Source organism: Flavobacterium davisii (assembly GCF_019565505.1).
Classification (GTDB): Bacteria; Bacteroidota; Bacteroidia; order Flavobacteriales; family Flavobacteriaceae; genus Flavobacterium; species Flavobacterium davisii.
The window spans coordinates 2,824,825-3,055,510 of sequence record NZ_CP067378.1 but is presented as its reverse complement, the minus strand read 5'-3'; the positions used below and the strand labels follow the sequence as shown (position 1 = coordinate 3,055,510).

At 30.5% G+C, this 230,686-nt stretch carries 161 protein-coding genes, 1 rRNA gene, 1 other RNA gene and 50 pseudogenes (2 of these 213 running past the window's edge); 83 read left to right on the top strand and 130 right to left on the bottom strand.

Translation table 11 applies throughout. From position 1 onward, the window contains the following. Nucleotides 1-846, bottom strand: a 16S ribosomal RNA gene (locus tag JJC05_RS14475); it reaches 669 nt to the left of the window's first position. Nucleotides 847-2,165: 1,319 nt separating this feature from the next. On the opposite strand from JJC05_RS14475, the pseudogene thrS reads away from it, so the two are divergent. From thrS to rlmF, 5 genes and pseudogenes are all read left to right on the top strand, one after another. Further along, nucleotides 2,166-4,111, top strand: a pseudogene (gene thrS / locus JJC05_RS14470) (threonine--tRNA ligase). 76 nt (nucleotides 4,112-4,187) lie between these two features. After that, complete coding sequence (gene infC / locus JJC05_RS14465; protein ID WP_219845013.1) at nucleotides 4,188-4,685, top strand: translation initiation factor IF-3; 498 nt, start codon at nucleotides 4,188-4,190, stop codon at nucleotides 4,683-4,685. Nucleotides 4,686-4,766: 81 nt separating this feature from the next. After that, a complete protein-coding gene (gene rpmI / locus JJC05_RS14460) occupies nucleotides 4,767-4,964 on the top strand; it encodes a 50S ribosomal protein L35 (RefSeq protein WP_014164268.1) in 198 nt (65 codons plus the stop codon). 160 nt (nucleotides 4,965-5,124) lie between these two features. Continuing rightward, entirely contained in the window at nucleotides 5,125-5,469 is a 345-nt protein-coding gene (rplT, locus tag JJC05_RS14455; RefSeq protein WP_088392779.1) for a 50S ribosomal protein L20, read from the top strand. A gap of 91 nt (nucleotides 5,470-5,560) precedes the next feature. Further along, nucleotides 5,561-6,458 (top strand): annotated as a pseudogene (gene rlmF / locus JJC05_RS14450) (23S rRNA (adenine(1618)-N(6))-methyltransferase RlmF). 382 nt (nucleotides 6,459-6,840) lie between these two features. Here the strand turns inward: rlmF and JJC05_RS14445 are convergent. From JJC05_RS14445 to tgt, 6 genes and pseudogenes are all read right to left on the bottom strand, one after another. After that, nucleotides 6,841-8,102: pseudogene (locus tag JJC05_RS14445) on the bottom strand (asparagine synthetase B). Nucleotides 8,103-8,150: 48 nt separating this feature from the next. After that, nucleotides 8,151-9,698, bottom strand: a pseudogene (dnaB, locus tag JJC05_RS14440) (replicative DNA helicase). Between the two features lie 152 nt (nucleotides 9,699-9,850). Beyond that, nucleotides 9,851-10,803 (bottom strand): annotated as a pseudogene (locus JJC05_RS14435) (acetyl-CoA carboxylase carboxyltransferase subunit alpha). A gap of 112 nt (nucleotides 10,804-10,915) precedes the next feature. Then, nucleotides 10,916-11,803, bottom strand: coding sequence for a DMT family transporter (locus JJC05_RS14430; protein ID WP_127822850.1), 888 nt, complete (start codon nucleotides 11,801-11,803; stop codon nucleotides 10,916-10,918). Further along, nucleotides 11,790-12,894, bottom strand: a pseudogene (locus JJC05_RS14425) (LptF/LptG family permease). Before JJC05_RS14425 ends, JJC05_RS14430 begins: the two are co-directional and overlap by 14 nt. Further along, nucleotides 12,894-14,024: a tRNA guanosine(34) transglycosylase Tgt gene (tgt, locus tag JJC05_RS14420; protein ID WP_088392765.1), complete on the bottom strand. Its 1,131-nt coding sequence runs from the start codon at nucleotides 14,022-14,024 to the stop codon at nucleotides 12,894-12,896. Before tgt ends, JJC05_RS14425 begins: the two are co-directional and overlap by 1 nt. Before the next feature lie 172 nt (nucleotides 14,025-14,196). On the opposite strand from tgt, the gene JJC05_RS14415 reads away from it, so the two are divergent. Together JJC05_RS14415 and JJC05_RS14410 are read left to right on the top strand one after the other, a co-directional pair. Further along, nucleotides 14,197-15,042: a transketolase gene (locus tag JJC05_RS14415; RefSeq protein WP_235877708.1), complete on the top strand. Its 846-nt coding sequence runs from the start codon at nucleotides 14,197-14,199 to the stop codon at nucleotides 15,040-15,042. A gap of 54 nt (nucleotides 15,043-15,096) precedes the next feature. Beyond that, nucleotides 15,097-16,049: pseudogene (locus tag JJC05_RS14410) on the top strand (transketolase family protein). Nucleotides 16,050-17,009: 960 nt separating this feature from the next. Here JJC05_RS14410 and yajC read toward each other — a convergent pair. The 4 genes from yajC to JJC05_RS14390 form a co-directional block, all read right to left on the bottom strand. After that, a complete protein-coding gene (yajC, locus tag JJC05_RS14405) occupies nucleotides 17,010-17,273 on the bottom strand; it encodes a preprotein translocase subunit YajC (RefSeq protein WP_088394095.1) in 264 nt (87 codons plus the stop codon). Between the two features lie 55 nt (nucleotides 17,274-17,328). Then, nucleotides 17,329-17,817 (bottom strand): DUF1573 domain-containing protein, encoded by a 489-nt coding sequence (locus JJC05_RS14400; protein ID WP_127822848.1) that lies wholly within the window; start codon nucleotides 17,815-17,817, stop codon nucleotides 17,329-17,331. Between the two features lie 7 nt (nucleotides 17,818-17,824). Then, the gene (nusB, locus tag JJC05_RS14395; protein ID WP_088394099.1) at nucleotides 17,825-18,733 is read right to left on the bottom strand and encodes a transcription antitermination factor NusB; all 909 of its coding nucleotides are present in this window, start codon (nucleotides 18,731-18,733) and stop codon (nucleotides 17,825-17,827) included. A 176-nt stretch (nucleotides 18,734-18,909) separates the two neighbouring features. Next, entirely contained in the window at nucleotides 18,910-20,013 is a 1,104-nt protein-coding gene (locus JJC05_RS14390) for a Glu/Leu/Phe/Val dehydrogenase dimerization domain-containing protein (RefSeq protein ID WP_088394091.1), read from the bottom strand. A gap of 200 nt (nucleotides 20,014-20,213) precedes the next feature. Here JJC05_RS14390 and JJC05_RS14385 point away from each other — a divergent pair. Both JJC05_RS14385 and JJC05_RS14380 read left to right on the top strand, forming a co-directional pair. Beyond that, nucleotides 20,214-21,973, top strand: a pseudogene (locus JJC05_RS14385) (ABC transporter ATP-binding protein). A 74-nt stretch (nucleotides 21,974-22,047) separates the two neighbouring features. Further along, entirely contained in the window at nucleotides 22,048-22,413 is a 366-nt protein-coding gene (locus JJC05_RS14380; protein WP_164849052.1) for a PUR family DNA/RNA-binding protein, read from the top strand. Nucleotides 22,414-23,514: 1,101 nt separating this feature from the next. Here the strand turns inward: JJC05_RS14380 and capB are convergent. From capB to gyrA, 4 genes are all read right to left on the bottom strand, one after another. Continuing rightward, the gene (gene capB / locus JJC05_RS14375) at nucleotides 23,515-24,774 is read right to left on the bottom strand and encodes a cysteate-C-fatty acyltransferase (RefSeq protein ID WP_088394928.1); all 1,260 of its coding nucleotides are present in this window, start codon (nucleotides 24,772-24,774) and stop codon (nucleotides 23,515-23,517) included. A gap of 756 nt (nucleotides 24,775-25,530) precedes the next feature. Then, complete coding sequence (locus tag JJC05_RS18515) at nucleotides 25,531-26,349, bottom strand: tetratricopeptide repeat protein (RefSeq protein WP_309597350.1); 819 nt, start codon at nucleotides 26,347-26,349, stop codon at nucleotides 25,531-25,533. Beyond that, nucleotides 26,319-26,807, bottom strand: a complete 489-nt coding sequence (locus JJC05_RS18510) for a hypothetical protein (protein WP_309597349.1) — start codon at nucleotides 26,805-26,807, stop codon at nucleotides 26,319-26,321. Before JJC05_RS18510 ends, JJC05_RS18515 begins: the two co-directional genes overlap by 31 nt. Before the next feature lie 18 nt (nucleotides 26,808-26,825). Beyond that, nucleotides 26,826-29,384 carry a DNA gyrase subunit A gene (gyrA, locus tag JJC05_RS14365; RefSeq protein ID WP_105196565.1) on the bottom strand — a complete coding sequence of 853 codons (2,559 nt, stop codon included), beginning with the start codon at nucleotides 29,382-29,384 and terminating at the stop codon, nucleotides 26,826-26,828. Between the two features lie 260 nt (nucleotides 29,385-29,644). On the opposite strand from gyrA, the pseudogene JJC05_RS14360 reads away from it, so the two are divergent. The 5 genes and pseudogenes from JJC05_RS14360 to JJC05_RS14340 all read left to right on the top strand — a co-directional run bounded on the left by JJC05_RS14360 (nucleotide 29,645) and on the right by JJC05_RS14340 (nucleotide 36,360). Next, a pseudogene (locus tag JJC05_RS14360) lies at nucleotides 29,645-32,192 on the top strand (ATP-dependent Clp protease ATP-binding subunit). Nucleotides 32,193-32,250: 58 nt separating this feature from the next. Next, nucleotides 32,251-33,621 carry a 30S ribosomal protein S6--L-glutamate ligase gene (gene rimK / locus JJC05_RS14355; protein WP_235877706.1) on the top strand — a complete coding sequence of 457 codons (1,371 nt, stop codon included), beginning with the start codon at nucleotides 32,251-32,253 and terminating at the stop codon, nucleotides 33,619-33,621. Further along, nucleotides 33,621-34,126, top strand: a pseudogene (locus JJC05_RS14350) (DUF421 domain-containing protein). Before rimK ends, JJC05_RS14350 begins: the two are co-directional and overlap by 1 nt. Before the next feature lie 281 nt (nucleotides 34,127-34,407). Further along, nucleotides 34,408-34,770: a DUF1304 domain-containing protein gene (locus tag JJC05_RS14345; protein WP_105196569.1), complete on the top strand. Its 363-nt coding sequence runs from the start codon at nucleotides 34,408-34,410 to the stop codon at nucleotides 34,768-34,770. A gap of 18 nt (nucleotides 34,771-34,788) precedes the next feature. After that, nucleotides 34,789-36,360, top strand: a pseudogene (locus tag JJC05_RS14340) (protein adenylyltransferase SelO). A 663-nt stretch (nucleotides 36,361-37,023) separates the two neighbouring features. Here the strand turns inward: JJC05_RS14340 and JJC05_RS14335 are convergent. From JJC05_RS14335 to mnmC2, 6 genes are all read right to left on the bottom strand, one after another. Then, nucleotides 37,024-37,464 (bottom strand): hypothetical protein, encoded by a 441-nt coding sequence (locus JJC05_RS14335; protein WP_105196571.1) that lies wholly within the window; start codon nucleotides 37,462-37,464, stop codon nucleotides 37,024-37,026. Nucleotides 37,465-37,466: 2 nt separating this feature from the next. Further along, on the bottom strand, nucleotides 37,467-37,823 hold the full coding sequence (locus tag JJC05_RS14330; protein WP_088394533.1) for a hypothetical protein: 357 nt from the start codon (nucleotides 37,821-37,823) through the stop codon (nucleotides 37,467-37,469). Nucleotides 37,824-37,908: 85 nt separating this feature from the next. Further along, on the bottom strand, nucleotides 37,909-39,087 hold the full coding sequence (locus tag JJC05_RS14325) for an AIR synthase related protein (RefSeq protein WP_088394531.1): 1,179 nt from the start codon (nucleotides 39,085-39,087) through the stop codon (nucleotides 37,909-37,911). Nucleotides 39,088-39,169: 82 nt separating this feature from the next. Beyond that, entirely contained in the window at nucleotides 39,170-40,051 is an 882-nt protein-coding gene (locus JJC05_RS14320) for an OmpA family protein (RefSeq protein WP_240668921.1), read from the bottom strand. Between the two features lie 214 nt (nucleotides 40,052-40,265). Then, nucleotides 40,266-40,463, bottom strand: coding sequence for a hypothetical protein (locus JJC05_RS14315; protein ID WP_088394527.1), 198 nt, complete (start codon nucleotides 40,461-40,463; stop codon nucleotides 40,266-40,268). A 79-nt stretch (nucleotides 40,464-40,542) separates the two neighbouring features. Beyond that, nucleotides 40,543-41,208: a tRNA (5-methylaminomethyl-2-thiouridine)(34)-methyltransferase MnmC2 gene (gene mnmC2 / locus JJC05_RS14310; RefSeq protein ID WP_235877705.1), complete on the bottom strand. Its 666-nt coding sequence runs from the start codon at nucleotides 41,206-41,208 to the stop codon at nucleotides 40,543-40,545. A gap of 453 nt (nucleotides 41,209-41,661) precedes the next feature. Here mnmC2 and JJC05_RS14305 point away from each other — a divergent pair, with 453 nt between their 5' ends. After that, nucleotides 41,662-42,729, top strand: coding sequence for a branched-chain amino acid aminotransferase (locus JJC05_RS14305; RefSeq protein WP_105196574.1), 1,068 nt, complete (start codon nucleotides 41,662-41,664; stop codon nucleotides 42,727-42,729). Nucleotides 42,730-42,981: 252 nt separating this feature from the next. Here the strand turns inward: JJC05_RS14305 and JJC05_RS14300 are convergent. Both JJC05_RS14300 and JJC05_RS14295 read right to left on the bottom strand, forming a co-directional pair. Continuing rightward, nucleotides 42,982-44,098 (bottom strand): annotated as a pseudogene (locus JJC05_RS14300) (GTP cyclohydrolase). A 15-nt stretch (nucleotides 44,099-44,113) separates the two neighbouring features. Further along, entirely contained in the window at nucleotides 44,114-45,181 is a 1,068-nt protein-coding gene (locus JJC05_RS14295) for a transporter (RefSeq protein ID WP_127822842.1), read from the bottom strand. 139 nt (nucleotides 45,182-45,320) lie between these two features. Here JJC05_RS14295 and JJC05_RS14290 point away from each other — a divergent pair, with 139 nt between their 5' ends. From JJC05_RS14290 to JJC05_RS14275, 4 genes and pseudogenes are all read left to right on the top strand, one after another. Then, a complete protein-coding gene (locus tag JJC05_RS14290; RefSeq protein WP_235877703.1) occupies nucleotides 45,321-45,608 on the top strand; it encodes a DUF4834 family protein in 288 nt (95 codons plus the stop codon). A gap of 262 nt (nucleotides 45,609-45,870) precedes the next feature. Then, on the top strand, nucleotides 45,871-48,330 hold the full coding sequence (locus tag JJC05_RS14285) for a YfhO family protein (RefSeq protein ID WP_235877701.1): 2,460 nt from the start codon (nucleotides 45,871-45,873) through the stop codon (nucleotides 48,328-48,330). Nucleotides 48,331-48,372: 42 nt separating this feature from the next. Continuing rightward, nucleotides 48,373-48,657, top strand: a complete 285-nt coding sequence (gene crcB, locus JJC05_RS14280; protein WP_309597488.1) for a fluoride efflux transporter CrcB — start codon at nucleotides 48,373-48,375, stop codon at nucleotides 48,655-48,657. 26 nt (nucleotides 48,658-48,683) lie between these two features. Beyond that, nucleotides 48,684-49,958, top strand: a pseudogene (locus JJC05_RS14275) (glycosyltransferase family 4 protein). 675 nt (nucleotides 49,959-50,633) lie between these two features. On the opposite strand, the pseudogene JJC05_RS14270 reads toward JJC05_RS14275, so the two are convergent. Continuing rightward, nucleotides 50,634-52,303: pseudogene (locus JJC05_RS14270) on the bottom strand (amino acid permease). A gap of 626 nt (nucleotides 52,304-52,929) precedes the next feature. Beyond that, nucleotides 52,930-54,318 carry a phosphoglucosamine mutase gene (glmM, locus tag JJC05_RS14265; RefSeq protein WP_105196587.1) on the bottom strand — a complete coding sequence of 463 codons (1,389 nt, stop codon included), beginning with the start codon at nucleotides 54,316-54,318 and terminating at the stop codon, nucleotides 52,930-52,932. A gap of 89 nt (nucleotides 54,319-54,407) precedes the next feature. Between glmM and JJC05_RS14260 the strand changes: the two genes are divergently transcribed. Further along, complete coding sequence (locus tag JJC05_RS14260) at nucleotides 54,408-55,025, top strand: acyl carrier protein phosphodiesterase (RefSeq protein ID WP_105196586.1); 618 nt, start codon at nucleotides 54,408-54,410, stop codon at nucleotides 55,023-55,025. 482 nt (nucleotides 55,026-55,507) lie between these two features. Here JJC05_RS14260 and bcp read toward each other — a convergent pair. Beyond that, nucleotides 55,508-55,965: pseudogene (gene bcp / locus JJC05_RS14255) on the bottom strand (thioredoxin-dependent thiol peroxidase). A 33-nt stretch (nucleotides 55,966-55,998) separates the two neighbouring features. On the opposite strand from bcp, the gene JJC05_RS14250 reads away from it, so the two are divergent. Next, complete coding sequence (locus tag JJC05_RS14250) at nucleotides 55,999-56,661, top strand: endonuclease III domain-containing protein (protein WP_088394149.1); 663 nt, start codon at nucleotides 55,999-56,001, stop codon at nucleotides 56,659-56,661. Nucleotides 56,662-56,689: 28 nt separating this feature from the next. Here the strand turns inward: JJC05_RS14250 and JJC05_RS14245 are convergent, their stop codons facing one another. The 9 genes and pseudogenes from JJC05_RS14245 to dnaX all read right to left on the bottom strand — a co-directional run bounded on the left by JJC05_RS14245 (nucleotide 56,690) and on the right by dnaX (nucleotide 66,999). Continuing rightward, nucleotides 56,690-56,833 (bottom strand): hypothetical protein, encoded by a 144-nt coding sequence (locus tag JJC05_RS14245; RefSeq protein ID WP_164849045.1) that lies wholly within the window; start codon nucleotides 56,831-56,833, stop codon nucleotides 56,690-56,692. A gap of 55 nt (nucleotides 56,834-56,888) precedes the next feature. Further along, complete coding sequence (locus tag JJC05_RS14240) at nucleotides 56,889-57,479, bottom strand: RNA polymerase sigma factor (protein ID WP_088394151.1); 591 nt, start codon at nucleotides 57,477-57,479, stop codon at nucleotides 56,889-56,891. A gap of 198 nt (nucleotides 57,480-57,677) precedes the next feature. Then, nucleotides 57,678-58,385, bottom strand: coding sequence for an MIP/aquaporin family protein (locus JJC05_RS14235; protein WP_164849050.1), 708 nt, complete (start codon nucleotides 58,383-58,385; stop codon nucleotides 57,678-57,680). Further along, nucleotides 58,385-59,944, bottom strand: a complete 1,560-nt coding sequence (locus JJC05_RS14230) for a glycerol-3-phosphate dehydrogenase/oxidase (RefSeq protein ID WP_105196583.1) — start codon at nucleotides 59,942-59,944, stop codon at nucleotides 58,385-58,387. Before JJC05_RS14230 ends, JJC05_RS14235 begins: the two co-directional genes overlap by 1 nt. Continuing rightward, nucleotides 59,945-61,433: pseudogene (glpK, locus tag JJC05_RS14225) on the bottom strand (glycerol kinase GlpK). A gap of 524 nt (nucleotides 61,434-61,957) precedes the next feature. Continuing rightward, entirely contained in the window at nucleotides 61,958-64,561 is a 2,604-nt protein-coding gene (gene clpB, locus JJC05_RS14220; RefSeq protein WP_235877699.1) for an ATP-dependent chaperone ClpB, read from the bottom strand. 725 nt (nucleotides 64,562-65,286) lie between these two features. Beyond that, a complete protein-coding gene (locus JJC05_RS14215; RefSeq protein ID WP_258929265.1) occupies nucleotides 65,287-65,631 on the bottom strand; it encodes a DUF8439 domain-containing protein in 345 nt (114 codons plus the stop codon). 68 nt (nucleotides 65,632-65,699) lie between these two features. Continuing rightward, the gene (locus JJC05_RS17670; protein ID WP_258929263.1) at nucleotides 65,700-65,945 is read right to left on the bottom strand and encodes a hypothetical protein; all 246 of its coding nucleotides are present in this window, start codon (nucleotides 65,943-65,945) and stop codon (nucleotides 65,700-65,702) included. Continuing rightward, nucleotides 65,926-66,999 (bottom strand): DNA polymerase III subunit gamma/tau, encoded by a 1,074-nt coding sequence (gene dnaX, locus JJC05_RS14210; RefSeq protein WP_235878902.1) that lies wholly within the window; start codon nucleotides 66,997-66,999, stop codon nucleotides 65,926-65,928. Before dnaX ends, JJC05_RS17670 begins: the two co-directional genes overlap by 20 nt. Nucleotides 67,000-67,451: 452 nt before the next feature. Here dnaX and rnpB point away from each other — a divergent pair. Next, an RNA gene (gene rnpB, locus JJC05_RS14205) (RNase P RNA component class A) lies at nucleotides 67,452-67,770 on the top strand. A gap of 367 nt (nucleotides 67,771-68,137) precedes the next feature. On the opposite strand, the pseudogene pdxH reads toward rnpB, so the two are convergent. The 3 genes and pseudogenes from pdxH to JJC05_RS14190 all read right to left on the bottom strand — a co-directional run bounded on the left by pdxH (nucleotide 68,138) and on the right by JJC05_RS14190 (nucleotide 71,849). After that, nucleotides 68,138-68,781 (bottom strand): annotated as a pseudogene (gene pdxH, locus JJC05_RS14200) (pyridoxamine 5'-phosphate oxidase). A gap of 924 nt (nucleotides 68,782-69,705) precedes the next feature. Then, the gene (locus JJC05_RS14195) at nucleotides 69,706-70,611 is read right to left on the bottom strand and encodes a ribonuclease Z (protein ID WP_105196312.1); all 906 of its coding nucleotides are present in this window, start codon (nucleotides 70,609-70,611) and stop codon (nucleotides 69,706-69,708) included. A gap of 68 nt (nucleotides 70,612-70,679) precedes the next feature. Further along, complete coding sequence (locus tag JJC05_RS14190; protein ID WP_105196311.1) at nucleotides 70,680-71,849, bottom strand: proline dehydrogenase family protein; 1,170 nt, start codon at nucleotides 71,847-71,849, stop codon at nucleotides 70,680-70,682. Between the two features lie 72 nt (nucleotides 71,850-71,921). On the opposite strand from JJC05_RS14190, the gene JJC05_RS14185 reads away from it, so the two are divergent. The 6 genes and pseudogenes from JJC05_RS14185 to JJC05_RS14160 all read left to right on the top strand — a co-directional run bounded on the left by JJC05_RS14185 (nucleotide 71,922) and on the right by JJC05_RS14160 (nucleotide 78,266). Beyond that, a complete protein-coding gene (locus tag JJC05_RS14185) occupies nucleotides 71,922-72,584 on the top strand; it encodes a hypothetical protein (protein WP_235877697.1) in 663 nt (220 codons plus the stop codon). A gap of 18 nt (nucleotides 72,585-72,602) precedes the next feature. Further along, the gene (locus JJC05_RS14180; protein WP_235878900.1) at nucleotides 72,603-74,234 is read left to right on the top strand and encodes an O-antigen ligase family protein; all 1,632 of its coding nucleotides are present in this window, start codon (nucleotides 72,603-72,605) and stop codon (nucleotides 74,232-74,234) included. After that, nucleotides 74,231-75,288, top strand: a pseudogene (gene aroB / locus JJC05_RS14175) (3-dehydroquinate synthase). The gene JJC05_RS14180 and the pseudogene aroB overlap by 4 nt, the downstream one beginning before the upstream one ends. Before the next feature lie 169 nt (nucleotides 75,289-75,457). Beyond that, on the top strand, nucleotides 75,458-76,858 hold the full coding sequence (locus JJC05_RS14170) for a type III PLP-dependent enzyme domain-containing protein (RefSeq protein WP_105196308.1): 1,401 nt from the start codon (nucleotides 75,458-75,460) through the stop codon (nucleotides 76,856-76,858). A 34-nt stretch (nucleotides 76,859-76,892) separates the two neighbouring features. Next, nucleotides 76,893-77,867, top strand: a complete 975-nt coding sequence (locus JJC05_RS14165) for a deoxyhypusine synthase family protein (protein ID WP_235877696.1) — start codon at nucleotides 76,893-76,895, stop codon at nucleotides 77,865-77,867. A 21-nt stretch (nucleotides 77,868-77,888) separates the two neighbouring features. Further along, on the top strand, nucleotides 77,889-78,266 hold the full coding sequence (locus tag JJC05_RS14160) for a DNA primase (protein WP_088393264.1): 378 nt from the start codon (nucleotides 77,889-77,891) through the stop codon (nucleotides 78,264-78,266). 1,076 nt (nucleotides 78,267-79,342) lie between these two features. On the opposite strand, the gene JJC05_RS17665 is transcribed toward JJC05_RS14160, so the two are convergent. From JJC05_RS17665 to JJC05_RS14110, 10 genes and pseudogenes are all read right to left on the bottom strand, one after another. After that, entirely contained in the window at nucleotides 79,343-79,516 is a 174-nt protein-coding gene (locus tag JJC05_RS17665; RefSeq protein ID WP_258929261.1) for a hypothetical protein, read from the bottom strand. 47 nt (nucleotides 79,517-79,563) lie between these two features. Next, a complete protein-coding gene (locus tag JJC05_RS14150; protein WP_105196306.1) occupies nucleotides 79,564-80,490 on the bottom strand; it encodes an aspartate carbamoyltransferase catalytic subunit in 927 nt (308 codons plus the stop codon). Nucleotide 80,491: 1 nt separating this feature from the next. Next, nucleotides 80,492-81,028 carry a bifunctional pyr operon transcriptional regulator/uracil phosphoribosyltransferase PyrR gene (gene pyrR / locus JJC05_RS14145; protein ID WP_088394393.1) on the bottom strand — a complete coding sequence of 179 codons (537 nt, stop codon included), beginning with the start codon at nucleotides 81,026-81,028 and terminating at the stop codon, nucleotides 80,492-80,494. Nucleotides 81,029-81,276: 248 nt separating this feature from the next. Continuing rightward, complete coding sequence (gene rpsA, locus JJC05_RS14140) at nucleotides 81,277-83,040, bottom strand: 30S ribosomal protein S1 (protein ID WP_088392875.1); 1,764 nt, start codon at nucleotides 83,038-83,040, stop codon at nucleotides 81,277-81,279. A gap of 228 nt (nucleotides 83,041-83,268) precedes the next feature. After that, entirely contained in the window at nucleotides 83,269-84,522 is a 1,254-nt protein-coding gene (locus tag JJC05_RS14135) for a nucleoside permease (RefSeq protein WP_105196305.1), read from the bottom strand. Nucleotides 84,523-84,615: 93 nt separating this feature from the next. After that, the gene (gene cmk, locus JJC05_RS14130) at nucleotides 84,616-85,299 is read right to left on the bottom strand and encodes a (d)CMP kinase (RefSeq protein WP_105196304.1); all 684 of its coding nucleotides are present in this window, start codon (nucleotides 85,297-85,299) and stop codon (nucleotides 84,616-84,618) included. A 3-nt stretch (nucleotides 85,300-85,302) separates the two neighbouring features. Then, nucleotides 85,303-86,316: a type IX secretion system protein PorQ gene (porQ, locus tag JJC05_RS14125; RefSeq protein ID WP_105196303.1), complete on the bottom strand. Its 1,014-nt coding sequence runs from the start codon at nucleotides 86,314-86,316 to the stop codon at nucleotides 85,303-85,305. A 92-nt stretch (nucleotides 86,317-86,408) separates the two neighbouring features. Then, nucleotides 86,409-88,858: pseudogene (gene lon, locus JJC05_RS14120) on the bottom strand (endopeptidase La). 151 nt (nucleotides 88,859-89,009) lie between these two features. Next, a pseudogene (locus JJC05_RS14115) lies at nucleotides 89,010-90,317 on the bottom strand (MFS transporter). 61 nt (nucleotides 90,318-90,378) lie between these two features. Continuing rightward, a complete protein-coding gene (locus JJC05_RS14110) occupies nucleotides 90,379-91,194 on the bottom strand; it encodes a M48 family metallopeptidase (RefSeq protein WP_088392887.1) in 816 nt (271 codons plus the stop codon). A gap of 373 nt (nucleotides 91,195-91,567) precedes the next feature. Here JJC05_RS14110 and JJC05_RS18505 point away from each other — a divergent pair, with 373 nt between their 5' ends. Together JJC05_RS18505 and JJC05_RS18500 are read left to right on the top strand one after the other, a co-directional pair. Continuing rightward, nucleotides 91,568-91,927, top strand: a complete 360-nt coding sequence (locus JJC05_RS18505) for an alpha/beta fold hydrolase (protein WP_309597348.1) — start codon at nucleotides 91,568-91,570, stop codon at nucleotides 91,925-91,927. Beyond that, on the top strand, nucleotides 91,905-92,420 hold the full coding sequence (locus tag JJC05_RS18500) for an alpha/beta fold hydrolase (RefSeq protein ID WP_309597347.1): 516 nt from the start codon (nucleotides 91,905-91,907) through the stop codon (nucleotides 92,418-92,420). Before JJC05_RS18505 ends, JJC05_RS18500 begins: the two co-directional genes overlap by 23 nt. Before the next feature lie 378 nt (nucleotides 92,421-92,798). On the opposite strand, the pseudogene JJC05_RS18495 reads toward JJC05_RS18500, so the two are convergent. From JJC05_RS18495 to JJC05_RS14060, 9 genes and pseudogenes are all read right to left on the bottom strand, one after another. After that, nucleotides 92,799-94,571 (bottom strand): annotated as a pseudogene (locus JJC05_RS18495) (AMP-dependent synthetase/ligase). 525 nt (nucleotides 94,572-95,096) lie between these two features. Continuing rightward, nucleotides 95,097-95,969 (bottom strand): annotated as a pseudogene (sucD, locus tag JJC05_RS14095) (succinate--CoA ligase subunit alpha). Nucleotides 95,970-96,164: 195 nt separating this feature from the next. Beyond that, nucleotides 96,165-97,106 (bottom strand): UDP-3-O-(3-hydroxymyristoyl)glucosamine N-acyltransferase, encoded by a 942-nt coding sequence (locus tag JJC05_RS14090; RefSeq protein ID WP_105196297.1) that lies wholly within the window; start codon nucleotides 97,104-97,106, stop codon nucleotides 96,165-96,167. After that, nucleotides 97,106-97,673 (bottom strand): annotated as a pseudogene (efp, locus tag JJC05_RS14085) (elongation factor P). Before efp ends, JJC05_RS14090 begins: the two are co-directional and overlap by 1 nt. Nucleotides 97,674-97,688: 15 nt before the next feature. After that, nucleotides 97,689-98,475, bottom strand: a pseudogene (gene lpxA, locus JJC05_RS14080) (acyl-ACP--UDP-N-acetylglucosamine O-acyltransferase). Between the two features lie 56 nt (nucleotides 98,476-98,531). Continuing rightward, nucleotides 98,532-99,920 carry a bifunctional UDP-3-O-[3-hydroxymyristoyl] N-acetylglucosamine deacetylase/3-hydroxyacyl-ACP dehydratase gene (locus JJC05_RS14075; RefSeq protein WP_235877695.1) on the bottom strand — a complete coding sequence of 463 codons (1,389 nt, stop codon included), beginning with the start codon at nucleotides 99,918-99,920 and terminating at the stop codon, nucleotides 98,532-98,534. Between the two features lie 5 nt (nucleotides 99,921-99,925). Further along, a complete protein-coding gene (gene lpxD / locus JJC05_RS14070) occupies nucleotides 99,926-100,948 on the bottom strand; it encodes a UDP-3-O-(3-hydroxymyristoyl)glucosamine N-acyltransferase (RefSeq protein ID WP_127822829.1) in 1,023 nt (340 codons plus the stop codon). Between the two features lie 34 nt (nucleotides 100,949-100,982). Further along, nucleotides 100,983-102,219, bottom strand: a pseudogene (locus tag JJC05_RS14065) (HD domain-containing protein). Nucleotides 102,220-102,305: 86 nt separating this feature from the next. Further along, nucleotides 102,306-104,219 (bottom strand): M13 family metallopeptidase, encoded by a 1,914-nt coding sequence (locus JJC05_RS14060; protein ID WP_258929249.1) that lies wholly within the window; start codon nucleotides 104,217-104,219, stop codon nucleotides 102,306-102,308. A 283-nt stretch (nucleotides 104,220-104,502) separates the two neighbouring features. Between JJC05_RS14060 and porX the strand changes: the two genes are divergently transcribed. The 6 genes and pseudogenes from porX (at nucleotide 104,503) to JJC05_RS17645 (ending at nucleotide 110,050) form a co-directional block, all read left to right on the top strand. Next, entirely contained in the window at nucleotides 104,503-106,047 is a 1,545-nt protein-coding gene (gene porX / locus JJC05_RS14055) for a T9SS response regulator signal transducer PorX (RefSeq protein ID WP_105196292.1), read from the top strand. Between the two features lie 265 nt (nucleotides 106,048-106,312). After that, nucleotides 106,313-106,744, top strand: coding sequence for a tRNA (adenosine(37)-N6)-threonylcarbamoyltransferase complex ATPase subunit type 1 TsaE (gene tsaE / locus JJC05_RS14050; RefSeq protein ID WP_235878898.1), 432 nt, complete (start codon nucleotides 106,313-106,315; stop codon nucleotides 106,742-106,744). A 472-nt stretch (nucleotides 106,745-107,216) separates the two neighbouring features. Beyond that, nucleotides 107,217-108,408, top strand: a pseudogene (locus tag JJC05_RS14045) (alanine dehydrogenase). Between the two features lie 115 nt (nucleotides 108,409-108,523). Next, entirely contained in the window at nucleotides 108,524-108,832 is a 309-nt protein-coding gene (locus JJC05_RS14040; protein WP_309597487.1) for a DUF4258 domain-containing protein, read from the top strand. Between the two features lie 327 nt (nucleotides 108,833-109,159). Then, a pseudogene (locus JJC05_RS19085) lies at nucleotides 109,160-109,267 on the top strand (transposase-like zinc-binding domain-containing protein); the annotation flags it as partial. A gap of 147 nt (nucleotides 109,268-109,414) precedes the next feature. Beyond that, nucleotides 109,415-110,050 carry a hypothetical protein gene (locus tag JJC05_RS17645; protein ID WP_258929246.1) on the top strand — a complete coding sequence of 212 codons (636 nt, stop codon included), beginning with the start codon at nucleotides 109,415-109,417 and terminating at the stop codon, nucleotides 110,048-110,050. Between the two features lie 564 nt (nucleotides 110,051-110,614). On the opposite strand, the gene JJC05_RS14030 is transcribed toward JJC05_RS17645, so the two are convergent. The 9 genes and pseudogenes from JJC05_RS14030 to JJC05_RS14000 all read right to left on the bottom strand — a co-directional run bounded on the left by JJC05_RS14030 (nucleotide 110,615) and on the right by JJC05_RS14000 (nucleotide 119,832). Beyond that, the gene (locus JJC05_RS14030) at nucleotides 110,615-111,103 is read right to left on the bottom strand and encodes a GNAT family N-acetyltransferase (protein ID WP_105196289.1); all 489 of its coding nucleotides are present in this window, start codon (nucleotides 111,101-111,103) and stop codon (nucleotides 110,615-110,617) included. Between the two features lie 343 nt (nucleotides 111,104-111,446). Further along, nucleotides 111,447-112,381, bottom strand: a pseudogene (locus JJC05_RS14025) (bifunctional 5,10-methylenetetrahydrofolate dehydrogenase/5,10-methenyltetrahydrofolate cyclohydrolase). Nucleotides 112,382-112,465: 84 nt separating this feature from the next. After that, nucleotides 112,466-113,814 (bottom strand): annotated as a pseudogene (gene ffh / locus JJC05_RS14020) (signal recognition particle protein). 616 nt (nucleotides 113,815-114,430) lie between these two features. Further along, nucleotides 114,431-116,542 (bottom strand): annotated as a pseudogene (locus JJC05_RS14015) (prolyl oligopeptidase family serine peptidase). 104 nt (nucleotides 116,543-116,646) lie between these two features. Then, nucleotides 116,647-118,401 (bottom strand): TonB-dependent receptor, encoded by a 1,755-nt coding sequence (locus JJC05_RS14010; RefSeq protein ID WP_309597346.1) that lies wholly within the window; start codon nucleotides 118,399-118,401, stop codon nucleotides 116,647-116,649. Then, nucleotides 118,380-118,607, bottom strand: a complete 228-nt coding sequence (locus tag JJC05_RS17635; protein WP_258929244.1) for a hypothetical protein — start codon at nucleotides 118,605-118,607, stop codon at nucleotides 118,380-118,382. Before JJC05_RS17635 ends, JJC05_RS14010 begins: the two co-directional genes overlap by 22 nt. Beyond that, on the bottom strand, nucleotides 118,607-118,852 hold the full coding sequence (locus JJC05_RS17630) for a carboxypeptidase-like regulatory domain-containing protein (protein WP_258929241.1): 246 nt from the start codon (nucleotides 118,850-118,852) through the stop codon (nucleotides 118,607-118,609). Before JJC05_RS17630 ends, JJC05_RS17635 begins: the two co-directional genes overlap by 1 nt. 41 nt (nucleotides 118,853-118,893) lie before the next feature. Then, nucleotides 118,894-119,247 carry a hypothetical protein gene (locus JJC05_RS14005; protein ID WP_235877693.1) on the bottom strand — a complete coding sequence of 118 codons (354 nt, stop codon included), beginning with the start codon at nucleotides 119,245-119,247 and terminating at the stop codon, nucleotides 118,894-118,896. A 63-nt stretch (nucleotides 119,248-119,310) separates the two neighbouring features. Then, nucleotides 119,311-119,832, bottom strand: coding sequence for a DUF7935 family protein (locus JJC05_RS14000; protein ID WP_127822824.1), 522 nt, complete (start codon nucleotides 119,830-119,832; stop codon nucleotides 119,311-119,313). Nucleotides 119,833-119,940: 108 nt separating this feature from the next. Here JJC05_RS14000 and JJC05_RS13995 point away from each other — a divergent pair, with 108 nt between their 5' ends. Then, nucleotides 119,941-122,274 (top strand): ATP-dependent helicase, encoded by a 2,334-nt coding sequence (locus tag JJC05_RS13995; RefSeq protein WP_374226314.1) that lies wholly within the window; start codon nucleotides 119,941-119,943, stop codon nucleotides 122,272-122,274. Nucleotides 122,275-122,443: 169 nt separating this feature from the next. Here the strand turns inward: JJC05_RS13995 and JJC05_RS13990 are convergent, their stop codons facing one another. Continuing rightward, nucleotides 122,444-123,025: a non-canonical purine NTP diphosphatase gene (locus JJC05_RS13990; protein ID WP_235877691.1), complete on the bottom strand. Its 582-nt coding sequence runs from the start codon at nucleotides 123,023-123,025 to the stop codon at nucleotides 122,444-122,446. 981 nt (nucleotides 123,026-124,006) lie between these two features. On the opposite strand from JJC05_RS13990, the gene JJC05_RS17625 reads away from it, so the two are divergent. From JJC05_RS17625 to JJC05_RS13960, 6 genes and pseudogenes are all read left to right on the top strand, one after another. Beyond that, the gene (locus JJC05_RS17625) at nucleotides 124,007-124,393 is read left to right on the top strand and encodes a hypothetical protein (protein ID WP_258929238.1); all 387 of its coding nucleotides are present in this window, start codon (nucleotides 124,007-124,009) and stop codon (nucleotides 124,391-124,393) included. Continuing rightward, a pseudogene (locus tag JJC05_RS13980) lies at nucleotides 124,393-124,797 on the top strand (DUF4280 domain-containing protein); the annotation flags it as partial. The gene JJC05_RS17625 and the pseudogene JJC05_RS13980, both read left to right, overlap by 1 nt. An 18-nt stretch (nucleotides 124,798-124,815) precedes the next feature. Next, complete coding sequence (locus tag JJC05_RS13975) at nucleotides 124,816-125,319, top strand: hypothetical protein (RefSeq protein ID WP_235877689.1); 504 nt, start codon at nucleotides 124,816-124,818, stop codon at nucleotides 125,317-125,319. Continuing rightward, nucleotides 125,247-126,905 (top strand): hypothetical protein, encoded by a 1,659-nt coding sequence (locus tag JJC05_RS13970; protein WP_235877686.1) that lies wholly within the window; start codon nucleotides 125,247-125,249, stop codon nucleotides 126,903-126,905. Before JJC05_RS13975 ends, JJC05_RS13970 begins: the two co-directional genes overlap by 73 nt. Further along, the gene (locus JJC05_RS13965) at nucleotides 126,818-127,144 is read left to right on the top strand and encodes a lysozyme (RefSeq protein ID WP_235878895.1); all 327 of its coding nucleotides are present in this window, start codon (nucleotides 126,818-126,820) and stop codon (nucleotides 127,142-127,144) included. Before JJC05_RS13970 ends, JJC05_RS13965 begins: the two co-directional genes overlap by 88 nt. A 13-nt stretch (nucleotides 127,145-127,157) precedes the next feature. Continuing rightward, nucleotides 127,158-128,084 (top strand): hypothetical protein, encoded by a 927-nt coding sequence (locus tag JJC05_RS13960; protein WP_235877685.1) that lies wholly within the window; start codon nucleotides 127,158-127,160, stop codon nucleotides 128,082-128,084. A gap of 110 nt (nucleotides 128,085-128,194) precedes the next feature. Here JJC05_RS13960 and JJC05_RS13955 read toward each other — a convergent pair whose 3' ends face one another. The 3 genes and pseudogenes from JJC05_RS13955 to JJC05_RS13945 all read right to left on the bottom strand — a co-directional run bounded on the left by JJC05_RS13955 (nucleotide 128,195) and on the right by JJC05_RS13945 (nucleotide 132,009). Then, nucleotides 128,195-130,150: an OmpA family protein gene (locus tag JJC05_RS13955; RefSeq protein WP_235877683.1), complete on the bottom strand. Its 1,956-nt coding sequence runs from the start codon at nucleotides 130,148-130,150 to the stop codon at nucleotides 128,195-128,197. Between the two features lie 10 nt (nucleotides 130,151-130,160). Beyond that, nucleotides 130,161-131,076, bottom strand: a pseudogene (locus JJC05_RS13950) (PorP/SprF family type IX secretion system membrane protein). A 54-nt stretch (nucleotides 131,077-131,130) separates the two neighbouring features. Further along, nucleotides 131,131-132,009 carry a T9SS type B sorting domain-containing protein gene (locus JJC05_RS13945; RefSeq protein ID WP_235877505.1) on the bottom strand — a complete coding sequence of 293 codons (879 nt, stop codon included), beginning with the start codon at nucleotides 132,007-132,009 and terminating at the stop codon, nucleotides 131,131-131,133. Nucleotides 132,010-132,235: 226 nt separating this feature from the next. On the opposite strand from JJC05_RS13945, the gene JJC05_RS13940 reads away from it, so the two are divergent. From JJC05_RS13940 to JJC05_RS13925, 4 genes are all read left to right on the top strand, one after another. Continuing rightward, complete coding sequence (locus JJC05_RS13940) at nucleotides 132,236-132,373, top strand: hypothetical protein (protein ID WP_235877681.1); 138 nt, start codon at nucleotides 132,236-132,238, stop codon at nucleotides 132,371-132,373. Between the two features lie 168 nt (nucleotides 132,374-132,541). Beyond that, on the top strand, nucleotides 132,542-132,751 hold the full coding sequence (locus JJC05_RS13935; RefSeq protein WP_235877501.1) for a hypothetical protein: 210 nt from the start codon (nucleotides 132,542-132,544) through the stop codon (nucleotides 132,749-132,751). A gap of 99 nt (nucleotides 132,752-132,850) precedes the next feature. Beyond that, entirely contained in the window at nucleotides 132,851-133,060 is a 210-nt protein-coding gene (locus JJC05_RS13930) for a hypothetical protein (protein WP_235877500.1), read from the top strand. A gap of 96 nt (nucleotides 133,061-133,156) precedes the next feature. Further along, on the top strand, nucleotides 133,157-133,366 hold the full coding sequence (locus JJC05_RS13925) for a hypothetical protein (RefSeq protein WP_235877679.1): 210 nt from the start codon (nucleotides 133,157-133,159) through the stop codon (nucleotides 133,364-133,366). Here the strand turns inward: JJC05_RS13925 and JJC05_RS13920 are convergent. Next, nucleotides 133,332-134,354, bottom strand: coding sequence for a hypothetical protein (locus JJC05_RS13920; RefSeq protein WP_235877677.1), 1,023 nt, complete (start codon nucleotides 134,352-134,354; stop codon nucleotides 133,332-133,334). The genes JJC05_RS13925 and JJC05_RS13920 overlap by 35 nt on opposite strands. 308 nt (nucleotides 134,355-134,662) lie before the next feature. Between JJC05_RS13920 and JJC05_RS13915 the strand changes: the two genes are divergently transcribed. After that, nucleotides 134,663-134,869 carry a hypothetical protein gene (locus JJC05_RS13915; RefSeq protein ID WP_235877676.1) on the top strand — a complete coding sequence of 69 codons (207 nt, stop codon included), beginning with the start codon at nucleotides 134,663-134,665 and terminating at the stop codon, nucleotides 134,867-134,869. Nucleotides 134,870-135,151: 282 nt separating this feature from the next. On the opposite strand, the gene JJC05_RS13910 is transcribed toward JJC05_RS13915, so the two are convergent. After that, the gene (locus JJC05_RS13910; RefSeq protein WP_235877674.1) at nucleotides 135,152-140,320 is read right to left on the bottom strand and encodes an SdrD B-like domain-containing protein; all 5,169 of its coding nucleotides are present in this window, start codon (nucleotides 140,318-140,320) and stop codon (nucleotides 135,152-135,154) included. A gap of 1,150 nt (nucleotides 140,321-141,470) precedes the next feature. Between JJC05_RS13910 and JJC05_RS13905 the strand changes: the two genes are divergently transcribed. Then, nucleotides 141,471-141,707: a hypothetical protein gene (locus JJC05_RS13905; RefSeq protein WP_235877672.1), complete on the top strand. Its 237-nt coding sequence runs from the start codon at nucleotides 141,471-141,473 to the stop codon at nucleotides 141,705-141,707. A 218-nt stretch (nucleotides 141,708-141,925) separates the two neighbouring features. Here JJC05_RS13905 and JJC05_RS13900 read toward each other — a convergent pair whose 3' ends face one another. Next, nucleotides 141,926-142,393, bottom strand: a complete 468-nt coding sequence (locus JJC05_RS13900; protein WP_088394575.1) for a hypothetical protein — start codon at nucleotides 142,391-142,393, stop codon at nucleotides 141,926-141,928. A 5-nt stretch (nucleotides 142,394-142,398) separates the two neighbouring features. After that, a pseudogene (locus tag JJC05_RS13895) lies at nucleotides 142,399-143,161 on the bottom strand (MBL fold metallo-hydrolase). A gap of 85 nt (nucleotides 143,162-143,246) precedes the next feature. Between JJC05_RS13895 and JJC05_RS13890 the strand changes: the two are divergent. After that, nucleotides 143,247-144,715: pseudogene (locus tag JJC05_RS13890) on the top strand (TonB-dependent receptor). A 118-nt stretch (nucleotides 144,716-144,833) separates the two neighbouring features. Here the strand turns inward: JJC05_RS13890 and JJC05_RS13885 are convergent. Next, the gene (locus JJC05_RS13885; protein WP_088394581.1) at nucleotides 144,834-145,235 is read right to left on the bottom strand and encodes a TerB family tellurite resistance protein; all 402 of its coding nucleotides are present in this window, start codon (nucleotides 145,233-145,235) and stop codon (nucleotides 144,834-144,836) included. A gap of 296 nt (nucleotides 145,236-145,531) precedes the next feature. Here JJC05_RS13885 and JJC05_RS13880 point away from each other — a divergent pair, with 296 nt between their 5' ends. Together JJC05_RS13880 and JJC05_RS13875 are read left to right on the top strand one after the other, a co-directional pair. Further along, the gene (locus tag JJC05_RS13880) at nucleotides 145,532-145,945 is read left to right on the top strand and encodes a DUF1456 family protein (RefSeq protein ID WP_235877670.1); all 414 of its coding nucleotides are present in this window, start codon (nucleotides 145,532-145,534) and stop codon (nucleotides 145,943-145,945) included. A gap of 180 nt (nucleotides 145,946-146,125) precedes the next feature. Beyond that, entirely contained in the window at nucleotides 146,126-146,875 is a 750-nt protein-coding gene (locus JJC05_RS13875) for a carboxypeptidase-like regulatory domain-containing protein (RefSeq protein WP_105196593.1), read from the top strand. Nucleotides 146,876-147,030: 155 nt separating this feature from the next. Here JJC05_RS13875 and JJC05_RS13870 read toward each other — a convergent pair whose 3' ends face one another. The 3 genes from JJC05_RS13870 to JJC05_RS13860 all read right to left on the bottom strand — a co-directional run bounded on the left by JJC05_RS13870 (nucleotide 147,031) and on the right by JJC05_RS13860 (nucleotide 150,180). After that, nucleotides 147,031-147,657: a DUF2490 domain-containing protein gene (locus tag JJC05_RS13870; protein WP_258929229.1), complete on the bottom strand. Its 627-nt coding sequence runs from the start codon at nucleotides 147,655-147,657 to the stop codon at nucleotides 147,031-147,033. Between the two features lie 287 nt (nucleotides 147,658-147,944). After that, nucleotides 147,945-149,501 (bottom strand): inorganic phosphate transporter, encoded by a 1,557-nt coding sequence (locus JJC05_RS13865; protein WP_374226313.1) that lies wholly within the window; start codon nucleotides 149,499-149,501, stop codon nucleotides 147,945-147,947. A gap of 25 nt (nucleotides 149,502-149,526) precedes the next feature. Continuing rightward, nucleotides 149,527-150,180 (bottom strand): DUF47 domain-containing protein, encoded by a 654-nt coding sequence (locus JJC05_RS13860; RefSeq protein ID WP_088393078.1) that lies wholly within the window; start codon nucleotides 150,178-150,180, stop codon nucleotides 149,527-149,529. A gap of 162 nt (nucleotides 150,181-150,342) precedes the next feature. Between JJC05_RS13860 and JJC05_RS13855 the strand changes: the two genes are divergently transcribed. The 3 genes from JJC05_RS13855 to JJC05_RS13845 all read left to right on the top strand — a co-directional run bounded on the left by JJC05_RS13855 (nucleotide 150,343) and on the right by JJC05_RS13845 (nucleotide 154,211). Further along, nucleotides 150,343-151,986 carry an acyl-CoA carboxylase subunit beta gene (locus JJC05_RS13855; RefSeq protein ID WP_105196595.1) on the top strand — a complete coding sequence of 548 codons (1,644 nt, stop codon included), beginning with the start codon at nucleotides 150,343-150,345 and terminating at the stop codon, nucleotides 151,984-151,986. A gap of 113 nt (nucleotides 151,987-152,099) precedes the next feature. Continuing rightward, the gene (locus tag JJC05_RS13850; protein ID WP_235877668.1) at nucleotides 152,100-153,731 is read left to right on the top strand and encodes a M1 family metallopeptidase; all 1,632 of its coding nucleotides are present in this window, start codon (nucleotides 152,100-152,102) and stop codon (nucleotides 153,729-153,731) included. Between the two features lie 75 nt (nucleotides 153,732-153,806). Beyond that, complete coding sequence (locus JJC05_RS13845; RefSeq protein ID WP_258929225.1) at nucleotides 153,807-154,211, top strand: DoxX family protein; 405 nt, start codon at nucleotides 153,807-153,809, stop codon at nucleotides 154,209-154,211. Between the two features lie 287 nt (nucleotides 154,212-154,498). Here the strand turns inward: JJC05_RS13845 and JJC05_RS13840 are convergent, their stop codons facing one another. Continuing rightward, a complete protein-coding gene (locus tag JJC05_RS13840; RefSeq protein ID WP_088393069.1) occupies nucleotides 154,499-155,803 on the bottom strand; it encodes an NAD(P)/FAD-dependent oxidoreductase in 1,305 nt (434 codons plus the stop codon). 399 nt (nucleotides 155,804-156,202) lie between these two features. Between JJC05_RS13840 and JJC05_RS13835 the strand changes: the two are divergent. The 6 genes and pseudogenes from JJC05_RS13835 to JJC05_RS17615 all read left to right on the top strand — a co-directional run bounded on the left by JJC05_RS13835 (nucleotide 156,203) and on the right by JJC05_RS17615 (nucleotide 162,412). Continuing rightward, nucleotides 156,203-157,488 (top strand): annotated as a pseudogene (locus JJC05_RS13835) (anthranilate synthase component I family protein). A gap of 237 nt (nucleotides 157,489-157,725) precedes the next feature. Then, the gene (tilS, locus tag JJC05_RS13830; protein ID WP_105196598.1) at nucleotides 157,726-159,033 is read left to right on the top strand and encodes a tRNA lysidine(34) synthetase TilS; all 1,308 of its coding nucleotides are present in this window, start codon (nucleotides 157,726-157,728) and stop codon (nucleotides 159,031-159,033) included. 4 nt (nucleotides 159,034-159,037) lie between these two features. Then, complete coding sequence (locus JJC05_RS13825) at nucleotides 159,038-161,032, top strand: protein-disulfide reductase DsbD family protein (protein ID WP_235878891.1); 1,995 nt, start codon at nucleotides 159,038-159,040, stop codon at nucleotides 161,030-161,032. Between the two features lie 7 nt (nucleotides 161,033-161,039). Then, nucleotides 161,040-161,636: a Crp/Fnr family transcriptional regulator gene (locus tag JJC05_RS13820; protein ID WP_105196600.1), complete on the top strand. Its 597-nt coding sequence runs from the start codon at nucleotides 161,040-161,042 to the stop codon at nucleotides 161,634-161,636. Nucleotides 161,637-161,784: 148 nt separating this feature from the next. Continuing rightward, the gene (locus tag JJC05_RS17620) at nucleotides 161,785-162,153 is read left to right on the top strand and encodes an MBL fold metallo-hydrolase (protein ID WP_258929222.1); all 369 of its coding nucleotides are present in this window, start codon (nucleotides 161,785-161,787) and stop codon (nucleotides 162,151-162,153) included. A gap of 25 nt (nucleotides 162,154-162,178) precedes the next feature. Next, nucleotides 162,179-162,412 (top strand): MBL fold metallo-hydrolase, encoded by a 234-nt coding sequence (locus JJC05_RS17615; protein WP_258929220.1) that lies wholly within the window; start codon nucleotides 162,179-162,181, stop codon nucleotides 162,410-162,412. A gap of 510 nt (nucleotides 162,413-162,922) precedes the next feature. Here the strand turns inward: JJC05_RS17615 and JJC05_RS17610 are convergent. From JJC05_RS17610 to ruvX, 7 genes and pseudogenes are all read right to left on the bottom strand, one after another. Then, nucleotides 162,923-163,045: a hypothetical protein gene (locus JJC05_RS17610; RefSeq protein ID WP_258929218.1), complete on the bottom strand. Its 123-nt coding sequence runs from the start codon at nucleotides 163,043-163,045 to the stop codon at nucleotides 162,923-162,925. A gap of 80 nt (nucleotides 163,046-163,125) precedes the next feature. Next, complete coding sequence (locus tag JJC05_RS13810; RefSeq protein WP_235877666.1) at nucleotides 163,126-163,587, bottom strand: hypothetical protein; 462 nt, start codon at nucleotides 163,585-163,587, stop codon at nucleotides 163,126-163,128. Nucleotides 163,588-163,717: 130 nt separating this feature from the next. After that, nucleotides 163,718-164,494, bottom strand: coding sequence for a nucleoside triphosphate pyrophosphohydrolase (gene mazG / locus JJC05_RS13805; protein WP_235877664.1), 777 nt, complete (start codon nucleotides 164,492-164,494; stop codon nucleotides 163,718-163,720). A gap of 177 nt (nucleotides 164,495-164,671) precedes the next feature. Continuing rightward, on the bottom strand, nucleotides 164,672-165,142 hold the full coding sequence (locus JJC05_RS13800; protein ID WP_374226312.1) for a DUF5606 family protein: 471 nt from the start codon (nucleotides 165,140-165,142) through the stop codon (nucleotides 164,672-164,674). Between the two features lie 110 nt (nucleotides 165,143-165,252). Then, nucleotides 165,253-165,833, bottom strand: a pseudogene (gene def / locus JJC05_RS13795) (peptide deformylase). A 49-nt stretch (nucleotides 165,834-165,882) separates the two neighbouring features. Beyond that, nucleotides 165,883-167,380, bottom strand: a pseudogene (locus JJC05_RS13790) (malate:quinone oxidoreductase). A 94-nt stretch (nucleotides 167,381-167,474) separates the two neighbouring features. Continuing rightward, on the bottom strand, nucleotides 167,475-167,891 hold the full coding sequence (gene ruvX / locus JJC05_RS13785) for a Holliday junction resolvase RuvX (RefSeq protein ID WP_105196606.1): 417 nt from the start codon (nucleotides 167,889-167,891) through the stop codon (nucleotides 167,475-167,477). Nucleotides 167,892-167,975: 84 nt separating this feature from the next. On the opposite strand from ruvX, the pseudogene JJC05_RS13780 reads away from it, so the two are divergent. Together JJC05_RS13780 and JJC05_RS13775 are read left to right on the top strand one after the other, a co-directional pair. After that, a pseudogene (locus JJC05_RS13780) lies at nucleotides 167,976-168,790 on the top strand (2,3,4,5-tetrahydropyridine-2,6-dicarboxylate N-succinyltransferase). 30 nt (nucleotides 168,791-168,820) lie between these two features. After that, a pseudogene (locus JJC05_RS13775) lies at nucleotides 168,821-169,933 on the top strand (glycosyltransferase family 4 protein). Here JJC05_RS13775 and JJC05_RS13770 read toward each other — a convergent pair. From JJC05_RS13770 to JJC05_RS13750, 6 genes and pseudogenes are all read right to left on the bottom strand, one after another. Continuing rightward, complete coding sequence (locus JJC05_RS13770) at nucleotides 169,918-170,667, bottom strand: glycosyltransferase family 2 protein (RefSeq protein ID WP_105196608.1); 750 nt, start codon at nucleotides 170,665-170,667, stop codon at nucleotides 169,918-169,920. The pseudogene JJC05_RS13775 and the gene JJC05_RS13770 overlap by 16 nt on opposite strands. Nucleotides 170,668-170,670: 3 nt before the next feature. Continuing rightward, a pseudogene (locus JJC05_RS13765) lies at nucleotides 170,671-171,448 on the bottom strand (polysaccharide deacetylase family protein). 2 nt (nucleotides 171,449-171,450) lie between these two features. Next, a pseudogene (locus JJC05_RS18960) lies at nucleotides 171,451-172,410 on the bottom strand (glycosyltransferase family 2 protein). Next, nucleotides 172,403-172,756, bottom strand: coding sequence for a VirB3 family type IV secretion system protein (locus tag JJC05_RS18475; protein WP_309597342.1), 354 nt, complete (start codon nucleotides 172,754-172,756; stop codon nucleotides 172,403-172,405). Before JJC05_RS18475 ends, JJC05_RS18960 begins: the two are co-directional and overlap by 8 nt. Before the next feature lie 44 nt (nucleotides 172,757-172,800). Next, nucleotides 172,801-173,591: pseudogene (locus JJC05_RS18955) on the bottom strand (glycosyltransferase family 87 protein). Continuing rightward, on the bottom strand, nucleotides 173,576-174,304 hold the full coding sequence (locus JJC05_RS13750; protein ID WP_105196612.1) for a Kdo domain containing protein: 729 nt from the start codon (nucleotides 174,302-174,304) through the stop codon (nucleotides 173,576-173,578). Before JJC05_RS13750 ends, JJC05_RS18955 begins: the two are co-directional and overlap by 16 nt. A gap of 67 nt (nucleotides 174,305-174,371) precedes the next feature. On the opposite strand from JJC05_RS13750, the gene JJC05_RS13745 reads away from it, so the two are divergent. Then, a complete protein-coding gene (locus tag JJC05_RS13745) occupies nucleotides 174,372-175,343 on the top strand; it encodes a WaaS/CpsH family glycosyltransferase (RefSeq protein WP_235877662.1) in 972 nt (323 codons plus the stop codon). A 133-nt stretch (nucleotides 175,344-175,476) separates the two neighbouring features. On the opposite strand, the pseudogene JJC05_RS13740 reads toward JJC05_RS13745, so the two are convergent. Continuing rightward, nucleotides 175,477-176,485: pseudogene (locus JJC05_RS13740) on the bottom strand (3-oxoacyl-ACP synthase III family protein). 238 nt (nucleotides 176,486-176,723) lie between these two features. Here JJC05_RS13740 and JJC05_RS13735 point away from each other — a divergent pair. Continuing rightward, entirely contained in the window at nucleotides 176,724-177,497 is a 774-nt protein-coding gene (locus tag JJC05_RS13735; RefSeq protein WP_127822811.1) for a sulfite exporter TauE/SafE family protein, read from the top strand. Here JJC05_RS13735 and JJC05_RS13730 read toward each other — a convergent pair. Then, on the bottom strand, nucleotides 177,490-178,425 hold the full coding sequence (locus JJC05_RS13730) for an ABC transporter ATP-binding protein (protein WP_235877660.1): 936 nt from the start codon (nucleotides 178,423-178,425) through the stop codon (nucleotides 177,490-177,492). The genes JJC05_RS13735 and JJC05_RS13730 overlap by 8 nt on opposite strands. A 153-nt stretch (nucleotides 178,426-178,578) precedes the next feature. Between JJC05_RS13730 and JJC05_RS13725 the strand changes: the two genes are divergently transcribed. Both JJC05_RS13725 and JJC05_RS13720 read left to right on the top strand, forming a co-directional pair. Beyond that, a complete protein-coding gene (locus JJC05_RS13725; protein ID WP_235877657.1) occupies nucleotides 178,579-179,436 on the top strand; it encodes a helix-turn-helix domain-containing protein in 858 nt (285 codons plus the stop codon). A gap of 95 nt (nucleotides 179,437-179,531) precedes the next feature. Continuing rightward, a complete protein-coding gene (locus JJC05_RS13720) occupies nucleotides 179,532-180,677 on the top strand; it encodes a hypothetical protein (protein WP_235877655.1) in 1,146 nt (381 codons plus the stop codon). Nucleotides 180,678-180,832: 155 nt separating this feature from the next. Here the strand turns inward: JJC05_RS13720 and JJC05_RS13715 are convergent, their stop codons facing one another. Both JJC05_RS13715 and JJC05_RS13710 read right to left on the bottom strand, forming a co-directional pair. Further along, nucleotides 180,833-181,525, bottom strand: coding sequence for a YiaD family glycine zipper/OmpA-like lipoprotein (locus tag JJC05_RS13715; RefSeq protein WP_105196618.1), 693 nt, complete (start codon nucleotides 181,523-181,525; stop codon nucleotides 180,833-180,835). Nucleotides 181,526-181,538: 13 nt separating this feature from the next. Then, nucleotides 181,539-182,015, bottom strand: a complete 477-nt coding sequence (locus tag JJC05_RS13710) for a hypothetical protein (RefSeq protein ID WP_240668919.1) — start codon at nucleotides 182,013-182,015, stop codon at nucleotides 181,539-181,541. A 162-nt stretch (nucleotides 182,016-182,177) separates the two neighbouring features. On the opposite strand from JJC05_RS13710, the pseudogene htpG reads away from it, so the two are divergent. Continuing rightward, nucleotides 182,178-184,060, top strand: a pseudogene (gene htpG / locus JJC05_RS13705) (molecular chaperone HtpG). Nucleotides 184,061-184,103: 43 nt separating this feature from the next. On the opposite strand, the gene JJC05_RS13700 reads toward htpG, so the two are convergent. Together JJC05_RS13700 and JJC05_RS13695 are read right to left on the bottom strand one after the other, a co-directional pair. Next, nucleotides 184,104-184,295, bottom strand: a complete 192-nt coding sequence (locus JJC05_RS13700) for a cold-shock protein (RefSeq protein ID WP_235877654.1) — start codon at nucleotides 184,293-184,295, stop codon at nucleotides 184,104-184,106. A 23-nt stretch (nucleotides 184,296-184,318) separates the two neighbouring features. After that, on the bottom strand, nucleotides 184,319-184,738 hold the full coding sequence (locus JJC05_RS13695; RefSeq protein ID WP_258929208.1) for a cold shock domain-containing protein: 420 nt from the start codon (nucleotides 184,736-184,738) through the stop codon (nucleotides 184,319-184,321). Between the two features lie 910 nt (nucleotides 184,739-185,648). Between JJC05_RS13695 and JJC05_RS13690 the strand changes: the two are divergent. Then, a pseudogene (locus JJC05_RS13690) lies at nucleotides 185,649-186,052 on the top strand (DUF2721 domain-containing protein). A gap of 274 nt (nucleotides 186,053-186,326) precedes the next feature. Here the strand turns inward: JJC05_RS13690 and JJC05_RS13685 are convergent. The 3 genes from JJC05_RS13685 to JJC05_RS13675 form a co-directional block, all read right to left on the bottom strand. Continuing rightward, the gene (locus JJC05_RS13685; RefSeq protein ID WP_235877653.1) at nucleotides 186,327-188,450 is read right to left on the bottom strand and encodes an outer membrane beta-barrel family protein; all 2,124 of its coding nucleotides are present in this window, start codon (nucleotides 188,448-188,450) and stop codon (nucleotides 186,327-186,329) included. A gap of 259 nt (nucleotides 188,451-188,709) precedes the next feature. Further along, on the bottom strand, nucleotides 188,710-189,885 hold the full coding sequence (locus JJC05_RS13680) for an ATP-binding protein (RefSeq protein WP_235877652.1): 1,176 nt from the start codon (nucleotides 189,883-189,885) through the stop codon (nucleotides 188,710-188,712). A gap of 15 nt (nucleotides 189,886-189,900) precedes the next feature. Next, nucleotides 189,901-190,896, bottom strand: a complete 996-nt coding sequence (locus JJC05_RS13675; protein ID WP_235877650.1) for a tetratricopeptide repeat protein — start codon at nucleotides 190,894-190,896, stop codon at nucleotides 189,901-189,903. A gap of 114 nt (nucleotides 190,897-191,010) precedes the next feature. Here JJC05_RS13675 and JJC05_RS13670 point away from each other — a divergent pair, with 114 nt between their 5' ends. From JJC05_RS13670 to JJC05_RS13660, 3 genes are all read left to right on the top strand, one after another. Next, nucleotides 191,011-191,775, top strand: coding sequence for a hypothetical protein (locus JJC05_RS13670; protein ID WP_235877648.1), 765 nt, complete (start codon nucleotides 191,011-191,013; stop codon nucleotides 191,773-191,775). 684 nt (nucleotides 191,776-192,459) lie between these two features. Next, nucleotides 192,460-193,350: an EamA family transporter gene (locus JJC05_RS13665; protein WP_088393937.1), complete on the top strand. Its 891-nt coding sequence runs from the start codon at nucleotides 192,460-192,462 to the stop codon at nucleotides 193,348-193,350. A gap of 976 nt (nucleotides 193,351-194,326) precedes the next feature. Continuing rightward, a complete protein-coding gene (locus tag JJC05_RS13660; RefSeq protein WP_127822806.1) occupies nucleotides 194,327-194,923 on the top strand; it encodes an alpha-ketoglutarate-dependent dioxygenase AlkB family protein in 597 nt (198 codons plus the stop codon). Nucleotides 194,924-195,167: 244 nt separating this feature from the next. Here the strand turns inward: JJC05_RS13660 and JJC05_RS13655 are convergent, their stop codons facing one another. Both JJC05_RS13655 and JJC05_RS17605 read right to left on the bottom strand, forming a co-directional pair. Further along, nucleotides 195,168-196,235, bottom strand: coding sequence for an FAD-binding oxidoreductase (locus tag JJC05_RS13655; RefSeq protein WP_258929720.1), 1,068 nt, complete (start codon nucleotides 196,233-196,235; stop codon nucleotides 195,168-195,170). Beyond that, on the bottom strand, nucleotides 196,216-196,578 hold the full coding sequence (locus JJC05_RS17605; protein ID WP_258929201.1) for an FAD-binding oxidoreductase: 363 nt from the start codon (nucleotides 196,576-196,578) through the stop codon (nucleotides 196,216-196,218). The genes JJC05_RS13655 and JJC05_RS17605 overlap by 20 nt, the downstream gene beginning before the upstream one ends. Before the next feature lie 213 nt (nucleotides 196,579-196,791). On the opposite strand from JJC05_RS17605, the gene JJC05_RS13650 reads away from it, so the two are divergent. Further along, nucleotides 196,792-197,001 carry a hypothetical protein gene (locus JJC05_RS13650; RefSeq protein WP_240668918.1) on the top strand — a complete coding sequence of 70 codons (210 nt, stop codon included), beginning with the start codon at nucleotides 196,792-196,794 and terminating at the stop codon, nucleotides 196,999-197,001. A 141-nt stretch (nucleotides 197,002-197,142) separates the two neighbouring features. On the opposite strand, the gene JJC05_RS13645 is transcribed toward JJC05_RS13650, so the two are convergent. From JJC05_RS13645 to JJC05_RS13635, 3 genes are read right to left on the bottom strand one after another with little or no spacing between them, the layout of a single operon-like run. Beyond that, nucleotides 197,143-197,376 (bottom strand): hexameric tyrosine-coordinated heme protein, encoded by a 234-nt coding sequence (locus JJC05_RS13645; RefSeq protein WP_127822804.1) that lies wholly within the window; start codon nucleotides 197,374-197,376, stop codon nucleotides 197,143-197,145. 55 nt (nucleotides 197,377-197,431) lie between these two features. Further along, nucleotides 197,432-197,872: a Crp/Fnr family transcriptional regulator gene (locus tag JJC05_RS13640; RefSeq protein ID WP_235877646.1), complete on the bottom strand. Its 441-nt coding sequence runs from the start codon at nucleotides 197,870-197,872 to the stop codon at nucleotides 197,432-197,434. Then, nucleotides 197,869-198,018, bottom strand: a complete 150-nt coding sequence (locus JJC05_RS13635; RefSeq protein WP_235877644.1) for a hypothetical protein — start codon at nucleotides 198,016-198,018, stop codon at nucleotides 197,869-197,871. The genes JJC05_RS13640 and JJC05_RS13635 overlap by 4 nt, the downstream gene beginning before the upstream one ends. A 107-nt stretch (nucleotides 198,019-198,125) precedes the next feature. On the opposite strand from JJC05_RS13635, the gene meaB reads away from it, so the two are divergent. Next, entirely contained in the window at nucleotides 198,126-199,214 is a 1,089-nt protein-coding gene (gene meaB / locus JJC05_RS13630) for a methylmalonyl Co-A mutase-associated GTPase MeaB (protein WP_105196954.1), read from the top strand. 170 nt (nucleotides 199,215-199,384) lie between these two features. Here meaB and JJC05_RS13625 read toward each other — a convergent pair whose 3' ends face one another. From JJC05_RS13625 to JJC05_RS13600, 6 genes are all read right to left on the bottom strand, one after another. After that, entirely contained in the window at nucleotides 199,385-199,633 is a 249-nt protein-coding gene (locus JJC05_RS13625) for a hypothetical protein (RefSeq protein ID WP_127822803.1), read from the bottom strand. 115 nt (nucleotides 199,634-199,748) lie between these two features. Then, a complete protein-coding gene (locus JJC05_RS13620) occupies nucleotides 199,749-200,630 on the bottom strand; it encodes a transposase (protein ID WP_235877642.1) in 882 nt (293 codons plus the stop codon). Nucleotides 200,631-200,689: 59 nt separating this feature from the next. After that, nucleotides 200,690-201,073, bottom strand: coding sequence for an IS110 family transposase (locus JJC05_RS13615; protein ID WP_235877302.1), 384 nt, complete (start codon nucleotides 201,071-201,073; stop codon nucleotides 200,690-200,692). A 446-nt stretch (nucleotides 201,074-201,519) separates the two neighbouring features. After that, complete coding sequence (locus JJC05_RS13610) at nucleotides 201,520-202,515, bottom strand: TerC/Alx family metal homeostasis membrane protein (protein WP_088394399.1); 996 nt, start codon at nucleotides 202,513-202,515, stop codon at nucleotides 201,520-201,522. Between the two features lie 125 nt (nucleotides 202,516-202,640). Beyond that, entirely contained in the window at nucleotides 202,641-202,868 is a 228-nt protein-coding gene (locus JJC05_RS13605) for a DUF8828 family protein (protein WP_088394401.1), read from the bottom strand. 19 nt (nucleotides 202,869-202,887) lie between these two features. Further along, complete coding sequence (locus tag JJC05_RS13600; RefSeq protein WP_088394403.1) at nucleotides 202,888-204,270, bottom strand: MATE family efflux transporter; 1,383 nt, start codon at nucleotides 204,268-204,270, stop codon at nucleotides 202,888-202,890. 182 nt (nucleotides 204,271-204,452) lie between these two features. Between JJC05_RS13600 and JJC05_RS13595 the strand changes: the two genes are divergently transcribed. Then, nucleotides 204,453-206,006: a vWA domain-containing protein gene (locus tag JJC05_RS13595; protein WP_235877639.1), complete on the top strand. Its 1,554-nt coding sequence runs from the start codon at nucleotides 204,453-204,455 to the stop codon at nucleotides 206,004-206,006. 444 nt (nucleotides 206,007-206,450) lie between these two features. Here JJC05_RS13595 and JJC05_RS13590 read toward each other — a convergent pair whose 3' ends face one another. The 10 genes and pseudogenes from JJC05_RS13590 to JJC05_RS13545 form a co-directional block, all read right to left on the bottom strand. Further along, nucleotides 206,451-208,085, bottom strand: coding sequence for an ABC-F family ATP-binding cassette domain-containing protein (locus JJC05_RS13590; RefSeq protein ID WP_127822800.1), 1,635 nt, complete (start codon nucleotides 208,083-208,085; stop codon nucleotides 206,451-206,453). 96 nt (nucleotides 208,086-208,181) lie between these two features. Then, on the bottom strand, nucleotides 208,182-208,397 hold the full coding sequence (locus JJC05_RS13585) for a putative signal transducing protein (protein ID WP_088392217.1): 216 nt from the start codon (nucleotides 208,395-208,397) through the stop codon (nucleotides 208,182-208,184). Nucleotides 208,398-208,409: 12 nt separating this feature from the next. After that, nucleotides 208,410-210,095, bottom strand: a pseudogene (gene ggt / locus JJC05_RS13580) (gamma-glutamyltransferase). A 104-nt stretch (nucleotides 210,096-210,199) separates the two neighbouring features. After that, nucleotides 210,200-211,169 (bottom strand): annotated as a pseudogene (locus JJC05_RS13575) (Fic family protein). Between the two features lie 111 nt (nucleotides 211,170-211,280). Then, on the bottom strand, nucleotides 211,281-211,907 hold the full coding sequence (locus tag JJC05_RS13570; RefSeq protein WP_127822798.1) for a DEAD/DEAH box helicase: 627 nt from the start codon (nucleotides 211,905-211,907) through the stop codon (nucleotides 211,281-211,283). Between the two features lie 68 nt (nucleotides 211,908-211,975). Continuing rightward, a complete protein-coding gene (locus JJC05_RS13565; protein WP_088392223.1) occupies nucleotides 211,976-213,139 on the bottom strand; it encodes a sigma-54-dependent transcriptional regulator in 1,164 nt (387 codons plus the stop codon). Nucleotides 213,140-213,410: 271 nt separating this feature from the next. Then, nucleotides 213,411-214,718 carry an ABC transporter permease gene (locus tag JJC05_RS13560; RefSeq protein ID WP_088392225.1) on the bottom strand — a complete coding sequence of 436 codons (1,308 nt, stop codon included), beginning with the start codon at nucleotides 214,716-214,718 and terminating at the stop codon, nucleotides 213,411-213,413. 100 nt (nucleotides 214,719-214,818) lie between these two features. Further along, nucleotides 214,819-215,745 (bottom strand): ABC transporter ATP-binding protein, encoded by a 927-nt coding sequence (locus JJC05_RS13555; protein ID WP_088392227.1) that lies wholly within the window; start codon nucleotides 215,743-215,745, stop codon nucleotides 214,819-214,821. Nucleotides 215,746-215,904: 159 nt separating this feature from the next. After that, the gene (gene dnaJ / locus JJC05_RS13550; protein WP_105196753.1) at nucleotides 215,905-217,020 is read right to left on the bottom strand and encodes a molecular chaperone DnaJ; all 1,116 of its coding nucleotides are present in this window, start codon (nucleotides 217,018-217,020) and stop codon (nucleotides 215,905-215,907) included. A gap of 71 nt (nucleotides 217,021-217,091) precedes the next feature. Beyond that, nucleotides 217,092-217,631, bottom strand: a complete 540-nt coding sequence (locus JJC05_RS13545; protein ID WP_088392231.1) for a nucleotide exchange factor GrpE — start codon at nucleotides 217,629-217,631, stop codon at nucleotides 217,092-217,094. Between the two features lie 141 nt (nucleotides 217,632-217,772). Here JJC05_RS13545 and JJC05_RS13540 point away from each other — a divergent pair, with 141 nt between their 5' ends. Next, the gene (locus JJC05_RS13540; protein WP_127822794.1) at nucleotides 217,773-218,441 is read left to right on the top strand and encodes a YceI family protein; all 669 of its coding nucleotides are present in this window, start codon (nucleotides 217,773-217,775) and stop codon (nucleotides 218,439-218,441) included. A gap of 3 nt (nucleotides 218,442-218,444) precedes the next feature. On the opposite strand, the gene JJC05_RS13535 is transcribed toward JJC05_RS13540, so the two are convergent. The 3 genes and pseudogenes from JJC05_RS13535 to JJC05_RS13530 all read right to left on the bottom strand — a co-directional run bounded on the left by JJC05_RS13535 (nucleotide 218,445) and on the right by JJC05_RS13530 (nucleotide 219,884). Next, a complete protein-coding gene (locus JJC05_RS13535) occupies nucleotides 218,445-219,071 on the bottom strand; it encodes a DUF1731 domain-containing protein (protein WP_309597339.1) in 627 nt (208 codons plus the stop codon). A 118-nt stretch (nucleotides 219,072-219,189) separates the two neighbouring features. Next, nucleotides 219,190-219,354, bottom strand: coding sequence for an NAD-dependent epimerase/dehydratase family protein (locus JJC05_RS18460; protein WP_309597338.1), 165 nt, complete (start codon nucleotides 219,352-219,354; stop codon nucleotides 219,190-219,192). A 75-nt stretch (nucleotides 219,355-219,429) separates the two neighbouring features. Beyond that, nucleotides 219,430-219,884, bottom strand: a pseudogene (locus tag JJC05_RS13530) (DUF4442 domain-containing protein). 288 nt (nucleotides 219,885-220,172) lie between these two features. Here JJC05_RS13530 and JJC05_RS13525 point away from each other — a divergent pair. The 6 genes and pseudogenes from JJC05_RS13525 (at nucleotide 220,173) to JJC05_RS13500 (ending at nucleotide 225,185) form a co-directional block, all read left to right on the top strand. Then, on the top strand, nucleotides 220,173-220,610 hold the full coding sequence (locus JJC05_RS13525; RefSeq protein ID WP_235877638.1) for a DUF4870 domain-containing protein: 438 nt from the start codon (nucleotides 220,173-220,175) through the stop codon (nucleotides 220,608-220,610). A 45-nt stretch (nucleotides 220,611-220,655) separates the two neighbouring features. Then, on the top strand, nucleotides 220,656-221,114 hold the full coding sequence (locus JJC05_RS18950) for a nuclear transport factor 2 family protein (protein ID WP_235878887.1): 459 nt from the start codon (nucleotides 220,656-220,658) through the stop codon (nucleotides 221,112-221,114). Nucleotides 221,115-221,187: 73 nt separating this feature from the next. Then, nucleotides 221,188-221,518 (top strand): annotated as a pseudogene (locus JJC05_RS13515) (PadR family transcriptional regulator). Between the two features lie 5 nt (nucleotides 221,519-221,523). Further along, nucleotides 221,524-223,263, top strand: coding sequence for a PspC domain-containing protein (locus JJC05_RS13510; protein WP_258130472.1), 1,740 nt, complete (start codon nucleotides 221,524-221,526; stop codon nucleotides 223,261-223,263). A gap of 250 nt (nucleotides 223,264-223,513) precedes the next feature. Then, a complete protein-coding gene (locus JJC05_RS13505) occupies nucleotides 223,514-224,251 on the top strand; it encodes a head GIN domain-containing protein (RefSeq protein ID WP_235877635.1) in 738 nt (245 codons plus the stop codon). Between the two features lie 103 nt (nucleotides 224,252-224,354). After that, nucleotides 224,355-225,185 carry a GIN domain-containing protein gene (locus JJC05_RS13500; protein ID WP_235819744.1) on the top strand — a complete coding sequence of 277 codons (831 nt, stop codon included), beginning with the start codon at nucleotides 224,355-224,357 and terminating at the stop codon, nucleotides 225,183-225,185. Nucleotides 225,186-225,444: 259 nt separating this feature from the next. Here the strand turns inward: JJC05_RS13500 and JJC05_RS13495 are convergent, their stop codons facing one another. From JJC05_RS13495 to JJC05_RS13475, 5 genes are all read right to left on the bottom strand, one after another. Then, a complete protein-coding gene (locus tag JJC05_RS13495) occupies nucleotides 225,445-226,776 on the bottom strand; it encodes a T9SS type A sorting domain-containing protein (protein WP_235877633.1) in 1,332 nt (443 codons plus the stop codon). Nucleotides 226,777-226,878: 102 nt separating this feature from the next. Continuing rightward, the gene (locus tag JJC05_RS13490; RefSeq protein ID WP_105196017.1) at nucleotides 226,879-227,967 is read right to left on the bottom strand and encodes an HmuY family protein; all 1,089 of its coding nucleotides are present in this window, start codon (nucleotides 227,965-227,967) and stop codon (nucleotides 226,879-226,881) included. Nucleotides 227,968-228,071: 104 nt separating this feature from the next. Continuing rightward, entirely contained in the window at nucleotides 228,072-228,737 is a 666-nt protein-coding gene (locus JJC05_RS13485) for an outer membrane beta-barrel protein (protein WP_235877632.1), read from the bottom strand. Further along, nucleotides 228,698-228,898 carry a TonB-dependent receptor gene (locus JJC05_RS18945; protein WP_235877630.1) on the bottom strand — a complete coding sequence of 67 codons (201 nt, stop codon included), beginning with the start codon at nucleotides 228,896-228,898 and terminating at the stop codon, nucleotides 228,698-228,700. The genes JJC05_RS13485 and JJC05_RS18945 overlap by 40 nt, the downstream gene beginning before the upstream one ends. Further along, complete coding sequence (locus tag JJC05_RS13475) at nucleotides 228,868-230,193, bottom strand: TonB-dependent receptor plug domain-containing protein (RefSeq protein WP_235877628.1); 1,326 nt, start codon at nucleotides 230,191-230,193, stop codon at nucleotides 228,868-228,870. Before JJC05_RS13475 ends, JJC05_RS18945 begins: the two co-directional genes overlap by 31 nt. Before the next feature lie 102 nt (nucleotides 230,194-230,295). Here JJC05_RS13475 and JJC05_RS13470 point away from each other — a divergent pair. Then, nucleotides 230,296-230,686: pseudogene (locus tag JJC05_RS13470) on the top strand (DUF6607 family protein) (it continues 499 nt past the right edge of the window).

Genomic DNA, 230,686 nt, shown 5'->3' with positions numbered 1-230,686 from the left:
CTTAGCCACTCAGATTACTCCAAACAGCTAGTATCCATCGTTTACGGCGTGGACTACCGGGGTATCTAATCCTGTTCGCTCCCCACGCTTTCGTCCATCAGCGTCAATATACTCGTAGTAACCTGCCTTCGCAATTGGTATTCCATGTAATCTCTAAGCATTTCACCGCTACACTACATATTCTAGTTACTTCCAAGTAATTCAAGTCTTACAGTATCAATGGCCGTTTGATCGTTGAGCGACCAGATTTCACCACTGACTTATAAAACCGCCTACGGACCCTTTAAACCCAATGATTCCGGATAACGCTTGGATCCTCCGTATTACCGCGGCTGCTGGCACGGAGTTAGCCGATCCTTATTCTTACAGTACCGTCAAGCTCCCTCGCAAGGGAGTGTTTCTTCCTGTACAAAAGCAGTTTACACACCATAGATGCGTCATCCTGCACGCGGCATGGCTGGGTCAGTCTTGCGACCATTGCCCAATATTCCTCACTGCTGCCTCCCGTAGGAGTCTGGTCCGTGTCTCAGTACCAGTGTGGGGGATCTCCCTCTCAGGACCCCTACCCATCGTAGCCATGGTAAGCCGTTACCTTACCATCTAGCTAATGGGACGCATGCTCATCTTGTACCGTTGGAACTTTAATCATAATGCGAGGCCACATCATAATACTATGGGGTATTAATCCAAATTTCTCTGGGCTATCCCCCTGTACAAGGTAGATTACATACGCGTTACGCACCCGTGCGCCGGTCTCAAAGGAGCAAGCTCCTTCTACCCCTCGACTTGCATGTGTTAAGCCTGCCGCTAGCGTTCATCCTGAGCCAGGATCAAACTCTTCATCGTATATCTTTTGTAACCCTAAGGTTAAATATTGTGGACAAAGAATGCTAGTTTTCTTACTCTCTTAAATTTTATTGTTTTAATACCTCTATTAAAACGTGCTGTCAATCCAATATGTCTATGAACTTTTTATTCTTATTTTTCGCTTTTGACTTAGCGTCTTAGCGGGTGCAAAGGTAAAAATTCTTTTTAAATTCGCAAGACTTTTTTTGAAAACTTTTTTTGAAGTAAGCTTCTAAAAATGTCTTAACAATAACTTAATGAACTTCGCTGTTGCGGGTGCAAAGATACGCTCGTTTTTTTCTTTTTCCTAGTGTTTTGTCTTATTTTTTTTAGTTTTTTATTTTAATTGCTGTTTATCAAATAGTTAAAACCTTTTTTCAGCTTACGGAGGTAGATAGTTGAATGTAGATAATAAAAATACTTTTATATTGGGGCGATTCTAAAATTATATTTATTGTCTAAACTTGCATTCTTTTTAACAAAACAATACTATAATAAATATTGTACTATTAAGTTATTTTTTTAATTTAAAAAGAACTTTTCAAAATTGACAAAATTTCTAAATTGTTTCTAATATATCCGTATTGCCAACATTTATAAGTTAAATTAAAATCATGTCTTCGAATTTTATTAGATAATTAGAATTGCTTATTGTCTCTTTTTAGATTGGATCTAATAATGGAATTGTCTATCTTTAATTATGGAATTATATACGATTTTAATCTTTTATTAATTTTCTAACCGAATAAGTTTTCGATTTTATGATAATAAACTTTATTGTATAGTGATTAAAAGATTTTTTTAATAAAAAAGACTTCAATAAATGTGTTTGTTTTAAATTTTATATTAAGTTTATTTTGTATTGGGAATAATGCTTGTATAACGAGGGTAATTAATACAGAATTATCAAATCTGGTAGTTTATATTTTGAATCCGAATATTTAACCTAAATTTCAAGAAAGTATTGTTCTTTGTATTTTTATTTTTTCACCTCTTTTTCTTAATTATTAAAGTCTATTGCAAAATTTGGATTAAAACGAAACAATTTTATTACGTTAAGGATACATCTAATAGCTTAGCTTTTAAACAGACTTCAGAAACACCTATAATCTGGTAATCTGAGCATTAACAAAACTCTCAAAAAACATTCAAATCCACTTTTACTTCAATAATAAGTCTGTTTTTATTTTTTGTTCATTTTTAAGATATTATCAAATTGGAAACATTTAAAATAACTTTTACTAATAGGTAAAATAAACAGATATAGGTATTGTATCTATTTTTTTAAACTTATATATTTGCGTTCTTAAATTTTTAGTATGATTAAGATTACTTTACCAGACGGTTCAATTAGAGAGTACGCAAGTGGCGTGACTCCTATGGACGTGGCTAAATCGATTAGTGAAGGTTTGGCACGCAATGTTATTTCGGCAAGCTTTAACGGGACGACCGTTGAAACGGTTACCGAATTGACTACCGACGGTAACTTAACTTTATTTACCCGGGATAACATTGAGGGTAAAAAGGCTTTTTGGCACTCAACTTCACACGTTATGGCGCAGGCTTTAGAGGAGCTTTACTCTGGAATCAAATTAACTATTGGTCCTGCTATTGAAAAAGGTTTTTATTACGATGTTGACTTTGGTGGGCATAAAATTACAGATACTGATTTCAAGAAGATTGAGGATCGTGTATTAGAAATCTCAAGAGAGAAACACGAATTCAAAATGCGTAGCGTGACTAAAGCGGAAGCTTTAGCTATGTATACTAACAACGAATTCAAAACGGAATTGATTGAAAATCTTGAGGATGGCACTATCACTTTTTGTGACCACGCTACTTTTACCGATTTATGTCGTGGTGGCCATATTCCGAATACTGGAATTATTAAAGCTATGAAAATCCTTTCTGTTGCGGGCGCTTATTGGAGGGGTGATGAAAAAAACAAACAATTAACTCGTGTTTACGGAATTTCATTCCCTAAGCAAAAAGATTTGACCGACTATTTAGCTTTATTAGAAGAGGCAAAGCGTCGTGACCACAGAAAACTAGGAAAAGAGTTAGAATTATTCCACTTTTCACAACGCGTGGGTCAAGGTTTACCTTTATGGTTACCAAAAGGAGCTGCATTACGCGACCGTTTGGAACAGTTTTTAAAGAAAGCACAAAAGAAAGCGGGTTACGAACAAGTTGTATCACCACATATTGGTCAGAAAGAATTGTATGTTACTTCTGGACATTATGCTAAATACGGTGCTGATAGTTTCCAACCGATAAATACTCCTGCTGAAGGCGAAGAGTTTTTATTAAAACCGATGAACTGTCCTCACCACTGTGAAATTTACAACGCAAAACCTTGGTCTTATAAAGATTTACCAAAGCGTTATGCTGAATTTGGAACTGTATATCGTTATGAACAATCTGGTGAATTACATGGTTTGACTCGTGTAAGAGGCTTTACTCAGGATGACGCACACTTATTCTGTACACCAGACCAATTAGATCTAGAATTTAAAAATGTAATAGATTTGGTATTATATGTATTTGGTTCTTTAGGATTTGAAAACTTTACAGCTCAAATTTCGTTAAGAGACCCAGAAAAACCAGAAAAATACATTGGTACTGATGAAAATTGGGAAAAAGCAGAAAGTGCAATTATCAATGCAGCTAAGGAAAAAGGGTTAAACACTGTAGTAGAATACGGTGAGGCTGCTTTCTATGGACCAAAACTTGACTTTATGGTTAAAGATGCTTTAGGAAGAAGTTGGCAATTAGGAACAATTCAGGTAGATTACAATTTACCTGAACGTTTTGACTTAACTTATAAGGGTTCTGACAATGAATTACACAGACCTGTAATGATCCACAGAGCTCCATTTGGATCTATGGAACGTTTTATTGCTATTTTATTAGAACACACTGCAGGAAATTTTCCTCTTTGGCTAATGCCTGATCAGGCTATAATCTTGTCTTTGAGTGAAAAATATGAAAATTATGCGAAAAAAGTTTCAGATTTGCTAGAAAATAACGAAATTCGCGCCCTAATAGACAACCGTAACGAAACAATTGGAAAAAAATTCGTGAGGCAGAAACTAAAAAGTTCCCATTCATGCTAATTGTAGGTGAAGAAGAGGAAAAGAATGGAACTGTTTCTGTACGTCGTCATGGTCAAGAAGGAAAAGGTAATATAACCATAAAAATAGAAGATTTCATTACTTTAGTAAATGAGGAGGTAAGTAAATCTTTGAAAACATTTGAAGTTTAACTAAAAAATTAAAAGTTATCGCAATCAGGAACAACAGAGGTAATCAACCTCGCGTAGAAAAAAGGATGAACACAGAATAAATCAGTATATTCGTGTTCCGGAAATTCGTTTAGTAGGAGACAATGTAGAACCGGGAGTAATAAAAACTTCTGATGCTTTACGTCTAGCAGATGAATTAGAACTTGATTTGGTTGAAATTTCTCCAAATGCAGAGCCTCCTGTTTGTAAAATAATGGACTATAAAAAGTTCTTATACGAGCAGAAGAGACGTGAAAAAGAATTAAAAGCTAAATCAACTCAAATCGTTATAAAAGAGATTCGTTTTGGACCTCAAACCGATGAGCATGATTATGAGTTTAAAAAGAAAAATGCAGAAAAATTTCTTAAGGATGGAGCTAAATTAAAAGCCTTTGTATTCTTCAAGGGACGTTCAATCATTTACAAGGAACAAGGTCAAATCTTACTATTAAGATTAGCTCAGGATCTTGAAGAGGTAGGAAAAGTTGAAGCAATGCCTGTTCTAGAGGGTAAACGTATGATTATGTTTATTACACCAAAGAAAAAAAGCAAATAGACTTAGACATTAGTAATAACTTTTGACTTTGGCTATTCACTCAAAATATAAGTAAGTTAAATTAAATAAATTTGGGAAATTATGCCTAAAATGAAAACTAAATCTAGTGCTAAGAAACGTTTTAAAGTTACTGGCTCTGGAAAAATTAAAAGAAAACACGCTTTTAAAAGTCACATTTTGACTAAAAAGTCTAAAAAACGTAAATTAGCGTTAACTCACTCTGCATTAGTTCATCAATCGGATGTGAAAAGTGTAAAAGAACAATTAAGAATTATTTAATAAGCGTTAGTCTAAAGTGGTTAACTATTAGTACAAATTACTATTAACTATCACTACTAATGCCTGAATAATTTAGGTTAAAAAAATTTAATAACCCCGGGGTGGGCTTTTAAGAGTCTGATAAATATCAGAACGCCTTACTTCAAAAAAAGTAAAAATTATGCCAAGATCAGTAAATTCAGTTGCTAAAAGAGCAAGAAGAAAAAAGATAATGAAGCAAGCCAAAGGTTTCTTTGGTAGAAGAAAAAACGTTTGGACAGTTGCTAAGAATGCGGTTGAAAAAGCAATGTTATATGCTTATAGAGATCGTAAAGCTAAGAAGAGAAGTTTCCGTTCTTTATGGATTATGCGTATTAACGCAGGTGCTCGTTTAGAAGGGATATCTTACTCTCAATTTATGGGCAAATTAAAAGCTAATAATATTGAGCTAAACCGTAAAGTTTTAGCTGATTTAGCTATGAATCACCCTGAAGCTTTCAAAGCTATTCTTAACAAAGTAAAATAATAACGTTTAACAATACATTTAACTTACTTAAAAAATCCCAGTCGCAAGATTGGGATTTTTGTATTATTCTATTATTTTTTCCAGCAAGTTTATGAAAAAAGACCTAAATAAAGGATTACACCCTAGAAATAAACACAACCAAGAGTATAATTTCAATCTATTAACTACTGCTTTTCCTGATTTAAAAAAACATATTAGCATTAATAAATATGGAAATGAAAGTATTGATTTTGCTAATCCTGATGCTGTTAGAAGCTTGAACAATGCTTTATTGAAATATTTTTATCAAATTAATTTTTACGATTTACCTAAAACTAATTTATATCCGCCAATACCGGCAGAGCTGATTATATACATTATATTGCCGATCTACTAGCTAAAGGAATTAATGGTACTTTACCTACGGGAAGTGGTATTAAGATACTAGATATAGGAACTGGTGCAAACTGTATTTATCCTATTTTGGGACATAAAATATACGGTTGGACTTTTGTAGCAACGGAAGTTGATAAACCCGCCTTATTAACTGCGGAAAAAATAATCCAAGAAAATGAGCTTTCTAAATATATTACTTTACGTTTTCAGGAAAACAAAAGAAATAGTTTTAAAAAAATTATTAAAACTAATGAAGTTTTTGACTGTGTAATTTGCAATCCTCCTTTTCATAATTCAAGAGAAGAGGCAACAAAAGGTAGTATAAGAAAACTTCATAATTTAGGAAAAGAGACAGAAGGTAAAGTTGTTTTAAATTTTGGAGGCCAGAATAACGAGCTATGGTGTGAAGGGGGTGAAAAGGCTTTTATTACTAATATGATTTATGAAAGTGTTCATTTTAAGTCACAAGTTAAATGGTTCAGTTCATTAGTTTCTAAAAAGAGCATTTAAAACATTTTGAAAGCATTTTAAAAAAACTGAAAGCTTCTTCCGAAATCATCTACATGAAACAAGGTAATAAAACTACAAGAATTTTAGCTTGGCGTTTTTTATGACGTTCTTTACTTAATTCTTTATTTTTAGCAGTTTTAACCCCAAATCAGTTAAAAGTTATTACAAATAAAGAACCTTTGAATCCAAAAAAACATCCTTTTTTTCCTCAATTAATTAGGTTTTCTTAAAAGTTCAGAATCCTGTCTTTTTATATAACAGAAGAAATAACAGCACAATATTGATATCTAAATTTTTCTCTTTGATCGAAGTGCTATATCTCTTTTAATGAGATTATATTGCTTAAAACCAAATTACGCAACTGTTTCATCTTCTAAAATTTTTTCGTGAGCTTTGAATTTATTGATTTTTTTGTTTCACAACGAAATCTAATGTGGAATCTGGGACAAAATCTTATATTTTTATCTTTAATTTTCACATAACATCTTAGGTTTTTTGATGTTTCTTTTTAGCAGCTGGAAAAAGTATGTTATTTAAAATTAATCGAAAACCCGGTGAGTTCGGATGCAAATTTAAATCGGTTGGCTCATCCCCTACTCTATGTTGATAATCTTCGGGGTCATGCCCTCCATAAAAAGTAAAAAAACCTTTTCCTTTTTGGGCATGAATATAACGGGCTTCTCCATTTATTTGACATTCTCCCATTACTAAAACATTTGACTTAATTAATTCTTTATCAAATGCAGTAGTTTGTCCCATAAAACCTTTTACTAATGCTGTATGATTTTGACAAAGCATAGAGGGTATAACATCCCATTTAGCGGAATATTCTGAGAGTGTAAAATAATCTTTATCAAAAGGAACAATTGCTTGATGTTTTTCTGTTGTATCAATATTTGAAAATTCATATTTTTCAGGTCTTCTTTCAAGAAGAAAATCTTTGAAAGCAAAAGTTTTCGAATAATCTATTTTTTCTTGATAATTTGTTTCACTTGGATCTCCGTCAAACATTGTTTCGCAAATATCTATTCCTTCTGCTGAAAGTGCAATATCAAAGCTATCTGTTGCGGAGCACATAGCAAACATAAAGCCTCCTCCAATAACAAAATCGCGAATTTTTTTGGCAACGGCTAATTTTTCATTGGACACTTTTTCAAAACCTAATTTGGTAGCTAAATTTTCGGCATCTTTTTTTTGTTCTATATACCAAGGCATATTTTTATATGATCCGTAAAATTTACCATATTGACCTGTAAAATCTTCATGATGTAAATGTAACCAATCATATAGTAATAATTGATCACTTAATACTTCTTGATCGTACACTACTTTAAAAGGAATTTCGGCATAAGCTAAAACCATTGTTACGGCATCATCCCAAGGTTGTTTTCCGGCGGAGAGTAGACCGCTATTTTAGGTGCTTTTTCTAATGTTACAGCTTCCATATTTTGAGATGGGGAAGCTATATCTGCCAATATTTGTTGTGTTTCATTATCTGAAATAACTTCAAAACTGACTCCTCTTATTTGACATTCTTTCCTAATTTCCTGTACATCTGGCAAAAGAAAGGATCCTCCTCTATAATTAAGGAGCCAACTTCCTTTATATCCTTTATCCAATATCCAATAGGTAATCCCATAGGCTTTCAAATGATTTTTTTGCGTGACTTCATCCATAGGAAGCAAAATAGAATTTGCCCTTATGGAAATATTAAAGATTGTAATTATAAAAATCAAAAAAGCTTTCATTGCACCTATTTATATCTATTATCAAATATAACAATATTAATCTTTTAATTAAAAAGGAACGTCACTATCATCATCAAAATTATTCATAGTGCTACCAAATGCTTCATTAGGCGAAGGCAAATTAGGCGTAATGAATGGATTAGAGTCTTCTAAATTCATTTTAGAAGGAAGATCGTCAAACTCACTCCCAAATTCATCTAAATTATCAAATTTACCAAGGTGTCCTAAAAATTTTAGTCGTATGTTTTCTAAACTACCGTTACGGTGTTTAGCAATAATAAATTCTCCTTGTCCTTGGGTAGGAGAACGTTCATCATCATCCCATTCTTCTATTTTATAGTATTCAGGACGATATATGAATGATACAATATCGGCATCTTGTTCGATTGCTCCTGATTCACGTAAATCAGATAATAAAGGACGCTTACTAGAACCACGTGTTTCTACAGCACGTGATAACTGAGATAAGGCTATAACGGGTACATCTAATTCTTTTGCTAATGCTTTTAAATTTCGGGAGATTGTTGAAATTTCTTGCTCTCTATTTCCTCCTCCTCCTTTTGCATTTCCTCCTGCTGTCATTAGTTGGAGGTAGTCAATAACTATAATTTTTATATCGTACTGTGATTTTAATCTTCTTGCTTTAGCTCGTAGATCAAAAATTGATAGAGATGGGGTATCATCTATAAAGAGAGGTGCTTTTTCTAGATCTCTAACTTTAACTGATAATTGTTCCCATTCGTGTTTTTCCAACTTACCCGTACGTAATTTTTCAGATGACAAGCCTGTTTCTGAAGAAATTAAACGAGTAATTAACTGAACGGATGACATCTCTAAGGAAAATACAGCTACTCCACTATTAAATTGAATTGCCATATTTCTTGCCATAGATAAGACAAATGCTGTTTTACCCATACCGGACGGGCAGCAATAATGATTAAATCGGATGGCTGCCAACCTGAAGTAACTTTATCTAATGCGTGAAATCCTGTAGGGATACCGCTTAACCCTTCTTTTCCTGCTATTTGTTCAATTCTCTTTTTAGCTTGAATTACTAAGCTTTGAGCTGTTTCAGAACTTCGTTTGATATTACCTTGTGTAACTTCATAAAATTTGGCTTCTGAACTATCTAGTAATTCAAATACATCTGTAGTTTCATCATAGGCTTCTTCAATAATTTCAGAAGAAATTTTAATCAAACTTCTCTGAATATATTTTTGTAGAATAATACGGGAGTGAAATTCGATATGTGCAGAAGATGATATCTTTTGAGTAAGCTGAATAAGGTAATAATCGCCTCCTGCCACTTCTAACTTACCCATTTTTTTAATTGAGCTGAAACAGTCAATAAATCAATTGGTTGAGAATCATTAAAAAGTGTAACGATGGCATCAAATATGTATTTATGAGCGTCTTTATAAAAAGCATCGGGTTGTAAGATATCAATTACTTCATCAACCCCTTTTTATCAATCATCATGGCTCCTAAAACAGCCTCTTCTAAATCAATCGCTTGTGGTGGCAACTTCCCTTTTTCAAGGTTTATTATGGCTGTTTTGTCTACTTTAGCTGGGTTGATGTTTTTGAAATTTTCCATAATGCAAAGGTAGTTTGAAATCTCTAAAAAGAGAAGAAAAAAGACTCCTTAAAGTATTGAGAATTAATGTTAACAATTATTTTATTTTGTTAATAAGAGGTAAAAAAATCCGAAACCATGGGTTTCGGATTTAAATATATTAAATTTTTATATTATTCTTGATAATGCCCCATTTTACTATACTTATCCATTCTTTGTGTTATTAACTCTTCTGTTGATAAGTTTTTTAATTCACCAAAAGCTTTTAACACATATTCTTTTACATTTTTAAAAGCGGTAGGTTTGTCACGATGTGCTCCACCAAGTGGCTCTGGAATAATTTCATCAATTAATCCATGCTCTTTCATATCTTTTGCAGTTAATTTAAGTGCTTCTGCTGCTTTTTCTTTATGCTCCCAACTTCTCCATAGGATAGACGAACAAGATTCGGGTGAAATTACGGAGTACCAAGTATTTTCCATCATATACACTTTATTTCCTACTCCTATTCCTAATGCTCCACCTGAAGCTCCTTCTCCTATAATTACTGTAATGATTGGTACTTTTAAACGAATCATTTCAAAAATATTTCGTGCAATGGCTTCTCCTTGCCCTCTTTCTTCTGCTTCTAAGCCCGGATAGGCTCTCGGAGTATCAACTAAGGTTAGAACTGGAATATTAAATTTTTCAGCCATACGCATCAATCGTAATGCTTTTCGATAACCTTCTGGATTTGCCATACCAAAATTACGCAACTGACGCATTTTTGTATTAATTCCTTTTGTTGACCAATAATCATAAAAGACTGACCATTTATCTTACCCAATCCTCCTATCATGGCCTTATCATCTTTTACACCACGATCTCCAAATAATTCTAAGAATACACCACTTGTTAAATTTTCGATGTGTTCTAGGGTGTAAGGACGGTTAGGATGACGAGACATTTGAACACGTTGCCATGCTGTTAAATTTTCATATAAATTTTTTTTCGTCTCTTCTAACTTTTGAGCTAATTGCTCACATGTAGTTGATACATCTACTTGTGTATCTTCACCTATAAGCTGACATTTTTCAATTTGCTCTTCAAGTTCTTTAATAGGTAATTCAAAATCTAAATATTCCATAAGATTTTATATTTCTAGTTGAGTGAACAAAGATAAAATTTTAGATGGAGTTTTAAAGAATTATTTAATCTAAAGTATTTCTATTTCACACAAAACACTTACAAACAACGACTTATATTGCTATTTTATTCTTATTTTTTAGTATTCCATTCAATATTACGGTCGTTAGTATAATAAAAGCTCCTAAATAAAACTGGCTATTCATCTTTTCTTTATCTCCAAAAACCCATAAAGCTAAAATTATGCCGTATATAGGTTCTAAATTAATGGTTAACATTACAGTATAAGGACTCAAATATTTCATAACTTGAACGGAAGCTATAAATGCGTAGGCGGTGCACACAGAACTTAAAACAGCCATCCATAGTAAATCGTTCATAGATATTTGAAAAAACGAGTAATTAAAACTTCCTGTAAATAATAAGAAAAGAGAAAAAAATAAGATTCCGCCTAATAATTCGTAAAATGAAATAACAGTGGGTGTGTCATTTTTTGCTAATTTCCCATTAATAATTGAAAAGGAGGCGGATAAAAAAGCAGAAATTAAAGCCAATAAAATTCCTTGAAAATATTTCATTTCTACTTTAAAAATTAAATACAAACCTGCAATTACCATTAATCCTAATGCGACTTCGTATAAAATTATTTTTCGTCTAAAAAAAATAGGTTCTAATAGGGAGGTAAAAAAAGCCCCTGTAGATAAACAAGCTAATGTTATGGATATATTGGAAACTTTGATTGCTTGAAAAAAAGTATACCAATGTAAAGCGATAACCAATCCTGCTAGAAGATATCGTATTAGGGATTGTATTGTAATTCTTAAACTAATTTTTGAGAAGAAAACATATATTAGGATAAAAAGAGCTGCTATACTCATTCTAAACCAAACTAATGGCAATGCTTCTAATGTAATCAGGGCACCTAGTACCGCTGTAAATCCCCATATAAAAACGATAAAATGGAGATGTAAATAACTTGTAAACGTTTTATCTTTTAGCATTTTTTAATAAATAATAAGCTAAAACACCAAATACTACATTGGGTAACCAAACGGCTATAAATGCTGGAAAGGAAGATTTTTCAGCCATTGTACCTAATATTTTGTCTAAAAAAATATAAGAAAAGGCAACTGCTATGCCTATTGCTAGATTTACTCCCATTCCACCTCGACGTTTCATAGAAGAAACGGCTACAGCTATTATGGTTAGCACAAAAGCAGAAACTGGTACACTATATTTCTTATATTTAACAACTAAATAAGCATTTATATTAGAAGAACCTCTTTGTTTTTCTTTTTCTATAAATTCATCTAATTCTGTAGGCATTAGAGTTTCTGCTATGTATATTACTGGTGTTAAATCTTCTATTTCAAAATTGAACTTGCAATTTTTACTTATTTCTGATTCTATTATATCGTCTAGTTCTCCAACTTTTCTTTTTGTATAATTGGATAGCGTATAATCTTTTGTTTTAGGGTTGTATGTAATTGAGGTTGCCGTAATTTTTTCAACTAATTTATTTTTATCAAATCGCTCATATACAAATGTGTAGGCTGTTTTTCCTTCAACATTTAGATTGGAAGCATAAACGTACTCGTTTTTACTAATTTGTCTAAAGACATCATTTGTTTGGCGCATTTCTTCTCGTCCTCCTCCGATAAGATACATATAACGAAAGCTTCTAAAGCCTTCACTAGATTTTGGAACTAAAAAAATCCCATGATTAAGGCAAATAGACAAACAATAGTGGCTCCTATTAAGTAGGGACGCAAAAAACGCTGAAACGAAATACCTGAACTCAAAATAGCAACGATTTCTGTATTATTAGCTAACTTTGAGGTAAACCAAATAATAGATAAAAACAAAAATATAGGAAAAAGCAAATTGGCAAAATAAATCACGAAATCGAGATAATAGACAGCTACTTTTGCAAAAGGTACTTTATTTTCTAATATTTTATTAATTTTTTCAGATATATCAATCGTAATACCGATTGGAATAAATAATAAAGCATAGCTAAAAAGGTAAATAAGTACCTTTTTAGTATGTAACGATCTATTAGTGATAATTTTGAAAATAAATTTGAGAGCATTATAACCTTTGAGCCATTTGTTTAACCATTTTTTCTTTCCATTCACGAAAATCCCCTGCTAAGATATGTCTTCTTGCTTCACGAACTAGCCACATATAAAATCCTAAATTATGAATAGTTGCTATCTGTTTTCCAAGATATTCGTCTGCTGCAAATAAATGTCTTAAATAAGCTTTTGTATATTCAGTATCAACAAATGTATGTCCCATTTCATCAATTGGCGAAAAATCGTCGGCCCATTTTTTATTTTTTATATTAATAACGCCATTGGCTGTAAATAACATACCATTTCTGGCATTACGAGTAGGCATTACGCAATCAAACATATCAATTCCTAAAGCAATGTTTTCTAAAATGTTGATAGGAGTCCCTACTCCCATTAGATATCTTGGTTTTTCTTTAGGTAAAATAGCTGTAACAACTTCTGTCATAGCATACATTTCTTCTGCTGGCTCTCCTACTGACAATCCCCCTATAGCGTTTCCTGCTGCTCCAACATTGGCAATATACTCAGCAGACTGAGCTCTCAAATCCTTGTATGTACTTCCTTGAACAATAGGAAATAAAGTTTGCTCATAACCATACATAGCAGGTACTTTTTTTAGATGATCTACACATCTATCTAACCAACGATGAGTCATGTGCATACTACGTTTTGCATAACGATAGTCACAAGGATATGGTGTACATTCGTCAAAAGCCATGATAATATCAGCTCCTATAGAACGTTGGATTTCCATAACACTTTCGGGAGAAAAAAAATGGTAGGATCCATCTATGTGTGATTTAAATTTTACGCCCTCTTCTTTTATTTTACGATTTGCAGAAAGTGAGTATACCTGATAACCTCCTGAATCAGTAAGAATATTACGATCCCAATTCATAAATTTATGCAATCCTCCTGCTTGTTCCAATATTTTTGTTTGTGGGCGTAAATACAAATGATAAGTGTTTCCAAGAATTATATCGGGATTAATATCATTTTTTAATTCACGTTGATGTACTCCTTTTACAGAAGCAACAGTACCTACTGGCATAAAAATAGGGGTTTCAATAATGCCGTGATCCGTAATTACTTTACCTGCTCGTGCTTGTGTTTGTGGATCTGTATGTAATAATTCGAACTTCATAGTAACTTTTCTTCCAAATTTTAAAGCGCAAAGATAACCTATTGCTTTTAGATTTTAGATTACCTCTTTTAGATTTTTAAAATCTTTAACTAAAAAAGTCTTTACACAAGATTTGTCTTTCGAAAAAATATGAAGTAATTTTGACACCGATTCACAAAAACCTATTTTAAAAATGTCTGACATTCAACAACTAAATGATTTTACAACACAAGTAAGAAGAGACATTCTTCGTATGGTACATGCTGTAAGTTCAGGACATCCTGGTGGTTCATTAGGATGCGCTGAGTTCTTAACTGTATTGTACCAAAATCTAATGACCCGTAAACCAGGATTTGATATGGACGGAATTGGAGAAGATATTTTCTTTTTATCTAACGGTCATATTTCACCTGTTTTTTACAGTGTATTAGCTAGAAGTGGTTATTTTCCTGTTTCTGAATTGGCAACTTTCAGAAAACTAAATTCACGTTTACAAGGTCATCCAACAACTCACGAAGGACTACCGAGAGTGCGTATGGCATCTGGCTCTTTAGGGCAAGGATTATCAGTAGCTATAGGTGCTGCTCAATCTAAAAAATTAAATAACGATAACCATTTAGTCTATTTATTATGTGGTGATGGTGAATTACAAGAAGGACAAAACTGGGAAGCTATTATGTATGCTTCTGCAAAAAAAGTAGATAATGTAATTGCTACTGTTGATTATAATGGTCAACAAATTGATGGATCTACAGATGATGTCCTTTCACTAGGCAACTTAAAAGCTAAATTTGAAGCTTTTGATTGGGATGTTATTGAGATAAAAGAGGGAAACAACATTGAAGCTATTTTAGCTGGAATGACTGAAGCTAAAAATCGTACTGGTAAAGGGAAACCTATTTGTGTATTATTACATACCGTTATGGGGAATGGCGTAGACTTTATGATGCACACGCATGCTTGGCATGGTAAAGCGCCTAATGACGAGCAATTAGCTACTGGATTAGCTCAAAACGCGGAAACTTTAGGAGATTATTAATGCAGTAAGCAGTAAGCAGTAAGCAATAAGCGTACTGCCTAAAGCAATTAAATTATGAAAAAATATACAAATCAAGGAAGTAAAGACACGCGTTCTGGTTTTGGAGCGGGTATGACTGAATTAGGTCAAAAAAATGAAAATGTGGTAGCTCTTTGTGCCGATTTAATAGGATCATTAAAATTTGATGATTTTAAAAAAATCATCCTGAACGCTTCTTTCAAATAGGCATTGCAGAGGCTAACATGATAGGCATTGCAGCAGGCTTAACAATTGGGGGAAAAATTCCATATACAGGTACTTTTGCTAACTTCTCTACAGGGCGTGTTTATGATCAAATTCGCCAATCTGTTGCTTATTCTGACAAAAATGTAAAAATTTGCGCCTCTCATGCGGGGTTAACATTGGGAGAAGATGGTGCTACTCACCAAATTTTAGAAGATATTGGATTAATGAAGATGTTACCGGGCATGACGGTGATTAACACTTGTGACTATAATCAAACGAAAGCTGCTACAATAGCTTTAGCAGATCATCATGGTCCTGCTTATTTACGCTTTGGTCGTCCTGTAGTACCTAATTTTACATCTCCTGATGAACCTTTTGTAATTGGAAAAGCTTTACACCTTAACCAAGGTACAGATGTTACTATTTTAGCAACAGGACATCTTGTATGGGAAGCCTTACAAGCTGCCGAATCATTAGAAGCTAATGGTATTTCTGCTGAAGTAATCAATATACATACTATTAAACCGTTAGATGAAGAGGCTATCTTACAATCAGTAGCAAAAACAGGATGTGTAGTAACAGCTGAAGAGCACAACATATTGGGTGGATTAGGTGAAAGTGTTTCTAGAGTATTGACATTAAACTTACCTGCTCCTCAAGAATTTGTAGCTGTCAAAGATTCGTTTGGCGAGTCAGGAACACCTGAACAACTAATGGAAAAATACCAGTTAAATGCCCCTGCTATTGTAGAGGCCGTTAAAAAGGTAATCAATAGAAAATAATTTTTTCACATAAAAAAACTATCCTAAAAGTTAACTAATCAACTACGAAGAGAAATAATGTAATTATGATTTTCTCTACACTCTTTGTCATTAACAAACTAAGTGTGATTATTTGGTACTTTTAGGATACTTTTTTATTCAATTCTAATAACTATTTCGGATCAAATAGAATTTAGGAAATTTAATTACACTAACTGATAGTATAAAAACTGAACCTAATTTAACCCAGATTACGCATTAGACCCGAGCGTAGCGAATAGACGAAGTAAATCTATTCCACTTTATTTTTCTTCAAATTCAAGCACGTACTCAAATTTTAATCATCAAAATAGTTCACTATTTCTTCTTCTAAAATTTTCCGTGAGCACTTGAATTTATTGAAAAATTTTGTTTCACAACGAAGTCTAATGCGGAATCTGGGTTTAACTAAAAATCTTAATAAAGAAAATCCGAAAACACACCAAAAACAAAGTGTCTTTATCTATCGTTTGATGTTTTTTTCTAAATCCATTATTTTTCTACTTTATAAAAAGTCTTTAAAGAACGAACGATATATACCAGAATCTAAAGTTGTATATTATTTCAAACCCGAATTTTACATTAGAAATTTATTACAGAAAAGGGCTTTGACACTAAAAAAGATACTTTTTTCGTTTTCAATTAGATTGTCTTAAAAGTTCGTAATCTTAATCATTATAAAACAATAAAATGATATAACATTGATAATATGACTTCTCCCTTGAGGTAAAATTACGAACTACTCGTTAAATTACGGCTTTTGTCCCCACATCTGAGAGAAAATTTTTCCGTGCCTTTTTATTTTCTTTACCTTTTCATCTTTAGCACGAAATCGAATGCAGAATTTAGATCAAACGATTTCATATTTATTTTTATAAAAAAAGGACCTAGATAACAAAATCCAAGCCCTTAAGTTTTTAACTTCTTTTAACAAAAAAGATATTATTTTTTATTTAATGCTGCTGTCATATCTGATGAAATAGCAGAGCGTTCCATCTTTATTTTTCCAGCCATAGTTTCTACGATTACTGTAGTTTCTGCTAGTTCTGCTATTTTTCCGTGAATTCCACTTTTAGTAACAATCTTATCTCCTACATTTAATGAAGATTCAAATTCTTTTTCTTTTTTTATTTTTCGTTGCTGTGGCAATATTAAAAAAACAAACATTACTACAAACATTAATAAATAAGGTAAAAATTGTGTCATTTTATATTAATTTATCGTTTTATACTATCTAAAATACTAAGATTCACATAGTATTTTACTTACTATTTTCTACTAAGATATTGGCTTTAAAAGTTAAAATTTCGTTTCCTTGTTCCGTATTTGTTAAAAGAGCAACTGATTTAGTTTGTTGACCTGACTTACCTTTAGAATCAAAAATTATTTTGATCTCTCCTGATTCTCCTTTTTTTACGGGTGTTTTAGTCCACTCAGGAGCAGTACATCCACAAGAAGGGCGAACTTCTATTACATATAAATCATTTTTACCTGTGTTGGTAAATTTAAAGATATGTTCTACCTTATCACCTTGTTTGATGGTTCCAAAATCATGTTGAGCGCTATCAAATTCAATTTTAGGATATTCACCTGGTTTTAATTTCTTTTTCATGCTCTCTTCTTGCATAGAAAGCATACCTTGAGGCATAACTAAATTATTACTATTTACTTGTTGAACTTCAAATTCATCTTTTGATCTACAAGCAACTAATGAAAGGATTGTGAAAATTGCAAAACTGTATTTTTTCATATTCTTATTACATTAAGCCACGGCCTGACTTTTTTAATTTACCGTTTGTATTAAACTCTTTTACTAAATTATCTAAAATTCCGTTGATAAATATAGAGCTTTTTGGCGTAGAATACTCTTTTGCAATTTCTAAATATTCGTTAATTGTTACTTTAACAGGTATCGAAGGGAATTTTAATAATTCACAAATTGCCATTTTTAAAATAATAGTATCAATTTCAGCAATACGTTCTATTTCCCAATTAGGTGTTTTTTCTGAAAATTCTTTAGCAAGAGCTGTTTCGTTTAATGTCGTTTTACGGAAAAGTTGTGATACGAATTCGCGATCTTCAATGTCATTAAATAACTTAGGAACGAAAAATAAATCCTCTTCGTTTTTGATAGCTTTCAATTGTTTAAGTATAAAAGTATTAATCAAAGGAATATCGTCAATCCAAGTTAACTTATGATCTTCTAGATATTCATAAAGTTTAATATTTGGAGCTAAAATTTCGGTGAATAAATTAATGATAAAATCTTTGTCTTCTTGGAAATCATTGATGCGATTAGTCATATACTTCTTGTATAAATCGCTTTGTTTAATTTCAGTAGTAAAAATCTTAACATATTCCTCATGTATATGCCAGTCGTTAATTTTACGATCTGCTAATGCTACGGAAAGGGAATTACTTTCTTCTAAAAGATGAAGAATTTTATTGTTAATAAATTTTAAATTGGGATTTTTTTCTTCTCTGGTGGCTAAATATTTTTTGCTAGATAAATCTAAAAACTCTTCCTCTTTATTTCGTATTTCTAATAATAAAGAAATGGTTACAAGATATAAGTCTTGCATATTGTCGATACTATTAAATAAGAATTTTTCTTCTTTTTCAATATTATCAGAATGGTTTTGATGCATTGCGTATATGGTTTGCATCACTTTTAGTCGGATATGTCTTCTATTTAACACCTTTGTAAGAACTTTTAAAAAATTAACGAAGCGAAAGTTTTTCTTTCGCTTCGCAAAATACATATTTTTTAGAGATTAAAACACTTTATCGTAAAGAAGTAACTTAATAATTTTGTTACATTCGTAGTTTTTTAATCTATGAATTATTTAGCTAATTCTTTCTTTTTTAAATCAATACGATTTTGAGCTATTTTGAAAGCAGCTTCATGAGTTGTAATATTGTTAGCATTAGCATAGTCAAATATTTCTAAGGTAGTATTAAAAATATTTTCTGTTCTACGCATAGCTTCTTCTTTACCGTAATTAGCTATTTCGCCATATACATTAATAATACCACCAGCATTAATTAAAAAGTCAGGAGCGTATAAAATTCCTTTTTCTTTTAACATTTGTCCATGACGTAATTCATCTGCTAATTGGTTATTAGCAGCACCTGCAATTACTTGTGCTTGTAATTTACTGATTGTTTCGTCGTTTACTGTAGCGCCTAAAGCACAAGGTGCATAAATATCTACATCTACACTGTATAAATCGTCTCCTTGGAAAATTTTAGCACCGTATTTGTTTCCTATTTCACTTAAACGTGCTTCGTTAATATCCGAAATAATCACTTTTGCACCTTCTTTTGTCAAATAATCAACTAAAGTTTCTCCTACATGGCCTATCCCTTGCACTAAAACTTTTTTTCCGTCCAAATTTTCAGTACCAAATTTATACTTAGCAGCAGCCTTCATTCCCATATACACACCATACGCAGTAACGGGAGAAGGATTTCCTGATCCACCAATTGCTTCAGAAATACCTGTCACATGTGTTGTATGCTGACGTATTAAGTCCATATCTGGAGTTGTTGTACCAACGTCTTCAGCTGTAATATAACGTCCGCTTAATGAATGCACAAACTGACCGAATTTAGCAATCATTTCAGGTGTTTTATCAAGCTTTGAATCACCTATAATTACTGCTTTACCACCACCTAGATTTAAACCAGAAATAGCTGATTTAAAAGTCATTCCTCGAGACAAACGTAGTACATCATTTAATGCTTCCCATTCGTTTGTATATTTCCACATTCTAGTTCCTCCTAATGCAGGACCTAAAACCGTGTTATGGATACCAATTATTGCTTTTAAACCAGTATCTTTGTCATGGCAAAAAACAATTTGTTCGTGATTATCAAATGAAACTTGACCAAATACAGGGTCAACTTTATGTAATTCACTTGCTTTTACAGATTCAGTAATCATAATGAATGTTTTTAAAATAGTATGGTTTGTTTTTTTTACAACCGTTGCAAAATTACGCTTTTCTATTATTTTTTTGCAATTATAAGCTAAAATATTTACTTCTAATTACAAAAAATAAAATTTTATTATCATTAAATTACTGTTTAAATATTAATATTTTATTATGATATTTTCATCTAAACCCTTTTTATTTAAAAAAAATGAAAGAACTCCGTTACATTAACCCTTATTTTATAAAATATAAATATCATTTTTTTGGAGGAATTTTAATTACAATAATTGCTCAGTTTTTTTCATTGTATACTCCCGAGTTAATAGGAGATTCTATTACTAAAATAGAAGAATATTTTAGACATAATCAATCCAATTCAATTGAAATAAAAGAAAATCTAAAAAAATACATTATTTTAATTTTAGGAGCTACTTTATTTGCTGGTTTTTTAACTTTTCTAATGCGTCAAACTCTAATTGTCATGTCTCGTCACGTAGAATATGATATAAAGAATGAAGTTTTTAAAAAATATGAAATATTAAGTCAAAGTTTTTACACAGAAAACAGAACAGGTGACTTAATGAACCGAATTACAGAGGATATAGCAAGAGTACGAATGTACGTTGGACCTGCCGTTATGTACACAATTAACACAATAATACGATTTGCTATTGTTATTTTTTATATGATAAAAATATCTAAAACATTAACATTAGTTGTACTCTTACCATTACCAATATTAGCTTATTCTATTTTCAAAATAAGTTCTGAAATTAATAAAAAAAGTACTGTTTTTCAGCAAAATTTATCGAAGCTAACCAGCTTTATACAAGAATATTTCTCGGGAATTCGAGTTGTTAAATCCTATCATACTCTATTTTTCAAAGAATTAGAACTTCATGATTTTTCGCATATTAATTATGAAAAAAGTATTGATTTAGCTAAAACACAGGCTTTTTTTGCTCCTTTAATGTTATTGCTAATAGGTTTGAGTAATTTGTTCGTAATTTCAGTAGGAGGATATTTATATATTCAAGGTGACTTATTAAACCTAGGAGTTATTGCTAAATTTATCCTTTATATTAATATGTTAATTTGGCCTGTTACTTCTATCGGTTGGGTTTCCTCTTTAGTACAAGAAGCAGAAGCTTCACAGAAAAGAATAAATGAGTTTTTAAAAATCGAACCTGATATTCTAGATAATTTAACTATAAATACTCCTGTTTTAGCAAATAAAATAGATTTTAAAGAGGTTTCTTTTGGTTATCCAAATACTAAAGAGCTGGTGCTTAAAAACATTACTTTCACTATAAAAAAGGAGAAAAAGTGGTTATATTAGGTTCTACAGGTTCTGGTAAAACAAGCCTTTTATCACTCATACCTAGATTGTATGATGTGTCAAAAGGCGCGATTTTTATAGATGGGATAAATATTAAAGAAATTCGATTAAAAAAACTAAGAGACGCAATTAGTGTAGTACCTCAAGATTCTTTTTTGTTTTCAGATACAATTTATAACAATATATGCTTTGGCAAAGAAAATGCTACTTTAGATAATGTGATAAGTGTGGCAAAACAAGCCGTTATCCATGACAATATAGAAGGATTTAAAGAAAAATACCAAACACTATTAGGTGAAAGAGGAATCACTCTTTCTGGAGGTCAAAAACAACGTGTATCCATAGCTCGCGCTCTAATTAAAGAAGCCAGTGTAATATTATTAGATGATAGTTTGTCTGCAATAGATACTGAGACAGAGGAGAAAATTCTGAATAATTTAGACAAAAAAACTGAAAACCAAACGATTATAATGGCAACACATCGTGTTTCATCTGCTAAGCATGCGGATAGAATTATAGTTTTAGAAAACGGATTAATTACTCAGCAAGGAACTCATAATCAACTGGTAAACAAAGAAGGATACTATAGAAATTTATATTTAAAACAATTAACTGAAAAAGATTTTTAATAAATATTTGGCTGTGAGTATTTTTTTTTTCAAATTTGGACATCGCAACACAAAATAATTTTGATAGAATGAGAATGAACGAAAACGAAATGTTAGAAAAAGAAGAAATTTTTTCTAAAGTATTACGTGCAGGAAGAAGAACTTATTTCTTTGATGTACGTTCTACAAAAGCAGATGACTACTACATTACAATTACAGAAAGTAAAAAGTTTACAGAAGACGATGGATCTTTCCATTTTAAAAAACACAAAATCTATCTGTATAAAGAGGATTTTACAGCCTTTAAAGATATTTTAGATGAAATGACATCTTATGTCTTAGACCAAAAAGGAGAAGAAGTCATTTCTGAACGTCATCAAAAAGATTTTAAAAAAGAGTACCACAGAGAAGGAGATAGCTCTAGAAGTTCTTTTACGGATATCGATTTTGATGATATCTAAAAAATAATGACTACATAATTAAAAGGGGATTTTAAAAATTCCCTTTTTAAAAAAAATTTTCTTATAAGCGGACTTAAGAAGATCAAAACTCAAGAACTTCTTGCTAATTTATTCTTTATTTTTAAGACTTTTACTAAAAAAAGCTATTCCCTTTTTTAGCATAAATTTCCAAGTCCCTTTTATAGTTGCTATTTCAAGAAGTAAAAAACGCAAAATAGAAACTATAAATTCCCTTCGAGTATTTAAAAACGTGCTCTAGAAATTGTTTTTATTAAAGTATGGAAAAACTAAATATGCACTTGCTAATTTAGCATACAATAAATTTAAACCCAGATTACGCATTAGACCCGAGCGTAGCGAATAGACGAAGTAAATCTATTCCACTTTATTTTTCTTCAAATTCAAGCACGTACTCAAATTTTAATCATCAAAATAGTTCACGATTTCTTCTTCTAAAATTTTCCGTGAGCACTTGAATTTATTGAAAAATTTTGTTTCACAACGAAGTCTAATGCAGAATCTGAGTTAAACCAAATCATACGTTAGAAATTTATTACAACAAATAAGGATTTTTTGAGCCTTAAAAAGTATTCCTTTTTGTCCGCAATTATAGTTTCCTTAAAAATTCACAATCTTGTCATTTATACAACAGGAGAGATAACATAAATTGATAATATCTGATTTCTGTATTTGGTCGAAGTAATAAAACCACACATTAAGTTATTTCTTTTTATATACCTTTGTTGCCGATAAAAATTTTCTGCATACTTCTTTCTCATCTCTTCATCACAAAATTTACCGTTGTCATCTAGGTTTAAATGAGAAAGGAGAATGATCCTTGGAATAATGAGTAAAAACTAACTTTAATACGTAGTTAATTCTATACTTTGATTTTGAAGAATTATTTTCTAAAGTTATTTTAAAAAATGAGTTTTTTAAGGAGTGTGAAGGTATCACTATATAAGAAGAAGGAGCCCTAAAAGTTGGTGTTTTTTTCTTTTAGAGTGACAAATTTTTAAGTCGTTACTTTTTGAACACCTTCTTCTTAAAATTATTTATTTTTATTTGTAATTTTTAAAATCAAATAATATTATATCTTTTCTATGATACATTTTCAACATTAACCTCAGCTAGTGCTTTGTAGGTACCGTTGCTTAATTTTTCACGAATTGCTTCAAAAGCAGTTAATGTTTCCTCTATATCAGCAATAGTATGAGATGCCGTAGGTATCATACGTAATAAAATAATACCTTTAGGGATTACAGGGTATACTACAATTGATAAAAATATATTGTAGTTTTCTCTTAAATCGTTAACCATTACCATAGCTTCAGGTATAGAACCTTCTAAGTACACAGGCGTTACACAAGTATTTGTATCACCTATATTAAATCCTCTTGACTTTAAGCCATTTTGTAAATAATTCACATTTTCCCAAAGCTTTTCTTTTAGTTCAGGCATAGTACGTAATAATTCTAAACGCTTTAAAGCCCCTACAGTAAATATCATAGGTAATGACTTGGCAAACATTTGAGAACGCAAATTATACTTTAAATAATCAATAATATCTTGATCACCAGCTACAAAAGCTCCTATGCTAGCCATTGATTTAGCAAAGGTTGAAAAATAAATATCTATACCATCCTGACAGCCTTGTTCTTCACCTGCTCCAGCACCTGTTTTACCTAAAGTACCAAAACCGTGTGCGTCATCTACTAATAAGCGGAATTTGTATTTTTCTTTTAAAGCTACAATTTCTTTTAACTTACCTTGTTGTCCTCGCATTCCAAAAACACCTTCGGTAATAACTAAAATACCGCCTCCTAATTCATTAGCCATTTTGGTTGCGCGCTGTAAATTTTTCTCAAGGCTTTCTACATCATTATGTTTATAGGTAAATCGCTTACCCATGTGTAAACGAACTCCATCAATAATGCAACCATGAGAATCTACGTCATATACAATTACATCGTTTTTAGTTACTAAGGCATCAATAGTAGATACCATCCCTTGATATCCAAAATTTAGTAAATAAGCTGACTCTTTCTTAACAAAGGAAGCTAATTCGTCTTGTAATTGTTCGTGTAAGTCAGTATGCCCACTCATCATACGAGCTCCCATAGGATAGGCCGCTCCATATTGTTCTGCTGCTTCAGTATCAATTTTTCTAATTTCAGGATGATTAGCTAATCCTAAATAATCATTAATAGACCAATTTAAAATTTCTTTACCATGAAACTTCATGCGAGGACCTAGTTCGCCTTCAAGTTTAGGAAATACATAGTAACCTTCTGCTTGCGATGCCCATTTTCCTAATGGACCTTTATTGTTTTGAATTCTTTCGAATAAGTCTTTTACCATCTTATTATTAGATTAAAAAATCAGGGCAAAAATATAAATTAATACCGATTAAATTAAAAAATGGAGGAACAATAAATAAAAAAAGTCACACTTTAAACAGTATGACTTTTCTTGATAATTTTAAACGATGATTTTATATCTCCCAAAAACAAAATAAAGATAAAGTGATGGTATTTATAAAAAACACCACGGTGTGGTTACTAAATTTACTTTATCAAAAATACGTTTAAAATTTTAGTTTGTTTACTTGATTAAGAACGTATGACAAATATAAAATATCGAAATTTAAAATCATTACGGTTTTACCATACATTTTGTTAAAAGTATCTGATTGTAAGGAGAAGTATACACGTAAAAAGGTCTGATATTTATTCCATTTAATGGTCTTATTGTTGAAGATAAAAAGGAAAAAGAAGAAATCGTATAAAATAAATTTGACAACTATAAACTAATCATTTAACGCATTCCTTTACTCTTCAATCGAAGGGAGAAATCGCATTATCAGTGCTATACAATTCCGCTTAGCGTATTCATTTCGGCTCAAGCTTCTCTTTTTTGTATGAATGATAAGATTGCCGTCTTTTAGGAAAAACTAATCGAGCTCAACAAACAAGGTCCTTTTTTAGATTCAAAGTCACTTTTAAATATAAATTTCTAACATGGAATTTTGTTTATTTTTTCAAACAAAAAAAACCACAACGTTGATTTATAAAAAAACTCCTCGAAAATTGAGGAGTTTTTTTAATACGATTAACTTTAATTTTTAGCCTTTAATGCTTTGTATTTATCTGTCATATCAAGAGCATTATACATATTTAGCAATGTATTTTTAATGTCTTTATCACTTTCGAATAGTTCATAAGCTTTTTCTAAATGAGGAATTGCTGATTTGTATAAATTTTCTCTTTTAACCTTTAGGGCTTCATATTTTTTCATATCAGCTGCTGAAGTTCCTAATTTATTCATTTGATCTACAATTTCTTTTTCTCCATCTAATTTAAGAACACCTAAATTTAAGTACGCATTTTTGTATTTTGGATCAATTTGAATGGCTTTTAAATAATAACCTTCTGCATCAATTTTTGCTTGTTTATCATTTGCTTGTCCTGAAATAACACCTAAATTATAAAATAAATCAGCATTATTAGGGTCTTTTGCTAGAGCTTCTTGTGCATATTTTTTATAGGTTGGATAATCGTTCGCTTTTAATGCCACTTCCATACCTGCTGTATACAACCCTGTATCTCTCGGATTTGCTTGTATCGCCTCTTCTACTGCTCTTTTAGCTGCGGCTAAATCCCCTTTTTGATTTAATATTAAAGCTATATTTTTAATTATTTCACCTCTTTTTGACGGAACATTTTCAGTTCGTGGAGATTCATGGGTTCCTATTTTTACAGAAAAATCTCTATCTTTCATCGAAGCAAAGGTTTCTTCCTGTCCGTTTGATTTATTTTTTGCCAAATAATTAGTGGCTTTCCCTGAATATTTCAGATCTTTTAACATTTTATAATGAGAAAGGGCTGAATCATAATCCTCGGCATTTATGGCGCTACTTGCTGCATAATACAACATTGTTGTATCTTTTTATCTAAACCGTATACTTCGTATAATTTTTGAGCACTTTCTTTGTAACGTTTAGCATTTGAATCAGCAATTGCGCTATTGGTTAACAAACGTTTAACCTCAATCAAAGAGGATTCTGCTTGTCCTGTATATTTGTTTTTTCCAGAACTAACTTCTGTTGCTTTTAACTCGTTATAAGCTTTAGCAGCGGCTACTAAATTTTTTCCTTCTTCAATATTTTTTTTTGCTAATTCTAGATTTGTGTTTCCTAATATAAAATAATACTGGGCTTTTGTTGGATTGTCTAAATTTACAATCATGTAGTCTATTTTATCTAAGGATGCTTTAGCCTCAGTAGGATTTCCTGATTTCAGTGCTTTTTCAGCTGCTTTGAGATCCTCTTTTTGAGCAATTGTAGTGACTGACAAAAACAAAGCAGTTACTAATACTAAATTCTTTATTTTCATTTTGTTCTTAATTTTATATTATTCTTGATTTTCTGATTCAGTTCCTGTTTGGGGATCTGTTGTTAAATTATCATGTAATTCATCTGATTCTAAATTCATTTCTTCTTCATCTTCTTCTCTCATTACTTTACAAACTGCTGCAATAGAGTCTTTTCCTTTAATATTAATCAAACGAACTCCTTGTGTTGCACGTCCCATAACACGTAAATCAGAGACTCTCATTCTAATGGTTAAGCCTGATTTATTAATAATCATCAAGTCATCATCATCTGTAACGTTATTGATGGCAATAAGTGAACCTGTTTTTTCGGTTATATTTAAGGTTTTTACTCCTTTTCCTCCACGATTTGTTATTCTGTACACATCTTCTCCATCATCATCGACTAATTTTGTACGTTTTCCATAACCGTTTTCAGTTACTACTAATATTTGAGAATCATTTACATGATCTCTATCAATAGATACCATTCCTATTACTTCATCTTTTTCATCAGCAAGAGTTACTCCTCTTACACCAGAAGCAGTTCTTCCCATTGGTCTGGTTTTTTCTTCTTCAAAACGAACTAATTTACCTGACTTAACGGCAATTAAAACTTGACTATTACCAGTTGTTAATTTTGCTTCTAATAACTCATCTCCATCTTTTATTGTTATGGCAGCTACTCCATTAGTACGCGGACGGGAATATTGTTCTAAAGAGGTTTTCTTAACTTGACCTTCTTTGGTCACCATGATTACATAATGACCATTGATGTACTCTTGATCTTTTAGATCTTTTGTACAAATAAAAGCCTTTACTTTGTCATCTTGTTCAATATTAATCAAGTTTTGTATAGCACGTCCTTTAGCTACTTTACTTCCTTCTGGAATTTCATATACTCGCATCCAGAAGCATTTTCCTTTTTGAGTAAAGAATAACATGTATTGATGATTGGTTGCTACATACATGTGTTCTAAGAAATCTTGATCGCGAGTTCCAGCTGATTTTTGTCCTACTCCACCTCTATTTTGAGTTTTGTATTCCGACAGCGGCGTACGTTTTATATAACCTGCATGTGATATCGTAATAACCACTTGTTCATCGGCAATTAAGTCTTCAATACTCATATCACCTCCTGAATACTCAATTATAGAACGACGTTCATCACCATATTTTTCTTTAATCTCTAATAATTCTTGTTTAATTAGATCCATACGAAGTTCTTTACTTGCTAATAACGCTTTTAATTCAGCTATCAACTTCATAATTTCTTCGTATTCTGCACGTAATTTATCTTGTTCAAGACCTGTTAACTGTCTTAAACGCATTTCTACAATAGCACGGGCTTGAATTTCAGAAAGGTTAAATCGTTCTATTAATTTACCGCGAGCTTCCTCCCCGTCTTTAGAAGAACGAATAAGGGCAATAACTTCATCTATATTATCAGAGGCTATGATAAGGCCTTCTAAAATATGAGCTCTTTCTTCTGCTTTACGTAAATCAAACTGTGCACGACGTGTAACAACATCATGACGATGTTCTACAAAATAATGTATTAATTCTTTTAAGTTTAACAGCTGAGGTCTTCCGTTAACTAATGCTATATTATTTACACTAAATGAAGACTGTAATTGTGTATACTTATATAAGGTGTTTAATACAACGTTAGGTACGGCATCTCTTTTTAGAATATAAACAATACGCATACCGTTTCTATCGGATTCGTCACGTATGGTGGCTATACCTTCAATTTTTTTATCATTTACCAAGTCAGCCGTTTTTTTAATCATTTCTGCCTTATTTACTTGGTAAGGTATTTCGGTTACAACAATTGCTTCACGTCCTTCTACTTCCTCAAAACCAACTTTAGCACGCATTACGACACGACCACGTCCTGTTTTAAAGGCTTCACGTACTCCATCCATTCCGTAAATAACCCCTCCTGTTGGAAAATCAGGTGCTTTAATATAAGTAGCTAATTCATCTACTTCTATATCGTTATTATCTATATAAGCCAAAGTTCCATTTATGACTTCCGATAAATTATGAGGTGCCATATTAGTAGCCATACCAACAGCAATACCAGATGCTCCATTTACAAGTAAATTGGGTACTTTAGTAGGCATTACTTTGGGTTCTTCTAGAGTATCGTCAAAGTTTAATTGAAAATCAACTGTTTCTTTATCAATATCAGCTAACATTTCTTCAGAGAACTTTTTCATTCTAGCCTCTGTATAACGCATAGCCGCTGGACTATCTCCATCTATTGATCCAAAGTTACCCTGACCATCTACCATTAAATAGCGTAAGCTCCAATCTTGCGCCATACGAACCATAGCATCATATACAGAAGAATCCCCGTGTGGATGATACTTACCTAACACTTCCCCTACAATTCTCGCTGATTTTTTATGTGGTCTATTAGAAAAAACTCCTAATTCATGCATTCCAAATAACACGCGACGGTGTACAGGTTTCAAACCATCTCTAACATCTGGCAACGCTCTTGACACAATAACTGACATCGAATAATCAATGTAAGCTGATTTCATTTCGTCTTCAATGTTAATTGGAATTAACTTTTCTCCCTCAGACATAAGTATTTACGTTAATTTATCAAATTTTTTACAAACGCGCTAATATACACATTTATCTGATTTTAGGCATACTAAATAAAGGGTTATTTTTTTTTTTATTAACAAACAAACATCTTTTATTCGTTAATAAATACCTATTACAATACTTGTTGCATTCATTTTTTTTTTGTCTTTTAGCCTGACAGTAGAAGTGAAATGGAATGTTTTTTGCAATTCCATTTATAAATCATTAAATTTACAATTACTAATAACTGTAAGATATGGATGACAATTTTTCACCAAGAGTTAGAGAAGTAATTACTTTCAGTAAAGAGGAAGCATTGCGTTTAGGCCATGATTTTATTGGCACTGAGCACTTTATGCTTGGAATTTTAAGAGATGGCAGCGGTTCTGCCATTCATATTTTAAACAACCTCTCTATTGATTTAGAGCACTTACGCAAAAAAGTAGAGATATTAAGCCCTACAAATCCTAATACTACTTTAGGTAATGATAAAAAAAATTTGCATCTAACGCGACAAGCTGAAAGGGCTTTAAAAACTACATTTTTAGAGGCCAAAGTTTTTCAAAGCACAACAATCAACACGGCTCATTTGCTTTTATGTATATTACGTAATGAAAATGATCCTACAACAAAGTTATTACACAAACTCAAAATTGATTACGATACAGCTAAAGAACAATATTTAACTATGATGCCAAACGAAGAAGATTTTCAAGACAATTTTCCTAAAAATGAATCATCTTATGGTGATGATTCAAGACAAGATGACAGCTTTAGTCAAAGTAATCCTTCTAATCCTGCCAATAAATCAAATAAAAAATCAAAAACACCTGTTTTAGATAATTTTGGACGTGATTTAACAGAAATGGCTGAAGAAGGTAAACTTGATCCCGTAGTAGGGCGTGAAAAAGAAATAGAGCGTGTTTCACAAATCTTAAGTAGAAGAAAGAAAAACAACCCCCCTTTTAATAGGAGAACTCGGCGTTGGTAAATCAGCTATTGCGGAAGGTTTAGCTTTACGAATTGTACAAAAAAAGGTTTCTAGAATTTTATACAACAAAAGAGTTGTTACTTTAGACCTTGCCTCATTAGTGGCTGGCACCAAGTATCGTGGTCAGTTTGAGGAACGTATGAAAGCCGTTATGAATGAATTAGAAAAAAATGATGACATCATTCTTTTCATTGACGAAATTCACACCATTGTTGGAGCAGGTGGAGCAACAGGATCACTTGATGCCTCTAATATGTTTAAACCAGCTCTTGCAAGAGGAGAAATACAATGTATAGGCGCTACTACTTTAGATGAATATCGTCAGTACATCGAAAAAGATGGTGCATTAGAGCGTCGTTTTCAAAAAGTTATTGTAGACCCAACTTCTATTGAAGAAACTATTACTATCCTAAATAATATCAAAGGAAAATATGAAGATCACCACAATGTAATTTTTACATCGGAAGCAATTGAAGCTTGCGTTAAATTAACGGAACGTTATATGAGCGATCGTTTTCTTCCTGATAAAGCCATTGATGCTTTAGACGAAGCTGGTTCTCGTGTGCATATAACCAATATTGATGTTCCAAAACAAATCTTAGACTTAGAACGTCAATTAGACGAAGTACGTGAACTAAAAAACACGGTCGTAAAACGTCAAAAATACGAAGAAGCAGCCAAATTACGAGATGATGAAAAACGCATTGAAAAAGAATTAGCAATAGCTCAAGAACAATGGGAAGAAGATTCTAAAAACAATAGAATAAGTGTAACAGAAGACAACGTTGCTGATGTTGTGTCTATGATGACAGGGATTCCTGTAAACCGTATTGCCCAAACTGAAAGTAACAAATTGGCTCATTTACCAGAAATATTAGACAAAAAAGTAATAGGCCAAAAAGATGCTGTTAAAAAAATTGCACGTGCTATACAACGTAACCGCGCTGGGTTAAAAGATCCTAACAAACCAATAGGCTCATTCATATTCTTAGGCTCAACAGGAGTTGGTAAAACACAATTAGCTAAAGTCTTAGCTAAAGAATTATTTGATTCTGAAGAAGCTTTGGTTCGAATTGACATGAGCGAATACATGGAAAAATTTGCTATCTCTCGCTTAGTAGGAGCACCTCCGGGATATGTAGGATATGAAGAAGGAGGACAATTAACTGAAAAAGTGAGACGCAAACCCTACTGTGTAGTCCTTTTAGATGAAATTGAAAAAGCACATCCCGATGTTTTTAACATGATGCTACAAGTGTTAGACGATGGGTATTTAACAGATAGCTTAGGTAGAAAAATTGACTTTAGAAATACAATTATCATTATGACTTCTAACGTAGGAGCTCGTCAGCTAAAAGATTTTGGTCAAGGTGTTGGTTTTGGCACTGCGGCTAAACAAGCACAAGCAGATGATCATGCTAAAGGCGTTATTGAAGGAGCATTGAAAAAAACATTTGCGCCTGAGTTCTTAAACAGAATTGACGATGTTATTGTATTTAATGCTCTAGAAAAAGAAGACATCGATAAAATTATTAATATTGAGCTACAAAAATTATATGCTCGCATTAAAGAATTAGGATATGAATTACAATTAACCGAAGAAGCTAAAGCTTTTATTGCAGACAAAGGTTTTGATAAACAGTTTGGTGCACGTCCTTTAAAAAGAGCCATTCAAAAATATATAGAAGATGCTCTAGCAGAAGAAATTATTACCTCTAAAATACATGAAGGAGATATAATTGAGATGGATTTAGACAGTGGTTCACAAGAATTAAAAATTCAAGTAAAAAAATCTCAAAAGCCTACAGACTAGTAGGCTTTTTTATTCGAAAATAATTATTTATTGTTATCTTATTTGATTATTTAAAAGTATGTCATCTAAAAAAGATATTATTGGAAGCGAGGAATGGTGCTCTTTTCCTGAGTTAGAAATTCCTTATATTAAAGCAAGAGTCGATTCTGGAGCCAAAACATCGGCTATGCACGCTACAAATATTACTCCTTTTTCTAAAAATGGAGAAAATTGGGTTAAGTTTGATGTTAATCCGCTTCAAGGTAATGTTAAAATAATTAGACATTGCGAAGCTAAATTAATAGATAAAAGAATTGTAAAAAGCTCTAGCGGCTATAGAGAACAACGTTATGTCATTAAAACAAACTTAAGCATTGGTAATGAAACCTTTCCTATTGAAGTAACTCTAGCAAATAGAGACTCTATGGGATTCCGTATGCTTTTAGGACGTGAGGCTATGGTCGGAAAAATGATGGTAGATCCTGAAGAAAAATACATTTTAGGACAACCCTCTTTTGATGAAATAAAATCTCATTATCATGTTAATAAAGAATCCAGTGCTAAACTGAGAATTGCCGTATTAGCTAGTAATCCTAATTTATATAGTAATTGCCGAATCATGGAAGCAGGTGAAATGCGTGGACATGAAATGGAATTTTTAAATATTAAAGAATGTTATATTAAATTGGATGCCACAACACCCGAAATTCATTATCGAGGAGGACGTGTTTTGGACAATTTTGATGCCGTTATTCCGCGCATTCGACCAAGTATTACGTATTATGGTTGTACTTTAATTCGGCAGTTTGAAGCCATGAAAGTTTTTACTCTTAACTCCGCAGCAGCTATTACGCAATCTAGAGATAAATTATTTTCGTTACAATTATTACTACAAAGTGGCATTGACATTCCCACCACAGGATTTGCCAATTCCCCTTTAGACACAAATGATTTAATCAAAATGGTAGGTGGCTCCCCTTTAATAATAAAATTATTAGAAGGTACACAAGGAAAAGGAGTTGTATTAGCGGAAACAAAAAAAGCAGCTGAATCAGTTATCAACGCATTTAAAAGTTTAAATGCTAACATCTTAGTACAAGAATTTATTAAAGAGGCTAATGGTAAAGATTTACGTCTATTTGTTGTAGATGGTAAAGTAGTAGCTGCCATGCAAAGAGAAGCAGCCCCCGGAGAGTTCAGAGCCAATATACACATGGGAGGAAGTGCATCTGTAATTAAAGTAACTGCTGCTGAAAAGAAAATAGCTATTAAAGCAGCCAAAGCAATGGATTTAAAGGTAGCTGGAGTAGATATTATTCGATCCAGTAAAGGACCTCTATTATTAGAAGTAAATTCTTCTCCGTGTCTAGAAGGCATAGAAGGTGCTACACATAAAGATATTGCAGGTGAAATGATAAAGGCGATTGAAAAAAATTTTAAAATTAAATGATGAACGCTTTTTTAGATATCATAATACGTAGTGCATCTGTTTATTTATTCATGATAATTGCCCTTCAATTATTTGGAAAAAAGAACTTTCACAACTTAATACAGCTGATATTATTCTAATTTTACTAATTAGTAATTCCGTGCAAAATGCAATGGTAGGAAGTGACACTTCTCTTTCAGGGGGCTTAACAGCAGCTTTAGCACTTTTTATAATTAATCTCATTTTTAAAAAAGCAATGATAAAATCAAGTACGATCAAAAACTTGATGACAAATAAACCCGAAATATTAATACATGACGGAATTACTGATTATAAAGCATTAACACGTTTAGGAATAACTTTAGAAGAATTAGAACAAGCCGTACGAGAACATGGTATTGAACATTTTGACAATGTTAAACTTGCAATGTTTGAAACAAATGGAAATATCAGTGTCATTTCTGGAGAAAATAATTTAGTCCAAACTAAACATAAACGTAAACACATACACAAGTCCATGCTTTAATCTATAAAATACCTAAAATCCGAGTTCCCTCAATAAAAAAATAAATAATCATTTGGCATGTAATATAATTTTAATAAATTATAATCAGATTAGGTGCTAAACTTAATAATCGAAATAAAAAAGTAAAGAAGATAAAAGATATACAGCTTTTTCAGGTAGATCTAATTCTACTAAATTAAGAGTAAAAAAGGCAAAGTTATTTTTATCTAGAACGACTTAATTATCAATATCAAATCTATCAAAAAACAGTTAAAATATTACAATTTATAAAAAAATCAACTATGTTAATCTTAGCCAAAACTATTATTCTTTTTATAACATTCATTCATATATATATCCTATGGATTGAAATGTTTGCTTGGACTACAAAGGCTCCTAAAGTATTTAAAACCATTCCTAAAAACCTATTCGAACCTACCAAAACTCTAGCTGCAAATCAAGGCTTATATAATGGTTTTTTAGCTGCTGGGTTAATATGGTCTCTCTTAATAAAAAACATTGAATGGTTTGAAAATATTGCTCTATTTTTTCTAGGTTGTGTAGCTGTTGCGGGCATTTATGGTGCTTTAACAGTATCTAAACGCATTTTATTTGTACAAACAATTCCTGCATTACTAGCAATAATTACTCTATTATTTAGTTAATCCTTTTTTAAATTTTATATGTCCTTATCATTTTCAATTAAAAATAAATTTACAAAGGAACTACCGGCTGATCCTATTAACGAAAATACAGTTCGAAAAGTATTTGAGTCTGCTTTTTCATACACAACCCCTACTTATCCAAAAAAAACCAGTTTAGTACATGTAAACATTCTTTTTGCTAAAGAATTAGGTCTTTCAATAAATGACCTAAAATCAGAGGACTTTATATCTATTTTTTCTGGAAAAAAATATATCCTGAAACTACCCCATTTTCAATGTGTTATGGCGGTCATCAATTTGGTGTCTGGGCTGGTCAACTAGGAGATGGCCGTGCTATTAATTTATTTGAAATTGAAATTAACAATAAACAATATACACTTCAATTAAAAGGAGCTGGAAAAACACCTTATTCAAGAAATGCCGATGGTTTAGCTGTACTACGATCTTCCATTAGAGAATATTTATGTGCCGAAGCCATGAATGCTTTAGGTATTGCCTCTACTCGGTCACTTAGCATCATAACAACAGGTAATGATGTACTAAGAGATATTCTATACAGCGGAAACCCCGCTTATGAAAAAGGGGCTATTGTATGCCGTGTTGCTCCTTCATTTATTCGATTTGGAAATTTCGAATTATTTGCCGCTCGAAATGATTTAAAAAATTTACAATTATTAACTGATTTTACCATCAAACATTATTTTCCTGAAATTAAAAAAACAGGAAAAGAAGCATATATCCTTTTTTTTAAAACAGTTGCTCAATTAACACGAAAATTAATCACAGATTGGCAACAAGTAGGTTTTGTACACGGAGTTATGAATACAGATAATATGTCTATTCACGGTATTACTATTGATTATGGCCCTTACGGTTGGTTAGAAGACTACAACCCTAATTGGACTCCTAATACTACCGATTCTCATCAGCATAGATATGCTTTTGGTAATCAACCTCAGGTATCTCTTTGGAATTTATATCAACTAGCAAATGCCTTATATCCTTTGATCAATGAAACAAAAGACTTAGAAGAAATACTTCATGAATATGAAAATGAGTACGAAAATGACTATATCAATATGATGCGAAAAAAATTAGGTCTTATACAAACTCATGATTCTGATCGCGAATTAATCTACCAATTAGTTAATTTATTACAATTAAAAGAAACAGATTATACTATATTTTTTCGATTGTTAGGCAATATTTCAAAAGAAAAAACGATACAAGATGCTTTTCAAGTCATACAAGATGCTTTTTACGAAGTAGCAAATAATACTCCTGAAAATGAAAATTCATGGTTCGTATGGTTTGAAAATTATTTGAATAGAATTAATTTAGAGTCTCTTTCTAATGAAGAAAGAAGAAAAAATATGAACTTAGTAAATCCAAAATATATCCTTAGGAATTACATGGTTCAACTAGCAATAGAAAAATCTGATTTAGAAGACTATAGTTTATTAGAAGAGCTATATCAAGTAATACAACATCCATACGATGAACAACCAGAATATGAAAAATGGTTTGCTAAAAGACCCGATTGGGCAAAAGAAAAAAATAGGCTGCTCTCAATTATCTTGTAGTTCTTAATTTTTTAATAATTCCGGTTTTATACTTCCATTCTATTTTGGAAGTATAAAACCGATTTTTTTTCAAAAATTATATTAGAACAAAATTTTAATTATTTTATCTTCATCGCAAAATCTATAACGTAACTCTATCCAACTTAGCTAAAATTATTCTATACGAGATAACATAGTGTTTGATCATTGATTGTCTCAAAGGACTTCCAAATGGAGGCTTTTTTACATTTCAGCCAAAATCTTGGAGGGGATAAATTCAACACTTTTTACAAAGGCTTCGCTCGCAAATGCAAGTTAGCTCTCATTTGTCAAAGAACAATACTTTCTTGAAATCGGGGTTAAAAACCTCAAAGATCTTAAATCATACCATTAAACCCAGATTACGCATTAGACCCGAGCGTAGCGAATAGACGAAGTAAATCTATTCAACTTTATTTTCTTCAAATTCAAGCACGTACTCAAATTTTAATCATCAAAATAGTTCATTATTTCTTCTTCTAAAATTTTCCGTGAGCACTTGAATTTATTGAAAAATTTTGTTTCACAACGAAATCTAATACAGAATCTGGGTTTAAAAGAGAAATTACATAACATTGATAATGTAATTTCTCCTATGGGGTTTAGTATACTAGTGCTCTTTAAACCGTTTTATTACTAAAATGTTTTTTTATCATCCTTTAAATTTCCAATCAAATTCATCCGAACTATCATTAAATACAGCTCCTAATTCAAAACGGATTACTTGATTGTACTCAACTTGAAAAATCATCCAATTTGATTCGTTAAAATAATTATCAACTGAGTCAAACGATTCTATTTCTAATGGTTTAAAATTTTTGGCTTTCAGTAATTCTTGAATTAGATGAATAGGTTTTGCTATGATTGTTTGATCAAATAATAACAAATTGGGATTTGATGAAATAATATATCCCAAACGAAATTCTTCTTCTTCATAAAATGTCAAACGCCATTTTTGTTCATTATAAAGGTAAATTAAGTTTTCTTCTTCATCTTTAAATTCTTTGTTGGGTTGTCCATACAACTTTACTACATCATTGGGTTTCATCCCGAAAACCAATTGATCAATTCCTATTTTTGGATTAATTTTCATCTTTACTCAGCAAATTCATCATATCGCACAGGGACTTGCGGATCGTATAATGGACATTTAAATTCATCCATAATTTGACACAGTTTATCCATGTCAGTTCCTTTTGTACCGTAACAATTTATCAATAGACTTTGATTCGTTATTTTTATATGAAACGCTCCAACTCCTGTTGTATTTTTAAAACTCATGGAGTCTATTTTTTCCCATTTAGCAAACACATTTGATATACGACTCAAAATAATCGTAACGGGAAGTTCTTCTAGACCTTCAATTAATTTGTTTTCTAACAATTTTTCATAAACTTCATGATTGTTAAGATAAACTTCCTCTTTGTATCTCCAAAATAGTAATTCGTACATTTAATATTTATTTTAGATTAGTTGTTTAATTTTTTTACTATTAATAAATAATCATTTAGCATTTTTTTATTATTCTTATCTAAAATTAGTATTCAAAATTACCAAATTCAGATTTAATCGTTAATTTTTTGGTTCTAGAAGCTTCCACTCGCCCTATAATTTGTGCGTCAATACTAAACGATTGGGCTATGGTTATGATATCATTTGCTATTTCGGCAGGTACATATAATTCCATTCGATGACCACAGTTGAAAACTTGATACATTTCTTTCCAATCGGTTTTTGATTGTTCTTGAATTAACTTAAATAAAGGGGGAATTTTAAATAAATTATCTTTAATAATGTGAAGGTTATCTATGAAGTGTAAAATTTTTGTTTGAGCTCCTCCACTACAATGTACCATCCCATGAATTTGATTTGGTGTATATCTTTCTAAAATTTGTTTAATTACTGGAGCATAAGTGCGCGTAGGAGATAATACTAATTTACCTGCATCTATTGGAGATCCTTCAACTGTATCCGTTAGACGAACTTGTCCTGAATAAACTAACTCTGACGGTACGGAAGCGTCATAGCTTTCAGGATATTTAGTGGCTAATTCATGAACAAATACGTCATGTCGAGCTGAAGTTAAACCATTACTTCCCATTCCGCCATTATATGTTTTTTCATAAGTAGCTTGTCCATAGGAAGCTAAACCTACAATCACATCTCCTTCAGTAATACGGGCATTATCTATGACTTTTGAACGTTTTATACGAGCTGTAACTGTTGAATCTACAATAATAGTACGAACTAAATCTCCTACATCGGCTGTTTCGCCACCTGTGGAGTGAATTGTAACTCCAAAAGTTTTTAATTCTTGTATTAATTCTTCTGTCCCTTCAATAATAGCAGAAATAATTTCTCCTGGAATTAAATTTTTATTACGTCCAATAGTAGACGATAACATTATATTATCTACTGCGCCCACACACAATAGGTCGTCTATATTCATAATAAGCGCATCTTGTGCAATTCCTTTCCATACGGATAAATCGCTTGTTTCTTTCCAGTACGCATAAGCTAATGAAGATTTTGTACCGGCACCATCGGCGTGCATAATTAAGCAATAGTCTTCATCTGCTGTTAAATAATCGGGAACTATTTTACAAAAAGCTTTTGGAAATAAACCTTTATCAATATTTTTTATAGCGTTATGTACATCTTCTTTGGATGCAGAAACACCTCGCATTGCGTAACGCTTTGAAGTATCGGAAGTCATTATATAAAAGTTATGTTGTTGTGGCGCAAAGATAAAAAGAAGTTAATTCTTAACCGTAAATCATATCACTTTTTTTAGATTGCTAATTTTCTACTATTTCTATTTCTACTCTTCTATTGGCGGCTCTTTCTTCTTCGCTTTTTTCAGGCAACTCATATAATGGTTGACTACTTCCAAAACCTTTGTAAGACATTCTGGACTTATCAACATTTTTAAATTCTAAAAATTTATATACGGCTTTTGCCCGTTGGGTTGACAAGTCTTGTCTATCTTTATTAACACAACAAACGTGGCCTTGTATTTGAATTTTTAATTTTGGATTTTGTTGCATAACTAACCATAACTCGTACAGTTTCCCTCTCGATTCTTGGGTTATAGCATAGGTATTTAATACAAAATTTAAATTTTCGATTTTTAACTTCTCTCCTACTTTTGCTTCATGTATTTTTTTCATGAATTGCGTATCTAATTTTATTTCTGTTTCGCTACCATCTGGATTATTTAGTAGTAGGCTGTGGGGAAAAATAACTAAATCACGGGAGTTATTCGTTGGCAATTTTGGTGCTATAATTTCTTTTTCTTTATTTAAATCTTTTTCTTTTAAATAGAAGACTACTACTTTTCTATTTTCTGCTTTTATTTTGGATTGTTGGTGTAATTCTCCAAAACTTATTTTTTTAAAATCTTCTCGAATTACAATCTTTCCTTTTATTAAATTAAAAATAGTTTCTGTTCTTTTTTTAGCTAAACTATCATTGTATTGATTGCTTCCATCTTCATCTGTATAACCACTTAATGTTAATATCTTACTTTTTTTATTTTCTTGAATCCAATTTTCTACTCCCTGCTTTTCAGATGGGGTTAAATCATATTTATTGCTTTTAAAATAAATTGAAAATTGTTCTTGTCCAAAGAACTTCCAATTAAAAAAAAGCATAATAATAAGGAATGATAGCTTACTCATCTAATTTCTTTTGTTTAGATTAAAGTTAAGAATATAATATATAATATGTAAGAAAAAGTTATAATATTATACCAGAAATGCTTATTTATATCAAATTCAACTCAATTTACGTATTAGAAAAAGAGGTTTAAGGCAATAAGAAATTTCTTTTATATTTTTGTAAAAATAAAAAAGTTCGAAAATTTCGAACTTTTTTATTTTCTTTTTCAAAGTATTAGTCTTCTAAATAAATTTTACATTTTCTTAATTCTGGTTTTTCATGTGTGTACTGATAAAACCAAGATGATAACTCTTCTACTTCATAAGGCAAAAGGTTTTTAAGTGCTTTTTGTAATTCTTTTGCAAACAATTTGGCATCAAAACTTACTCTCTCTAAGATTGATTTAACAAAATCAATATTTCTCTTTGGCATGTTATTCTAGTTTAATTTTTGTTTACCAAATTTAATATTTTTGGGGTTAAATAATTCTTAAAATAACTATAATTTTTTTTTAAATTTTCTTAAATCCTATCATCATTTCTCTTTTACCCGGAGGTCCTGGAACCTTAACTACCTCAAAACCAACAGATTTCATGTTTCGTTTTACAACACCTCTAGCGGCATACGTTACTAATATCCCTTTGTCCTTTAGTGCGCTATACATTTTAAAAAATATTTCTTCTGTCCATAAATCAGGTTGTACTTGATAGCCAAAAGCATCGAAATAAATTAAATCAAAGCGATTAATATCTTGTATCTCATGAAAAAATTGTTTTCTTTTTTTTAATGTGAATTTTTCGCTTAAGTGTAACTCTTGCTCCCATTTTGAATAATGTATTTTTTCAAAAATATGTCTTTTACTACCCTCTTCTAAAGCGGTGGCATAATTCATATTTTGAGCTTCTTCTAAACTTATAGGATAAGCTTCTATTCCTTCATATAGTATATTTTGTTTTTTTCTTTCCGATTCTAAAAATGTAATAAAAGCATTTAATCCTGTTCCTAAGCCTATTTCTAAAATTGAAACAGATTCGTCTTCAAAAAAATCCAAACCATTTTTTATAAAAACATGATAGGCTTCTTGAATTGCTCCCATTTTTGAATGATAACATTCATTCCAATCGACTAATTGAATTGTTGTTGATCCGTCTAAAGTTGTTATTATCTTTCTTTCCAATGTTATTTTATATAATTTCTATTTATTTTGTAAACTTATTCTGTATCAAAGATATTTTCTAGATTTCAATGCGTTTTATCTTTTTTACAAATCTATAAAGTTCATTTCATTTTTTAAAGAAGTGAATCCTTCTGATTTTTTATTATATTTATCTAATACATAATATACTTATCTTACTATTGATTTATTTTTTCTTACGAATATTTCACTAATTGATGAAACTATAATTTTCATATAATCTAATGCTTATCAATCTATCTCTTAAAATTTAATTTTATTTACTCAAAAGCTTTTTTGTAAATAAATTTAATTCAATTCTTCTTAATTTATAAAAAAACACTAACAAGAAGCATTTTTTTTAATAAAACAAAAAAATAAACTCTTTTAAATGAAAAAAATTACATATTTCACAACAAAACGTATTATTTTTTTAACTTAGCAAAAAAAAAGGTGATGAGCTTACAAACTATAAGTGACATTGAAATAATTAGAAGTACTTCTTCCAAAATCAGTCAAATTGATTTTGATAATTTAGCTTTTGGTAGCGTATTTACAGATCACATGCTTGTTTGTGATTATAGAAATGGTATTTGGGAAAAACCTATTATCAAACCTTATGAACCCTTTACTTTAGATCCTTCTGCCAAGGTTTTTCATTATGGACAGGCTATTTTTGAGGGGATGAAGGCTTATAAAGCAGAAGATAATTCTATTTGGTTATTTCGTCCTGAAGAAAACCATATTCGCATGAATAAATCGGCTGTACGTATGTGTATGCCTGAGGTTCCTGAATTTATATTTATAGATGCTTTAAAAGAATTATTAAAGATTGACGAGGAATGGATTAAAAAAGGAATAGGTAACACACTTTATATCAGACCATTTATGATAGCTATAGGTAGTGGTGTCATAGCACAACCTTCTTCGCAATATCGTTTTTGTATTATTTTATCACCAGCTAAGGCATATTATTCGGGAGATGTAAAAGTAATGATTGCGGACTATTATAGTAGAGCTGCTAATGGTGGAATTGGTGCCGCAAAAGCTGCCGGTAATTATTCTGGGCAATTTTATCCTACTAAACTTGCTAATGAAGCAGGATTTCAACAAATAATATGGACTGACGATGCAACTCATACACAACTGGAGGAATGCGGCACGATGAATGTATTTTTCAGAATTAACGATACGTTATTTACAGCTCCTACTAGCGATCGTATTTTGGATGGTGTAACACGCAAAACTCTAATTACTCTAGCGGAAAGTGAAGGAATAGAAGTAATGGTTCGTCCTGTTCTTGTTTCTGAATTAATTAAAGCGGCAAAAGAGGGCAGTTTACTTGAAATTTTTGGAGCTGGTACTGCTGCTGCTGTAAGCCCTATAAAAGGTTTTCAATATAAAGAGGAATATTATGAACTTCCTAGTATTGATCATTCTTATGCAAAAAGATTAAAAGATAAATTAACGTGTATTCAACACAAAATAACAGAAGATCCTTTTGAATGGACCGTTATGATATGATTGAGTTTGCTCATTCATGAATAAATGAAGATTTAAGAGCTTATTACTCCTAAATTTAACCCCCTTTTTTAAGTAAAAGCCTTAAAAATGGGGGTTACTATTTTTTTTATACATTCTATGGAAAATATTTTAAAAGTAAAAATCAAAAAGGAACACCATATATTTTTATTTCTTTTTGAATATTTGAAAAATTATCCTGATTTTGTTTTCTCATTAAGACCTAGAATCCTGATACATTTCCTTATAATTTTACTAAATGTCTTTACTATAAGTACATCTTCTTTTTGTTATTTTAGGATTAAAATTTTTCCAAAGGTTTTGTATTGCTGCATTTTCTTCTAGCTCTGGCGTACGAACACATTTTGTTACACCTTTTTTAGTAAAAACCTTGTGATATTCTTCAAATATAACAGCTGTTACGCCTTTACTTTGATATTCGGGTGCTATACCTATTAAATAAAAGACTGCTTCTTTATTATTTTTTTTGCCTGAAGCATTTTTAAAAAACCAAAAGGGAAAAGTTTTCCTTTTATTGCTTGCTGAGCGGGAGCATAATTAGGCATAACAATGGCAAAAGCAATAATATTCCCGTTAATATCTTCTACAAATTTTATATATTCTGGGTTGACAAAGGGGATATATTTTTTCTTAAAATAATTAACTTGGTCTTTATTAATCGTTACAAATGATTGTAATTTTACGTATGTTTTATTAAACAATTCAAACATTCGATCAACATAAGGTTCAATTTCTTTTGTATTATTAAAATTTATAGATTTAAAACCATAACGTTTTTTTACAATATCGGAAGCTTTTTTTATTGGTTCATAGGCAACTTCATGAAAACTAAATTCACTTTCTATATATTTTTTTCTACCTTAAAACCCAATTCTTCAAAATGCTTTATATAATAAGATGGTGTATACCAACCTATAGCCGTACTTATTTGGTCATATCCCTCTGTAAGAAAACCTACTTTATCTAAATTAGAAAAACCCATTGGTCCTTCTATATGATCCATTTGATTTTTTAAACCTAACGCTCTTACTTTTTCAATTAATTGTTTCGTTATTTCTATATTATCTATAACTTCAAACCAACCAAATCGCGTTTTTTTTCTACCTAATTGTTCTACTTCATCCCAATTAATAATGGCTGCTACACGTCCTACTATTTCATTATTCAAATAAGCTAAATAAAAATGGACTTCTGCATTTTTAAAAACAGGGTTTTTATTTTTATCAAAAGTTTCCATTTCGTCACTAATTAATGGCGGCACCCAATAAGGATTATTCTTATATAATTGAAATGGAAATTTTATAAATTCTTTTATTTGTTTTTTTGTCTTTGCTTCAATAATTGTTATCATAATATATAAAACAGCTTAATTACCTGATTCTTCTAAATCATCAACGCGCTTTTTCTTTTCCTCTACAGGTTTTACTTCTTCTATTTTATTTTTTTCATTTTTCTTTTTTTTCCTTTCTGCTTTTTCCGCTGCTTTATCTAATTCTTCTTCTGACAAGATTCCTGTTTTTGATTTTTTCTTTTCTTCTTTTTTAACTTCTTTAACTTCTTTACCCTCTTTAATTTTTGGATCTTGATGATTTTTATCTAACCTCCAGGAAACACCAACTCCACCGTATAATAAATCAGGAGTCGATTTTATATTTTTACTAATAGAGGCATCTAATTGAAGATTCTTGTTTAACAAATAAGTTCCTCCTACAGTAAAAATACCATCTGAGTAATAATTCCCTTTAATCCCTCTGTTTTCAAGCATTGCAGACCATTTTTCATTAATTCCATACGTAACAGTTATTATATAACCGTAATTAAATGTTTTAGAAATAATTTTATCTGCAAAAAAATTGGCAACAATTACCCATCTTCTATCTAAATGATGTTGCGTAATTAACATGGCTTTGGGTGAAAGAGTTAGTTCATCAGGTATGGCGTAATCATTATTCATTGTATAATTAACTCCTACATAACCTGATATAGCGGGGATCAATCGTTTCCAATCAAATTTATGATTAGCCCTCCAACTGTAAATATTAGGTTTTTTTTCTTTCGCTTTGAATGGATCGTAAAAAAGATATTTACCTCCTAAAGTTGTTTGACGTAAACCGTTTCTATTTTTTTTAAATATACCTGTTGTATACTGATCCATTTGAAATTGTAAATCAAGAGACAACTCTAATTCTTCTTTTAAAAGACCATAACGGGTGGTTAAATCAACCCCAAAACCATTTGCATCATAATTTAGGACTGAATGGGATTCATTAGCATAATATACGCCTGCTTCTACTTGTAAAACCTTTTTTCCAACTGAAAAGGCACCAGCTGAATTACCCGGTCTATTGGTATTAATTTCATCTGTATACTGTGCAGTTAGTTGATTAAAAGCGATTAAATAAATTGTTATAATTAAATGTTTGATTGACTTCATGACTTATGTTATGTAGTTTCAAAAGTACTATTTTATTTTTAAGAAAAAAGAAATTTTAAAACAAGGCTTTTAAAAATAATCGCAATAATGATAAAAAATAAGTTAAAACAGTTTAACTGTGAAATGAATCTTTTTATTTTTGAAAAAAAATAAAAATGCAAGAAGCTTCTATACCGGATTATTTAAAACTATTGTTTACATTTTAGGTTTTTATTATTTAATAAAAATTTTAAGTCGCGTTTTTCTACCAATCATCATGCGAAAAGTAATAAATAAGGCGCAAGAAAATTTTAATCGTCAGTACTCAAATGAAAATTTTGATCAATCTACAAAAGAAACTTACTATGATGAAAAGAATTCAACTAGAGATTTTAAAAAACCAACGAAACAAGTAGGTGAATATGTGGATTATGAAGAAGTAGAATAAACTCTTAAAATAGATGCTTTATTCTTTTTTATCTCTTTTTCACTTTAATATGAAGTCAAAATTATTTTTTACTTTTTTAAGAATAATCTAAAAAGTTACGGAGTAGCATTCAAGAACCTTAGATAAAGGGATGAAGAGTGAATTAAATTTTAAAGTAACCAATCTAATGACAAACCACGGTAAAGTATATTCATTATAACTTGTAATTCCTACTATCTAAAATTTTACTATCTTCACGCCTTATTTTGATTGTGCTTCATTTATGAATAATTTAAAACGTTTTTATCCACACGTACTAGCCATAATCGGTTTTGTACTCGTTTCTATCATTTATTTTTATCCTGTTTTAAGTGGTAAAAAAATTCTACAATCTGATATTGTTCAATATACAGCAATGGCTAAAGAACAAAATGATTTTAGAGCACAATATCATGAGGAACCTTATTGGACTAATAGTGCTTTTGGCGGAATGCCTACTTATCAATTAGGAGCTAATTACCCTTATAATTATATCAAGAAAGTTGATTCTGTTTTGCGCTTTTTGCCAAGACCAGCAGATTATTTATTTCTTTATTTTCTTGGTTTTTACATTTTATTAATAGTATTAAAAGTAAAACCCATAAAAGCTTTTTTTGGTGCTTTAACTTTTGGTTTTTCTACTTATCTAATCATTATATTGGGAGTAGGACATAATGCAAAAGCCCACGCAATTGCTTACATGCCTATGGTCATAGCTGGTGTACTACTGGTTTTTCAAAAAAGATGGATAATTGGAGGGATTTTAACCATGATTGCTGCAGCATTAGAACTTAATGCTAATCACTATCAAATGACTTATTATTTGTTTATTTTCTTACTTGTTTTGACTATTTATTACATTTATAAAGCTATTAAAGAAAATGATTTAAAAGAATTAATTTATAGTTTTGGAATATTTGTAATAGCTGGAATTGTATCTATTGGGGTTAATGCAACAGGAATATTAGCTACCCAAGAATATGCTAATGAAAGTACAAGAGGCAAAAATGAATTAACTTTTAGTCCTGATGGTAAAAAAACTAATACTAAAACTTCTATGACTTATGACTATATAACGGAATATAGTTATGGGATTGCAGAAAGTCTTAATTTAGTATCTGCCAGAATTTTTGGCGGTTCTAATAGTGAAAATGTAGGCACAAAATCAGCTATGTATAATTTTGTTTTATCACAAGATGTTCCTGAAGATCAAGCTAAAGAAATAGTAAAAGGCCTACCTACCTATTGGGGAGATCAACCTATAGTAGCTGCTCCAGCATATATAGGGGCTATTGTTTTCTTTTTAGCCATTTTAGCCTTACTCATTGATAAAAGAAAAATTAAATATGCTTTTTTAGCAGGTGCTATTGTTTCATTAGTTCTATCATGGGGGAAAAACTTTCCGTTATTAACTGATTTCTTTATCTATTACGTCCCTTTTTATGATAAATTTAGGGCAGTATCATCTATACAAGTTATTTTAGAACTTTGTATGCCTGTTTTGGCTATACTTGGACTTCAGGCTTATTTTATTGCTGAGGAAAAAGAACAAAAAGAAGGTCTTATAAAGGCTACTATAGTGAGTATAGGAACACTACTACTATTATTATTATCTAAATCTTTATTTAGTTTTTCAGCTTCAGGAGATACCTACTTTATTGATTCTTATGGCCCTGGGTTTGTTGATGCCTTAAAAGAAGATCGTAAATCACTTTTTACATCTGATTTATTACGTTCCATCTTTTTAATAGGATTAACGGCTGGAAGTTTATTTTTGAGTTTCAAAAAAACTATTTCAAATAAAGCAGCTACTTTATTTGTGGGGTTATTAATGGTAGCTGATTTGTTTTTAATTGCCAAAAATTATGTAAATGCTTCTGACTTTGTAAATGCTTCCGAAGTAGAAATCCCTTTCGTTATGGCTCCTTTTGATGAAGCCATTCTGCAAGACAAATCACACTATCGCGTTTTTGAAGTTTCCCAAAATGTAATGAGTGATCCTCGTGCATCATACTTTCATAAATCTATTGGTGGTTATCATGCAGCTAAACCAAGGAGAATGCAAGAACTTTTTGATTATCAAATTTCAAAAAACAATATTGAGGTTTTGAATATGCTTAACGTAAAGTATTTGATACAAAAAAATGAAAAAGGAGAACAATTTCCTATTCGCAATGAACAAAGTAATGGTAATGCTTGGTTTGTAAAATCTATACAATTTGTAAAGTCAGCAGATGAGGAAATGAAATCTTTGAATAAATTTAATTCAAAAGAGGTTGCTATCTTAAATAGTACTTCAATAAATGAAGATTTTAGAGAGAATAAAAAGATTTCAAATAAAGATGCTAAAATAATATTACAGTCTTATAAATCAAATGATTTAAAATATGAATCCGTAAATCCTCAAAATGGTTTTGCTGTATTTTCAGAAATGTATTATGGCAAAGGATGGAATGCTTACATAGATGGAAAATTAAAGAATCATTACCGTGTAGATTATATATTAAGAGGCTTACCTATTCCTGCTGGCAAACATATCATTGAGTTTAAATTTGAACCTCAAGTCGTTAAAACGGGTAGTATTATAGCTTTGATTAGCTTTATCTTAATGATAGGTCTTATAGTAGGAGGTATTTATTTAATTAAAAAAATCAAAGAAACTGAAATCATTTTTTTATATAGGATTAGGAGGAGGCATAGGTAGTATTTTACGCTATCTAGCCTCTCTTTTTTTAATCGTTTTTTTATAAGCAATTTTCCTATTAGCACCTTTATCGTAAATAGTTTAGGTTGTTTTTTAATTGGCTTATTTTTTGGCTATTTTGAAAAACAAACTGATAATACTACTGAGTTAAAATATTTTTTAATAACTGGATTTTGTGGTGGATTTACTACTTTTTCTACTTTTTCTAACGAAAACATTCAATTATTACAAAACAATCAAATAGGTATTGCTTTCTTATATACTTTTGTAAGTTTAGCTATTGGTTTTGGCATGACTTATTTAGGTATTTTTTTGATAAAAAGTTGAATTACTAAATCTTTTTAATTATTGTAATGAAAAAAGTATTAATTATAACATATTATTGGCCTCCTGCTGGAGGGCCAGGTGTTCAAAGATGGTTAAAATTTGTAAAATATTTACCCGATTTTAATATCGAACCTATTGTATATATACCTGAAAATCCTACTTATCCTTTACTTGATCAAAAATTAATCGAAGAAATATTACCTACTACAACTATTTTAAAAAAAACAATTATAGAACCTTATGCTTGGGCTTCTCTTTTTTCAAAAAATAGTACAAAAAAAATAAGTTCTGGAATTATTCCAGCTCAAAAAAAGCAGTCCTTTATCCAGAAATTATTATTATGGATCAGGGGTAATTTATTTATTCCTGATGCACGTGTTTTATGGGTAAAACCTTCTATAGCTTATTTATCAGAATACATACAACAAAATAACATAGACACTATAATTACCACTGGTCCTCCCCATAGTTTACATCTCATTGGATTGGGTCTTAAAAAAATCTAAATATCAAATGGCTAGCCGATTTTCGAGATCCTTGGACTACAATTGGATATCATAAATCGTTGAAATTAAGTAAAAATTCGGCTCTAAAACATAAAGAACTAGAGTATAAAGTAATGAATACTGCGGATGAGCTAATTGTTACGAGTCCAACTACCAAAAAAGAATTTCAATCTATTACATCTAAATCTATACATGTCATTACAAATGGTTATGATATAGAAAAAGTAAATAAACAAGTCTTAGATTCAAAATTTACATTAGCTCATATAGGTTCTTTTCTTTCTGATAGAAATCCTCAAATTTTATGGCAAGCTTTAAGGGAATTAATTTCCGAAAACCCTAATTTTTCTGAACATTTTGAGTTAAAATTAATGGGTGCAATCAGTCAAGAAGTTCTTAATTCTATCAAGGTATTTCATCTCGATTCATTTACAAATAATTTAGGATATGTTTCGCATGAAGAAGCTGTTATACATCAGCGAAAATCTCAAGTATTACTTTTAATAGAAATTGACTCAGAGGAAACAAAAAGTATTATCCCTCGGTAAAGTTTTTGAGTATATAGTTTCTGAACGTCCCATAATAGCAATTGGCCCAAAAGATTCTGATTTTGCTTCTATTATAACGGAAACTAATACAGGTAGCTTTTTTACTTATAATGAAAAGAAAGCTCTTAAAGAGAAAATATTAATTTATTTTAATGCTTATTTAGAAAATAATTTAAAGGTATATGCTGTAGGGCTACAACAATATTCTCGCAAAAACTTAACAAAAAAGTTAGCTGATATATTATAATATTCTTATTAACAGGTAATTTTAGAGGGTATTCAAAAGACTCCCGTTTTATTCATTTCGACCAGCGAAAGTAATGATATAATACTGATAATATGCCTTCTACTCTTTTATTATTAGGCAAAAGTCTGAGACTTTAATAAAATATTTAAAAGAAGAGTAATTTATTTTTTGGATTTTTTCTTGAAATAGTATTCATGCAAATCTATTAAAACAAACCCTGTTTTTAGAGCAAAAGCCTTAAAAACAGGATTTGAATTCAGAAATAAGAAATCTTAAGCCTTGATTTATGATACAATACATCTTATTTCTAAATATTCATAAGAAATAAGAAAATTTAAGATTTAATTTTTAAGCCAAATTCCGAATTAGACTCGAACGAAGTGAATTGGCGAAGTAAATCTATATCTTTCTTTTTTGCTTTCTTCTTATTCAGACACGCACTTTGTTTTAATTATCAAAAAGTATCTTTATTTCTTCTTCTAAAATTGTCCGCGAGCATTTGAATATATCGAAAATTTTTATTTTACAACGAACTAATATCGAATCTTGAGTCAAAGGAGTCTTAAAAATAAAAACAATCTAATTAATTAGCTTATTCTAATCTTCATTTAATGAACTAGTGGAGCTACATAATCTTTTTACTTTTAGGACTTCTTCTTTACATCTTTTTAGTTTCTATTTTTTATTTAACTTACTATTTTTAAATCCGTATGAAAAATAGATTATTAATCCTATAATTAACCAAATTCCAAACCATTTCCAATTACTTACAGCCATTCCTGTTAACAAATAACAACATGATATTAGTCCCAATAAAGGAATCAGTGATAGTTTTTTTAAGAAAGATAAAATAGTCATAACCAAAGTAAAAGCAAAGAAAACTATTAGAGGCAAATTGGTTGCTAAATTAGATTCATTTAAACTTAAAGTAGAACTAAAATAATCTGGGAATAAAAAATGAATTGTTAAGAATGAAATAACAACTATAGTTGGAAAAATCCATTTTGAATTTATGTATGGTATTCTAAATTTTCCTCTTGTGGGAGCATTTGCTTCTTCTTCATTATGGGGAGCTAACATAAGAACACCGCCACAAACTAATACAAAGGCAAATAGAGTGCCTATACTTGTAAAATCTAGGACAAAATTTTCATCTGTAAAAAAGATAGGTAATCCTACAACAATTCCTGTTACTATTGTAGCAAATCCCGGTGTCTTATATTTAGGATGTATAGAAGCAAATTGTTTAGGCATTAATCCATCACGACTCATCGTCATCCAAATACGAGGTTGTCCCATCTGAAAAACTAACATTACACTAGTCATGGCTGCCACTGCTGCAATTGATACGATGAATAACATCCATTTAATTCCTTTTAAGGCAAAAATTTCAGCTAAAGGATCACTAACGCCTAATAAATCATATTTTACCATTCCTGTTAATACTAGAGCTAAAATGATATATACGATGGTACAAATCACCAATGAATAAATCATTCCTCTAGGTAAATCATGTTGTGGATTTTTACTTTCTTCTGCTAAGGTAGAAACAGCATCAAAACCAATATAGGCAAAGAAAACAGCTGAAACTCCAGCCATAACTCCTTTGAAACCGTTAGGCATAAAAGGATTCCAATTATCAATATCTATATAAAAGACTCCTACTGCTATTACAAGTACTATGACTATCAACTTTAAATAGACCATAAAGTTGCTGACATTTTTTGATTCGCTGGTTCCTTTATAAATTAAATAGGTTATCAATACGTTTATTAATACAGCTGGCATGTCAAAAATAATTTTAAATCCTGCTATTTCAGGAGCATTTTGCCAAGCTAATAAACCTTCACCTATTTTATTTTCTAGAAAAGCTGTATGTGCTGATTTGTAATTTATTGTTAACCATTCTGGTAAGTGTAATCCAAAAGATTCTAACAAATTAGTAAAATATCCACTCCAGGAAAAAGCTATATAAATATTTCCAATAGAATATTCCATTAATAATGCCCAGCCTATAATCCAAGCAAACAATTCACCAAAAGAAACATAGGCATAGGTATAAGCGCTACCTGAAACAGGAACTCTTGCTGCAAACTCAGCATAACACATAGCTGTAAAACCGCATGCAATAGCACAAATAACGTATAACAGAATTACACTGGCCCTCCTGAAAAACAGGCATTTCCTATAGCTGAAAAAGTCCCTCCTCCTATAATAGCTGCAATTCCAAAAAAGGTTAAATCTTTTACTGTTAACACTTTATTTAATCCCGAGTGTTCTCCATCACCTCCTTGTTTTAAGATTACGTCAAGTGATTTTTTTCTAAATAAACGTGTTAATGACATATTTTTTTGATTGTTTTTTTATATTAAGATGAACAAATATATAAAACTTGTCGAAAAATTTTTATTTATATATTTTTTTTTACGTTTTTATTTGTTTTTTATATAATATCTCTATTATAAAATGAAAAATTTATGACATCTTTAAAGAGTATCTAAGCCGTATATATTATGACTATTTTTATATAGTGTTATTTTTTTTAGAATTGTTTAATTTTAAGAAATCTATTTTAATTTCTTAAAAGTCTATCTATTTTTACTAAGGATCCTTTTTTTAGATTTTCAATTTTTATAAAATAGTAATCTAAAATTTAACCTAAATCCCACATTAGGCTCAAACAAAGCGAATTGAATACAGCTATCTATTCTACTTTACTTTTTTTTAAAGTTCAAGCACATACTCCAATTTTAACCATCCAAAAGCTCTCTATTTCTTTTTATAAAATTCCTTATAAACACTTGATTATCAAAAATTTTTATTTCAAAATAAAGTTTAATACGGAAATCTGGTTTAAAAGAAAAGTATTCAATTATTTCTAAGATATTTTTTGATACTACTTTGAGTATATTGATTATTTCTTTTAACAATTGAATACTAATCTAGAAATACTAACAATGTATAAAGGAGATTAAATACCTGCTAAGTATTTTAATTCGTTAACAAAACGTTCTGCTAAAACATCTGCTTCTTTTTGAGAAGGTGCTTCTGTATAAATACGAATAATGGGTTCTGTATTTGATTTTCTTAAATGTACCCATTCCGTTGGAAAATCAATTTTTACGCCATCAATTGTTGAAATGTTTTCATTAGCATATTTTTCTGCTATTTTATTCATTATGCCATCAACATCTATTTGAGGTGTTAATTCTATTTTGTTTTTACTCATGAAATACTGAGGAAAATCGGCTCTCATTTTTGCGACTGTTACGTTTTGATTTGCTAAATGAGTTAAAAATAGGGCTACTCCTACTAATGCGTCACGTCCGTAATGAATTTCAGGATATATAATCCCCCCATTACCTTCTCCTCCAATAATTGCTTGTGTGGCTTTCATTAATTCCACTACATTAACTTCTCCTACAGCACTTGCTTGATAGGTACCTTTGTGTTTTTCGGTAATATCTCTTAACGCACGGGATGAAGACATATTGGATACAGTATTTCCCGGTGTTTTACTTAACACATAATCTGCTACAGCAACTAATGTATATTCTTCACCAAACATTTCACCATCATTTGAAATAAAGGCCAAACGATCTACGTCTGGATCTACTACAATTCCAAAATCAGCCTTTTCTTCTACTACTAATTTACAAATATCGCCTAAATGTTCTTTTAAGGGTTCAGGATTATGAGGAAAATGCCCATTAGGTTCACAATATAACTTAACTACTTCTACCCCCATTTGCTCTAACAACTTAGGAATAATAATCCCTCCTGATGAATTAACGCCATCAACAACTACTTTAAACTTTTTTTGAGCAACAGCTTGAGCATCTACTAAAGGTAAATTCAACACCTCATCAATATGAATATCCATATAGGCATCATTTTCAATAACTTTTCCTAATGAATCAACTTCTACAAAATCAAATGCTTCTTGTTCTGCAATTTCTAATATTTTAGCTCCATCAGCACCACTTAAAAACTCGCCTTTATCATTTAATAACTTTAGAGCATTCCATTGTTTAGGGTTATGAGAAGCGGTTAAAATAATACCTCCATCGGCTTGCTCTAAAGGTACTGCCACCTCAACTGTAGGGGTTGTAGACAACCCTAAATCTATAACATCTATTCCTAAGCCTATTAATGTATTAACCACTAGGTTATGAATCATTGGTCCTGAAATACGCGCATCACGACCAATACAAACTTTTAATTTATCTTTTGTTGCATTTTGTTTTAAAAAAGTTCCGTAAGCTGAAGCGAATTTTACCGCATCTACTGGGGTCAAATTATCTCCTACATTTCCTCCTATCGTCCCTCTAATTCCTGATATTGATTTTATTAAAGTCATTTTTGTTATGTTTATAATTGGATAACAAATATACTTTAAAGATTCAAGTAAAAAAACTATATTTATAACACCTATAAAACAATATATAATTGAATTTTCTAGCTCACATTTATTTATCTGGTAATAATGAATTACTAAAAATAGGCAATTTTATGGCTGATGGCATACGTGGAAAAGAATATAATAAATTTGATATTGAAATTCAAAAAGGAATACTTTTACATCGATTTATAGATTCTTTTACGGATAGTCATCTTATTTATAGAAAAAGTAAACATCGACTTCATAAAAATTACGGGCATTATGCAGGTGTTATTATGGATATTCTTTATGATCATTTTTTAGCCAAAAACTGGTTAACTTACCACTCTACACCTTTGGAAGAATATGCTGATGATTTTTATCAATCACTAAAAAATAATTATAATTTACTTACTCTTAAAACTCAAAACATGCTTCCCTATATGATAGCTCATAACTGGCTTGTGAGCTATGGCTCACTTTCTGGAATTGAGAAAATTCTTTTTCAAATGGATCATAGAACGCAATACAGAGCTAATATGGGCGGCGCAATTCGGGAATTAAAAGAATTTTATTTACTCTTTGAAGAGGAATTTACTATTTTTTTTGATATTCTGATAAAGGAATCGGAAATAAAGTTAATGGCTCTTGAGAATACTATAGAATTTAATAATAAGCTTATCTAGCTATTTTTGTGCTTTTTTAACGGATTTTCAATTGGTTGCAAAATGATTTTCTACTCTCTATTTCATCTTGCTTATTTGTACCCCTGCGATAGGGTACATATAAACTAAAACATGAAACAAAAATCCTTATTTTCGTTTCAATCAAAAAATTTTGAATTGTTTTTTGTGATAAAAGAGATTATTTTTTCACGCTAGGCTATTCTGACTTTTTAATCCCTTAATATTTTTATAAACCCAAAATCCGCATTAAACTCGAACAAATTAAATTTGCAAAGCCTATTCTCCTTATTACTCTTCAAATGTAAGTACGTACTCAAAATTTTAATTGTCATAATAGTTCTTTATTTTTTCTTCTAAAATTTTTCGTGAACACTTGAATTTGTTTTTTTATTTCACAACGAAGTCTAATGTGGAAGCTGGGTTAATTTTACAATAATATTAAATTTCCAATATTTTTTTATCTTATTGATTCTTTTAAACGATTAAGGTGTTTTTAATATTTGCAATGTATGTTCTTTCGTTTTTACTTTTAGAATAACGTCTTCTATAATTCCTTTTTCATCTATTACAAATGTTGTGCGGTGAATACCGTCAAATTCTTTTCCCATAAATTTTTAGGTCCCCATACTCCGTATGCTTGAATTATTTCTTTGTCTTCATCTGCTAATAGAGGAAAAGGAAAACTAAATTTATCTGAAAATCTTTTTTGTATCTTCGCATTATCTGCACTTACTCCTAGTAACACATAATTAAGGGCTGTAAATTTTTCAAAATTATTACTTAAATCACATGCTTCAGCTGTACATCCCGGAGTATTGGCTTTTGGGTAAAAAAACAATACGACTTTCTTTCCTCTGTAATTTTTTAATTCTTGTTTATTCCCATTTTCATCTAAAACTGAAAAATCGGGAGCTTTATCTCCAATTTTTAAATTTGTCATTGTTTTACTTATTTTTGGTAAAAATAAATAATAATGAACAAAGCAGAAAAAGTTAATTTTGTAATTAACACTCTTAACGAGCTCTATCCTACTATACCTATTCCTTTAGATCACAAAGATCCTTATACACTCTTAATAGCGGTTTTGCTTTCGGCTCAATGCACAGATGTAAGGGTTAATCAGATTACGCCTCTTCTTTTTGCTAAGGCGGATAATCCTTATGATATGATTAAATTAAGTATTGAAGAAATTCAGGAAATTATTAGGCCTTGTGGTTTATCTCCTATGAAATCAAAAGGAATTTATGGATTATCGCATATTTTAATCGAAAAACACGAAGGAGTAGTTCCTGCTTCTTTTGATGCTTTAGAAGCTTTACCTGCTGTAGGACATAAAACGGCTAGTGTTGTTATGAGTCAAGCATTTGGAGTTCCAGCCTTTCCTGTTGACACTCATATTCATCGACTAATGTATCGTTGGAATCTATCAGATGGTTCTTCTGTACAACAAACTGAAAAAGATGCTAAAAGACTTTTCCCTAGAGAAACATGGAATGATCTTCATCTACAGATTATATGGTACGGAAGAGAATATTCTCCTGCAAGGGGCTGGAGACTTGAAAATGATATTATTACAAAAACAATTGGACGAAGTAGTGTTATAAAAGAATATAACAAAAAAAGCATCCTTAAATAGGATGCTTTAAACATTACATAATCAAGCATTAGCTGGTAACTAACTCAAATTTTTTACCATCTACTTTTATTATTTTTAAATCTTTTGAGTAATTTAAAATAAATTTTATTGTTTCTCTTTTTGGCATTATTTTAGGAAATTGAGATGTATTTTTCATGTAAAGTTTTGCCATAATTTCTTTTTATATTTACTTAAATATATAACGTAAACTTTATCCCTTTATTATCTCAACTTGCTAAAATGATATTATTTTTTTCTATACTTCTTCTCATATTAAGCAAAGCATAGCGCATACGCCCTAAAGCAGTATTAATACTAACGCCTGTAATTTCTGCAATTTCTTTAAAACTTAAGTCATCGTATATGCGCATCTCTAACACCTGACGTTGATCATCAGGTAATTCTTCTATAAGACGAATCAGATCATTTTCTACTTGCTCTGCAATCATCTTCATTTCTATATTAGGTGAACCGTCTGTAATTAAAGAAAAAACTGAAAATTCCTCTGTATCTCTATATTTAGGCATTTTCTTTTCCTTTCTAAAAGTATCTATAATTAAATTATGGGAGATCCTCATAACCCAAGGTAAAAATTTACCTTCTTCGTTATAGTGTTTTCCTCCCCCTTTTAATGTTTTAATTACTTTGATAAAGACATCTTGAAAAATATCATTTGCGATTTCACTATCCTGTACTTTTGAATAGATGAAACTATAGATTTTGGTTTGATGACGATCAATCAACTGAGCTAAAGCATTTTCATTACCTTCTATATAGCTCCTTACTAAGAGTGCATCTGGAATTGAAGTAGTAGTCATAAACAATACTTTTTAAAAGTTATTGGGATAAAAAACTGTAATTAAAAGTATTATTGCTCTATAGGCTTTTGTTTAAGTGTTATAACACAAAGTTATAATTATTTTTCAATAAAAATAATTATATACTTTTTTTTAACATATTTTTTAAACTTTTTTTTAATTCTTTCATAGGTTTTTTTAGTCTATTTAAATTCAATACTAAGTTAACAAAATAAAAATCCCAACCGCCAATAAACCTCCTAAAATAGGGCCTAAAACAGGAATCCAACTATAAGACCAATCAGGGCTTCCTTTTTGTTTAATGGGTAAAATGGCATATACAATACGAGGTCCTAAATCTCGTGCTGGATTAATAGCATATCCTGTAGCTCCTCCTAATGAAAGGCCTATCCCTAATATTAATAAAGCAACGGGTAACGCATCCAAACTTCCTAACGATTTTTCTGATCCTGTTAGGAATAAAATTCCCAAAATTAAAACAAAAGTCCCTATTATTTCTGAAATTAAATTATATGAAACATTTCTAATAGCTGGTTCATTACAAAAAGTAGCTTTTATTAATGCTATATCCTCTGTTTGATCATAGTGTTTTTTGTAGGTTAAATAAACCAATATTGAACCTGCCATAGCACCTAAAAACTGGGATATAATATAGAAAGGAAGATCTCTCCAGGCTAATTTTCCTAAAATAGCTAAAACGAATGATACAATGGGATTTAAATGTGCCCCACTACTTGATGCTGTCATATATACTCCTACAAAAACAGCTATTGCCCATCCAAAAGTGATAACAATCCAACCTCCATTATTACCTTTTGTTTTATTTAAAACAACATTAGCAACTACTCCGTTACCCAATAATAATAAGATCATTGTTCCTATAAATTCTGCTAAAAAGGGATTTATCATTTTGAATTAATTAAATATTGCTTGGTTAATTTTTTAAAATCTTCTATTTCTTTTTCCATGCTTTGAAATGTGATTCCTCTTTCTAAAGCTATTATTTGTCCTACGATCTCTATACATTCAAAACAGGCAAGCGCATCTAAAAACAGTAAACGTATACGTCTTGCTAAAATATCTTCTATTGTTTGAGCCATTTCATTTCTAAGAAACCATACTACTTCTGCTTTTGTATAAGGATATTTAGGGTGAAGTAAGTCTCTTAATTCCGTATTTTTATATAATAATTTCTTTATTTGAGGTGCATCAGTTCCATAAACAGCAAAATGAGTAGTATCATTTTGATTAGTCCAACCGTGAATTTTTAGTTGTTTTGTTCTGCATTTTTTAACTGGTAATTTAGCGGCTTGAATAGCGGTATCTATAGTATGTTCTGCCATACTTCTATAAGTTGTCCACTTCCCTCCTATAATATGAATTAATCCTGAAGGAAGAACTGTTACTACATGATCTCTAGGCATTACTTTAGTAGCACTTACCCCTTCTTTTTTCACTAAAGGTCTTAATCCAACAAATACACTTTTGATATCGTTTTCTGTTATCTTTTTTGAAGAATATTTATTAAAATGATTTAAAACAAACTGAATTTCTTCTTCTAACGCTAGAGGTTCGACTAAAACCTTATTTATAGCGGTGTCCGTAGTCCCTAAAATTATTTTATCATACCAAGGAATAACGAAAAAAACTCTTCCATCATCGGTTTTAGGCATCATTAGTGCGTGATTTCCTTTAAAAAAACAGGAATCAATTACTAAATGTATACCTTGTGAAGGTGCTATAGTTTTAGAGATATTATTTTCGGCTAAGGATAATAGATCATCGGCAAAAACACCTGTAGCATTAATGATTACTTTTGATCTGATACAATATTCTTCTTGAGTTAGTACATCTTTTACTTTAATGCCTTTTAAATCTTCTTTTTCTTTTATAAAATCAAATACTTCAAAATAATTAACAATTATAGCATCTTGTTCAATAGCTGTTTTTGCTAGGTTTATTGCTAATCGACTGTCATCAAACTGTCCATCATAATATAAAACTCCTCCTGATATTTTTTTTGATTTTAAATCAGGTAACAGTTCTTTTGTTTGTTTTTTTGATAAGAAGCGAGTATTTCCTAAACTTAATTTACCAGATAACAACTCATAAATCCACAAACCAATTCCGTAAAACCATTTATCATACCAACGATAGGCTGGCATTACGAAAGGGATTTTTTTACAAACATGTGGTGCATTTTTAAGTAATCTTCCTCTTTCTATTAAGGCTTCTCGAACTAAACGTACATTACCTTGTGCTAAATACCGAACTCCTCCGTGAACTAGTTTTGTAGCTCTACTTGAGGTACCTTTTGCAAAGTCATTTTTTTCAACTAATAACGTTTTATATCCACGAGAAGCTGCGTCTACTGCACATCCTAAACCTGTTGCTCCACCTCCTATTATAATAAAATCAAAGTCGTTTATCGACTTTAATTTAGTTATTTGATTTTGTCTGTTCATTTATATAGATGCTAATGAGGCATTAATAGCTTTTTTCCAACCTTCATTTAAAGCATTTCGCATTTCGGGTTCCATAGTTGATGTAAATGCTTTTTGTACTTGCCATTGTTTTTGTAATTCTTCTAAACTTTGCCAAAAACCAACAGCTAAACCAGCTAAATAGGCTGCTCCTAAAGCTGTTGTTTCTGTTATAATGGGTCTTATTACTTTAGTATTTAACAAATCTGCCTGAAATTGCATGAGTAAATTATTAACAGTAGCTCCTCCATCTACACGTAATTCTTTTATATAAATATGGCTATCTGCTTGCATGGCTAATAAAACATCACGGGTTTGATAAGCAATACTCTCTAAAGATGCTCTAGCTATATGACCTGATGTAGTACCTCTTGTTAATCCTGTAATGGTTCCTCTTGCATGCTGATTCCAATAGGGAGCTCCTAAACCAGCAAATGCAGGAACCACATAAACACCTTCTGTTGTTTGTACTGTGTTTGCTAGTCTTTCTATATCTTCTGAAGATTTTATAATTCCTAAACCATCCCGTAACCATTGTACAACGGCGCCTGCAATAAACACACTCCCTTCTAGAGCATAATGTGTAATACCGTTTATTTTCCAAGCAACGGTTGTTAATAAATGGTTTTGAGAAGGGATTAGTTCTTCTCCTGTATTCATTAACATAAAACAGCCTGTCCCGTATGTATTTTTAACCATTCCTGGCTGAATACACATTTGACCAAAAAGAGCTGCTTGTTGATCTCCTGCTATACCTGCAATTGGAATATTAATTTCTGAATTTAAGACATTTGTATAACCGTAAATCTCACTACTACTACAAATTTGTGGTAAGATAGAAGCTGGAATATTTAAAATATCTAACAATTCTTCATCCCATTCACAAGTATGAATGTTACATAATAAGGTACGACTTGCATTACTTACATCTGTGGCATGAACTTTACCTTGAGTTAGATTCCATAGTAACCAAGTATCAATGGTGCCAAATAAAATTTGATTTTCTTCGACTCTTTTTCTTGCTTCTTGAACGTTATCTAAAATCCATTTTATTTTTGTTCCACTAAAATAGGAATCAACGACTAGCCCTGTTTTTTGCTGAATTATATTATTTAATCCTCTAGATTTCAAATCATCACAAAAGGCAGCAGTTCTTCTATCTTGCCAAACAATTGCGTTATAAATAGGTTTTCCTGTATTTTTATCCCATAATACTGTGGTTTCACGTTGATTAGTAATACCAATAGCTTCAATTTGAGAGACTTTAATTTGGGCTTTTTCTAATACTTCAAAAATGGTGGCTAGTTGTGATTCCCAAATTTCTATAGGATCATGCTCTACCCAACCCGGCGTAGGAAAAAATTTGAGAAAATTCTTTTTGTGATACGGCTACAACGTTTCCTTGTAAATCAAATAAAATGGAACGGCTACTTGTAGTTCCTTGATCTAATGATAAAATATAACTTGACATAATATGCACGCATAGTTTTATCAAATATAACGAAATAAAAACCTATTTTAAACAATAATTATTAAATTTTGTTTTTTTATTATTTTATAACTTTTGTTGCATTTAACCCAGATTACGCATTAGACCCGAGCGTAGCGAATAGACGAAGTAAATCTATTCCTCTTTATTTTTCTTCAAATTCAAGCACGTACTCAAATTTTAATCATCAAAATAGTTCACTATTTCTTCTTCTAAAATTTTCCGTGAGCACTTGAATTTATTGAAAAATTTTGTTTCACAACCAAGTCTAATGCGTAATCTGGGTTTAATTCGTATTATAAAAAAATAATAAGATAAAATATTTATTCATTTTAAGAATTAGACAAAAAAGAGGCTATCCTAAAGATTGTACTTGCATTTTATTTTCTAATTCAACTCTATAATAAGTTTGATTATCAGAATTATAAAACTTCTTCCGCTGATTGTGATGAAAACAACAATCTTTAGGAGATCCTCTTTGTTCTTTTTTTGTTCTTAAATAGTTGTTAATTTTTAATATTATCTTGATTTCTGAAAACCAAGTGATTATCAAAACAATCTAAAAGGATCATAGTATCAGTTGTTATTTTTCCTGCCAAGATTTCTTTAGATAATTGATTTAAAACTTCTTTTTGAATTACTCGTTTTACTGGTCTTGCACCAAATTCTGGATCAAATCCTTTTTCTGACAAATAGTTAATAGCTTCGGGAGTTGCATCCATTGTTACATTTTGATGTGCTAACATTTTCGTAACACTTTTTAGCTGTAAGGTTACAATTTCTTTAATATTAGCATTTGTTAATGGTGTAAACATCACAATCTCATCAATTCTATTAATAAATTCTGGTCGAACTGTTTGTTTTAATAACCCTAATACTTCTATTTTTGCTAACTCTGTAGCGGCTTCTATGGATCCTATTAAATTTTCAAATTTTTCTTGTATTATTTGACTTCCCATATTGGAGGTCATGATAATAATTGTGTTTTTAAAATCTGCTAATCGTCCTTTATTATCGGTTAATCTACCTTCATCTAGAACTTGTAATAAAATATTAAAGGTATCTGGATGTGCTTTTTCAATTTCATCTAGCAAGATTACGGAATAAGGCTTTCTTCTAACGGCTTCTGTTAGCTGTCCCCCTTCATCGTATCCAACATAACTCGGAGGTGCTCCAACTAATCTACTTACACTATGACGTTCTTGATATTCGCTCATGTCAATACGAGTCATGGCATTTTCATCATCAAAAAGATATTCTGCTAATGCTTTAGCTAATTCTGTTTTACCTACTCCTGTTGTTCCTAAAAACAAAAAGGAACCAATGGGTTTTTTCACATCTTGTAATCCTGCGCGACTCCTGCGTACTGCATCACTAATAGCCTGTATTGCTTCTTCTTGTCCTACGACTCTTTCATGTAATTCATCTTCTAATTTTAATAATTTTTCTCGCTCACTTTGCAGCATTTTAACTACAGGTATACCTGTCCATTTAGCTACTACTTCGGCAATATCATCTTGTGTAACTTCTTCTTTTATTAATGTATTTTCTTGCTGATTTTCTTTTAATTGTTTTTGTAATTGATCCAATCGTTCTTGGGCTTCTTTAATTTTCCCATATCTAATTTCAGCTACTTTACCATAATCACCGTCTTTTTCTGCTCTTTCTGCTTCTAATTTAAGATCTTCAATTGTTAATTTTACATTTTGAATACCATCTACTAGATCTTTTTCTGATTTCCAACGGGCAAAAACTTCATTTCTTTCTTCTTTTAAATTAGCGAGATCTATACCTAATAATTTTAATTTAATTTCATCATTTTCTCTTTTTATGGCTTCGATTTCAATTTCTAATTGCATGATTTTGCGATCTAAAACATCTAGTTCTTCTGGCTTAGAATTGATTTCCATGCGTAATTTAGAAGCGGCTTCATCCATTAAATCAATTGCTTTATCGGGTAAAAAACGATTTGTGATATAACGTTGGGATAGTTCTACAGCAGCTATAATTGCATCATCTTTGATACGTACTTTATGATGAGCTTCATATTTTTCTTTAATTCCTCGTAATATTGAAATAGCGCTTTCAATATCTGGTTCATCAATATTTATTTTTTGAAAACGACGTTCTAGGGCTTTATCTTTTTCAAAATATTTTTGATATTCATCTAATGTAGTAGCACCAATAGCTCTTAATTCCCCTCTTGCTAATGCTGGTTTTAATATATTTGCAGCATCCATTGCTCCTTCTCCACCTCCAGCACCTACTAACGTATGGATTTCATCTATAAACAATACAATATCTCCTCCTGCCGAGGTTACTTCTTTTACAACGGATTTTAAACGTTCTTCAAACTCTCCTTTATATTTTGCTCCTGCTATAAGGGCTCCCATATCTAAAGAAAAAACAATTTTATCTTTTAAGTTCTCTGGTACATCTCCATCTACTATTCGATGTGCTAATCCTTCTGCTATAGCTGTTTTTCCTACGCCGGGTTCACCTATGAGCATTGGATTGTTTTTGGTTCGTCTTGTTAATATTTGTAATACTCTTCTTATTTCTTCGTCTCTCCCTATAACTGGATCTAATTTTCCTGTTCTTGCTAATTCGTTTAAATTTTTAGCATATTTACTTAATGAGTTATAGGTTTCTTCCGCAGATGCAGATGTTACTCGTTCTCCTTTTCGTATTTCAGCGATAGCGCTCTCAAGCCCTTTTTCTGTAACGCCTTGATCTTTTAAAATCTGGGCTACTTTACTTTTTGATTTAAAAATAGCCAAAATGAGATGTTCTATTGAAACATATTCATCATTCATTTTTTTAGCTATATTGTTCGCTTCAATTAAAGTAGCATTTGCTTCGCGAGAAAGCATCAAATCTCCCCCTGATACTTTAGGAAAACTTTGAATGGTACTTTCTATTATTTTTTTAAAAAGTTCAACATTTACATTCAATTTTTTTAGTATAAAAGGAGCTACATTTTCATCTACTTCTAATATTCCTTTAAAAATATGTTCATTTTCTAATTGTTGTTGTCCGTAACCTTGCGCAATTTGCTGTGCTTTTTGTAAGGTTTCTTGTGATTTAATTGTTAAATTATTTAAGTTCATCTTATTTTAGTTTCAAGTTCAACATTTTTAATTTTAATCTTTTACTTAAGCTTGAAGTTTATTTTTATTTAGAATAGACAATTTATATTCCATTGTATTATTTAGGACAAAATGTCTATATTTAAAATAAAAAACAAACAAAAACAAGTCAAAATGACATATTCTAACTCTATTTACAGGTTGGAAATTTATTATAAGTAAAAAGACTTTAACCCAGATTTCAAGAAAGTATTGTTCTTTGACAAATGAGAACTAACTTATACTTGCGTGCTAAGCCTATCTATAAAATGATGAATTTATCCCCTCCTAAATTTTGGCTGAAATGTGAAAAAGCTTCCATTTGGAAGCTCTTTAAGACAATCAATAATCAAACACCATCTTATCTCGTATAGAATAATTTTAGCTAAGTTAGATAGAATTACGTATTAAAAATCTATTCCACTTTATTTTTCTTCCAATTCAAGCACGTACTCCCATTTTATTCACCAAAATAGTTGACTATCTCATCTTCTAAAATTTTTTGTGAGTATTTGAATTTATTCAAAGATTTTATTTTACAACGAAACCTAATGCAGAATCTAGATTTAAACACTCGTTACTTTGAGAAATTTTTTTTGTGCATTTATAACTTCTTTTTCCTTTTTTATCTTTACCACGAGGTCTAATGCGGAATTTAGGTTAAAGAAATACGATTTCTTGAATAAGCTATTTATAAAAAAATAAATTCATATCAAACATCTAAATCGAACAATTTTCTTAGAACATCTAAGGCAGGATTGATATCTCGCATTAATTGATATTTTTCCTCTGCTGTAAATGCTTTTTTTTGTTTCAATCGTCTCATTGAGTCTAATTTCTAGATTAATGGTGTGATTATGCAATTTACCTCTTAGATATCCCAAAAGGTCATGCTTTTCTCCTTCAAAATCTATTTTTGAACTTTCGTTAGGTAATTCATGAATAATGGTGGTTCCTTCTAAAATGGGATCATTAATTAACATCAAAGATTCTAAGATCTTATATCCTTTATTACCTAATTTTTGTGCATACTTCAACCATTGCTCTAACATTTCTGTTTCTGTAAACGGTTCTACAGGTAATTCGTCGTGCTGTTTTTGCTCTGGTTTTAGTTGCGCTTCTAATTCTTTTTAATCCTAATACTGGACAATGATAAAGAGGATAATTTAGGTTCTGTATTTTGAGGGGTTACAGATTTAGTTTCTATCTGTTGTTGAGTTATTTCAACTTTTTTTAATTCATCTTCAGTATTAGCAACTTGAGAAATTGGATTATGAACAACTGGTTTTACTTCTGTAATAGAAAAACTGGAATTTTTATAATAAGTGGGTGGAATTATAAATGAGTTAGCTTTTTTTTTCTCCATCAAAAGTGATAGAGGCTAACTGCATTAAACACAATTCTACTAAAAGTCGCTGATTTTGAGATGCTTTATATTTTAAATCACAATCATTAGCCAATTCAATACCTTGTAGTAAAAAATCTTGTGTTGCTTTTTGCGCTTGTTCTCCATATAACTTTTGAGCGTGTTCTCCTGCTTCTAACAATACTAGGGTTGCTGGATTTTTACAAACTAATAAATTCCTAAAATGAGAAGCCAAACCTGCAACAAAGTGATGACTATCAAAACCTTTTGCTAAAATTTCATTATAAGCTAATAACAAATCGGGAATTTTATTTTCTAAAATTAAATCTGTTACTTTAATATAGTACTCAAAATCAAGAACATTCAAATTTTCAGTAACAGCAGCTCTTGTTAAATTTTTTCCACAATAAGAAACCACTCGATCAAAAATAGACAAAGCATCACGCATAGCTCCATCTGCTTTTTGTGCAATTATATGTAAAGCATCGTCTTCAAATAGTATACTTTGACTTCTTGCTACTTCTGCTAAATGTTCTTTAGCGTCTTTAACTGTTATTCTCTTGAAATCAAAAATTTGACAACGAGATAAAATAGTTGGTATAATTTTATGTTTTTCCGTTGTAGCGAGTATAAATATAGCATGTTTAGGAGGCTCTTCTAATGTTTTTAAAAAAGCATTAAAAGCGGCAGTTGACAACATGTGTACCTCATCTATGATATATACTTTATATTTACCTGTTTGAGGGGGTATACGTACTTGATCTATTAAATTACGAATATCATCTACTGAGTTATTAGAAGCCGCATCTAACTCAAATACATTAAAAGCAAAATCTTCATTCGGATCATCATATCCTTCTTGATTAATTTTTCTTGCTAAGATTCGAGCACAAGTTGTTTTACCAACTCCTCTTGGCCCTGTAAACAACAAAGCTTGAGCTAAATGATTATTATCAATGGCATTTAATAATGTATTAGTAATAGCCTGCTGCCCCACTACATCTTTAAATGTTTGAGGTCTATATTTACGAGCTGATACAATAAACTGTTCCATAGATAAAAATGAATTACAAATATAACAGATTAAACCTATAGCTTCCAAAAGGAAATTTCTTTTTATTTATTTTAATTTATACACAAGTGAATTCACTAATCATCGCTAATAAATTAATAGTAGTTAACAAAAAAGTATTCTAAACAAAAACAAATAGAAATAAGTATAAATTAGGAAAGGCTACACTCCTTTGTTTTCTTATTAAATTTAAATGATACTAATTTATTCTGCATTAAAATGATTTTAAATCTAAAAAAACATTCCATTTTTATTCTGACACTGTAAAGTTTTTCGTGTATTTTCACAATTTCTTCATCTTTTTTGTTTTATCATATATTACATAACCTATCTCATCTGCAAGACTTAAACACTTGAATTTTCTAGTTTATTTTATAAATTAAATTTTTAATCTATCAATTCCATAATTATATCAATTCTATTCTTAAATTTGCACAGCAGGTCGCCTTATCGCTTCTTAAAATATTTAAGGGGAGGAAAGTCCGGACACCACAGAGCGAGCATAGCGGGTAACGCCCGTCACTTTAAAGAAATTTAAGGGAGGACAAGTGCAACAGAAAGGATGTACAGGTAATGCTGTAGTGAAATCAGGTAAACTCTATGCGGTGAAATGCCATGTATATCAGCAGTTAAGGGTTGCTCGCCCGTTGCTGAGGGGTAGGCAGATGGATCAAATTAGCAATAATTTGACTAGATAAATGATAAGGACATATTTTTTATGTACAGAATCCGGCTTACAGATCTGCTTTTTTTACCTAATCTTCAACTTTTGGAATTGACCGTATTTAAAAAAATAAAAAGACCAACTTTAAAAAGTTGGTCTTTTTTATTTTTATGACAAAACAAGATAAGGTTTATTATTAAAACGTTTCAATACTTCCTAAAAATGAAAGAAAGCACCTCTATTCTTGGGGATAAGAGGCACTTCTCAATCAAATAAACAAACTAAAAAACTAAACTATCATGAATTTATTTTCAGATTTATTAAAACTCTAAAAACAAATGTTGTTTTGATTTCTGATACAAATATAAAACAATTTTCGATTAAAGAGCAAATAAAATCGATAAAAAACATAATTTTATTTAAAAAAATAAGAAATACCTTACAAAAATAATGATTTTAAGGTGATAACCTATCCATTTCCCAAGTAAAATCCTCTTTTAGTTTGTATCTAATTCGATCATGTAAACGATTCGGGCGTCCTTGCCAAAACTCTACTTCTTTTGGTTCTACTAAAAAACCGCCCCAATAATCAGGCCGAATAATTTCTTTTCCTTTTAAATCTATTTCTAATTCGTATAGCTTTTGATCTAAAAAGGCTCTACTTGGAATTACTTCACTTTGTTTTGAAACAATTGCTCCTAATTTACTACCATCGGGTCTTGAATCAAAATAGGCGTCTGAAATGGATGCTGTTACTTTTTTGCTTTTCCTTTTATAATTACTTGACGTTCCATCGAATGCCAAAAAAAAGAAAGACATATATTGGGATTTATACTAATTGCTTTCCCTTTTTCTGATAAATAATTGGTATAAAAAATGAACCCTTCTTCGTTGTATTTTTTTAACAAGACTACTCTTGCCTTTGGAAAACCATCTAATCCTATTGTTGAAACAGTCATAGCATTTACTTCGTCTACTCCTCCAAATTCTTCTACTTCATGAAACCAACGGTGAAAAAGATTTATAGGATCTTCTGGAATATTTATTTCCAACAATTCACTTTTTTGATATATTTTTCTATAATTGCTTAAATCTTCCATTTTATTCTTATTTATTGTCGTCTTTTATTATTTAAGAAATACCTATTCTATTTTACCTGTTTACTTAAAAAAACTAACGTAGTTACTTACTTATTTTTCTTTCTAGTTTTTAAAGTTAATTTGAATGGTTTTTAAACTCTTTTTAAACCAAATTATGCACTAGAAATTTATTCCAAATAAACAAGAACTTTGAATCTAAAAAAGCATTCTTTTTGCCTTTTGTTAGATTGTCTTAAAAGTTTAAAATCTTATTATTTATACAACAGGAGAAATAACATAATTTTGATAACATGACTTCTCCCTTTGGTCGAAGTGACAAACAACGCGTTAAGTTACGGCTTTTGTTCCCACAACTGCAAAAAAAATTTCTGTGTTTTTATTTCCTTTGCCTTTTCATATTCACCACGAAGTCTAATATACAATCTGTGTTTAATCTAATATCCTTACTACATTGTAAAAGAATAGATTTTTTTCAACATCTATTTAGTATAGTATGTATATTATAATGCTATATGTAAAAATAAAAAGTTTAGAGTTATCTTTTTATAATAATTTTATTTGGAATTTAAGTTTTTATTTAGAAAGATTTATTAAATAACTCTAAACTTCAGGAGAGGTGATTTAACAATAACTTCATCGCATTTTTCTGAAGTTTTCAATTCTTTTTCATTTATTTAAAATTCTATTTTATTAGAACTAACAAGGTGAATTACTTCGCTATCTTTACTTAAATGGGAATGATCTGAAATATAAAAATACTTTTCGCCCTTCTACTCCTACCTCACAAACTTATAGTATTGGTGATTTTTTTATGTATTCATATTTTCACTTGTAAAGTTTACTATTAACTACAAGATATAAAGTTAATTTTATTCTTACAATCATCACCTTCAAATTAACAGTCGTTATAGACTTAAAAGAGTTTTAAAATTTAAAATTAACACCATCATCGCCTAGTAATACATTTTTAAATACAGTTTCTGCCTCTTTTTTAAAAGGCTTTATAGATTCATAACGAGTGGAATAATGTCCTAAAATTAATTTTTCTGCATTAGCTTGTTGAGCAATTTGAGCGGCTTGCTGAGCGGTTGAGTGCATTGTTTTTTCGGCGATATGTTCTTCTGTATTTAAAAATGTAGACTCATGATAAAGGACTTGCACTCCTTTAATGATAGGCACTATACTTTCATCGTATTGTGTATCAGAACAAAAAGCATAGCTTTTTGATTTAGGAGGATCAAGGCTTAAAACATGGTTTGGAACTACGGTACCATTATCTAAGACAATATCGTGTCCGTTTTTTATATTTTGAAAATAACAAGTCTCTATTCCATATTCTTGTATTTTATCTACATTTAGTTTACGTTCTTTAGTTTTTTCTGTAAATAAAAATCCGTTTGTATAAACTCTATGTTTTAAAGGAATTGTTCGTACTATTACTTTTTTATCTTCATATATAATTTCGGATTGTTTAGATTTAAGTTCTACAAAATTTAGCTCGTACTGAGGCCATGAATTAGCTAAACGAAGTTGTAGCTTAATAACCTCTTTTATCCCGACGGGACCGTAAATGGTTAACGAATTATGTCGGTTAAGCAAGGTAAAAGTAGAAATTAATCCTATTAACCCATAAAAGTGATCTCCATGTAAATGAGAAATAAAAATTTGATTAATAGCTGTAAAACGAATTTTATTTTTTCGTAACTGAGTTTGTGTTCCTTCTCCACAGTCAATTAAAAATAATCGATTACTAATTTCTAAAACTTGTGATGTAGGATTGGTAAATGTCCTAGGGGTAGCGGCATAACAACCTAAAATAGTTAAATTCATCTAAATTATATAATATCATAAAATTTGCAGTTTTAAAGATCGGAAGAAAAATAAAACTGCAATGTCTTTTATTCTCCTTTTCTTCTATTTCGCTCTCTTTTAATCAGAGTCAGTTCTCTACTTGTTTGACCTGCAACTGAAGTGTTTTCTTCTGCTCTTCTAATTAAATAGGGCATTACGTCTTTAACGGGGCCGAAAGGTAAATATTTAGCCACATTATAACCATTAGCTGCTAAATTATAGCTAATATTATCGCTCATTCCGTATAACTGACCAAACCAAACTCTAAAATCATCCTTCGCTATTCCTTCATGCACCATCATTTCCATTAGTTTATATGAGCTATCTTCATTATGAGTTCCTGCAAAAATGGCCATTTTGTCTATATGTTCCATCATGTAAGCTACGGCATCGTTAAAATTAGAATCGGTTGCTTGTTTGGATTCGCATATTGGACTTTTATAGCCTTTTTCTTGTGCTCTTGCATTTTCTTTTTCCATATAAGCACCACGAACTAACTTCATTCCTATATGAAATCCTTCTTTTTCGGCTTGAGCATGCAAATTTTTCAAATATTTCAAACGATCCCAACGATACATTTGTAGTGTATTATATACTATGGCTTTTTCTTTGTTATACTTTTGCATCATTTGCGCTACCAAATTATCAGCCGCATCTTGCATCCAACTTTCTTCTCCATCAATTAATAGCGCTATATCATTTTCATGAGCTGACTTACACACTTTATCAAAACGCTCTTCTACTCGTTTCCACTCTGCTTGTTCTGATTCGGTCAATTCTTCTCCTTCGCCTATTTTTTGATATAATTCAAATCGTCCGAATCCAGTAGGTTTAAAAACAGCAAAAGGGATTGCTTTTTTTTCTTTTGCAAAAAGAATAATTTTTAAGGTCTTATTCATTGCATCATCAAAAGCTGACTCGTCTTCTTTTCCTTCTACAGAGTAATCTAAAACAGATGAAACACCTTTTGTAAACATTTTATCCACTACTGGAATACAATCGTCTTCAGAAACGCCTCCACAAAAATGATCAAAAACAGTAGCTCTAATTAAACCTTCTACTGGTAATTTTGCTTTTAGAGCAAAATTGGTTACTGCTGTTCCTATTTTAACCAAAGGTTCTGAATCAATAACTTTAAACAAAAAATGAGCCCTTTCTAACTCCGTATCGCTTTTTAGGCTAAAAGCATTTTGTGTATTATCAAATATTTTTTTCATTGGTGTTTTAATTTTTTATGCAAATATAGCATGAGAATTTTATTATTTTTGTTAAACAAAAAAAAAACAAGCATGAGCTCTGAAGACCTATCTCTAGAAAATAGTAATTATAATTTTTCCTTTGAATCAATCTTTGTGGTCTTAACTCTTAGCATTTATTTATTACTTGATTTTGTCCCAGTATTAAACTCAATTGATGTAGCTGGTTTTCAATGGTTAACAATGTCTATATTAAATGTAGGTATAGGATATTTTGTGTTCCATTTTATTAAAAGCGAAAACTTAAAAGAATTAAGAACTTTTAAAGTTAATAATATAATTATTCTATACTCAATATTCCTTTTCTTCTCTGGGATTTCGATTTTTTATGCACCTAATTTTTCTGAAGCTATTTTAACTTTTAATAGATTAATTCTAATTGCTTTTTTAGTTTTTACTCTTAAACTTTTTAGCCAAATAAAAATATTTTTTTTACCAAACCTTTCAATTGCAATTAGTATCATTGCGTTTTTTCAATCTTTTATTGCTTTTACTTCATTTATTTCTAAAGTAAATGAAGCTCCTCTAAATGAAATTTATAATATTTTGACCCAAAACTCAGGTAATATTAATATTTTTTCTGCAACATTGGTTTTTAAAATCCCATTCATATTATATGGGATTCATTATTTTACAGGAATAAAAAAAGTTTTTTTCTCTTTAACTTTTATTCTTGTTTCAATTATTCTTTTTTAACTCTTTCTAGGAACGAGTATCATAAGTCTCTTAATAGTTTCTGTATGTTTTATAATAGCTTCATTAGTCAAAAAAAATAATCTTATTAATACCTTTATAGTATTAATAGGGTTATTTATTGCTTTTGGTTTTCAAACAAAATATTTAAAATATTTACCTAAGAAAGGCGTGATTGAAGTGTATATGAGTGATGCAGAGTCAGACGCAACAAGTGGACGTATATATCTTTGGAAAAACACAATAGAAATAATTAAAAATTCACCCTTTTTAGGAACAGGACTGGGTAGTTATAAGATTGAGTCAATTCCTTATGAAAGTAAACAAAGAACAACATGGTCAATCTCAAAATATTCGCATAATGATTTTTTACAAACTGCAAGTGAAACTGGAATAATTAATGGTTTAATCTATTTAAGCTTATTTTTAATAATTGCTTGGAAGTCATTTAAAATTCTTATAAAAAAATCAACAGAAAGTGATACTTTTTGGTTGGCTCTTATTGTTTTTACTTCTGTTTTTGCTTACGGTTTTGACTCTTCATTAAATTTTCCAAAAGAAAGAATAATTACTCAAATTCATTTTGTTATAATAACTTTCTTATTCTTTATTCTTACAAGAGATTTGAAAGAATTTTTCGTAGTGAAAACAAAAAATATATTAGTTATTTTTATTGTATTTTCTGTTTTAACAATATATCCAAACTACCTACAACATAAATCACTACAAGGACAAAATGAAATTGTACTCGATGAAAACAAATTAACTTTGTCTTCATCAAAAGTAGATGAAATTTTACCTAGTTTCCCTACACTAACCACACTAGGTTATCAAATAGACGCGGTAAAAGCAAGGTATTTAGAAAAAGAAGGGCATTTTGATCAAGCTATACAATTACTGAATAGTTCTAGAAACCAAAATAAGAATATGATGATAAACGAATCTATATTAGCAACTATTTATACCAAGAAAAATATTACTGATAGTATTAATACTAATTGGGAAAAATGCTACAAAATGTTTCCATTATATGAACCTTTCTTCGCAAATCATTTAAATATTTTATCTAAAAGGAAAGACACTATAAAGTTAAAAGAAGTAGTAAACTATATTAAAACCTTAAATTATTATCCAAAACTTATTTATATAGCTACAAAATATTTAAAAGAAGCAAATATTTCTAATAACGAGATTAAAAAAATGTATAAAGATGTTATAAAAAAGCACCCTAAAGACAGCCTCATAAATATTATTTCAAAAGTAATAGAACAAAAAGACAAAATTGATACTAATGAAGCGGACAAAGAAGCTATGTTCTTAAATAAACTAAAATCAATTCGTTCTGACAACTGGGAAGCTCAACTGAATACATATATCGAGTTAGAAAAAATAAATCCAAAGAAAATAATTTACACTGAAAATATTGCAGTTTGTTATTATCAATTAAAAAAATATAATTTTGCAATCCCCTATCTAAAGAAAGTGATAGACTCTAAAATCTTTAAAAATGGTAAATCAGAATATATAATTGCTGCTTGTTACCATTACATGAAACAATCTGAACTGGCTTGTAATTATGCTCAAATGGCACTGAATAATAATTACATCCCTAAAGACTGTAAAGAAATTATGATAAAAAATTGCACAAAATGATTTCAAAAAAATCTACAATCCATTTTTTAGATGGAAACTATTTACTTTTAAATCAATTTCTAAAAGAAAATAATTTTTCAAAAATTTTCATCATGGTAGATGAAAATACGAATGAATATTGTCTTCCTTATTTTTTACCGAAATTGGAAACCGAAATTGAATTTGAAATTATTGAATTAGAGGCGGGTGAAGAAAATAAAACTATAGAAACTTGCATAAGTGTTTGGGAAGCTTTAACTGAATTAGGCGCTGATAGAAAGACGCTTATTATTAATATTGGAGGTGGAGTCGTAACAGACATGGGAGGCTTCATTGCCTCAACTTTCAAAAGAGGTTTAGCATTCATCAATATTCCGACCACTTTATTAGCCATGGTGGACGCTTCTGTAGGAGGAAAAAATGGAGTAGATTTAGGAGGTCTAAAAAATCAAATAGGTACTATTACGCAACCCGAAATGGTTTTAATAGACACTTCATACCTTCAAACATTATCACAAAGAGAAATGCGTTCAGGGTTAGCTGAAATGTTAAAACACGGATTAATTGCTCATAAAGAACATTGGAATAAATTTAAAAATTTATCCGAAATCCATTTTGATAGTTTTGATAGCTTAATAAAAGAATCGGTATCTATAAAAACCAAAATAGTATTAGAAGACCCTAAAGAACAAGGAATAAGAAAAACCTTAAATTTTGGTCACACTCTCGGTCATGCTATCGAAACTTACTTTTTAGAAACACCTTCTAAAGAAAGACTATTACACGGCGAAGCCATTGCTTGTGGTATGATTTTGGAAAGTTATTTATCATTTAAAAAAGAGCTTTTATCCATAGAGGAATATCAAGAAATAAAACGTTTAATACAAAACATATATTCTCCCATTTCTTTTGAATCTGATGAAATTAATACAATCATTAATTTATTAATTCACGACAAAAAAATGAATTTGGAAAGATACAATTCAGTCTTCTAAATTCTATCGGTCAATGCGTAATAAATCAAACGGTAGAAGACTTAGATATATTAACTGCTTTTGATGATTATAAAATTTAATTTTTTTAAAAATTTTCTTTGGAGTAAAAAGTTATTATTTTTTATTTTTGCCTGCTATGGATGAACCCCTTTATACCGAACTAGAAATCATTTTTGCGAATATTCGCATTTGAATAAATTGTATAGAGTTTTTTTTATTAATTTTAATTTACAATTTATTTATAGCTAAATGAATACAAAATATTTCGACTTAATCAATCAAACATTTTATTTTCCTCAAGAAGAATTTACTTTAAACAAAGACCATCTTCAGTTTCATGGTATTGATCTAATGAAATTAGTAGAACAGTACGGTACTCCTTTAAAGTTTACTTATTTACCTAAAATTTCTCAAAACATTAACAAAGCCAAAATGTGGTTTCGTAATGCTATGGAAAAACACGGCTATGAAGCTAAATATTATTATTGTTATTGTACTAAAAGTTCACATTTTGAATTTATCTTAAATGAAGCTTTAAAAAACAATATTCACATAGAAACCTCTTCTGCCTTTGACATTAATATCGTTGAAAAATTAATGGAAGATGGGAGAATCAATAAAAATACTTTTGTTGTTTGTAATGGTTTTAAACGTGGACAATACGTTACCAATATCGCTCGATTAATCAACAATGGTCATAAAAATACCGTTCCCGTAATTGATAATTTTGAAGAATTAGATTTATTACAAGAAGAAATTGACGGTAAATTCAAAATAGGTATTCGTATAGCAGCAGAAGAAGAACCTAAGTTTGAATTTTATACTTCTCGTTTAGGAATAGGTTATAAAGATATAGTTCCTTTTTACAGAAAAAACATTCAGGATAATAAAAAAGTCGAACTAAAAATGCTTCACTTTTTTATTAACGCTGGTATACGCGATACAGCTTATTACTGGAACGAGTTACTAAAATGTATGAAGGTTTACATAAATCTAAAAAAAGAATGTCCTACTTTAGATAGTTTAAATATTGGTGGTGGATTCCCTATTAAAAACTCTTTAGCATTTGAATATGACTATCAATACATGGTAGATGAAATCCTAAACCAAATTAAAATCGCTTGTGATGAAGCAGAAGTACCTGTTCCTCATATATTTACCGAATTTGGATCTTTTACAGTTGGAGAAGCAGGAGGAGCTGTCTATCAAGTACTATATCAGAAAAAACAAAATGATAGAGAAAACTGGAACATGATCGATTCTTCCTTCATTACGACATTACCTGATACATGGGCAATAAATAAGCGTTTTGTCATGTTAGCTGTAAATCGATGGAATGATACTTATGAAAGAGTGCTATTAGGAGGCTTAACATGTGATGGAGACGATTATTATAACTCGGAACAACACATGAACGCCATTTATCTTCCTAAATACAATAAGGAAAAACCTTTGTATATTGGTTTTTTTAATACAGGTGCCTATCAAGAAACCATAGGAGGGCATGGAGGTTTACACCACTGTATCTTACCACAACCTAAACATATCTTGATTGACAAAGATAAAAATGGCATTTTTGCAACAGAAGTTTTTTCAGAAGAACAAAAAGCTGAAGAAATACTAGAAATACTAGGTTATAACAAAAAATAAAAACAAAAAATACAAACACAAACAATAAATAAAAATGAGTAAAGGACCTATTAGTCAATTTATTGAAAAACATTATCTTCATTTTAATGCAGCTGCCTTGGTAGATGCCGCTAAAGGATATGAAGAACATTTGTTAGACAATGGTAAAATGATGATTACTTTAGCAGGAGCTATGAGTACTGCTGAATTAGGTAAATCATTAGCCGAAATGATTCGTCAAGACAAAGTACACATCATTTCATGTACCGGAGCTAACTTGGAAGAAGATATTATGAACCTTGTTGCTCATAATTCATACAAAAGAGTTCCTAACTACCGTGATTTATCACCACAAGAAGAATGGGACTTATTAGAAAATCATTACAACCGTGTAACTGACACTTGTATCCCAGAAGAAGAAGCCTTCCGTCGTTTACAATCACACTTATATAATATTTGGAACAAAGCAGATAAATCAGGTGAAAGATACTTTCCTCATGAATTTATGTATCAAATGATTAATTCTGGTGTCTTAGAACAATATTACGAAATTGATCCTAAAGACTCTTGGATGGTAGCTGCTGCTGAAAAAAATCTTCCAATAGTTGTACTCGGCTGGGAAGACAGTACAATGGGTAATATATTTGCTTCTTATTGTATAAAAGGGGAATTTCAAGCTACCACAATGAAAAGTGGTGTAGAATATATGATGTGGTTAGCTGACTGGTATACTAAAAACTGCGAAGGAAAAGGAATAGGTTTCTTCCAAATTGGAGGTGGTATTGCTGGTGACTTCCCTATTTGTGTAGTTCCTATGTTATACCAAGATATGGAAATGCATGATGTTCCTTTTTGGAGCTATTTCTGTCAAATTTCAGACTCAACCACTAGTTATGGTTCGTACTCCGGTGCTGTTCCTAATGAAAAAATAACTTGGGGTAAATTAGATATTACAACTCCAAAATTTATTGTTGAATCTGATGCAACTATTGTTGCTCCATTAATTTTCGCATACGTTTTAGGTCAATAAAAAAAAGATTATCCCCAATTTATGAAAAGAGTTATTGTAGATTATTCAAAGCTTACAAGTGAAATTTTAAACCTTCTAGTAGAAAAGTTCCCTGAAGGTTATGATGATTCTGACATCATTCGCTTTAAAAATGCTAAAAACGAAACAATCGAAGCTGTTGAAGTTAGAACTGAAGATACTATTTATTTAGTAAAAGTAAGCACTAAATTAGCAGATCGAATTGTTAACTTTGATGACGATGACGATATGGATGGTGATGATACACTAGACGCATTAAAAGATTTAGAAATCGATTCGGATGAAGCATCGGATGAAGAAAAAGAGGAGCAATCTGAAGACGAAGATTCTGATGAAGACGAAGATTCTGATGAAGACGAAGGCGAAGAGGAGGAAGACTAACTAAGCAAGAACAAAGAAGGTTGCCTATTTTTAAAATTACACCAAAAAGTTAGATAATTTTAATGAGAATGAGAATACCTAAAAGTAAGTAATAACTTAACGTCTAACTTATTACTTCAACAATAAGAAAAGTCGCATTATCAAGTTATATTATTTCTCCCTTTGAAAGAAAAACTTTCTTAGGGAGAAATTCTTTTAGGAAAGTGACATTCCTTTTTACATCAAATTCCGCACAGATTCGAACGAAATAAATTGGCGAAGCAAATTATCTATTCATTCTACTTTATTTTTTCTAATTTAAACAGGCACTCCAATCTTAACCATCAAAATAGGTCACATTTTTTCTTCTAAAATTTTCCGTGAGCACTTGAATTTATTGATTTTTTTGTTTCTAAACGAAGTATAATCTAGAATCTGGATAAAAAAACACCCCTTTTTTTCTTACTGATATGGGTAAAAGCAGTAATTTAATGACTGATTTTTCTTCCTTCAAGCAAAGAAAAAGATCTAAAAAATCAGTATTCAACACCTAATCTATCACTTATATAACAGGAGAAATTATCAACTATATAATCTCTCCTTTTGTCTGAAATGAACAAGAGTACAGACTTTTAAGACAACTTAATTGAAAGCAAAAAATGGGGTAATTTTTTTAAATTCAAAGTCCTTTCTATTTATAATACATTTCTAACACACAATCTGGGGTAATCAGATTTTATGAATGCTATTTGAAGAAGTAAAAATTGAAAAGCACTACATTCCCGTTAAATATTTAAAATATGTCTAATAAAAATTTTTCATTAAAATATAAAAGACCTAAGCCTTTACTTATAAATTTGTCTAACGATAATGTATTTATGAAAAAACTATTTTCTTTGAGTCTTCCTTCTCTTTTCTTTCTACTTATTTATAAAATTAAAACCCTAAATCACGTTCTATTTCTTCCATTTCTATTATATCATGTGCCTCCAACAAAGTAGGAACAACCAAAATATTTTCAGGAACTTCACTAAAATCAATTCCTTTAGCCACTAAAACAAAAGATTTCTTTAAAGCTTTATGTTTATCTGATAATTCTAAAAAGAACTAATAGCATCTAAATTAATTGAATCATCATGGGTAATGTCTATGATTAGATTAACATCTTTAAATGTATTATATTGGCTTGTCAATTTTTGTAAAAACACATCAAAACTTCCTTCTGTATCTTTTATAATAGCAGTATGTCCTTTATGATCTACTTTCATCATTCTTTTTTACACTAAATTAAACATTCATTTATTAAATAAAAAATATTTTATTTAATCTTCGAAGCTAACAAATAAATTACTGCCATACGAATTGCAACTCCATTTTCTACCTGATCTAAAATAACCGACTGTTTAGAATCTGCTACATCACTAGTTATTTCAACTCCTCGATTAATAGGACCTGGATGCATTATTACTATTTCTTTATTCAAAGAGTTTAATAATTCTTTGTCTAAACCATATTGCATGGTATATTCTCTAGTGGAAGGAAAATAGCTTACATCTAATCGTTCATTTTGTACACGTAACATATTTGCCACATCACACCACTCTAAGGCTTTACGTAAATTTGGCTCCACCCCTACTCCTAATTCGCGTATATAACGCGGAATTAATGTATTTGGTCCACATACTTTAACCTGCGCTCCTAATTTTTGTAGAGAGTAAATATTAGATAATGCGACACGTGAATGCAGAATATCGCCCACGATAACCACTTTTTTTCCTCCTACCTCTCCCAAACGTTCTCGAATGGTATACGCATCTAATAAAGCTTGTGTAGGATGTTCGTGTGCTCCATCACCCGCATTTACAATACTTGCATTTACATTTTTTGACAAAAACACAGCAGCTCCCGGTGATGAGTGACGCATTACCACCATATCTACTTTCATTGCTAAAATATTATTTACGGTATCAATAAGTGTTTCTCCTTTGGTTACAGAAGAACTTGAAGCTGCAAAATTAACTACATCAGCTGATAATCTCTTTTGAGCTAATTCAAATGAGAGTTTTGTTCGTGTACTGTTTTCGAAAAATATATTAGCAATCGTTATATCACGTAAAGAGGGTACTTTTTTTATTGGACGGTTAATCACTTCTTTAAAATGGTCAGCTGTTTCAAAAATCAACTGAATATCTTCTTCTGTAATATATTTTATTCCTAAAAGATGATTTACACTTAGTTCCTTCATTTTATTTAGTAATTATTTCAACTGAATCTTCTCCGTGGATTTCATGCCACTTTACTACAACTTTCTCATTATTGATAGCATCTACTTGACGACCTCTGTAATCTGGCTGTATAGGCAAATGACGACTAAAACGACGGTCGATCAACACTAACAATTCCACTTCTACCGGACGACCAAAGGATTGCATAGCTTGTAAAGCGGCATTGATACTTCTACCTGTATACAATACGTCATCAATAAAAATAACCTTCTTCCCTTCTATCAAAAAGTCGATTTGTGTTTTATTAGCTTCCAAAGTTTCGCCTCGACGGAAGTCATCTCTAAAAAAAGTAATATCTAAAAATCCAAGTGGAATATTTTTTATTTGATATTGTTGTTCTAGAATTTGTACTAACCGTTTTGCTAAATAAGTTCCTCTAGGCTGTATACCAATAAGAACAGTTTGAGAAAAATCGAGATGATTTTCAATAAGCTGACAAACCAAACGATGCAGTATAATATTTACTTCCTCTGAAGTTAGGAGCGTTTTATGACTCATATTGTGTTATTTCGTTTGGAGTGTAAATTTAGTCTTTTTATTTGAATTTAAACATATTTCTGATTTAAGAAATTAAAGCAAATACCAATTAAACTCAAATTTAGCATTGGATTCGAAGTAAATATTAGCCTATTCAACTTATTTTTATTCAAAAGAGCTTTACTCAATCCATATAACTTATTACGACAATTTATACACAAAAAAACCCCGCAAATGCGGGGCTTTTAATTATATAAAGAAATCAAAGATTATTTTTCTCCTCTTTCCATTTTAGCTTTTAATTCAGCTAAAGCGTCGATATCACCTAAAGTTGATTTCTCAGCCTGATTAGAAGTAGTTTTAGTTTCAGCTTCTTTAACTACTTTCTCTTCTTCTTCACGGAAGATAGCTGTATGAGATGCTACTACTCTTTTGAATTCTTTATTGAATTCAATTACTTTGAAGTCAGCAGTATCCCCTTTTTTCAATTTTTTTCCATCTTCTTTTTCTAAGTGACGTGTAGGAATGAAAGCTACAACATCATCACCGAAATCTACAGTTGCCCCTTTGTCAACCATTTCAGAGATAGTACCATTGTGTACTGTACCTACAGCGAAAGCATCTTCATGCTTATCCCAAGGGTTAGCAGTAGTTTGTTTGTGACCTAATGACAATTTACGTGCATCAACGTCTAATTCTAATACTACAACATCTAATTTATCACCTACGTTAACAAATTCAGATGGGTGTTTGATTTTTTTAGTCCAAGATAAGTCAGAAATGTACACTAAACCATCAATACCTTCTTCTAATTCTACGAAAATACCAAAGTTAGTAAAGTTTCTTACTGTACCAGTATGTTTAGAACCTACAGGATATTTAGAAGTAATATCAGTCCAAGGGTCGTTAGATAATTGTTTGATACCTAAAGACATTTTTCTTTCTTCTCTATCTAAAGTTAAGATAACTGCTTCAACTTCGTCACCAATTTTCACGAAATCTTGAGCTGAACGCAAGTGTGTAGACCAAGACATTTCAGAAACGTGGATTAAACCTTCAACACCTTCAGCAACTTCGATGAAAGCACCGTAATCAGCTAAAACAACTACTTTACCTTTTACTTTATCACCAACAGCTAAGTTAGCATCTAAAGCATCCCAAGGGTGAGCGTTTAATTGTTTTAAACCTAATTGGATACGTGTTTTCTCATCATCAAAGTCTAAGATAACAACGTTTAATTTTTGGTCTAATTCTAATACTTCAGATGGGTGGTTGATTCTTGACCAAGATAAGTCAGTAATGTGGATTAATCCATCTACACCTCCTAAGTCAATGAATACACCGTAAGAAGTAATGTTTTTAACAACACCTTCTAATACTTGACCTTTTTCTAATTGACCGATGATTTCTTTTTTCTGAACCTCGATATCAGCTTCGATAAGCGCTTTGTGAGATACAACAACGTTTTTGAATTCGTGGTTGATTTTAACCACTTTGAATTCCATCATTTTATTCACATATTGATCGTAGTCACGGATCGGTTTCACATCGATTTGAGAACCCGGTAAGAAAGCTTCAATACCAAATACATCAACAATCATACCGCCTTTAGTTCTACATTTCACGAAACCATTAACGATTTCACCAGACTCATTCGCAGCGATAACTCTATCCCATGCTTTGATTGTTCTAGCTTTTTTGTGAGATAATACTAACTGACCTGATTTATCTTCACGGATATCAATTAATACTTCTACTTTATCACCTACTTTTAAGTTAGGATTATAACGGAACTCGTTTAAAGATATAACACCTTCTGATTTTGCATTGATATCAACAATAGCATCTCTTTCAGTAATTCTAACAACAACACCTTCTACAACTTCTTCAGCACCTGTAGAAATAAAAGTTTTTGCTACTAAATCTTCAAACTCTTGTAAATTTTTAGCGTCTACTGCATCAATACCTTCAGCATAGTTATGCCAGTTAAAATCTGCTAAAAATTGTTCTTGTTCTTTTGTAATTTCAGACATGATCTGATTTTTAAATTTGTATTCTGTTTCTTCAGTGTTTCATTAAGCAGTAAAAAACAGAAGCGTTTTACATATAATTACTTGAATCCCTTTCAGATACACCTACTGCTAAAAGGTGTGCAAAATTACACATAATAAATTAATTAACAAATAGTTTTCTTTTTTACAAACAAAAAAAGCCGATTTTTAATAAAATCGGCTTTTAATAGTGTATTAGTGTATTCTTTTTTAGTGTGAAAAAGATTCTACATCTTTAGGATTGTGTTTATGTTTGAATAAAAAGGCAAAAGCTATTGCTATAATTAAGGCATAAATAGCAAAAGAAAACCAAATGCTATGCCAATCTCTTTGTCCATTGATTGTAAAATAGGCATCTATTACTTTTCCACTAATTAATCCTCCAAAAAATGAACCAAAACCATTTGTCATCATCATAAATAATCCTTGTGCAGAGGAACGAATAGAGGAATCTGTTGTTGTTTCTACAAATAAAGAACCTGAAATATTGAAAAAGTCAAATGCCATTCCGTATACAATACAGGATAAAATAATCATCCATAATCCACTCGCAGGATTTCCATAAGCAAATAACCCGAAGCGTAGCACCCAAGCCAACATAGAGATTAACATTACTTGTTTAATACCAAAACGTTTTAAAAAAAATGGAATTGCTAAAATAAATAGTGTTTCTGAAATTTGAGAAATAGACATGATTAAAGTAGAATTTTTCACAATCAAGCTATTAGCGTACTGAGGCATATTACCAAATTCCGACAAAAACACATCTCCATACATATTAGTTAATTGCAATGCTCCTCCTAAAAACATGGAGAAAACAAAAAACAATGCCATTTTATATGTATTAAATAACTTAAATGAGTCTAAACCTAATTTTTTAGATAAGGTAGCATTTTCATCCATCAAATTTTGAGGTTTACAAGCTGGAAGGGTAAACGAATAAATCCCTAAAATAATTGCTGTTAATGCAGAAATATAAAACATATTAGCAGACGCTTTATTTCCTGTTAAGTTAGTCGTCCACATGGCTAAAATAAAACCTACAGTACCCCATACACGAATGGGAGGAAAAACTTTAACTACATCAAAATCATTTTCTTTTAAAATAGTATATGCTACAGAATTAGACAAAGAAATAGTAGGCATGTAACACATCATAGCAGCAAAGATAACCCAATAAAAGGTGGTTGGATTATCTACTTGCGGAAGATAAGCCACACACAAACCTCCTAATATATGAAGTATACCATATAATCTTTCTGCATTTATCCATTTATCAGCCACAATACCCGTAATAGCTGGCATAATAATAGAAGATATTCCAAGTGTTGAAAATATGGCTCCAAACTCAGCACCACTCCATTGTTTGGTTCCAAACCAGTAATTCCCAACTGTAATTAACCAAGCTCCCCATACAAAAAACTGTAAAAAGCTCATTAAGGTTAGTCTAATTTTTATATTCATACGTTTTGATTTGGTTATTATATTCTAAAAAGCGGGTAAATCTATGAAAAAATCAGTACTTTCTGATGGTTCTATAAAAAAATATTCGCTTTTTTAAATTTTTGCTTTAATTATTTCCATAACTCTTTTAAATTGTTCTTCTCTTGTTAATTCTGAATTATCAATTTCTATTGCATCGGCTGCTTTAACTAATGGTGAATCTTTCCGAGTGGTATCTATAAAGTCACGTTCTAAAACATTTTCTAACACTCGATCATAGGAAACTTGTTGTCCTTTTTCTGTCAATTCATCAAAACGGCGTTGTGCTCGAACATTTGCTTTAGAAGTCATAAATAATTTAATTTCTGCATTTGGAAAAACAACGGTTCCTATATCACGACCATCCATAACGACTCCTTTATCAATTCCCATTTGTTTTTGTTGGCTTACAAGTCTAGATCGAACTTCTGATATTTCAGCAATTCTGCTTACATAGGTAGAAACTTCTAATGTTCTTATTTGCTTTTCCACATTAATTCCATCTAAATACATTTCGGCAAAACCGAGGCTTGAATTAAATTGAAAATTTAAGTTTAAACTTGGTAAAAGTTTTATTAATTGTTTAACATCAAATTGAAATTCATCAATTAAATTATGTTGCATAGCAAAATAAGTAACGGCACGATACATAGCTCCAGTATCTACATATACATATCCTAGCTCTTTTGCTATTTGTTTAGCTAAAGTACTCTTTCCTGTGGAGGAAAATCCATCAATTGCAATTGTAATTTTTTTCAATTTTTAAAGATTTATAGTTAATCCAAACATAGATGTATTGGATGCTAAAGTATATCTTGCATAAGAATAATCGAAACGAAATTTAGAAAAACGGATTCCTACTCCTGCTGAAAATCCTGCAAAAGTACGTTGTTCTAAAATTTTAAGTTCAGCTGCTCTTCTAAAATTATAGCTTATTCTAAAATTAATTCCTTTATCTGGTAAAAGTTCCGCTCCTAAAACTACATGACGCATAGCGTTTCCTAAAAAACTTATTTCTTCTTCTTTTACCACTCCATCTAAAGTTTGTTCGTTTCTTGCGGGGTTAGAAAATGCAAGTTGCCATTTTTGCAAATTATCTATTGTTAAATGCCATCTAATTGGCAAATGTTCCAACTTTTGTGAAACTCCCAACATCACTTCTAATGGTAATTTTTCTTGTATTCCGTTATAGGTTATGATTTGTGTTCCAAAATTTTTGACTAATAAAGCATAATTAACGGATTTTTGTTCGTCTAAATAATTAATTCCTATATCAGTAGCAATCCCAAATGATTGATAATTTTCTAAAGAAGAGGCTATCAGCTTAGCGTTTGCTCCTAAATACCAATCACTTCTAGGGATATTATATGCGTATCCTAAGGACATAGCTAATTCATTAGCTGTAAAACTACCTGTTTGCCCCCCAAATTCGTCTCTTCCATCAAATTTACCGTAATTAATATAGGATATTCCTGCATGAATTGTTTGAATATGCCTATCATAATTTAAAGCATAAGACGCTGTACCATAATTTATATCACCTAAATAGCTTCCGTAATTAACTGCTAATTTTCCATCCATTTCTTGATTCACAGAGGCTGGATTTAGCATCGGTTGATTTACATCATTGTCGTATATTGTAATAGCTTTCCCTCCTAAGGCTGCTTGTCTTGGAGATGTAGTTAAATTTAAAAAACGATAAACACCACTACCCCCTATTTGTGAATAGATAGGTAGAGAGATAATAAAAGCTAATAATAGGAATTTAGACTGCATCAAACATTGCGTTAAATTAATATTTGTAACGCTGCAGCGAAGATATTATTTTTAATAAAAAAACGGCTATTTTAACATAGCCGTTTTTCATCTTACAATTTTTTTGCATTTTTTGCTTTCTCTTTTGTTATTGCAATTTCGAGTACTTCACTCATTTCGCTTACATAATGAAAGGTTAAGCCTTCTAAATATTCCGGATTAATTTCATCTATGTCTCTTTTATTTTCTACACATAGAATTATCTCTTTTATTTTAGCTCGTTTAGCTGCTAGTATTTTTTCTTTTATACCTCCTACTGGTAACACTTTTCCTCTCAGCGTTATTTCTCCTGTCATGGCCAAGTTTTTTTGACTCTTTTTGTGTTAACAATGACACTAAAGAGGTTAACATGGCAATACCTGCACTTGGTCCATCTTTAGGAGTTGCTCCTTCTGGAATATGTACGTGAATATTATATTTTGTAAAAATATCAGTATCAATACCTAAACTACTTCCATTTGCTTTTACATACTCCATAGCAATCGTAATTGACTCTTTCATTACAGTTCCTATATTTCCAGTAAAAGTCAAGCCTCCTTTTCCTGCTGAAATAATTGACTCAATAAATAAGATATCTCCTCCTACACTAGTCCATGCCAAACCTGTAACAACTCCTGCTATTTCATTATTTTCATATTTGTCGCGTTCCATACGAGGTGCTCCTAACACTTTAATAACATCTTCATCTGTCGTTTTTACATTATACTCTTCTTCCATTGCTATCGATTTTGCAGCATTACGAACCATTTGGGCAATTTTTTTCTCTAATCCTCGCACTCCTGATTCTCTAGTATAACCTTCTACTATTTTTTCTATTTGTTTTTTACCTATAGAAAATTGTTTAGCGTTTAATCCATGATCTTTAATTTGTTTAGGAACTAAATGCTGTTTTGCTATTTCAACTTTTTCCTCTATTGTATAACCTGTCATCGTTATAATTTCCATGCGGTCTCTAAGTGCTGGTTGTACAGCTGAAATATTATTAGAAGTTGCAATAAACATGATTTTAGATAAATCGAATCCCATTTCTAGGAAATTATCATAAAATTCTTTGTTTTGTTCTGGATCCAATGCTTCTAATAAGGCAGATGATGGATCGCCACTATGACTGCTTGATAATTTATCTATTTCATCCAGAATAAAAACAGGATTTGATGATTTTACTTTTTTCAAATTTTGCAAAATTCGACCGGGCATTGCTCCTATATAGGTTTTTCTATGCCCTCTAATTTCAGCTTCATCACGCAAACCTCCTAAAGACATACGTACATACTCACGACCTAATGCTTCTGCAATAGAACGTCCAATAGAAGTTTTACCTACTCCCGGAGGTCCTGTAAAGCATAATATAGGGGACTTCATATCATTACGTAATTTTAAAACAGCTAAATGTTCTATAATTCGTTTTTTGATTTCTTCCATTCCATAATGATCACGATCCAATATCGTTTGGGCTCTTTTTAAATCAAAGTTATCTTTCGTGTATTCATTCCAAGGCAATTCTAAAAAAAGCTCTAAATAATTACGTTGAATACTAAAATCAGGTGAATTAGGATTTGTACGTTGTAATTTTTGCAATTCTTTTTCAAAATGCTCGCCTACTTTTTTCTTCCATTTTTTAGCTTTTGCTTTTTTACGCATTTCTTCTATTTCTTGCTCAGTAGAATTACCTCCTAATTCTTCTTGTATGGTTTTCATCTGTTGTTGCAAGAAATATTCGCGTTGTTGTTGATCTAAATCAAAACGAACCTTTGATTGAATATCGTTCTTCAATTCTAACTTTTGAAATTCGATATTCATATATTTTAATGTTTCTAAAGCACGTTCTTTTAGATCATGCATTTCGAGCAGCTCTTGTTTTTCTTCTGCCGTTAAATTCATATTAGAAGAAACGAAACTTACTAAAAAAGGATCGCTTTCTATATTTTTGATGGCAAAGGTTGCTTCTGTAGGAATATTAGGGCTTTCTTTAATAATTTGAATCGCCAACTCACGAATTGAATCTATAATTACATTCAATTCATTATCTTCTTCAGCTGGACGAATTTCAGGAACTTCTTTTATAGTAGCTCTTATATAAGGTTCTGTGGTTGTTACAGTATCTATTTCAAAGCGTTTTTTCCCTTGTAAAATAACGGTTGTATTACCATCAGGCATTTTAAGAATTTTTAAAATACGTGCTACTGTACCTATTTTATTAATTTGTTCCGCTGTAGGATCTTCATCTTCTTCATTTTTTTGCGAAACAACTCCAATGATTTTATCTAAAGCATTGGCATCATTTAGCAATTTTATTGACTTATCTCTTCCTGCTGTAATAGGTATTACAACGCCCTGGAAAAAGCACTGTATTACGCAAAGGTAAGATAGGTAAATCTACAGGTAGACTTTCTTTATTCATTTCTTCCTCATCTTCTGGTGTTAAAAGAGGGATTAATTCTGCTTCATGATCTATTTCCTGAAGTGACATATTGTCAAGTGTAATGATTTTTTGTTGTGACATATTGTAAACTAAGCCATTTTGACATTAAAAAAAAATTATTTGTATTCTCTTTACTATAGAAAATACAACAAAAAAAACTGATTTACAGATAGATATACACAAATAATAATCTATAAACCGAGTTAAACTTTCAAGGATTATGCCATACCTTCTAATCATTTGTGTATTTATTCCTTGGCACTCTTAAAAGTAATAATAGACCTATAATAAAAAAAACAGCTAAAAACAATACTGAGTTTCTCATTGTTCCTGTAATTTGATCTATAATTCCGTAAATAGACATTCCTATTACGATACCAATTTTTTCGGTTACATCATAAAAACTAAAATAGGATGCTGTATCTGTAGTTTCTGGTAAAAATTTTGAATATGTAGAACGCGCTAATGATTGAATCCCTCCCATTACTAATCCTACGAATCCTGCTGTTCCATAAAACTGAATAGGCGTTTTTACGTAAAAGGCTACAATACATAAAATAGCCCAACATGTATTTAAAAAAATTAAAACTTTAATATTTCCAAATTTTCGCGAAGCTATGGACGTAAAATAGGCTCCTACAATTGCTACCAATTGAATTAACAAAATACTTATAATTAGTCCTGATGTTTTTTGACTATCGGTTTTCCAACTTATTTCTTCGGCTCCAAAATAAGTAGCGACTAACATTACTGTCTGAACAGCCATAATAAAAACAAAATAACTAGCTAAATATCGTTTAAGTGCTAAATTTTTTTCAATTCTTTCCAAACTAATTGCAATTCATGAAAACCATCTAAGATTACAGCTCGTGTTACTTTATTTCCTGTACTTATTCCTTTAGGAAGATAATAATAGGTAATATGACTAAATCCTATCCACCAAATACCTGTCATTACAAAAGAATAACGCATCATATCTATTGCTTTTTCATTAGAATCGACACTCATTACCATTCCTAAATTAACTAACAACAAAAGGGTACTTCCTAAATATCCCATTGAAAATCCACGTGCACTAACGGCATCTTGTTGTTCAGGATAAGCAATATCGGGTAAATAAGAATTATAAAAGACTAAACTTCCCCAAAAACCTATTAATCCCAAAAGATAGATTACAAAACTTAAAAAAAAGTTATCTGAATCAAACCAATATAAGCCTATACATGCTACACCTCCCATATAACAAAAAAAAACGAAGAAAGGCCATTTTATTTCCAACATAATCAGCTATTCCTGATAATATTGGTGAAATAAGAGCAACTATAACAAAAGCTATTGCCGTTACAAAAGAAATCACAGCAGTATCCTTAAAATGATATCCTAAAATATCAACATAGTGGTTTCCTCTGATCTTAAAAATAGCACTATAATAAATAGGAAAAATAGCAGAAGTTATGACTAAACTATATACTGAATTTGCCCAATCATAAAAAGCCCAAGCATTTAATAATTTTTTATCTCCTTTTTGAAGTGGTTGCATTTTTTTTTGATTTAAATTAAAAAATAAAAGCCCTTATTAGGGGCTTCTAAAGTAGTCTTTTTTATTTAAATACAACACCAAATTTGGCCGCTTCTATTTTTACATTAGGAATCCATTGTTTTAGATTGGTTATACGTGTTTCATTGCTAGGATGTGTACTCATAAACTCAGGTGGTGCTTGTCCATTTGATTTAGCAGACATACGTTCCCATACGTATACTGCATTTTCAGGATTATAACCTGCAATAGCCATCAGCAATAATCCTATTTGATCCGCTTCTGATTCATGAGCTCTACTAAAAGGCAACATTCCCCCTACTTGAGAAGCTAATCCATAATATTGCATAAACTCTGCCTGTTGTTGTTGAGACTTACTACTAGTGGCAATAGCAACTCCTATAGCTCCTGCTTGTTGTAACAAACCCGCACTCATACGCTGTTGTCCATGATTAGCGAGTGCATGTGCTACTTCATGCCCCATAACTGCTGCCATACCTGCTTCATCTTTCGTTATTGGCAAAATACCTGTATAAACTACTATTTTTCCTCCGGGCATACACCAAGCGTTTACTTCTTTACTATCTACTAAATTATATTCCCATGCGTAATTTTTCAAATAAGTCGAATTTCCATTTGCATTTAGCCATCTTTCTGCTGCTGTCTTTATTTTTATTCCAATATTTTCAACTCGTTTTGCTTCTGTAGTTCCTTTTATAACTTTATTTTCAGATAAAAATTGATTATATTGTTGAAATGCTGTTGGAAATATCTGACTATCTGGAACTAATGCCATAGTACTTTTACCTGTAAAGGGATTTTTAGCACAAGATATTATAAGAGATAAAATACTAAATGCGTATAGAATTCTTTTTTTCATTATTTTATTTTTTTTAAAAGGTAAAATTACAATTTTCAAAAAGTTTTTTCTTATAAAACCAGTAGAAATTCATCTATAAATACTTCTTTTTATCTAAATTATTTAGAGAATTTCTTTTTATTTCTTTAAAAAACAGTAAAACACCTAATAATTGAGTTCTGTTAAAAAACTAAATCCCCAAATTGGAATACTTCGATACAAGATTTTTGAATGTTATAATATAAAAACCTTACACTTGATAATAAAATTCGAATTTGAGTTATTATGTTTTATGAAGTTTTCAATTTTTCCGCGGATCTTAATCATCTATTTTTAATACCTTCTATCATGATTCATTAATTTGTATTAATTTAGCTCTAAAAACTATTATATTTTGAAAAAGAGGAAACAAAATAGCAACAGTGTACCTAAAACAATTATTTATACAGCAAAAGGATTTGCTTTTTTTTCTAAAAAATTAACTACAACGTTTTGCATTCGCTTGTTTACTACCCCTACGAAACATAAAACTCCAAAAAGAGAATGGCAGATGGTTCAAAAATCAAGAACAGAACCTCTTTTTATTCCTAAAATAAATAAACAGATAGAAGTTTATCATTATGGCGATAGCCCTAAAAAAGTTTTACTAGTTCATGGTTGGTCAGGAAGAGGAACACAGCTTTTCAAAATAGCGGATGAATTATTAAAAATAGGTTATTCTACAATTAGCTATGATGCTCCTCGGACATGGTAAATCAAAATCTAGTCCCACGTTAATAACCGAATTTATAGCTTGCAATTTTGAATTAGAAAAACAATTTGGTCCATTTGATTACGCTATTGGCCATTCTCTTGGTGGAATGTCTTTACTTAATTCTGTAAAGAGGGGATTACAGGTAAAAAAAATGGTGACAATTGGCGCTGCGGATAAAATTATTGACATTTTACGATCTTTTGTTATGCAATTAGGCTTAAAATCTGAAATTTCGGAACTCATGAAACAAAAATTTGAAACTAATTTTGGAGAACCCATAGACAACTATGATGCTGCTAATGCTGCTAAAGGAGTTATAATCCCAACTTTAGTTATACATGACAAGGATGACTATGAAGTTCCTATTAGTTGCGGAAAAGCCATTTATAATCAGTTACCTAATGGTTTATTTATTGAAACTGAAAAATTAGGCCATAGAAAAATATTAGGAAATGATGATGTAATTGCGCAAGTTATGCAATTTTTAAATTAATTTTAAAGTATTTAAACAACATCAAGTAAATATCCTAAAAGATCACAATCTTCTTTATTCCGGCCAAAGGAAGAAATTACATAATTTTGAGAATATGCCTTCTCCCTTTGGTCGAAGTGACAAACCATCTATTAAATTACGACTTTTATCTTGGTTCGGAAATCAGGAAAAATTTTCGTGCATTTTGTTTTCTTTTCCTTTTCATATTGACAAGAAGATTAATGCGTAATTTGGATTAAACCCTGATTCAGAAAGGAGTAAGGAACAAGGGGTTGAACCTTGATTTTTTTTAATTGGTTTTATTTGAATCTACGATAAAAAAAGACTGTCTAAAATAGATAATCACTTTAAACAGTCTTTTTTTTAAAATAAAATATTTTATTGGTAGATTCTAGCGCAAAGGTCTTTGTATTTTTCTAGAACTACTTTACGTTTTAGCTTTAATGTAGGCGTAAGCTCTCCTCCATCTATTGACCAAACATTGGGTGTAAGCTCTATTTTTTTAACTTGTTCCCAATTACCAAATTTAACATTAAGATGGTTTATTTCTTGATAAATTCTTTTAATAACTTCTGGATTTTGAACCAATTCTTCATTTGTTGAGCCAATATTTATATGATGAATGTGAGCCCATTCTCTAATAAATTCGAAAGCAGGTTGAATAATGGCTGCTGGCATTTTTTGTCCTTCGCCTATAACCATTATTTGTTCTATAAATCTAGATTGTTTAAATGTGTTTTCTAAAATCTGAGGAGCTACATATTTACCTCCAGAAGTTTTAAACATTTCTTTTTACGATCTGTTATACGTAAAAAACCATCTTTATCAAATTCACCTATATCGCCTGTATGGAAATAGCCGTTTTTAATCACGTCTTCTGTTTGTGCTTGATCCTTATAATATCCCATCATTAAATTAGGTCCTTTAAAAAGAATCTCGCCATCCTCTCCTATTTTGACTTCTATATTTTTGATTGGTTTACCTACGGTACCTATACGAAACAACCCATTACGCATATCATTTACAGATATAATAGGTGAAGTTTCGGTAAGACCATACCCTTCCACTACAGGCATTCCTGCTGCTGAAAACACACGAGTTAAACGAGTTTGTAAAGCGGCACTTCCTGAAACCATTATTTTCACATTTCCTCCTAATGCTTCTTGCCACTTACTAAATATTAATTTACGAGCAATTTTTAATTGAAATTCATACCACCAACCGTTTTTACCGTATGGTTCGTATTTCAAACCTAATTCAACCGCCCAAAAGAAAATTTTCTTTTTAAGTCCTGTTAATTCAGTTCCTTTTGCATAAATTTTATCATAAACTTTTTCTAATAGTCTAGGAACAACTGTAAATACATCGGGTTGAACTTCTTTAAAATTATCTGAAATTTTATCAATAGATTCTGCAAAATAAATTGAGATAGAATAATACTGGTAAATATATAAGATAACTCTCTCAAAAATATGACAAATAGGAAGGAAACTCATAGCTTTTGCTTGACCCCGGTTCTAGAGGGATTCTGTCAGAGCTATTTAAAACATTGGAGACTATATTGTTATGCGATAACATTACACCTTTTGGCTTACCTGTTGTTCCTGAGGTATAAATAATGGTTGCTAAGTCACTTGCTTTTACATTGTTTTTACGTTCTTCTACAAAATTTTGTGTATTTGTATCTTTCCCAATAGCTAATAAATCAGTCCAATTTTTTTCTCCTGAAATTTCATCAAATGTAAAAATTCCTACTAAATTAGGTAAATTAGCTTTAATAGAATTTAATTTATTTAAAACTTCTTTATCAGATACGAAACAATATTTTGATTCGGAATGGCTTAAAATGTATTGGTAATCTTGTTCTGATATGGTTGGATAAATAGGGACTGTTTGAGCTCCTACTTGCAATACTCCTATATCCATAATATTCCATTCTGTTCTATTATTAGATGAAATAATGGCTATTTTATCATCTTTTTGCACTCCCATGGTAATAAGTGCTCTTGAAACGGCATTTGCTTTATCTATATATTCTTGGGTAGACGTTTTAACCCATTTTCCTTGATATTTTGTAACTAACGCATCTGGTAAGTTGTTCTTTTCTAGCTGATAATAAGGAAAATCAAATAATCTTGTAATGTTCGTCATTATTAAATAGGGGTAAAGTTATAGTGCAAATTAATTATTTTTAACTTAAAATACAATTTTTATTCATTTTTTAAAATTAATTAATGAATAATTTACACATAAAATTCTTTTTGTTTGAATAATAGTATTCTTTTTTCTTTTTTTTTAAATAATATTCTAATTTATTTAATTTATCTATTTTGATTTATTAAAAAATTTCAAATCATAGAATAGATCTTGTAGTAAGCATAAAAGTATAGAAACTTTTTTGATTGAGTAAAAGGATGAGATTTTTTAAACTAAAAATCTTTGTATTTATTATAAACAAGACTTCTTCTTCTTAAATTATTTAGAACTATATGTAATTCAAACTTAAGAAAATGATCAATATCCCCACAAATATTCAATTAAAGAAGTTTATAATATAAACAAAATGAGCCTGACAAAATCAGACTCATTTTATTATATAATTCTAATATTATATTTTATAATTTATTGGATTAGTTTAAAATAAATTTTTCTATCAATGTTATTTTAATCAAAAGATTATCCTAATATTTCTTTTACTTTCTTACCAATTTCAGCTGGAGAATCTACAACATGAATTCCATTTTCTCTCATGATACGTTTTTTAGCTTCGGCTGTATCGTCAGCTCCTCCTACGATTGCGCCAGCATGCCCCATTGTACGTCCTTTTGGTGCTGTTTCACCAGCAATAAATCCTACAACTGGTTTACGATTGCCATCTGCTTTTATCCATTTAGCTGCATCTGCTTCTAATTGACCTCCAATTTCACCGATCATAATGATACAGTGTGTTTCTGGATCATTCATCAATAATTCAACGGCTTCTTTAGTAGTGGTACCAATAATAGGGTCTCCTCCAATTCCGATAGCAGTTGTAATTCCAAATCCTTGACGAACTACTTGATCTGCTGCTTCATAAGTAAGAGTTCCTGACTTAGACACAATACCTATATTTCCTTTTTGAAAACAAAACCAGGCATAATACCAACTTTAGCTTCTTCTGGAGTAATTACACCGGGACAATTAGGACCTACTAATCTACAACCTTTTCCTTTAATGTAATCATATGCTTTAATCATATCTGCTACAGGAATACCTTCTGTAATACAAATGATAACTTTAATACCTGCATCTGCTGCTTCCATAATAGCATCTGCTGCAAACGCTGGTGGTACAAAAATAATAGATGTATCTGCACCTGCTTGATCTACTGCATCTTTTACTGTATTAAATACAGGACGATCTAAATGTGTAGAACCTCCTTTTCCCGGGGGTAACTCCTCCTACTACATTAGTTCCGTACTCTATCATTTGTGAAGCATGGAAAGTACCTTCACTTCCTGTAAAACCTTGTACGATTATTTTTGAATCTTTATTTACTAAAACACTCATAATATGTGTATTGTTTGTTATAAAATATATGACGCAAAAGTAAACCTTTTACTCTTACTTTAAAATTATTTTTAAAAAGAATATTTGAAATTTTATATTTCATTAATCTTCTTAGAATAGGACTGAATTGAGAAGAATAAACTGATATTTTCTAAAATTTTGTTAACCAATAACAATCTATAATACTAAGATTTTTTATTCTTCATTTTGACTAAGCTTATTTAATATTTCTGGCATTTTTTTGAGGTTTGCTAATTGTTTAAATTTTTCACGCGATTCCTCTGCTGGTGTTCCAAAATAAGCTTTTGATCCTTCGAGTGATTTTGTAACTCCTGTTTGTCCCATTACCACTGCTTTTTCGCCTATTTTTATACCACTAGTAATTCCTACTTGCCCCCATAATGTAACTTCATCTTCTATAACAACACAACCTGCAATACCTGTTTGTGAAGCAATTAGACATTTTTTTCCTATTATGGTATCGTGTCCTATATGCACTTGATTATCTATTTTTGTTCCTTCGCCTATGGTGGTATCACCTGTTACGCCTTTATCAATAGTACATAATGCTCCTATTCCTACATTATCTTTGAGGACTACTCTTCCTCCTGATAATAATTGGTCAAATCCTTCTGGTCTTTTTTTATAATAAAAAGCGTCTGCTCCAATAATAGTTCCTGAGTGAATGATAACATTATTACCAATAATTGTATGATCATAAATGGAAACATTTGAATGAATCAAACAATTGGTCCCTATTTTTACATTATTCCCAATAAAGCAATTGGGTTGTATTATTGTATTTTCTCCTATTTGAGCAGTAGAAGCTATAGATGTATTAGAGGCTTGAAATGGTTTAAAATATTTTATAAGAAAATTAAAATCTCTAAAAGGATCTTCTGAAACTAATAAGGCTTTTCCCTCTGGACATTCCACTTCTTTATTTATCAAAATAATCGTAGCTTCAGATTGTAAAGCTTTATCATAATATTTAGGATGGTCTACAAAAACAATATCTCCAGATTGGACAACATGTATTTCATTCATTCCTAAAACGGGAAAATGAGCATCTCCTATAAATTTACAATTTATAATAGATGCTATTTCCTCTAAACGATATTGTCTAAGAAACTTCATTATTCCTTAACACGCTCCATATAAGCGCCTGTTGCTGTATCAATTTTGATTTTATCTCCTTCATTAATAAACAAAGGTACGTTTACTTGAGCTCCTGTTTCTACAGTAGCAGGCTTCGTAGCATTTGTTGCTGTATTTCCTTTTACTCTCGGTTCAGCATAGGTTACTTCTAAAACTACTGAAGCTGGCATATCTACAGACAAAGGCATTTCTGTTTCTGTATTGATTTGCACCATTACGTTAGTTCCTTCTTTTAACAAATCAGGAGCATCTAAAATATCCTTATTTAAAGTTATTTGCTCAAAAGTTTCTTGATTCATAAAATGAAACTCTGACCCTTCGTTATATAAATACTGAAAAGTGTGAGTTTCAACTCGTACTACTTCAATTTTATGACCTGCTGAAAATGTATTATCTAATACTTTCCCAGAAGTTAAAGATTTTAATTTAGTTCGAACGAAAGCGGGTCCTTTCCCTCGGTTTTACATGTAAGAATTCAACTATTTTAAAGATATCGTTATTATACTTAATACATAATCCGTTTCTAATGTCTGCCGTACTTGCCATTTTATTTTACTATTTTTAAATATTTCCTGTATAACCTTTCATAATTCCTCTAGATGAATTTCTAATAAAATCAAGAATTTCATCTCGTTCTGGAGTAGCTGTCATTTCTGCTTCGATGATAGCTAACGCTTGGGTTGTATTGTAATTTTTTTGATATAAAATTCTATATATATCTTGAATTTCTCTGATTTTTTCGGTAGAAAAGCCTCTTCTTCTGAGTCCAACTGAGTTAATTCCCACATAGGACAATGGCTCCTTAGCTGCTTTTGTATAAGGTGGTACGTCTTTTCTAACGAGTGAACCTCCTGAAATCATAGCATGATCACCAATAGAAATAAATTGATGCACTGCTGCTAATCCTCCAATTACAGCATGATCTCCTACTGTAACATGCCCTGCTAATGCTACTCCATTTACTATTATGGCATTATTTCCAATATGACAATCATGTGCAACATGCGCTGTGGCCATAATTAAGCAATTATCACCTATTATGGTCTGACCAGAAGCAAGTGTTCCCCTATTAATAGTAACACACTCTCTAATGGTTGTATTATCACCTATAACAGCTAAGGAATCTTCACCCCCAAATTTTAAGTCTTGTGGAACAGCTGATATAACGGCTCCTGGAAAGATATTACAGTTTTTACCTATACGAGCTCCTTCCATAATCGTTACATTAGAACCTATCCAAGTACCCTCTCCTATTACCACATTATTATGTATCGTTGTAAAAGGCTCAATCACAACATTTTTTGCAATTTTTGCCCCTCGGATGTACATATGCTAATGGTTGATTCATTTCTAATTTATTATAAGTTTAAATTAACTAGTATTTTCTTATTAAATACTATACACCTATTGATTTTTAACAATTTGAGCCATTAATTCAGCTTCTGCTACTAATTTCCCATTTGCAAAGGCATATCCTTGCATGTGACAAATTCCTCTTCTAATTGGCGATAATAGCTCTAATTTAAAAATTAAAGTATCACTCGGTAAAACTTTATGTTTAAACTTAACATTATCAATCTTCATAAAATAAGTAAGATAGTTTTCAGGATCTGGAACTGTGCTTAAAATTAATATTCCTCCTGTTTGCGCCATTGCCTCTACAATTAAAACGCTCGGCATTACTGGTGCTCTCGGAAAATGTCCAACGAAAAATTCTTCGTTCATCGTTACATTTTTCAATCCTACTACTTGAGTATCCGTCATACTCAAAATCCTGTCTACTAATAAAAAGGGAGGTCTATGTGGAAGCATAGACATTATTTTATGAATATCCATTAAAGGCTCTTTGTTTAAATCATAAACAGGAACATTATTACGTTGTTCATTTTTTATGATCTTAGCCATTTTTTTTGCAAATTGTGTATTTACAAAATGACTCGGTTTATTAGCTATGACTTTTCCTTTTATTTTGGTTCCTATTAAGGCTAAATCACCTACTACATCTAGCAATTTATGACGCGCCGCTTCATTTGGATAATGTAGGGTTAGATTATCTAGTACTCCATTTGGCGTAATTGAAATTTCCTCTTTACCGAAAGCAACTTTTAGCTTATCCATTGTTTCATTTGACAATTCTTTATCGACATAAACAATGGCATTATTTAGATCGCCTCCTTTTATCAGGCCGTGTTCTAAGAGTGTTTCCAATTCGTGTAAAAAGCTGAAAGTTCTACACGATGCTATTTCTGTTTTAAATTCAGCAATATTTTTCATTGAGGCATTTTGGGTTCCCAATACCTTGGTTCCAAAATCAACCATAGCGGTTACGGAATATTCCTCTGATGGAATAACTGTAATTTCACTACCTGTTGTTTGATCTAAGTAAGAAATAACTTCTTTTACGACATAAACATCTCTTTCTACTTCTTGATCTATTAATCCTACTTTCTCAATAGCCTCTACAAAATACCTAGAAGAACCATCCATAATAGGTAATTCTGACGCGTCTAACTCAATAATTACATTATCTAAATCACATCCTACTAATGCAGCTAAAACATGTTCAGGAGTTTGAATCATAACTCCTAATTTTTCTAGATTTGTACCTCTTTGTGTATTAACAACGTAATTTGCATCTGCTTCAATAATGGGTTGTCCTTCTAAATCAACACGTATAAAAGTGAAACCATTATTTACAGGAGCAGGTTTAAAAGTCATTGTAACTTCTTTACCTGTATGTAAACCAACTCCTTTTAGTGTAATTTCTGACTGAATGGTCTTTTGTTTAACCATGACTACTACTTCTTTATATTTCTTTTTAGTTCTGTTATTTCTGAAACAATTTTTGGTAAGTTTTTAAAATGTACATAGGATTTATTAAAATCGCTATAGCCTAAAGCGGGGCTTCCTTGTACTACTTCTCCATTCTTTAAACTTCTACCAATACCTGATTGGGCTTGTATTTTTACATTATTACCTATTGTAATATGTCCTACAATACCTACTTGTCCTCCAATCATACAATTTTCTCCAATTTTAGTAGATCCTGCTATTCCTGTTTGAGAAGCTATTACAGTATTTTTTCCAACCTCTACATTGTGAGCTATTTGAATTTGATTATCTAACTTAACTCCTTTACGTATGATCGTAGAACCCAAAGTGGCTCTATCTATAGTTGTAGCCGCACCTATATCTACATTATCTTCTATGATTACATTGCCTATTTGAGGAACCTTACTATATTCTCCATTTTCATTTGGAGCAAAACCAAAACCATCAGCACCTATGATTACTCCTGAATGAATAGTACAACTCTTTCCGATAATAGTTTCTGAATAAATTTTTGCTCCTGCAAAAATCATGGTATTATCTCCTATTATTACATTATCACCTACAAATGAGTTAGGAAATATTTTTACATTATGACCTATGGTTACATTTTCGCCAACATAGCTAAAAGCACCCAAATAAAAATTATCGCCATATTTAACACTTTTAGAAAGCACAGAAGGTTCTTCTATACCTATTTTATTGTGTTTGATTTGATTATAAAAATCTAATAATTTCGAAAAAGATTTATAAGCGTCTTCTACTTTTACCAAAGTAGTAGTTAATTCACTTTCGGGCTCAAAATTTTTATTTACGATGGTTATGGTTGCCTTTGTTTCATATATATAATTTGAATACTTGGGATTTGCTAAAAACGTTAATGATCCTTCTGTACCTTCTTCTATTTTAGATAATTTAGAGACTTCTGCATTAGGATTCCCTACTACTTCTCCTTCTAATATTCCTGCAATTTGTTCTGCTGTAAACTTCATAATTCTTGCAAAAGTATAAAATTTTACTGAAATTTTAACTTTTATTTAGTTGTTTTGGATAACACAAATAATATTTAGTTACTTGTTTTGACAAAGCCTTTAAGGACAATTGATCTGATAAAACAGCAACATCTTCTAATGTCCCATCTTTTTTTAATATTCTAATGGGCTCTGCTATTTTACTATAAGCTTGATTCTTTATTTTTCCTTTGAATACAAAATATTTTGCTTCTAAAGTGGATATGTTTTTTGATTTTGCAAAATTATCTAGTAACTGATTTATTTCCTCTGGAGAAAATTTATCTTCTCCCATTTTAATTTTTAATAGATCTCTATTAATTATAATTTTACTTAATTCGCTTAGCGTAAAATCATCATGATATTGCCAATTTTTTATAGCTCCTACTATATCGGTATCATCTAGTTTTGAAAATTCATCTAATATAGTATCATCAAATTTATCAAAATAGATCTTATTTTTAATAAAAAAATACAAGGGTTTACTACATTCTACCTCAACTCCTTTTTGGTATAATTCTTTTGCTCTTTTTAATATTTTTGTTAAAATTTCTTCTGCTACCAAATTGGTTTTATGCAAATAAACTTGCCAATACATAAGTCTACGTGCCATTAAAAATTTTTCAACTGAATAAATTCCTTTTTCTTCTATTACCAAAACGTCATCTACTACATTCATCATTTGAATCAAACGATCTGAATTTATTTTTCCTTCTTCTACTCCGCTATAAAAACTATCTCTTTTTAAATAGTCCATTCGGTCCATATCTAACTGACTAGAGATTAACTGAAGCATAAATTTTCGATGATACTCACCTTTAAAAATTTGAATTGCCAAGGTTAGCTTTCCATCAAACTCTTCATTTAGTTTATTCATAAACAAAAGAGAGATTTCTTCATGATGAACATTTTCTACTATACTATGTTCCATAGCATGCGAAAAGGGTCCATGTCCTATATCGTGTAATAATATGGCTGTATACAAAGCATTTTCTTCTTCTTCGGATATTATAACACTTTTAAATCGAAGTACACTAACTGTTTTTTGCATTATATGCAAACATCCTAATGCGTGATGAAAACGTGTATGATGGGCTCCTCGGATAAACTAAATAAGACATCCCCATTTGGGTTATCCTTCTTAAACGCTGAAAATAAGGATGTTGTATTAAATCGTAAATAAAGGGATTGGGGATGGTTATAAAACCATATATAGGATCATTAAATATTTTAAGTTTGTTTGTATTGTTCACAAATGTAAATTTAGTCTAACAAAGATAAAAAAACCTGACAATTCAGAAAAATTATCAGGTTTTAATTACAAATCAACAACTTTGAATTACCAAATTACTATTCGGTCTTTTTTAGGTATAAACATTTTACTTCCTTCTTTTATTTTAAAAGTTTCATAAAATACATCTATATTACTTAAAGGCCCGTTAATTCTATAACGTGCTGGTGAATGTACATCTTCTATTAATTGTTGTGCTAATGCTTCTGGTTTAACATTTACCATCCAAGCATATCCATAAGCTAAGAAGAAACGTTCATTAGGATTTAAACCTGCTATTTTTTGTTTTTTCTTAAATTGCACTGTTTTTTTAAATGCTTCATACCCCATAACGACACCTCCTAAATCAGCAATATTTTCTCCTTGGGTTGCATTTCCATTTACAAACTTACCGGGCAATGCTTCATATTTATTATATTGTTGTACAATGGCTTTTGTTTTTGTTTTAAATTTCTTTAAATCTTCAGGGGTCCACCAATTATTTAAATTCCCTTTTTCATCATATTGACTTCCTTGATCATCAAAACCATGTGTAATTTCATGCCCAAAAGTTGACCCTCCTATAATACCGTATAATACTGCATCATCAGGCATACGATTTTCAAATCCAGGAACGATTATATTACAAGCAGGCACACATATTTCATTATTACTTGGATTATAATAGGCATTATATGTTTGCGGATACATTCCCCATTCTGTACGATCTACAGCTTTATCGTTTTTAGATATCATTTCATTATAATTCCACTTGTTAACAGCCATCACATTAGCTAAATAATGTTTTTTATCAATCATAATAGAAGTTAAGTTTTTCCATTTATCTGGATAACCTACTTTCATTACTATATTAGATAATTTAAAGAGTGCTTTTTTCTTTGTTTCAGAACTCATCCAATCTAACTTTTTAATTCGCTCAGCATACACTTCTCGAATAGCATTTCCTATTTCTAATAATTTTTCTTTTGTTCCTTTTGGCAAATATTCTTTTACATATACTTGACCAATCAGTTCTCCAAGTGATTGATCTGTTTTTTCTATCACTCGTTTCCATCTTGGTTTTTGTTCTTTAACACCACTCATAACGGTCGAATAGAAATAAAAATGTTCTTTTTCAAAATTATTACTCAAATAGGCCGCATACGAATTAACTAAATTCCATTTTAGATATATTTTCCAATCTTCAATTGTATAGTTTTTTACAACACGGTCTAGTGCCTGATAAAATTCTGGTTGTCCAACAATAACTGAATCTATTTTTTTAATTTTTAGTTGTTCTAATACTTGATCCCAAATTATATTGGGTGTTAATTTTTTAAATTTAGCTAAAGTCATTTTATTGTAATTTGCTATAGGATCTCTAAGCGCTTCTAGCTTTCTTGAATTTTTAGCTAATTCTAATTCTAACCTCATAATTCTTTGGGCATTATTGGAAGCTGTTTTCGTATCGCCCATCAGACGAAACATCTTTTCTAAATGTTGTAAATAGGCTAAACGTATTCTTATGGTTTCTTTGTCATTATTAAAATAATAATCTCTATTCCCCATACCCAAACCTCCTTGACTAAAACACAAGGCATATTTAGCACTGTTTTTATCATCTTGAGCAATATAAAAACTAAAAGCTGGATCTGATCCAATAGTATGCATGTAAGCTATTTGCTTTAACAAAGAAGATAAATCTTTTATTTCATTTATCTTATCTAATTCTTTTTGTAACGGATTAATGCCTAACTTATTTATTGTTAAAGTATCCATTCCTGAAGTATAAAAATCACCTATTTTTTGTTTATTACTTCCTTTATCAGCATTTTCTTTTGCTGATTTTTCACAAATTTGTCTAATTTGTCCATTAATTGTATCTTGAATGGTTCTAAAAATACCATTGCTTCTTTCGGATGCTGGAATTGGGTTTTTCTGAAACCAGCCGCCATTAGCATATTCAAAAAAATCATTTGACAAATTAGCTTTGGCATCTTTATTGGTAACTAAAATATCGGGGGGTATTTAAATCTACTTCTTTTTTGCAACTTTCTGTAAAAACAGTAATACCTAATAGTAAAATGGATAGTTTATGGATTTTCATTTATTCCTCTATTTTTTAAAGTTCAAATATATCTTAAATGTAAAAAAATTACTATAATTTATACTATTTTTAAGAAACCATAGTTTTTAAAATAGTAAATTGCGTGTATTCTACAGTTAAAAAATCAAATAAAATTTACCTAATACTAAAATATAAACCATGAAAATACTTTGGGTTGATGACGAAATAGACTTACTAAAACCTCATATTTTATTTTTAGAAAAGAAAAATTATGAAGTTACTACTTGTAATAACGGACGGGATGCTTTGGATCTTTTTCAGGAGGAAAATTTTGATATTATTTTTTTAGATGAAAACATGCCCGGTATGACTGGACTTGAAGTTCTTGCTGAAATGAAAGAAAAGAAACAAGCTATTCCTATTATAATGATCACAAAAAGCGAAGAAGAATATTTGATGGAAGAAGCTATTGGTGCTAAAATTGCGGATTACTTGATTAAACCTGTTAATCCAAATCAAATACTTTTAAGTTTAAAAAAGAACCTCGATCATTCTCGTTTAGTATCTGAAAAAACAACATTGGACTATCAGAAAGAATTTCGAAAAATAGCAATGGATATGGCTATGGTAAATAGCTATGAGGAATGGGTAGATTTATATAAAAAACTTATGTTTTGGGAAATGGAACTAGAAACTATAGATGATCAGAATATGTTTCAAATTCTAGAATCTCAAAAGGTAGAAGCGAACTCTCAATTTGGCAAATTTATTGAAAAAAATTATGAGGATTGGTTTACACAATCTCAAGATCGTCCCGTATTATCTCATGAAGTATTCCGGAAATTAGTCGTTCCAGAATTAAGAAAAGACGAAAATATACTTTTTGTTGTAATCGACAATTTGCGTTATGATCAATGGAAAGCTTTTGAAACTGTATTAGGAAATCATTATAAATTAGAAGCTGAAACTCCATATTTTGCTCTACTTCCAACAGCAACCCAATATGCTCGAAATGCTCTTTTTTCAGGTTTATTACCCCTAGAAATGGAAAAAATGTACCCTCAATATTGGAAAAACGATGTAGACGAAGGGGGTAAAAACCTATATGAAGCAGAGTTTTTATCTGAACAACTCAAACGACTTCGATTAAATATTTCACATGAATATTTTAAAGTTACAAATTTTACAAATGGGAAAAAATTAGCTGAAAATTTCAAGGGGTTAAAAGACAAAAAATTAGTTGCTGTTGTTTATAATTTTGTTGATATGCTTTCGCATGCTAAAACCGATATGGATGTAGTAAAGGAGTTAGCTTCTGATGATAAAGCATACCGTTCTTTAACATTAAGTTGGTTTAAAAATTCGCCCCTTTTAGAAATCATTCAACAAGCACAACGCTTAGGATTTAAACTAATACTAACAACAGATCACGGGACTATTAATGTAAAAAATCCTTCGCAAGTCATTGGCGATAAAAACACTAGTTTAAACTTACGTTATAAAACAGGAAGAAGTCTTACTTTTGAATCGAAAGATGTTTTTGCTATTAAGGATCCTAAAAAAATAGGTTTACCTGCCATTAATATGACCAGTTCTTTTATTTTTGCAAAAAACGATCATTTTTTAGCTTATATAAACAATTACAATCACTATGCCAGTTACTACAAAAACACTTATCAGCACGGAGGTATTTCTTTAGAAGAAATGATTGTTCCTTTCTTAGTATTTAGTCCTAAAAAATAGTTTTTTTAAGATCGAATTCGGTAACCAAAATAGACAGCCTGATATGTTTCATTAATTTCAATTCATATCAGGTTTTTTTATCACTCTATATTCAAATAGGATTACTCTATCACACGTATTTCTTACATCATTTTATAACAAAAACCGATAATTTATATTTTTCCATACAAAATGGTAGTTTAGAAGTAATAACAGGGAGCTTCTTATTTATTTTTGATTAGATTTTATTTATTTTTGCTACCCTGAAAAATTGAAAACATTAACGATGAAGTTAGAATATTTTTTACAAGACATTGAAGAAATCGCTAACCAAGTTTTAGCTACCAATCCTGAAAAGGTTATCTTATTTAATGGCGAAATGGGAGCAGGAAAAACAACTTTTATCAAAACTTTATGTAAAGTTTTAGGTGTCAAGGAAGCAACTAGCAGTCCCACTTTCAGCTTGGTTAATGAATACGAAACTGAAAATAATGAAACAATATATCATTTTGATGTATATCGTCTAAAATCACAAGCTGAAGCATTGGATATGGGAATAGAAGAATATCTTTACTCTGGTAATTGGTGCTTTATAGAATGGGCTGAAAAAATACCTGATTTAATCCCTGAAAAACACACAATTATTACTATTTCTGTTTTAGAGAATGAAAAAAGAACACTTGAATTAAATTCTTCTTTTTATAAAGGCAAATTCTAATATTCTTTTTTATCAAACAATATTTATTGTAGCTTGTATTGTTAACCAAAGTAAACACCATTAAAAATGTAAATTTCATTCTAAGAAAGCCTTTCTTTTTGTCTTTAAAAATTAAAGAAAGTAACTTTTTTCAGTCTATTACCTTATGTTAATGACTAAAATAGAACAGTGGCTGCCTGAAAGTCAAAACTCAACATCTAGTGTATCACCTCAACGACAGTAGGACCTAAACATTTTTTATAACAAGATAAACAACACATTATCAGTATATATAATTTTTCCCTTGAATCAAAAAATGTCAAGATTACGACCTTTCAAAGCAATCTCTTTCAGTTTACACCTTTTTACAAACTACATTATAAGATAGCGGAATAAAACAATTTACACTTTTTTGTAACTTTAAAAATAAAACCAAAGGGAACTTTGTTCCCATCAAGTTTTTTTGTAATTTGTGACTCTATAATACATCATCATGGTCATTACTCCTTTTAGCAAAAAGAGTTACTTCCTCAAGAAGAAAAATTGGAAGTTACTAAACACAAAAGCGAACTCTTTATTGGTATTCCTAAAGAAACTGCTTTTCAAGAGCGTCGTATTTGCTTAACACCTGATGCAGTCAATTCAATCGTTAATCATGGTCATAGAGTACTCATTGAAGCAGGAGCTGGAAAAAACGCCAGCTATACAGACAAAGATTACAGTGATGCGGGGGCTGAAATCACCAATGACACTAAAAAAGTTTTTTCCTGCCCAATGATTCTAAAAGTAGAACCTCCTACACAGGAAGAAATTGAAATGATGAAATCTCAAACTATTCTTATTTCAGCATTACAGATAAAGACTCGTAAAAAAGAATATTTTGAATCTCTTAAAAAAAGAAAATAACAGCACTTGCTTTTGAATATTTAAAGGATGATGATAATTCATTCCCTGCTGTTAAATCTTTAAGCGAAATTGCTGGAACTGCTTCAGTATTAATAGCAGCAGAACTCATGACCTGTAACAAGGGAGGTAATGGATTACTTTTTGGTAATATAACAGGTGTAAAACCTACCGAAGTCATCATATTAGGAGCTGGCACAGTAGCCGAATACGCAGTTAAAACTGCGCTAGGATTGGGTGCTTCTGTAAAAGTATTTGATAATTCTATTACAAAACTAAGACGATTACAAAATAATTTACAACAACGTATCTTCACTTCAACTATACAAAATAAAACATTACTCAAATCACTAAGACGATGTGATGTGGCTATAGGTGCAATGCGTGGTAAACACAGAACTCCTGTTGTAGTAAGTGAAGATATGGTTAGCCACATGAAAAAAGGCTCTGTCATAGTAGATGTCAGTATAGACACTGGAGGTTGCTTCGAAACTTCAGAAATTACCACACATGAAAACCCAACTTTTGTAAAACATGGCGTAACACATTACTGTGTTCCCAATATACCTTCTCGTTATGCCAAAACAGCATCTTTTTCTATTAGTAATATTATAACTCCTTATCTTCTACAAATAGCGGATGATGGTGGAATAGAAAGTGCTATACGCTGTGATGCTGGATTAAAAAATGGCATTTATTTTTATCATGGTATTTTAAGCAATAAAACGATAGGTGAATGGTTCAATCTAACTTACAGAGATATTAATCTGATCGTTTTTTAATTCATAAGTTTTATTACTTTTGTACAAAAAAATTAAATGAGTACATTTACATATCGCTTAGCCTATTATTTGTTTGGTGTTTTAGGAGGTAGCATTGTTTTATTTTTTGTTTTAAATCAAAAAAAAAACAAGCTGTAGTTACTTTCCAAATGATCGAGTTCTAAACAATTTACGTTCAAAACCTTTTCATTATTCAAAAGAAGCTTCAAAAATTCTAACCGAAAAATGGATTGATACTACGGATATTAAAAACACTCTAACTTATGGTGATGTAGATTTTGACAGAAGTAATATTAAGACCCAATCTGGAGGCAAACGCTATATTATTGAAGGATTTACTACAAAAAAACAACCCATTGAATTAGAAGTGGAAAATTTTGAAGACAAAGCCATCTTAAAAAACATTATTAAAACTACCAAATGAAATATAAAAAATGGTAGAGAGATTAAAGTATACATTATATAACTTCGTTTCTATTTTAAACTTAAAATAGCATTTTCTTTTTCCGAAGGTAAACACTTAAATATTCTATACTTTAATACAAAATATTTTCAAGACAAGTAGTCAGATATTCAAAAGGAAACAATAGCGTTTCTTATTTATTTTTACTTCTTGAAATAAATACCTATAAAATATCATTCAAAAAAATATGGTTTAATAGTCAAAAATAGTTGGTAAAATAGCTGTTAGCTATTGTAAAATATGATATTTCGAAGAGTTTATTGAAATTCGTTTCAATAAACTTTTTTTATTTATGAAAAACTCAAAAAAAAGCGATGTCCAACTTGTAAAAGTCTAGAAACTATAAAATGGGGAATTCAACAAAACAAACAACGATTTAAGTGTAAAAATTGTGGACAATTATTTACTAATATTAATAAATCAGTTTCAGATTCTAATAAAGAAATATGGTTCAAAAATTGGGTAATTGGCAAAGACACTTTTAATAAAATTTCACAAGAATCAGGATATGGAATAAGCACTTTACAACGTTATTTCTATAAGATGCTAAACAAATCTCCTGTCTTAGAGTTTAGTTCAACTGATGAGATATATTTAGTTCTTGATGGAACTTATTTTCCAAATGATATCTGTTTAGTTGTATATAGAAACTTTCATTTAAAGCTAACACAACTTTACAGAATAAGCAATGGAGAACATTTTGAGGAAATAGCCGAAGACTTAGAAAATCTATTAAAGCTTGGGATAACAATAAAAAGCATTACTTCTGATGGAGATAAATCTTCTATAAAAGCCATTAAAAAAGTTTGTCCAAAAGTACCCTTTCAAAGATGTTTAGTTCATATATCACGAATGTGTAGAATATGGCTTACAGCAAATCCAAAACATAAATCTGGTTTTGAACTGAAACAAATAGCTGTTAAAATTCATTATATAAACACCGAGTACAAAAAGCAATTATGGCTTATGGAACTCATAAAATGGGAAGAAACATATAGAGATTTCATTAATCAAAAATCATATAATCCCGAAACAGGAAGATATTGGTATACGCATAAAATGGTTAGAAGATCGTTTACGGTAATCAAAAAAGCATTGCCTAATATATTTTTGTATCTAAAAGATGAAAAAAAATACCCAATTCAACAAACTCATTGGAATCATTTTTCGGACACTTAAAAGGCAACTTGAATATTCATAGAGGATTAAGTTTAGCCAACAGAAAGAACTTTTTGAAATGGTATTTGTATTATAAAAACCAAATGTAAAAAGGTTTTATTTAGCCATGTTAAATTACCGATAATTAAAGAGGATAGATTTTCAGTCTATCCTCTCAAACTATCGTATAATTATCAAACTTATTGCTAGTTGGTTGCTCCTCAGCAGAGCCAACGTCCTCTTCAATTTGATAGGGGTAATATAAGCATTAAATACTAAAAAATCACCAACTATTTTTGACCACATTACCAAAAATATTAAACCCCATTTTTAGAGTAAATTTCTTAAAAATGGGGTTGAAATTTAGAAGTAATCCCATTTTAGTTCTTAAATTACCTAAATCAAAACTCACCATCTTGTCCTTTTTATCATACCATTGATAATACAACTTCTCCCTTTGATCAAAGTAACAAGTAACATATTAGATTAGGGCTTTTATTCTACATGCACAAGAAAGAATTTACTTGTCTTTTTATTTTCTTTGTCTTTTGCTCTTTATCACAAAATCTAATACGCAATCTGGGGTTAATCTATTTTTTTTTCTAATACAAAATCATCCATAACATAGTTATTTCCTATTGGTATTACTTCATCTGCAATCACTTGAAATCCTATTTTTTTATAGAAATGAAGTGCATTGTTATACTTATTAACATTTAAAAAAAGGTGTAAATTATTAGCTTCTTGTGCTCTTTTTATTATTTCATTTAACAAAAATCGTCCTAATCCTCTTCCTTGCAAATTCGGAAGTATATAAATTTTATGCAACTTTGTTTTTTTAATTTTAGAATTTATTTCATAGGAAGCAAATCCTATAAATTGATCCTTTTCTTCTAGTAATAAAAAATTTTGTTTTTTCATTTGTTTTAGTAGAGCCTCTTCATTATAAAACAAATTCAACATATATTCTATCTGTTCTACACTTAAAATTTCTTTATAAGTATCAGGCCAAATAGTATACGCTAATTTCTTTATTACACTAATTTCTTCCTTCTTTACCTCAATAATTTTCATCTTTATTTTTCTAAATATCCACAAAAAAAGAGGCTGTCCAAAAAGTAGTGGCTTATTTCTAGATTATCACTGCAACTATAGGAGAATGATATTGATTTACTTTATTTTTTTACTTCGTATTCAAGTCCCCTTTTAATTAAAATAAAAATACGCTTTTTGGACATCTTCTTATTTTTAAAATTCGATTACGCATTAAATAGGCAAACAAATTTATTACCGATTAATGACATTGAATTAAAAAAGTGTTTTATCTTTTATTTTCCTAAAAATTTTGTACGATTAAAAATATTCGCATAACGAAATCAAACAAACTTGAAAATGCTGTCTTATATAGCAGTATAAATTAAGTTTTTTGTTGTTTTTTAATTAAACACAATCTCTTTTCTAAAATATTCTTATTTTTTTCCATTTTAAATTCTCGCGCTAAAAGTGTATTTTTCAATAGCATAGCAATTGTCATAGGGCCAACTCCTCCGGGAACGGGGGTTATATAGGAGGCTTTTTTAGAAACATTTTCAAAATCTACATCTCCTTTAATTACATATCCTTTTGGATTAGTTTCATCGGGTACTCTAGTAATTCCTACATCTATAATTACAGCATCGTCTTTAATCATTTCTGCTTTTAAGAAATTGGGTACTCCTAAAGCCGAAATAATAATATCAGCTTGCGAAGTAATTTGGTTGATGTTTTTAGTGTGACTATGAGTTAGTGTAACCGTTGAATTTCCGGAAATCCTTTTCTTCCCATTAAAATACTCATAGGTCTTCCAACAATATGGCTACGACCAATAACTACCGTATGTTTTCCTTTAGTTTCTACATTATATCGTTCTAATAATTCTAAAATACCAAATGGTGTAGCGGGAATAAAGGTTGACATGTCTAATGCCATTTTTCCAAAGTTTTCAGGATGAAATCCATCTACATCTTTACTAGGATTAATCGCCATTAAAATTTTTTGAGTATCTATTTGCTCTGGTAATGGTAATTGAACAATGAAGCCATCTATTTCATCGTTTTCATTTAATTCTTTTATTTTTTTTAGCAACTCCGTTTCGGAGGTAGTACTTGGCATTTTTATCAAAGTAGATTCAAAACCTACCTTTTCACATGCTTTTACTTTACTTCCTACATAAGTTAAACTAGCACCATCATTTCCTACAATCAAAGCAGCTAAATGAGGTACTTTTTCTCCTTTTGCTCTGATTGCTTGAACTTGCAATGTTATTTCATTTTTAATGTCTTCAGAAACTTTTTTTCCGTCTAAAATTTGCATTACTAATCTTTTTGTGTGTTGTTTTATATCATTCTAAAATTTAAATTCAAATAAAAAAGGCGCGAAAATACGCACCTTTGTTTTTTATTTCATTCTCGGAAGTCCGCCTTTCATTCCTCCCATCATTTTCATTAATTGTTTACCTCCTGGACCTTGCATCATTTTCATCATCTTACTCATTTGATCAAACTGTTTTAGTAACTGATTTACCTCTTCAATTTTTCTACCTGATCCTTTTGCTATTCTATTTTTACGTTTTGTATCAATTAAAGAGGGTTTACTTCTTTCTGTTGGTGTCATGGAATAAATAATAGCTTCTATATGTTTGAAGGCATCGTCTTCAATTTCTACATCTTTTAAGGCTTTACTTGCTCCGGTATCATTCCTACTAGATCTTTCATATTCCCCATTTTCTTAACCTGTTGTATTTGAGCTAAGAAATCATCAAACCCAAATTCATTTTTTGCAATCTTACGCTGTAATTTACGAGCTTCTTCTTCATCGTATTGTGCTTGAGCGCGTTCTACTAAGGACACAACGTCTCCCATCCCTAAAATACGATCTGCCATACGTTCTGGATAAAACACGTCTATAGCATCCATTTTTTCACCTGTACCAATAAACTTAATAGGTTTATTTACTACTGATTTAATTGATATAGCAGCTCCCCCACGTGTATCACCATCTAATTTAGTAAGAACAACACCATCAAAATTTAGACGATCATTAAATGCCTTTGCTGTATTTACGGCATCTTGACCAGTCATTGAATCTACCACAAACAATGTTTCGTTAGGTGTAATTGCCTTATGAACATTGGCTATCTCTGCCATCATTTCTTCATCTACTGCTAAACGTCCTGCGGTATCGACTATAACGACGCTAAAGCCATTTGATTTAGCATATTTGATAGCATTTTGCGCAATTTCAACTGCATTTTTATTTTCTGGCTCGGAATATACTTCTACTCCTATTTGCTCACCTACTACATGCAACTGATTAATTGCTGCTGGACGATAAATATCACAAGCAACTAATAATGGTTTTTTATTTTTCTTGGTTTTTAAGAAATTTGCTAATTTGCCCGAAAAGGTGGTTTTACCTGATCCTTGTAAACCAGACATTAAAATAACAGAGAAATTTCCTGACAAATTAATACCTTGAACATCACCTCCCATTAAATCAGTTAATTCGTCTTTTACAATTTTAACTAATAATTGCCCCGGCTGTAAGGTTGTTAATACATCTTGTCCTAATGCTTTTTCTTTTACTCTTGTTGTAAAATCTTTAGCAATCTTAAAGTTAACATCGGCATCAAGTAAGGCACGACGTACCTCTTTTAAGGTATCTGCAACGTTTACTTCTGTAATTTTACCGTGTCCTTTTAATATATGGAACGCCTTATCTAACTTCTCTGATAAATTATTAAACATAATTCCTTATTTTTTAGAAGTTGCAAAGATACTATAATTAGGAATTATCTAAAATTTTTAAAAATAAATTTTAGATGTTATTTTTTTATTTATTCAAATATTCTGTATAATAAACAAAAAACAGGATAAATCATTTACAATTTTAGCCTCATAAGAGCCTTTTATCATTACAAAAGGCATATAAACCCAAATTATACTTTAAAATTTTATTGTAAAAATAAATTTGAATCTCAAAAAATGGGCTTTTTCTTGATGTAGTAAAAAATTCCCGTCTTTTTATATCTTCTTTATCTTTTTCATCTTCATGGGAAAACCTATTCTATAATACGGGACAAACAGTTATTCTTTTTATTTTTTATTAAATCGGATTTTGGATTAGACTCCGTTGTGAAATAATAACTTTGACTAAATTCGAATACTCACGAAAATTTAGAGGGCTAAAATGGGAATACAGGCTTTGAATTGAAAGAAAAATAAAGCGGAATAGATTTGCCAATTCAATTTGTTCGAGTCTAATATGGTATTTGAGTTTAAGTCATTTTGCTTTATAAAAAAACTGTTTGAACATTTCAAACAGTTTTTTTATTTTTAAATAGTTTATATGATATAAACTAATTTATTTTTTTATTCCCATATTCCATAGTGTAAATGCTTGTATATCTACATTTTCATTTATAGTAGCTGAAACTGATTTTCCTGCTCCATGTCCTGCATTTATATCTACACGTATTAAAGTAGGATTCGTTCCTGATTGCTTATCTTGAAGTTCTGCCACAAACTTAAAACTATGTGCAGGAACCACTCTATCATCATGATCTCCAGTAGTTACTAAAGTTGCGGGATATTTTACTCCTTTTTTCACATTGTGTATTGGCGAATATTTTTTAAGGTATTCAAACATTTCTTTACTATCTTCTGCTGTTCCATAATCGTATCGCCAACCTGCACCTGCTGTAAAAGTATGATAGCGTAACATATCCATCACACCAACGGCTGGTAGAGCTACTTTCATTAAATCGGGACGTTGCGTCATGGTGGCTCCTACCAACAGACCTCCATTAGATCCTCCTCGAATTGCCAAGAAATCACTAGATGTAAATTTATTTTTTATAAGGTATTCTGCTGCTGCTATAAAATCATTAAAAACATTTTGTTTTTGTAATTTAGTTCCTCCTGTATGCCATTTCTTACCATATTCTCCTCCTCCACGCAAGTTAGCTACGGCATAAATTCCACCATTTTCTAACCAAAGTGCATTTGAAACACTAAAATTAGGGGTCATACTGATGTTAAATCCTCCGTATCCATATAATATAGTTGGATTCTTACCGTTTAATTTCGTCCCTTTTTTACAGGTTATAATCATTGGTATTTTCGTTCCATCTTTAGATTTATAAAAAACTTGTTTTGATTCATACAGATCACTTTGAAAGTCTATATTCGTTTTTTGATAAATAGTTGTTTCGCCTGTTTCTGGATTTAAAGAATAAATATTATTTGGAGTATAATAATTAGAAAATGAAAAATACAATATTTTATCTTTTGGTTTTCCCACAAAACCGTTTACAGATCCTATGCCCGGGCAATTTAATTGTACGTATTAAATTACCTGAAAAATCATATTGCTTTACCATAGAAACAGCATCTTGCATGTAATGTGTAAAAATATATCCAGCTCCTACAGAGGAAGCCAACACATCTGTTGTTTCTTTTATTAAATCTTTCCAATTTTCTTGTTTTGGATTTGACAAATCAACGGTAACGATTCTTTTATTAGGTGCTTTATAATCTGTTGTTATATAAAAAACGTCGTCTTTATTTTCTATTACTTCATTATCAGAGTCAAAGTTATCTACTAAGGTTACAATTGGACTATTGTTTTTTCTTAAATCTTTTATATACAATTCATTACCGTAGGTAGAATTGGCTACTGTTATAACTAAATAATGTTGATCTCTTGTTACAAACCCTCCTACATATAATCTTTTTTTATCTAAACCAAAAACTACTTGATCGTTTTTTTGTTTAGTTCCTAATTTATGATAATATAATTTATGCTGATCTGTTTTAGCTGATAATTCACTTCCTTTCGGTTTATCATAGCTAGAATAATAAAAACCTTCATTTTTATACCGGAAACTCCACCAAATTTAACATCTATTAATTTAGTATCTATTGTTTTCTTGGTTTTTGCATCTATCGTTATTATTTCTCTCCAATCTGAACCTCCAATAGAAATTTGATAGGCAACTTTACTTCCATCTTCGGAAAAACTGATCGCGGCTAAGGATGTTGTTCCGTCTTTAGAAAATGTATTCGGATCTAAAAAGATTTCTTCTTTTCCTTGTTTGTCTTTTCTATATAAAACGGATTGATTTTGTAACCCATTATTTTTATAATAGTAGGTATAATCACCCTCTACAAATGGGGAACTAATTTTTTCATAATTCCACATTTTTTCTAACCGTTCTTTTAGTATAGAACGATAAGGAATTTGATCTAAATATTTGTAGGTGGCAGCATTTTGAGTCTTTACCCAAGCTTCTGTTTCCAAAGAGCGATCATCTTCAAGCCAACGATAAGGATCCTCTACAGATGTCCCAAAATAGGTATCAACATGTTCCTTTTTTTTTGTTTCAGGATACCCCATAGAATTCATATTTATTTTAGATTGTGCTATAGCCCCCAAACTAGTAGCTAAAACCACTGTAGTTGTTAAAACTTTCATTTTTTAATTTATTTTAAACAAAAATACATTTTCAAATGTTAGAAATACGTTAAAAAAAGCCCTCTTCAAAAAAGAGGGCTTTTTTATTTAAAAATAAATTGTTTTTAGATTTTAAAATTAATTCCTAACATAATATTTCTTCCCATATTTTGAATATTATTGTTTTTTAAACGTGATAAATGGGCTATGTATTTTTCATTTAAAATATTATTAGCTACAAGATTTGCACTAAAATTTAATTTAAAAAGAGATAAATTTCCTCCTAATCCAAAATTTAACAATGAATAAGAAGGGGTTGTCATTTCAAAAGTAGAAATATTATGTTGAGCAAAGTTGGTTTCATAATTAGCAAAAATATACCCTTCTTTAATTGTTTTATTTAAATTAAACTGAGCTTTTATGGCATTCACCCACTTATTTGCTGGTATTAATGGTAAAAATTCGTTATCCTTTTTTTTACCTATTACCATTTCAAAACTAGAAGTTATATGTAACCAATCTATTGGATGTGGGTGTAGATGTACTCCCATTTCTCCTCCATACAATGCGGCGTTAGCTTGTTCATAAGTATAAACATCTTTATCTTCTATGCGATTACCAGTTGGAGCTATATAGATATAATTTTTTATATGATTGTAAAATCCATTAGCAAATAATTCAAGATGAGAATTTCCATATTCTAAATTGAAATCCATTTGAATATTTTGTTCATTTCTTAAGTTTTCATTTCCTTTTTCATAACGATTACTTCCTTCATGAATCCCATTAGAAGTTAATTCTGCAAGATTAGGAGCTCTAAAACCGCTGGCTAGATTGATTCGCATAAGTAAATTATCCAACAAATTTGTTTTATAACCTAAAGAAGCATTAATACTGTTAAACTTTTTATCAATAGGTTTAAAATAAGCTTCTTCTCCTTCTTTTCCATGTAAAGATGTTTCTAAACTTCTTATATCAAAACGAAGTCCTGCTTGTATGGTATTTTTACTCCAACTATACATAGAAGTTGTGAGAAATCCTAAATCGTGTGTTTTGGCATTGGGAATCAAAATTTCTTCTGCTGAATTTTTATTCGTTTGGTACATTCCTTGTATACCTATAATTGTTTCTAAATGTCCTATTTTAGGAGTATAATATTTTAAATTATAATTCACTGTTTGTAGATTCATACTTAATGAAGCTATTGGCGAATTTTCAAATTCTTTTCTATTATTACTCACATATCCAACTTCTGCTTCTAATTTTGATTTTTTAAAGAACAAGATATTATTCCAACTGGCTATTTGCCCTATTACTCGTTGTTTGGGATAGTTTGTTTTTTTAGATAAACTTTGTTCTCCTAATTCTTCTGGTAGTCCTAAATCTAAGTTATTAACATTGTACCTTAATACGGATGAAAATCTAGTATTATAATAACCTAATGCCATTTTAGCATCTGTTTCATTAAAACGTGAATTGGTTACTCTTTGATCTGAACCTGTTAAATAATCGGAATGTGCATTATGAGCTCCTCGCACGGAAAACTTCCAATGTTCCGCTGAAGACTTTAATCCAAAGCCTGTGGAAATCCCTTGAGTATTAGTAAAATATTTTTGAGAAAAATCAGCGACATAAGTTCCTGATTGTGCAAATTTTTCAGGATTAAAATACAATACTCCTCCTAAAGCATCTGAACCATATAATAAAGACGCAGGTCCTTTTATTACTTCAATACTTTCGACACCACTGTCGCTCAAACCTAAGCCATGTTCTTCTCCAAATTGTTGATTTTCTAACCTTACTCCTTGTGAATATACTAAAACCCGATTACCACTTAATCCTCTGATAACAGGTTTTCCTATTGAGACTCCTGTTGACACATTTGAAATACCGGTATTGTGGCAATACTTTCCATTAAGGTTGCACCTCCTTTTTGTTGTAAGGCTTTTAATGAACTATGTTCTACTTTCATTACATTTTGGCTCTGCGCTTTATTGAATGCAGTAGAAACGATTACTTCTTCTATATGATGTGTGTGCTCTTCTAATAAAACAACATCACAAATATTTTCTTTTTTATCTAACATCACAATTGAAGTATAAGTATCATAATTTGGATGAAAAAAATAATCGAAAAAGAACCCGATGCTAATTTATCTATTTTAAAACTACCTGATTCATCCGTTACTACTTCTTTATGCAATTCAGGTATTGAAATAGAAACGCCTTTTATCAGTTCTTTATTTACATTGGTTACTTTACCTTTTAAGATATTTTGACTATATACAATAGCACTTAACCCTAAGAATAGGGTTGTAAAAATTTTTGTCATTTAAATTAAATTATTTTTACTATTATTATTTTAATATACAACTAATTAAATAGTAAAAATGGAGGAGCTCGAGTATTTTGTAGACTACCGTTGAAAAAACTTACTCTTTCAATATAACCAAACAAATAGGTCGTATTAGCGTTTATTGATAAAAAATCAATAACAGGTAATGCGGTATCTAGATAATCACTAAAAGAATAATGACAAGTAAAACAGTCATCGAAATCTTGATGACTATGTGAAACAACTGTATGTGAATGGTCATACCGATGTTTACAATGCGGTTTATTTAACTGCTCAATTAAGTGTTCAAATGAATGCAAAGACTGGAATGCTAATACAAATGAAAGCACTCCTAATAGTAAATAACTAACTATCTTTATCTTTTTATTCATTCAACGAAAATAAAAAACCTTTTTTAATAATGAAAAAGAATATTTAAAAACAAGAATTTAAAATTACAAAACTTGTCCAATTTCTCTTTTTAGATATGCAAGAGCTACAGTTGTAGGTGATTCTTGATTAGCTAACTGATTAATAATAGTCTGACGCAAATTATCGGCATCTTTTATTTCTTCTTTTTTAGCCATCTTTTGAATATTATGTATAATTGTATTCTTAGCAGTTAAGATAACATTCCAGCAATTATCTGTTAAATATATTTGTTGTGTAATATTGTGTTCCAATTCTTGCTCTATGTGATCTATTAAAAAAACAGCGTAAAGCATCTTGTCTTCATTCATTGGCGCTACACGCATTAATAATTTAGTAGGATTAATACGTTCTAAGAACAAAGCCATTCTCTCGTATGCTTGCAGTTTTAAAGGTAACGATTCTTTTTGATTTTCTTTTTGTAGTAACCAGTAACGCATATTTTGTTGATCTTTAAAATAAGCTTGAAAAAAATAATAGGCAATTCCAGCCGTTACTATAGAAGGAATTGTGTAAGCCACAACATCCAATACGTTTATCGAATTCATTTTTATAAAATACTATTTGTTAATTTATGATACGAATACAAATAAACTCAAAAAAATTATTGTAATCCAATTTTAGTAGCAGTATTTTTGACCTTTTGATTTTTGGTTATGATTCAGGAAATAATAGAAAAGCTAAATGACGCACAAAGAGCACCCGTTTTACAAAAAGAAGGTGCTATGATTGTAATTGCTGGAGCTGGTTCAGGTAAGACCCGTGTACTAACAGTTCGTATTGCCAACTTAATGAGTCAAGGAGTAGATGCTTTTAATATTTTAGCCTTAACTTTTACAAATAAAGCAGCACGCGAAATGAAAATACGTATTGCAGGCATTGTAGGAAATAATGAAGCTAAAAACCTTTGGATGGGGACTTTTCACTCCATTTTTGCAAAGATTTTGCGTATAGAATCCGAAAAATTAGGATATCCATCTAATTTTACTATTTATGATTCACAAGATTCAGTTCGTTTAATAGGGCAAATCATTAAGGAAATGCAATTAGATAAGGATATTTATAAACCCAAACAAATTTTAAGTAGGATATCCCAATACAAAAACAGTCTCGTTACCGTAAAAGCTTACTTTAACAATCCCGAATTACAAGAGGCTGATGCTATGAGTAAAAAGCCTCGATTAGGCGAAATTTATCAAAATTATGTAGAACGCTGTTTTAAATCAGGTGCTATGGATTTTGACGATTTATTATTAAAAACGAATGAGCTTTTAACTCGTTTTCCTGATGTTTTAATGAAGTATCAGGATCGTTTTCGCTATATTTTAGTAGATGAGTACCAAGATACTAACCATTCTCAATACCTAATTGTTCGTGCCCTTTCTGATCGTTTCCAAAATATTTGTGTTGTTGGAGATGACGCTCAAAGTATCTATGCTTTTAGAGGAGCTAATATCAATAATATTCTAAATTTTCAAAAAGATTATGACAATGTACAAATGTATCGTTTGGAACAAAATTATCGTTCTTCAAAAAATATAGTAGAAGCAGCAAACAATGTCATTGACAACAATAAAACCAAACTAGATAAAGTAGTATGGACTGCCAATGATAATGGTCCTAAAATAAAAGTACACAGAAGTTTAACAGATGGCGAAGAAGGGCGATTTGTAGCTTCTAGCATTTTTGAAGACAAAATGCAAAATCAAAAAAAGAATAGTGATTTCGCCATTTTATATCGTACTAATGCGCAATCACGTGCCATGGAAGACGCATTACGAAAAAGAGACATTCCTTATAGAATTTATGGCGGATTATCTTTTTATCAAAGAAAAGAAATTAAGGATGTATTAGCTTATCTGCGTCTCGTAGTAAATCCTAAAGATGAAGAAGCTTTAGTACGCGTTATTAATTATCCCGCACGAGGTATAGGAGATACTACCGTAGAAAAGTTAACAGTAGCTGCCAATTATTATAAACGTTCCATATTTGAAGTAATGGAACATGTTGATAAAATTGATTTGAAATTAAATTCAGGTACAAAACAACGAATAAACGATTTTGTAACCATGGTTAAAAGTTTTCAAGTGATAAACGAAAACCAAGATGCATTTTATCTAACTGAACATGTTACTAAAAAAACAGGATTAGTTCAAGAACTCAAAAAAGATGGTACTCCTGAAGGCATTGCCAGAATAGAAAATATTGAAGAATTACTAAATGGTATAAAAGACTTTATAGAAGGTCAAAAAGAAGTAGATGGCGCAAGAGGCGCTCTATCTGAGTTCTTAGAAGATGTAGCCTTAGCAACTGATTTGGATAATGATACTGGGGATGATGACCGCGTGGCCTTAATGACTATTCACTTGGCCAAAGGACTGGAGTTTCCTACTGTTTTCATTGTAGGAATGGAAGAAGACCTTTTTCCTAGTGCTATGAGTTTAAATACAAGAAGTGAACTAGAGGAAGAAAGACGACTTTTTTATGTAGCCTTAACACGAGCTGAACATCAAGCCTATTTAACCTATGCGCAATCAAGATACAGATGGGGTAAATTAGTTGATTCTGATCCCTCTCGTTTTATAGAAGAAATTCATTCACAATATCTAGAATTTTTATCTCCAGTAGAAACTAATTACCGATACAAACCCACTATTAACGCAGATATATTTGGAGAAGTAGATAAATCAAAACTACGCTTACAAAAACCCATTGCTGGCACACCTCCTAAAACAATAACAACGAATGAACCAACAGCTAACCCTTCTATCAGACGTTTAAAACCCCTATCTACTCCTATATCAGGTACAGAAGCCAATAATAATACAACTTTAGTAATTGGCAATATGGTTATACACGAACGATTTGGTAAGGGGCAAGTATTAAATATTGAAGGTGTAGGAGCTGATAAAAAAGCAGAAATACGTTTTGAAATTGGAGGTATTAAAAAATTATTATTACGTTTTGCTAAATTACAAATAATAGCATAAAACACTCTGTTTCAAAACGCAAAAAAACGGTTTCTAAAAAATTCTATCCTAAAGGAGAAATCACATTAATTTTAATAATCTGATTTCTCCTCATATTCAAAACAACAAACATAACATTATTATTTTCAGGATACTTTTTCCAATACGTAAATAAATCTATTAATCCCTCTCAAATATCCGATTGATTAATAAACATTATTAATTGATTAACCGCTTTTGCTCTATGACTTATTTTTGATTTATCTTCCAGTGTCATTTCCGCAAAAGTTATTTCATGTCCATCAGGTATAAAAATAGGATCATATCCAAAACCATTACTCCCTTTTTGTTCCAACGTAATAATTCCCTCTACAGTTCCTGTAAATAAATACTGTTCTCCCTCTAAGTTTAACGCTATAACCGTTTTAAAATTAGCTTTACGATTTAATTCACACGATAAAACATTTAACAACTTTTTTATATTTTTTTGATCATCTTTTTCTTCTCCAGCATATCTAGCTGAAAAAACACACGGTTCTCCGTTAAGTACTTCTACCTCTAAACCACTATCATCTGCAAAACAAGGATATCCATATTTTTCGGTAACATAATTTGCCTTAAGACGAGCATTCCCTTCAATAGTAGTGGCTGTTTCTGGAATATCATCCAAACAATTTATATCCTTTAAACTCAAAATTTCAATACTATTAGGTATCAACTTTTGAATTTCCTTAATCTTATTCTGATTATTGGATGCAAAAACTATTTTCATATCTACAATTTAAAAAAGCAAGATAATATATTTTAACAAAATGTACGGATAATCCACAATAAAATCAGTAAACAACTACCTACCTTTGGGTACGTTCTTAATCAATTAAAACAAACTAAATTTTTAAACGAATTTTCTGATGAAGTAACTGCTGATTAAATTTTGTATTATTGGGTAATTTTCTTAAATTTTTCTGTTGATTAGTAGAAGACCTACAACTTTATCTTATTTTTGTTTTTGGGAGATATACAATTATCGTTTAAAAATTTATAAAAAAACAGCCGTGTAACTATTTACAGGGCTGTTTTTAATTTACGCAAAGCCCAAATCAAAAAACAAATTTTAACATAATATACGGATAATCCGTAACCAAAATAAACTTAACTTATCTACCTTTGAATCACGTTCTTAATCAAGTAAACAAACTAAATTTTTAAACGAATTTCTGATAAAGTAACTACTGACTAAATTTTGTATTATTGGGTAATTTTCTTAAATTTTTCTGTTGATTAGTAGAAGACCTACAACTTTATCTTATTTTTGTTTTTGGGAGATATACAATTATCGTTTAAAAATTTATAAAAAAACAGCCTTGTAACTATTTACAGGGCTTTTTTAATTGATACAAGTCCTAATCAAAAACATAAATTTTAACATAATATACGGATAATCCGTAACTAAAATAAACTTAACTTATCTACCTTTGGATCACGTTCTTAATCAAATAAACAAACTAAATTTTTAAACGAACTTTAGATAAAGCAAACTACTAACTATATTTTGTATTTTTATTGGGTAATTTTTCAAAAAATGCTATTGATTAGTAGAAACACCACAACTTTGTCTTACTTATTTTGTTTTTGGGAGATATAAAATTATCGTTTAAAAATTTATATTCGGAGGTTATCTTATTATAAGATAGCCTCTTTTTTATTTGTAAACTACTCCCCTATTAACTAAACAAACTAAACCAGTCTATATATGAAAAAATATAGAGTACAAAAAGGCGACACACTCAATAGCCTAGCGGAGAAATTTGCCATAAAAGACGGAGCCAGCCTTCGCGCATTTCACAACATATATTGTCCTTTAGAAGACTTATTAGATTCAGAAGTCGTAGTAGGAAAAGAGCTTCTAATAGCAGAAGAAGCCCCTTATATAAAAGAAAAGCAAGAAAACAATGCCCCACAGAACAACGATACAAAAACAGAAGTAGCAGTATCCCAGAGTTCCAAAGAAGCAGCAAAAAAGAAACAAGTCCAAGTTCTGACTCCTCCAGCTCCACTCCACACGAAGGCAAGCACTTTGTCGTACAAAAAGGACAATGTCAGTGCAACCAAGGGTTTCAATTTCCATCCTTTAAAGTAACCAGTCATACCAAACATTATTGGAATGATTCCCAAGGCAAGTCTGATTACTTGGCCGTAACAGAAGAAGATATACAACTAAATCCAACAGCACAACCCTTTGGACAATGTAAACTAAAACCCAGCTCCGGAGGGTATTTACCCTGCTCCTTTGCAGCCGCAGGGAAATGGACTAAAACCTATGATAAAGTAAAAATTTTAGACAAAAAATGCGTCACCGAAATATCCGAGTTAATGTGCAGTACAGGCGGTAAAATTACCATTTTAAAACACGGACAAGAAAGTCAAACCAGTAAAAAGCAAGTTAAAAAAGCCAATCCACACGAACAACATCTATACAACCCCATTCTGAATTTTGAAGAATTTCAAGAAGAAATTAACAGTGATAATAATGAAATTTGGTAATAAAAAAACAGATTTATAATGAAAAAAGGGATATCCGTAATATCAGGCGTAACCTCGCCCACAGTAGGCGAAAAAATGACCTACCACATATCCGAATGGTACCCCAATACCCCCTTATCCGAAAGAGAAAAAGCCAACGTTACTTGGGAGCTATTCAAAAAAAGAAGCGATGGAAGATTTACCACCACCCATGTTAAGAAAAAAGGAGACAGCCGTTTTACCTTTGGCGAATCTTCGGCAGGAGAAACCTATCGATTAGAAGCCTATTTATACCAACCCGAAGGAGGCGGATTAATCATAACCCCCAAAGCCAGCAGAATCCCCAAAATATGTAAAGTAGACCTAACCTATGTAGACGATAGTAAAGGAAGTGTTTTTAGTTTTACAGAAAAACTACGAGCCAAAGCGCATTGTGTAAATATGTTTAACAAAGAAATCTTATTTACTTTATGGGAAGACGACGCAAAAGGCAGCGGACACATGCCTCTAACAAACTCATTGATACAAAGAAAGCAAAAGTAGATCTATATGGTAATGTTGTAGTAGACTTTATGCTAACCAAAGCCTTGATGAAGAAAGCCATGCAAGGTGAAACAGATATACGAGAACTAGAGTTTTATGTAACAGTAGAATATTACAAAAATAAAAAGCACACAACAGCAAACGTAGATATACAAAATCCATTACCTACAGAAAATAAACCCCCTTCTCAGTCTACGGGAATAAAAAAAGCCAAAGGTTCTCCAGCTGAAGAAAAACCAAAAAGCAAGAAAGAGGAAAGTGGCTTATTAAACCCTATTTCCGAAACCTTAGGCGAAATATGGGATTGGGTAGAACCCCAAGAAACTGCCCTAAGAGACAAACCCCACACCATTGAAATCCCGGAGGGAAAAAGCCCCGCTATTGTGGGGAAAACGAAAGTGGAGAAGGCTTCTACTACAGGTACAAGCTGTGGTGAAAGATATTGCATTAAAAAAGGAGACAAGAGTGAACTCATACGAGAAATTAATATTCGTTTAGCGGGTTTTGGCGGAAATGTCCCGACTGATGAATTTACAGACCGCACCGAAAAAATGATTAAACAGTTTCAACGGGATTATATGAAAGTTCCTGAGACGGGTAAGGTTTGTGGTAATGTGTTGAGGGCGATTGATGATTTTTGTAACAAATGGCATGAAAATATTTCAGAATATACTTGTCTTTGTAAAAATGTGAGATCCATAACAAATAAATGCTCTGGATTTGGTAAAGAAAGATATAAAGACCAATATAATAGTACACCACATGTCGAAAGATACCATAAATATGAAAGACCCGGCATACACAGAACTCTATTATGGGGAGTTAGCGCATTAAGATATTATCTAAGCCAACAATCAATCTATAAATACTTACACAAAACAGCAGGGTATAGATGTTGGGAACATAATAACCACGAAGGAAGGTTAACTACAAATCATATGGGTAAAGCTGTTGATATACAGTTTTCAAAAAATGGTGAACCTATTGTTGGAAAAAAATCTTCAAATCTTCCATTATTAAAAGAGATACGAGACAAATTCTATGAAAAATATCTTGATACAAAATATCAATGGGTAGATGGTAAAAACAATTTCTCTTTAGAACCTTTTGGTTTATCTAGCGGAACAACTTGGAGTTGGGTTCATATGGATGTTAGAGAATTTGAGAATAAATTTTTAGAAGACATCTATTTTATCAAGACTCAAAATCTAGTCATTGGAAAACCAATAATTCAATTGGCACAAGAACTTGGTTATCTAAACGTTTGTATATGTAATAGTTCTGGTTTTAAACCACAAGAGAAGAAGAGTGAGGAAAATAAAAATAGAAGAGTTGACCCCAAAACTTTAAAAACATCTGACAAAGGGATAAATTTTATAAAAGATTGGGAATCATTTAAATCAAATTTATATAATGATGATTCAGATGAACATCACTGTACAATTGGATACGGCCATTTAGTTCACAGAGGTCCCTGTAATGGAAATGAATCTGAAGAATTCAAAAAGGTATTACAAAAGAAAAAGCCTCAGAATTATTTAAGCTTAGATTACCAGAATTTGAAAAAGCTGTTCAACGTGATGTAACAGTTCCTTTATACCAATATGAATTCGACGCTTTAGTGAGTTTTTTATTTAACTGTGGTGAAAACTTTTTTGTAAAAAAGAAAGCACCAAAACTTCACAAACATCTTCTAAACAAAGAATATGAAAACGCTGCTGAAGAAATGCTGGATGTGACTAGCGGAGGTCTTTCTGGCCTTGTTAAAAGAAGAAAAGCAGAAAATAATATGTTCTTAAATAATATATATAATTCAACCCATTAAAATAATGAATATAATGAAAAAATTATCACTTATTGCTTTCATAGGTTTTATTTTTCTTAATTGTAAAGAAATATCAAAGAAAACCGAAAATATAGTACTAGATAGCAAACGAAATAACGAGATTCAAACTGAAAGTTCATATTCAAATCGTCATCAGAAAAATGACGAAGTTAATAACAAGATTAATGATAAATACTGGAATTATTACAATGTTTCTGAATCATCAATCTCAGGAACATCTAAAAAAGGCAAATTAAATGTAATAGAAAAATTCAAAAATATAAAAATAGAAATTGATGATAAAAATTTAAAAGTTGGCAATTTATGTTCTTTTGAATATTACAAAGCAGAAAAAAAACCAATCAAGTATTATCAAAGCGATAAAACAGTCAAATTATATGAAACTATTTTTTCAAAAAATGGTTTAAAACTAGGAGATAAAATAACTGTTTATCAATCATTATATCCTGAAAAATCATGTGACAATCCGTGGGATGAAATCTTAATAATTGATAATACTTTAGTTATTGTGTATGATGACTATCTCGTTTTTTTAAAAAAAGGAAACAATTCAGCTAAAACAGATTGTTTCTCTAAAGCAAAAATCACACCCCTCCCCATTACAAAGAAAACAATTGACGGAAATGATGTGTGGCATCAATTAGATTGTAATATTGCAAATTTAGAAACAAAAGACTATTTAAGATTACCTAATATAAACGATATAAAGGTTTTTATTATAGGAAATTTTAATTATGACGATTTTACCTATACTCTAATAACATTGAAAAACAATAAGGTTGTCACAAACAAGACAATCGGTTTCTCCGAAACTGACGATTATAATAATGTTACAAAAATAGTATCATTTAATGTTAGTAATGATTACATCATAAATCTTGATACCAAAGTCAAAAAGGAAGTAGTTGGAAAATTATAAAAAAGAAAAATTCTCAATTGACACTAATGGTAAGCTAATTATAAAAAACAACTAATTTTGAAAAGAGGCTGCCCAAAAGGACAGCCTCTTTTAATTAAGTTCTGATTATATTACATTTTTACGATAATAAACTCACTTCTTCTGTTTGCTTGATGTTGTTCTTCTGTACAAGAAGATTGGTTCGTTGGTTCACATCCACAATCATTTACTAATTGTGATTCTCCGTAACCACGACCTGTTAATCGTTCTTTGGCTATGCCATTTTTAACCAGCCATGCTACTGTTTCTTTGGCTCTACGGTCTGATAACTTAGCATTATATGAGGCTGTTTGACGACAATCTGTATGTGATCTAACATCTACTTTCATACTAGGATATTGTTTCATCACTTCTAAAATCTTAGCTAATTCTACTGCTGCATCGGAACGTATAAATGATTTATCTAAATCAAAATAAATAATTTTTATTTCAAATATTTTTGCTAAATCAGAGCCTTCTTTTATTTCTCGTACTTTTTTAGCGGTATCAATAGGTAGATTTGTTTTGCCTGTTTTATTTGGAATATTTACTGGTTTTTCTTTGGTTTCATAATCTTCTTTTTCTGCTCTAACATAATATTTTTTACCAGCTGGAACTTTTTTGAAATCATAAAATCCTTTCTCATCTGCAATAACTTTTCCTATTTCATTAAATTTTTCATCATATAATGTTACAGTTGCTCTCGGAATTACTTCTGAGGTTTCTGAATTAGTAACGACTCCTGATAGCTCGTGTTGAATTTCTAAATTTAATGGTGATTTTTCTATGAAGCTATAAATATCATCTAATCCTTTACCTCCTACTCGATTGGATGAAAAGAAGCCTTTGCCTTTTTCATCTATGATAAAGGCAAAATCATCCATGGGACCATTTACTGGGGATCCTATATTTATTAAATTGGACACCATTCCTTTATCGTCTAGTTGGGTAGCATAAATATCTAGTCCTCCTAATCCTTGCTGACCATCAGTGGCATAATATAACACGCCTTTATCTGTAATAAAAGGAAAGGTTTCTCTTGATTCTGTATTGATGGTATTGCCTAAGTTAACAGGTGTTCCGTAGCTGTTTTCTCCTAAAATAGCAACCTTGAACAAATCAGATTCTCCGTATGTTCCCGGCATATTGGAGGCAAAATATAATGTCTTTTCATCAGGAGATAAGGCAGGATGCGCTACACTGTATTGATCGCTATTAAAGGGTAATTCTACTACATTTACCCACTCTCCTTTTGAATTTAAACTAGCTCGATAGATTTTTAAATTGATGATTTTTTTATCATCTCTTCCTACTTTTCCTTCATTAAAATTATTGCGGGTAAAGTAAACTGTTTTTAAATCTTTTGTAAAAACAGGAGAATCTTCGTGGTACTTTGAATTGATTGCTTTAGAAAAACGAGTAGCTTTAAGAAGGTCGTCTCCTATTTCATTTTTATCGGCAACATACAGATTGGTAAATGATTTACCTGTCCATTTTGCTTTTGTTTTAAATACTCCAATAGTATCTCTTGTTGAGGCAAAAAGAACTTTATCTCCATAAAATGCTGTACCATAATCCGAAGAACTACCGTTAATACTCACTGGTTTTATCTCAAAACGACCTGAATTTTTTGCAATAGTGTTTTTATAATCTTTTTGATTATTAAATATATTCGCTCGGGTATCCTTTGATGTTAATTGATAAAACTGATTCATATACGCATCTGATTTTTTATAATCTTCTAATGATTTAAGCGTTTGTGAATAGCGATAATAGTACTCAGGATCTACCGTTTCACCTAAAGTAAACAGTTCAGTATACCACTTATTTGCATCAACGAATTTAGCATTGTAATAATACGAATCACCTAAGCGTTGAAATAACTCTTTTGATTTGTATCCTTTTTGAGCTACTTTTAAGTAGGTATCAATTGCATCGACGTATGCTAAACCATTATAGTGATTACCGGCTCTTATGATTTTTTTCGCTTGTGCATATCCTCCATGCAAAGACAATCCTAGTACAGTAAATAAAATGATTTTTTTCATAATAATAGTTTTAGAAGAAACGTGGGGCTACCACTTTTTCTACTCGTTTAAACAATTCATAACGTAAAAATACTTCGTGTGAACCAGAATTAAAATTCCCTAATCTGGTAACATCTCGATCATAGGCGTATCCTATTAGCCAAGAGTCGTTAATCTGAAATCCTGCCATGGCACTCCATGCAGCACTCCAACGATAGGCCGCTCCCAATGAAAATTTTTCATTAAACCAAAAATTACCTGATAAATCAACTTGTAATGGAGCTCCGTTTACATATTTTATCATAGTTGTTGGCTTAAACTGCACTTCACTACTTAAACGAAATACATGACCCGCTATTAAGTGTGGGTGCATACGCTCACTTGCTACGTATTGCACGTCATTATCGTAATATTTTTGCTCCAATATAAAGGGAATTGATAAGCCTACATAGGTCTTCTCTGAATACCAAAATGCTCCAGCTCCTACGTTAGGAAAAAAACGATTATCTACATTTTGTCTTATCAAACCATCCGACACATTATGAATGTTAGTTTTGTTAAAATCAACACTAAAGAAATTTGCCGTCCCTTTTATTCCAAAAGACAATTTTGATCCCTCTGAAACTGGAATATTATAACTTAAATCTACCGATATCGCATTTTCATCGGAAGGCCCTATTTTGTCATTTATTACACTTACTCCTAATCCCATTTTATTGTTAATTCCTAAAGGTGTACTTAAGGCTAACGTATTGGTCTTAGGGGCTCCTTCTAAACCTACCCATTGGGAACGGTGCATTATTAAAGCACTAAAACATCCTCTAGTTCCTGCATAACCTCGGATTTACATTAGCAGTGTTGTACATATATTGAGTATACTGTGCTTCTTGTTGAGCAAAAATAACTCCGCTCATTAAAAGTAGTAAATATATAATTTTGTTTTTCATATCATTTTCTTTTTTTAAATACCCTCCGCCTCAAGACGGAGGAATATTAATTCTCTATCTATTGATATATAAATAACCTGCTTTTTCTTTCGTTACACCACTTGTGTTTTCATATTTAAGCATATAATAATATGTCCCTTCTGGCAATTGTGTTGATTTTTCAATCGTAACTCTTCCTGATGATATGCCTCGGAATGCGCGATCGTTATTGTTATAACTTGTTGCCTCGTACACTAATACTCCCCAACGGTTGTAAACTTCTACTGAATTATTAGGAAATTTATCTATTCCGTCTATAAAGAATATTTCATTATCACCATCTCCATTAGGTGTCATGTGGTTGTAAATAACAAGTTCCTCATTGTTTGACGGATTAACCGTTACTGTTACAGTGGCAGTATCGCAAATACCAGGTTTAATTACTAAGCACGCATTATATGTGAAACTGTAAGTACCTGCTGGCGTTCCTATTGGAACTATTACCTCTCCTGTAGCTGCATTTAGATACGGCACTGGAGATTTTGATGGTACAGTAATTATTGGCTGGGCAAAAGTACTTTGGGTTAATACCACATTATTAATTGTTGCAGAACCTTTACTTGTAGCATCATTTACTAAAACATTCCCTACTACAGAACCTGAACCTCCATTTGTTGTAACAAATTTATCATCGTTTGCATCAACCTTAACTGAAACCTCTATAGTAACTGTTTGCGTAACACAATTTGGAACTAAAGCCCCATTCTCACAAACAGTATAAGTAAAAGTATACGTATTATTATCAACTGTATCATCTACTGTAATTGTTCCATTAGAATTAAGTATCATCCCCTGTGGTAATCCTGTTGTTGTGACTGTTACCTGACCTACTCCTGTTCCTATGGTAGATGATAATGGCTTTCCATTAAATGTATCATCACTATAAATAGACACTGTTCCTGTAGTACCTGATACTATTAACTCTTTATCAGGCCCTCCTAAAACTATTGGGTTTTTAACTTCTACTATAGCAATTGCGGTATCGCAGTTTGCTGGTGTGGCTCCTGTTTCACAAATTGTATAAGGAATCCTGTAAGTACCACTTGGGGTACTCGGCTGGATAGTTACATTACCATCTACATCAATACGAATAGAACCTGTTGTAACAGGGGTTACATCTGTGTTGGCGGTGGTTACTGCAACGCCATTTAATGTATCGAATCCGTTTCCGTTATTCGCTAAAACGCTTCCTGCTGGGGTGCTCGTGGTAGCAGAAGTAGCTACAGTACCTAAGTTATCGTTTTTAGCAACTAATTGATTTTTAACTTCAACAATTACTTCAGCTGTTTTACAGTTTGCTGGTGTAGCTCCTGTTTCACAAATTGTATAAGGAATCGTGTAAGTACCACTTGGGGTACTCGGCTGGATAGTTACATTACCATCTACATCGATACGAATAGAACCTGTTGTAACAGGGGTTACATCTGTGTTGGCAGTGGTTACTGCAACGCCATTTAACGTATCGACTCCGTTTCCATTATTCGCTAAAACGCTTCCTGCTGGGGTACTCGTGGTAGCAGAAGTAGCTACAGTACCTAAGTTATCGTTTTTAGCAACTAATTCATTTTTAACTTCAACAATTACTTCAGCTGTTTTACAGTTTGCTGGTGTAGCTCCTGTTTCACAAATTGTATAAGGAATCGTGTAAGTACCACTTGGGGTACTCGGCTGGATAGTTACATTACCATCTACATCGATACGAATAGAACCTGTTGTAACAGGGGTTACATCTGTATTGGCTGTCGTTACAGCAACACCATTTAATGTATCGGCTCCGTTTCCATTATTATTCGCTAAAACGCTTCCTGCTGGGGTACTCGTGGTAGCAGAAGTAGCTACAGTACCTAAGTTATCGTTTTTAGCAACTAATTCATTTTTAACTTCAACAATTACTTCAGCTGTTTTACAGTTTGCTGGTGTGGCTCCTGTTTCACAAATTGTATAAGGAATCGTGTAAGTACCACTTGGGGTACTGGGTTGGATAGTTACATTACCATCTACATCGATACGAATAGAACCTGTTGTAACAGGGGTTACATCTGTGTTGGCGGTGGTTACTGCAACGCCATTTAATGTATCGAATCCGCTTCCATTATTCGCTAAAACGCTTCCTGCGGCAGTAGTTGCTGTGGCTGAGGTAGCAATCGTACCTAAATTATCATCTTTAGCTATTAAATCGTTTTTAACTTCTACAGTTATATTGGCTGTTTTACAGTTTACTGGTGCAGCTCCTGTTTCACAAATTGTATAAGGAATCGTGTAAGTACCACTTGGGGTACTGGTTGGATAGTTACATTACCATCTACATCGATACGAATAGAACCTGTTGTAACAGGGGTTACATCTGTGTTGGCTGTCGTTACAGCAACACCATTTAATGTATCGAATCCGCTTCCATTATTCGCTAAAACGCTTCCTGCGGCAGTAGTTGCTGTGGCTGAGGTAGCAATCGTACCTAAATTATCATCTTTAGCTATTAAATCGTTTTTAACTTCTACTATAGCAATGGCTCTATCGCAGTTTGCTGGGTTAGCTCCGTTCTCACAGATTTGATACTCTACTTGGTATGTGCCACTTGGTGTGGTAGACCCTACAGTAATCGTACCATCTGTATTTAATGTTAAGCCTACTGGAATGTTTACACCTGTTAGACTTACTTGACCTACTGCTGCACCTATCGTAACGTTTGATCCGTTTAACTTATCGTTTAACGTTACATTTGGGGTATTACCTCCTGAGGCAACAGTTACTTTGGCATCGTCTACTGCATCAATAGTGTTTTTAACTTCTACAGTTATATTGGCTGTTTTACAGTTTACTGGTATGGCTCCTGTTTCACAAATTGTGTAAGGAATCGTGTAAGTACCACTTGGGGTACTCGGCTGGATAGTTACATTGCCATCTACATCGATACGAATAGAACCTGTTGTAACAGGGGTTACATCTGTGTTGGCGGTGGTTACTGCAACGCCATTTAACGTATCGACTCCGTTTCCATTATTCGCTAAAACGCTTCCTGCGGCAGTAGTTGCTGTAGTTGAGGTAGCAATCGTACCTAAATTATCATCTTTAGCTATTAAATCGTTTTTAACTTCTACTATAGCAATGGCTCTATCGCAGTTTGCTGGGTTAGCTCCGTTCTCACAGATTTGATACTCTACTTGGTATGTGCCACTTGGTGTGGTAGACCCTACAGTAATCGTACCATCTGTATTTAGTGTTAAGCCTCCTCGGAACATTTACACCTGTTAGACTTACTTGACCTACTGCTGCACCTATCGTAACGTTTGATCCGTTTAACTTATCGTTTAACGTTACATTTAGGGTATTACCTCCTGAAGCAACAGTTACTTTGGCATCGTCTACTGCATCAATAGTGTTTTTAACTTCTACAGTTATATTGGCTGTTTTACAGTTTACTGGTATGGCTCCTGTTTCACAAATTGTGTAAGGAATCGTGTAAGTACCACTTGGGGTACTCGGTTGGATAGTTACATTACCATCTACATCGATACGAATAGAACCTGTTGTAACAGGGGTTACATCTGTGTTGGCGGTGGTTACTGCAACGCCATTTAACGTATCGACTCCGTTTCCATTATTCGCTAAAACGCTTCCTGCGGCAGTAGTTGCTGTAGTTGAGGTAGCAATCGTACCTAAATTATCATCTTTAGCTATTAAATCGTTTTTAACTTCTACTATAGCAATGGCTCTATCGCAGTTTGCTGGGTTAGCTCCGTTCTCACAGATTTGATACTCTACTTGGTATGTGCCACTTGGTGTGGTAGACCCTACAGTAATCGTACCATCTGTATTTAGTGTTAAGCCTCTCGGAACATTTACACCTGTTAGACTTACTTGACCTACTGCTGCACCTATCGTAACGTTTGATCCGTTTAACTTATCGTTTAACGTTACATTTAGGGTATTACCTCCTGAAGCAACAGTTACTTTGGCATCGTCTACTGCATCAATAGTGTTTTTAACTTCTACAGTTATATTGGCTGTTTTACAGTTTACTGGTGCAGCTCCTGTTTCACAAATTGTATAAGGAATCGTGTAAGTACCACTTGGGGTACCTCGGTTGGATAGTTACATTACCATCTACATCGATACGAATAGAACCTGTTGTAACAGGGGTTACATCTGTGTTGGCTGTCGTTACAGCAACACCATTTAATGTATCGAATCCGCTTCCATTATTCGCTAAAACGCTTCCTGCGGCAGTAGTTGCTGTGGCTGAGGTAGCAATCGTACCTAAATTATCATCTTTAGCTATTAAATCGTTTTTAACTTCTACTATAGCAATGGCTCTATCGCAGTTTGCTGGGTTAGCTCCGTTCTCACAGATTTGATACTCTACTTGGTATGTGCCACTTGGTGTGGTAGACCCTACAGTAATCGTACCATCTGTATTTAATGTTAAGCCTACTGGAATGTTTACACCTGTTAGACTTACTTGACCTACTGCTGCACCTATCGTAACGTTTGATCCGTTTAACTTATCGTTTAACGTTACATTTGGGGTATTACCTCCTGAGGCAACAGTTACTTTGGCATCGTCTACTGCATCAATAGTGTTTTTAACTTCTACAGTTATATTGGCTGTTTTACAGTTTACTGGTATGGCTCCTGTTTCACAAATTGTGTAAGGAATCGTGTAAGTACCACTTGGGGTACTCGGCTGGATAGTTACATTGCCATCTACATCGATACGAATAGAACCTGTTGTAACAGGGGTTACATCTGTGTTGGCGGTGGTTACTGCAACGCCATTTAACGTATCGACTCCGTTTCCATTATTCGCTAAAACGCTTCCTGCGGCAGTAGTTGCTGTAGTTGAGGTAGCAATCGTACCTAAATTATCATCTTTAGCTATTAAATCGTTTTTAACTTCTACTATAGCAATGGCTCTATCGCAGTTTGCTGGGTTAGCTCCGTTCTCACAGATTTGATACTCTACTTGGTATGTGCCACTTGGTGTGGTAGACCCTACAGTAATCGTACCATCTGTATTTAGTGTTAAGCCTCCCGGAACGTTTACACCTGTTAGACTTACTTGACCTACTGCTGCACCTATCGTAACGTTTGATCCGTTTAACTTATCGTTTAACGTTACATTTGGTGTATTACCTCCTGAAATAACAGTTACTTTGGCATCGTCTACTGCATCAATAGTGTTTTTAACTTCTACAGTTATATTGGCTGTTTTACAGTTTACTGGTGTGGCTCCTGTTTCACAAATTGTGTAAGGAATCGTGTAAGTACCACTTGGGGTACTCGGTTGGATAGTTACATTACCATCTACATCAATACGAATAGAACCTGTTGTAACAGGGGTTACATCTGTGTTGGCGGTGGTTACTGCAACGCCATTTAATGTATCGAATCCGCTTCCATTATTCGCTAAAACGCTTCCTGCGGCAGTAGTTGCTGTAGTTGAGGTAGCAATCGTACCTAAATTATCATCTTTAGCTATTAAATCGTTTTTAACTTCTACAGTTATATTGGCTGTTTTACAGTTTACTGGTGCAGCTCCTGTTTCACAAATTGTATAAGGAATCGTGTAAGTACCACTTGGGGTACTCGGTTGGATAGTTACATTACCATCTACATCGATACGAATAGAACCTGTTGTAACAGGGGTTACATCTGTGTTGGCGGTGGTTACTGCAACGCCATTTAATGTATCGAATCCGCTTCCATTATTCGCTAAAACGTTTCCTGCGGCAGTAGTTGCTGTGGCTGAGGTAGCAATCGTACCTAAATTATCATCTTTAGCTATTAAATCGTTTTTAACTTCTACAGTTATATTGGCTGTTTTACAGTTTACTGGTGCAGCTCCTGTTTCACAAATTGTGTAAGGAATCGTGTAAGTACCACTTGGGGTACTGGGTTGGATAGTTACATTACCATCTACATCGATACGAATAGAACCTGTTGTAACAGGGGTTACATCTGTGTTGGCGGTGGTTACTGCAACGCCATTTAACGTATCGACTCCGTTTCCATTATTCGCTAAAACGCTTCCTGCGGCAGTAGTTGCTGTAGTTGAGGTAGCAATCGTACCTAAATTATCATCTTTAGCTATTAAATCGTTTTTAACTTCTACTATAGCAATGGTTCTATCGCAGTTTGCTGGGTTAGCTCCGTTCTCACAGATTTGATACTCTACTTGGTATGTGCCACTTGGTGTGGTAGACCCTACAGTAATCGTACCATCTGTATTTAGTGTTAAGCCTCCCGGAACGTTTACACCTGTTAGACTTACTTGACCTACTGCTGCACCTATCGTAACGTTTGATCCGTTTAACTTATCGTTTAACGTTACATTTAGGGTATTACCTCCTGAAGCAACAGTTACTTTGGCATCGTCTACTGCATCAATAGTGTTTTTAACTTCTACAGTTATATTGGCTGTTTTACAGTTTACTGGTGTGGCTCCTGTTTCACAAATTGTGTAAGGAATCGTGTAAGTACCACTTGGGGTACTCGGCTGGATAGTTACATTGCCATCTACATCGATACGAATAGAACCTGTTGTAACAGGGGTTACATCTGTGTTGGCGGTGGTTACTGCAACGCCATTTAATGTATCGAATCCGCTTCCATTATTCGCTAAAACGCTTCCTGCAGCAGTAGTTGCTGTGGCTGAGGTAGCAATCGTACCTAAATTATCATCTTTAGCTATTAAATCGTTTTTAACTTCTACAGTTATATTGGCTGTTTTACAGTTTACTGGTGTGGCTCCTGTTTCACAAATTGTGTAAGGAATCGTGTAAGTACCACTTGGGGTACCTGGCTGGATAGTTACATTACCATCTACATCGATACGAATAGAACCTGTTGTAACAGGGGTTACATCTGTGTTGGCGGTGGTTACTGCAACGCCATTTAATGTATCGAATCCGCTTCCATTATTCGCTAAAACGCTTCCTGCAGCAGTAGTTGCTGTGGCTGAGGTAGCAATCGTACCTAAATTATCATCTTTAGCTATTAAATCGTTTTTAACTTCTACAGTTATATTGGCTGTTTTACAGTTTACTGGTGTGGCTCCTGTTTCACAAATTGTATAAGGAATCGTGTAAGTACCACTTGGGGTACTCGGCTGGATAGTTACATTGCCATCTACATCGATACGAATAGAACCTGTTGTAACAGGGGTTACATCTGTGTTGGCGGTGGTTACTGCAACGCCATTTAATGTATCAGCTCCGTTTACATTATTCGCTAAAACGCTTCCTGCGGCAGTAGTTGCTGTGGCTGAGGTAGCAATCGTACCTAAATTATCATCTTTAGCTATTAAATCGTTTTTAACTTCTACTATAGCAATGGCTGTTGTACAATTTGAAGGGGTTATATTAGACCCCGTAACTGGATTTGCTTCACATAACTGATATGTAACATTATAAACTCCTGATGGAGTATTGGCCGCTACCGTTATATTTCCTTCTGAATCTACGCTTAATGGACCCGTTGTAACAGGCGTTACATTGGTATTAGCTGAGGTAACCGCTACTCCATTTAATGTATCATTTGTCGTAACATTCCCTGGCACTGTAACTATAGCATTTGTACTCGCAACTGTTATTTTTGGATCATTTACTGCTACTATCACATTTATTGGAATAGGTGTACTAGTAGAAGAGTTATTACCTAGTGTAGGATCAAACTCAATTCCTGTAACAGTAGCAGTATTTACATAACTACCTGTAGCTTTAACCGTTGCTACAATATTTAATGTTTCTATAGCTCCATTTGTTAATGCACCAATAGTCCAAACTCCAGTACCTGAATTATAAGTTCCTACGGAAGGCAAACTACCAACAAAAGTATAACCTGATGGTAGTAAATCATTTACGATAACTCCCGTTGCAGTACTTGGTCCGGCATTAGTTACCGTAAGTGTAAAAGTTACATTACTACCTACATTAGGTGTAGCGTTACTAACTGTTTTTGTTATTCCTAAATTCGAATTAGGGGTAAAATATCCAAAATCATGTGTTAAATTTGACTCAGATATAGACAATGCCTCTGTTTGTATATTTCCTCCTGTGGTTGAAATAGCACTTCCATCGATAACTTTTCCTGTATCAGTCACTCTCACAATATAATCACACGGAAGCAAACCACTCACATTATAAAAACCTCCTACTCCAGTAGTAACAGTTGTTAGTAAAAGATCATCAATATCAATAATTCCATTCTTATTTAAATCATCATGAATATTAATTGTTACTCCAACTATTCCTGTATCTACACTATCAAAAATACCATTGTTATTAGAGTCTCGGTAAACTCTCCTCCCTATAATACCATCTGCAGCAACACATCCACCTGCATCGAACGGACTTGGTATATCCTTTGTAACACCATCAGATGTAGTCACTACTTCCGTATTAGAAATAGTATGAGTACTTGGAAAATATTGTCTAACTCTATCACCAACTAACCATAAATTATTTAAATGATCTTGAGCTATTTGAGATACATAAGTACCACTCCCTGATACTTTAGAAGTATATACCGTATTACTACCAAAGACATAAGTTGCTGGTATTGTATACTCAAAAACTTCACCTCCAAAAGTTCTAACCATTAGATCTCCTATAATAGCAAAATCTCCCATAGATTCAGCTTCGTCAATCTGAATTACAGGTACAGCATTAACTAATGTCAAACCATCAGCTGACATCGTACATTTATAGATTACTGTATCAGGATTAGGTGTACCTGTAAGAGATTGCTCTATCGCTAAATACAAAAATCCCCCATCAAAAGCAGCTCCTCCAGAACCTACACCGGCTGTTCCCAGCGTTATACCTTGAACTGTGACATTTGACGATACCACAACATGTGTATTAGTCGCTATATTGTAAGCATACAAAGTAGTATTAGAAGCTAAATTAGCAGTATTGACATAATACATTATTCTTTTTGCCGCATCAGTAGCAAAAGAATTCAGACCTCCCGTTCCTACTCCGCTTACAAAAGGACTAGTCGTTATAAAAGTAGATTTACCTGTTCTTATATTAACAGAATAAATATTATTATTTACATTCATCAAAAAGCCCCCTTGCTGAAAACCATTCCCACATTGCGAATATGATTTTTCAACGGATAAAAAAAATGACATAATAAAACTCATTAGAAAAATTAAATTTCTAACTTTATGTCCAAATGTTTTTGGTATTTTTTCGACCATATATTATTTTTTTTAAAAATTTTAGAATAAGGTTTTAAAAATATGCTTTCACATATTATACTATTTAAACTATTATCTCTTTAAAATATAAAAATCAATTATTTTCAGAATTTTAAAAAGATATCACTAAAAGTCATACTGATTTACAATAAATGCTTTTACCTTCTATATGAGGTTAAGAATACCCCACAATACCCACAATCAACTAAAAATTTAAATAACCAATACGCTCTATTATATATGATCGTAAGATTATGATTTTTTAATTTGACTTACTTTTTAATACGATAATTCGTTTAAAGACATGAATTATCTAGATAATTTATTTTATTTTTCACCCATATTACACTATTTTAACTATTAAAAAACAAAAAAGACAAATACTTGTTAATTATTTTTAAAAACATTTTTTCACAACAAATTATAAAAAAAAACAGCTAAAATAATAAAAAACAAACTAATAACATCTATTTCATAATTTAATTAATGAAAAACCAAAATAGATAAATAAAACCATCAATCAATATAGTTTATTAATTCAATAGATACTAATTATCATTGATTTAGATATACAAAAGAGTTTCATATTCTAATTAAAACAGAACGAAGAATTTTTTAAATAAAAGAAAGTAAAAATTATTTGCTTTTATTGAGCAAATAAAATGAAGATGGTAACAAAACTAAATGATTTAAAAAAACTACTTTTAGTAGATAGTATGCCTTTGGAAGTGTGCAAATTATTTCATTCTTCGAGAAGTAAAATTTGTAAAGAAATAGTTTTTATATTTAATAAGTCATTTTCTGCTTCTCGAAATTTATATTTTACGTATAGAAACTTGACACAGTATGATCAATAAATGATCCTTTTCAACACTTTTGTTTGTCTTTTACTTGAGTTTTCTATATTCATTATTTAACCCAGATTTCAAAAAAGTAGTGTTCTTTAACAAATGAGAGCTAACTTGTATTTGCGACCGAAGCCTATGTAAAAAATGGTGAATTTATCCCCTCCCAAATTTTGGCTAAAATGCAAAAAGGCTTCCAAATGGGAGCCTTTGAGAGAATCAATGATCAAACACCATCTTATCTCGTATAGAATAATTTTAGCAAAGATATTCTATTTCCTCGCATTTTGATAAAATGAAAATTTATGAAAAATTTCGAAAAAATGCAAATTGTAAATCCCAATGCGGCAGGAATTGATGTTGGATCACGTTCTCATTTTGTAGCCATAGGACAGAATGAAAATCAAATTAGAGAATTTAATGTTTATCAATTGCTTAAAATCAGTTATATAAAATTACGCATTAAACTCGAACGAAGTAAATCGGCGAAGCAAATCCATTCACTTTATTTTCACCATTCAAGCACGTACTCTCCCACTTAGTCATCAAAATAACTCTCTATTTCTTCTTCTATAACTTTCTGTAATCACTTGAATTTATTCATTTTTTTCAAAAAGAAGTCTAATGCGATATCTGGGTTAAATTCAAAAAAGAAAGTTTTAATCCTTAATTTATAGTACATTCCTAAATGTATTAACCAAGAATTAAATACAATAATTTATTTTTTATCTCTCTAAAAGCTATTAAAATAAATTCTTCATTAGGTATTTGGATACATTAAAATTTCTGCTGGTTCAAAAGAAACTTTTCCTGTTGGTTCTACAAAATATTTTAAAATAAGCTCTCCCCAACCCGATTCACCAGTGAAATCAGCAATTATCCATCGATGATTTAAAAAGCGAACTTTATTAATAACCATTCCTTCGTATGAAATTAATGGATTTCCTTTAGGATTATTATTCATTTCAACTAATTGTTCTTTTATTTTCGGCATTAATTGATCTATATCTTGATCCTCAAAATAATCCCTAGCCTTATCGTTATGTACTAATGAAAAATAATCTCCTTCTTCTTTTTCTGCAACAATCTTGGCTATTGAATCTTTTATCTTTTTCTTATATTTTTCAGTTGTTTGGCTATCATGATTAAATTTTTTAGTAGCATACATTAGTTGAAAAATATTCATTAAAACTGAAAAGATGAATCCGTATAAAAGTAATTTTCTCATATATATTAAATAGTTATTTCTAAATTATCATAAGCTACCCACACATTATCTGGTAATTTTTTTGTATTTCTTCATGAAATCCAAACAAATGGCTTATATGGGTTAGATAAGCTTTCTTGGGCTTTACTTTTTTTATTAATGTCAATGCTTCTTCCAAATTAAAATGTGTTTCATGAGGTTCTTCACGCAACGCATTAATTACTAAAACTTCTAATTCTAAAAGTTTATTTAACTCTTTTTCATCAATACTTTTAACATCTGTTAAATACGCAAAACGATCAAAACGATAACCGAAAGTTTGCAAATTTCCATGCCAAGCACTTATAGGCTCTATTTTTTTATCATCAATATTTACTAATTGTCCATTAACTACAAGTGATTTATCTACACTAGGAGCTCCCGGATATTTATCAATCGTTTCAAAGATATAGTCAAATCTTTTTTCTAAATTTTTTAAAACGCGTTCATGTGCATAAATAGGGATATTTCCTTGTCTAAAGAAAAAGGACGTATGTCGTCTAGACCTGCTGTATGATCCGCATGCTCATGTGTAAAAAAAATGGCATCAATTTTGGGGCATTTTGATGAAAGCATTTGTTGTCTAAAATCCGGTCCACAATCTATTATAAATGAGTGATGATCCCATTGAATCCATACAGAAACACGTAAACGTTTATCTCTTACATCCTCACTTAAACAAACAGGATGATCACTCCCTATAACAGGAATACCTTGTGAGGTTCCGGTACCTAAAAAATATATTTTCAATAGAAATGCTTTTTTTTACAAAAATAAATATTATTTGATAAAAAATAAGGCTTTTACTACCTTTGCAAAGTATTTAATTATGAAGATGAAAGATCTACAAAAAGAAATTAGATTAAAAGGAGATAGAGAGATTGAACAAATCCCTTCCATAAGCGATAAAGCACTAAGAATCAATTTAAATGAAAACATCTATGGTACTTTTGCCGAAATAGGTGCTGGACAGGAAACGGTTAGACACTTCTTTAGAGCAGGTGCTTCCTCTGGTACTATTGCTAAAGCAATGAGTGCTTATGACAAAGATTTTAGTGACGCTATTTATGGTATAGAAGATGATGGGCGTTACGTAACAGAAAGTCGTTTACGCAAAATGCTTCAACATGAAATTGAATTAGTTGAACAGCGTTTAAAAAGAGAAAAGCATCCCAACAAATTATTTTTTAGCTACGCTAATACTGTAGCTACTATAGATTTTGCTAAACAATATAAAGGACACGGATGGGTTGGTATTATTTTTCAATTAGATCCAGACGAAGCTTATAACGAAATTATTCTTCACATTCGTTTCAAAGAAAATGATGCAAAACTACAACAAGAAACTTTAGGCAAACTAGGTGTAAACTTAATTTACGGTGCCTTTTATAAATACAATGATCCCAAACGTTTGTTACGTTATTTATATGATCATATAGACAAAGACCAATTAGAAATTGATACTGTAAACTTTTCTGGTCCTCGTTTTAAAGAAGTAGACAACCGCCTAATGAGTCTACAATTAGTACGTAATGGCATGACAGATGCCGTTATGTTTGACCCTAATGCTAAAAACGTATTACCTGCCCAAATTTTATACAAAAAAAAACATTTTAGCTCTTAGAGGCAGTTTTCGCCCTGTTACAAAAGTTAACATGGATATGTATGAAAAATCACTACAAATGTTCCTTCAAGAAAACAAGGTTAAAGAAGAAAATACCCTTGTAGTATTTGAAATTACTTTATCTAACTTACGTTCTGATGGTGAAATTGACGAAAAAGATTTCTTAGACCGTGCTGAACTACTTTGCTCTTTAGGACAAACCGTTTTAATCTCTAATTTTCAAGAATATTACAAAGTTGTAGAGTATTTCTCGAACTACACCAAAGAACGCATGGGACTTGCCATGGGAGTTAACAACTTAATTGATATTTTTGATGAAAAATACTATCGCCATTTAAGCGGTGGAATTCTAGAAGCCTTTGGCAAATTATTCTATCGCGATATGAAAGTATATCTATATCCTATGGAGGATGAAGACGGCACTATTCTTACTTCTCAAAATCTTAAAGTACATCCTAGAATGAAAGAATTATACAAATTCTTTGCTTACAACGGAAAAGTAATTGACATCACAGATTTTGACAAATCACATTTGAAAATATTTTCTCGTGAGGTTTTGAAAATGATCGGATGCGGTAAGCTCCGGCTGGGAAGAAATGCTTCCTAAAGGTATCGCTGAACTAATCAAACGCGATCACTTATTTAGTTGTGATGAGAACAAAAAAATAGAAAAAGTATAATTTTTATAAACAACCCAAAAAAGATATTTTTTACTTCTAAAATCCTCGTAAATCGAATATAATTCCTTTTTTATGAAGATAGGATTAATGTAAATTTCTTCTTTTTTGGGTTATTTTTTTAATTTAACTGTTCCTGAAAAGCCTCTATAACCACACTTGCTTCTAATATTTGATTAGGTGATTTTCCCATAAGATAAAGTACTCTTTTCATCGCACTCGGATTCAACCCCATATTTATTCCTATCTCATATATTCTTTCCTTTTCCCTATTATGTAAGATACCGTCACAGTGCATCAATAAAGCCAATCTATAAAATTGTAAAATACGTTGAAATTCATCTTTCACAACCTGTTTTAATCCTTTCAACTTAAATAATTCTAAAAAAGTAGCTTTATCTATCTCCAACTCTTGTGCTACTATCCAAAGAAAATCATATTCTTTATCGTGTAATTCTCCATCTACAACTGCAAATTCAATCATTTCTTGCAATAAATTAATCTTTTCTCTCTGGCTATTCATCTTTATTTTTTTTGCCAACAAATCTATAATTTTTGCATAGAATATACAAAAACAGTGTGACAATATGAATTCTCTCAAATTAGTTAATCATCTTATGATAATAAAGAAAAGGATAAAACAATATACAAATGCACAGAAACTTTTACAGCAAACATAACTTTACTATAGTGAGAACAAAAATGTTCTATTATTTTAGTTCCTAAATCATTTTTATCTGAAATAAATTTCTAAGGTGTAATTTGGGTTAGACTTCTCATGTAAGATTAAAACCTTATCTTTGACAAAAATTAAATGGCATGACAAATAACGATATTTTTAAAAAATTGAGAGTTGCACTACAACTTAGAGATGATCAAATCGTAGAAATTCTTGAATTAGTAGATTTTAGGATTTCTAAAGGGGAATTGGGTAATATTTTCCGTAATGAAGACCATCCTAAATACATGGAATGTGGTGATCAAATACTTCGTAATTTTTTAAATGGCTTAATTCTTTATTTAAGAGGAAATAAAGAAACTCCTAAAAACCCTTTAGATGTACTTAATCTAAACAAACAAAATATCAAAAAAACTCAATCGGAAAAGAAAGAAAAAAAATCTGACAAAGAATTTAATCCCACAAATAAACAATCTTTTCCTCAAAAGAAAATTAAAAATTCAAACCCTGTTTTTGAACCTGTTCGTTTTAAAAACGGTAAGAAAAAAAATTAAATTTATTGTTTCCTCTCACGGATAAAAACAGGAGGAAACGATCAATCTTTTTATTCCCTCAAAATTTCAATTCCTTATTATGATCCTTTCTTATTTTTCACAAAAAGAGATTGTTAATTTTCTTTTAAACTATATAAAATATCACACGGTTTAACTACTTTCGCAAAGATAACTTTAGTCATGAGATACTTTATATTTTTAATTTTTTTCACATCTTCTATTTGGGGACAAGAAAATATTGTAAAAGGAACTATTATCAATAGTAATACTTTAGTCCCTATTTGGAATGTTAATATTGTTAACACCAACAAAGTCCGCGGGGCTATATCCGATGCCAAGGGTAATTTTGAAATCAAAGCCGATTTAAATGACAATTTACTCATTTCTTGTTTAGGTTTTCAATCTATTGAAATTAGAGTAACTAATGACTGGATAAAAAATCAAAATTTCAGAGTAAAATTAACAGAAAAAGCTTATGCTTTAGAAGAAATTATCATTCCGCCTTACGAACTCACAGGTTATTTAGAAGTAGACTCTAAATTAATTCCTGAAAGAGAGAATTATTGGTATTCTATAGCAGGTCTTACCAAAAGATACGAAGGAGGTGAAAATTCTCCTAATGCTTTTAACAGGGTCATTGGTTCCTTATTTAACCCTGCTGATGCTCTTTATAATTTTTTTGGAAAGAAACCCACTGAACTCAAAAAATTAAAAGAATTACGAAAAGATGACAGTTTACGCAATATATTACAAAATCGTTACGATCGTCAAACTATTTATTTAATGTTTGGTATTAATGAAAAAGAGTTAAACGAGATTTTAGAACGTTGTAATTATTCTGATTCTTTTATGAAAACAGCCAATGATCTTCAAATTTTAGATGCCATTAATGGCTGCTATGAAGAATACAAAATACTTAAGAAAAAATAATTTATTTAAAATATAAACTCTCAAAGAGAATACCTAGAAAGGTTGCAATCTTTCATTTCAACTAACAAGAGAAATCACATAATACTGATAATGTGATTTCTCTCCTATTGAAGTTATGATTGAAATATTTTGTTTCAAAACGAAGTCTATAAAAACTAATCATGATCTGGTGTAGGAGCCTCTACAGGTATACTATTGGATCTATCAATTATAAAATTCAAACCACAAAATATAAAATGTAAATTTGTATTTGCTTTCAAATTAAAATCTCTTTGAAATAAATACCCTAAGGTTACTCCAAAATCTTTAGAAAGTTGGTACCCTCCTCCTACATACATTCTGTTTCTTTTTATAATAGGACTGTCAGGTCCTAAAAATAATTCATCATACACATTTGCAAAAAAAGTATTGGCTTCAACCTTCCTATTATTAATTGGCACAATTACATTCATTCTATCTCTATAACGTTCTGTATTAGTATTTATACTTGTAATAGGATTATAAAAAAGTCTTTTTTCAGCTCTTATCCTATTTTCAATTTTAACACGTCCAAAAGATTTATTATAAGTATACTGTAACCAAAAACGTAGTTCCTCGTTTGAAATACTTTTTTCTCTATAATTAGCATATCTTCCCAAACCTAAAAAAGTTTGATTACTTGAATTTATATTATAACCACTCCCTCCTTTTATTTCATAATAATCAACAGTAGTCAAATCAGCAATTGATCGAGCTTGCAGCTCACCATAAACATACCATTTTTTATTAAATTTATAAGTCAACGAAAGTGTAGAAAACCCCGATAAATGTTCTTTATTTTGTCCTAAAAAAACCCCCTGTAATAAAAAGTAACAGGAAAATTAAAAGATTATTTTTCATGTTTAGTGTTAGATTAAAAATATTAATTTAAAGTTGTGTGTTATCTATTTAAATTGTTATTCTTTTAAAAAAAATAAAAAAAAAGAGGCTAACAATAGCCTCTTCCTAGAGAAATAATATGATTAATTAAAAATTGACAAAATATAGTAAATAATTGCAGCAACTAAAGCGGATACGGGAATAGTTAAAATCAAACCCAAATTAGGTTAATAGTTACGCCCCACCTTACTGCACTTAATCGCTTAGTAGCTCCTACTCCTATAATAGATCCAGTAATAGTATGAGTTGTAGACACAGGAACTCCCATTTGAGAAACTGTGAAAAGTGTTAGAGCACCAGCTGTTTCTGAACAAACACCTTCCAATGGTGTCACTTTAGTAATCTTAGTCCCCATTGTTTTTACGATTTTCCATCCCCCCATTAAAGTTCCTAAGCCAATCATTAAATAACAACCAAAAGCAATCCAGATAGGCATTGTTTTATTTGTAACCTTAGTTTCAACTTTCGCTTTGATATCTTCTTTCAACTTTCCTTTTTCATCTACATACTTTGCAAATATTTTTGCATAACGATAAGCAGGATTTAAATGTTTATCTTTAAAAATAACTTCTTTTGTATCATTATCATGCACATCTTTTTTATCTGTATACACATGCAATGTTGTTAATTCTTTAGCTGCCTTATCAAAATTACTCAGATCAATATTTTCTTTTTTCAAATGTAAAAGAAAAGGATTATTTGGATTTACACCTGCTATTAATTTTTCATCTTCATAAATGTTTTGCTGGGTAGATAAATCAATTATCTTTTTGCCATCTACGTAAACGGTATCTTTATCAAAAATACCTATAGCAGGTTTGAATTTTTTAATTTTACCTTCATCATTTGTATATTTCACCTGTAACACCTCTGTTACCTGTAATAAGCTAGGTACATTTCCTTTTACTTCTCCTCTTCTTACCCCATTAGCATACACAATACAAGCAGCACAAATAATACCCATAACTTTTTGAGAATCGGCTCCACCGTGACCTAATGAAAAAGCGGCTGAGGATAATAGTTGTAATTTTTTATACAAATTACCTTCTTTCATTGCCGTATTATTTTTACCTACAACTAATTCAAAAATGATAAAAATCAAGACAAATGAAGACAATAAAACACCTATAATCCAAATCATAATTGGCTTAATATCAAAAATATCTTTATAAGCCCAAGTCATATAAACTGTAAATAGGGTTAATAGGATATAACACGACAATTTTATAAAGAAATTTCTTTGAATTGTCATGAGTGTAATGATAAAAGAGATAACACCACCAATAATAGGTGCTAAAACAATAAACATTAAGGGTTTTGTAATTTCCTCTAATTTTAGCACATCAAAACCAGCATGTGCCACAGCAGCGCCTGCAAATCCACCAATAAGGGTGTGTGATGATGACGAAGGTATTCCTAACCACCAAGTTAGTAAATTCCATACTGTAGCTGCTAATAAGCCTGATAAAATTACCCATAAGTCAATAACTGAGTTATCTACTGTTTTGGCTACTGTATTACCTACACTCATATCAAAAACCCAATAAGCAGCGAAATTAAAAATTGCAGCCCATATTACAGCTTGGGTTGGCGATAATACTTTTGTTGAAACTACTGTAGCTATTGAATTGGCCGCATCATGAAAACCGTTGACCAAGTCGAAGCCCATAGCTACAACAATTATTATAATTAATAAAGCAAATTCCATTTTAAAAATATAATTTAGAGCGCTATTAAGCGTGTTTAACAGAAATTGCTTCTAAAGTTCTAGATACATCCTTACATTTATCTGTTGCTTTATGCAAAGCATATAACACTTCTTTGTATTTAATAATGTTAATAACATCTGTTTCATTTTCAAATAATTCAGCAACAGCTTTGTCAAAAACCAAATCTGCTTTACTTTCTAATTTATTGATTTTTTTAACAGCACTATTAATTTTGTCTAAATTCTTTAAATCTTTCAATTCTAATACAGCACTATTAATATGAGTACACGCTTCTAGAGTTATTTCCGTTAATTTACGAATAGACTTATTTATCTTAATCACATTATACAAATTCATACGATTAGAAGCTGTATAAATATTATTAGCTACCTCTGTAATCGTAGTAATCAACATGTGAATATCTTCACGATCAAAAGGAGTAATAAAATTTCTACTTAACTCTATATTCATTTTATGATTCACATTTTCAATATCCGCTACTAACTGCTCTACTTGTTTGTAGTAATTAGTTCTGTTTTCCATTTCGCTTTTCCCTATATTTACGGCTTCATGTAAATTTTCAGATAAAGCAAGTAAATCAGCTGTTGCTTTATTAAATAAAGGATAAAAAGTTGTGTCCTTTGGTGAAAAGAATTTTAGTACGTCTCTAAATGCCATTTTTAATCAATTTAATTTCAGATGCGAAAATACCCCCTATATGTTAAGTTAATGTTAAGTCAAGATCAATTGCATATTAATTCTGTTAACAGTCCTTTAACGCTTTTTAAAATAGTTAAAACAGATTTTGTAATTTAGCGCACCGAAATTAAACAATACACTATGGATTTAAACTTTAATAAAAACGAAGATCATAACAGACTTTTATTATCTGAATTAAAACAGCGTTTAGCAAAAGTAAAATTAGGAGGAGGAGAAAAGCGTATTGCTAAACTTCATGCTGAAGGCAAAATGACTGCACGAGAAAGAATTGATTATTTATTAGATAAAGAAGCCACATCAATTGAAATAGGAGCTTTTGTTGGGGAAGGTATGTATAAAGAACATGGTGGTTGTCCTTCTGGAGGAGTTATTGTAAAAGTAGGATATATACAAGGAAAACAATGTATCGTGGTGGCTAATGATGCTACTGTAAAAGCAGGTGCTTGGTTTCCTATTACTGCCAAAAAAAACTTGCGAGCACAAGAAATAGCAATGGAAAATAGACTTCCTATTATTTATCTTGTAGACTCCGCTGGTGTATATTTACCAATGCAAGATGAAATTTTTCCAGATAAAGAACATTTTGGTCGTATTTTTCGTAACAATGCCTTAATGAGCAGTATGGGAATAACGCAAATAGCTGCCGTAATGGGAAGCTGTGTTGCAGGTGGTGCTTACTTACCTATTATGAGTGACGAAGCCTTAATTGTTGATAAAACAGGTAGTATATTTTTAGCTGGTAGCTATTTAGTAAAAGCAGCAATTGGTGAAACAATTGATAACGAAACATTAGGAGGTGCTACTACCCATTGTGAAATTTCTGGTGTAACCGATTTTAAAGCCAAAGATGATAAAGACGCATTGGATAGAATTAAAAGTATTGTAGGCAAAATGGGCAACTTTGATAAGGCAGGATATAACCGAATCAAACCTGAAAAACCTACTTTAGATCCAAATGAAATTTTTGGCATTCTACCAAAATCACGCGCTGAACAATATGATATGATGGAAATCATTAAACGTTTAGTTGACAACTCTGAATTTGATGAATACAAAGCAGGTTATGGTCAAACCATCATTACGGGGTATGCGCGTATTGATGGCTGGGCAGTAGGCATTGTAGCGAATCAACGCTTAATAGCTAAAACTACAGGAGCCAAGACTAAACCTAGCGAAATGCAATTCGGAGGCGTTATATACTCTGATAGTGCCGATAAAGCAACTCGTTTTATAGCTAATTGCAATCAAAAAAAGATCCCTTTAGTATTCATGCACGATGTAACAGGCTTTATGGTCGGTTCTAAATCTGAACATGGGGGAATTATCAAAGACGGTGCTAAAATGGTAAATGCTGTATCCAACTCTGTAGTACCCAAATTTACTATAGTAGTAGGCAATTCTTATGGCGCTGGTAACTATGCCATGTGTGGAAAAGCTTACGACCCTAGATTAATATTTGCTTGGCCAAGCGCTGAATTAGCTGTTATGGGAGGAGCGCAAGCAGCTAAAGTATTAATGCAAATAGAAGCTGCTTCTTTAAAAGCAAAAGGCGAAGAAATTACGCCTGAAAAAGAAGAAGAATTATTTAATAAAATCAAATCACGTTACGACGAACAAGTTTCTCCTTATTATGCTGCTTCACGTTTATGGACAGATGCTATTGTAGATCCACTTGAAACTCGTACTTGGATTTCTATGGGAATAGAAGCCGCTAATCACGCTCCTATAGAAAAACCTTTTAATTTAGGCGTGATTCAGGTTTAGTTAATAACAACTATTTCTTTAAATCATTTATAGTTTATTTAAAATATTCGATAATAAATTATTTTTTATTAAAGCTCATAAAAATCTACCTTTACGCGGTAGATTTTTTTATTATGAGAAAATACATTTTATTTTTATTCCTTTTTTTAAAAATTCAACCTATATCCGCACAGTTAACTGTAGCCAAAGAGCAATATACTCATCGTGACTCTTTACAAGGAGGATTACGAACAGAACGCATCTGTTTTGATGTACAACGTTATGATCTAAACATCAACATTAATATTGATAAAAAATTAATAATAGGTTATAATGATATTACTTTTAAAGTAGTAAATAATACATCAAAAATTCAAATTGATTTATTTGAAAATATGAAAATAGATAGTATTCTTTATCATAATCAAAGGCTTCATTATACACGGGATGAAATAGCTACTTTCATTCATTTCCCTAATACACTTTCAAAAGGAAGTATTCATAAAATTAAGTTTTACTATTCAGGAAATCCTACTCTTGCTAAAAGAGCTCCTTGGGATGGAGGCTTTACTTTTACCCAAGATCCTAACCACAAACCTTGGGTAGCCGTTAGTTGTCAAGGATTTGGAGCCAGTTCTTGGTATCCTGTAAAAGATTCACAAAGTGATGAACCAGACCTAGGTATATCTATTAAAGTAGCTGTTCCAAACGGATTAATGAATGTATCTAATGGACGATTCATTGGAAGTGAAGATCTAAAAAATGGGTATACTCGCTGGGATTGGGAAGTTAAAAATCCTATTAACACTTATGATATCACTGTTAATATTGGAGATTATGTTTTAATTGAAGATTATCATAAAGGCTTAGACCTAAAATATTATGTACTTCGAAATAATGAAACAAAAGCACGAAAACACTTTGAAGAAGTAAAACCTATGCTAGATTGTTTTCAATCAAAATTTGGTCCATATCCTTTTAAAGAAGACAGTTACAAATTAGTAGAAACTCCTTACTTAGGAATGGAACACCAAAGTGCGATAGCATACGGAAACAAATATAAAAAAGGATATCAAGGGAGGGATTTATCAGGAACTGGTATTGGTCTTTTATTTGACTACATAACAATACATGAAACAGGACATGAATGGTTTGGCAATAGTATAACCAGCAAGGACATAGCTGATATGTGGATACACGAAGCCTTTACTATGTATTCAGAAGTAGCTTTTATAGAGTGTTTATATGGATATGAAAAAGCACTTGATTATTGTGAAGGCCTGCGCATAAATATAGCGCATGATCGCCCTATAATAGGTTCTTTTGGCGTAAATAAGGAAGGGAGTGGCGATATGTACTACAAAGGTGCTAACATGTTAAATACACTCCGCCATGTTATAGGTAAAGACAAATGGTGGGATATTTTATTAAAGTTCTCTACAAAATATAAAAAACAAATTATTGAAGGGAAAACGGTTATTGATTTTTTTAATAACGAATCAAAAATGAATTTAACGCCTATATTCAATCAGTATCTAAAGTACGTAACAATTCCTGTTTTAGAAATTCAAAAAAAAGAAGAAAAATTTGAAATTAGATGGGTTACCGAAGAACCTAATTTTGAAATGCCAATAGAATTGTTTATTAAAAATCAAAAATACACAATGCTTGTTTCCAATAATTGGAAATTAATACCTTTTCATATAAAAGAAATAAATGATATTAAACCTAATAAAAAATCATTTTACATAAAATACACTCCATAAAAACAAAACAATACATTGATTTTTAGTATATTAGCTTAAAATATTTAAACTTATAGCTATGGGAACTGTAAAAATTTGAATAAGTGGGCAAATGCACACACTTATTACTCATTAGATTTATTGAGAATTTTTATAGGTGTTTTTTTATTTATGAAAGGTGTTTCTTTTATGACAAATACCGTTTATTACACGCAATTAACAGAACCGATTAAAAATTTTGGTGGCGGGATGTTAATTGTGCATTATGTTATGGCTGCTCATATAGTCGGTGGAATTATGATTGTGTTTGGATTGTTAACTCGCTGGTCAATAATGGCACAAGTTCCTATATTAATAGGCGCATTCTTGGTAAACTTTATTGATGAAATGAATTATACAAATCTGATTTTGTCTTTTCTCTTATTATCTATTTGTACTTTCTTTCTTTTTTATGGAAGTGGTAAGCACTCCGCTGATTATTATTTTAAAATGGGACAATGATAACTTAAACCCAGATTCCGCATTAGACTTCGTTGTGAAACAAAATTTTTCAATAAATTCAAGTACTCACAGAAAATTTAGAAGATGAAATAGTCAACTATTACGATGAATAAAATTGGAGTACGTGCTTAAATTGGAAGAAAAATAAAGTGAAATAGATTTTTAATACGTAATCCGAGTAAAAGAAGGACACTATCTCTTTACATACTCTAAAAAAGTAATTAGTCCTAAATTAGTTCATATAAAAATGGCTTAAGTTTAAAAAATTAAACTTAAGCCACAATTTACTAAATCTCATCACTAGTAAATGTAATAAAACTTTTCTTTTTGTAAGGACGAATAATTAAACGTCCTTCTCGATCAAAACGGATGTAATTATAAACCCAATTTAAAAAAACAACCGCTTTATTTTTAAATCCAATCAATGAAAACAAGTGCACAAACATCCATACAAACCAAGCAAAAACACCATTAAAATGGTATTTAGGCAAGTCTACAACAGCTAAATTCCTACCAATAGTTGCCATAGAGCCTTTATCATCATACACAAAAGCTTTCATAGATTTATTTTGTTGTAAATTAAGTAGATTATCTGCTAATAAATTTCCTTGTTGTATGGCAGGTTGTGCCATCATAGGATGTCCTTGTGGATACAGTTCATTTTCCACAGAAGCAATGTCTCCTATGGCAAAAATATTTTCAAATCCTTTTACTTGATTAAACTCATTCACTCTTATTCGTTTCACTCCTTTGACAACAGATTCTTCGGGCAAACCATGTATACAAGCTCCTTGAACCCCTGCCGTCCAAATAACAGTACCTGCATCTAAAACAAGATCTGTATTTGTAGTAATCGTTCGCCCATCATAATTCGTTACACGTACATTTTTCCAGATTTTAACCCCTAATTCTTTCAAAAATTTTTCAGACGCTACTGATGATTTTTCCGTCATAGTATTCAAAATTCTATCACCACTTTGTATCAAATGAATTTGCATCTTTTGTACATCTAAATCTGGATAATCTTTTTGAAAAATTGCTTTTTTCATCTCAGCTAAAGCTCCCGCTAACTCAACACCTGTAGGTCCTCCCCCTACTAAAACAAAATTCATCAAAGCATTCCTTTCAGTTTCATCCTTTGTTAAAACAGCTTCTTCAAAATTTTCAAGAATTAAACTACGAATATTAAGTGACTGTGGAATGGTTTTCATGGACATTGAATTGCGTTCTATTTCCTTATTTTCAAAATAATTGGTTTTAGATCCAGTAGCAATAACTAAATAATCATAATGTATATCCCCTATTTCTGATAAAACTTTTTGATGTTTAGTATCAATCTCTTTTACGGTAGTTAATCTAAAATAAAAATCTGAACATCCTTGAATAACTTTACGGATAGGATATGCTATGGAACCTGCTTCTAATCCTCCTGTAGCAACCTGATACAATAAAGGTTGGAATGTATGATGATTATGCTTATCAATCAGTACAACTTGAAATTTTTTATTTTTTAGTTTCTTGGCTAAAGCAATACCAGCAAAACCACCTCCAATTATAACAACTCTTTTTTTTGAACTTTGTGGAATATTCATTAGTTAAAGGACTTGACGTTTTAAAGTTTTAAAATTAAGAAATATCTCCATAAAAAAATTATTATTACTATAAAGTGATTTAAACTTTTTCAATTGACTCCAAAAATGATTTTTCTGCCTCCAATTAAAAAAATTAAAACGCTTCTATAATCTCAAATTACACTTTTAAAACAACTTTGAATCTAAAAAAGTACCTCATATTTTGTCCTAATTACAGGAAAATACATCTGCAATAAAAATTTATTATCCTTTTATCTTCTTTCCTTTTTCTTTTTCTTCAAAAAGTCTGTCCCATAATCTGGAATAATCTACTTTTTACGTACTCTAATAACTTTTTAAAGCTCACTTATTTTCTATTTTGTAAAGTATGTAATATTTTAGCCTCTTAAAAAAAATATTTTGAGAGTCACAAAAAAAATAAATATTGATCCTATAACGATCAAAAAAAAACTATTATACTGGGCAGAAAATTTCCGTGAAGTAGCTTATCTAAAAAGCAATGACTATCCACAACAATATAGTTCTTATGACTTAATTGTTGCTGTAGATGCTTTTACTTCCCTAAAAACAGATTATATTAATGCTTTTGATGATTTAAAACAATATCAACAACAAACCAATGATTGGCTATTTGGTTACTTAGCTTACGACCTAAAAAATGATATTGAATCGCTAGATTCTAAAAATCATGATGGATTAAACTTTTCCGATTTATTTTTTTTCAGCCTAAAAAAATATTTTTCTTAAAAGGGAACGAACTAGAAATTGCTTATTTAAATATGTGTGATGATGAAATTGATTCCGATCTTGAAGAAATTTTAGAAAAACGAAAAACGAAAAACGAAACTCAAAAATCTGAAATTATAATCCAACAACGTATTTCAAGGGAGCATTATATAAAAAAAGTGAATCAAATGTTGACTCATATCCATAGAGGCGATCTCTATGAAGCTAACTTTTGTATGGAATTTTATGCTGAAAACGGTAAAATCATTCCTTCACAAGTTTTTCAAGAATTAAATAAAATTTCGAAACCGCCTTTTGCTTGTTTTTTTAAAAATCATATCCATTATTTACTATCTGCTTCTCCTGAGCGTTATATAAGGAAAGAAAATCAAAAAGTCATCAGCCAACCTATTAAAGGAACTTCTAAACGATTTGAAGATCTCATTTTAGATACAAATTCTAAAACTGAATTAGAACAAAATCCTAAAGAACGGTCTGAAAATATTATGATAGTAGATTTAGTTCGAAATGATTTAGCTCAAACAGCTATAAAGGGCTCTGTACAAGTAGAAGAATTATGTACCATTTATTCTTTTAAACAAGTACACCAAATGATATCAACAGTTGTTTCTGAAGTAAAAAGCACAACTAATCCAGTTGACATCATAAAAACTACTTTCCCTATGGGAAGTATGACGGGTGCTCCTAAAATTTCAGCTATGCAAATTATAGAGGAATTAGAAGAAACTAAAAGAGGTTTGTACAGTGGAGCTGTAGGCTACTTTACTCCTTCTGGTAATTTTGATTTTAATGTGGTTATTCGTAGTATTTTATACAATTCTGACAATCAGTATCTTTCTTTTTCTGTAGGCAGTGCTATTACCGCATTATCTGACCCTGAACAAGAATATGAAGAATGTTTATTAAAGGCTAAAGCCATGCGTGAGGTATTAAGCTGAGACACAAGATTATTCCAAAAAATTAGATAAAAAATATTTTTAAGTTTCATATCTCATTCTTAAATTACATTCACCTTTATAATTTTTATCATTAAACAATGAATTATATTACTTTCTTATTTCTGTATCGGATCCAACGAAACTTAAAAAAGGTATTTACATCTTAGTTTGGATTTTTTAAATAATTTCAATCCTATGAAAACTCCTTTTTATTACAAATAAAGTTAATTTTACAAGATGCTGACACAATTACGCAATCATATTCATCAAAATCTTTCCTTTTTAAATGGTAAACATTTACTTTTAGCTGTTAGCGGGGGCATTGATAGTATTGTTTTATTAGATTTATTTTCAAAGTTAAACTTACAAATAGCTATTGCACATTGTAATTTCCAATTAAGAGGTGATGAAAGTAATAAGGACGAAGAATTTGTAAAATTTAAGAGTCAAAAATTAAAAATTAAAAGTTTTATTAAAAATTTTGAAACGCAAATATATGCGAACGACAATAAACTCTCTATTCAACAAGCAGCACGTGAATTACGCTATAATTGGTTTTATGAATTATTAAACACGCAAGGATTTGATTATTTACTAACCGCGCATCATTTAGATGATTCATTAGAAACATTTTTAATCAATTTTACCCGTGGAACAGGTATTGAAGGACTAACAGGAATTCCTGAAATAAACGACAAAATTGTACGTCCTTTATTAATTTTTTCTCGTGAAGAAATTGAAAAATACGCAACAGAAAATAAAATTCAATGGAGAGAAGATGCAAGTAATGCTTCCGACAAATATTTCCGAAATAAAATCAGGCATCATGTTGTTCCAATCCTAAAGGAATTAAATACAAATCTATTAGGTTCTTTTCAGAATACGCTTAAAAATTTACATCAAACAGAATCTTTAGCAAATGATTCTATTAAAAAGGAATTCGATAAAATAGCCATTAAAAAGGAAAATAATATTTATTTTGATATTTTAAAATTACAATCTTTATCTAACTATAAGGCTTATTTATACGAATGGCTCAAATTATACGAATTTCAAGATTGGGGTGCTATTTATGATTTAGTAGAAAATCAATCGGGTAAACAAATTTTGTCCGATCATTACCGATTAATAAAAGATAGAAATATTCTTATACTAACTGCAAAACAAACACCCTCAACTTTAGAGTTCCTTATTTCTAATGAAACTGATTACATTGTAAACCCAATAAAATTGCGTTTTTGTAACTCAGGTTACAATACAATACCTACAAAATCTTCTATTTTTGTAGATAGGGAAACGTTAAAGTTTCCTTTAAAAATTAGAAAATGGCAAGAAGGTGATTATTTTTACCCTTCTGGAATGAATGGTAAAAAAAAAGTGAGTAAATACTTTAAAGATGAAAAATTTTCATTAATTGATAAAGAAAACACTTGGCTTTTACTTTCGGACAATAGAATTGTTTGGATCATCAATCATAGAGCAGATAATCGTTTCATAGCCCATTCCGAAACAAAGAATATAGTAAACATAATTTTCACAAAATGAAAAAATTATTAGCCTTTTTATTTTTTTAAGCTCCTTAGGAGTTCATAGTCAAATACTAAATCCAGTAAGTTGGAAAACGAGTGTACAAAAAAAGTCAGAAACTGAATTTACCATTACTTTTGATGCAAAAATAGAGCCTCATTGGCATCTTTTTTCTCAATTTACACCTGATGGAGGCTCATTACCAACCATTTTTTCCTTTAAAAATGCAAAAGGAAACTACCTATTAGTTGGTAAAACTTCTGAAAGTACTTACAAAAAAGTGTATAGCGAGGTTTTTGAGGTAGATGAATATTTATTTGAAAATAAAGCACAATTCAAACAAACAATAAAACTTACAAATCCCAAAAACAGTAATATAAAAGTATACGTTGAATATCAAGTATGTAAAGAAGCTTGTATACAACAAGACAAAACATTTGATATTCAATTACCCCTAACAAGTACTCCAGAAGAAGTAGCTAATAACGAAGAAGCTAAAAAAGATACTACTTCAAAAGTAATTGCTGTTCCTTTGATTACAAAGGAAAACAAACCTGTAAATATTGATATAAAAAATGATTCGAATACAAAAAATGAAGAACAAGACAAAAGTCTTTGGACTATCTTCTTATTAGCATTTTTAGGTGGATTTGCTGCTCTATTAATGCCTTGTATCTTTCCGATGATACCAATGACGGTAAGTTTTTTCACAAAACAAAGCAAAACAAAAGCAGAGGGTATAAGAAATGCTATTTTATACGGATTATCTATCATCGTTATTTATGTCATCTTAGGCTCACTAATAACCGGTCTTTTTGGTGCTGAAGCCTTAAATGAATTATCAACAAGTGTTTGGTTTAATTTAATATTCTTCGGTTTATTAATTGTATTTGCTCTTTCATTTTTAGGAGCATTTGAAATTGTTTTGCCTAGCTCTTGGGCTACAAAATTAGATTCACAAGCGGATAAAGGAGGAATATTAGGAATTGTATTCATGGCCTTAGCACTTGCTGTTGTTTCTTTTTCTTGTACAGGTCCTATTGTCGGAACCTTATTAGTAGAGTCTGCAACAAAAGGAGGAATAGCTCCTATTATTGGTATGTTTGGTTTTTCCTTAGCTATTGCACTTCCCTTTATGCTTTTTGCTATGTTCCCTGGATGGTTAAATACCTTACCTAAATCAGGAGGATGGTTAAATACCGTAAAAGTTTCTTTAGGCTTTTTAGAATTAGCTTTTGCTTTTAAATTTTTATCTAATGCAGATCTAGTATTACAAAAACATCTATTAGAAAGAGAATTATTTCTAGCTATTTGGATTGCTATTTTTGGCGCTTGGGCTTTATACTTATTTGGAAAATATATGCTTCCGCATGACTATGAAAAAGCTGACAAAATTGGTATTGGAAGACTCATAATGGCTATTGTAGTTACTTCATTTACTTTTTATATGATTCTCGGATTATGGGGAGCTCCTCTTAAAATTTTAAGTGGATTAACACCTCCTTTAAATTATGCCGAAAGTACAAATGGAGTGGGTTCTTCTACCTCTAATACAAAATCAGAACTACCAGAACACGCCCATTATGGTCCACATAATATCATTACTTTTGATGATTATGAAATAGGTTTAGCATACGCAAAACAAGTTAACAAACCTGTTCTTTTAGATTTTACAGGAGATGCTTGTGCTAATTGTAGAAAAATGGAAGATAATGTATGGTCTAATTCTGAAGTATTGTCTATCTTAAAAGAAAAAGTTGTAGTTGTTTCTTTAGTATGTGATAGAAAAATTGAATTACCAAAAGAACAACAATACATTTCAAAAGCTACAGGTAAAGAAATTGTAACAATTGGTAATAAATGGAGTGATTTTCAAATTACCAGATACAAAAGTAATTCCCAACCGCTTTATGTAGTTCTAGATTCAGATGGAAATGATTTATCTAAACCAATTGGTTTTACAGGTATTGATGAATATAAATCTTGGTTAGAAAACGGTATTAAAAATTTCAAATAATATCATTATGAATCCCCAATTAATAGAAAATCATTTAAAGGAGTATTTAAAATCACTCTCTTTTTTAAGTGAAGATGAAATTAATTGGGGATCTTCTTTCTTTAATATTAGGAATCTAAAAAAATCTGATTTTTTTATCCAACAAAACCAACCTTGTTTACTTTTGGGTTTTATTGTCAAAGGAATGGTTAAAGCTTATTCAATAGACATTGAAGGTAAGGAAAATATTTATTGCTTTGGTATCGAAAATGATTTTATAACGATCTTAAATAGTTTTCAAAATAAAACGCTTGCTACAAAAAACATACAAGCAGTAGAAGATAGTTTATTACTTACCATTACTTCTCAAAACTTAAATCTTCTTATTCAAAAAAATCCTAATTGGCAAAAAGTTACGCAACATATAATACAAAAAGAATATCTAGAAAAAGAGCGTTTTTTACAATTATTCCATCATCAATCCGCCAATTTAAAATTTCACAATCTCATTAAATTTTATCCATTCCTTCTTGGCCGGGCTAAAACAGAAGATATTGCTTCTTTTATAGGTATTACTACACGTACATTAAATAGAGCTAAGCATGATTTTTATCAAAAAGAATAAGACAAATGTCTTATTTTACTATTCATCCCTTTTCTATTTTTGTTGTATAAAATAATAGATTTTTTTTAAAAATATTAAAAGTTTACACAATGAAAAAAATAGCACCTGATGTATTTCATATTCCTCTATTACCTAGAAATAGTGTAAATTGCTACTTTATAGAAGGTATTTTAATAGATGCTGGTATAAAAAGTTCTTTTTAAAAATTAAAAAGGCAACTAAAAAAATACCTATTCATGCCCATGCTTTAACACACGCACATCCAGATCATCAAGGTGCCTCTCAATTAATTTGTGACACATTGAATATCCCGCTATATTGTCATGCTAAGGAAGTACCAAGAGTTGAGTCTGGATTGGTAACCAAAGATTATCCTTCTCCTCAAAATATTATTTCGCTATTACAACAAAAATTCTGGGCTGGAAAAGGGATAAAAGTAAATAAAACACTTCAAGAAGGAGACACTCTAGGAGAATTTAAAGTAATCGAAACACCGGTCACTCTGAGGGCCATATAGTCTTTTTAGAGAAAAAGATGGGGTTTTGATTGCTGGCGATATAGCTACTAATATGAATTTAATTACAACAAAAACAGGATTACATTTACCTCCTTCCTTATTTACTGCTAAGCCTAAAGAAAATCTCAATTCTCTAAAAAGAATAGCAGAACTTAATCCTCGTATTTTGTGTTTCGGACATGGTTCTGTACTCTATAATCACAATAAAGAATTTGAAAAATTTGTAACAAAGGAATTTGAAAGACATTTATCTATTTAAGGACTCCTAAAAAACTCACCGAACGTAAATTAGTTTCAATTTTCACCCAAAATATTCAACTTTAGTAGTTTTTCAAGAGTTTTAATTCTTTTAGGCTCTTTACCCTAGACTTCAAGAAAGTATTGTTCTTTGACAAATGAGAGCTAACTTGCACTTGCGAGCGAAGCCCATGTATAAAATCGTGAATTTATCGCCTTCCAAATTTTGGCTAAAATGTAAAAAGGCTTCCAAATGGAAGCTCAATGATCAAACACCATATTATCTCGTATAGAATAATTTTAGCTGAGTTAGATAGAATTACGCATTAAAAAAAATAAATTTTATAATTTACTGAAATAAAAGGGATTATTTTTTTGCTAATTCTAGATGTGTTTTTTGAAAATCTCTAATGCGTAATTTGGATTTAAGTTTTCCGAGAACCTTTTAATTTATTGAAAAAATTATTTCTAAACGAGGTCTAATACAGAATCTGGAGTTAATATTTACGATATAAATAGTAAAACAATAGGACTATTTTTTCTCTATTGTTTTACTATTATTAGAAACTCTTAAGATGTTAAATTTTGCTTTAAAACCTGTAGCCAATCCCCATTTATCTCCCATAATAATTTTTGATTGAGCATCTGTAAACAAAAATTCGCCTGTATTGGGTGTAAAAACACCTTCGTTTAAAGCTTCTATTTCTATATGATTAATACCTTCTACTAGATAAATTATAATTTTTTTCTAAATCCTTCTAATTCTAAATAATCGGTCACGCTTTTACCATTTACCCAAACACGAACCTGATCTCCATCAATTTCTCCAAAATCACGATAATTTAAAGTGATTGTTTCTGAATCTATAGTAAAATCGCCAAAATATTGATGCTTTCTAAATTCTTTCGGATCTAGTACGCCTTCTTTAATTTGAGGATTTAATTTATTATTCATTTTTTCTGCATATTGCTTTCCTAAATCTAAATCACTCCCGCCTCCAAGCATTTCCATTTCTTTATCCATTTTAGGCGGATCGTATTTTTTAGGCGGAACTTTAAATAGTTTTGGTTCAAAAGGTTTATTCAGCGAATATTGTGGTGCCATTTCTTCTTGTCCTCTATTCTTATTCGGTTCAGGAATATCTATTCTTGGTATTTTAAGAGAAGGCAATCGTTTACCATCATGCTGTGCTTGCAACTTGAAAGATAAAAAAATTATAATTATAAAGATTTGATATCGCATCATAAGGAGGTCAAAATTATTCTTTTTGAAAATTATTCTTTTTGAAAATTATTCTTTTGAAAATTATACTTTTTAAGCTATTTTATTAAGGTAGCTGTTTGGCTTCTTCCCAAAAAACATCCATTTCTCTTAATGTCATATCTGAAAGGTTTTTACCTAATGATTGCGCTTTTTGCTCTAAATAAGTAAAGCGTTTAATAAATTTTTTATTCGTTCTTTCTAGTGCATCTTCAGGATTTACATTCAAAAATCGTGCATAATTAACCATTGAAAAGATAACATCTCCAAACTCTGCTTCTATTTTATCTTGGTTCTTTTTTTCTATTTCCTCTTGTAGTTCTTGCAATTCTTCTTGTACTTTGTTCCATACTTGATGTGGTTCTTCCCAATCAAAACCAACTCCTTTTACCTTATCTTGTATTCTACTGGCTTTTACCATAGCGGGTAATGATTTAGGAACTCCTTCTAAAACTGATTTTTTTCCTTCTTCTAATTTAAGTTTTTCCCAATTTTTTTTTACTTCTTCTTCATTTGCTACTTCTACGTTTCCATAAATATGAGGATGTCTATGAATTAGTTTGTCACAAATAGCATTCGTTACATCTGCTATATCAAAATGATTGGTTTCGCTTCCTATTTTAGAATAAAAAACGATATGAAGTAATAAATCACCTAGTTCATTTTTAATTTCATTTAAATCATTATCTAATATAGCCTCTCCTAATTCATACGTTTCTTCTATAGTCAAATGACGCAAGCTTTCTAATGTTTGTTTTTTATCCCATGGACATTTTTCTCTAAGTTCATCCATAATATCCAATAAACGATTAAAAGCTTGTAGTTGTTCTGAACGTGTATTCATATCGTTTTTTTATAAAATAATAGGTTTACTAAATAACAAAAAATCCTGCATTTGTAGATCAAATACAGGACTTATATTTTTGTTAAAATTAAAACTGACTATTCTTCAGATTTTGTTTTTTTTGTTGCTCTTGGTTTTTTGGGCTTTTCTTCTTTTTCTCCAGCAGTCTCCTCTTTTTTAGCTTTGGTCGCTCTCGTTTTTTTTTGGTTTTTCTTCTACTGTTGTTTCCTCTACTGTTGTTTCCTCTACTGTTGTTTCCTCTACTGTTGTTTCCTCTACTGTTGTTCCTTCTACTGTTGTTCCTTCTACTGTTGTTTCTTCTGCTAAAACCACTAATCCTTTAGCCTGCAATATATTATACCAATTCAATATTTTTTTCACATCAGAAGGGTATACTCTATCTTGGTCATAATCTGGTAAAACTGCGCCAAAATAGGCTAATAAAGCAGCCTTATCATCTTTTAATCGAGGGGCTTCACCACCATTTTCTTTTTTAGCAATGGCACTCATTACATCTACTAACGGTTTTTCTTCCGTGTAAGTGTACACTGAAATTTCAGATAATAGACTTACATTACTTTGCATACCTACTGTTACTTTTTTACCATCGACTAATGATTCTGCTACGAAACCAGTTCTTGTTTGCATTTTTAGAGCATATAAACCTCCGGTTTTCCTGAAATGGCTAATATTCTTTCTAAATTCATTTTATTAAATTATTTTCATTACTCCACGACTGGGAGAACAATTAATTACTTTTATTTTATTTTGGCAAAACGCATACGGTAATCAGGTCGAGCCTTTCCTTCCATAATGTTTTGTAATTTCTTTTTGATCAAGGTCTTTTTAAGGTTGAAATTTTATCTGTAAATAAAACGCCTTCTATATGATCGTATTCATGTTGAATTACACGTGCTACTAATCCATCATATATTTCTGTTTTCTTTTCAAAATTTTCATCAAAATATTCAATCGTAATTTTTTCATTTCGATATACATCTTCACGAACATCTGGAATACTTAAACAACCTTCATTAAAGGCCCATTCTTCTCCTTCTTCCTTTAATATTTTGGCATTAATAAAAGTTCTTTTAAATCCTTTTAATAATGTAGCTTCTTCTTTAGATAAGTCTTCAGTATCACTAAATGGTTCTGTATCTACAATAAACAAACGGATGGCTAAACCTACCTGTGGAGCTGCTAATCCTACGCCATGTGCCTTGTACATGGTTTCGTACATATTAGCTATTATTTCTTTCAAATTAGGATAATCCTTTGAAATATTTTCACCTACTTTTCGTAACACAGGATCTCCGTAACCTACAATTGGATATATCATTCTACTATTTTTTCAAAATAAATTGGGGTATGCAAAAGTACAAATACTTTTAAATATTTAATTTTAAAACTTCATTTGTTTTTTGACGAATTTCTTTTGTCATTTGAGGGTTTTTATTTAGCTCTTGACCATAAGAAGGTATCATCTCTTTCAGCTTTGTTTTCCAAGCATCACTTTTCATTTTTTCAGGAAAGCATTTTTCGAGTAGTTCAATCATAATTGAGGTAGCTGTTGACGCCCCCCGGAGAAGCTCCTAACAACACAGACAAAGAACCGTCTTGAGCAGCTACTACTTCTGTTCCAAATTCAAGAACTCCATTTCCATTTTTATCTTTTTTTATAACTTGTACTCGCTGTCCTGCGGTTTCTAATACCCAATCTTCTTTTTTTGCAGATGGAACATATTCTTTTAAGGCTTTCATTCTATCATTGGTCGATTGAAAAACTTGTTCGATTAAATATTTCGTTAGGGGTATATTTTTAATTCCTGCTTGTAACATAGGTTTGATATTATCAACCTCTATAGATGAAATTAAATCAAAATAGGAACCGTTTTTTAAAAATTTTGTTGAAAAACCTGCGTACGGACCAAATAATAATTCTTTCTTACCATTTATTACACGTGTATCTATATGAGGAACCGACATAGGCGGTGCTCCTACTGAAGCTTTACCATATACTTTTACATCATGTTTTTTAATTACTTCTTCATTCGTACATTTCAACCATTGTCCACTTACTGGAAAACCTCCATATCCTTGTCCTTCGGGAATATTTGCTTTTTCTAATAATAATAATGAACCTCCTCCAGCTCCAATAAATACGAATGGCGTATAAAGTCTTTTCTTTTCTTTAGAAGTTAGATCTGTTATTTTTAAACGCCATTTACCGTCTTCTTTTTGCGTAATTTTTTAACTTCATGGTTAAAATGAATACTTACCCCTTGTAAGGTTTCTAAATATTTAAAGATATTTTTTGTTAAGGCACCAAAATTAACATCGGTTCCATACTTCATGGTTGTACAAGCTATATCTGCATTATTTTTTCGTCCTTCCATTACTAATGGAGCCCATTGTTTAATAATTTCTGGATCTTCTGAATATTCCATTTCTTTGAACAGCTCATATTTTTGTAAGGCTTCAAAACGTTTACGTAAGTAAGAAACATTTTCTTTTCCCCACACAAAACTCAAATGAGGAACAGATTTTATAAAAGACTCTGGATTATTAAGAAGTCCTTTTTCAACCAAATAGGCCCATAACTGACGAGACACCTCAAAAGCTTCCTGAAATTTTCACTGCTTTTTTTACATCTACCGTTCCATTTTCTAGTTCGGGAGTATAATTAAGCTCGCAAAATGCGGCGTGCCCCGTTCCTGCATTATTCCATGCGTCAGAACTTTCAGCTGCTGCCACATCTAAACGTTCAAAAATTTGAATTCTAATATCAGGTTGTAATTCCTTTAATAACAAACCTAAGGTAGCGCTCATAATTCCAGCGCCAATTAACACTACATCTGTTTCTTGATTTTGAGTTGCTGTTGCCATTTTAGTAATTTGTGATGCAAAGATACATCGTAAAAGTATTATTTTTTACATTTTTTTAGGTAACGAATTAATTCTACAAAAATTGTAAAGAATGTTAAATCATTTTTCTAGTTAAATAATCTTTGAGCATAATTGTTGCTGAAATTTCATCTATTAACGCTTTATTTTGACGTTGCTTTTTTTTGAGTCCACTATCAATCATAGTCTGAAAAGCCATTTTAGAGGTAAAACGTTCATCTACTCGGACTATTTTCATCTCTGGAAATTGGTGACAAAACTTTTGAACAAAAACTTCTACTAATGGCGCACTTTCTGAAGGTTGTCCATTCATTTGTTTGGGATCTCCAATCAAAACTTTTACTACTTTTTCCTTTTCAAAATAAGTTTTCAAAAAATCTAACACTTCTGTAGACGCTACTGTAGTAAGTCCCGACGCTATAATTTGAAAATCATCCGTTACAGCAATACCTGTACGTTTTATCCCGTAATCTATCGCTAAAATTCTTGACATGAATTAAAATTTCAACAAAAATAGCTAAAACTTTGATTTTTGCTTTGCTTCAAATCATTTATCTTTGCTCAAAATAAAAATCAAATGCAAAATTTACAGAATATAATAGAAAAAGCTTGGGAAGATCGTTCTTTATTACAAGAAGAAGCAACACAAACAGCCATTAGAGATGTAGTAAATTTACTTGACGCAGGGACATTAAGAGTGGCTGAACCTATTTCTGACGGATGGCAGGTAAACGAATGGGTAAAAAAAGCCGTTGTAATGTATTTCCCTATTCAAAAAATGGAAACTTTTGAGGTAGGTATTTTTGAATACCATGATAAAATGCCTCTAAAAAGAATTATGCAGAAAAAGGGATTCGAGTGGTTCCTAATGCTGTTGCAAGACACGGCGCTTATATTTCATCTGGGGTAATTATGATGCCTTCTTATATAAATATAGGAGCGTATGTAGATGCTGGTACAATGGTAGATACGTGGGCTACAGTAGGAAGTTGTGCTCAAATAGGAAAAGATGTTCATCTTAGTGGTGGTGTTGGTATTGGTGGGGTGTTAGAACCTTTACAAGCTGCTCCTGTAATTATTGAAGATGGTGCTTTTATCGGTTCTCGTTGCATTGTCGTAGAAGGTGTTAGAGTAGAAAAAGAAGCTGTTTTAGGCGCTAATGTTTGCCTTACTGCTTCTACTAAAATAATCGATGTAACAGGCTCAGAGCCTGTGGAATACAAAGGAGTTGTTCCTGCCAGAAGTGTTGTTATACCAGGCAGTTATGCTAAAAAATTTGAAGCAGGTGAATATCAAGTCCCTTGTGCATTAATCATCGGAAAACGCAAAGCTTCTACTGATTTAAAAACTTCTTTAAATGACGCTTTAAGAGAATATAACGTAGCGGTATAACTTCTACTAAAAGTTAAAAACATTCAATAAATGAAAATAGGATACGAAGCTAAACGCGTATTTCATAATAGAACAGGTTTAGGAAATTATAGCAGGGATTCTGTTCGAATCCTTGCTACTTTTTTTCAGAAAATCAGTATTTTTTATATAATCCTAAAAAAGCAAAAACACCTTTATTTAATATTAAAAGGAGTAATGTTCTGGAAAAACTTCCTTCTTCTGGCTTTTATAAAAAATTTTATAACGTATGGAGACAATTTGGAATTATTTCTGATCTTAAAAAGATAATATCCAATTATTTCATGGTCTTTCGGGTGAGCTACCTAATGGTTTACATAAAAACGGTATTAAAAGTATTGTAACAATACATGACTTAATTTTTGTAAGATATCCTGAATTGTACTCTTTTTTTGATCGAAAAATTCATTTTTACAAATTTAAAAAGGCTGCTGAACAAGCTGATCTTGTCATTGCTATAAGTGAACAAACTAAAAAGGATATTATTCATTTTTTAAACATTCCTGAATCTAAAATTAAAGTAATATATCAGGGATGTCAAGATGTTTTCAAAAAAAAATATACTACTGAATTACAAGAAAAAGTTTTAAATAAATTCAATCTACCTAATCAATTTGTTCTAAATGTAGGTACTTTAGAAACAAGAAAAAATGCACTCAATATTGTAAAAGCTATAAAAGATATAGATACCCATTTAGTACTTATAGGCAAAGAAACTCCTTATACGAAAGAAATTCATCATTATATAAGTAAACACCAAATTCAACATAAAGTTAGTTTTTTAAAAGATGTGAGTAATGAAGAATTAGCTATTCTTTATCAGTTGGCAACTGTTTTTGTATACCCTTCTATTTTTGAAGGATTTGGAATTCCTATTATTGAAGCTCTTTTTCAAAAACGCCTATCATTACAACTAATTCGGGCGTTTTCCCTGAAGCTGGAGGGCCTAATAGCTTATATATCAATCCTCATGATCCAGAGGAAATAAAAGAAAAAATTCAATGGATATTAAATAATCCTAAGGAAGCAGAATTTATTTCTACAAAAGGTTTTGAATATGTTCAGCAATTTACAGACGAAGTAATCGCAAAGAATTTAATGAATTGTTATCAATCTTTATTTTGATGTAAGTCGTACAGTTTTGTGTACTTTAAAAAACTTCCAAAGGCAGAAAACATGCTCCATACAAAACCTTCGTAACCATTTAAAATATTACATTGAATAAAATACACTCTAATAAATTGAAAAGGGAACAGAATAAAAGGTTTCAACAACGAAGCCTTCTTTCCTTTTTCATAAAGGAGCTCCCCACTTAACAATGAGTACTTTACTTGTTTTTGTACAGCAGTAGAAACATCAAAGACTGTATAATGCAGCATTTCATTAAACAAAATCCCTAACGATCCTTCTACTTTTATAACTTCATGAACTCTATCAGGTGTAAAACTTCCTTTTGATTTATTAAACAATCTTAAAATGGGTTTTTTATTTTCATTTCCATATTGAAATACTTTATTTAAAAAAACATGAGTTCTAGGTATTAAAAATCCGTTTTTAGAAGATTTTTCTAAATCTAATTCTTTAATTTCATTTATTAATTCATCTGAAAGTACTTCATCTGCATCTAATGATAATACCCATGTATGAGTCGTTTGCTCAAGGGCAAATTGTTTTTGTTTTCCAAAATTTTCGAATTTATTATAGATTACTTTAGCCCCATATTCTTTACAAATAGCAACCGTATTATCAGAACTCCCTGAATCTATAACTAATATTTCACTAGCCCAGTATAATTTTTCTAAACATTTAGCTATTATCTTTTCCTCATTAAAAGTTATGATAAAAACAGATATATTCATTACTTATTTAATTGTTGCTACAAATTCTTTAAATGTTCCAAATAATTTATTTTCTTTTTTAAAATAGAAAATAAAATCATCTAATCGTTTTACTAGTGGATCACCACTATTTTTTACAACATAATTTGGAAAGTTAAACTTTTCTGGCTGATTTAAATCTGTAAATTCCCAAGGGTGTAAATAAATATTTAGATAACCATCTTTTTTATAAGTCCAATTAGCTAAAAATTGGTAAAGCCACATTGGTAAGTTATGAAAAGATAACCAAAATAATGGAAATCGCACCCAAGGGCTTACTGAGGCTGGAATTTGCAAAACTTGATCTTGATAAAAATATTTTCTTGGTTTATCTAGATTATTATAACGTCCTCGGTAAGAATGTTGGATTTATGGATGAATTATAGATATAACCTGCTTTTTGAATTTCTTTTTCATCCACTGGATACATACGAGGCATCCGAAACCCTATCACTTCTTTACCTGTTAATTCTTCTAATTTATCTTTTGATTCTTTCAGATGCTTTACTTCAAAATCTGTATGATAATAGTTATGTGAGGCTATTTCATGTCCTGATTGAATAATACGATTTATAACCGATTTTGCATTCATGGCAAAAGTAGCAGTTGAAAAAAAGGTAGCTTTAATCTGATGTTTGTCTAACAAATCTAAAATTTTATTTGTTCCATCAATAGAAATAGACATTTGTTCTTCAAAAGAAATTTTTTTACCATATTCAAAGGGCATATCAAACTCTTCGATATCAAAACTTAATAAAATCATACTTAATTTTTATAATTGGTATCACGAATTAAATAATTAGGTCTTGCTTTTAGACTGCATAAATAATTTACCTACATAAATTCCTATAATTCCTAAAACAATTAGATTTAATCCTCCAAAAAAGACAACTGTACTAATAAGAGAAGCCCAACCAGAAATTACATGTCCGTGATAAATGCTAAACAAGATGTAAACAAGATAGCCTATAAAGGATACTAAAGTGATGAATAGACCTAAAAGCACAGCTAAATACAATGGACGTGTACTAAATGAGGTGATACCTTGTAATGCAAAACGCAACATTTTTTTTACTGTATATTTACTTTCTCCTGCAAATCGTTTTGCTGGTTGAAAAGTAATTCCGTATTGCCTAAAACCAAGCCAATTTATCAAACCTCTAATAAATAATTCATTTTCAGAAAAACTGGAAAAAACTTTTGCTACACGTTGATCCATTAGTCTAAAATCAGCTGTACCGGTTCAAATTTTACTTCTGAAAGATAATTCATTAAGTTGTAAAATCCACGAGAAGTTTTTTTCTTAAATAAAGACAAATTTTCATCTTCTTCTCTAATGGTATATACCACATCAAATCCCTCCTCCCATTTGGCTAATAACTGAGGTAATAATTCTGGTGGATGTTGCATATCTCCATCCATTGTTATGATAGCATCTACTGTATCTACTACTGTATCTACTACTGTATCTACTCCTGCTTTTAGTGCATTTTGATGTCCGAAATTTTTAGATAATTCAACATAAAACAGTCTACTATCTTGTTCTGTTAACTCTTTTAATGTAGACAATGTTAAATCTTTACTTCCATCATCTACAAAAAGCAAACTATATTGATAATCAAGAGTAGCAAAAACCCTATGTAAAGAATCAATCATAATTTTTATATTTCCCACTTCATTATAAGCGGGAATTACTACGGCTATTTTTTTCTTTTCACTAGTCATTTTCTAAACTTATATGATGATTATTAGTATTTATAACTAACATTTCATAAACAATTTTTAGCCAAACTAGCACACATGGTAGGGCTTTTAAAGCATAAGGGTTAATATACTTTTCTCTAACAAATTTTGGAAATAGATCCGTTGGTGAAAAGCTGGTTAATAGCATAGCCAAAACAAACAAAAAACAATCTGTTTTAGTCATAGTCTTTCCTTTTAATACAAACCAAATTGCGACTCCAAAAAACGCTATAATATAGGTCGGTGATTCTGATCCTGAACTAAATATTACCGTAAATATTAAAACAGAAGCTAATAAAAGTAATTGAAAATTTCGATCTTTAAACATTGACCACCTTAAATAAGGTAATCCAAAAAGCAAAATCCCTATTCCTAAAAAGGCAAATTAGACCATTCAGCATGTCCTGAAATACGTCTAAACATTCCCATTACAGATATATCTTGTCTAGAATTAAACGAGGCATTTTCGCTATTTTTTACCACTAATCTTTCAAACCACTCAATATATGAATGACAAATGAATTGGGGAGATGAAATCAGCATAGGTAATATAAATAAGACCAGACTCCATAAAATAAGTCCTGCTATAAATTTGGGTTTATTTTTTATAAAAAAGAAGAAAGCCAATCCAACAATGCCATAAAGTTTTATAAAAATACCTAGAATTATACAAAAAGCAGCCGAAAGTTCTTTTTTTCAATAATAAAAACATAAGTAAGAATTATTAATGCTGTCATAATAGGATTAAATTGTAATCCTAAGTTGGATGTAATAAATTCATTTAAACAAATCCATAAAATCAAATTAATTTTTTGTGTTTTTAGTGGTAGTTTAAAAACAGCCCATATAAGTAAAAAAGCATTAAAACAATTCCATAATACAATACCAATAGCATCTGGTAAAACAGCAAATGGGGCTATAAACAAGCTAAATATTGGTCCATAATGATTATGATCAAAATATAAGTTGGGATACTCCGCATATAAAGATTGTTTTTCTAATGTATGCCAAAAAACATTTTTAAAGATTAAATAATTGTTGTAGCTCCCTCTTGCAAATTGTTTTATAGCTGAAACTGCTGAAATAATAATCCAAATGATGGCTATATTTTTTGGATTTTGAAAAAAACTAACTTTGAAAATATTTTTTATCTTTTCAACCATTTTTCTTTGAACTTTTTCTTTGTAATTATCTTTTTTTGAAAGGCAGATGTATGATATACTAATTTTTCAAAAACTTCTTGTTTTGTTTTGCCATAAAGAATAGCGTATTCTTCACTTATGATTTCTAGTTGATCTTGTCTTGGAGTAATTCTCTCCATATTTTTCATTCTTTGATCAAAACTCATATTTGCATGAAATTTCATTCTATTTAAATCTACAAGATAAAAACTATATCCTCCCGTATCATTTTTTTTGATTAATGTATTACCCGGTGAATGATCTAAAAACTCTATTCCTTCGCTATGGAGTAAAAAAGTAAACTTTGTAAATTCTTTTAAAATTCTTACATGATCTGATTCCTCTATTGATAAATCTAACAGATCTCTAAAAAGATAATCATATTTTATATGTTCACAAACATAATAACTATCTTTCAGGGTAAACCACGAAAAATTCTCAAAATAACCTACAGGAAAAGGAGTTCCTATTCCTTTTTGTGCTAAAAGGTGAGCATATTCATAGGAACGTCTTGCTTTTGATTTCCTGAAAAACTTATATACAACTCCATTAAACAATGATGGAACTTTAAAAATTTTAACATTCAAGACTTTTCCTTCATGGGAAATAATTTTTATTTGATTTCTTGTTCCTATTGTAAAATCGGTTCCTCTTTCTTTTAACTGCAATAACAGGTCTTGAATTTTTCTTTTCATGAAACAACTTTTATTAAAGGCAAAAATAACTTAAAATAAATATCTTTACACCTTTTATTAGAATAAAATGAATCAAAAAATTTGCGTTATTAGTTTTGATCACTGGAATTATGATCATCATATTGTTACTGAACTAAAAAAATTGGGTCATGAAAGTCATCATATAAAAATTGGAAATTTAAAACACAAAAATTTTTTTGAGCGATTAAAAAACACTTTCTCTAAAGTTTTTTTAGGCAAAAATCCTAAAATAAAAAAACGCCAAGACTATATTATATCCAGATTAGAGGAATTAGGAAAACAGGATCAAATTTTAGTCATAAATCCAGAACTTATAGCTCCTGAATATCATCTAAAAATAAAAAAATTCACTAATCTCTATTTAGCATATCTATATGATAGTATAGAAAGAAATCCTATTAATCATTTATCTCCTGATCTTTTTGATAAAATATATTCTTTTGATAGTACTAATTGCAAAGAATATCGTTTTATCAAAACATCTAATTATATTTATACAACAGAAAAAAACGCAACAAAAAACAAAATTCAAGATTTTATTTATATTGGTTCAATTGACGAACGAATTGATCTATTAAATCAAATAGGTGAAATTTTAAAAAGAAAAAAACTCTCATTTACTTTTTATAGTATTGGTAAAAAATCTTGGTTTTTCAATCTTAAGAAAAAATATAGGGGACATTATTCTAATATTACCTTTAGAAAAAAACGTTTTAGTCAAGCTGAAACGTTAGATTTATACCAAAAAAGTTCTGTTATAGTAGATGTTATCCGAAAAAACCAGAGCGGTTTAAGTTTTAGAATTTTTGAAGCATTAGGACTTGAGAAAAAAATAATTACGAATAACCCTTCTATAGTGAAATATGATTTATTTAAAATCAATAATATCTTTTATTTAAAAAACTTAAATGAACTTGATAATATTGAAGTATTTCTTCATTCGAAAACAAGAATTGATGAATCAATCATGAAAAATTACCAACTAACTAGTTGGGTGCAAAACATTTTTTCTTTGTGATTAGGGTATACTAAAAATCAAACCTTTTTTCTAAGAAATGTTTATACAAAAACTATATTATGATAGTACCTAAATAGTCTAATAAAAAAAGAGGCTGTTAAAAAAGTAAACAGCCTCTTTTTTATTTAATAAATTACCATTTAATAATAACACTTCCCCAAGTAAAACCAGAGCCAAAAGCTGCTAAAACAACTGTATCTCCTTCTTTTATTTTACCTTGTTCCCAAGCTTCTGTTAACGCAATAGGAATAGAAGCGGCTGTCGTATTTCCATACTCCATAATATTATTATATACTTGATCATCCGTCAGTTGAAACTTTTGCTGAATAAACTGAGAAATACGCAAATTAGCTTGATGAGGAATTAACATATCTATATCCGAAACCTCTAAATTATTTGTCTTTAATCCTTCCATGATTACTTCGCTAAAACGAACTACTGCATTCTTAAATACAAATTGTCCGTTCATATAAGGAAAATAACTTTCATCATCTGGATTATTATCTGCCATTATATCTGTTACCCAACGTTTTCCCATACCAGGCGCAATAAGAGCTAATTCTTCTGCATATTGCCCCTCAGAATGCAAATGAGTGGATAAGATTCCTTTTGACAGATCTTCTTCACGTGTTAAAATGGCTGCTCCTGCCCCATCTCCAAAAATAACAGATACTCCACGTCCACGAGTAGTCATATCTAAACCTCTGGAATGAACCTCTGAACCAATAACCAATACATTTTTGTACATTCCTGTTTTAATGTATTGATCAGCTATAGAAATAGCGTATACAAAACCTGAACATTGATTTCGTACATCTAATGCTCCGATTGTTTTTAATCCCAAATCACGCTGTACTAGCACTCCCGGTCCTCGGAAAATAATAATCTGGACTTAAAGTTGCAAAAATCAGAAAATCTATATCATCTTTACTGATCCCTGCTCTTTCTATTGCTATCTCAGCCGCTTTTACTCCCATTGAAGTAGTTGTTTCTTCAGGACTATTTACATGGCGTCTTCTTTTTATTCCTGTTCTTTCTTGGATCCACTCATCATTGGTATCCATAATTTTAGATAAATCGTCATTGGTTACCACATTTTCTGGAACATAATAACCTAATCCTGAAATTCTAGAATGATACATACTTAAAATTTTAGTTAAAAACCAGTCAACAAAGTTAACTGAACTTACAGTATTAACAAAATTTAGAGCTCTTTTTTTACAAATCAATAATTTTTAGAAAAACCAAACACTCAACATCAAATTAAACAGATTGTCGCATTATTTTTTATTCCATATTTCTCATAAAAATTTATCTTTATTAGATATTTGTATCTGAATATCTTTTCCTTTTTTAAATTATAATTCTATATTTTAAAACATGAACTATATTATAATTTGTGCCATTACATTTGTGGGAGCTGGCTTAACCCTTTTTTCAGGTTTCGGATTGGGAACTATTCTATTTCCTATTTTCGGCTTGTTTTTTCCTGTTGAAATAGCAATAACTTTAACCGCTATTGTTCATCTTTTAAATAATATTTTCAAATTTTTCTTGTTTAGAAAAAATGCAGATCGAGCTATCGTCTTAAAATTTGGTTTACCTGCTTTCATATTTTCTTTTTTGGGTGCCTTTTTATTAAATTTTTTAACAGATCAAAACGATTTATTAGAATATAATTTAGCCAACAAGGTTTTTAAGATTACTTTATTGAAGGTATTGATCGGATTTTTACTTATTTTATTTGCTTTATTTGATGTTATTCCTAAACTAAAAAAAATAGAATTTAATAGAAAATACTTAAGTTTCGGGGGTGCTTTGAGTGGTTTTTTTGGAGGGCTTTCTGGACACCAAGGAGCTTTACGTAGTGCTTTTTTAATTAGAGCAGGTTTAACAAAGGAATCATTTATTGCAACTGGAGTAGTAATAGCCTTTTTTATAGATATATCCAGAATAAGTATTTATCTTTCTAGAATCATAAACGATCCCTCTAATTTAGATTTTAAACTGATTACAATCGCAACTTTATCTGCTTTTGTTGGGGTTTATTTTGGCAATAAAATATTAAAAAAGACTACACTAGTTTTTATTCAACAAGTAGTAGCCTTTCTACTTTTTATTTATGGCATCAGCCTTATAGTAGGTATTATATAAGTACTTCTAAAGCTACATCTAATTGGAGCTCTAAAATATCTCTATGTTCAAAAAAAATAGGTCGCCCATTAAACGCTGCTTTTATTAAATAATACCCTCCTTTATAATAACATTGTTTAACTGTTGCTTTTAGTTGCCCTTCTTCTGAAACTCTTAATTGATGAGGATACAATAGAATGGTTTCTGACAATCCATTTCTATTGATTACTAGCTCATTAACTTCTCCAAATAGAGACGCTACATATTTATTTTTAGGATGGGTATAAATTTCTTTAGACGGAGCCTTTACTACTAACTCGCCTCCTCTTAAAACGAGTGTTTCATCAGCAAAAGCTAATGCGTCTGTACTATCGTGTGTTGCTATAATTACGGTAATACCTTTCGATTTTAAATAAGCAAACAAGTTACGTCTTAATGCGTTTTTCCTAAAATTATCAATATGGCTAAAGGGCTCGTCTAAAAGTAATACTTCGGGTTCTAGAGCTAAAACTCTAGCTAAGGCAACACGCTGTTGTTGCCCCCCACTTAGCTCGCTTACTTTACGTCGTGAAAAATCCCCCATTTCTACTATATCTAATAGTTCTTGAATACGCAAGCGTTTGATTGCTAATAATTGATTAGATAAGAACTTGCCTACGCTTTCAGATACCGTTTCATAAGGCATTAATCCAAAATCTTGAGCCATATATTTCATAAATGGCATCCACGGAACCAAATTTTGCTTAGGTCCTATAATCGGCTTTTCATTCCAAAAAAGATTTCCTTCATTTACATCATACAATCCGTAGATCAATTTTAATAAAGTACTTTTTCCACAGCCGCTTTCGCCAATTAATGCTATATTTTGTCCTTTTTGAACCTCAAAATTTATGGCCTTAATAATTGGGGTATCCGTATATCCGAATGAAATATTTTTTACTTGAAGCATTTTATCAAATTAGGGTCACAAAAATAACAAGAATATCCAAGAAGCAAATATTTTTTAACCATAAATAATAAGATTCTATTATGATATAAAAAGAAAAATTGATACAAAATAGCTCTTTTTTCAAAATCCTAATGATAAATTTCAAAAAAAAGGATGGAAAGAATTGATTTTAAAAACAATCAAAAGGATATAATTGTTTCAATTATAAATTTTAATAATTCTGATTTTTGGCGTTATATAGTAAATAAAAATTTCTATGGCATTTTTATTTTTGAAAATGACACCCCTTCTTCTATATTATTTGAAAGTGTACAACATGAAATAACTTTAAATTCTATCTTATTTTTTTATCCTTATCAAAAATTAGAGTTTATTTCAAATCTTTCGGGTAAGTTACTTTTATTTCATCCTAATTATTTTTGTTTAGACGTACAGGCGAAAGAATATGGATGCCGGGGAGTTATTTTTCAAAATATATTACAAACTCGTATAATGCAACTTTCCACTCATGATCTTTACAAAATAATTCATCAATTTAGTTTAATTGAAGAAGAAATACAGCATTCTTCTATTGGAACTTATTTTTTAATCTTAAATTATATAAGCATTTTACTTCTTTTATGCCTAAGAATTATTACTTCTCAAAAAAAAACTTTATTAGATACAGATATGAGTCGTCTTAAAATTTTAATGGATGAATATATAACCTCTCAACATCAACCTAATTTTTATGCTCAAAAACTTAATATAACAACTAGAGAATTAAATTTTCTTATAAAATCTAGAACGGGCAAAACGACTCAAAAAGCTATTCATGAAAAATTAATTGCATTAGCTAAGAGCAAACTTTTTAATTCTAATTTGAGTGTTAAAGAAATTGCTTACGAATTAGGTTTTGAAGATCCTTTCTATTTTAGTCGTATTTTCAAACAACATACCCTTGTTTCTCCAAAAGATTTCCGAATAAACTTAAAACAAAATCATATTGATGATTTTCAGATCAAGATTTAGTTTTTTTATCCATATTTATGTTTTTCCATCTATTCTTTGGACATTAGAATGTAAGTAGTTTTGCTTTTAATATGTTAAACCAAATTTAATTAACAATGAAATCAAAACTATTACAATTTGCGCTTTTTAGTAGCTTTGGCATTTTGAGTTTATTCTCTTGTGAAAAAGATAATGCTTCTGCACCAATAGTAAATCCTACAATTCAAAACGAGTTTATAGGAACATGGGACAAACAAGATACCGTAAGAATTTCGTTTACTCAAGACGGAAAATTTACAGCACAACGATGGATTGGCTATGATAAATCTTACGCTAATAACTTTGCCGTAGAAGGAGAGTATATTACTACAAACGGAGAAGTTACAATTAACGTAAAAAAATCAAATCTAGCTCATTTATGGTCAAATCAAAAATTAGAAAAAATTATCTTAAAAACAGAATTAGCTTCAGACAAACAAACAGTAAAAGTTAAATCTGTTACAATATACCCTACCAATTTGGATGTAAAAGATGCCGTAATTAAAAGATTATCTAATTCATTTAAAAAGAATTTAGATCCTAAAACCGCTCTTCCTATTGAATTATTAACATTAACGGATATTGCCACCTACCAACCCATCAACTTACCTAATATCAAACCGTGGACTTACAAAACAGGAGAATTTAATTTTACATTCAATAATTATCAATTAGGCATTCCTACGACCGATCAAACAACCGTTAATTTACCTTTTTCTCCAATGGGACAACACTTACATTTAATTATAGATGATGCGCCTTATTTGGGTGTATCAAGTACCCCTTTTAAATATAATTTAGCCGATGGTGAACATACTATTGCAATTGCTCCGGGGCGTTCCTATCATGAAATATACAAAAATCCAGAAGCAATTATTACAACAAAAAGTACGATTATGAATGGAGATGAAATTTTAAGAGTAAACATTAGCAATCAGCCTCATATTTTTGCTAGTAGACCAAGAGGTACTTATTCTTTAACAGATGCTAAAAAACTTTTGATTGATTATATTTTAACAGAGGCTTCTAAAATAAATATTGATTCTAAAAAATATACTGTTAGAATTACAATTAATCAAACTCCTTTTTTAAATGAAAAATGGGTTCCAAAAGTTTTGGAAGGATTGGCCAGACTAGGAACGCATCAATTAATTTTAGATTTATATGATTTAGAAAATAAAAAAATTATTTCTACTAAAAAATCTGAATTTTTCATTCAGTAAAAAAAGACTGAGGGCGTCTAATAAGATGGCTATCTTACATTTCGACTAGTAGGAGATTTCACATAATTTTGATAATGTGATTTCTTCTATTGTCGAAGCAACAAACTAAACGTTGATTTACTTCTTTTCAGACAACCTCAGCCTTTCCTATCTTTTTACTGTCCTGATTCATTTTTAGCCTCTTGAATCATCTTTTGATTAGCAGTAATAGCAAATTCAACACGACGATTTTGAGCACGACCAGCATCTGTATCATTACTTGCTAATGGATCGGCTTCTCCCATACCTGTTGTAATAAAACGAGCTCCATTTAATCCTTTAGAAGCTAAATAATTCTTTACTGATTTAGCGCGATCATCTGATAATTTAAGATTATATTCATCAGAACCTTTACTATCCGTATAACCATAAATTTTAATATCTGTATCCGCATATTCTTTGAAAACAGGTACTAATTTATCTAAATTTGATTTTGCCTTGGCTGTTAAAGTCGCTTTGTTAAAATCAAAATTAACAGCATTTTCTCCTAAAGTTAATTTAATACCTTCTCCTACTCTTTCTACTTGCGCTCCGGGTAATGATTCACTAATCTTACGTGCTTGTCTGTCCATCTTATTTCCAATAACTCCTCCAGCTACACCTCCAATAACACCACCTAAAACAGCTCCTAAAGCACTATTCCCACCTTTTCCTATATTATTTCCTAAAACACCTCCTAAAACAGCTCCAGCTACAGTTCCGATTGCCGCACCCCTTTGTGTATTATTTGTATTTTTAATTGCCTCACAACTTGTCATACCACTAATTAAAAAAGCTCCTGACATGGTATATATTGCTATTTTTTTCATCTTTTTATAACTTTTATTTTTTTCTAAAATGGTAAACGACCTTACCTCCACTATTTCCAACTTGTACTTTGCTAGTCAAATCAAATGCGTTTTCTGTTACATTTGAAACAATCAAGATATATCCTGAAGTTACTTTTCTTGGTTTTTCCCCTTCTTTAATAAACTTCAAAACCATTTGGTTCTCATCTGTTACATACCATTTAATATCAGAAGCATAAGAAGAACAACCCGCTTTTTTTAATGTCATGTTTCCCGAATCGTTATTGGACACCAAATGCCACTCACTCCCTTCAAAACATTTTGCATCAGCAATTTCAAAAGAAGTTACTTTAAAATACTCAGAACCTGCATATTCTACTCCACTAACTACCCAATCTCCCTTTAAAGCTACTTGTGTTTTTCTATTTACACTTGTAGTAACCAATGATTGTTTAGGTTTACAGGAAACCATGACCCCTAACATAGCAGCCATTAAAACTAGTTTTTTCATTTTATTTTGATTTTTTACGTTTGCCAACAGGGCAAATTTAATACCAATTTAGTAATTTTTTAGTAGAAAATCTACTACACAAACCGTCAATTTGTCAGATTTTAAGAATTGGTATTCTATTTGAAAAGGAATAAACTATTAAATTTAAATTTCAATAACATTATGACAACAGGAAAAATTAATGTTTCAGTAGAAAACATCTTTCCCTTAATCAAAAAGTTTTTATATAGCGATCACGAAATTTTTTTACGTGAGTTAGTTTCAAATGCTACAGATGCTACTTTAAAACTAAAGCATTTAACCAGCATTGGCGAAGCTAAAGTAGAATACGGCCACCCTATTATAGAAATTAAAATTGATAAAGAGGCTAAAAAGCTTCATATCATTGACCGGGGTTAGGAATGACTGCTGAAGAAGTAGAAAAATACATTAATCAAATTGCTTTTTCGGGAGCGGAGGAGTTTTTAGAAAAATACAAAGATTCTGCCAAAGAATCAGGCGTAATTGGTCATTTTGGATTAGGTTTTTATTCTGCTTTCATGGTGGCTAATAAGGTAGAAATTATTACCAAATCTTTTAAAGAAGAATCGGCTGCTCATTGGACTTGTGATGGAAGTCCTGAATTTACTTTAGAGCCTCATAATAAAATGGAAAGAGGAACTGAAATTATTCTTCATATTGCGGATGATTCTGTTGAGTTTTTGGAGGAATTCAAAATTCGCGAATTATTAACAAAATACAACAAGTTTATGCCAATTCCCATCAAATTTGGTACTAAACAAGAAGCCTTACCGAAACCCGAAGATGCCCCTGAAGATTACAAAACAGAATACGTAGAAGTTGATAATTTTATTAACAATACGAATCCTGCATGGACAAAACAACCTTCAGAATTAACGGATGAGGATTACAAAAGCTTCTACCGCGAATTATATCCTATGAATTTTGAAGATCCTTTATTCAATATTCATTTAAATGTAGATTACCCGTTTAACTTAACAGGTATTTTATATTTCCCTAAATTATCTTCAGATTTACAAATACAAAAAGACAAAATTCAATTATACCAAAATCAAGTATTTGTAACAGATAATGTAGAGGGTATTGTTCCTGAATTTTTAATGATGCTAAAAGGAGTTGTTGACTCTCCAGACATTCCTCTAAACGTATCACGTTCGTATCTACAAGCCGATGGTAATGTAAAGAAAATTTCAAACTATATTACACGTAAAGTTTCAGATAAATTAAAATCTTTATTTAATGAAAATCATGAGGATTTTGAAAAAAAATGGAATGACATTAAAGTAGTTTTAGAATACGGAATGTTATCTGAGGCCAAATTTTATGAAAAAGCGGGTGATTTTGTATTATATCCAACAACGGATAATAAATTTTACACATTAACCGAATTAAAAGAAGCATTAAAAGAAACACAAACTGACAAAGATGGTAAATTGGTCGTTCTTTATGCTTCTAACAAAGAAACACAACATAGTTATATTGATATTGCAAAAGAAAAAGGTTATCAAGTGGTATTGTTAGACTCTCCTATTGTTTCTCACTTGATTCAAAAATTAGAGGCTGATAATGAAAATGTAACCTTTACTCGTGTAGATGCGGATCATATAGACAAATTAATTCAAAAAGAAGACACTGCGATTTCAAAATTATCTGATGAAGAAAAGGATAAATTAAAAATCACAATTGAAACGGTGGTTCCTAAAGAAAACTATACTGTTCAAATGGAAGCTCTTGACAGCAATTCGGCTCCTTTTATGATTACACAACCAGAATTCATGCGTCGTATGAAAGAAATGAGTCAAACTGGCGGTGGCGGTATGTTTGGAATGGGTAATTTTCCAGAAATGTATAATTTAGTGGTAAATACCAACTCTGATTTAGCTTCTTCTATATTAAATAGTGATGAAAGCGAACAAAAGGACTTGGTAAAACAAGCTTTAGATATAGCTAAGTTATCACAAGGTTTATTAAAAGGAGAAGAATTAACTTCATTTGTAAAACGAAGTTTTGAAGCTTTAAAATAAATAGCAAGAAAAACAAAAGCCTGATTTCATCAGGCTTTTGTTTTTAATTATTTTCTTTTACATTAACTGCAGCTAATCCTTTAGGTGTGCGCTCAACCTCAAAAACTACTACATCATTCTCTCTTACACGTTGTGTTAAACCTGTAGTATGAACGAATATTTCTTGTCCATCATTAGAAGTAATAAATCCAAAACCTTTTGTTTCATTAAAAAACTTTACTGTACCTTCTTGCATTTCTATTTATATTTAATTAATAATTACGACATGTGTGGCTCTAAAACCTTTAGGTGTTGTTTCTTTTTAAAACTTACCCTTATATTCTTTTTAAATTTGGTATTAGTCCCTTCAAAATGAAATAATAAATTATCTCTGGTTTCATCTTCAGTAATAAATCCAAAACCTGTTTCTTTTATAAAAGTAACAAGACCTGTAGAAAAATCTTTTTTTATTCTACTAAAGTCCTTTTCTCCATTTTCATTATTTTTTTCTGTTTCAATAACTTGCAAATGAGGTGGTGTTGAGGTTAAATTTCCATTTTTATCAACATACACAAACATTTCCTCTAAAGATTTTCCTTTATTATTATTGACTTTTCGCTCGTTTCTTCTGAGCTCTTTATCTTGTTGTTTTTTTATTTTTTTCTTATTATTTTCTTTTTTCGAATAAGAATCTGCCATATATATCTAGGTTTACTTGTATTATTAACTATAAATTAATCACACAACAATAATTACACAATGTTATTACTGTAAAAATTATAATTAGTAATTAAAAAATAGGTTTTAAAAAAATGGCAGCTGGAAAGTAATTACTGAGGAAGTTAAAAACTACTAAAACAGAAAATCAAAAAGCAGTAACCTTTAAATTAAAGGGCAAATGTACGATAAAAAAACGATTTTGATCTAAAAAACTAAAAATCAATATATTTTATTTTCTATCTATGATGAAGGTATCCTAACTCGAATAGGTAAAGTAAATCACATGCTACTGATAATGTGACTTTTCCTCTCGTCGAAGTAACAGATTAAACATTGAATTTTGACTTTTCAAACATCTTCATTCCACTATAAGGATATACTCCAATCTACTAAGAAACAATAATCAGAAATCATTCCTTTTTACTTACAATAAGCTGTGGCTTTTTTATGATAATCTGAATAATATTGAAAAATTTTGTTTTACAACGAAGTCTAATCCCGAATCTGGGATAATAACAGATAAATTATTTTCATTTTTGAGAAAAATTAGAATACAAGAAATTGAAAATAAAACAAAAATCTTAACCAGAAAACTACCGCAAAAATTAAATAGAAAGTTTTTTTTAGTAAATTTGACCGAGTCTATTTTAAAATTAAAATAGATCAATTATTTTTCATTAAAAAATAATTTAATAATACAAACGAAAATACACGTATTTTAGACTTTCTAATATTGTGTTCTAGTTTTTTACTTTTAAAACTTATCTCTTCGTAATTTCTAATTAAAATTATTAATTGTATTTTCGATAATATTCTCTTAAATATCGTTTTTTAATGATCAATAAGGATTTTTTTAAATTCATTTTACACAATAAACAAAAAAATTAACATGACCCTATCAATTGAAACACCTGCCTTATTATTTTCAGCTAGTTCTTTAATCCTATTAGCCTATACGAATCGCTTTTTAACAATTGCTCAAATTATTAGAAGTTTAAAAAGAATTATGAGGAGGTTCATAACAAATCTATTATTTTAGAAATTCAAAATCTTAATAACCGTTTAAATCTAATTCGTTTTATGCAACTTATGGGAGTACTCTGCTTATTCTTATCTGTTTTTGCAATGTTATTATTATTTTTTAATTTGCAATACATTGCTATTTATATTTTTGGTTTTAGTTTATTTAGCCTTTTAGTATCCTTAGGAATTTCTTTTTGGGAAATTAGTATTTCTGTTCATGCTTTAAAAGTTCATTTAAGTGATTTAGAGGAATTTTCAAAAAAAAATTAAGTTCTTTTTTATTCCAGATTACGCGATAAACTTTACCGTGAAGATGAAAAGTGAAAATCAGGATAAAACTGTAAGGATTTTTTTATCGTCAACTTAATTACTATATTGAGTACAAAAATCGTTATTTATCACTTGAATCAAAGAGAGAAATCACATTATCAATATTATGTGATTTCTCTTATTGTATAGATAATAAGATTACGAACTTTTAAGACATCTTATGTAGAACAAAATGTACTTTTTAGATTCAAAAAACATCTTTTTATTTTATTACTTAATTCCCTATTATATTTCCATTATCTTCCTTTTTTTCTTTATTCAACATATTAGGATCTTCTTTTGCCATTTTATTTTTGGTTGGAATCTTATAGTTTAAAGTAATCCCTATTCTACGCGTATCACTTTTATTAGACATATAAAGGGCAGTATTCGAAAAGTTAAATGATGATATATTAAAATTAAATATGTCGTCTACATTTACTGAAACTGTTAATTGATTAGCTAAAAACTTTTTAGAAAAAGTCATATCTAAACTATGATTAAAAGGTCTTTGCGCTACAAAATAAAAATAATTTCCTCCTTTTGTAATATGGCTATAATTAGTTACCCATTTAATTTCTCCTGGTAATACGATTTGTGACATAATATTGAAAATCCAAAATGCTTTCGTATCAACTGTTGGTATTTCATGTTTTTGTCTACCTGCATAAATAAACATGAAATTGATTTTATCTGGATTGAAATTAAATTGAGCCGTTTCTTTTAAACCTTTGGTGAATAGCATATAAGGAATAGGTAATCCAAAATTGAATGTATGAATTTTTATTGAAGGAATATTTTCATTTGTATTAACCATTCGGTTTCCACTTAAATACATTCGTTGAGCAACTTGATTAAATCCTTCGCTAATATTATAACCAATAAAAGCGTACTCAAAAACGGATAATTTTAATTCATAATTATTAAAAAGTGTGGGTTGTAATTGTGGATTTCCCAAATATCCAATATTTGGATTTTGATAATTTGTGTTATTTGGATTAAGAGAAGATGTACTAGGTAATGTTATCTTTTTATTATAGCTTCCTGATATAACTATTTTGTTTGCTAAGTCATATTGAATGCTTGCATTAGGAAATATTCTATATTGTTTAAAAGGGATTAAAGGTTGTGTTTCTGTTTTTCCTGAAATATCATAATTTTCTCCTCTTAGCCCTATAGTAAATTCAAACTTTTTATATTTAGTTTGTAATTCTGCATAAGTAGAAGCAGTCATTCTTTTGTATTCTAAATTATTATTTTTTTTATTAAAAGTATTAAAATATAATTCTTCATACAAAGTACCTACAGTAATTTTACCTTCGTCTAATAGTTTTATAGGTTGATTATAATCTATTTTAAAGTTATAAAGGCGTTGTACTGATTCGTTACTTAGGGTATTTATATTAAAGTTTCTTGAATACAAGTCAAAATCATTTGATATACTATTAAAATTAAATTTAAAATCAAGTTTTTTATTAGAATCCGAAAAACGCATTTGGTATGTTGCTACTGCATCCTGACGCAATGTTTGTGTTTTACTGTCATCTATGGTTGAAAATATAGTTGAATTAGGTAATAATCCTTTTGCATCTGTAACACTAGAATTGTTATTAGAATAAATATCATAATTCAATAATACTCTATTTTTTCCTATCTCAAATGTAAGTCCTGTTTTTACAAAAAGTGTTCTTAAGATCCGATCTGAATCAATAGAATTTAATAACGTAGACTGATCTGTTTCTTTTTTAAGTACTTCTGACCACATGCCTCGTTCTGCATAGTTTTGACCTAAATTTAACTGCCATCCAAATATTTTATTTTTAGAGCTTAAAAGTACACTGTTGTTTGTTCGCCAACGATTTTTATCATAAGAGGTAAAACTACTGCTATTGGTATAGGTGGCTGTTAGATAATTTTTGGCATTTTTGTTAGTAACAATATTAAGAATGGCGCCTCCTGAGGTGGCTGGAAATTCTGCTCTCGGATTTGTAATGACTTCTATTTTTTCAACGGAATTAGCTGGTAATCCTTCTAAAAAAGCGTTCAACTCATTTGTTGAAATATTAAGAGGTCTTCCGTCTAAAAATACATCTAATTGTTTACCTTGATACATCATACCTGCAACATCAGAAGCTACTAAACCAGGTAATTTTTTCATTCCTTCTAAAACAGATCCTGAATTTAGATGAGCTTGGCTTGCAAATTCAAAAATAGTACGATCTGCTTTTTGTTCAACTGCTTTTTTTTCTTTAACAATTGCTATTTCTTTTAATTCATTCGTTTTTCCTTTATTTTCTTGAGCATGAGTTGCAATAGATAAAAAAGTTAATAACAAAAGACAGGTTTTATTTTTTTTCATGTATTTATAAAATCTTTTATCTTAGTAGACTGTTTTATTGATTTTTGTTACAAGTTTTAACCTTTTTTTAACAAAGAATATTATTTAGTTTTTGAGTATCAACGAAATGTTTTAAACTTTTTTGTTGGAGCAAAAATTAGGTTTTTTGTTTCATATCTTATATTTTTTTGCACTGCAAGGGATTACGGAGTCAAAACACGGATGGAATATGGGGCAAAAAGATCATTTTGTTGCTAATTGGAAAAAAATTAAATCATTTTCAATAGGCAATTAATAAATTATATAGTTTATTTATATCAAAAGGTTTAAAAATAATGCCTGAAAAATATTTTTTAAAATCTTCATCTGTATCAGCCAGAATATCGGCTGTAAGTGCAAAAATAGGTGTTTGTATATTTAAATTTTGAGTTATTTTAATATCTTTTGAAACTTCAAAACCGTTCATTTCGGGCATGTGGATGTCCATTAAAATGAAATCAAATTTTTGATGTTTTACTATTTCTATTGCTTTTTTACCTGTATCCACATACTCAATTTCCATGCTCCATTTTTTTAATAGTTTTGAAAGTAACATTCCGTTCATTTTTGTATCGTCTACAATCAATACTTTTTTCCCTATTAATTGATTTTTTTCATTTATTTTTATCAAAATTTCTTTTGATTTTTCTAACTCGATTTCAAAATAAAAAGAGGTTCCTATATATTGTTTACTTTCTACGATTATACTACTGTTATGTAATTCTATCAATCGTTTTACAATTGCTAATCCTAAACCAGTTCCTCCATGTTTGCGTGTTAAATAAGGTTTTAGCTGTGAAAAACTATCGAATATACGAGGTAAGTTTTCTTCTGATATCCCTTCTCCTGTGTCAGTTATTCGAAAAGAAATTAGATCGGTTTCTTCTCCTGAATTAACTACTTTTATTTCTAATTTTACAGTTCCTTCATCTGTAAATTTAATAGCGTTACTTATTAAATTATTTAAAATTTGTGTTAATTTGGTGGGATCTATTAAATAATGGTTAGAAAAATTTACTGTTGAAAAATAGGCGAGTTCAATGTTTTTACTTTTTGCAAAACGTTCGAACATTTCAATTGTATTTTGACATAAAAAATTAATATTGGTTGAAACTAAATCTAATTTTACATTTTGTCCATCTAACCGATTAAAATCTAGAACATCGTTTACAACACTAATTAGATTATCCGATGCGAATTTTAAATTTCTTACAATTTTTTTCCCTTCATTTACAATTTTATCATCTAATAAAACGAGTGAGGCTACAATAGCATTCAATGGAGTTCTTATTTCATGACTCATTATAGACAAAAACTCTTGTTTTCTTTTATAATTTTCAAGTTCGTCTAAATTTTTCTTTTCTAATATTTTTTGTTTTTCTCTTTGTAAAATGGCTTCATTTTCTATTTTTTCCATTTTAGCTATTAACTCCTAACTTTCTATTACTTTTAATGTTTGAGTATTAATAACAGTTTCTTTTTCTAATAAATGGTTTTCAAAATAATATAAGGATTTTTCAAAATCACCTAAACTTTTATATATAAGATAAATGATACGATTTAATTTAATAGTACATATTGAAAACTCTAAGGTTTCACTTAATAATAATCCTTCTTTTGCAAATTGTAATGCTTTATCTATATCTTTCATTTCAAAATAAAGGGCTGCTAATTTTGTCATCGTCATAACAACTCCGATATTTTCCCCCATTTTCTTATGAATATTCAAGGATTTTTCATAGAAATCTTTTGCTTTATCATATTCTTTACAAAAATGATATACTTTGCCTTTACCATACAATGCGTAAGCCATTCCTCTTATATCATTTGTTTGTTTTTTTAGTTCTATGGATTTATTAATCGTTTGTTTTGCAAAATTTATCTTTCCCATTTTAATCAAAATACCTGAAAGATTGTTATACACATTCGATTCTAGATTTAAATCATGAATTTTCTTAGCATTACGAATTGCACTTTTATATACTTTAAATGCACTGGTTATATCGCCTATACATTCAAAAATAGTACCCAAAGACTTTTCAGTACGCGATTGATTACAATAATCATCGTACTTTCTATAAATCTTTAAGGCATCACTAAAATGAATAAGACCTAAATGATACTGATTTGTTTTGTAATAAACACCTGCTAATCCATATTTAGCATCTGCCAAGCCTCGATCATCTCCTAATTCATTAAAAATTTTTATGGCATTTTCGGAATAATATTTAGCTCTTTGCATTTCCCCAACTATCATGTAGTATAAAGCTAGTTGGCTATAACTTTTTCCAATCAAAACTTTATTATCTATAAATAAAGAAGCCTTTAAAGCTTGATTAGCTATTGTTATACTTTTGGTAAGATTATTAATCCTAATAGAATAAGCCTCTACTAGCTTTTGCTCTATAGTCTTAACTGAATTTTGCATAAATTCCCCAATTATTTACACCTTACAAATAAACAGAAACTTTTTCAGATAACCCCTATTAAACCTTTTTATTTTTTCTCAGTCTTATAAACAAACCTATAAATCTAAATAATCATGAAAAAATTTCTCTTTATATTTTTAACCTTTTTCTTTTTGACTCCAAAATATGCTCAAAATATGGAGGTAAAGGAAACAAATCAGGAAAACTTTAATTTAGAAGGCGCTTTAGCCATCTTTAAAAACGCAGCTTCATTAGAGGAGTTTGAGAAAGCTATAAATGAAGAAAATAACAATGTAAACAATCTTGATTTGAATAATGATGGAACAACAGATTACATTACTGTTGAAGATATAATAGACGATTCTGATCATATTATTATTTTAAGTGCATTAGTAGGTGATTCCGAAAAACAAGATATTGCCACTTTAAATATTGAAAAAGTAGGAAATGACGAGGTGTATATTCAAATTATAGGGGATGAAGATTTGTTTGATAAAAATACAATTGTTGAACCTTATGATATATCTGAAAAAATAATGAGAGATAAAGGTCCTTCCGTTGGGGAGAGTATTATAACACGAATCATGATAAATGTTTGGACATGGCCTTGTATTCGATTCATTTATGCTCCAGGTTATCGTGTTTGGGTGTCACCTGTACGCTGGTCATTGTTTCCTCGTTGGTGGAAACCTTGGCGCCCTATCAATCACGCATTATTTATCACTCACATTTATAAACATAGAGGTTATTTTCACCGAATAAAAACACCTGCTAGAAAATTACATGTAAAATATCTTTCTAGAAAAAAAAATAAGGCTTCATTTATGAAACCAAAAAGGATACCATATAATATGGGTAGGAAAAATCATAAACGATAAATTCTTCCATTTTAAGTACTCATTTGGATAATCATTTTTTCTATTAGAGATTCTAAAATTTGTTTTATGCAAGGTGCTTAATTTTAAATTAAATATCAAAAAAACTCAAAGTTTCAATATCTTTAATTTGCTTCAAGGTTTTCTCTAAAACCTTGAAGTTCTTTGCTTTTTACATCTTATTTTTCTTTAGAAATTTTGAAACACCTATTCTATTAGTTTCTAGATTAGCATATAAAGATCCCTCGTTAATCTTGATAATGGAAATTTAAATATTGAAATAGTTTCAAAAGTAGTTGTATAAAAGGTCCGTAATCTTATTATTTCTACTATTCTATAAATGACATAATATTGATAATGTTACTTCTCTCTTTTATCTAAGTAACAAACCACGCATTGAACTATCACTTTTGTCTCCATATCTGCAAGAAAAAATTCCCATGCCTTATTATTTTTTTCATTTTCATCTTCACAACAAAGTCTAATACGGATATGGGCTAAATAATACAAGTCAAATAGGTATAAGAAACAATGCCTTAACTAACTTTTTCTGCCTAATAGACTTTTTTATTAATCCTACAAAATAAAAACGTTTCACTTCGGCTCTATTTTTTCAAAAAAAACTAATAGATTTTAATATTTAACATTTTAGTTGTTGTATATTTGCCGCCCTTAATTTTTAAAAAAATGTTGAAGAATAGTATTTTAAAAGGAGTCTTTCTAGTAGGATTAGGAGCAACTAGCTACGGAATGTTAGCTACTTTTGTAAAGTTAGCTTATAAAGAAAACTTTACTACAGCAGAGGTTACGTCCTCACAGTTTATATATGGAATTTTAGGTATGCTTTTAATAAATGCTTTCCAAAAATTCAAAAAGAAGGAAGAAGTTATAAAAGCAAGCTCTGCTAATATTTTGCACTTAATGTTAGCGGGGACCTCACTTGGTATGACGAGTGTTTTTTATTACTTAGCTGTAAGATATATTCCCGTTTCTATAGGGATTGTTTTGTTAATGCAAACCGTTTGGATGGGAGTATTACTAGAATGGTTTTTAGATAAAAAAGCCCCTTCTATGCAAAAAATAATTTCCGTTACAATCGTTTTAGTAGGAACAGCTTTAGCTACCAACTTATTTAGTAAATCAATTAATTTAGATTGGAGAGGTATCATGTGGGGACTTTTAGCTGCTGCTTCTTTTACTACTACTATGTTTACAGCCAATAGAATTGCTGTAGGAATATCGTCTGCACAACGTAGCCTATACATGCTTTTAGGAGGTGCTATTATTGTTTTTGGTTTTTCTATAGCTACACAAGTAACACCTTTCAACATGGCTATTTTTACTAAATGGGGTGTCTTTTTAGCTTTATTTGGCACAATTATCCCTCCTATCCTAATGAACGCAGGATTTCCTCATACTGGAATTGGATTAGGAAGTATTGTTTCTTCCTTAGAATTGCCTGTTTCGGTTATGATGGCATTTATTATATTAAACGAAACCGTTGTTTTATCTCAATGGTTAGGAATAGGACTCATCATATTAGCAATTGTAATAATGAATATAAGTAGTAAAAAATGATACTACTTTTCTATATTTAATTTCATTCATTTTAACCTAAATTCAACATTAGAAATCTATTCCACTTTATTTTTTTCAAATTTAAGCACGTACTCCAATTTTATTCATCGAAATAGTGGACTATTTCATCTTCTAAAATTTTCCATGAGCACTTGAATTTATTGAAAAATCTTGTTTCACAACGAAATTTAATGCGGAATCTGGGCTTAAAAAGGTTGACGTAAAAGTTCACAATCTTGTCTTTCGACTAATATAGGAGAAATCTCATAAGGAATATTGTGTGATTTCTCCTTTTGTCGGGATGAACTGTCCAAGTTCAAAAGCAGAGAGAGAAAGGAACTAGCTTTGTGAACAGTCTTTTGATCAATGACAAAATTTAGCTTTTATCTTTCTCTTTCTTCTGTTGAAATAAATTTATAAATATTCAAAGAACTTACCTAGACAAACATAGGATGACAAAAGGTAAATTAATTTTTAAATTTCGAACAGTCTTTTTAATTTTCACCTTAGATTAGCTTTTAAAGTCAAATTCTACATTAGACTCGAACGAAGTGAATTAGCAAAGCAAATCTATTCTTCTTTATTTTGCTTCTAATTCAAGCACATACTTCCATTTTGACCATCAAAATAGTTTTCTATTTCTTCTTCCAAAATTTTACGTGAGCACTTTGAATTTATTGTTTTTTTGCTTCATAACAAAGTTTAATACTAATCTGGGTTAAAGTTTTATCATAGATCAAAATAACTTTGGATCTAAAAATATACATTTTTTCATCTTGTTTCTTCTTTTCATCTTCAACATAAAGTCTATCATCTAACCTGTACTTTATTCAATTTATCTGGTTGTACTATTTAAATAATTCTATAATTTATTTCCGTTTTAATCCATTTTATATAGAATAATAAAGTAATAATTAGATAAAACTTTGTAAATTTATTTTTTGTTTCTATCTTTTAATAAAAACCAACTAACAAAATGCTATTTCCTGATGAAATAATAAAATTTAAGCTTCCTGATGCAGAGCTTATTTATTATCCTGCTTTTTTTTCACTAGAAAAAGCAAATATTCTTTTTCAAAAATTACAATCCGAAATCCCATGGCAACAGGATAAAATAAACGTTTATGGAAAAGAGCATTTTCAGCCACGATTAACAGCTTTATTTGGTAATGAAGGAAAACCCTATGGATATTCTAACATCATAATGCACCCTCATCAATGGACTCCTTTATTAACTCATATTAAAAATGAAATTGAACAAGTTTGTAACACCCATTTTACAACGGTTCTATTAAACAATTATCGGAATGGTCAGGATAGCATGGGATGGCATGCTGATAACGAAAAAGAATTAGGGAGAAACCCTCTTATCGCTTCTGTTAGTTTTGGGGCTGAAAGAAATTTTCAACTTAAACACAATACTATTGAAAGGGCTAAGCAAAATATAAACTTACAACATGGAAGCTTACTAATCATGCAAGGTGCAATACAACATTTTTGGAAACACCAAATACCTAAAACGCAAAGAGACATAGGCCCCAGAATAAATTTAACGTTTAGAGTCATTAAATAATTCTGATTTAAAGAAATCTTTTTTATTTTACATTTTTAGCAATTCTCTTTTTTGATTCAATTTCTACATTAAAACGTTTCATAAACTATTTAAAACAAAATACTTACAAAAAAGCAAAACATTTTTTATTTTTCTTTTTAAATTGCCTTATCACGCACACTATTTAATCCTTATTGATTATTAGCGAAGTCTAACACCTAAAAAATCTAATAAAACTAACGATTTTTACAAAGGAGAAATAGATTTAAACTAAAATTTGTCTGGTAAAATTTTTCCTCGGATTCATAATATTATTAGGATCAAAAATATACTTAATTTGTTCCATTAACTCTAAATGCACCTTTGAAAAAGCTATATCCATGTAATTTTTCTGTACCCAGCCAATCCCATGTTCTCCAGACAAGGTTCCTTTTAAAGAAAGAGTTAACTCAAAAATTTCCCGAATTCCTTTTGGCACCTCTTCATTCCATTGTTTATCTGTTAGATTTCCTTTTATAATGTTTACATGCAAATTACCATCTCCAGCATGTCCATAACAAACTGACTGAAAACCGTATCGAGCACCGATTGATTTGATTCCTGTTAATAATTTGGGTAATTCATATCGAGGAACGACAGTATCTTCTTCTTTATAGATTGAATTTGCTTTTACAGCTTCTGCAACACCTCGTCTCATCTTCCACAAGGCACTCTTTTGATCCTCAGTATCGGCGAAAAGAATTTCATCAATTTGAAATTTTTCTAAAACATTCATTATTTTTTCAGCCTCTAACATTAAAATTTCAGGATAATTTCCGTCTACTTCAATCAATAAATGAGCTTGATGATCTGGTTGAACATCAATAGCTATTCCTTCTATATATTTCAAGCTCCAATCAATAGCATCACGTTCCATAAATTCTAAGGCACTAGGTACTACACCTGCTCTAAAAATAGCTGAAACGGCTTCACAAGCTTGATCTGCCTTATAAAAAGGAACTAACATTAAAATATTAAACGATACTTTAGGCAACAATTTTAGTACTGCTTTGGTAACAATCCCTAATGTACCTTCACTACCGATAATTAATTGGGTTAGATTATAACCTGTCGAATTTTTTAGTGTATTGGCTCCTGTCCAAATAATTTCCCCCGTAGGTAAGACTACTTCTAAATTGAGTACATAATCCTTCGTTAATCCATATTTAACAGCTCTAGCTCCTCCTGAATTTTCTGCTATATTCCCTCCTATGAAGCAACTTCCCATGCTACTTGGATCTACAGGATAGAAAAGATCTTTTTCTGCTACCTTTTCACGTAATACTTGTGTTATAACGCCTCGGTTCTGTGATAACCTGAAGGTTTTTTTCGTCTATTTCAATAATTTTATTCAATCGTTCTGTAGAAAGTCCGATTCCTTCTAAAACAGACAAAGCCCCTCCACTCAATCCTGTTTGTCCTCCTATAGGCACTACAGCTGTATAAAAATCATTTGCTAATTTAACAACAGCTGCAACTTCTTCTGTACAACCTGGTTTTACCACAACACTTGGAGGAAAACAAAAATCTTCTGTTTCATCATGTCCATAGTTATTTCGTGTTTCAATATCCGTAAAAACATACGATTCACCAACAACAGTTATTAATTTTTGAATTAATTCTTTTGAAACAGACATATCATTTGAGTTTTGTTTATGTAAAATTAAACATATTTAATTCATTTTATCTTTTTTCTTATTAACTATAATTTGTTAAAAACAAAAAGTTCAAATATTTCAAAATCTCAATTTTAAAATTATTTTATAAAATATTTTTTTTATTTGTTTAATAAAATATTTTTTATTAATTTTATTAACCCAAATATAAATTATTATTAGCCTATGAGTACGATGTCAATCTACATTCAAAGAAAGTTAGAAAAAGCAAGTTTAAATCCTGAACAATTTAACAAGGAGTTAAATCAATCTATCAAAATTCTTATTTCATCCGAAATTGATGAATTAGCAAAATGGTTTGTTAACTTCACAAAGGACAAACCACATTTAAAAACCATTAAAAACAATACTGCCTATAACAGAAATCTACTTATCAAATTTTAATTTTAAGCAAAAGGCTGTCCGATAGAATTTACTCTTTATTCTCAATTTTTAACTATCATAAAATAGCTAAAGATTATCTGACCCCTAGAACAAAGTAGCAAATCAGCTGAACAGCCTTTAAAAAACAAAAAATTAACACATTTATTTTTTCCAATAATTATTAGCTTTTGCTATAGTAGCAAATTCTAGCGCTACAGTCTGACCAATCGCTATTAACATAGCTGGATCTTCTGCATAAACTGGTCTTAGTTTTTCGCGAACTGAAGCATCAGGCTGTGTATATTTAATAATTAATCTAGCCATTTTTACAGCCAACAATCTCCCTTCTTCAGGAGTGGCCGTAATCAAAGAATTATTAGGTATTAAAACGTCCATAAAATATTTTTTAAGCAAAAGTATTTTCATAATACTAAACTCGTTGTGATCTAGATCACAACTCAACTTTTTTAGACATAATTCTTGAAATACTTTCCCTACTAACCCCTAAATCCGTGGCAATTTGCTGATGAGTTAACTTAATACCGTTTGACTCTAATTTCGTGCTATATTTTTTCAAATATCGTTCTAATCGTTTATCTAGATCATCATTTTGCAAGCCTATATATAATTGAAGTATATTTTGAAATTCAAAAGATAATCTATTTACTATATAGTCTATAAATCTTTTATCTTTTTCCAACAATTCTTCTACCACCACTTTTGGCAACAACCAAGCTTCTACTTTCGTTAAAGCTTGAGCGGTGAACAATAACTTATCCATTATATTATAATGAGAAAAACTAACCATACATGCCTCCCCTGCAACTACATAATCTAACAAAACATCTTTCGAAATAGAAGTACAATCCAACCTCACTACTCCTGATTTCACAATAGGCAAATACAAAAAGAATCTCCTTGAGAAACTAAATAATCTCCTACTTCAAATTTTTTTATCATTATTCTTTTTTGAAATGCTTCCAAACTAAAAAGCATTTCAACTGATTGGCAATCAATATCTAATATTTTTTCATTCATGATAAAATACATTTCAATAAAATAATAGGAATTTTTAAAATCTACATTCTAAAGATAAATCATTATTATTACAAAAAATAATTATCTTTACTAAAAAACCAGATCCATTGAATACTTACAGAAAAAAGTCCGCTCTAAAAGAAAATGAAGGCATCAAACAACCTGAAAGTATTAATCCAGAAGCAATCAAGCAAATAAAAGAGCACAGGAATAAAAACCTTACACCTGAAATAATTACAGAAAGCATCCTTAAAGGAGATAAAACAGCGCTTAGTAGAGCCATAACACTAGTTGAAAGCACAAATAGTATACACCAAGAAAAAGCCAACATAATTATCCAAAATTGTCTACCTCATAGTAATAAATCTATCAGAATTGGCATTACTGGTGTACCCGGAGTAGGTAAAAGTACTTTTATAGAAGCCTTTGGAAAACTATTAACCTCATTAGGAAAAAAAGTAGCTGTATTAGCTATCGATCCAAGTTCTAGTATTAGTCATGGAAGTATTTTAGGTGACAAAACACGTATGGAAGAGTTGGTAAAGGATGAATATGCCTATATTCGGCCTAGTGCTTCAGGCGAAAGCTTGGGAGGTGTAGCTAGAAAAACAAGAGAAAGCATTGTACTATGTGAAGCTTGCGGTTTTAATATAATACTTGTAGAAACAGTTGGAGTAGGACAAAGTGAAACAGCTGTACATAGTATGACTGACTTTTTTTTATTATTGAATTTAGCAGGGGCTGGAGACGAACTGCAAGGTATAAAAAGAGGTATTATGGAAATGGCTGATTTATTAGTAATTAATAAAGCGGATGGTGATAATACAACCAAGGCGAAACTTGCTAAAACAGCATTCAACAGAGCTTTACATTTATTTCCTGAAAAAAAATCAGGTTGGATTCCAAAAGTCACAACTTGCAGTGCTCTAGAAAAAAAGGGAATTGACTCTATATGGCAAACTATTGAAGAATATGTTTCAATAACAAAAGAAAATGGTTATTTCGATAGCAAAAGAAACAATCAGAGTGAATACTGGCTTTTAGAAAGTATAAACGAGCAATTAAAAAGTCATTTTTTTAATCACCCTACCATCTCCTCTCTTTTAGAAATTGAAAAAATGGCCATACAAAACAACCAAAGTTCTCCATTTGTTTCTGCACAAAAATTACTAGACAATTACTTTAAAAACAAATAAAAACTATTTCTTTCTTATGACCTGAATCATTTTAAACCTAGATTACATAATAAAATTTGTAATCAAGTACAAAGGCAAAGAAGAAGATATAATAAATTGTTTTTTTTTACAGATACAGACATCTAAAAAACAACAACTTAACATATAGTTTGTTTCTTCGACAGAAGAAGTTAAATTTTCAATGTTATATGATTATATAATTCTACCCATTCACTTTCGAATCTTACTTTGGTCGAAATAAAAATGAACATTTTTTTAGATTCAACGTCATTTTTATATATAATACTATCTTTAAGGTTCAAATTTACTGTAATAATATCGTGTAATATTTCTTGATTCGTGTATTTTGTAGTCCGTTTTGGTTTAGGTAATTTCAAAACTAAAATGGTATAAATTTCATTTTCTTCCAATTCAAGCACGTTTTCTAATTTCTTTCATCAAAAGATAATTCTCTTTTTCTAAAGTTTTATGTGAGAATTTGATTTTATTTTTTTTTTACAACGAAGTTTAATGCGGAATTCTATCTAACTTAATTTAAGGAATTGATAAAGAAGTAGTTTCGATTCCGTATTTTTTAATCATTTTTTTAATTTGTATCGTTTTTTTATTCTTCATTTCTTGAATATATTGGTCTGTATTTATTGGTATATAATGTTGTTTTTTGACTATCATATTCCAAATTATAACTGCTATTTTTCTTGCTGTTGCTGTAATTGCAGCACCTCTTCCTTTTTTAAAAGAAATCCTTTTAAAGAACATAACGAGGTAACCTTCTTTTTTTCTTTCAATTGTATTTGCCGCATTTCTTAATGTCAATGCAAATTTATTTTTCCCTTTTGGAGTTCTGCTACTCAAAACCTTACCTCCACTAATTTTATTATTTGGAGCTAACCTGAGCCAATTCACAAATTGCTTGGAGGTCTTGAATTTATATATATCGGTGCCTATTTCGGCTAAAAAACTAGTAACGGTTCCTGAGCAAACTGATTCTATAGCAAAGAGATCTACTCCAAAAAGTTTTAAACTATATTTCTGTACATCAAATTTGGGTTGGTTTTTCCCTTTATTCTGTTTCTTTACCAATTCGATATCTTCTGATAAAACAATTTCTCTGGTTTGATTTTTCAGCACTTCATCAATACGAGTATCGGTGTTTTTTATTTTATCTTGAATAAGTCTGTAAATATCATAACAATCGGAAAGCTCATGTAGGTATTCATTGTTTATTTTACCTTGTAAAGCGTCGGCTATTTCTTCTTTGCTTTTTTTAACTCGTTTGTCGCAATATTCAGCTAATTTTTCACCTGAAGTTTCACCTGATAGTATCATCTCAATTACTCTTATTCCAGAAACTCCTGTGATGTCACTTATCACAACGTCGAGTCTGAAGTTCATTAAACGTAATGCTTTTTGCATTTTGTTTACAAAGCCTGAACTTTGTTCAATCAAACTAGAACGATGTCTATGAAGTGTTCTTATCTGCAAAGTGGTTTCAGAGGGCAAAAAGAACCTCGTAATAGCCCTAAAGAATGAAGTTTCTGTATCCATTGTGCATCTTTCACATCTGTCTTTGCTTTGAGGTTTTTTGTTTGAGTCCCTTGAACCAAAAGAACTTCAAAACCATTTCCCTGCAAGATCATAAACAAAGATTGCCAATAACTCCCTGTGGACTCCAAAGCAACACTACGAATCTTGTTCTCTTGAAGATAAGCTACCAAAGCGCATAATCCTGATTGATAAACATTAAATTCTCTAATTTGATTTTCATCCTGTCCTATGGCTACAAAATGAGAACGTGACCCAACATCAATTCCTGCAGCATTGGGATTTACAATTTGCATTTTTTCGAAACTTTTCATAAAATATTTTTTTATTAAAATGCGAGGAAATGTAATATCTTTGCTTAAATTATTCTATACGAGATAACATGGTGTTTCATCATTGATTGTCTCAAAGGGCTTCCAAATGGAAGCCTTTTTACATTTCAGCCAAAATCTGGGAGGGGATAAATTCACCATTTTATACATAGGCTTCGCTCGCAAGTGCAAGTTAGCTCTCATTTGTCAAAGAACAATACTTTCTTGAAATCTGGGTTTAACTTTTTATTTCTTGAAATAGTAGCTATATAAAATGTATTAAAAATATTAACCCTTGTTTTTAGAACAAAATCTTTAAAAACAAGGATTAAATTCAGAAGTGAGAAGGTCTTAAACCTTTATTTTATCAATATCTTTTATTTTTAAATATACCTAGATAAGATTTTTTTCAGCATAATATCGTAGCATATTAAATTATATAAAATACATTATTCTTTAGATTCAGGAAAAACAATTGACAAAAATACAGACAGTACTAAAACAGCGCCTATTATTATGAGTGATATTACAGAATCTACGTGATAAAAAGGAGCTATAATCATTTTTATCCCTATAAAGGTTAAAATAATAGCTAACCCGTAAGGAAGTTTGTGAAATAAATGAATAAAATTATCTAGTAAAAAAAATAGAGCTCGTAATCCTAATATAGCAAAAATATTAGATGTATATAGAACTAACGGATCTCTTGAAATAGCAAAAATAGCGGGGATAGAATCAACGGCAAATAACAGGTCTGTAAATTCAATAACTGTCACTACAACTAACAAAGGCGTTGCTATTTTTTTACCATTTTCAACTGTAAAAAATTTATTTCCATCATAATTATCACTTACATTAAAAATTCTACGTACTAATTTTGCTCCCTTAGTATTGTTGTAATCCTGATCCTGATCTTCATCATTACTAAACCAAGATTTAATTCCTGCATAAATCAGGAATAATCCGAAAAGAGTCATCACTAAGTTAATGTCATATTTAAATCCCGAAAAACCTATTAATCCTAAAATTTTATTCAAATAGGTTAATTCTATCAAAAAAGCCCCTGAAAATATAAAAATTGCTCTTAAAACAAGAGCTCCTATAATTCCCCAGAACAGTACTTTATGTTTATTTTCGTTGGCTACTTCAAAAAATTTAAAAACCATAATAAAAACAAAAAGATTATCTACCGAAAGAGCCTTTTCAATCCAATACGCTGACTGGAACTCATAAAATTTAATAGCTCCTGCAAAATGATATAATAATCCACTAAATCCCATTGCTAAAGCAATCCAGACAAATGACCAAGTTGCAGCTTCTTTACTAGAAACTTCGTGACTTTTTTTATTAAAGATTCCTAAATCTAATAACAACATAAACAAAACTATAATTGCAAATGTTAAAATTAACCAAGGATGTTCTTCAAAAATTGGATGTTCATTCATATCTTTTTTTTTACTATCTACTAACTTATTTTAATTCACTAAATGTCATTTTCATAAAACCCAAAAATTAACATCCCGATAAATCATCACTTATCGGGATTAAAGATATAATAGATTATGAATTTTTATTCTTCATATCTTTCCATTTCTCGATCGTAAAATTCTCCTGCTAAAGTAATTAAATATTCCATTTCTCTTTCTATTTCAGATTCATCTTCATCATCTAACTCTTCTATAAATTCAATTGAATCATCTTTTAAATTAATTAAAAAACGAGGAAATTCTAGATGAATAATAAAAATATCATCTGGAAAATCAGAATTATCTGCTAAAACAAATTTTGGTAATGTCATTTTATAATAATTTTTAATATTAATTTGTGCTATTTTGGAAAATCATACGTTTAGACAATTTTTCAAATCTATAAAACAAAAGCAATGCGGCTGCAATAAGTCCTGATAACAATCCAATCCAAACCCCAATAGCTTTTAAGAAAGTAAATAAACCTAAATAAATAGATATAGGAAAACCTATAATCCAGTATGCAACAAATGTAAGATACATTGGTACTTTTACATCTTGTATTCCTCTTAGAGCACCAAGTACGGTAACTTGTATTCCATCAAAAATTTGAAAAACAGCCGCAACTAAAATCAAATTAGATGCTATTGTAGCTACCTCTGTACTATCTCTTAAAGCTAATGTATTTTTGGAATCTATAAATAATTCAGGTAACCAATTATTTGTCACTATAAAAAGAATTGCAAAAATTCCTTGAATTAATATTGCTAATAAAAAAATAGAGCGTGCAATAACTTGTAATTTTTTATAATCTTGTATCCCCTTCTGATTCCCTATACGTATCATACCCGCAACCCCTAAACCAGAAACAAACATAAAGGTAAAAGTTGCTAAAGTTAGAGCTATTTGATTAGCTGCTTGGCTAGTTGTACCAATACTTCCGCACAACCAAATAGCTCCTGTAAACAGCGCTACTTCAAAAAACATTTGCATAGCGGAAGGAAGTCCTAGATCAACTATTTTTTTTGTCATTGATTTCCCTATACTTTTAATAGTAAATCCTTCAAAATAAGGTTTAAATTTTTTTCTTGATCTTAAAGCAAAATGAATATAAATCACCATTATTACCCTTGATAAAACAGTTCCAACTGCCGCTCCTAACATTCCCATTTTTGGAAAAATCCAAATACCATAAATCAATACTATATTAAAAAACAAGTGTATGACATTACAAAGCAAATTAGCCCACATACCATACTTTGTTTCACTTTTACCATCGGCAAATTGCTTATATCCTTGAAAAATAATTAACGGAATTAATGAAAATGCAACTAAGTCTAAAAATGGTTTGGCTAGTTCAACTACTTCTTCTGGTTGTCCCATATATACAATCAAAGGCTTAGTTAAATATATAATAGCAAATAAGGTAATTCCTAATACTGTACAAAGCAATAATCCGTGATGAAAAACACTACGTCCTTTTATTAAACTATTCTCTCCATCCGCTTCTGCAACTAAGGGTGTTATAGCTGTTGAAAATCCTAATCCTAATGACATTCCTATAAATACAAAACTATTCGCTAAAGAAACTGCCGCAAGTTCCTTTGCTCCCAGTTTTCCTACCATTATGTTATCAACTATAGAAACTAAGGTATGCCCTAACATGCCTAAAACAATTGGATATGCTAATCGTATGTTTTCTTTAAATTCTTGAGTATAAGTCGAAAGCTTCATAGTCTGCAAAGATAATTTATTCAATGACAATTTCAATGACAATTTCAATCAACAATTTCAATCAACAATTTCAATCAACAATTTCAATCAACAATTTCAATCAACAATTTCAATATAAATAAATGAGGCACATAATTTGCTATAAATAATAAGAAAAAACTTAATTAATAACCGCTATTTACATGAAAAAAACATTTCTAACACTATACCTACTAGCATTATCTTTTACTGCTTGCAAACAATCTTCTAACACGACTAATGAAGAAATAGCTAACGAGGTAGAAATTAACAATCTAATGCCGGAAAATCCTGAAACAAGCGATCCAGAATACACTAATCAGGAAAGTTATGCAGAAATAGAAGAAAACAAATTTGAAAACACAAATATAACTCCCTTGTCTACATTTTCGATTGATGTTGATAATGCTTCTTATACCAACATCCGTCGTTTTATCAATAACGGTCAAAAGATTCCGAAAGATGCTATACGTCTAGAAGAAATGATCAATTATTTTTCTTATACTTATCCACAACCGAATGATAATCACCCCTTTTCTATTAATACAGAATATAGTGAATGTCCTTGGAATTCCAAACATAAATTATTAAAAATTGGTCTTCAAGGAAAAAAGATGGATAAAAACAATCTTCCTGCTTCTAATATTGTTTTTCTTATAGATGTTTCTGGATCTATGGAAGAAGAAAACAAACTTCCTTTACTAAAAGAATCTATGAAGGTTCTCACAAAGGAATTACGTTCTGAAGACAAAGTTTCTATAGTTGTATATGCAGGAGCAGCAGGTATGATTCTTCCTCCTACTTCAGGAAATGAGAAAAACAAAATAATAGATGCTCTTGATGGCTTAACTGCTGGCGGCAGTACCGCTGGTGGAGAAGGAATAGAATTGGCATATAAAATTGCGGAAGAAAACTTTATCAAAGAAGGTAATAACCGAATTATTTTAGCAACAGATGGAGACTTTAATATCGGGGCTTCAACCGATAAAGAAATGGAACATTTAATAGAACAGAAACGTAAAACTGGCATCTTTTTAACTTGTCTAGGATACGGCATGAACAATTATAAAGATAGTAAAATGGAAACCCTTGCAAACAAAGGCAACGGAAACTATGCTTATATAGACAACATGCAGGAAGCCACTCGATTTTTAGGCAAAGAGTTCAATGGCTCTATGTTTACCATTGCTAAAGATGTTAAAATTCAAATTGAATTTAATCCCTCTCAAGTACAATCCTACCGTTTAATTGGATATGAAAACAGAAAACTAAACGACGAAGATTTTAAAAATGACGCTATTGATGCAGGAGAATTAGGAAGTGGTCATACAGTTACTGCTTTGTATGAAATTATCCCAACAGGAGTTGAAAGTTCTTATTCTCCTACAAAGCTAAAATACACATCAAAAGAATCTCAACACAATTCTACGTCTCTTGAATTAGCTACAATCAAGTTTCGATATAAAAAACCAGAAGGAGAAAGAAGTATTGAAATGATACAAACCATTAAAAATTTAAACAACCCTTTAAAATTTGCTAGTTCTGATTTTAAATTTGCTTCCTCTGTGGCGTGGTTTGGCATGAAATTAAGAGACTCGAAATATATTGAAAACAAAAAGACGGAAGATATTATAGAGCTCGCTAATAAGGGGGTACATAACGACTCAGAAGGTTATAAAACTGAATTTATTCGACTTATTAAAAGTGCTCAATTGTAATCATTTTTGTAAAATACTTATAATTATTTAATATTTAGCATTATGATAAAATGGGTGTTCTAAAAAATAGCTATTTAACTTAAATCCAGATTACGCATTAGACCCGAGCGTAGCGAATAGACGAAGTAAATCTATTCCACTTTATTTTTCTTCAAATTTAAGCACGTACTCAAATTTTAATCATCAAAATAGTTCACTATTTCTTCTTCTAAAATTTTCCGTGAGCACTTGAATTTATTGAAAAATTTTGTTTCACAACGAAGTCTAATGCGTAATCTGGATTAAACAACAGAAAAAATATAATGTTATCAGTACTATATAATTTCTTCCTATGACCAAATTGGTAACTTTAGTACACCTTTTTTTATTAGGATTGGTTTTGGCTCACATAAAAAAAGGCTCTTTCTAAAATTGAAAAGAGCCTCTTTTTGCTTTATGATCATTTTATTTCTCGATTTCCTTTAGATTTTCCATTTTCTTGAAAGCCAAGAAACCTTTAATATCTTCAAAATGTTCTCGAACTCTTTTATTGCCAAATTCAAACACTTTAGTTACTAAATCATCTAAGAAATCACGATCATGGGAAACTAAAATTAATGTTCCGTCAAATTCTTTTAATGCTTCCTTAATAATATCTTTAGTTTTCATATCCAAATGATTGGTAGGCTCATCCAGAATCAATACATTTACAGGTTCTAACAAAAGTTTAATCATAGCTAAACGTGTTTTTTCTCCACCTGAAAGAACTTTTACTTTCTTCTGAATATCATCTCCTTTAAACATAAAGGCACCTAAAATATTTTTAATTTGGGTACGAATATCTCCTTCTGCAATTCGGTCTATAGTTTCAAAAATGGTTAAATCACCATCTAATAATGCCGCTTGATTTTGAGCAAAATATCCTACTTGTACATTATGCCCTATTTCTAATTTACCACTATCATGATTAATTTCTTTCATAATAGCTTTGATCATTGTTGATTTTCCTTCTCCATTCTTTCCTACAAATGCTACCTTTTGACCACGTTCAATTACCATATTAGCATTATTAAATACCACATGATCATCATATTTTTTCGTAAGTTCTTCCACAACAACAGGATACTGCCCTGAACGTGGCGACGGTGGGAATTTTAGCTTTAAAGCGGATGTATCAACTTCATCTACTTCTACCAAAACTAATTTTTCTAACATACGTACACGGGACTGTACTTGCTCTGTTTTTGAAAAAGTCCCTCTAAAACGCTCTATAAAAGCCTGATTTTCAGCAATAAATTTTTGTTGTTCATCATACGCCTTTTGCTGCTGAATTCTTCTATCCTGACGTAAGACTAAATAATCAGAATATTTTGCTTTGTAATCATAAATTCTACCCATCGTCACTTCAATAGTACGATTAGTAATACTATCTACAAAAGCGCGATCATGGGAAATAACCATTACTGCTTTAGCTTGAGTAACTAAGAAATCTTCTAACCATTGAATACTTTCCATATCCAAGTGGTTGGTCGGTTCGTCTAACAATATTAAGTCCGGTTTTTTTAATAAAATTTTAGCCAACTCAATACGCATACGCCATCCACCAGAAAACTCAGAAGTTTTACGAGTAAAATCTTCACGAACAAAACCTAATCCTTTTAATACTTTTTCAACTTCTGCTTCGTAATTAACTTCTTCTATAGAATAATATTTTTCGGAAAGTTCTGAAACACGTTCAATTAACTTCATGTACTCATCACTTTCATAATCTGTACGAATAGTTAATTGTTCATTAATTTCATCTATCTCCGCTTTCATTCCTAAAACGGAAGCAAAAGCCTTCGAGGTTTCTTCCATTACTGTACTGTCATCATTTAATAACAAATGCTGAGGCAAGTATGCAATTACAGCATCACTAGGTGCTGAAATATTCCCTCGTGTAGGTTTGTTTTCACCTGCAACGATTTTTAACAAAGTGGATTTTCCAGCTCCATTTTTGCCCATTAAGGCAATTTTATCATTTTCATTAATTGCAAAAGTCACATCGCTAAAAAGCGTAGTTCCGCCAAACTCTACGGCAATATCGTTTACTGTAATCATAATTGAAGTTTAAAAGTTTAAGGGGATTTAAAAGAGTTCCTTAAATTTTTGAAGGTGCAAAGATAAAATTAATGACTAAATTAAAGAATTTGAAAATCAAAAATTAATGATTTTTTCCACTAATAATTTTGCTTGCATTACATCTTTTTTATTCACTAGAACATCAACACCCGAATAAGGACTCCAAAATCCAGCCATAGCCGTAGCTTGAATTTCATTTTTTAAAATTACAAAAATCCCATTTATTTCTAATTCTGCCTTTATAGCCAAGGCACTTATTTCATTTCCAGAAAAAACTATAATCAAACTCATTTTTATTTTTTGCTAAAACCCAACAGCCTTATCATCTCCTCTATAATCAGCCCCTCCTTCCAACTTACCGTCTGGTAATACCAAAATAGCATCTACTTTCCCTATAATCTTATTTTGTTTTTCATTAATAATATATCCCTTTTTTCTTAAACTATTAATCAATTCATTCGAAAACTGATAAGGTTCAAAAACAACCTCATCAGGCAACCATTGATGATGAAATCGAGAGGCGTTAACGGCTTCTTGCATAGTCATTTCAAATTCTATAACATTCAAAAAAGTCTGTAATACCGAAGTAATAATAGTCGAACCTCCCGGAGTTCCTACAACCATAAATAATTTACCTCCTTTTTCTATAATTGTTGGAGTCATAGAACTTAACATGCGTTTTTTAGATTGAATTTCATTTGCTTTAGCTCCCACAAGTCCATATAAATTAGGAACTCCAGATTTTATACTAAAATCATCCATTTCATTATTGAAAAAAATCCTAATTCATCTGAATAATGTTTACTCCCAAAATTATCATTTAAAGTTGTTGTGGCTGCAATTGCATTCCCAAAAGCATCTACTATAGAATAATGAGTAGTTTCTGTACTTTCATTAGAAAAATGAATTGCTCCGTGTTTTATTTCAATAGAAGGAGTCGCTTTGTCAAAAGAAAAACTACTCATTCTACCTTTTAAATAGTCTTCATTCAATAATTTTTCTTGTGGAATTTTAACAAAATCGGGATCTCCTAAAAAATAATTTCGATCAGCATAAGCCCTTCGTTCCGCTTCAACAATAATCTGAATTGCTTTTTCTGAATTATATCCAAAATCTTTTAACGAATAAGGTTCTATCATTTTAAGAATTTGTGACAATGTAATCCCACCACTACTAGGAGGAGCCATCGTTACCAAACTATAATCTTTATACTGAATAATTATAGGTTTTCTCCAAACAGGCGAATATTCCTTTAAATCTTTTAATGAAATAATTCCTCCCCTTTTTTAACAAAATTTACAATCTTTTTAGCCGTTTCTCCTTCATAAAATTCTTTTTCCCATTTTTAAGAATTTTTCTAAGAGTTGTTGCTAACTGTGTTTGCTTTATTGTATCACCTTCTTTATACACTTTAGAATATAAACTATGAGCTCCATTTACTTTTATGAAATCATTCCTATAAGAAGCAAAGGTAATTTCATTCTTTTTGTAACTACAAATCCTTTTTCTGCCAATTCTATAACTGGTGTTAAGATTTCTTTTAACGGCAAAGACCCCATTTTTTTATGTACCTCTAATACCCCCGCAATCGTACCAGGGAACCCCTACAGCACTACCAGAACTCGTACTTAATCCTTCTATTACATCTTTGTTTTTATCCAAAAACATATCCTTATAAGCTCTTATTGGTGCTTTTTCTCTATAATCAAGACTTCCTGTATTTCCATTTGCTTTCCTATATACCATAAATCCACCACCACCAATATTCCCTGCTTGCGGATAACAAACAGCCAATGCTAATTCAGTTGCAACCATTGCATCAAAAGCATTACCTCCTTTTTTTAATATTTGAATACCAATATCAGAAGCTTCTTTCCTCGCTGATACTATCATTGCTTGCTCTGAAACCACTCCTTTTACCGTTTGTGCATAAAAACATCCCTCTTTGAATAGAAATAAGAGTATAAAAAGCATTTTATATTTCCACATATCTTTTAACATTTATTATTTTTCAGTACAAGTTATCTATAAAATATAAAATCTCCTAAAAAAGGAGACTTTACAACAAATTCACAAAAAAACTTTATCATTTTTTATTTCAAAGTTCTTTTTCTCTTTCTATTTTCGATATATTCTTGGATAGCTTTCTTCGTCGTAACCCAATTTTTACCCTCTTTATGTGCATCTATTTTTCCTTGCCTAGCCAATAAACTAACATATTCTTGAGTAAATCCATACGATGATGATGGCTCATTAACAATATTAGCAATTGGCAAATAATCTTCATCATTATTAGGCAAAGCTGTTAAATAAATATTTAATGTACGTTCTACAGCTTGACACATTAGCAAAATAAGTTTTTGATAATTTCCATTATTTGCCTGATTTAAAGCTTCATAATATTTTTTTCTATCGTTTTTTAAAATAATAGCTGGAGGAAAGCCACAACGCATTAATAATAAATTCATACACAAACGAACTGTTCTGCCATTACCATCAAAAAAAGGATGTATCCAAACAAATTTATGATGAAATATAGTAGCTAATTCTATATCATTCAAATCTAAAGGATTTGAATTAACAAACTCCACTAATTCATCTACCAAATCCGAAACTTTATTAGCATTAGGCGGAATAAAATTAGCCCCTGATATACGAACACCTCCATTACGTAAGCGTCCTGCAAAATCATCTTCTATTGATCTTAAAACATATCCATGTAAAGTAAGCATATCTATACTTCTAAAAATATATTCATCACTTACTATTTCGTAAAGATAATCAATCGCTTTTTCATGATTTTTTGCTTCAAAATGTTCTCTTAGAGAAACTCCTTTTATAGTGATTCCTTCTTGAAGAACCATTTGAGTTTCTCTTAAGGTTAGAGTATTCCCTTCAATGCTATTAGAATTATAGGTCCATTCTATAGAAAGTGTTTCTTTTATTTTTTCAATAGCTATCTTAGGTAATGGCCTCGGCTTTTACCAGCATTTCCTTTTTTTCATACAGTCTTTCAAAAGTTAACTGAAATTCTTCTCTATATGACAAATCTATATTCCACACAGCACAAATTTATTAATATCGTTTTGATTTTAAAAATTTTTATCCGATATTAACATTTTAAATAAAAAAATAGGCATCAAAACTGACACCTACTTTATTAAGTCTTTAATATTAATCTTCGTCATCGTATTCCAATCCAAAAAGATACGGATCTATCATAATCTTATCTGCTAAAATTTCAACACGTTCTGTTAATTGACTAGTAAAAAACAAACGTTGTGTTTTTTCTACACTTAAAGACAAGCGCTGAACAATTGGTTCTAAACGTTGCTTAAAAAGAATATCTGCATCATCTACTACAAAAATTTTAATCGTATTCATATTAAATCCAGCTCCAGAAAACATAGCATTAATTTTATTAGGAGTACCTATTAAAATATCCATTCCTGCGGAAATAACGTTCTTCTCTTCATCTATATCCGTTTTATCATTCACACCAATCACCCTTAGATTACTATATTTTCCAAACTTTTCAAAATAATCTAACATTTGTAAAACAGACTCTTTATCTTTAACCATAATTAATGCCCGTGTAGATTCGCCTATTGCTTTCTCTAGTTTTTGAATAACTGTATAAGCTATAGTAGAAGACTTTCCTTCTCCTCCATTCATTACCACTACAGCATCTGCACCACTTTTTAAGGTTCCCCAACAATCCAACTGTACTTCAGTTGCTTCAGTAAGACCATTTTCAATTAGGGCATTATGAAGATTTTGATTTATTTTTTTTAAATTCATGTTCTTTGAAACATTAAATAAAAAGAGATAACTCTTTAAAAAATTATCACTTTAAAACTTTTAATTAATTATTTAGATGCAAATAATTTTACATCACTTTCTGAAATTTCATTACCTCCTAGAATAATCAAACGCTCTACGACATTGCGCAACTCGCGAATATTACCTGTCCAGTCATATTCTTGTAACAATTTAATAGCTGAATTTGAAAAAGACTTTATCGCACTACCTTGTTCTATAGCTATTTTGCTAGTAAAATGTTCAATTAATTTAGGAATATCATCTCTTCTATCATTCAAAGCAGGAACCTTTATTAAAATAACAGCCAAACGATGATACAAATCCTCTCTAAAACGACCTTCTTCTATTTCTTTTTTCAAATCTTTATTAGTTGCCGCTACTATACGGACATTGACTTTTATATCTTTGTCAGCTCCTACACGTTGGATTAAATTTTCTTGTAAAGCACGTAATACTTTCGCTTGAGCAGGCAAACTCATATCTCCAATTTCATCTAAAAAAATCGTTCCTCCATTAGCAGCCTCAAATTTACCCGCCCTATCTTTTACAGCGGAAGTAAAAGCTCCTTTTACATGTCCAAACAACTCACTTTCTATTAATTCAGAAGGAATAGCAGCACAATTTACCTCTATCATCGGCCCAGAAGAACGTTCGCTACGCTGATGAATTTGATGAGCCACTAATTCTTTCCCTGTACCATTTGGTCCCGTTATTAGCACACGTGCTTCTGTGGGAGCAACTTTTTCTATCATCTCTTTTATATGCAATATCGGCATACTCTCCCCTATCATTTCGTAATTTTTGGAAACTTTTTTCTTAAGAATTTTATTCTCAACTACCAATTTCTTTTTATCTAAGGCATTACGAACAGTATTCAATAAACGATTTAAATCGGGTGGTTTTGAAATATAATCAAAAGCTCCTAAGCGCATTGTATTAACTGCTGTCTCTAAATCACCATGCCCTGAAATCATAATCATAGGTATCTCAGCCTTTATTTTCTTTATAGCTTCTAATACTTCTACCCCATCCATTTTAGGCATTTTAATATCACAAAGAATTAGATCATAATCTTCATTCTTGGCTTTTTCTAAACCTTGCACTCCATCTTCTGCCTCATCTACTTTATAAGCGTCATTTTCTTCCGCAAGAATTTTTGCTAAAACTCTACGAATTGCTGCTTCGTCTTCTATTATTAATATTTTACTCATTTTATATATTTGAGAATATTTTTTATTATTCGAATTTACAAAATACAACTAAATCAATCACCTAACGATTGGTACATTGCGAAGCGTTCCCAGCCTTAGTTTTTGCCGAAGCGCAACGGGGGTCTATTAAATCTCAAAAGAAATATTTTCAATATACTATTTGTTTCATAAAAAACGTAAAGTCCATTTTTTATAGCAACTTTTTCGTATCAGAATTTTCAAAATTCAAGAATATTTCCATATCTAACAGTTTGATTCTTAAGGCTAACTTTTAATATTTAAGCCATTTATATAATTCTTTCCAAGTAGGCTTTTTACCATACATTAATATTCCTACTCGATAAATTTTGCTAGCAAACCAAACTACCCCTAAAAAAGTTCCGAAAAGTAGCAATATAGATAGTACTAATTGCCAAACGGGAACCCCAAACGGAATACGCATTAACATGACTATTGGTGATGTAAATGGAATCATAGAAAAAATAGTTGCAACAGTTCCGTGTGGATCATTTACTACTGTAAAGAAACCTACATAAATTCCTAACATTAACGGCATAATAATAGGCAATAAAAATTGTTGCGAATCAGTTTCTGAATCAACCGCTGCTCCAATAGCAGCATACAAAGAGCTATATAAAAAATACCCTCCTATGAAATACACTAAAAAGAAAGCAACTGTAGTTAAAACTGGTATCTCGTTATAATAAAGATTAACCTTTTCAATCATAGCTGTTATATTCTCTGCTTGCGAAGGTAATTGCCTCATAGCTTCATGTACTGTTGCTGTATCTGTTGAACTACTCAAAAAAATAGAGGATCCAAAGAACAATAATAATACTAACGCGATCCAGATAACAAATTGCAAAATACCAGCTAATGAATTACCAATAATTTTACCCATCATTAATTGATATGGCTTTACGGATGAAATAATAACTTCAATAATTCTGGATGTTTTTTCCTCTATAACACTTCGCATTACAAAGTTTCCATAAATAATAATAAACATCATTATTAAATAGCCAAAAGCACCTCCAAAAAACACCTTTATTTCATTTAAGTATTTTAAACCTTCTTCACCTGAAAACTTTTCGATATGAAGTGCTGATTCCACCTTCGCTTTTTCAATTTTTTCGGAATCAAATCCTAGTACTTTTAGATTTTCTTTAGTCAGATGTGCATCTACTAATTTTTCAATATCAGAAACAAATTCTAAACTAGGACTTTCATCTGAAATGTATGCTACTTTGTTTATTAATTCTTTTGATTCTACAACTTTTGGAATAAAAATTAAGCCTTCAAAATCTTTTGAAGCTGTTTTTTTTGCTAAATCAAAAGGCATTTGGGATAAATCGGTATACTTTATTTCTTTACTATTTTTGAAATCTTGTTTTAGAACTCCTCCTTCATCATGAATTGCAATTTTCTTAACTTCCCCTTTATTCATATTAGTTAGAACACCAATTAAAACTGACATTCCTAAAAAAAGTAAAGGACTTAGAAAAGTCATTATTATAAATGATTTATTACGAACTTTGGCAATAAATTCTCTTTTTATGATTAAACTCAATATATTCATATTTCGTAAATTTCAATTTTCAAATCACAAAACAAATAAAATAACAAACACTAAATACTAAGGTTTAAAAGTTATTCTTTATTTTGAATTTTATTTTTGATTATTTTTTATTGGTTACTGTTTGAATAAAAATATCATTAATTGATGGAATATTTTCTGTAAAATGGGTGACTTGTCCATTTTTAATCAAAATTTCTAATAATTCATTTTGCGTTTTATTTCCCAGATCAATTTCTAATTTAAGATCATTATTCAATGATTTAAAAGATGTTTGACTAACTGTAAATTTTTGTGTTAAATCATACATTAAACCTTCTACATTATTAGATAGAATACCCACCTGAAATTTATGCGTTCGATATTCTTTCTTAACATCACTTACCTTTCCTTCTATTAATTTATTAGATTTATGAATAAGAGCTATATAATCACACATTTCTTCTACACTTTCCATACGATGAGTTGAGAAAATAATAGAGGTTCCTTGCTTATTTAACTCAATAATCTCATCCTTAATTAAATTAGCATTTACAGGATCAAAGCCAGAAAAAGGCTCATCCAATATTAATAATTTCGGTTGATGTAAAATAGTCACAATGAATTGAATTTTTTGTGCCATTCCCTTTGATAGTTCTTGTATTTTTTTGTTCCACCAACCTTCAATACCAAATTTTTCAAACCAATATTTAAGTTGCTTTTTAGCCTCAGCATGAGGCATCCCTTTTAGTTGTGCCAAATACAAGGCTTGTTCTCCTACTTTCATTGTTTTATACAAACCACGCTCTTCAGGCATATAACCTATATATGATACATGGTGAGGAGCTAACTTTTCGCCATCTAAAAAAACTTCACCACTATCAGGCATTGTGATTTGATTAATAATACGTATCAAGGATGTCTTTCCTGCTCCATTAGGACCTAAAAGTCCATAGATACTCCCTTTAGGAACTTGCAATGAAACCGAATTCAAGGCGGTATAATCACCATATTGTTTCACTACTTTATTTACTTCAAGAATATTATTCATTATGTAAGTTTGAGTCGTTTTCTTTGCTTTCTGTAAAGCTGTAAAAATAAATAATTAGTTGTTGATAAATAAAAAATGTTACAAAAAATCCCAGCCTTTGATATCAAAAGTTGGGATTATATTTCAGATTCTGATGAACAAACTGTTTAAGTCTATAAATTATGAAAACATATCTTTTACTTTTTCAAAAAAAGATTTATCCGTTTTTTCTGGTTTTGGATTAAAATTTGAGTTTTCAAGATTTTCTTCAAAGAATTTCTTTTGTTCTTTTGAAAGATTTTTAGGTGTCCATACATTAATATGCACTAACATATCTCCGTTACCATAACTATTTAAACTCGGAATTCCTTTTCCTTTTAAACGTAAAATTTTTCCAGACTGAATACCTTCTTCTAGTTTGATGCGAACTTTACCTGTAACTGCATCTATATCTTTTGACACACCTAATACGGCTTCTGGATAACTTATATATAAATCATAATGTAGGTTTTCTCCTTCGCGTTTTAAAGTTGGATGTTCAATTTCTTCAATAGCTACAATTAAATCTCCTGCTACTCCATTACCGGGCGCATCGTTTCCTTTACCTGCAACCTTTAATTGCATACCATCTACCACTCCAGCTGGAATTTTGATAGATACCGTATCATCTTCTAAGATCATACCTTGTGAATCAGCATCAGAAGGTTTTTTATCAATCATTTGCCCTAGACCTCCACAAGAAGGACAAGGTGAAGCGGTTTGCATTCTACCTAAAATAGTATTTTGTATTTTAACAACTTGCCCCGAACCATTACATGTCGAACAAGTTTTATAGGTAACTCCTGTTGCTTGTATTTTTCTTTTTACTTTTATCTTTTTTTCAACACCAGTAGCAATTTCTTCTAGTGTTAACTTTACTTTGATACGAAGATTACTTCCTTTTGCACGACGTTGACCTCCGCCTCCGCCAAAACCTCCAAAGCCTCCACCAAAAGCACTTCCAAAAATATCACCAAATTGACTAAATATATCATCCATATTCATGTGATGACCTCCAAAACCTCCTGCTCCATCAAATGCGGCATGACCATACTGATCATATTTTGCTCGTTTATCGGCATCGCTCAACACTTCATAAGCTTCAGCTGCTTCTTTAAATTTTTCTTCAGCTGCTTTATCTCCGGGATTTTTATCTGGGTGAAATTCAATCGCTTTTTTACGATATGCTTTTTTAATTTCTGATTCAGAAGCTCCTTTGCTAACTCCTAATATCTCGTAAAAATCTTTCTTGCTCATAATTTTAATTTAAAATCTGAATATCTGAAATCTCAAATTGCTTACCAATATCAATTTCTAATCTCAAATTATTAATTGCCTATTACCACTTTAGGAAAACGAATAATTTTATCCCCTAGTTTATATCCTTTTTCTACTACATCTACCACTTTTCCTTTTAAATCATCACCTGCTGGAATTTGGGTAATTGCTTCCGCATAATCAGCATCAAACGCATCTCCTTGTTTGATTTCAACTTCATTTAATCCTTTTGATACCAATGTTGATTTTAATTTTTCATGAATTAACTCAACTCCTTTTACCAATGCTTCATCTTCTGATTTTGAAATTTGAACCCAAGCTCTATCAAAATCATCTAAAACTGGCAACATAGCTTGCAATACTTCTTGTCCTGCTGTTTTAAATAATTCAATACGCTCTTTTGAAGTACGTTTTTTATAATTTTCAAACTCTGCAAAAAGACGTAAAAATTTATCCTTTTCACTTGCTAACTCTTCTTGTAATTTTTCCTCAATAGTTAACTCATTAGCTTGAGTTGCTTCTACCTGTTCTTCTTGGGATTTTTCAGTATTGTTTACTTCTAATTCTTTTTCTGTATTTTCAGCACTCATTGTCTTATCAATTTTGAATTGCGATCGCAAAAGTATTGCCAAAAAACAAAAAATGCCAAATTGTCACTTTTTTTCTATTTAAATTGTATCTAAAGGAGACAATTTGTAAATTAGTAACTAATAATCAACACTTTAAAACTTATGAAAAAGTTATTAATTTTCTTCTATTTAATTGTCATTTATTCATTGATTTCTTGCAAAAAAGAAAGCACAACTGCTCATGGTAGTTACTTAACTCACTTACCTGAAATAAAAGGAATAAAATACCAAGTAGATACATTACGCTCTACAATCTATTGGACTGGCTTTAAGCCTTCTGAAAAACATACTGGAACTTTAAAACTTAAAGAAGGTCTTTTTATTTGTAATCAGAATACTATTGCCTTAGGACGTTTTTATATGAATATGAATTCTATAACAGTAACTGATTTAAAAGACAAAAAAGATAAAAACAAGCTAGAAAACCATTTAAAAGGGCTTGCTGACAAAAATATTAAAGATCATTTTTTTAATATATCCAAATATCCTATTTCTGATTTTAGAATTACGCATTCTGAATTAAAGAACAACAAAACTATCATTTATGGGAATTTAACTATTAAAGGCATAACAAAATCTGTTAATTTTCCTGCCAAAATTAATATTAATAATGATCAAATAAGTTTAAAAAGCGATACACTTCAACTAAATAGAACCTATTGGAATGTAAACTATGGCTCAAAAAGTATTTTTGATGATCTTAAAGATGAATTTATCAGCGATCAAATTCACATACAAGTGAATTTAATTGCCAAAAAAATTAAAAAATAAAACTTAATTTCTATTTAATAAATCGTTCAACGCGTCTTCCAAATTCACATATTGAAATTGAAATCCTATCTGTTGAATTTTCACAGATGAAACACGTTGTGAATCGTAGAGTAGCAGGTATTTTTCGCCTAAAATTAATTTCATCAAAAACTTCGGTAATTGCAAAACAATTAAAGGTTTTTGTTTAAACAAATCTAAAGTCAACATAAATTCTTTATGAGTAACAGGATCTGGCGCTACAGCATTATAAACACCTTGTATTTGATTTTCTAATGCAAAAAGAAATAATCTGGCCAGATCTTTTATATGTATCCAAGATTGCCATTGTTGACCTGATCCAAAAAGAACTCCCAAACCTAATCGTAACGGATTAAGTATTTCGGGTAATACACCTCCTTTTGAAGACAATACTAAACCGATTCGTAACTTACAAACTCTTATATTTAAATCCACAAACTTATCTACACTTTCCTCCCAAGATTTTACTACGTTAGTTAAAAAAGAATCATTAAAATTCATAAAATCTTCTGAATAATATTTTTCAATAGAAGACGGATAAACTCCTACAGCTGAGGCTGAAACTACACTCTGAACTTGATTAGGATTTTTTTGTAATAGTTTGTATAACATTTGTAAGGGAAGCACACGACTCTCTAGTATTTCTTTTTATACCTAGAAGTCCATCTCTTACTTATAGGAGCTCCAGCTAAATGAATTATAGCACTCACCTCTTCTATACAAGCCGCATCTATTTCTCCTTTTTAGGATTCCAATAAAAACCTTTTGTTTTGTTTGAGTGCTGTAACTTCTTTTTAGAAGTGGTTAAAAAATGTACGAACATGCCTTTTGCATGCAACATTTTAACAATTTCTTTACCTACTAAACCTGTGGCTCCTGTAACTAAAACTTTCACTTTGTTTTTTTATACAAATTTAGTAACACTAGACTTGCATCGTATGTTATTTAGGATTAGTTTAACTTTATAATATTACTTTTTTACTCGAACTGTCCATTCAAAATCCATAACAGAAACTTGATCTCCTTTTTCATCCATTCCTATGGATTTCATCCAAAAAGTTTGACCTTCTCCAGTAGCAATTGTGTTTTTTATAGCCTCCTCGATTAAACGTCCATCACTACAGATAAATGTAATTTTCCCTGTGGCTTTTTTTGTAAAAGTTCCTTTATTATTGGCAACTAACATAGAAATATTTTTTCCGCTTTCTTTAATTTGTTTCATAACCAAGGCTCCTGTTGTTAACTCTGCTGCCATGGCCTGAACAGCAAAATACATAGAATTAAAGGGATTTTGATTAAACCATCTATGTTTAACTGTTGCTTGACATTCGTAATCATCTATTCTTTTTACTCGAACACCACTCCAAAAAGCTGAAGGTAGTTTAAAAAAAGAAAAAGATTTAATTTAGTAGGTGTAAATTTCATATCTATCTAATTTATAACATGATAATAAAAAAAAAAAAAAAAAATACAAACTCAAACAATACCACAAAAATTATTTTATTTCATGATATATTGGTTTTGCTAAACTACAAAAAATACTATGCGAGCCTAATTTTTAAAAATGTTAATTTTTTGTTAATTTAAACTACTTTGTTTTACATAGTACCTTCTTTTTACATTATCTTTGTATAAAAAATTAATAAGCTTAAAAAAGTATTAGCCTTATAAAACAACTATATTAAACATCATCAATCAAAAAGCTATAGTATTATGAAAACATCACTAATAACAAGACAAGAAAAAAATTACGCTTTTATCACTCATTTAAGTGCTTTTTCAAAATTAATATTCCCTTTAACTAATTATATCATTCCTATCATAATATGGAATACAAAAAAAAAGGAATCTTCTTTTATTGATTTTCATGGCAAACAAATTATTAATTTTCAACTTAGCATTTTATTATACACCATTATAGCCATTGCCATTGCAATTCCTTGTACAATAGGAAATATATTGAGTAATTTTAGTTGGAAAGAAATAGAAAAGGGACATTTTGAGTTAGAAAGTTTAGTATCTTACAATCTATCAGCCATATTTGCAATCGTTTGTTTTGTAATGATTATTCTATTAAAAACAATAGAGTTCTTCTATATTATATATGGAGCAATTAAAGCTCATGAAGGATTTTTTTTAAATATCCATTGACAATAAATTTCTTAAAATAATGAAAACTAAAATAATTTTCAGTTTATTTTTTTATTCAATTTCTCCTTTTTTGCTCAATCTGAAACAGAGATAATAAAAAAAATACAAAATTTAGATACCGAATTTTGGAAAGCTTACAATTCTTGTAACACAAAAGATATCGAAATATATATATATGATGACATAGAATTTTATCATGATAAAGGAGGTATAACATTAGGAAAAGAGAATTTAGTCAATTCAATACAAAATAATTTATGTTCAAATAAAAATTATAAAATAAGAAGAGAATTAATAAAAAGAACAGAACAGTTCTCAATATTATACAGAGAAGGAAAACCTTATGGTCTTATATACAGCGGAGAGCATATTTTTTTATTAACAATAAACAAAAATAAAGAATATCCTGATGGAAAGGCAAAATTCATACATCTTTGGTTACTTGAAAATGAGCTATGGAGAATGAAAAGAATTTACAGTTACAACCATCAAGCTATAAAATAGAGAGTTTCAATCAATCAATCAATCAATCAATCAATCAATCAAAATGAACAGTTTAACAACAAAAAGAAATCTTATGAACATTGAGAATACAAAAGCTCAGATGCGCAAAGGAGTTTTAGAATTTTGCATTTTATCCGTATTAAAAGAAAAAGATGCTTATACCTCAGAAATTCTTGATACGCTGAAAAATGCAAAATTACTAGTAGTCGAAGGAACCGTATATCCCTTATTAACTAGACTGAAAAATGATGGTTTATTAACTTATCGTTGGGAAGAATCTACTTCTGGCCCTCCCAGAAAATACTATGGTTTAACAGACAATGGAAAAAAATTTTTAAAAGAACTAAGCATAACTCTGGAATGAACTTGCAGGAGCGGTAAACACTATAACATCACAAAACTAAGACTTATGAACAAGACAGCAAATATGAATTTAGGTGGTTTCTTTTTCCATATTGATGAAGACGCTTACCAAAAACTAAACAGATATTTTAATGCTATACGTAACTCTCTCTCTATTGAAGGACGAGATGAAATTATGAATGATATTGAAAGTAGAATTGCCGAACTTTTTTCTGAAAAATTAGGTAGTGGTAAACAAGTTTTAAACTTAAATGATGTAGATGATGTCATTACTATAATGGGACAACCAGAAGACTATAAAATAGAAGAAGAGCCTACTATAAGTTCTAACTATTCTTACACTCGAAAAACAAAAAAACTTTATAGAGACAAAGAAACTGGTATAATTGCAGGTGTTTGCTCTGGTTTAGGACATTATTTTGGAATAGACCCTGTATGGCTTAGAATTGCATTGGTTTTATTAGTCTTTGCTGGTTTTGGTATTGGTTTATTAGCCTACATTATCTTATGGTTAGTCACTCCTGAGGCTATAACTACCTCTGAAAAATTAGAAATGAAGGGAGAACCCATTACCATTTCAAATATTGAAAAAAAAGTAAAAGAAGAATTTGAATCCGTTTCCGAAAAATTTAAAAATACTGACTATACCCAAATGGGGGAAAATGTAAGGCATGGAGCACAAAGAGTCGGAAGTTCTTTAGGTGATATTATTGTGAATATTATAAACATCTTTATCAAGTTCATTGGCGCTATTATGGTATTTACAGGTGGAATTACCATAATTGGTTTACTCATTGGTTTCTTTACATTAGGTTCTACCTCCTTCATGAAATTACCTTGGATTGAGTTTTTTGAATCATTTAATTATACGGGCACATCCTTATGGATCATTTGTTTAATATCATTTTTTGCTGTGGCTGTCCCTTTCTTCTTCTTGTTAATTTTGGGGTTAAAAATATTAATCCCTACCATTAATTCTATAGGAAATATAGCTAAATTAACCTTATCCGCTATTTGGTTAAGTTCAATCATAAGCCTTATTGCTCTAGGAATTATAACTTCTAGTGAATTAGCTTATGAAAATAAAATTGTTTATAAAAGTTATTTAAACAAAAATTTTAGTTTAAATGACACACTAACTCTTAAATTTAAAAACAATGAATATTTTTCTAAAGATGTAGATGATAGAACAAACTTTGAACTGGTTCAGGACTCCTTAGGTCACGAATACATCTATTCTAATAATGTAGAATTAGAATTAATGCCTACAGATGAAGCCAAACCTTATATCCAAATTGAATATACAGCCAAGGGAAAAACCTTGTCAGAAGCGAGAAAAAATGCAGACAGAATTGGATATAAATTTAGAAATGACGACTCTAATCCTAATATTTTAAGTCTTGATAATTATTTCTTAATCGATCCTAAATATAAATTTCGTGATCAACAAGTTCGAATTTTCTTATTTGTTCCTAAAGGAATGTATATAAAACCGGATAGTTCTTTAAAATATTATGATATAACAAGTAGTGATTACTTCAGATTTTTTGCCTCTTCAAATGATTATGTATATAAAGTAGAAGAAAATAAAATAAAGTGTAAAAATTGTCCAACCAATCTACTAGAGGATGAGGATCAAGAAGAAGAATCTTCTTATGATGATAACTCATCTATAATCATAAATAAAGATGGTTTACAAATAAAAAAAGACACTACCCTCACAAATACTAAAGATATAAAAGAATTAAAAATTAGCAAAGAGGGTATTATCATTAAAACCGAATAATTTTTAAAAGATAGACTAAAAGTCCTATTCATTTTATTACATACTGTCACTTCGATCTAATTAACCAATAGACCATTAGAATCAAGAAAAAAGAGAATATTTTTTGGATTTTAAATTATTTTTCATTTATCATGATTTTACTTTACTTAGTCTATTTGATAAAGTCGAACGTTTAATTTAAAAACAGAATTATTATATTTATGAAAGGATGTGACAAAAAACTCATTTAACAACAAATAAAAATAACATTATGATAAAATTCATGGTTCATTTGGCTAAAATAATAGTTACCACGATAATAGCTTTCAGTTTTGGTTCTTGTAATTTAAACATAAATAAAGAATCCACAAAAGGGAATGGTAAAGTTCTAACAAAAGAAAGAGAACTGACTGGATTTAGTAAGATATCTATTGCAAATGATTTAGAGTGTGAAATAACTCAAGGTTCTAACTTTAAAGTAGTTGTAGTAGCTGACGAAAATTTACATGAAGATATATTAACAGAGGTAAAAAATAATACATTAGAAATCAGCTCTCAAAATGGCAATTATACCCATGTCAAATCTAAAAAAATTTATATCACACTCCCTATTATTGAACAACTAGAAGCCTCTGGTTCTTCTCAATTAAAAACCAAAGGTATTATAAAGAGCAATGATATTAAGTTAATAGCAAACAGTTCAGCTAATTTAGAAGTTTCCATAGAATCAGAAAAAATAACTATAGATGCCAGTAGTAGTAGCAATATAGTTATTTCTGGCAAAGCTATAAAACTTATCATCGAAGCTTCTAGCAGTTGTAATGTAGATGCTCATAATTTACTTGCTAACGATATTTTTGCTAATAGTTCAAGTAGTAGTGAAATTAAAATCCATCCTCTGGTATCACTACATGCAGATGCATCGAGCAGCAGTAGCATTTATTATTCAGGAACTCCTAAAATTAAAAAAATAACCAATTCTTCCGAAGCAACAATTGAAGAACAATAACTTGTATGCTTTTCCTTTTTTAAAGTTAAGAATAAGCCTTAAAAATCATTCCTTAAATAAGAATGATTTTTTTTATATTTGTATTTTACCAAATTCTACAAAAATGAAAAAAATTAGCTTATTATTTATCAGCCTTATGACAACCATTACTTTCTCTCAAAACAAAGAAAGAATAAAAGGAACTAAAATGATAAAAACTGAAAAATATGGAACGGAATCATTTGAAGAAATTGAAATAGAAGACAACTTAGAGGTATATTTAGTAAAAGCTGAAAAAAATGCTATCGAAATTGAAGCAGATGATAATCTACATGATGTAATAGATCGCAAAATTTATGGAAAAACATTACGTCTTAATACCAACAAAGAAATAGCTACCTATAAAAAAATTGATGTTCGCGTGTTTTACACAGATAGTCTAAAATTAATCAACGTTAAACATCACGCAAAACTTAACGCGTTTAATGATTTAAATGTAAAAAAACTTACAATTAAAGCATTTGACTATTCCAAAATATCAATCAATGCTACAATTCCTGATTTCACATTAATTAGTAATGACAAATCTAAAACAGAATTAAATTTGAAAGGGAACAATGCTATTATAGAAATGAGTAAAAATACTGATTTAAAGGCTCTAATGAATACAAATTCTATAAAAATAGATATGTATCAAAAATCCTCGGCAGCTATAGAAGGAGATACAAATGAATTAAAATTACGTCTAGATAATAATACTAAATACGAAGGGAAAAATTTAACTTCAAAAAATACGACACTAACTGTTGAAGGCTACACGGATTGTGATATAGCTACAAATGGAAAATTAGCTATATCCGCATCAGGAAAAAGTAAATTAGCCATTTATGGAGAACCTAAAATTGAAATAATTAAATTTGCCGACGAAGCTGTTTTAATGAAAAAAACAAAATAAGGTTTATACATAATTTCTTTACCTATTTAAATCCAAATTCCGCATTCGAAATCTATTCAACTTTATTTTCTAATGCGGAATCTGGATTTTATTCAGAAGTAATGAAATCTTGAATCTTGATCTTATTGATAGATTTTTATTTCTGAATATTCCTCTATAATTTCTTTAAAATAGCTTGCCCCTCTCATTTATTAAAAAACAAATACATTGTTATTAATTGGTACACTATCTCTTATCAAAATTATTAAGTCATAATTATTTATTTAATAAGTCTTGTTGCAAAAATTTTATTATCAGTATTTATTTTTATTATATAAACACCTTTATCTATATTTTCTGGCAAATCTATTTCTAATTGACTAAGCGTTGAATTAATATTTTGCTGATAAACCATTTTCCCTACTGAATTTAGAATTAAAATATTTTTAAATTCCTTTGGCTCTGAAGTTTCTATATTTATTCTTGAATTTGTTAAGAAAGTAGGATACATTTTAAAAGAGTCATTTTGAAATTCTTGATTAGATAATACTTGTTTTTCTAATTTTTGTTTATAAATTTCTATTTCTCGTTCATATTTATTGACAACCTTGTACTTCAAAAATACTCTGTAATAATCTCCTTCTAAGGTTTTTACATAAAATTTCTTTTTAGACATTGTATAGCTCGGATTATTAAATTGAAAATTAAATTCTTTCCAATCATATCCAATAACATTCATATCTTCTTTGTATGTTAAATTTTCGAAATTAGGATTAATAACTTCATCTTCTTCTAAAACTTCTGCTACAACAAGTCCATCCTTTTGCAAACAACCTGTTACACTATACATATAATCACTAGGGTTTATTTCTGCTTTGTTTAAATTTTGATCATACGTCGTAAATAAGAAATCCCAAGACTGAGGTTCTTCATCTACAATAGAATGAGTATCTAGGTTATAATATACAAATTTATTTCCTAAATTTCTATAATCTAAATCGTTTATTACTTGTGTTTTTTCTGGTTCCCAATCACCTTCATTAAATTTTGAATAGCTGAAAACGTAATTTCTAAAACGAGAATTAATTTTTACTTTATAGTAATCTCCTTTCCAAGTTCCATTTGTAAAAATCGAATGTCGTATAATAAAAACACGGTTTCCGTTAACCTTATGTGTCCTTATATCATAAGCTCCCCAGCCAATATAATATTTATGAGGATTGGTTTGATCATCCCAATGATCATTATTTAATGCCCCTATATTCCAATCTACAGTGCTATTATATAACTCATTATCAGAACCTCTTGCTAAAGAGCTATAATTTTCTTTTGTTACTTGACTTAATTCCGTTTTATCTGTTTTATAAACTGTACATATTGCACTACTCGTATTAGCTCTAATTCCAAAACCTCGATCGTTGTCTATTTGAAACGCAAGGTGCCAATTAATTTCATTTTTAGTATTTTTTACGATTCCTGAGTTAAGCTTATAATATGCTTTATTTTCTCCATCGTTTCCTAAGTTAATTTTTGCAACAATTGGATTATAAACTATTTGAGTATAAGCACACCAATTGAAAATCATCAATAAAAATAGTTTTATTGTTTTCATATATATAGTTTTAAATTATTTTTTTGCGTCAAAAATCGCGCGCTCTTAACTCACGAGATAAAAAGAGGTGCGTATTAAAATGATACTTGGTAAAAATTAAGTCTACAATAAAGAGTATTGAATTTTGGTATTACCTCTTTCCCCTTTATCATTAGTCATTGTAAGAAACTTTATTTTATAATAGTTGGATTGAATATCTTTTAGGACATAAAAGCGATCTGTTTTTATACTTGGTAATCCTCCAGCTTGAGACCCTCCTACTCTCCAGTTTGAGCCTATTATTCTTTGATCGGTTTTAGATGGTATAAATTTAGATTCTATTATATTTTCTTTTTTAAAATTTTCATAAGTATATTCGGATATGTTTACTTCATATACCTGCGTTCCTCCTTTCATATTAGAAATAACAAAATCTGCAAATCCATAAGTCACGATGTCTGTTCCCGATGAGATATAATTGGTAAAAGTGGTAAAGCATAAATCCCATAATTCTTTTTTAGGTTCTACCATTACAACATCTTCCTTTAATAAACTAAAAAAAGTAAAATTGTATAACTTATCTTTATCTATTATTTTTTCTTTAAAGTCTTTATCCAATAAATTTGCATATTGAATTTTATATCCTCCATTATTAGTTCTTAATATTCTAATTTTTTTCCAGCCTCTCGCATTTCCTTCCGTACTAACAGAACCTATTGCTGGCGTTTTTGTAGAAACTTCGAAACCTAAATTAAGCAGATATACCTTATTTTCATTATCCAGTGCAGAAATTTCTCCTATTGCAGTTCCTTGTCCTTGTCCTTTCCCATTTAAAATACCCGTAGCGTCATCACAATATCCATTTTGGACTAAATTAAATCCTCCTAATGGTACTACATTTTTATCTGGATTTTGAGCTAAGGTTATATCTATTTGATCTGTTTTTTTAACCGCCATAAATGTAGAACTGTTCAAAACCACTCTAAATTCATCGCCTGAATAAAAACCCAAATCCCATGTTCCTCTATTTACAACTTTAGATTCTCCTTTACTCAAATCTAAAAACACCTGATTAGGCTGATTAGCTCCCCCTATTTCTGGTTTTAATATTTCTTCTTTAGATATTAAATGCTTTTCTTTTTCGTCTACCGATTCTTTTGAACAAGAAATAAAAGATGTAGCCAAATACAGTAATAATAGTCCTTTTTTCATATATCATAAATAGTTATTGTTATTTTTTATATCATTGAAATATTACGATCATCATTTAAATTTCTCGCTGTGAAATATTGTAATGATTATTCTTATTTTTTCATTTAAATATTTAAATTGTATACTATTTTAGCAAAAAACGAACGCCCATAAGCCAACATGAGTTGAGCATTTCTTACATGTCCTCTAGATTGTTCCAATCCTGACTGACTTATATTCGTTATATCTAAAATATTTCTTGCTCCAATAGTTGTTTCTATCTTTCCTTTAAAAATCTTTTTTTGTAGTGTAAAATCCAGCCAATTTGAAGAGTCTACAGTAGAAATTTCATATTTAGTTGCGCCTTCTACTAGTTGTTGAACTCTCCCATTGTACTTATAATAAAGAGATGCGTTGATTTCTGGTTTTGAAAAAGAATAAGACAGACTACCATTACAATTAAAAGAGTATAAATAATCTTTATTGGAAGAAAAAACTTGATTATCTATTTTTTGAGAAACGCCTACTAAAGAGGCACCTAAACTGACTGAAATTCTTTTAGTTTTTAACTGAGTCAAAGCTGCTATATTGAGCACTTTATATTTACTAATATTAATATATTGGTACTCGGGATTGCCTGTGTCAGGATTAAATCTAAATAAAACCATATCTATTTTATCCTTTAAGTCAATAAAACTAGTTGATAATTGGTTGGAAAAAATGCTATTTTTTTTAAGTTCTTGTACTCGTTTTAAACTAGCTTCATAGGAAGTACTGGTTTCTGGAAGCAATTTTTCATTACCTGAAAAAAATGCCCATCAAAAATTTGTTTAGAATAAAGTTCAGTAAAATTGGGCGTTCTATAAGAAGTCCCATAAGATAATCGCATCTCAACTCCTTCATTAAATAAATGCCGCAAGGCTAATGAAGAAGCATATTGATTTTGAAACAAAGATTGAATAGAAAATCGTAATCCTCCGGTTTAATAGAAAATTTATTTGTAATTGATAATTCACTAGAAACATAAAAATCATAATTATTGATTCTTCTTTCAATAGGTTCTAAAATATTATTTTCCTTTTGAATTAAAGAAAATCCTTTACTAGATACCAATTCATAACCTAATAATAGATCTGCTTTATCAGTATTAAAAAAATTACTCAAAGACCCCGTACTATAATATACCTCCATCGACTGATCTTTAAAAAGATCATGATTCCATTCGTTTTTGTTATATAAATTAAATTTAAAATTTTCTAATTTTCGCTCTTGTTCTTGATAAGAAAAAGAGCCTGTGTATTTTATTTTAGAAAAAAAATGTCCTGAGAGATTTAAATTATGAAATAATCTGTTTACAAAATACCGTTTATCATTAGCATAACGATAATACCCTAAATCATCGTTATATCCTGATTGAACTGTACTATTATAGAATTTAACTAATTCTTTAAATACTTCTAATTTATAATTCAAATCAAAATTTTCAGTATGATAAACAATCGTTGTAGTACCATTTAGTTGTTCTTTAGGCAACCATCGTAATCCTCTATTCCCATCATTTTCGCTATAAAACTTACCTTGTTTAGTATCATAAAACCCCTTAAAATCATTTCTATTAAAACCGAAATCAACATATAAACTCTCCTTATAATTATAGGATAATTTTAAATTTTGTATATGTCTTCCTTTATCAAAAAAACGAAATTCTTTACCTATGGTTTCTTCTTGAACACCCATTTTAAAAGCTAATTTCCCTGAAAACTTCTTTTTTGTAATAATATTCAAAACTCCCGTAACAGCATTAGCTCCATGGGTAACCCCCATAGATCCTTCAACTATTTCAATTCGCTCTACATCATTCAAATTAATTTGTGAAAGATCAATATTATTTCCTAAACCATTTTCATTAATTAATGGCACATTATCTACTAATATTTTAAAATATTGACCATCCAATCCAAACAAAGAAACAGTAGAACGACCATTTATACCACTCGGTTGCAATGAAATATTTAAATACTGATTCAATACATCTGTAAAGTTATTAGCAGATAAATTTTGTATATCTTTAGAGGTTATAACTCTCACATTAAAAACAGATCTTTTTAATGATTGAGGACTAAACTGTCCTGTAATTACTACTTCATCTATTTTTTTTACTCGTAACGAGTCTTTTAAATTAATTTGTCCGTTTACTATATTACTTAAAAAAAGTAGAACAAAAACAAGCGTTTTTATTTTATACATGATAGAAGATGTATTCTTTATTCGAATGCAAATATACTCTTATTTTTATTTATTCTAAATTAAATTAATATATTTGCTAAAATTTTTTAAAACAATCTTTACATGAAAAAAACAACTTTAACGCTTATTCTAATAAGTCTATTTTCGAAAAACTATGGACAAAACAAAAAAGAAGAGGATAGAAAGGCAATCAAATCAATGTGCGGATGCTATGAAGTTGAATTTAATTTTACCGAAACATTTAACTATTCAAAAAACAATGATTATAAACCTTCTCCTACAAAACACGAAAAGGCAATCGAATGGATAGAACTAATTGAAGAGGAATCAAACAAACTATCATTACAACACTTACTTATCACTGGAGAAACAGAAGAATCAATCGTAAAACACTGGAGACAAGATTGGTTGTATGAAAATACTGACTTGTATATTTTCGAAAAAGATCAAACATGGAAATACAAAAAACTAGATAAAAAAGAAGTAGTAGGTC

Coding starts and splice junctions, on each gene's coding strand:
- rpmI (WP_014164268.1), top strand. CDS start 4,767: ATGCCTAAAATGAAAACTAAATCTAGTGCTAAGAAACGTTTTAAAGTT.
- rplT (WP_088392779.1), top strand. CDS start 5,125: ATGCCAAGATCAGTAAATTCAGTTGCTAAAAGAGCAAGAAGAAAAAAG.
- JJC05_RS14430 (WP_127822850.1), bottom strand. CDS start 11,803: ATGCTAAAAGATAAAACGTTTACAAGTTATTTACATCTCCATTTTATC.
- tgt (WP_088392765.1), bottom strand. CDS start 14,024: ATGAAGTTCGAATTATTACATACAGATCCACAAACACAAGCACGAGCA.
- JJC05_RS14415 (WP_235877708.1), top strand. CDS start 14,197: ATGTCTGACATTCAACAACTAAATGATTTTACAACACAAGTAAGAAGA.
- yajC (WP_088394095.1), bottom strand. CDS start 17,273: ATGACACAATTTTTACCTTATTTATTAATGTTTGTAGTAATGTTTGTT.
- JJC05_RS14400 (WP_127822848.1), bottom strand. CDS start 17,817: ATGAAAAAATACAGTTTTGCAATTTTCACAATCCTTTCATTAGTTGCT.
- nusB (WP_088394099.1), bottom strand. CDS start 18,733: ATGCAAACCATATACGCAATGCATCAAAACCATTCTGATAATATTGAA.
- JJC05_RS14390 (WP_088394091.1), bottom strand. CDS start 20,013: ATGATTACTGAATCTGTAAAAGCAAGTGAATTACATAAAGTTGACCCT.
- JJC05_RS14380 (WP_164849052.1), top strand. CDS start 22,048: ATGAACGAAAACGAAATGTTAGAAAAAGAAGAAATTTTTTCTAAAGTA.
- capB (WP_088394928.1), bottom strand. CDS start 24,774: ATGGTAAAAGACTTATTCGAAAGAATTCAAAACAATAAAGGTCCATTA.
- JJC05_RS18515 (WP_309597350.1), bottom strand. CDS start 26,349: ATGTTGTATTATGCAGCAAGTAGCGCCATAAATGCCGAGGATTATGAT.
- JJC05_RS18510 (WP_309597349.1), bottom strand. CDS start 26,807: ATGAAAATAAAGAATTTAGTATTAGTAACTGCTTTGTTTTTGTCAGTC.
- gyrA (WP_105196565.1), bottom strand. CDS start 29,384: ATGTCTGAGGGAGAAAAGTTAATTCCAATTAACATTGAAGACGAAATG.
- rimK (WP_235877706.1), top strand. CDS start 32,251: ATGTCATCTAAAAAAGATATTATTGGAAGCGAGGAATGGTGCTCTTTT.
- JJC05_RS14345 (WP_105196569.1), top strand. CDS start 34,408: ATGTTAATCTTAGCCAAAACTATTATTCTTTTTATAACATTCATTCAT.
- JJC05_RS14335 (WP_105196571.1), bottom strand. CDS start 37,464: ATGAAAATTAATCCAAAAATAGGAATTGATCAATTGGTTTTCGGGATG.
- JJC05_RS14330 (WP_088394533.1), bottom strand. CDS start 37,823: ATGTACGAATTACTATTTTGGAGATACAAAGAGGAAGTTTATCTTAAC.
- JJC05_RS14325 (WP_088394531.1), bottom strand. CDS start 39,087: ATGACTTCCGATACTTCAAAGCGTTACGCAATGCGAGGTGTTTCTGCA.
- JJC05_RS14320 (WP_240668921.1), bottom strand. CDS start 40,051: ATGAGTAAGCTATCATTCCTTATTATTATGCTTTTTTTTAATTGGAAG.
- JJC05_RS14315 (WP_088394527.1), bottom strand. CDS start 40,463: ATGCCAAAGAGAAATATTGATTTTGTTAAATCAATCTTAGAGAGAGTA.
- JJC05_RS14305 (WP_105196574.1), top strand. CDS start 41,662: ATGAGCTTACAAACTATAAGTGACATTGAAATAATTAGAAGTACTTCT.
- JJC05_RS14295 (WP_127822842.1), bottom strand. CDS start 45,181: ATGAAGTCAATCAAACATTTAATTATAACAATTTATTTAATCGCTTTT.
- JJC05_RS14285 (WP_235877701.1), top strand. CDS start 45,871: ATGAATAATTTAAAACGTTTTTATCCACACGTACTAGCCATAATCGGT.
- glmM (WP_105196587.1), bottom strand. CDS start 54,318: ATGACTTTAATAAAATCAATATCAGGAATTAGAGGGACGATAGGAGGA.
- JJC05_RS14250 (WP_088394149.1), top strand. CDS start 55,999: ATGAACAAAGCAGAAAAAGTTAATTTTGTAATTAACACTCTTAACGAG.
- JJC05_RS14245 (WP_164849045.1), bottom strand. CDS start 56,833: ATGGCAAAACTTTACATGAAAAATACATCTCAATTTCCTAAAATAATG.
- JJC05_RS14240 (WP_088394151.1), bottom strand. CDS start 57,479: ATGACTACTACTTCAATTCCAGATGCACTCTTAGTAAGGAGCTATATA.
- JJC05_RS14230 (WP_105196583.1), bottom strand. CDS start 59,944: ATGAACAGACAAAATCAAATAACTAAATTAAAGTCGATAAACGACTTT.
- clpB (WP_235877699.1), bottom strand. CDS start 64,561: ATGAACTTAAATAATTTAACAATTAAATCACAAGAAACCTTACAAAAA.
- JJC05_RS14215 (WP_258929265.1), bottom strand. CDS start 65,631: ATGTTAGAGCAATGGTTGAAGTATGCACAAAAATTAGGTAATAAAGGA.
- JJC05_RS17670 (WP_258929263.1), bottom strand. CDS start 65,945: ATGGAGAAAAAAAAAGCTAACTCATTTATAATTCCACCCACTTATTAT.
- dnaX (WP_235878902.1), bottom strand. CDS start 66,999: ATGGAACAGTTTATTGTATCAGCTCGTAAATATAGACCTCAAACATTT.
- JJC05_RS14195 (WP_105196312.1), bottom strand. CDS start 70,611: ATGAATTTAACTATTTTAGGTTGTTATGCCGCTACCCCTAGGACATTT.
- JJC05_RS14190 (WP_105196311.1), bottom strand. CDS start 71,849: ATGAAAAAAATATTTGATAATACACAAAATGCTTTTAGCCTAAAAAGC.
- JJC05_RS14185 (WP_235877697.1), top strand. CDS start 71,922: ATGAGCTCTGAAGACCTATCTCTAGAAAATAGTAATTATAATTTTTCC.
- JJC05_RS14170 (WP_105196308.1), top strand. CDS start 75,458: ATGAATACAAAATATTTCGACTTAATCAATCAAACATTTTATTTTCCT.
- JJC05_RS14165 (WP_235877696.1), top strand. CDS start 76,893: ATGAGTAAAGGACCTATTAGTCAATTTATTGAAAAACATTATCTTCAT.
- JJC05_RS14160 (WP_088393264.1), top strand. CDS start 77,889: ATGAAAAGAGTTATTGTAGATTATTCAAAGCTTACAAGTGAAATTTTA.
- JJC05_RS17665 (WP_258929261.1), bottom strand. CDS start 79,516: ATGATGAAAGTAGATCATAAAGGACATACTGCTATTATAAAAGATACA.
- JJC05_RS14150 (WP_105196306.1), bottom strand. CDS start 80,490: ATGAAGGAACTAAGTGTAAATCATCTTTTAGGAATAAAATATATTACA.
- pyrR (WP_088394393.1), bottom strand. CDS start 81,028: ATGAGTCATAAAACGCTCCTAACTTCAGAGGAAGTAAATATTATACTG.
- rpsA (WP_088392875.1), bottom strand. CDS start 83,040: ATGTCTGAAATTACAAAAGAACAAGAACAATTTTTAGCAGATTTTAAC.
- JJC05_RS14135 (WP_105196305.1), bottom strand. CDS start 84,522: ATGAATATAAAAATTAGACTAACCTTAATGAGCTTTTTACAGTTTTTT.
- porQ (WP_105196303.1), bottom strand. CDS start 86,316: ATGCAGTCTAAATTCCTATTATTAGCTTTTATTATCTCTCTACCTATC.
- JJC05_RS14110 (WP_088392887.1), bottom strand. CDS start 91,194: ATGAAAAAAAGAATTCTATACGCATTTAGTATTTTATCTCTTATAATA.
- JJC05_RS18500 (WP_309597347.1), top strand. CDS start 91,905: ATGATGCTCCTCGGACATGGTAAATCAAAATCTAGTCCCACGTTAATA.
- JJC05_RS14090 (WP_105196297.1), bottom strand. CDS start 97,106: ATGAAGTTTCTTAGACAATATCGTTTAGAGGAAATAGCATCTATTATA.
- JJC05_RS14075 (WP_235877695.1), bottom strand. CDS start 99,920: ATGGTTAAACAAAAGACCATTCAGTCAGAAATTACACTAAAAGGAGTT.
- lpxD (WP_127822829.1), bottom strand. CDS start 100,948: ATGAAGTTTACAGCAGAACAAATTGCAGGAATATTAGAAGGAGAAGTA.
- porX (WP_105196292.1), top strand. CDS start 104,503: ATGAAAATACTTTGGGTTGATGACGAAATAGACTTACTAAAACCTCAT.
- tsaE (WP_235878898.1), top strand. CDS start 106,313: ATGAAGTTAGAATATTTTTTACAAGACATTGAAGAAATCGCTAACCAA.
- JJC05_RS17645 (WP_258929246.1), top strand. CDS start 109,415: ATGCTAAACAAATCTCCTGTCTTAGAGTTTAGTTCAACTGATGAGATA.
- JJC05_RS14030 (WP_105196289.1), bottom strand. CDS start 111,103: ATGAAAATTATTGAGGTAAAGAAGGAAGAAATTAGTGTAATAAAGAAA.
- JJC05_RS17635 (WP_258929244.1), bottom strand. CDS start 118,607: ATGTTAGATAAAAAAGAAAATATTTGTGATGTTGTTTTATTAGAAGAG.
- JJC05_RS17630 (WP_258929241.1), bottom strand. CDS start 118,852: ATGACAAAAATTTTTACAACCCTATTCTTAGGGTTAAGTGCTATTGTA.
- JJC05_RS14005 (WP_235877693.1), bottom strand. CDS start 119,247: ATGAATAAAAAGATAAAGATAGTTAGTTATTTACTATTAGGAGTGCTT.
- JJC05_RS14000 (WP_127822824.1), bottom strand. CDS start 119,832: ATGAATTCGATAAACGTATTGGATGTTGTGGCTTACACAATTCCTTCT.
- JJC05_RS13995 (WP_374226314.1), top strand. CDS start 119,941: ATGATTCAGGAAATAATAGAAAAGCTAAATGACGCACAAAGAGCACCC.
- JJC05_RS13990 (WP_235877691.1), bottom strand. CDS start 123,025: ATGAAAATAGTTTTTGCATCCAATAATCAGAATAAGATTAAGGAAATT.
- JJC05_RS17625 (WP_258929238.1), top strand. CDS start 124,007: ATGAAAAAATATAGAGTACAAAAAGGCGACACACTCAATAGCCTAGCG.
- JJC05_RS13975 (WP_235877689.1), top strand. CDS start 124,816: ATGAAAAAAGGGATATCCGTAATATCAGGCGTAACCTCGCCCACAGTA.
- JJC05_RS13970 (WP_235877686.1), top strand. CDS start 125,247: ATGGGAAGACGACGCAAAAGGCAGCGGACACATGCCTCTAACAAACTC.
- JJC05_RS13960 (WP_235877685.1), top strand. CDS start 127,158: ATGAAAAAATTATCACTTATTGCTTTCATAGGTTTTATTTTTCTTAAT.
- JJC05_RS13955 (WP_235877683.1), bottom strand. CDS start 130,150: ATGAAAAAAATCATTTTATTTACTGTACTAGGATTGTCTTTGCATGGA.
- JJC05_RS13920 (WP_235877677.1), bottom strand. CDS start 134,354: ATGTTCCGAGGAGGCTTAACACTAAATACAGATGGTACGATTACTGTA.
- JJC05_RS13910 (WP_235877674.1), bottom strand. CDS start 140,320: ATGGTCGAAAAAATACCAAAAACATTTGGACATAAAGTTAGAAATTTA.
- JJC05_RS13905 (WP_235877672.1), top strand. CDS start 141,471: ATGAAAAATTTCGAAAAAATGCAAATTGTAAATCCCAATGCGGCAGGA.
- JJC05_RS13900 (WP_088394575.1), bottom strand. CDS start 142,393: ATGAGAAAATTACTTTTATACGGATTCATCTTTTCAGTTTTAATGAAT.
- JJC05_RS13885 (WP_088394581.1), bottom strand. CDS start 145,235: ATGAATAGCCAGAGAGAAAAGATTAATTTATTGCAAGAAATGATTGAA.
- JJC05_RS13880 (WP_235877670.1), top strand. CDS start 145,532: ATGACAAATAACGATATTTTTAAAAAATTGAGAGTTGCACTACAACTT.
- JJC05_RS13875 (WP_105196593.1), top strand. CDS start 146,126: ATGAGATACTTTATATTTTTAATTTTTTTCACATCTTCTATTTGGGGA.
- JJC05_RS13865 (WP_374226313.1), bottom strand. CDS start 149,501: ATGGAATTTGCTTTATTAATTATAATAATTGTTGTAGCTATGGGCTTC.
- JJC05_RS13860 (WP_088393078.1), bottom strand. CDS start 150,180: ATGGCATTTAGAGACGTACTAAAATTCTTTTCACCAAAGGACACAACT.
- JJC05_RS13855 (WP_105196595.1), top strand. CDS start 150,343: ATGGATTTAAACTTTAATAAAAACGAAGATCATAACAGACTTTTATTA.
- JJC05_RS13850 (WP_235877668.1), top strand. CDS start 152,100: ATGAGAAAATACATTTTATTTTTATTCCTTTTTTTAAAAATTCAACCT.
- JJC05_RS13840 (WP_088393069.1), bottom strand. CDS start 155,803: ATGAATATTCCACAAAGTTCAAAAAAAAGAGTTGTTATAATTGGAGGT.
- tilS (WP_105196598.1), top strand. CDS start 157,726: ATGCTGACACAATTACGCAATCATATTCATCAAAATCTTTCCTTTTTA.
- JJC05_RS13820 (WP_105196600.1), top strand. CDS start 161,040: ATGAATCCCCAATTAATAGAAAATCATTTAAAGGAGTATTTAAAATCA.
- mazG (WP_235877664.1), bottom strand. CDS start 164,494: ATGAATACACGTTCAGAACAACTACAAGCTTTTAATCGTTTATTGGAT.
- JJC05_RS13800 (WP_374226312.1), bottom strand. CDS start 165,142: ATGCAAACAAGAACTGGTTTCGTAGCAGAATCATTAGTCGATGGTAAA.
- ruvX (WP_105196606.1), bottom strand. CDS start 167,891: ATGTCAAGAATTTTAGCGATAGATTACGGGATAAAACGTACAGGTATT.
- JJC05_RS13770 (WP_105196608.1), bottom strand. CDS start 170,667: ATGAATATATCTGTTTTTATCATAACTTTTAATGAGGAAAAGATAATA.
- JJC05_RS18475 (WP_309597342.1), bottom strand. CDS start 172,756: ATGTTTAAAGATCGAAATTTTCAATTACTTTTATTAGCTTCTGTTTTA.
- JJC05_RS13750 (WP_105196612.1), bottom strand. CDS start 174,304: ATGAAAAGAAAAATTCAAGACCTGTTATTGCAGTTAAAAGAAAGAGGA.
- JJC05_RS13745 (WP_235877662.1), top strand. CDS start 174,372: ATGAATCAAAAAATTTGCGTTATTAGTTTTGATCACTGGAATTATGAT.
- JJC05_RS13735 (WP_127822811.1), top strand. CDS start 176,724: ATGAACTATATTATAATTTGTGCCATTACATTTGTGGGAGCTGGCTTA.
- JJC05_RS13730 (WP_235877660.1), bottom strand. CDS start 178,425: ATGCTTCAAGTAAAAAATATTTCATTCGGATATACGGATACCCCAATT.
- JJC05_RS13725 (WP_235877657.1), top strand. CDS start 178,579: ATGGAAAGAATTGATTTTAAAAACAATCAAAAGGATATAATTGTTTCA.
- JJC05_RS13720 (WP_235877655.1), top strand. CDS start 179,532: ATGAAATCAAAACTATTACAATTTGCGCTTTTTAGTAGCTTTGGCATT.
- JJC05_RS13715 (WP_105196618.1), bottom strand. CDS start 181,525: ATGAAAAAAATAGCAATATATACCATGTCAGGAGCTTTTTTAATTAGT.
- JJC05_RS13710 (WP_240668919.1), bottom strand. CDS start 182,015: ATGAAAAAACTAGTTTTAATGGCTGCTATGTTAGGGGTCATGGTTTCC.
- JJC05_RS13700 (WP_235877654.1), bottom strand. CDS start 184,295: ATGCAAGAAGGTACAGTAAAGTTTTTTAATGAAACAAAAGGTTTTGGA.
- JJC05_RS13695 (WP_258929208.1), bottom strand. CDS start 184,738: ATGGCAGATTCTTATTCGAAAAAAGAAAATAATAAGAAAAAAATAAAA.
- JJC05_RS13685 (WP_235877653.1), bottom strand. CDS start 188,450: ATGAAAAAAAATAAAACCTGTCTTTTGTTATTAACTTTTTTATCTATT.
- JJC05_RS13680 (WP_235877652.1), bottom strand. CDS start 189,885: ATGGAAAAAATAGAAAATGAAGCCATTTTACAAAGAGAAAAACAAAAA.
- JJC05_RS13675 (WP_235877650.1), bottom strand. CDS start 190,896: ATGCAAAATTCAGTTAAGACTATAGAGCAAAAGCTAGTAGAGGCTTAT.
- JJC05_RS13670 (WP_235877648.1), top strand. CDS start 191,011: ATGAAAAAATTTCTCTTTATATTTTTAACCTTTTTCTTTTTGACTCCA.
- JJC05_RS13665 (WP_088393937.1), top strand. CDS start 192,460: ATGTTGAAGAATAGTATTTTAAAAGGAGTCTTTCTAGTAGGATTAGGA.
- JJC05_RS13660 (WP_127822806.1), top strand. CDS start 194,327: ATGCTATTTCCTGATGAAATAATAAAATTTAAGCTTCCTGATGCAGAG.
- JJC05_RS17605 (WP_258929201.1), bottom strand. CDS start 196,578: ATGTCTGTTTCAAAAGAATTAATTCAAAAATTAATAACTGTTGTTGGT.
- JJC05_RS13650 (WP_240668918.1), top strand. CDS start 196,792: ATGTCAATCTACATTCAAAGAAAGTTAGAAAAAGCAAGTTTAAATCCT.
- JJC05_RS13645 (WP_127822804.1), bottom strand. CDS start 197,376: ATGGACGTTTTAATACCTAATAATTCTTTGATTACGGCCACTCCTGAA.
- JJC05_RS13635 (WP_235877644.1), bottom strand. CDS start 198,018: ATGAATGAAAAAATATTAGATATTGATTGCCAATCAGTTGAAATGCTT.
- JJC05_RS13620 (WP_235877642.1), bottom strand. CDS start 200,630: ATGCAAAAAGCATTACGTTTAATGAACTTCAGACTCGACGTTGTGATA.
- JJC05_RS13615 (WP_235877302.1), bottom strand. CDS start 201,073: ATGAAAAGTTTCGAAAAAATGCAAATTGTAAATCCCAATGCTGCAGGA.
- JJC05_RS13610 (WP_088394399.1), bottom strand. CDS start 202,515: ATGAATGAACATCCAATTTTTGAAGAACATCCTTGGTTAATTTTAACA.
- JJC05_RS13605 (WP_088394401.1), bottom strand. CDS start 202,868: ATGACATTACCAAAATTTGTTTTAGCAGATAATTCTGATTTTCCAGAT.
- JJC05_RS13600 (WP_088394403.1), bottom strand. CDS start 204,270: ATGAAGCTTTCGACTTATACTCAAGAATTTAAAGAAAACATACGATTA.
- JJC05_RS13595 (WP_235877639.1), top strand. CDS start 204,453: ATGAAAAAAACATTTCTAACACTATACCTACTAGCATTATCTTTTACT.
- JJC05_RS13590 (WP_127822800.1), bottom strand. CDS start 208,085: ATGATTACAGTAAACGATATTGCCGTAGAGTTTGGCGGAACTACGCTT.
- JJC05_RS13585 (WP_088392217.1), bottom strand. CDS start 208,397: ATGAGTTTGATTATAGTTTTTTCTGGAAATGAAATAAGTGCCTTGGCT.
- JJC05_RS13570 (WP_127822798.1), bottom strand. CDS start 211,907: ATGAATTTAAAAAAAATAAATCAAAATCTTCATAATGCCCTAATTGAA.
- JJC05_RS13565 (WP_088392223.1), bottom strand. CDS start 213,139: ATGAGTAAAATATTAATAATAGAAGACGAAGCAGCAATTCGTAGAGTT.
- JJC05_RS13560 (WP_088392225.1), bottom strand. CDS start 214,718: ATGAATATATTGAGTTTAATCATAAAAAGAGAATTTATTGCCAAAGTT.
- JJC05_RS13555 (WP_088392227.1), bottom strand. CDS start 215,745: ATGAATAATATTCTTGAAGTAAATAAAGTAGTGAAACAATATGGTGAT.
- dnaJ (WP_105196753.1), bottom strand. CDS start 217,020: ATGAGCAAGAAAGATTTTTACGAGATATTAGGAGTTAGCAAAGGAGCT.
- JJC05_RS13545 (WP_088392231.1), bottom strand. CDS start 217,631: ATGAGTGCTGAAAATACAGAAAAAGAATTAGAAGTAAACAATACTGAA.
- JJC05_RS13540 (WP_127822794.1), top strand. CDS start 217,773: ATGAAAAAGTTATTAATTTTCTTCTATTTAATTGTCATTTATTCATTG.
- JJC05_RS13535 (WP_309597339.1), bottom strand. CDS start 219,071: ATGTTATACAAACTATTACAAAAAAATCCTAATCAAGTTCAGAGTGTA.
- JJC05_RS13525 (WP_235877638.1), top strand. CDS start 220,173: ATGAAAACATCACTAATAACAAGACAAGAAAAAAATTACGCTTTTATC.
- JJC05_RS13510 (WP_258130472.1), top strand. CDS start 221,524: ATGAACAAGACAGCAAATATGAATTTAGGTGGTTTCTTTTTCCATATT.
- JJC05_RS13505 (WP_235877635.1), top strand. CDS start 223,514: ATGATAAAATTCATGGTTCATTTGGCTAAAATAATAGTTACCACGATA.
- JJC05_RS13500 (WP_235819744.1), top strand. CDS start 224,355: ATGAAAAAAATTAGCTTATTATTTATCAGCCTTATGACAACCATTACT.
- JJC05_RS13495 (WP_235877633.1), bottom strand. CDS start 226,776: ATGAAAACAATAAAACTATTTTTATTGATGATTTTCAATTGGTGTGCT.
- JJC05_RS13490 (WP_105196017.1), bottom strand. CDS start 227,967: ATGAAAAAAGGACTATTATTACTGTATTTGGCTACATCTTTTATTTCT.
- JJC05_RS13475 (WP_235877628.1), bottom strand. CDS start 230,193: ATGTATAAAATAAAAACGCTTGTTTTTGTTCTACTTTTTTTAAGTAAT.